Origin of the sequence: Mesorhizobium sp. WSM3866, assembly GCF_002294795.1 — a bacterium.
In the GTDB taxonomy this organism is placed as follows: Bacteria; Pseudomonadota; Alphaproteobacteria; order Rhizobiales; family Rhizobiaceae; genus Mesorhizobium.
In genome coordinates, this window is record NZ_NSGC01000001.1 from 398,188 (window position 1) to 628,873 (window position 230,686).

Here is a 230,686-nt window from a genome sequence, read left to right on the forward strand (position 1 = left end):
CTTTGCCGATCCCGGCCGCAAGGTGACCATGCAGGTCAAGCGCATCGCTTTCACAGCGCTCGGCCAGCCGTGCCAGTTCCCGGAGTCGCTGGCATGCACCATAACCAACAGCAACTAGGCATGTCCCCCAAAGTAGGAACTGGTTTTGGGATGCGGATCATGCCGAATATCTAGGCCTCATACAGGGCCTGGGGGACATCTTAACTGGCCGGGCCGTCTTTGCGGCCCGGCCTTAAATAGGAATAGAACCAAATGAATTTGACAGTGTTTGGAATTGGCTATGTCGGTCTCGTCCAGGCCGCGGTGCTTGCGGAAGTCGGGCACGAGGTGGTGTGCGTCGACATCGACGAAGCGAAGGTGGACCGGCTCAACCAGGGCTTCATCCCGATTTTCGAGCCCGGACTGGAAGCTCTCGTCAAGGAGAACCACGCCGCCGGCCGCATCCGCTTCACCACCGACGCGGCCGCGGCGGTCAAGCATGGCCAGATCCAGATGATCGCGGTCGGCACGCCCCCTGGCGAGGATGGCTCGGCCGACCTGAAATACGTGCTTGCCGTCGCCGAGGCCATCGGCCGCGAGATGGACGCGCCCAAGATTGTCGTCGGCAAGTCCACCGTGCCGGTCGGCACCTGCGAGAAGATCAAGGAAAGGGTCGCCCAGACGCTGAAGGCGCGCGGCCGCGAGGACCTGACCTTCGACGTTGCTTCGAATCCGGAATTCCTCAAGGAAGGCTCGGCGGTCGCCGACTGCATGAAGCCGGACCGCATCATCGTCGGGACGTCGAGCGAGGACACCGAGGCGGTGATGCGCGAGCTTTACGCGCCGTTCAACCGCAACCACGAGAAGATGATTGTGATGGATGTCCGCAGCGCCGAGTTCACAAAGTATGCGGCCAACTGCATGCTGGCGACCAAGATCAGCTTCATGAACGAGATGGCGAACCTCGCCGAGCAATTGGGCGCCGACATAGAGGAGGTGCGCAAGGGCATCGGCAGCGATCCGCGCATCGGCTACCATTTCATCTATCCCGGCCTGGGCTATGGCGGCTCCTGCTTCCCCAAGGATGTACGCGCGCTGATCAAGACCGCCGAGGGCGTCAAGTTCGACGCCAAGCTGCTGCGCGCCGTCGAAGAGCGCAACAACGCGCAGAAATCGGTGCTGTTCGACAAGGTCAACCGCTATTTCCAGGGCGCCCTCAAGGGCAAGACATTTGCGCTGTGGGGCCTGGCCTTCAAGCCGAACACCGACGACATGCGCGAGGCTCCGTCGCGCACGCTGATGGAGGCGCTTTGGGCCGCCGGCGCCAAGGTGCAGGCTTACGATCCGGAGGCCATGCAGGAGTGCCAGGCCATCTACGGCCAGCGCGAGGACCTTCTCTTGTGCGGCACCAAGGAAGCGGCCCTGCGCGGCGCCGACGCGCTTCTCATCTGTACCGAATGGAAGAGCTTCAGGGCTCCCTCCTTCGACGCGCTCAAGGACGCGCTGACGACACCGGTCATCTTCGACGGCCGCAACCTCTACGACCCGAAGGTCATCGCCCGCTACGGCATCGAATACCACTCGATCGGCAGGATGGCGGCATGACAGTGTCCGCCGCCAGCTTCCCGCCGCATGGCTCCGGCGAACGACAGTGGGACCGACAATGATGGAGGGTCGATAATGATCGTGCGCGTTTCGGGAGATTCGATCTGATGGTGATGGACGTTCAGCCCGAACAAATCGCCAACGAGCATTTCGACCTCGTCGTCATCGGTTCCGGGTTCGGTTCAGCCTTTTTCCTGCATGAGTTCCTGAAGCGGCGCAAAGCCCGGGTCTTGGTGCTGGAATGGGGCCGCCACAACACGCATGAATGGCAGCTTGACCAGAACGCCAACACCGACATAGACGACGAGAGCACTTATAAGACCGACAATGCCGACAAGCCGTGGAACTACACGATCGGCCTCGGCGGTGGCACCAACTGCTGGTTCGCGCAGACGCCGCGTTTCCATCCCAACGACTTCAGGCTGAAGAGCACATACGGCGTCGGCAACGACTGGCCGATCAGCTATGACGAGCTGGAGCCGTTCTACTGCGACGCCGAGGAGGTCATGTCGATCTCCGGCGACCCCGACATGGCCCGGATGCTGCCGCGTTCGCGGCCGTTTCCGCAGCCGCCGCACCGCATGTCGACGCCGGACCGGATGATGAAGGCGGCGCAGCCGGAGCAGCATTTCGTCATGCCGACCGCCCGCGCCCGCGTCGCGACGGCGCAGCGCAACTCATGCTGCGCCAACCTCAGATGCTGGCTGTGTCCGGCCGACGCCAAGTTCACCGCCAACAATGGTTTGATGCACGTCTTCCAGCACGCGGACGTGTCGGTTTGCTTGGGCGCCGAAGTGCGGCGGCTCGACCATTCAGCCGGCTCGGTGCGTTCGGTTGCCTTCCTGCGCGACGGCAAGGAATATTCGGTCAGCGGCGAACTCGTCATCCTTGGCGCCAACGCCATCCAGAGCCCTGCAATCATGTTGCGCTCGGGGCTCGGCGGCGAATTCGTCGGGCTCGGCCTGCACGAATCCTATGGCTGGAACTACGAGGTCTATCTCGACGGCGTCGACAATTTCGACGGCAGCACCATCACCACCGGCTTGAATTTCGGCCTCTATGACGGCCCGCATCGCGCCGAGCACGCGGCGGCGCTGGTCTATTTCGAGAACCGCTGGCAGCACGGCATGCGAGCCGAGAAGGGGCGGCTGCGGCAGGCGCTGCCGCTGGTCATTGTCACCGAAAACCTGCTCGACCCGGAAAACCGGGTGATCCTCGACAAGAACGAGAACGCCTTCGTCAGCTTCAAGGGAGCCTCCGACTATGCAACCAAGGGCATGGCCAAGGCGCTCGAGAGGCTGCCGGCGCTGCTCAACCCTCTTCCGGTCGAGCAGATATTCGATCGCGGCATAAGGCCGACCGAATCGCATGTGCAGGGCACCTTGCGGATGGGCACCGGCCCCGCCGACTCGGTGGTCGACCGCGACATGATCCACCACCAGCTCCGGAACCTCGTCGTCGTCGGTACCAGCACCTATCCGAGCTGTTCCTGCGCCAACCCAAGCCTGACCGCCGCGGCGCTTTCGCTGCGGGCGGCGAGCCGGCTGGCATGAAGGAGGGGTCGATGAAGATCACGCGACGCACCGCATTGGCCGTTGTTGCCGGCGGCATTGCTTCGACCGGCATCGCCGCTGCGGCCGTATCGTCCTTCTCGGATGAGGATCTGGTCCGCCTCACGCTCGAGAAATACTTCGGCCCGCTCAACATGCGCATCGAGCACCTGCAGCAATTCGTGCTCGAATTCCGCAACCGCAATCCGTGGATATTCCCGAGCGAAAAGCTGGCGGACGCGGTGACGCTTTTGGAGACCGTGAGGCTCGACAGGGCGCGCGAATTGCTGCCCAGGCGCAAGCAGCAGGATGTCGGGAATTTCGAGCGCTGGGTCATCGCCGAGTTCCACATGCTGACCGATTATGCCTGGCGCAGCTCGCCCCATGATCCGATCCGCTTCACCGGCTGGCATCCATGCACCAATCCGTTCGCCAATCTCGAGCAGCAGACTGCCTGACACTGCCCGCCGGCATATTTGCCGGCAAGCCAGGAAAACTGGCCAAGAAAAATGTGACAAGGAGCCGAACCATGAAAGTTCTCTTCGCAGGCGGAAACGGCTATCCGCCGCAATTCAGCGGCGGCGTCCAGTCGAGCACCCATCATCTGGCGGAACAATTGATCGAACACGGTCATGAGGCATCGGTGCTTGCGGCCTTGTTCGGGCAGGGGATGTTCGGATACAAGGCGCGCGCCAAGATGAAGCTCCTCGGTCAGCGCGCCGTCATCGACAATTTCCCCGGCTATCCGGTGGTGCGCGCCTGGTTCCCCTGGGAAGCGGCCGCCTTTGCCGTCAAGAAGCTGCAGCCGGACGTAGCGGTGGTGCAGTGTCACAAATCGGTTCCGCTCGGCAAGGCGCTGGAGGCCGAGGGCGTCCCGCTGGTGGTCTATCTCAGGAATGTTGAATTCCATGAACTCGGGGGCGATCTGCGCGAGCTGAACTCGGCGTCTTACATCGCCAATTCCGAGTTCACGGCGCGCACTTACAAGCGCGAGTTTGGCATCGATTCCACGGTAATCCCGCCGACGATCAATCCGGCCTCTTACAGCACGCCGACGACGGGCGAGTACGTCACCTTTATCAATCCCTACGAGGAAAAGGGTTTCGAGCTGGCGGTGCGGATCGCGGCCGCCTGCCCGGAGATCCCTTTCCTGTTCGTCGAGAGCTGGAAGCTGGATGACGATCACCGCGCCCGCATCGCGGAAACGATCGCGCCGTTCTCCAATATCAAGCTCGAAAACCGCACCGACGACATGAAGACTCTCTACGGCCGCACCAGGATCCTGCTGGCGCCGAGCAAATGGGAAGAGGCGTGGGGTCGCGTTGCCTCGGAGGCCCATTGCAGCGGTATTCCCGTCGTCGGCTCGCGGCGCGGCGGCCTGCCCGAAGCGATCGGCTCCGGCGGCGTCGTGTTGGACTATGACGCGCCGCTTGAGGACTGGGTCGCGGCGCTCAGGCGGCTGTGGAACGATCGCGAGGAGTATCAGCGGGTCTCGGAAGCCGCGCTCACGTTCTCGCAACGCCCGGAGCTCGATCCCGAGCGCCAATTCGCCACCTTCTTCGCCTTGCTGGACAGGGCTGCCCGGCAGCGCGCCCGGCGCGCTGCTTAATGCATTTCGCCCAGAAGTATGCAGCGGTTCTGGGCGCGACAGGCATCGAAACAGCGACTGAAAAGCGCGTCGACTGAATTCGATTCGGCGCGAGGCACCTTAGTTCCGCGTAAGGCTTTGCTTACGCTGGCCTTTTGACCCGGCTCTTCAGCATTTCATAGGCGCGTTCGCCGAGCAGGGCGCGCGCGGCGGTCTTGATGACCTTCTTGCGCCCTTCGGGCGAATTGATCTGCCTGAGCCGTGCCGGCAGGTTGCGGGCCGCCTGCTCCAGCGCCGGCAGGGAAAACGCGTCGGGAAAGCTCACGATGTTGGTTTCGACGCACAGCACGGGCTTGCCCGATAGCTTGGCGATCTTGATCGCCTGCTCGTGCTCGCTCTCGATGAACAGGATGGCGTCCGACTTGCGATAGAACTCGGCCTTGAAGCTGCCATGCGCGCCAAGCCGCTGCCGCTCGGCCTTGCTCGGCAGGTCGAGCATGACGAGATGGTCATATTTGATCTCGTGCTTGGCCAGCCAGGCTTCAGTCAGCTTGCGATACTTTTCCAGCCGGCTGGTCACCAGCCAGCCGATCTTGCGCGTCGGCCCGAGAAGCGGCCGCGCCTCGGTGAGGAATTTTTCGTAGGCCGGCCCGTCGTCATTCTCGTCCGCCGTCGGATCGAGGCAAAGCACGCCGTCTATGTCGACGCAGCATTGCTCGAGGAAGACGTGATGCATGAAGTTCCACTGGAACATTCTGGGATGCGGCACGACCTCGAAGACGATATCGGTTTCCTTGTGCTGCGAAAGCAGGCCGAACACGGCCGCGTAGACGAAATCGCCCGGGATGCCGGCAGCCGCGATTTTGCTGCGCGCATCGCGCATGGCGTTGCCGCCGCTGACGCTGTCGTCGATCACCAGGATCTTGCGCATTTCGGAATGCTGCCGATCGAGCGCCGCACGCCGCTTGGTGATCCCCGAGGTGTAGATCTTGCCGGCGAGAAAGCTGTCGAGATCGGTCATCGGGATATTCGCCGTCAGGCTGACCAGCGTCGCGGCGAGGATGCCGCTTCGCGGCACGCCGACCACCAGGTCGATGTCGCGCGGCAGCCGGTGCAGGTTCCGCGCGATCGCGTCGTTCATGTCTGAGATCGATCGGTAATTCATGCTGTTGCCTAACCCTCAAGAATCAGCAGTTTTGGGCTGTCCGGCCGCGGCCGGAATGCCTGGCGGTTTGCGCCGGCAAGGTCATTTCGCCTCGCTGGGCGCGGGCGAAAACCCGCGCGCCGGGATCAGCCGCAGGGCCTCCCGAAGCGCCTCGCGGCCGGCGCCGAAGGCGAGCGCGACGATGATGGTGACGACATAGGACAGCACCGCGCCGCCTACGAGAGCGATGATGGGCTGCGCCGGCAGCATCGGCTTGGCGACCCAGACCAGGGCCAGCGCCAGATGCGCGCCGAGCACGAAGGGGGCGGCTGCGTGCAGCACATGGCTCGCCCGCAGCGGCCCGGCCTTGCCGACATAGAGCCAGAGGAAAGGCGTCCGCAAATATTCGCTGACCGCATAGGCGACCGCGACGCCGAGCGCGCCATAAGGAAGGCCGATGGCGAAGGCCAGCACCGAGGTGACGGCGGTGATGATGCCCCAGCGCATGAAATCGCCCGAACGGCCCTGGCTGACGAACAGCCATCCGGCCGGATTGTTGAGCGGCTGCAGCAGGCCGGCGAAGCCCAGCGCGAGGAAAATGTTGGCGCTCTCCCGCCATTGCGGGCCGAGCACGAAAGGAATGAGCGTATCCGACATGGCGGTGGCGAAGGCCACGCCCGGCAACGCCACCAGGAGGATCAGCGGCATCACGCGCAGATAGGCGCTGCGATAACGGTCCGGCTCGTCCTTCAGCCGCGAAAGTGCCGGCACCATCACCTTCGACAGCGGGTTGGTGATCTGGCTGAGCGGGAAAAGCAGCAGCTTGTAGGCGCGGTCGTAGAGGCCGAGCTGCGCCTCGCCCCAATATTTGCCGATCAGCACATTGTCGAGATTGCGGGCGAAGAAATTGGCGAAGTTGAAGCCGGTGATGCCGGCGCCGAAATTGATCAGCTGGCTGATGCCTTCGACCTTGCGCGGCAGCCCCGGACGCCAGCGCGATGACACCCAGTAGCAAAGCGTCGGCAACACGGCGCCGGTCAGCGTACCGGCAAAAAGCGCCCAATAGGAGCGGTCGATGAAGGTCCAGGCGATCGAGACCACAAGGCCCGTAACGGCGCTGGCGACGTCGATGACGGCGAGCCGGCTGAATTCCATGCGGCGTGTCATGAGCGCCAGATGCTGGGCGCCGAGACCATAGGCCATGATCTGCAGGCCGAAGGCGGCAACCAGCCCCGTGACGCGCGGCTCGCCGTAGAAGGCGGCCACCAGGGGAGCCGCCGCAGCAAGCACGCAGGCCAGGATCGCGCTCACCGCCGTGTTGATCCAGAAGAGGTAGTTGACCTCCTCGTGCCGGATGCCGGTTTTCTGGATCGTCGCCTGGGTCAGGCCGAAATCCTGGAACAGCGCGATGAAGGCGAGCACCGGCGCGCACATCGCCACGACGCCGAAATCCTGCGGCGACAAAAGCCGCGACAGCACGATGACCGACACGATTTGGGTGGCGACCCGCACGCCCTGCGCCATCGCGGTGACGACGGCGCCGCGCCCGACCGATCTGCGCAGGGAGCCCTCGGGCGGATCGAATGCACTGGTTTCCAAATTCTGGATTCCTGATTTTGCGCCAGTCATCATCGCGACCGGCGCCCGCCGCCATGCACAAACTACCGCAAGAGGTTTTTGCAGCGCAACAAAAAATGTGCGCCGATTGCTACGCTGCACCAAAAATGTTGCGATGCAGCAAAAGCTATACTAGCATCCCCCTTGGGTAGCGGGCCCAAAAGCGGTCGAGTTTCATGCTGCATGTCTTGTACCTTGTGCATGACATATCCGACCCGGCGGTGCGCCGGAGGATAAAAATGCTCAGGGCAGGCGGCGCCGGGATAACCCTGGCGGGCTTCCGTCGCACCTCCAATCCGATCGCCGAGATCGAAGGCATCAAGCCCGTCGACCTCGGACCGACGCGCGATGGCCGATTCGCCCAGCGCATCGGCGCAGTTGCCAAGGCCGCCATGTCGATCGGCGCCAAATTCGCGGGCCTGGCGCGACCCGACCTGATCATCGCGCGCAATCTCGAGATGCTCGCGCTTGCCAGCCGCGCCAGGCGCGCTTTCGGTGCCAGCGTGCCGATCGTCTACGAGTGCCTCGACATCCATCGGCTGGTGTTGCGCAACGACCTGATCGGCAAGACGTTGCGCGGCGCCGAACGCCATCTGGCCCGCGACGTCAAGCTTCTGGTGACCAGCTCTCCCGCCTTCGTCGCCAATTATTTCAAGCCGTTCGGGCAAATCGCGGCGCCGGTCGAGCTGATCGAGAACAAATATTTCGACACCATGCCCGTGCCGGCGGATCATCGCCGCGAGGACGACAGCCCGGTAGCGCCGCCTTGGCGCATCGGCTGGTTCGGCGCGCTGCGCTGCCGGCGCTCGCTGGAGCTCCTGGCCGAGTTCACTCGCCGGCAAGACGGACGCTTTGAAGTGGTGCTCAGGGGGCGTCCCGCGCTCTCCGAATTCCCGGATTTTCATGCCTTTGTCGAAGCCGAGCCCTGGCTTTCCTTCCGCGGTCCCTACCGCAATCCGGAGGACATGGCGGCGATCTACCGCGAGGTGCATTTCTCCTGGGCGATCGATTTCTTCGAGCAGGGCCAGAATTCCGAATGGCTGCTTCCCAACCGGCTCTACGAAGGCTGCCGCTTCGGCGCCGTGCCGATCTCGATGGCGAGCACCGAAACCGGCCGGTTCCTGAAGCAGCAGGACATCGGTGTGCTTCTGTCCGAGGCCACGTCCGAAGGACTCGACACCGCGCTCGGCCGAATGGGTCAGGAACACTACGGCAAGCTGAAGTCGCGGGTGCTGGCACGCAATCCGCGGACCTGGAGCTACGACCGCAGCGATTGCCTGGCTTTCGTAGACAAGCTGCGCGGCCTGACCGCCGGTCGCGGGAGCTTTGCGACCGAGGCGCTGGCATAGGATGGCTAAGAATGGACAAAACCCGATGACGCGCACGACGAGATCGAGCCTGATCGTCATCCCGTGCCTCAACGAGGCCGCTCATATCGGCGGGCTGCTCCAGCGGCTGCGGCCGGCCGCGGCGCGGCTCGGCGCGCGCATCGTCGTGGCCGACGGCGGCAGCACCGATGGCACACAAGGCATCGTCGAAGAACTCGCTGCCGAGGATCCGCGCGTCATCCTGATCGCCAATCCGAAGCGCATCCAGAGTGCGGCCATCAACCTTGCTGTGGCGACCTTCGGCGACGACGCCGACTATCTTATCCGCATCGATGCGCATGGCGGGTATCCGGCCGATTATTGCGACAGGCTGGTCGAGGAAGCGCATGCCACGGGTGCCGATTCGGTCGTCGTCTCGATGCTGACCAGCGGCACGGGCGCGGTACAGAAGGCCGTGGCGGCGGCGCAGAATTCCAGGCTCGGCACCGGCGGCTCCAAGCACCGCCACATGTCGGCCGGCGAATGGGTCGACCACGGCCACCATGCGCTGATGCGCATTGCCGCGTTCCGCGCGGTCGGCGGCTATGACGAGAGCTTCAGCCACAACGAGGACGCCGAGCTCGATCACCGCCTCCGTCTGGCCGGCTACCGCATCTGGATGAGCGGCAAGACGCAGATGGTTTATTATCCGCGCTCCACCTTGAAGAGCCTGTTTTTCCAATATCTCGGCTATGGCCGCGGCCGCGCCAGGAACGTGCTCAAGCATCGCATGATGCCGAAGCTGCGGCAAATGATCCCGCTGCTGGTGTTTCCGGTGGTCCTGATGGCGCTCTTGTCTCCGATCTTTGTGCTGGCGGCCGTGCCGTTTCTGGTGTGGGCGGGTGTCTGCCTCGGTTACGGCATCCGGACCGCGATCAGCCAGCGCAACCCCGCCATAGCGCTGGCCGGCGTGTCGGTGATGGTCATGCATCTGGGCTGGTCCATGGGCTTTTGGCTGCAGCTCCTTGGCCCGCAGCCGTCGCGCGAGGCGGCGTGATGGCTGCGAAGAAGAGCGGCAGCATCGACATCTGCATCTGCACTTTCCGCAGGCCGGCTCTTGCCGACACGCTGCGCTCCATCGCCGCGCTGGAGAACCCCGCCGGTTTCGAGATCGGCATCGTCGTTGCCGACAATGACGACGAGCCGAGCGCGCAGCCGCTGGTGAAGGCGCTGGCGCAGGAACTGAAGCTGCCGATCCGCTATCGCCACGCGCCGGCGCGCAACATCTCGATCGCTCGCAACGCCTGCCTCGATGCCAGCGTCTCGGGCCTCGTCGCCTTCATCGACGACGACGAGACGGCTTCGCCGGGCTGGCTCGTCGAACTCGTGGCGACCGCGGAGGCGACCGGCGCGACGGCCGTGCTCGGCCCGGTCCGCGCGACATATCGCCAGGACGCGCCGGACTGGATGCGCAAGGGCGATTTCCACTCGACCCTGCCCGTCTGGGTGCGCGGCGAGATCCGCACCGGCTACACCTGCAATGTCCTGCTCAGGATGACCGACGAAAGCCTGCGCAACCGGCGCTTCAGCCTGGCGCGTGGCCAGACCGGCGGCGAGGACACCGAATTCTTCGATTCAGTGGTCAAGTCCGGCGGGCGCATCGCCTTTGCCCCGCAGGCCTTTGTCGACGAGGTGGTGCCGAGCTCGAGGGCCGCCTTCGACTGGCTGCGCCGCCGCCGCTTCCGCTTCGGGCAGACGCACGGCCATCTCATCGGGCGCAACACCGGCGGCCTGCGCCGCGTCTGCCAGGTCGGTCTTGCCTCGGCGAAGGCGGGCTACTGCTTCGGTATGGCGCTTTTGGCCGCAGTCAGCCCGGTGCGACGGAACCGCAGCATGCTGCGCGGCATTATGCATCTCGGCGTCGTCAGCGGTTTGGTCGGAGTCCGCGAAATCCGCCAGTACGGCATCACTCAGCAGGAAGGGGAAAAGCGTGCAGCCTGACGTCAGCTTCGTCATCGCCGCTTACAACGCCGAGGCAACTCTCGACCGGGCGATCGCCAGCGCGATGGCGCAGCGCGATGTCGCGATCGAAGTCATCGTCGTCGACGACCGGTCGAACGACCGCACGCGCGATGTCGCGCGCGCTTATCCTCAGGACATCGTCAAGGTGGTCGCGCTTCCCGCCAACCGCGGCCCTGGCGGCGCCAGGAATGCCGGGCTCGATCTGGCCCGCGGCCGCTGGGTCGCCGTGCTCGATTCCGACGATGCCGTCCTGCCCGGCAGACTGGCGGCCATGATCGCGCGGGCGGAGAAGGCGGGTGCCGAGATCGCGGTCGACAATGTCCAGGTCGTGCGCGAAGACGGCACGCCCGAAGACATGATGTTCCCGACCGGGTACCTCGAAGGGCTCGGCGAAATCTCGCTGACCGACTATATCGCCGGCAACATCGTTTTCGAGTCGCGCTTCAACCTCGGCTATCTGAAGCCGATCTTCCAGCGCCGTTTCCTGGACGAAAATCAGCTCCGCTACGACGAGAAGCTGCGCATCGGCGAAGACTACATTCTGCTGGCGAGCGCCCTGGCCAAAGGCGGCCGCTGCGTGGTCGAGCCGACCGTCGGCTATGTCTACCATATCCGCACCGGCTCGATCTCGCGCGTGCTCGAGTTGCATCATGTCGAGGCGATGGCCGAGGCCGATGCCGCCTTCGCGGCCGAGCATTTCATGGACGACGGCGCCAAGGCGGCTTTCGCCAGACGCGGCCGCAGCCTGCGCAAGGCGGCCTCGTTCCTGTCATTGGTGCACCACATCAAGGCGCGTGCGCCGCTGAAGGCGATACGCACGGCGCTCAGCGATCCGGCCGCGGTCCGGCATATGTCGATGCCGATCGCGGTTCGGCTGAGAAGGGTTGCGGCACAGTTTGCCGTGGGCACGGGGAGGTGAAGTATGCAGGCGCATGGAATGCGGTTTCATAGCCAGCGATAGGTAAAAAAGCGATATCCTCAGAAGGAATAAGCGATGCAGAAAGTCAGGAAGGCAGTCATACCGGTGGCGGGGCTCGGAACGCGGTTCCTGCCGGCGACCAAGTCGATGCCGAAGGAAATGCTGCCCGTCGTCGACAAGCCTGTCGTGCAATATGCCGTGGACGAGGCCTTCGAGGCCGGCATCGAGCACATCGTCTTCGTCACCGGGCGCAACAAGGCGGTCATCGAAGACTATTTCGACCTGCACCCTGAACTGATCGGGACGCTCGAGCAGACTGGCAAGAAGGCGCAGCTCCAATCGCTGGAAAGCTTGCTGCCGGTGGCCGGCGCCACCTCCTTCATCCGCCAGCAGTCGCCGCACGGTCTCGGCCATGCCGTATGGTGCGCACGCGACGTGATCGGCAACGAGCCCTTCGCGCTGCTGCTCCCCGACATGGTGTCCTTCGGCGCACCGGGCTGCCTGGCGGAAACCGTCGACCTCTATCAGCGGACCGGCGGCAACGTCATCGCCGTCGAGCGCTGCGATCCTTCGGAAACCAGCAAATACGGCATCGTCGGCCGCGGCGCCGAGGTGGCCTCGGGCTTCGAAGTGACCGCCATGGTCGAGAAGCCGGCCCCCGCCAACGCACCGTCGAACTTCTACATCAATGGCCGCTATATCCTGCAGCCGGAGATCTTCGCCCTGCTCGGCACCCAGCAACGCGGCGCCGGCAACGAGATCCAACTCACCGACGCCATGGTTCGACTGGCTGAAAGCCAGCCTTTCTATGCCCAGCCTTTCAACGGCCGCATGTTCGACTGCGGCTCCAAGGAGGGCTTCATCGAGGCCACCATCGCCTTTGCTCTGGCGCGCGACGACATGAAAGGACCTGTCTTCGAAATGCTGCAGCAATTCGTCCGGTCGCACGAGCGCCGGGAAGTAGCCGCATAATGCCCAAATTTTGGGTGCATATGCGAAATCGCGATGGCGCGACAGCCGCGCAAGCGCTTGGCCTTCTTGGCCGGGCGCTCCGTGGCACGAATGTTGCGTGGCCTTTTCTGGTAACGACGACACTCTTCGAAGGCCGGTAGCGCCTGCAACCTGGAATTGGACCGACGATGAATTATGCCAACTTTCCTCTCGACAAGAGGATGCCATTGCCCAGCACCGAACCGGAAAAGGGTGAAGACTTCATCGACATCGAGCGTCTGCTTGGCATGGCCGCCCGGCAGGCCAAGGTGGTGGCGGTCTGCGCCGTCATCGGTCTGTTCCTGGGTGTGATTTATCTCCAGACGACGCCCAAGCAATACACCTCCCTTGCGAGCGTGCTGATCGACGACGGCCTGAACAAGGTCGTGGACGACATTTCGGCTGTCAGTGCCACGCAGCAGACGGACGCGACGATCCTCAGCCAGATCGAGATACTCAACTCGGCGCGGCTGGCATCGGAGGTGGTCGACAAGCTGAAGCTGGACCAGAACCAGGAATTCATGAACCCGCCGCAATCGGCTTTGGCCCAGGGAATCGGATTCTTGCGCGGCATCGTCGGCTATTTCCGCAGCGGCGGCGGCAACCAAATCCCCGGGATCGAGAATGTCGATGCCGCAACGCGCGAAGCCATGATGAAGGCGGCGACCCATGACTACGCGGTTCTCGTGCTGCAAACCGGATTGATGGCGGATCGCAACGGCCGCAGCAATGTCATCAGCATCGGCTATCAGTCGACCAATCCGGCTTTGGCCACGGCCATCACCAAGGCCTATGCGGACGCCTACCTTGCCGACCAGCTCAACGCCAGCTTCGACGCCACCGAGCGCGCGGCCGTTTGGCTGCAAGGCCGGCTGACCGAACTGCGCGAAAGCTCGCAGGCAGCTGCGCTGGCGGTCGAGAAGTTCAGGGCCGAGCACGGGCTTTCCGCAAACAGCGACGGCCAGTTGCTCAGCGACAAGCAACTCGCCGACCTGAACGCCCAGCTCATCGTCGCGCAGGCCGATACAGCCCGCGCCAGCGCCCGCTACCAGCAGTACAAGGCGATCGTCGACAGCGGCTCCGAAAGCGCCTTCAACGATTCCGCGATAGCGGCCGATCAGCCGAGCAGCTCGGTCATCATCGCGCTGAAAACCCGCTATCTCGCGATCGCCAAACGGTTGCAGGACGTGGAGAACAACTTCGGCAAGGATCACCCGCAGGCGGTTGCGCTGGCCAAGGAGAAGGCCGACGTCTCGGCGCAGATCTTCGGACAGTTGAAACAGATCACCGAAAGCTATCGAAACGACTATCAGGTGGCGCAGGCGCGCGAGACCGCGCTTAGGGAGAAAATCGCCACCCAGGCAGGCAAGAGCTCGATCGACAACCAGTCGCAGGTCAGGCTGAAGGAGCTCGATCAGCAGGCGCAGGCGCTGACCACGCTCTATCAGACCTTCCTTAGCCGTTACGAGGAAGCGTCGCAGCAGCAGTCATTCCCGGTCGGTAAGGTCCGCATCATCTCCGACGCGTCGATGCCTCTCACCGCCTCGGCTCCGCGCACCTTGCGCGTGCTGGCGCTCTCGCTGGTGCTTGGCCTCATGCTCGGCGCCGGCTGCGGAGGCCTGAACGAATTCAACGAGCGCTTCTTCCGGACAGGCGAGGACATTCGCGACCGTGTCGGCCTGAAGTTCCTCGGCTATCTGCCGACGATCGGTGGCGGCAAGCCCAAGGAGTCGAAGCCGGACGACTTGCCGGCCGACGGCAAGGTCACCAGCCTGTCGGCCGCCGAGAAACGGGCGCGCATGCGGGTGAGCCTCGATGCGCCGGCCTCGATGTTCGCCGAAACGCTCCGCAATGCCAAGATCGCTTTCGACGTGGTGATGGAAGACAAGGGCAGTCGGGTGATCGGCGTCATCTCCGTCCTGCCCGGGGAAGGCAAGTCGACGGTTGCGGCGAACCTCGCCGGTCTGCTCGCCGCCAACGGCGCCAAGACTTTGCTGATCGATGGCGACCTGCGCAATCCGGGCCTCAGCCGCAGCCTCGGCATGGAGTCGGAGCACGGGCTGATGGAAGCGGTGGTCAATGGACAGACCTGGCAGTCGGTCGGCAAGGTCGACCGCCAGACCAAGCTGGCGATCATCCCGGCCGTGGTGCGCGGCCAGTTCTCGCACACCAGCGAGCTTCTCGGCTCCGCCGGCATGCGGCGTTTCATCGAGAACGCCAAGGAGACGTTCGAATACATCATCGTCGACCTGCCGCCGCTCGGCCCGGTGGTCGACGCCAAGGCCTTCGCGCCGTTGGTCGACGGCTTCGTGCTCGTCACCGAGTGGGGACGCACGCCACGCGCCATGGTGCGCTCGATGCTGGAGTCGGAACCCTACATCGCCGAAAAGATCACCGGCGCGGTGCTCAACAAGGTCGAGCTGAAGAAGCTGGCGAAATACGGCTCTCTCGGCGGTTCGGAAAAGTTCTTCGACCGCTATTCGAGTTACTACCTCGAGAAGTCGGAATCGCGCGCCAAGCAGGCCGCCTAAAGCAGTTCATCCGACGAAAAGCCGCGGCGGTTATTCTCCGGTCGACAGCAGCCGCCCATATTTGCCGACGATCCTGAGGGCGGTCAGCCGGCCGCTCTGGAAGGCGCCGGTGTCGATGCCGAGCCGGCGCCCGTCGAGCGTCGGAACGTCCACGATCGTATGTCCGTGCACGACCCAGCGATCGAGGCGGTGAGCCGCCGCCAGGAACTCGGATCGTATGTTGAGCAGGTCGGCCTCGTCCTGCGCTTCGAGCGCGATGCCGGGCCGGATGCCGGCATGGACGAAAAGGAACCGCTCCGAACAGATCATCACCGGCAGCGTGCGCATGAAGGCGACGTGGGTGGCCGGAATGGCCTCCCGGATACGCTCGACTACCTCTTCGCTCGATCCGTACAAATCGGCCAGGCGGTCGGGATCGATACCGTAGGAGAACAGCGTTTCCCGTCCGCCGACGCGGAGCCACGGCTCCAGTGACAGATGGCCGTCGAGATAGGCGAGCATCGCCACTTCGTGGTTCCCGGCAAGGCACACGCGCATGAAACCTTCTGGCGGCGGTGCCATCAAATGCTCGACCACGCGCCGCGAATTGGGCCCGCGGTCGACATAGTCGCCCAGCATGATGATGATCTTGCGGCCGCGGAACTGCAGCGCGTCTAGCTCGATCTTCTGCTCCAGCGTGCGCAGCTCTTCGTAGCAGCCATGCACGTCGCCGATCGCGTAGACCACCGTGTCGCGCATGTCCATCATCAGCCGTTCGCGCGGCAAGGGCCGGGGTCGTCTCGATCGTTGGAACAGGCTCACGGATTGAGGCTCGGTACTCAAACTAGGGTCATGCCACGGAGCGTGGACCAAGCCTCGATATCATGTCGAATGCAAACATTTCCACACCGGGCTGCTCGATGCACATCGCCAAAAAGGCGCAGCGGTCTTGGCAAAACGACGTGCATCAATACCCCGAAAAGCGTCGCCTGAACCGTTTCGGCGCGATGCGCTTTAAGCCGCTTTGAGCCGATAGCGGAAAAGCGTGCGGTCGAGCAGCATGCGGACGCGCGGCTCGGCCTCGGCCGCCACCAGCCAGCTTGCCGCGATCATGGCCATGCCGACGATCGGGATCGAAACCAGATATGGCACGCCGGCGCGGATCAGGACGCCAAGCAGCGCCGCGCCGACGACATCGTGGATGAGGTAGAGCGGATAGGTCATCAGCCCGATCCGGCGCCAGCCGCCCCAGGAAAGGTTGAGGCGCAGCGACCAAGCCATCAGCGCCACCGCGGCCAGGAAGATGATGATCGGCGGCGCATAGGGCATCGCCGCTTCCACCTTGATGCTGTGCACGTCGACCGAGCTTACGATCTGCAGCGCCCCGCCGGCGAGAAACAGCGCCGAGAAGCAGAGCCGTGCCGCTGTCACCGCCTTGAAGCGCATCAGCCAGATGAGCACGCCGACCGCGAAGAACGCGCCGTGATGCACCAGGGTGAGCTGCAGCCAGCGCGCCTCCGCGAGATCGGTCCAGCCTAAGGCGAAATAGAGACACCAGAACAGCGTGCTGAGCAGGCCGATGATGACGGCGACAGCTTCCATCAGGTCGAATCGGCCGAACCGCAGCAGGGTCCAGACGATGGCGTAGAAGGCGATCTCGATGCCGAGCGTCCAGTAGACACTGTCGACCCATGGCTCGAACGGCACGAACAGCGCCGTGCGGGCAAGTCGCACCACGGCATCGGTCGGCCAGGAAACACCGACCATGAGCAGCACGATCGCGGAGATGGGCGCGCAGACCCAGACCGCCGGCGCCAGCCGTCTGACACGGGCCTCGAAGAACTTCAGCGGCGTCGAATTCTCGGCGCTGAATGCGATGACGAAGCCGCTGATGACGAAGAACACCTGAACGCCGACCCAGCCGGAGCCGACAAACGCCATTTCGGGATGGGCAGGGATGCCGCCGGTCGAGCGCGCCGACACGCCGTCGGGAAACGCCCATACCCAGAAGCCGTAGTGATAGAACATCACCATGACGGCGGCGAAGAAACGCAAAATGTCGACGCCGCCGAATGTGGTCTTGTGCTGAGCCATGCCGTGCCTTCGGAACGGCCCCCCGGGCAGACTTCTAGGGGGTGCTGCTGCATTGCACAACAGTCGATTGCAGCGCAGGATGAATTCGCTAGGCCGCCTCGCGTTGCGATCCCGCGAGACGGCTAGATCCCGATGCCGCGCCCCTTGAGCGCCGCCGTGATCTCGTCGAGGATCGCAGGATCGTCGATGGTCGCCGGCATCGTCCATTCCTCCTTGTCGGCGATCTTCTGCATCGTGCCGCGCAGGATCTTGCCGGAGCGCGTCTTCGGCAGCCGCTTGATCGTCACCACCGTCTTGAAGGCTGCGACCGGTCCGATCCGTTCGCGCACCAGGCCTACGACCTCGCTTTCGATGGCGCCGGTGTCGCGCGCCACACCGGCGTTGAGCACGACGAAGCCGAGCGGCACCTGGCCTTTCATCGCGTCGGCGATGCCGATCACGGCGCATTCGGCGACGTCCGGATGCGCGGCCAGCACCTCCTCCATCGCGCCCGTCGAGAGGCGGTGCCCGGCGACGTTGATGATGTCGTCGGTGCGGGCCATGACGTAGAGATAGCCGTCCTCGTCCATCATGCCGGCGTCGGCCGTCTTGTAGAAACCGGGGAACTCCTCGAGATAGGCTTGGCGGAAGCGGGCGTCGGCGTTCCAGAGCGTCGGCAGGCAGCCTGCCGGCAGCGGCAGCTTGACCACGACATTGCTGAGCGTGCCGCGCGGCACCTCGTGGCCGGCATCGTCGAGAATGCGAATGTCGTAGCCCGGCATCGGCACGCCCGGCGAGCCGTATTTCACCGGCAAAAGCCCGAGCCCGGCCGGGTTGATGGTCATTGGCGAGCCGGTCTCGGTCTGCCACCAATGGTCGATCACCGGACGGTTGAGCTTCTGCTCTGCCCATTTGATGGTCTCGGGGTCGGCGCGCTCGCCGGCGAGGAACAGCGTGCGGAATTTCGACAGATCGTATTTCGGCACGAACTCGCCGCGCGGATCCTGCCCCTTGATGGCGCGAAAGGCGGTCGGCGCCGTGAACAGCGCCACCACACCGTGTTCCGAGATCACCCGCCAGTAGGTGCCGGCGTCCGGCGTGCCGATCGGCTTGCCTTCGAAGAGCACGCTGGTGCAGCCATGCAGAAGCGGCCCATAGACTATGTAGGAATGGCCGACCACCCAGCCGACGTCCGAGGCCGCCCAGAACACCTCGCCGGGGTTGACGCCGAACTCGTTTTCCATCGTCCATTTCAGCGCGACCATGTGACCGCCATTGTCGCGCACGATGCCCTTCGGCTGCCCGGTCGTGCCGGAGGTGTAGATGATGTAGAGCGGGTCGGTGGCCAAGACCGGAACGCAGTCGACATTGGCGCCGGCGGCGCGCTCGCGGGCGACCGCATCGGCATAGTCGATGTCGTAATTGTCCTTCATCTCGCAGTGCAATTGCTCGCGCTGCAGGATCAGGCAGGCATCGGGCTTGTGCTTCGACATCTCGATCGCCTTGTCGAGCAGCGGCTTGTAGGCGACGACGCGTCCCGGCTCCAGGCCGCAGGAAGCGGTGATGATCAGCTTCGGCCTGGCGTCGTCGATGCGGGTCGCGAGCTCATGCGAGGCGAAGCCGCCGAACACCACTGAATGCACGGCGCCGATGCGGGCCGAGGCGAGCATGGCGATCGCCGCTTCCGCCACCATCGGCATGTAGATGATCACCCGATCTCCCTTGCCGATGCCACGGTTCTTGAGGACAGAGGCGAGCGCGACCACCTCGCGCTTCAGTTCGGCATAGGTGAATTTCCGGATCGTGCCGGTGATCGCGCTGTCATGGATCAGCGCCAGCTGGTCGGCGCGCCCCCCCGCCACGTGGCGGTCGATGGCATTGAAGCAGGTGTTGCAGGTGGCGCCTGTGAACCAGCGGCCATAGACGCCCGCCGCCGGATCGAAGACCTTTTCGGCTGGCGAATACCAGTCGATCGCTTTGGCCGCTTCGGCCCAGAACGCTATGGGGTCGCGTTTCCAGCCCTCATAGACTTCGTGGTAGCGTGAGGCCATCGACTTTTCCTCCCCAGGAACATTCCGTCGTATGGCAATAGCCTAAGCCGCTTTGGCCGGCCATGTCTCCTCGCATTTTGGTCGGCGTTGCCGGCAAACGGATCCAGCCGCTCCCGGATCGGAGCGCGCTATGACGTCAGCAAGTGAATTCGGCTTAGAGCGGCAGTGCTGCCAGCATCAGCCCGACACCGCCGGCTATTAGAATGGCGGCCGCCAATGCCTTCCGATGGCGTTCGAATGCCGTCGGAGCACGGTCCCAGTTGTAACGCATACTGTCCACTCCCCAAAAAGCCGGCAGACTCTTAGCTTACTTATGGGAAAGATGGCAACCCTGGCGCGAACGGCGGCTTGATAGTGGTTCCAGCCCACCATCATTCTCGCGCGAGTTGGATAGTCTTTCCGGGGAAGTTTTGACGAAAAGAACTTACGAAAAACCGGTTCCGGTCAGGCGCGGGAAGCTGTCGAGCATCGTTGCGGGCCCGAGCGGCCCGATAGCCCGGCCGTCTGACACGCAGCGTTGCCCGCTTGGCAATGGACAGCGACGGCATGCCGCGCTAATTGCAGTTCGGCATAGGGAGCGGGCGTATGGCTGAAATCGCCTTTGAAACGGTTCTGCGGATGGCGGACGACGCCTCCGTGCAGCATGTCGGCGACGGCGCCGTGGTGCTTCTGGCGCGCAGCGGCCAGCTTTACACCTGCAACGGCACCACCGAAGCGTTCCTCGACAAGGTCGACGGCGCCCGCAGCCTCGACCACATCGTCGATCTGCTGTCGGAAGAATTCGAGGTCGACAAGGCGACGCTCGGCGACGACATGATGGCGCTGGCCGCCGAGCTGGTGGCCGAAGGCATCCTTGCCGACCCGGGCGCGTGATGGCCGGCGGACCGTTCCTGCGCGCCCTGTTCCGCACTCATCTGTGGCTCAGCGCCCGGCTGATACCGGTACTGGTCGCCCGGCGCGATTTCGAAAGCGTGCTGAAATTGGCGCCGCTGCAATTGCCCACACCCTATCGTGGCCTGCCATGCAGCTACGTCGTCAGCCGCGTCAACCGCACGGTTCGGCATCCCTGGGTGATGCGTGATCGCAGATGCCTGAGGGAAGGGCTGCTCGGTTTCCGCTTCCTGCGGATGGCGGGTTTCAACCCCGACCTCCATTTCGGTGTCGATGCCAAATCGATGCATGAGCCGCGCCTTTCGGCGCATTGCTGGGTTTGCCTCGACGGCAAGCCGGTGGTCAGCGACAGCCTTCCCGACATGGTTGAAATCTATCGCCACCCCGGCGGCAGCGTGAAGGCGCGCGCCGCTTGACCGGCGCCGCAGCCACCGTTTGCTATGACCTCAACGGCCGGGTCATCGGCATATCGGCAGAGCGCGCCGAGCTCTGGCCGAGCTTCGATCTGATGCTCGGCACATTGCGCGTCAATGACGCGGTCGAACCCGGCTTTCGCATCGATATCCTCGAAACGTCGGCGCTGCCCGAAAACCCGGAGGGGAAGCTCGCCTTCGACGGCGAAGTGCCGCTGGACGGCCATTGCCGCATCATCGACGCCGGCGACGTCGTCCATCTGGTCTTTCCCGGCCTCCAGACGGCCTCGATCCGTGCCGACGAGGGCTCGGCCGAAATCCGCGTTCATCCCAACAGCAAGGTCAAATGGACGCTGCTGATGATGGTGCTGGATGCCGCGCTCGATTCCGGCGGGCAGTACATGCTCCATACCGCCGGTCTGACGCTGCCCGATAGTGGGGCGCTCGTGCTGATCCATGCGCCAAGCGGCACTGGCAAGTCGACGACTTCAATGGCGCTGGCATCGCAGGGCTTCGGCCTATGCTCGGACGATGTGATGATCCTCGGCGCAACATCTGAAGGCACCCTGGCCTGGGGCATGCCGCGCAAGGTGAAAATCCATCGCAACACCGCGGCGATGCTGCCATTCCTCTCGCCCTGCCTTGGCGACAGATGGGACGCCGAGGGCGAGCAGGCCGTCTCGCTGGAGCGTCTCGCCGAGATCATTCGCATCGAGGACGTCCGTCCCAGGCCTGTCTCGGCGCTGCTGCATCTGGCGCGCTCGACCGACGGCCACACCCGGCTCACGCGCTTGGCCAGGACCGATGCGATGGTCGCGCTTGCCACCGACAATGTCAGGACCGGCCTGACCGGCCTGTTGCCGATGCAGCAACGGCGGATGGCGTCGATCGCGGCACTGGTCAGGGCCGTCCCCACTTTCACCCTGGAAGTCGGCTCGAGCCCGGCCGATGCAGCGGGGCTGATCCGCGGCGCGGTGGAGGAGTAGATCTCCAAACGGGCCTTCAGGCCGGATTGGGCCTTGGCCGGGCAAGCCGCTGGACCCAGCGGAAGGCGTCGCGGCTAAGGCGCGAGCGCATCTTGTTCCGCGAATTGACCCTGATCAGCATGTTGCCGGTGATCAGCCATTTGGCGAGCCGTATCGACAGATCGGGCTCGATGCGGTTGGCAAGGGCGATCGCGCGCGGCTCGTCGAACAGCCGCCCGGTCACATTGAGCACGGTCGCCAGCTCGAGTTCGATGCCGGTCATACGCGCGGCATCGAGAAGGCGCGCTTCGGATTCCGGCGATTGCAGAGCGCGCACACCTTGCAGCATTCGATACAGAGCTGCAGCCGGTGGAATTTGTGGCCTCCGGCGGCATGAACGATGGCGATGGTGAGCAGCGACGCCGGCGTGTCGGCCTCGCCGCCGTCAATGATCTGCAACTCGCGGAAGCCGAGCGACAGGCGCCGCCGCATGCCGGTGTCATGCACCAGATTGCCATGCAGCTCGATCAGCAGGCTGGAGTTCTCCTTCTCCAGCCACTTGAACTCCTGCAACTCATGCGATTCGGCCTCGCCGCTGGCAAGCTTGAAGCCGCATTCGGCGATCACGTTGTTGGCCTCGCCGATGCTGGCGGGATCGACAAGGATGTCGATGTCGGTGAACGGCCGATCGGCAGCATGGCGATAAAGCTTGCGCGCGAACACCGGGCCCTTGACGATGCGAGCCGCAACGCCTTTCGCGGCCAAGGCCTTCATGATGCGGTCGCCGTGATACTGCAGCAGCATCGACTGCCCGGTCGCCAGTGTCGCCTGATCGCGAAGCCCGGACAGTTTTTGCCGCAAGGCGGCATCGTTCGGCAGATCGGCGTCGCCGATTTCCCGAAGCTTGCGCAGCATGACTGGCAGCACGCCGTGGAACTCGGCATTGGCGAGCAGCGCCATGAGGCTGCTTGCCGAGAGGGCCCCGCCCCACTCGGACGGCGCCTCCGGATCGGCAAATTCGAGCAGCAGTTTTTCTTCGGCAGGTGAAAGCGGGAGCAGCATCAACCGGGCAATATCGCGAACAACAGGCGACCATGGTCGCAGAAAAGCCCGCGCGACGCTACATCCCCCAGCGCAGCGCCGCCGTGTGCACCGGAGCGTCCCAAAGCGCCGTCGTCTCATCCTCGAGCATCGTCAGCGTGATCGAGCAGCCTGCCATGTCGAGCGAGGTGACATAGGAGCCGACCAGCGAGCGGGTCACCGTCACGCCTCTCTTCTCGAAGATTTTTCGCGCGCTGTTGTACATCAGATAAAGCTCCATCGATGGCGTGCCGCCGAAGCCGTTGACGAAAAGCAGCGCCGGTCCCCAGGCGCGGTCACCAAGATCGCCGAGGATTGCCGTGCAGATCTCCTCGGCGATGGCGTCGGCACTCTTCAGATCATCGCGCCGCCGGCCGGGCTCGCCATGGATGCCGACGCCGAATTCCATCTCGTTGTCGCCAATGTCGAAGGTCGGCCTGCCCGCAGCCGGCACCGTGCAACTGGTCAGCGCCACGCCCATCGAGCGCGTCGAGGCGTTGACGCGGTCGCCCAGCGCCTTGAGCTCGGGCAGTGGCATGCCTTGCTCGGCCGCGGCGCCGACGATCTTCTCCACCACCAGCGTGCCGGCCACGCCGCGCCGACCGGTGGTGTAGGACGAATTCTCGACCGCGACGTCGTCATTGGTCACCACCTGCAGAACGCCGTCCGACATTTCGGCGGCCATGTCGAAATTCATCACGTCGCCTTCATAGTTTTTGACGATAAACAGGCAGCCGGCGCCGGTGTCGACGGCTTGCGCGGCCGCGAGCATCTGGTCGGGCGTCGGCGAGGTGAAGACCTGGCCGGGGCAGGCGGCGTCGAGCATGCCGTGGCCAACCAGCCCGCCATGCAGCGGCTCGTGGCCGGAGCCGCCACCCGAGATCAGCGCTACCTTGCCCGGTTTCAGCGTCTTGCGGCGAACGAATTTGTGCTCGTCGCCGAGCGCGAGGATGTCGGAATGCGCGCCGACGAAGCCATCAAGGCTTTCGGTGAGGACCGTGTCCACCGAATTCAGAAACTTCTTCATGGCAGTCCTCCCGAATAGGTCCTCGCTCAGCCGCTGCCCCTGCCGGCGATGCTGGTGATCTTCTGGATGAATTCGTTGATCGCTCGGTCGAGCGCTGCGTTCTGCTTGTCGTCGCCGAAATCCGGCACGATGAGCGAGACGTGGCGCGTCTTGCGCGGACCCGAAGCCGCCGGCAGCTTGCCCGGATGCGCCTGGTGGTAGGCGGCCAGGAACTGGTCGCGCTCGGCCGGGCTGAAATGGCAGACGGAAAAGATAGCCGGCAAATGCTTCGACGGGATGGGGATCGAATAGGCCGGGCTGGAGATTTGCGTGACGAAACTGCGATGCTTGCCGAGCGCATCGGCAAGTCGCTGGCGCATGCCGGAGGGCCGCTGGTCGATGACTTGCGACAGGATGGTCTTATACGCGCGGATCGCGTCTTCCGCGCCGGCTTCTTGTATCTTGGCTGGCCTGGCCATGCTGTGCTTACACCGGGACGTCCGCTATGGCCGCCTTGGCCATGGCGAGTTGCGCCGGAGACACCGATAGGTCGCGCAGGCCGGCCTCAATCAGCGCCGGAATGGCGGCCGGATCGCCGCCCGCATCGCCACAGAGGCTGACCGGAATTCCTTTCTCGCGCCCGAAGGCCGCGACCGAAGCGATCAGCCGCATCACAGCCGGATGGCGGACAGCGTTGAGATGTGCAACGGCGGCGTTGTCACGCGCGGCTGCCATCACATATTGCGTCAGGTCGTTGGAGCCGATCGAGAAGAAGGCAACGTCGGCAAAAGCCTCTGGCGCGATGGCCACCGAAGGGACCTCGACCATGATGCCCAGCGGCGGCAGCTTGTGCGCAACACCGCGCGACGCGAGAGCGGCCTCCTCCTCCGCAAACAACGCGGCGGCCTGCCTGTGCTCTTCGGCCCTGGCGATCATCGGAAACATCACCTTCAGATTGCCGTGGACGGCGGCGCGCAGCAATGCCCGGATTTGCACCCGGAAGATGTCGCTCCGCGCCAGCGACAGCCTGATACCGCGCAGGCCGAGAAACGGGTTGGTCTCCTCGACGGTGAAGTCGGGGATCGGTTTGTCGCCGCCGGCATCGATGGTGCGGATGGTCACCGGTTTTTCTCCGGCCCATTCCAGCACCTTGCGGTAGGCTTGGTACTGTGTCTCCTCGTCCGGCAGGGCCTTGCCGAACAGGAATTCGGTGCGCATGAGCCCGACGCCATCACAGGTCGCAATGTCGATGCCGTCGACATCGGAAGGGTAGGCAATGTTTACCTGCACCCGCACCGACGTGCCGGCCTTGGTCGCCGCCGGCTGGGCGAGAAAAGTCTGCGCCTGGCCTTGTCGCGCCGCGAAGGAGGAGGATGATTGCCGGAACGCCTCGATCTCCTTCGGCGAGGGCGAGAGCACGATGCCGCCATGCTCGGCGTCGAGGAGCGCGTTTCCGGTGGGCTCGTCCGCAAAGGCACCAATCCCCACCACCATCGGCACGCCGCGCGAGCGTGCCAGCATGGCGACATGGCTGGCGGTGCTGCCGGCCTCGAGCGCAATGCCGCCGCCTCTGCTCCAGTCGGTTTCGAGGAAACGCGTCGGCGCGATGTCCAGGCCATAGAGGATGGCGCCGAGGGGCGCCGCGGTCTCGCTATCCTCGCTCAGCGCTCGCAGCACCTGGTCGCGGATGTCGCGCAAGTCCGAGGCGCGTGCCCGGAAATAGTCCTGGTCGGACGCCTCATAGCCGGCGATCTCGGCATCCAGTGCTTGCCGCCAGGCAGCGTCGGCCGGCTCTCCGGAGCCGAGCGCCGCGAAGGCGGGCGCGCTCAGCGCGACGTCCTCCAGCATGGCGATGTGGAATTCGAGGATGCCGGCGGCATCGCCATCGGCCGTCTCGACAAGCGAGGTCAGCCGGCTCACCGCCCTGCCGATGGCCGCCTTCAGCGCTGCTTTCTCCTCCGCCTCGCTCGCCTTGGCCACATAAGCAGCCGGTGGACGGTCGAGGTTGAACAGCGGCCCTTCGGCGTAGCCGGGAGAGGCAGGGATGCCCTCAATCCGCATGGCCCGCATTCCTTGCGGATTGAGAGGGCGGCAGACCCGGCTCAAGCGGAGCGGGCATGATCCGCATCCTCGTCGAAATCGCGCTGCACCAGGCCGACCAGCGCTTCGACCGCGTTGCTTGCGCCGTCGCCTCGCGCCCTTATGTGCAGCACGGTTCCTTTCGGCGCCTTGGCCGCCATGACCTTGACGATGCTCTTGGCATCGAACCAGGGGCCGTTGGCGGCGACTGCCACCTCCACCTCGGCCGCGAACGACTTGGCGAGCTTGGTGAACTTCACCGAAGGGCGCGCGTGCAGGCCCACCTCGTGGGTGATCAGAACCGTGGCTTCGGCGGATGCGGACATTCAGTCGATTCCCGTTCACTCACGACGGCGACAATTCATGCGCCGTCGCCACCACTTCCTTGAGCGAGGCACCCCCGGAAGATTCCGTCGCCGCCATCACCGCGCCCTCGACGATCGGCGCGTTGCAGACGACTATTCTGCGGGAGCGCGGCTCTCCGATCATTTCCACCGCCATCTCGCTGTTTGTCTCGGCGCCGCCGAGATCGACCAGGATGGCGACGCCCGCTTCCGACCAGGCCTTTTCGATCGCACCCATGATCGCCTCGACGCTGGTGCCCAGCCCGCCATGGCCGTTTCCGCCGCACCATGCAAGCGGCACTTCGTCGCCCACCATCTGGCGCACCATGTCGGCCGTGCCTTCGGCGACCAGCGGCGAATGCGAGACGATGACGATACCGACATTGCTCATCAAGAACCCTCGATTGCTTCAGCGACTGCGCGCACCAAGAGCGCGGTCGACCGCGCCCCGGCGTCCATATGCCCGATCGAGCGCTCCCCCAGGAAAGAGGCGCGCCCACGCAAGGCCTTCATCGGCACGGTGGCTTCGGCCGCCTTGTCGGCAGCGTCTGCGATTGCGGCAGCCGTCTTGCCCTGCGCCAGTGCCTCATACACCGGCTGCAGCACGTCGAGCATCGTTTTTTGCCCCGGCTGCGATTTGCCGCGCGCCGAAACCGCCTCGATCGCCTTACCCAGCGCCGCTGTCAGCGCGGCGCGGTCGGGCGTGCCGGACAGTTCCTTGCCGAGCGCCATGAACAGAGTACCGAACAAGGGCCCGGAGGCTCCACCGACGGTCATCACCAGCTTGGTGCCGATCGCCTTCAGCGCGTCCGGCAGCGGTTTTGCCGCGATTGCGGCCTTTTCGGCGCGCACCGCCTCGAAGCCCCGCTTCATGTTCAGCCCATGGTCGCCGTCGCCGATCGCCTGGTCGAGCGCGGTCAGCTCGTCGGCATGCGCCGCGATCGTATCCGCAGTCGCCGCGATCAATTGTGAGAAATCGGGTGCGGCCATCGCCTGTCCTTCACGCCGGGACGAACACGGCCACCATGGCCGCGAACGCCTCGGCAACTGCAAAGGCGCCCGGATCCGCTATGTCAAGCTGGCGGCCGATATAGGCCGAGCGACCGGCCTTCGCCTTCTGCATCGCCGCCGTCGCCTGCGCGCCGCTCCGCGCGGCCGAAGCAGCCGCCTCCAGCCCGTTCGTGTCGAGCGCCTTCAGAGCCGGCTCCAGGGCGTCGACCATTGTGCGGTCGCCGAGCTTAGCGCCGCCGTAGAAGGTCATGCGGTCAAGGCCGGCGAGCAGCGCCTTGCTGAGCGGGGCGCCGCCGTTGAGCGACTGCGCGGCAGCCGTGAAGAAGATCGACAAAAGCACGCCGCTGGAACCGCCCATAGAAGTTCCCAATGTATCGCCGATTGTGGCGAGAGTTGCGGCCTTGTCCGCAAGCGGCAGCGTGTCGACGCGGTCGAGCACGCTGCGTGCGCCGGTCGCCACCGTCGATCCGGTGTCGCCGTCGCCGGCTTTGGCGTCGAGGTCATTCAGAGCCTCCTCGAGCGAGATCAGCTTCTCGCAGACCGCAGCAATCAGCCGCTCGGCGCCGGCGTCACGGCTGGCCGCCTTGGCGATGTCGCGACCTGCCGGCTGGGCTGTGGCCACCACGACCGGCGGGCGAACCGGCCTGGCCGGCAGCCAGGCATGCGGGCCGACCGGCGCCAGCAGCGCCGCCTCGCGCTCCGCCTCGAGCCTGATCAGCGACAGCGAAAACCCGTTCATGTTGAGCGCGGTCATCAGATGTCCGGGACCGATCGTCAGCGTCACCGCCTTTGCCAGCGGTGAGGTCAGCACGGCATTGGCGATCAACGACATTTCGAGCGGCGGAACGGATCCGAGATTGTTGATCAGGAGCGCATAGCGGCTGCCGGCATCGAGCTGGGCCGCGAGGCGCTCCGCCATAACGGCGACGAGCGCGCTGGCGCTCTGCAGGGTTATGCGCTCCACGCCCGGCTCGCCATGGATGCCGAGACCGAGCTCCCCATCGCCGGCGCCGAAGCGGTCCTCGTGGGTCTGGCCCGGGATCGAGCAGGAGGAGAGCGAGATGCCGAGCGAAACAATATCCTTCGCCGCCGCCCGCGCTGCCGCCGCGACCGAGGCCAGGTCATGGCCGGATTCGGCAAGATGTCCGGCGATCTTGTGCACGAACAGCGTGCCGGCGACGCCGCGCGGCTGCGCGACATCGGGCAGCGCGATGTCGTCGCCGACAATCACCATGTCGACCGCGAAGCCCTCGGCGCGGGCCTTTTCTGCGGCGAGGCCGAAATTGAGGCGGTCGCCGGTGTAGTTCTTGACGATCAGCAGGCAGCCGACCGGCCCGGTCGTCGCGCGGATCGCCGCCAGCACCGCCTCGACACTCGGCGAAGCGAAGATCTCGCCGGAGACTGCCGCCGTCAGCATGCCGGCGCCGACGAAGCCCGCATGCGACGGCTCATGCCCCGCGCCACCGCCGGAAACGACGCTCACCTTCGCCTTGTCCCAGTTGGCGCGCAGCACGACCTTGATCTCGGGATAGCCGTCGAGCCGCGCCAGCGTGCCGGAGCCGGCAGTGGCCAGAAAACCGTCCAGCGCTTCGGTAACGATCGAGTCCTTGCGGTTGAAAAAGTGCTTCATGGATTCGTCGAGTCCGTATTTGCGGGTCGTCAAAAAGTGCGGGTGCGCCGGCTACATCAATCTTTGACCGTCCAAACCAAAATAAAGCGGCGAGCGATAGCGGATCGTCACTCTGTCCCCCTTTGCGAGCGGCGTGTCGGGATCGGTCAGCGTCACCAGCTTCTTGGCGCCCACCGTGACATGCAGGTGGTTCTGGTCGCCGAGATGCTCGACCCAGTCGACGACGCCGTCGGCATGGCCGTTCGCCGCCTTTTCGATCGCGAGATGTTCGGTGCGCGCGCCGATCGTCGTCGTACCGGTGGGCGCGGCGCCGTCGGGCAGCAACCCTGCCGGCAGAAGGTTGATCGCCGGCTGGCCGAGGCGAGCCGCGACATGAAGGTTTGCCGGCTCGGAATAGATCGCGCGCGGCGTGCCGATCTGCACCAGCACGCCCTCGGAAAGGATGCCGATGCGGTCGGCCATGGTCATCGCCTCGATCTGGTCGTGCGTGACATAGAGCATGGTGGCGCCGAGCTCGGACTGGATGCGCTTCAGCTCGAGCCTGAGATCGGCGCGCAGCTTGGCGTCGAGCGAGGACAGCGGCTCGTCCATCAGATAGATCGAGGGCTTTCGCACCAGCGCGCGGCCGATGGCGACGCGTTGCATCTCGCCGCCCGAAAGCCTGGTCGAGCGGTTGTTGAGCTTGTGGTCGATGCGCACCATCCGCGCGACTTCCTCGACGCGGCGGCGGATTGCTTCCTCCGGAAAACGCCGCGCCGGCGAGCGCAGCGGGAAGGCGAGGTTGTCGAAGACCGAAAGATGCGGGTAGAGCGAATATTGCTGGAAGACGAAGGCCGTATCGCGCTCGGCCGGCGACAGCGCCGTCGCATCATGGCCGCCGATGTAAATCGTGCCGCTGTCCGGCCGCTCGAGCCCGGCGATCAGCCTGAGCGTCGTCGTCTTCCCGGCGCCGGTCGGCCCGAGCAGCACGACGAACTCACCGTCCTTGATCTGCAGGTCGAGATCGCTGACCGCGACTGTCTCGCCGAAGCTCTTGGTCACACCCTGAATCTGGACGTCAGCCATGGCGCGCCTCCACTGCCTGATCGTACATGGCGGTTTTCACCGCGCGTCCAGTGCCTTTCTCGAACAGCGACAGCCGCGTGCTGCTCAATGCCAGCCCTACCTGTTCGCCCGTATTTAGATGGATTCCGGCCGGCACCCGGGCCTTGATGATGCCGTCAGCCGTCTCCACCGCGACGATCTGCGTGGTGCCGAGATATTCGGTGCCGTAGATCGCGCCGCGCAGCTTCGAAGCATCATCGAAGCGGATGTGCTCGGGGCGGATGCCAAGCGCCATGTCGGCCGGCGCAATATCCTCGCGCACTTCCGGGACCGTCACCCTGGCGCCCTGCACGACGATCTCCTTCGCACCCTTCGCGAGCCCACCGCCGAAGCGCAAGAAGTTCATCGGCGGCGAGCCGATGAAATCGGCGACGAACATCGTGGCCGGCCGGTCGTAAATCTCGCGCGGGCTGCCGAACTGCTCGATGACGCCGTGGTTCATCACCGCTATCTTGTCGGCCATCGACATCGCTTCCATCTGGTCGTGCGTGACATAGACGGTGGTGGCGTGGATGCGGTTGTGCAGCTCGCGCAGCTCATGCACCATCAAATCGCGGAACTCGGTGTCGAGGGTTCCAAGCGGCTCATCCATCAGGAAACATTTCGGTCGCCTGACGATGGCGCGGCCGAGCGCGACGCGTTGACGGTCGCCGCCGGCAAGACCGGAGACCGACTTGTCGAGCAGGTGGTCGATGCGCAGCAGCTTCGCGGTCTCCTCGACGCGGGCGCGGATCTCGGCCGACGCCATGCCTTGCGCCAGCAGCGGGAAGCCGATGTTCTTGCGCACATTCATATGCGGATAGAGCGCGAAGAGCTGGAAGACGAAGGCGATGTCACGCTCGCGCGCCCGGCGCATGGTGACGTCCTCGCCGCCGAGCAGGATCTTGCCGCCGGTGGGCAGTTCGAGGCCGGCGATCATGCGGAGCGTCGTCGTCTTGCCGCAGCCCGACGGCCCGAGCATCACGAAGAACTCGCCGTCCTCGACAACGAAATTGGAATCCTGCACGGCAACGAACTCGCCGAAGGCTTTCCTCAGGTTCTGAACACGGATCTCGGCCATTTCTATTCCGGGAATTTCGAGACGACGATGAACATGGCGGTGCCGGCGAGCATGGTGACGAAGGAATAGCTGTAGAGCGACAGCGCCAAAGACTGGAACAGCATCAGGAAACCGATGGCGATGATCGCCGTGGCGATGTTTTCCATCAGGCCGCGTCTTGCCCAGACGGGCCAACGCGATTTGCGTTTTGCAGGCTGGATCGTGCTCATTTGCGCACCGCGCCGAAGGTAATGCCGCGCAGCAATTGCTTGCGGAGCAGGATGGTGAAGATCAGGATCGGCACCAGGAATATCGTCGTGCCGGCGGCGACTGCCGGCCAGTCCTGGCCGCCTTCGCCGATGATGGTCGGGATGAAGGGCGGCGCCGTCTGCGCCGTGCCGGAGGTCAGAAGCGCGGCGAACGCATATTCGTTCCAGGCAAAGATCAGGCAGAAGATGGCGGTCGCGGCAATGCCGGTGGTCGCCTGCGGCAGCACCGTGCGCCAGAAGGCCTGCAGCCGCGTATAGCCGTCGATCATCGCCGCTTCTTCGTATTCGCGCGGGATCTCGTCGATGAAGCCCTTGAGCAGCCAGACCGCCAGCGAGACATTGACCGCGGTGTAGAGCAGGATCATGCCGAGCGCGGTGTCGGAGAGGCCGAGCTCGCGGTACATCAGGTAGATCGGGATCGCGACGGCGATCGGCGGCATCATGCGCGTCGACAGGATGAAGAACAGGAGGTCGTCTGCCAAAGGCACCTTGAAGCGCGAGAAGCCATAGGCCGAGAGCGTGCCGAGGAACACCGCGCAGAAGGTCGAGCCGAAGGCGATGATCAGCGAGTTGACGAAGCGCGGCAGGAAGTTCGACGGGCCGGCGATCACCATGTTTCGCTTGCGCACCGTCTCGTCGCAGAAGCCGGTCGCCGGTCCGAGCGCGTTGATATATTCCGGCGTCTGCCTAGTGCGCGTCGTGAACAGGTTGCAGTAGCCTTCGATGCTCGGCTGGAAGACGATCTTCGGCGGATAGGCAATCGAATCCGGCGGCGTCTTGAAGCTGGTGGCGAAGATCCACAAGAGCGGCACGATCGAGATCAGCGCGTAGCCGACGACGAGCACGCCGGCGATCCGCTTCGAGTTCGTCGAAGGTGCGACGACGGAATGGGCGGTGGTCAGGCTCATCTCTGCTTCACCTTGTTGAGTGCCTTGACGTAGATGTTGGCAAGGCCGAACACCGCGACGAACAGGATGATGGCGAAGGCCGAGGAATAGCCGGTGCGCCAGCTTTCGAAGGCCTGCCGCTTCAGCGTGATCGAGGCGACCTCGGTGGTCGAGCCCGGTCCGCCGCCGGTGAGCAGGTTGACCATGTCGAACATCTTGAAGTTCTCGATGCCGCGAAACAGCACCGCCAGCATGATGAAGGGCAGCGCCATCGGCAGGGTGATCGACCAGAACTGCCGCCAGTTGGAGGCGCGGTCGACCTCGGCCGCTTCATAAATGTATTCTGGGATGGAACGCAGACCCGCGAGGCAAATCAGCATCACGTAAGGCGTCCACATCCAGGTGTCGACGATGATGATCGCCCATGGCGCCAGCTCGACATTGGACAGCATCTGGACATTCGTCGGCGGGATGCCGGTGAGGAACGAGACGGCGTAGGCGAACAGTCCGATCTGCGGCTCGTAGAGGAAGCGCCAGAAATTGCCGACCACCGCCGGCGACAGCATCATCGGCACCAGGATGATCGTGGTCCAGAAGGCGTGGCCGCGGAATTTCCGGTCGATCAGCCAGGCGAGCGTGAAGCCGAGCACCGTCTGCAGCAGGATGGTCCAGAAGACGAAATGCGCCGTCGTCTGCATTGCGATCCAGATATCCTGGTCGCCGAGGATGCGCCTGTAGTTGGAAAGCCCGAGATTCTTGACCACTTCGTTCGGGCGGTTGGCGCGGTAATTGGTGAAGGAGAGGTAGATCGCCCAGAACAGCGGGAAGATGTTGATGGCTAAAAGCAGAAGGATCGTCGGCGAAATGAACAGCCAGGCGAGGCCCTTGTCGCTGATGCCTCGGATCTTCTTGGCCAACGGCTCGGGTGTGGCCCGTGCAGCGTTGTCCGCAGTCCGATTGAGCATGGTTAGTCCTGCATCGGTCACTGGTCAGCCTCGGCGCTGGAATTTATCTGAACTGCGTCCCGTGCCAAGGCGGCACGGGACCCACCTGCTCGGGAGGAGCCTTACATCTTGCCGTCGTCCTGGAAGATCTGCGTCCAGTCCTTGACGAGGCCGTCGAGCGCATCCTTGGCCGAGCCCTGGCCGGCGACGACATAGTCGTGGAAGCGCTTCTGCGAGGCCTGCAGCAGCGGCGCGTAGCTCGGCTCTGCCCAGAAGTCCTTCACGATCGCCATGGAGTCGAGGAAGGCCTGCGCATAGGGCTGGCTGGACGGGAACTTCGGATCCTTGACGACGGAATTCAGGCAGGAATAGCCGCCGAGCGACCACCACTTGGCCTGCACGTCCTTGTTGGCGAACCACTTGATGTATTTCAGAGCCGATTCCTGCTTGTCGGAGTAGGAAACCACCGAGATGCCCTGGCCGCCGAGCTGCGCGAACTGGTCGCCGTCGGGACCTTTCGGATTGGCGAAGTAACCGATCTTGTCGCCGCCGACATTCTCGTCCTTCTGCAGGCCGGGCCAGGTGAAGGCGAAGTTCATGTGCATCGCCACCTGGCCGGATTTGAAGGCATCGACGCCTTCGCCCATGTAGCTGTTGGAGGCGCCGGGCGGCGTGCAGCAATCATAGAGCGCCTTGTAGAATTCCAGCCCCTTCACCGATTTCTCGGAATTGACGAAGCCGTCCATCTCATAGGGCTTCTTCGGGTTCTCATACTGGAAGCCGTAGCTGTAAAGCACGTCCATGGCGCCCATGGTGATGCCTTCCGAGCCTCGCTCGGTGTAGATCGAGGCGCCATAGACGGTCTTGCCGTCGATCTGCCGCTTCTGGAAGAACTCGGCGATCTGCTTCAGCTGGTCGAAGGTCGTCGGCGGGGCGAGGTCCCAGCCATATTTCTCCTTGAACTCCTTCTGCAGTTCCGGCCGCGAGAACCAGTCCTTGCGATAGGTCCAGCCGACCACGTCGCCCATGGCCGGCAGCGCCCAGTAGTTCGGCGTGTTCTTCGGCCATTCGGAATAGCCGACGACGGTCGCCGGCACGAAGTCGTCCATGCTGATCTTCTCCTTGTCGAAGAAGTCGTTCAGCTTGACGTAATGACCGTTCTCGGCCGCGCCGCCGATCCACTGGCTGTCGCCGATGATCAGGTCGCAGAGCTTGCCGTGTGAGTTGAGCTCGTTAAGGAAGCGGTCGGCATAGTTGGTCCACGGCACGAATTCGAACTTCATGCCGATGCCGGTTTCCTTGGTGAAGTCCTTGGACAGTTCCACGAGCGCGTTGGCCGGATCCCAGGCCGCCCAGCAAAGCGTCAGGTCTTCCGCATGCGCCGCGTTCGAGACGGCGGTCGACGCGAGTGCCGCCGAGGCCAGTCCCAACGCCAGTTTCAAGGTCGATTTCATGCCTTACCTCCCATTTGCGAAACGCGTCCGGATGACGGTTTCAAAAGCCTCAACCTCGCTCCTCCGAGGGCCTGAACATGGCGCGCGCCGCGTCGCCGATGTTTAGTAATTTGTTTAGTGATGCTCTTTTTACTAAACAACGCAAGCGAATTCGTTGCTGCGCCGCAGCATGACGAAAGCGGTGCTTGAAATCGTTGGGAAATAACTGTTGGTGCTTGGCGGCTCGTGCTTCAGCCGGCTACCTGACGGTCTTCGGGCCCACCGTGACCGGCCGGATCCGCGGCGCCGGAGGCAGCAGCTCGCGGATGTCGGCAAAGGGGAAGAGGGGCTCGAACCGGAACGCCTCGGCCAGCGCGCCGGGCGCGCCGTTGCATTGGCCGGCGCGGAACGCGTTCTGCATGCGTGCACCGTTGAGATAATGCTCGGGCCCCTGTGAGCGATGCGCGAGAATGGCCTGCGCCTTGAGGTCCCAGTGGCTGGAAATGTCGACGTAATGCGACGGCGAGAAACCTGTGCCGCCCAGTGTGTCGGCATGCAGCACCGGTACCTCGAAGGACGCCGCGATGCGCACGCCATCCGACAGCGCGCGGTGGTCGCCGTGATAGTCGTTCGGCGCATGCGTGATCGCGAGGTCGGGTTGCACCTCGCCGATCAGCGCCTTGAGTGTGCCGATCAATGCGGCATCCGCAACCAGCGCCCCGTCGGGGAAATCGAGGAAACGCGGTGTGACGCCGAGCAGGGTGGCCGCCTCGGTCGCTTCCTCGCGCCGCGCTTTGACAAGCGCCTTCGGATCGCCCGTGCCGCCCTTGGCTCCGTCCGTGGCTATCGCAAAAGTCAGCTCTGCGCCTAGCGCGGCATAGGCGGCCAGCGTACCGAACATGAATATCTCGATATCGTCGGGATGAGCCCCCAGCGCCAGTATCTTCACTTCTTTTCTCCCGAATTGGAACGTGCCGAACGGAATCCTGCTCGCCCTCATCGCCTATGCAAGCTATTCGTGGAGCGATGCCGTCATCAAGAGCCTGGGCGGGCAGTTCACCGTCTTCGAGATCGGCTTCTTCGTAACCTTGTTTGCCGGCTGTTTCCTGTTCTTCACAAGGCCTGCCGATGAGCACTGGCGCGACTTCTGGCGCACCAGCCGGCCCTGGGCCGTGCAGGCCCGCGCCTGGGCGGGCATCGCATCGGGCGTGCTCAGCGTCTATGCCTTCACCACCATCCCGCTGGCGGAAGTCTACGCGTTGATTTTCCTGGCGCCCTTGTTCGTCACCATCCTCTCCACTCTCATCCTGAGGGAGAAGGTTGGGCCGTGGCGATGGCTTGCCGTGGTCGCCGGATTTGCCGGCGTCATGCTGGTCGTCAGGCCGGGTTTCCGCGAACTTCATCTCGGCCACCTCGCGGCCTTCGCCATCGCCTTTCTTGCCGCTACCAGCGTCATCCTGATGCGGTCGCTGGCGCAGCAGGAGAAGCGCACGACGATGCTCGGCGTGCTTGTCGGCTATGGCCTGCTGTTCAATGGCCTCGGCGTGGCGGCAACGTCCTTCACCTTGCCGGATGGCAGGCAGCTGATCTGGCTGGCCATGGCCGGCGCCTTCACCGCCGGCGGTCAGCTGTTGCAGCTTCTCGCGGCCAAATACGCGCCTGCCAACCGGATCGCGCCGACGCATTATTCGCAGATCGTCTGGGCGGTGGTGCTGGGCTCGTTGTTCTTCCAGGAAGATCCCGACCTGCTGACGCTGGCCGGCCTTGCAGTGCTCGGCGCCTCGGGCCTGCTGACCATGGTTCGCGAGGAGGTACGGCTGGGCACCGTGCGCTGGAACCCGTTCACGCGCACCAGGCTTTAGGCAATTCCGGGACAGGTTGCGCGCTCACCGTGGCCGCTGATATGCGGACGCCATGAACAGAGGAATTTTGCCGGAACTCCCGGTATCCGCCGTGCTGCCGGTGCTCGGCGAGGCGCTCGCCGGGCGCAACAGCGCCGTGCTGGTGGCGCCGCCCGGTGCCGGCAAGACGACGCTGGTGCCGCTGGCGCTGCTCGACGCGCCCTGGCTCGGCGAAGGCAGGATCGTGCTGCTGGAGCCGCGCAGGCTGGCAGCCCGCGCCGCCGCCCGTCGCATGGCCGAGCTTGTCGGCGAGGAGCCGGGTGGTACAGTCGGCTACGCGATGCGCATGGAGAACCGCACTTCAGCGCGGACAAAGATCCTCGTCGTCACCGCAGGCGTGCTGTCGCGCATGATCCTCGACGATCCCGAACTGCCCGGCGTTGCGGCGGTAATCTTCGATGAATTCCACGAGCGTTCGCTCGACGGCGATTTCGGCCTCGCGCTGGCGCTCGATGTTCAGGGCGCGCTGCGGCCGGATCTGCGCCTGCTGGTGATGTCGGCGACGCTCGACGGCGCGCGCGTCGCAAAACTACTGGCCGGGGCGCCGGTGGTCGAAAGCGAGGGCCGCGCCTTCCCGGTCGACATCCGCTATGACGAGCGGCCGGCCGGCATGGCGGTCGAGGACGCGATGGCCAAGGCGGTTCGCTCGGCTTTAGCCGCCGAGCAGGGCAGCGTGCTCGCTTTCCTGCCCGGACAGCGCGAGATCGAGCGCACCGCAGAGCGGCTAGAAGATCGCCTCGGTGCCGATACCGACATCGTTCCGCTCTATGGCCGGTTGGACAACAGGGCGCAGGATGCCGCGATCAAGCCGGCGTCGCCTGGCCGCCGTAAAGTGGTGCTGGCGACCTCGATCGCCGAGACCTCGATCACCATCGACGGCGTGCGCGTCGTCATCGATTGCGGCCTGTCGCGCCTGCCGCGCTACGAGCCGGCAAGCGGCCTGACCCGGCTGGAAACGGTGCGCGTCAGCAAGGCTTCCGCCGATCAGCGGGCCGGCCGGGCCGGACGAACGCAGCCGGGCGTCGCCATCCGATTGTGGCGTGCCGAGCAGACGGCGGCGCTGCCCGCCTTCACACCGCCGGAAATCCTCGAGGCTGACCTTTCCGGCATGTTGCTCGACTGCGCCGCTTTCGGCGTCGCCGATCCGTCGAGCCTGTCCTTCCTCGACCCGCCGCCGGCGCCGGCGCTCAACGAAGCGAGGGTGTTGCTCAAAGCGCTGCATGCAATCGATGACGCCGGCCGCTTGACGGAGGCGGGCGCGGCGATGCGCAAGCTCGCTGTGCCCGTGCGGCTCGCGCACATGGTGGCCGAAGCGGCTGAGATCGGGCAGGCGCAGGAAGCGGCGATGCTTGCCGTGCTTTTGACGGAGCGCGGGCTTGGCGGCGACAGCGCAGATTTGGAACGGCGGCTGATCCGCTTCCGCGCCGAAAAATCGCCGCGCGCCGGTGCCGCCCGGCAACTTGCCGCACGCCTGGCCAAGCAGGCAGGCGGGGCAAGGGCAGACTCGCCAGCCGCGCCCGGCGCCTTGCTGATCCATGCCTGGCCGGATCGTGTCGCCAGAGCCCGCGGCGAGCGCGGCCGCTTCGTGCTCGCCAACGGTTCCGGCGCGATGGTCGATGCTGCCGATCCGCTTGCCGGCGAGAGCTGGCTGGTCGTCGCCGATCTGCAGGGCAAGGCGCAGAATGCCCGTATCACCGCCGCCGCGCCCGTCGACGAGGCCCTTATCCGCACCGCGCTTGCCGACCGCATCGAGACGAAGCGCGAGACGAGTTTCGACCGCGAGCGCCGCGTCGTGCGCGTGCGCGAGACCGCTCGCCTTGGCGCCATCACCCTTTCCGAGCGCATGCTGCCCGCACCTTCCGGTGCCGAGGCCGATCGGGCCATGCTGGACGCCCTGCGCGAGCACCGCCTGTCGCTGCTCGACTGGGGCAAGGAGGCGGAAACGCTGCGCCAGCGGCTCGGCTGGCTCTATCGCGGCCTCGGTTCTCCCTGGCCCGACGTCTCGGACCAGGCGCTTCTCGACCGTCTCGACGACTGGTTGCTGCCTTTCCTTGCCGGCGAGGCCTCCTTCGCGGCGATCAGGCCGACGGCGCTTGCGGCGGGGCTGATGTCGCTGGTCCCGCACGACCTGCAGCGCGAGGTGGACGCGCTGGCGCCGACCCATTTCGACGCGCCCTCGGGCAGCCATGTGCCGATCCGCTATGACGGCGAATGGCCGGTGCTGGCGATCCGCGTGCAGGAGCTGTTCGGCCTCGATCGCCATCCTTCGGTCGCGGGCGGTACGGTGCCGCTGACTCTGGAGCTGTTGTCGCCGGCGCATCGCCCGATCCAGACGACGCGCGATCTGCCCGGCTTCTGGCGCGGCTCGTGGGCGGATGTGCGCACCGATATGCGCGGTCGCTATCCTAAGCATGTCTGGCCGGAAAACCCGCTGCTGGCGGCCGCCACCAGCCGCGCCAAGCCGCGCGGGACATAGGTTCGTGCCGCTTTCGGCGGGCCATTCGCGTTAGTGGGCAACGTGCGTTGGCGATTGGCGCAAACGCCCATCACTTCGTCATCCACGGGCGGAGCAAGGAGCGAAGCGACGCGCGTAGACCCGAGGATCCATTCCGTTACCTTGACCGTAAAATGCAGCGGAACAGAATTCTGAACCATCGCAAAACTTCGAAGTCACGGAATGGATCTCCTCGGGCCTGCGCTCCGCTTCGCGTCGCTCCGCCCGTGGATGACGAAGTCGCGAGGGGCCTAGGCCAATCATCAAGCCCTCATGATGGTGAACCGAAACAACGGCCGCTGACCGGTCAAGTCGCAGTCACAGCGCTACTAGCGCTCACCCTCCTGCGGCTATAATCGTAAGTCGATGATCAATATTTTGCGCGCGCCCGATTCCCAGCAGAGCCAGCGGCTGCGGCTCAACACGCTGATCCGCCTGCGCTGGCTGGCCATTGTCGGCCAGAGCATCGCGGTGCTCGTCGTCGGCTACGGGCTGAAATTCCCGCTTCCGGTCTCGCTGTGCTTCGCGCTGATCGCCTGCTCGGCCTGGATGAACCTCTGGCTCACCTTCCGCTATCCCGCGGCGCATCGGCTGACCCCGCTCTCGGCCTTCGTCATCCTCACCATCGACAGCCTGCAGCTCGCCGGCCTGCTCTATATGACCGGCGGCCTGACCAACCCGTTTTCGGTCCTGCTCTCGGTGCCCGTCGTCATTTCCGCCGCATCACTGCCGCTGCGCCTCACCGCGGTGCTCGGCGCGCTGGTCATCGCGGCGGCCACGCTGCTTGTGTTCTTCCATCTGCCGCTGCCCTGGTACGAAGGCGCGCCGCTGTCGATGCCCTTCATCTATGTCGCCGGCATGTGGATGGCGGTGTTCGCCTCGATCGCCTTCACCGCGATTTACGCCTTCCGCGTCGCGGCCGAGGCACGCCTGCTCGCCAACGCGCTCGCCGCCACCGAGCTGGTGCTGCAGCGCGAGCAGCATCTTTCGGCGCTCGATGGCCTCGCGGCGGCCGCCGCGCATGAGCTCGGCACGCCTTTGGCCACCATCACCGTCGTCGCCAAGGAAATGGAAAAGGCGCTGGGAGAAGATCCGAAATTCAGCGAGGACGTGAAGCTGCTGCGCTCGCAGAGCGAGCGTTGCCGCGAGATCCTGAAGCGGCTGACCAGCCTGTCCTCGGAAGGCGAGGCGCATCTTTCGCGCCTGCCGCTGACCTCGCTGGTCGAGGAAGTGACGGCGCCGCACCGCGACTTCGGCATCTCGATCCGGCTGCGCCCCGGCGAGCGCATCGGCCCGGAGCCGGTCGGGCAGCGCAGCCCCGGCGTCATCTACGGGCTCGGCAATCTGGTCGAGAACGCCGTCGACTTCGCCAAGAACACGGTCACCGTCAGCTGGAACTGGGACGGTGAGGAGGTCTCCTTCTCGATCATTGACGACGGGCCGGGCTTCCCGCCGGAAATCATCGACCGCATCGGCGAGCCCTATATGTCGACGCGCCAGGGGACGGAGGCCGGCGGCGGCCTCGGGCTCGGGCTTTTCATCGCCAAGACGTTGCTGGAGCGCTCGGGCGCGACGATCGATTTTCGCAATTCGAGCGGGCTCGGCGAGGGGGCGGTGGTGCAGATCACCTGGCCTCGCGGCGTCTTCCTCAATCCCGAGCATGCCCCGGGCACCGCATTCGACAATGCGTGAGCCTATGCATTTGGCGCATGGCAGCTTTGTTGCCGGGTGTAAAAATTGGACATTGCTGTTGCAGAATTGTATCTGCGTAAAAGTAAGGCAGTAGGATGCTGACGCAAATGAGCGCAGAAGAACCCACCGGCGCAATGGTAGAAGGCGAGGACACCTCGCTGCTGATCGTCGACGACGACAAGCCATTTCTCACCCGGCTTGCCCGCGCCATGGAAACCAGGGGCTTCGCGGTCGAGACGGCGGAAAGCGTGGAAGAGGCCGTCGCCAAGGCGCGCGCCCGCCCGCCGGCCTATGCGGTGGTCGACATGCGGCTCGGCGACGGCAACGGCCTCGACGTGGTCGCCGCCATCCGCGAGAAGCGCGACGATTCCCGCACCATCATCCTGACCGGCTACGGCAACATCGCCACCGCGGTGACGGCGGTGAAGCTCGGCGCTGTCGACTACCTGTCGAAGCCCGCCGATGCCGACGACGTCTTCGCCGCGCTGACCCGCACCGCGGGCGAGCGGGCAGCACCCCCGGAAAACCCGATGTCGGCCGACCGCGTGCGCTGGGAACATATCCAGCGCGTCTATGAAATGTGCGACCGCAACGTCTCCGAGACCGCGCGCCGGCTCAACATGCACCGGCGCACCCTGCAGCGGATTCTGGCAAAGCGGGCGCCGCGGTAACCTGCTTAAACGCGCGTACGGTGCTGCCGATGGCGAGTGTCGAAGGCAGCGCTGGCTGCCGCCTAGCAACGCTGGCGATTGGCGAAAACCGCGATGAGAGCGCCCCTCTCCCCGTCATACGGGGAGAGGATGCCGACAGGCAGGTGAGGGGCGGCGCCGACGCTTGCAAGGAGGGCGACGCTGGCCGACCGGTCCAATGCTTGCCCGGTCGTTCAAGTTTGAGCATCATCGCGAAGGACACCGGCCGGCGGGCCATGTGACGGAGGGGGCATGCGCGACGAGCGGCCGAAATCGATGCTTCGCGAATTCCTCGACGGCGAGGCGGCCGGCGGCATCATCCTGATGGCGGCCGCCGCCCTTGCGCTCATCGTCGCAAACTCGCCGCTCGCCGAAACCTATTTCGCCGCCCTCCACGCCTATCTCGGTCCGCTCAGCGTCTCGCACTGGGTGAATGACGGGCTTATGGCGGTGTTCTTCCTGCTGGTCGGGCTGGAGATCAAGCGCGAGATGCTGGACGGCCAGCTCTCAACCTGGCCGCGCCGCGTGCTGCCGGGCATCGCCGCGGCCGGCGGCATGGTGTTTCCGGCGCTGGTCTATGTCTTGGTCAACCGCGACAACCAGGCGGCGCTTTCCGGCTGGGCGATCCCCACCGCCACCGACATCGCCTTCGCGCTCGGCGTGCTGTCGCTGCTCGGCAGCCGCGTGCCGGCCTCGCTTAAAGTGTTTCTTACCGCTTTGGCCATCATCGACGATCTCGGCGCCGTCATCATCATCGCGCTGTTCTACACCAGCGGCCTGTCGCTCGCCTATCTCGGCGCCGCCTTCGCGGTCATCGCCGTATTGATCGTACTCAACCGCATGCGGGTGATGAACCTCTTGCCCTATCTCGTACTCGGCGCGGCGCTTTGGGTGCTGGTGCTGAAGTCGGGCGTGCATGCGACGCTTGCCGGCGTGGCGCTGGCGCTCACCATCCCGCTCGAGCGTTCGCCCGCCATCGGTCACGACGTCGAACACTCGCCGCTGCACCGGCTGGAACATGGCCTGCACAAGCTCGTGCCCTTCATCGTCATCCCGATCTTCGGCTTCGCCAATGCCGGCGTCTCGCTCGGCGGCCTGAGCGTTGCCGCGCTGGTCGAGCCTCTGACGCTCGGCGTCGCCGCCGGCCTCGTCGTCGGCAAGCTGGTCGGCGTCTTCGGCGCCTCGGTTCTCGCCATCCGGCTCGGCCTCGCCGACCTGCCGGCCAATGCTGGCTGGCTGCATATGATCGGCATTTCGCTTCTGTGTGGCATCGGCTTCACCATGAGCCTGTTCATCGGCCTGCTCGCCTTCGCCAATGACGCGGCCCTTCAGGACGCGGTGAAGGTCGGCATCCTCGCCGGCTCGCTGATCGCCGCGCTGGTCGGCGCGGCGGTGCTGCTGATGGCGCCGGCGCGGGGTGGCGCCGAAGAAGAAGTGGAGTAGGGCAGCGGGGAACGCGGTCTTGCCGATCAATGGAAGCGTTGTAAGGCGCACCACTACTTTCCGATGACTTGAATTTGATGAGTTGAAGCTATCGCTGGAGTGCTAGCGTGCTTCAGCGTGCCGTCAGACAGCGATGGGGCAATTCACTCGGTTAAGGGGCCAGCAAAAATGGTATGCCGCACAACAAGTGTCATAGCAACGGTCGCGGTTTTGGGCCTTGGGCTCTCTCCGGCGGCTGCGTTCACACATCTGTCGAGCTATGAAAAAACGGCACTGACGGGCCAAGAGATTCTCGTCTTTAAGGGAGCGAGCCTGAACGTGGACTGCTCTTCTGCCGGCAAGGACGATGTAAAAATTATCTCCGGGCCGAGTCATGGGGAAGTTAGGTTGGTTGAAGGGAAGGTTTACACATCTTTTGCGAAAACCAACCAGAGATTTAAATGCAATTCTCGAAAGGTCGACGGAATAAAAGCCGTCTACAAATCGGCTGCCGGGTTCAAGGGGCAGGATCAGATGACCTTCTCGGTTCATACTTTTGATGGGAACGCGTACAAAATTGTCGTGGACGTCAATGTCGAGTAGGGGCTGCGCTTTGGGTCCCGGCGCAGTGCAGCCCGGTGCTGCGCGGCCCGCGGCCAGCGACGACGAGATAGCGTCCTACTCGCTTTCGCCGTCCAGCACCGGCACCGAAACACCGGCAAGCTCCGCCGCCAGCAGCCGCGCCGCGCCCGCACGCGCGATCCTGAGCATCAGCGCCTTGCGCGTCGCGGCGGCCATGCGGTGCTCCGGCGCCTCGCGCAAGATCTCCGCGCCATAGCCGTCGGAGAGGATGAAGCCGCATTCCTCCGGAAAGATTTCCGCGGGCACGCCGGGATGGGTGGCGAAGAAGAAGCGGTCGGCATGCAGCCGGTAGTCCGGCCATTTGCGATCGACGCGAAAATCCTCGATCGAGGATTTGATCTCGATGATCCAGATGTCGCCCTGCCGGGTCAGCGCGACAAGATCGGCCCGCCGGCCGGTGGCCAGGGATAGCTCTGGCAGCACATGCGCGCCCATTTGGGTCAGCAGACGCTGCACGCCGCGCCGCACCAGCATGGCGCGCTCCGACTGGCGGCCGTCGATCAGCGGGTTGAGGGGAATCGCGGAAACGATAGGCATGGCAGGCACCATGCCAGATTTTGTTCACGGTTTGAACACGATATTAAAGGGCGATTGTATATTTGACAGACCCAGACGCACAATTAATTCGGGAACCGAATTGGGTTCCGGTATGTTGACCACTATCGCCGGTAACGACCCAACGGACATCGGCGGCTGAGAGACAGCGATCTAGCGCTCCCGTCTGCATAAGACCGGAGCCACGCTATGTCTCCCAACAATCCCCATCGCGCGCTTTATTCCAATCAGGACAGCATTCTAATCGCCAGATCGAGAGAGTATATCGAACGCTCACGACGGCGGCTCATAGAAACCGAACCGTTGCTCGATCCTCACCGGATGCGTCACCCCACACAGGATCGGGATATCGCCAGCATCCTGCGCGGCACTTGGTGGAAGTCTTATGATGACGACCAAGGGGCTAGCGAGGCTTCTTTCCCGCTTTCTCGTCGTGCTTAGGCGGCGGCGGGGACTTTGCCACTTTCTTAATCGCCGCGTTCAACGGCTCTTCGGAATCGACGGTTTCAATCTCCCGCGCCAGTTCGCGGAACTTCTCAACTTGACTCTTTTCAGCGGGTTTGCCTGACATTGCAGAATGCACCTTTGCTTTATTGACGAGAGTGGTAGCCCGCCCAAACCCTGCCGCGTGGGCAATAGGCCCTATTTTGTCACAGCCGGTCTTATCATGCATGAGGCCCAATGGCATGGCATTGCAGACGAAGTGCGCAGGATAAAGACCAAATATGGCGTCACAGGCGAAATCAAATGGCGCTATTTCGGCCCAGATAACACGGACCCGGGCAACTCCGTCGCCCACCTAACGAGGGCGAAAGGCGCGGGCGGTTATATATTTCACAGACCACCGCAACACTTGAGAGTGTTGCTACCCTGCTGCATCCGCAGTATGAACCCCAAAAAAATCCTAAGCCGAACGCAATCAGCGTTACAGGCCAATCGGTGATCGCCCAAGTAATGCCGATGATTGACGCTTCATTGTAGAGCGCCTCATCCAGCCTCCCCCAGATCCCCTTCGAAGATGAGCAGCACGCGGTTCGACGCCTGCAGCGCAAACCGCTTCGCTTCCTCGTAAGCCGGGTCGTCATAGCAGGCCTTGGCAGCTTCCAATGACGGGAATTGGACGACGATCACCCGACCGGCATCGCGCGCCTCCACCAGCAGGGGCGGCACTTTCGAAGGATTGCTGCGTGCCTGATACTTCTCGCCGATGGGCTTCCAAAGCCTGGCGTATTCGGCTTGCGCTTCCTGATCCGAAATCTCGGTGCCGACGATGAGCCAGTATCCCTTCACGGGTGGAGCACTCCTGCCGAGGATTTGTTTCTGGCTCAAGAGCTAAGATAGAGATCGGATACTTGTCTAGCTCCGGTCGGCGACTTCACGCCGCCCCCGCCATGTCATCCAAAATCGGGCAGTCCGGCCGGTCGTCGCCGTGGCAGGCGTGGATCAGCTTCTGTAGCGTCGCGCGCATCGACTGCAGTTCGCGCACCTTTTCCTCGATCGCCCTGACATGGGCGCTGGCGATTTCGCGCACGTCATGGCTGGCGCGGTCGCGGTCCTGATAAAGCGCCATCAGCTGCCTGCAATCATCGATTGAAAAGCCGAGGTTGCGGGCGCGGCGCAAGAAGGCCAGCCGGTGCACGTCGTCGCGCGAGTAGTCGCGGTAGCCGTTTTCGGCCCGCGCCGGCAGGATCAGGCCGATCTCCTCATAGTAGCGGATGGTCTTGGCCGGCAGGCCGGAACGCTCGGCGGCATCACCGACATTCATGGCGCTCTCCTGTCTCCGGCAGCCTTTCCGGCTGCCCCGTTGATTTTACTTCACAATCCTGGGACCCCTGTTGCCGAAATGCCGCAGTTCGGCACTTACCAGCAGGGAAGGTCATGCATATAGGCAGTGCACGCTTGGCAAGCAAAAGAAATGCCAGCATGAATGATGGTGAGAAAGCGGCCGACTCGTGCCGCTGATAAAAGGCGGGGCGTCGGACCTATTCATGCGCTTGAAGTCGTTTGCAATCGTCGCCGCCCTTGCGCTGTCGACCGCGATCAGCGGGTGCAGCACCATTGGCGGGCAAATCTTCACCAACAACTATGGCGCGATGACCGATGCCGGCTATCAGCTGCCGCGCATCCCGATCGAGAAGGTTCCGGCCCGCTTCCGCCGGCAGGAAGTGCGCTACGACACTCCCGAGAAGCCCGGCACCATCATCGTCGACACCCAGAACAAGTTCCTCTACTTCGTCGAGGGTGACGGCATGGCCATGCGCTACGGCATCGGGGTCGGCCGCGAGGGCTTCGAGTGGCACGGCACCGCCCATATCGCGCTGAAGCGCGAATGGCCGACCTGGACGCCGCCGGCGCCGATGATCAAGCGCCAGCCCGAACTCGCCAAATTCGCGGGCGGCATGGAGCCGGGCCTGAAGAACCCGCTCGGCGCGCGCGCCATGTATCTGTTCAACAAGGGCGGCGACATGGGCTACCGCCTGCATGGCAGCCCGGAGTGGTTCTCCATCGGCAAGGCGATGTCGTCGGGCTGCATCCGCCTGATGAACCAGGACATTATCGATCTCTACGACCGCACTTCGGTCGGCGCCAAGGTCATCGTGATGTGATCACGATGGCCGCGGACAAAAGCTTGCGTGCGCGGACCGTCTAGGCAACAACAAGACGTCCAAAGACAGAAAACCGGGCTGTTGGGGCCCGGTTTTTTGTTTTTGCGGTTGGAGAAAATTCACTCCGCCGAGAAGCTCAGAAACCGCAACAGGCGGCCGGCGGAGCAGAATTATCAGGCGACCTGCTCGACCTGCTGCACTTCCGGAACAAAATGCCGAAGCAGGTTCTGAATGCCGTGCTTCAGCGTCGCCGTCGATGACGGGCAACCGGCACAGGCACCCTTCATGTGCAGGAACACGGTGCCGTTCTCGAAGCCGCGGAAGGTGATGTCGCCACCATCCTGCGCGACCGCCGGGCGCACCCGGGTGTCGAGCAACTCCTTGATGGTCAGCACCAGCTCCTCATCCGCCTTGTCGTAGAACTCGCCGGCCTGGCCGGCATCGTTGGCCGGGGCCGCCGAAGCCATGACCGGCGCGCCGGACATGAAATGCTCCATGATGGCGCCGAGGATCGCCGGCTTCAGGTGCTGCCAGTCGGGACCGTCCTTGGTCACGGTGATGAAGTCGTAGCCGAAGAAGACGCCGGTGACGCCGGGGATCTCGAACAGCCGGCCGGCCAGCGGCGAAGCCTGCGCGGCGCCTTCGGCGTCGCGGAAGTCGGCGGTGCCGTCGCGCAGCACTTCCTTGCCGGGCAGGAATTTCAGCGTCGCCGGGTTCGGCGTCGATTCGGTCTGGATGAACATGGATATCTCCAGGCCCTTCCGGGCCGATAGTTTGGAATAGTTCTAAATAGGCTCTATCGGCTGGACATTCAAGCGAAACGCGTCGCCCGAACGGCTGGCTGGCGGAATGTTTTTGCCCCGGCGGAGCGCTTCGCCACGGCAAGCCTATCCTCCGACTTCCACGCTGAGTTGTCCACTCGTCTTCTGGATGTTCACCTCGGCGCCGTCCGCCGTGCGCATGAATTCGAGGTCGGCGCTTGCCTCGCCGACCCGCAGCCCGCGAAGCTCGATGCGGCTGACGAAATCGGGCAGTCGCGGCCGCACGATCCGCAGCCTGTTTGCGAAGGCGTCGGGCTCCAGGCCGAGGCAGGTGGTCACCAGGAACGGCACCGCGCCCGCTGCCCATGCCTGCGGGTGGCAGGCCACGGGATAGTGCACCGGCACCTGGAAATCGTTGCGCTGAAAGCCCGCCATCGCCTCCGGCAGCCGGTGATGGCGGAAGTGCATCGCCGCTTCGACAATGGCGGTGAAGGTCCTCAGCGCCGCGCCGTCCTCGCCATACCGCCGGCAGCCGGCCGCCAGCAGCGCATTGTCATGCGGCCAGACGGTGCCGAGATGATATCCGACGGGATTGTAGCGCCGCTCCGCGCTCGAGAGCGTGCGCACGCCCCAGCCGTTGAACATGTCGTCCTGCATCAGCCGCCGCACGGTTCGGCGGCCCTTGCCCCGATCCGCGATACCGGTCCACAGCGCATGGCCCGGGTTGGAGGAAACGACCGCGACCGGGCGGCCGCGCGCCTCGAGCGCCAGCGCGAAAGTGTCCAGGTCCTCGCACCAGAAGTCGCGGTTGAACCGTGTCCGAAGCTTTTCGGCCTCGCCGCGAACCTGCCTGGCGCTGTTGCGCTCGCCAATGCGTTCGTAGAGATCGGCGATGGCGTGCTTGGCCGCAAACACATAGCCCTGCACCTCGACCAGCGCGATCGGCGGCCTGGCGATGCTGCCGTCGGTCCTGACGATCGCGTCGGCCGAATCCTTCCACCCCTGGTTGACGAGACCGCTTTCCGAGATGGTCCGGTATTTGACATAGCCTTCGCCATGCCCGTCTCCGGCCTTGGCGATCCAGCCCAAGGCCTTTTCCACCGGCTCCCGCAGTTCGCGGAAGAGCCCCACGTCGCCTGTCCACGCGGCATAGCGGCCGAGAAGCAGCAGGAAGAGCGGGGTCGCGTCGACCGTGCAGTAGAATCTGGCATGTGGGACATTGCCCGCGCGAGCGAGCTCGCCGACGCGCAGCTCATGCAGTATCTTGCCGGGCTGCTCCTCTCGCCATCGATCCGTTCGACGTCCCTGATAGCCGGCTAGAAGGCGCAGCGTCTGGGCGGCGATCTCCGGCTGGAAGGCGAGCATCTCGAGCGCGACGATCAGGCTGTCGCGTCCAAACAGCGCGACGTACCACGGCACGCCGGCTGCGAAATACTCCCTGTTGCCAAGATCCGACCTGAGCACCGCGAGATCGCGCAGCGAACGGTCCATGATGCTGTTGAGCAGCAGGCTGTCGCTGTCGAACTTCGTGTGTTGCTCCAGCCATTTTTCAGTATCCGCCTGAACCGTCCCGGCAAAGCCCTCGAGAGCAAACGCCGGGTGCTGGCTCATTTGCTCGGCCTCCGGCTCTTCCGACAGTTCCCTCAATTCTATGGTGATGGCGATGGTGCGCCTTTCTCCTGGCGAAACATCGAACTGGAACTCGGCCGCGGTTCTGTGCATGGCATCGGGTGCCGGCAAGAAACCGATTGTTGCCGTTCTGCGAACGTGGTCGGCGCCGTGATAGACAAAGTGGAGGCTGCCGTCGCGCCAGGCAGGCCGCTCGCACCTGCCGAGGTTCTTCGGCACCAGTCCGCGCACATTGAAAATGTCCTCGAAGCCGGCGCCGAAGTGCAGGGCCAGCGGAAAGCCATGCGGCTCGTTGCCGAAATTCTGGATGGTCAGAACCTCTCGCACACATGTTTGCTCCGCATCGAGAATGCGCTCCCAGCGGATGCCGAGCTCGTCCTTGGGGATCAGTCGCCCCCCATCGCAATGCAGGTCGGGATTGGCCAGTTCGAAAAGCGCGGCGTAACCTCTTTGCGCGGTCGAGGCCAACACGATCGGCGGCAAACCGCCCAGCGTCATCTCATAGCCGCCGAGGAAACGGCAGTCGTGGAAATAGAGCCCGAAGCCGTGCTCGCCTTTCACCGGTATCTGGGCGTCGGGAGCGAGGATATAGTAGAGATCGAGATTCTTGACCGTAATCGCGCCGGCGATGCTGTCCACCATGGCCGGGTGCCCCTTGGCGAGCACGCGGTGCCTGCGCTCCTGCTGCGCATCAGGCGTCTGCCGGGCTTTTTGCTGTGATCGCGCTGCCTGCGAGCGCGGCTGCACCGGTGATCCAGTCCCAGCGTTTCGCGGCTTTGACGTGCCGCTACGCCCTGCTTTCCGGGTTGATTCGTCCACCGGCGCTCCTTTGGAATGGCGTTTCCGTGACCATTCCAAATGGCGCGCCGCCGACACGGGCCAAGGGCTATGGGCTGGTTGATAACATCGATGTGTATCTGCGGATCGGCGACGTTCCAATCGGGCAGGAGGGGCCTTCCCAATTCAGGCCAGGCTCTCGATTTCCTCGTCGGAGAGGTTCTGCGGCACCACGGTAACCGGGATGGGGAAGGCGGCGCCCCGGCCGGCCACCGCACTCACCAGTGGCCCCGGACCTTCCTTACCGGCGCCGGCCGCCAGCACCAGGATGGCGATGTCCTGGTCTTCCTCGATGAGCTTGTGGATTTCCTCGGTCGGCTTGCCTTCGCGCACCACCAGTTCCGGCTCGATGCCGACCTTCTGGCGCACCTTGCTGGCATAGGTGTCGAGCGCCGCGCGCGCGGTCGCGTTGGCTTCCTCGCGCATGATCTTCTCAACCCCCAGCCAATGCTGGAAATCGTCCGGCTCGATCACGTAGAGCAGGACCAGCACGCCGCTGGTGCTCTGTGCGCGCGTCGATGCGTAGGCGACCGCGCGCTCGCATTCCGGCGTATCGTCGATGATCGCCAGGAATTTGCGGCGATGTCCGGCTTCACGGCTGAGGCGTTTGGAAACCATGTCTGTCCGCTCGGTATCAATTCGGCCGCAATCTGCCACCGCCACGGACCGCCGGCAAGCCGCCGGCCGGTATGGCGATCCCAGTCAACCAGCGAGGACCGATCAGTCCTGCAACAGGCCGATGATGTCGCGCACCGTCTTCATCGTGCCTTCGGCGATCGCGCGGGCGCGCTCGCCGCCGTCCTTGAGCACGGCGTCGACATAGGCGCGGTCGCCCTCGATGCGGCGCATCTCCGAGGCGATCGGCGCGAGCTTTTCGACCGCAAGGTCGGCCAGCGCCGGCTTGAACACGGAAAACTGCTGGCCGCCATATTCCTTCAGCACGTCGGCTTTGGAAATTTCGGCGAGGCCGGCATAGATGCCGACCAGGTTTTCGGCTTCCGGCCGGCTTTCCAGCCCGCCGACTTCACTCGGCAAGGCCTCCGGATCGGTCTTGGCCTTGCGGATCTTCTTCGAGATTGTGTCGGCATCGTCGGTGAGGTTGATGCGCGACAGGTCCGACGGGTCCGACTTCGACATCTTCTTCGAGCCGTCGCGCAGGCTCATGATGCGCGCCGCAGGACCGCCGATCACCGGTTCGGTGATCGGGAAGTAGCCGTTCACCGTCTCTTCGCCGACCTGCATCTCGACGCCGACGCCGAGCGCCGCGATCTTTTCCGAGAAGTCGTTGTTGAATTTTTGCGCGATGTCGCGGGTCAATTCCAGATGCTGCTTCTGGTCCTCGCCCACGGGCACATGGGTGGCGCGGTAGAGCAGGATGTCGGCGGCCATCAGGCTCGGATAGGCGAGCAGGCCGAGCGAGGCGTTCTCGCGGTCCTTGCCGGCTTTGTCCTTGAACTGCGTCATCCGGTACATCCAGCCGATGCGCGCCACGCAGTTGAAGATCCAGGCCAACTCGGCGTGCTGGATGACTCGCGATTGGTTGAAGACGATGTGCTTCTTGGGGTCGATGCCCGATGCCAGGAAGGCGGCGGTGATCGAGCGCGTCTGGTCGCCAAGGTCCTGGTGCACGAGCTGCGCCGTCAGCGAATGCAGGTCGACGACGCAATAAATGCAGTCGGACTGTTCCTGGAGGGCGACGAATTTTTTGATGGCGCCGAGATAGTTGCCGAGATGCAAATTGCCGGTCGGCTGGACGCCCGAGAAGACGAGGGGCTTGAAGGCGGACATGATTTCCTCATGGCTTGTGGAGGGCCGTATACGCATGATTCCAAAAAGTTGCAGACTTTTTGGAGCCAATCATGCGGCTGGAAACCGCGCGCGGCGAAAGTCTTGCGACGGCGGGCTTATGGACGAAGGCGAATGCGGGATCAAGACCGGTGTTGCTGAAAGCCAGCTCGAGTTATTCATCCAAGCCGGTGTTCGATTTCCGCGGCGCAGATTTCCCCGTGCCGCGCTTCACGTTCCGACGGATCATGCCGAAATCGGCGCCGCCGGTGCCGAAGGCGGTGATGAAGTAGAGCGCCGCACCCCCGCCGACAAGCGCGAGCAGCGTCGTCGCCTTGATCACCAGCGGCGAGCCGGGTCCGAGCCTTGCCGCGAAATAGTGCTCGGCGAAATAGAGCGCGACCGCCATCACAACAGCCGACAGCACCAGCCGGGGAATGCGCTTCAAGAGCGGTATGTCACGACCCCAGTGGCCGCGCTTTATCAACATGCCGAGCAGCAAAGCCGCGTTGACCCAGCCGGCGACGGCCGAGGCGACGGCGATGCCCGGCGCGCCCATCGAAGGAAACAAGCTCAGCGCGGTGGCGACGTTCACGCCGACGGAGATGGCGGCGAAGATCATCGGCGTGCGCGTGTCCTCGCGCGCGAAATAGCCGGGCGTGAAGGCCTTGATCAGCACGAAGGCCGGCAGGCCGAGGCCGAAGATCGCCAGGATCGAGGCGACGATCGGCGTCGAATGGTTGGCGGCGAAGGCGCCGCGCTCATAGACCAGTCGCACGATCGGCTCCGACATCACCCAAAGCGCCGCGGCCGCCGGCAAGGTCATGAACAGCGTGAATTCGACCGAGCGGTTCTGCAAATTGGCCGCCTCGATCAGATTGCCCGATTTCAAAGCCCGCGACAGCTCCGGCAGCAGCACGATCGCCACCGCGACGCCGACGACGCCGAGCGGCAGCTGGTAGATGCGATCGGCATAGGCGAGCGATGACACGGCGCTGTTCTGCCCGGAGGCAATCGCCGTGCCGATCAGCTGGTTGATTTGGGTGATGCCACCGGTAATAGCGGCCGGCAGCGCCAGGATCAGGAGCCGCTTGACGTTCGGCGTCATCTTGGGCCGGCGGAAGCCGATCGAGATGCCGGCATGGCGCACCGCTACCCAGACGATGGCGAGCTGCACGATGCCCGCCGCCAGCACGCCCCAGGACAGGCCGAAGCCGACATCATGCGCGTCGAGCCCATGATACCAGGCATAGGCGAGCACGCTGATCAGGATGATGTTGAGGAAAGCGGGGGCGATCGCTGCGGCGAAATAGCGGCGCAGCGAGTTCAGCATGCCGGCCATCATGGCGCCGAGCGACATGCAGATCAGATAGGGGAACATGATCGTCGCCAGCCGGACGGTCGTCTCGAACTTGCCCGGAATGTCGGCAAAGCCCGGCGCCACCAGGTAGCGGACGATCAGCGGCATCGCCAGTTCCATGGCGATGGTGAGCGCCAGAAGCGCCGAGAACAGCACGCCGAACACTTCCTCCGAGAAGCGCTTTGCGCCGTCGGTGCCGTGCGTTTCGATCTCCTTGGCGAACAGCGGCACGAAGGCGGCGTTGAAGGCGCCTTCGGCGAACAGCCGGCGGAAGGTGTTGGGAAACTGGAAGGCGGCGTTGAAGGCGTCGGCGACCGGTCCGGTGCCGAGGGCCGCCGCCATCAGCATCTCGCGGCCGAAACCCAGCGCGCGGCTCATCAGCGTGCCGGAGGCGACGGTGGCGAATTTTTTGACAAGGCTCATGCGGAGGATGACTGCCTGCGGAATTGCGTCAAATGGATGGTGATGATCACTCGGCGGCCGCCGCCTTGGCCTTGCCGTTGCGTTCGGGCGCGTTGCCTTCGAGTGTGTCGATCAGCCGCTTGTGGATCGTGGCCGTGCGCGTCGGGCTGTCGATCTTCTGGCCGGTAAGGTCGGTGACATAGAAGGTGTCGATGACCTTTTCGCCGAAGGTGGTAATGTGGGCCGAGGCGATATCGAGCGATAGGTCCGACAGCGCGCCGGTGACCTCTGAGAGCAGGCCGGGCCGGTCCAGCCCCTCGATTTCGATCACGGAAAAACGGTTCGACAGCGTGTTGCGGATCTCGGCGCGCGGCGGAATGCGGAAGGCCTTGGCGCCGCGCTTCGGCTTGGCCCGCTTCTCGATCATCTCGGGCAGCCAGCTCTTGCCGGACAGCACGTCTTCGATCAGCTTGCCGACGCGTTCGGCCCGCCGCCGCTCGTCCTCGTCGCGATCGAATTCTCGGGAGATCAAAATGGTGTCCAGCGCCCGCCCGTCAGAGGTGGTGAAGATCTGCGCATCGACGATGTTGCCGCCGGCCGCGGCACAGGCGCCGGCGATCACCGACAGCAGCCGCGGATGGTCCGGCGCCAGCACGGTGATCTCGGTTACCGCTTCGAACTCATGCGTCTTCACAATGGTGGCGAGCTTCCTGCCGGCCACATCCGCCTCGCGGACGAATTCGGCGTGGCGCAACTGGTCGGGCAGGTCGACGGTCAGCAGATAGTTTTCGTAGTGCTGGGCGACATAGCGCTTGCGCTCCTTCGCCGGCCATGCGGAAAGCGCCTCGGCGAGCCGCTCGCGCGCGGCGGAGGTGCGCTCGGCGCGCGACACTTCGGAGAAGCCCCCGGTCAAGAGCAACTCGGTCTCGAAATAGAGCGTGCGCAGCAATTGTCCCTTCCAGCCGTTCCACACGCCGGGTCCGACGCCCCGAATGTCGCAGACGGTCAGGATCAGAAGCAGCTTCAGCCGCTCCACCGATTGCACGATCGAGGCAAAATCCTCGATCGTCTTGCGGTCGTTGAGGTCGCGCGTCTGCGCCGTCATCGACATCACGAGATGGTTTTCGACCAGCCAGGCGACGGTCTCGGTGTCGGCGGCCGACAGCCCCATATGCGGACAGATGCGCCGCGCGATCCTGGCGCCGGCCTCCGAATGGTCCTCCGGCCGGCCCTTGGCGATGTCGTGCAGGAGCACCGCGACATAGAGCGCCTCGCGGCTTTTCTTCAACCCCGGCATCAGCGAGTGCGACAGCGGATGCACCTTGGCGCCGTCGCCGCGCTCGATCTCGGCCAACACGCCAATGCAGCGGATGAGATGCTCGTCCACCGTATAATGGTGGTACATCGAGAACTGCATCATGGCGACGATCTTGCCGAAGTCGGGGATCAGCTTGCCGAGCAGCCCCGCCTCGTTCATGCGCCTGAGGTTGAGCTCGGCATTGCGGTCCGAGGTCAGGATATCGAGGAACAACCGGTTGGCCTCCTCGTCGCGCCTGAGCGACTTGTTGGCCAGGCCGAGCGACCGGGTAAGCAGCTTCAGCGCGTCGGGATGGAACTCCAGCCCGTGCTTGTCGGCGAACCAGAACAGCCGGAGCAGGTTGACCGGATCGCGTTCGAACACGCTGTCGTCGGCAATGTTGATGCGGTGGTTGTCGACAATGAAATCGGACGTGCCGGCAAGCTTGCGCTTGCGCCGCGAGAAGGTGAGGAAGATGCGGTTGAAGCCGGGCACATGCTTGGCCTGCTCTTCCTCGAGCGCGGCGCAGAAGATGCGGGTGAGATCCCCGACATCCTTGGCGACCAGGAAGTAGTGCTTCATGAAGCGCTCGACAGCCGACAGCCCGGGATGTGTCGTATAGCCCAGCCGCTCGGCGATCTCGCGCTGGATGTCGAAATGCAGCCGCTCTTCCGCCTTGCCGGTGAGGAAATGCATATGGCAGCGCACCGCCCACAGGAAGTCCTCGGCCTTCTGGAATTCGCGATACTCGGCTTCGGTGAAGACGCCTTTCTCGACCAGTTCCTGGCCGGTACGCACGCGATAGAAGTATTTGCCGATCCAGAACAGCGTCTGCAGATCGCGCAGACCGCCCTTGCCGTCCTTGACATTGGGCTCGACGAGATAGCGGCTCTCGCCCGCCTTGGCGTGGCGCTCGTCGCGTTCGGCGAGCTTGGCCTGCACATATTCGGGTCCGGTGGTGCGCACCACTTCGTGGTCGAAGCGGTTAAGCAGTTCGTCATAGAGCTTGCGTTCGCCCCACAGGAAGCGCGCTTCCAGGATCGAGGTGCGGATGGTGATGTCGGTGCGCGAGAGCCTCAGACACTCTTCGATGTTGCGGGTGGCGTGGCCGACCTTCAGCCCCATGTCCCACAGCATGTAGAGCATGTATTCGACGATCTGCTCGCCCCACGGCGTCTGCTTGTAAGGGAGCAGGAACAACAGGTCGATGTCGGAGCCCGGCGCCAGCGTGCCGCGGCCGTAGCCGCCGACCGCGACCACCGCCATGCGCTCGGCGGCGGAGCGGTTCTTGACCTGGTAGACGTGGGTGGCCGCGAAGTCGTAAAGCGCCCGGATCAGCTCGTCCATCAGATGCGACAGCCGCTCGGCGCAGGCATGGCCGCCGCCATCCTGCTTCAGCATCGCCTCGGCGATCGTTCGCCCTTCCGCGAGCTTGCCCTTGAGCAGTTGGAGAACCGCTGTGCGGGCAGCCTTGCCGGAGCCGTCGCCTGCGCTCGGCGCCGTCAGCGCAGTCATGTCGCGGCGCAAAGCGTCGCCATCGATGATTTCGTCGAGTTTGAGGGAGATCTTGGCCATTCGGCGGCGTCTATAGCGCGTTTTCTTCGCGCTGTGTATGGGGCGTGCGACAGGCCGAATTCCATCACGCGGAAGGTGCGTTCGACGCTCAGCCGATCAACTTTATAGACTAAAAAATCGAAACTGACCCTTGACCTTCCAGTTACTGGAAGGACTACCTCCGCGTCAATCCGAGAGTTCCGAGGCATTTGCTTAATGACCCCTTCCAACCATAACCATCATCACGCGCACGGCGCATCCTGCTGTTCGGGGAAGAATGCTCGGCCTGCGACCGAAGCGGTGATTCGCGACCCCGTCTGCGGCATGGCGGTCGATCCGGCGGCCGGCAAGCCGGCGGCCGAGCATGGCGGCAGGACCTTTCATTTCTGCAGCGAGCGCTGCCGCACGAAGTTCCAGGCCGAGCCGGACAAATATCTGACGGCCACCGATCCCGTCTGCGGCATGAATGTCGACCGCGCTAGCGCCAGGCATTTTGTCCGACACGAGGGGCAGGGTTTCTATTTCTGTTCGGCCGGATGCAAGGACAAGTTCGAAGCCGAGCCGGCAAAGTATCTTGCCGGCCGGCCTGCGCCGCAGCCGATGCCTAAGGGCACACAATACACCTGTCCGATGCATCCCGAGATCATTCGCGACAGGCCCGGCTCCTGCCCGATCTGCGGTATGGCGCTGGAGCCGGTGGGCGTGCCGTCCGGGGACGAAGGCCCGAATCCGGAGCTTGTCGATTTCACCCGCCGCTTCTGGGTCAGCGCCGTGCTTTCGCTGCCGCTTCTCATCATCGCAATGGCGCCGATGCTCGGCGTCAGCTTCGAAAGCTTCGTCGACGGCCGCACGAAGACATGGGCAGAGCTGGCGCTGGCGAGTCCGGTCGTGCTGTGGGCGGCGTTTCCGTTCTTCCATCGTGGCTGGGCATCGCTGCTCAACCGCAGTCCCAATATGTGGACGCTGATTTCGCTCGGCGTCGGCGCTGCCTATCTCTTCAGCCTTGTCGCGACGCTGTTCCCGGATGTCTTCCCGCACCAATTTCGCGGCCATGACGGCAGCGTGCCGGTTTATTTCGAGGCGGCCGCGGTCATCGTCGCGCTGGTGTTCCTCGGCCAGGTGCTGGAACTCAGAGCCCGCGAGCGCACGGGCTCGGCCATTCGCGCCTTGCTCGACCTCGCGCCGAAGACGGCGCGCCTGATCGGCGCTGACGGGACCGAAAAGGACGTGCCGCTCGACAGCGTCAAGACCGGGGACAGGCTCCGTATCCGCCCTGGTGACGCCGTGCCGGTCGACGGCATCGTGCACGAGGGGCGCTCGGCCATCGACGAATCGATGATCACCGGCGAGCCGCTGCCGATCGAGAAGTCGGAGGGCGATTCGCTCACCGGCGGGACGCTCAACAAGAACGGCTCCGTCATCATGCGTGCCGAAAAGGTCGGCGCCGAGACCACGCTTTCGCGCATCGTCGAAATGGTCGCCAAGGCGCAGCGCTCGCGCGCGCCGATCCAGGGGCTGGCAGATCGAGTTTCCTTTTACTTCGTGCCGGCTGTCGTGCTGGTGGCGATCATCGCCTTCATTGTATGGTCGCTCTTCGGCCCCGAGCCCAGCCTGGCCTACGCCATCGTGTCGGCGGTGTCGGTGCTGATCATCGCCTGTCCCTGCGCGCTCGGCTTGGCCACGCCGATGTCGATCATGACTGCGACCGGCCGCGGCGCGCATGCCGGCGTGCTGATCAAGGAAGCGGCGGCGTTGGAGCGCTTCGCCTCCGTCGACACACTGATCGTCGACAAGACCGGCACCTTGACCGAGGGCCGGCCGCGGCTGACCGATGTCGTCGCCGCCGAAGGCATTGCGGAGAATGAATTGCTGGCGCTCGCCGCGACGCTCGAAAAGGGCTCGGAACACCCGCTCGCCGAGGCGATCGTCGAAGGTGCCGCCGAACGCGGCGCCAAGCTTGCAGGTGCCGAGGACTTCGAGGCGATAACCGGCAAGGGCGTTGCCGGTACCGTGTCCGGCAGGAAGGTTGCGCTCGGCAATGCGGCGATGATGGCCGACCTCGGCGTCGACACCGCGCCCGTTTCCGCCAGCGCGGAGGCGCTGCAGGCCGAAGGCAAGACGGCGATGTTCGTTGCCGTCGGCGGCAAGCTTGCCGGCCTGGTTGCCGTCGCCGATCCGGTCAAGGCAACCACGGCCGAGGCGATCAAGGCGCTGCACGACAAGGGCTTGAGGATCATCATGGCGACCGGCGACAACGAGCGCACGGCAAAAGCGATCGCCGGCAGGCTCGGCATCGACGAGGTCCGCGCCGGGCTGCTGCCGGATCGGAAGGCGGCACTTGTCGACGAACTGCGCGCCAGGGGCGCCGGCATCGCCATGGCCGGCGACGGCGTCAACGATGCGCCGGCGCTTGCCGGAGCCGATGTCGGCATCGCCATGGGCACCGGCGCGGACGTCGCGGTCGAAAGCGCCGGCATCACGCTGGTCAAGGGCGATCTCAACGGCATCGTCAGAGCCCGCACACTGGCCCAGGCGACGATCCGCAACATTCGCCAGAACCTGTTCTTCGCCTTCCTCTACAACGTGCTTGGCGTGCCGGTCGCCGCCGGAGTGCTCTACCCACTCACCGGTATGCTTCTGTCGCCGATGATCGCGGCGGCGGCGATGAGCCTGTCGTCGGTCTCGGTGATCGGCAACGCGCTGCGGCTGAGAACGTTGAAACTCTGAGCGACGCCCCCAAATACGACATTCCATTCAACAGGAGATATTGGATGACCTTGGCCAAGAAGATTGTGCTGCTGCTGATGGCGGCGGGAATGCTGATCGCGGTGTTCCTCGAAAGCGTGCCCGCGCAATCGGACGAAATGAAGCACGACATGTCCGGGATGGCCATGGGCGCGGACAGCCCAGCAACCGCTGGCTACAAGGCGGCCATGGTCAAGATGCACAAGGACATGATGCTCAACTACACCGGCAATGCCGATGTCGACTTCGTCCGCGGCATGATCCCCCATCACCAGGGAGCCATCGACATGGCCAAGGTGGTGATCGCCAACGGCAAGGACCCGGAAATCCGCAAGCTCGCCGAGAACGTCGTCAAGGCGCAGGAAGCCGAGATCAAAAAAATGCAGGATTGGCTTGCCAAGCATCCGGTGAACTAGTTCCCCGCGCCGGAAATCCGGACGAAGGCGAGGACTTCGGCCTGGATTTTCGGCCATGCTTGTGCTGCGATCCAGCCTCACGCGGAGCGGGCCATGTCTTCTAAAATCAGAACCACTTTCCTGCCGTCAGGCGAAGCCGTTCCGGTGCTGGGTCAAGGCACGTGGAAGATGGGTGAGGACGGCCGGCGCCGCGCCGACGAGGCCGCGGCGCTAAGGCTTGGGCTGGATCTCGGCATCACGCTTATCGATACGGCGGAAATGTATGCCGGCGGCGGCGCCGAGGAGGTGGTGGCGGAAGCCATCGCCGGGCGCCGCGACGAGACTTTTCTGGTTTCCAAGGTGCTGCCGTCCAACGCCTCGCGCGCCGGCGTCAAGCGGGCCTGCGAGAACAGTCTGAAACGGCTCGCCACCGACCGCATCGACCTCTATCTGCTGCACTGGCCGGGCAGCGTGCCGCTGTCGGAAACGATCGAAGCCTTCGAGGCCTTGAAGGCGGCCGGCAAGATCCGCCATTGGGGCGTCAGCAATTTCGATACCGACGAGATGGAGGAATTGGTCGGCCTACCCTCCGGCGCCAACGTCCAGACCAACCAAGTCCTCTACAACCTCTCTCGGCGCGGTCCGGAATTCGACCTCGCGCCCTGGAGCCTTGAGCGCGGCATCCCGCTGATGGCCTATTCGCCGGTCGAGCAGGGCGCGCTGGCGCGCAACGCCAGGCTCGATGCCGTTGCCGCCCGCCACAACGCCACGGCGGCGCAGGTCGCGCTCGCCTGGGTAATGGCGCAAAAAGGCGTCGTTGCCATCCCGAAGGCCAGCCGGCAGGAGCATGTCCGCCAAAATGCTGCGGCGCTCGACATCGTCCTAACAGCGGAAGACCTTGCTGAACTTGACCGCGCCTTTCCGCCGCCGACGCGCAAGCGCGGGCTGGAGATGATCTAGGCGCGCTCGCAATGACGCTGGAAAGCCTTATTTCGCCGCCAGCCCTTTCAGCCTGTAGAGCGCCTCCAGCGCCTCGCGCGGCGTCATTTCGTCGGGGTTGATCGCCCCCAGTGCTTCGCCCAGGACATCGTTCTTCGCCGGCTTCGGCGCTTCGCGCTTCACCGCCACCGAAAACAGCGGCAGATCGTCGACCAGCCGGTTGGTCTTGCCGGAAACTTCGCCTTCCTCGAGCTGGTGCAGCACTTCCTTGGCGCGCGCCACCACCGCTTCCGGCAGTCCGGCGAGCCGAGCCACCTGCACGCCGTACGAACGGTCGGCGGCACCCTTGCCGACCTCGTGCAGGAAGACGACATCGCCTTCCCATTCCTTGACCCGCATGGTGACGTTGGAGAGCCGCGAAAGCTTGCCGGCCAGCGCCGTCATCTCGTGGAAATGCGTGGCGAAGATCGCACGACAACGGTTTTTTTCATGCAGATATTCGACCGCCGCCCAGGCGATCGACAGACCGTCGAAGGTCGCGGTGCCGCGGCCGATCTCGTCAAGGATGACCAGTGCCCGCTCCCCCGCCTGGTTTAGGATCGCCGCGGTCTCGACCATCTCGACCATGAAGGTCGAGCGGCCGCGCGCGAGATCGTCCGAGGCGCCGACGCGCGAGAACAGCCGGTCGACGACGCCGATATGGGCGCTTTCGGCCGGCACGAAGGAGCCGGTCTGGGCAAGGATGGCGATCAGCGCGTTCTGCCTCAGGAAGGTCGATTTGCCGCCCATGTTGGGCCCGGTGAGCAGCCAGATGGCGCCGGCCTTTGCTCCGTTTTCAGGCGAAAGATTGCAGTCATTGGCGACGAACGGGCCTTCGCCTGACCGCCTGAGCGCCTGTTCGACCACCGGGTGGCGGCCGCCGGCAATCTCGAAGGCGAGGCTGGAATCCACGACCGGCCGGCACCAGCCCTCGCTTTCGGACAGTAGCGCCAAGGCCGACGACACGTCGAGGACTGCAAGTGCCTCGGCCCCGGCGCGGATGCTGTCGGCCTCGCTCACCACTTCAGCCGTCAGACGGTCGAAGGTGGCAAGCTCGATGCCCAGCGCCTTATCGGCGGCATTGGCGATCTTCGACTCCAGCTCCGCCAGTTCCGTCGTGGTGAAGCGCATGGCGTTGGCCATGGTCTGGCGATGAATGAATCGCGCCTTGGCAGCGTCGCTGCCGGTCATGATCGAATGATGGTTGGCCGTCACCTCGATATAGTAGCCGAGCACATTGTTGTGCCGGATCTTCAGCGAGCGGATGCCGGTCTCCTCGATCAACGAGCGCTCCAGCCCGGCGATCACCTTTCGCGACTCATCGCGCAGCGCCCGCATCTCGTCGAGTTCGGCATTGTAGCCTGACCGCACGAAGCCGCCGTCGCGCCTGATGAGCGGCAATTCGTCATCGAGCGCCTCGCCGAGATGGCGGGCGAGCGCCTTGGGCAAGCCATGGATCGCCGCGAGCGCCGCGGCGAGTTCGGCGGGGAGCGGCGTCGTCGCAAACAGTGCGGCGATCGCGCCCGCGGCCTCGAAGCCGGCGCTGAGCGCGCCAAGGTCGCGCGGGCCGCCGCGGTTGAGCGCCAGCCTGGAGAGCGCCCTCGGCATGTCGGCGACACTTTTCAGGTTCGTTCGCAATCCCTGGCAAAGCCGCGCTTCGGCGCGAAAGAACGACACCGAATCCAGCCTAGCGGAAATCAATGCCGGGTCGGTCAGCGGCGCCATCAGCCGGTCGGCGAGCAGTCTCGCCCCGCCCCCGGTCACGGTTCGGTCGATCGCCTTGAACAGCGAGCCTTCGCGGCTGCCGGATAGCGTGCGCAGAAGTTCCAGATTGGCGCGCGTCGCCGGGTCGATGAAAAGCGTCGAGCCGTTCTCCTCGCGCTCGGGCCGCGACAGCGGCGGCCGTTCGGCCTTCTGCGTCTTCTCGACATAGGCGATGGCGCCCGAGATCGCCGACAGCTCGGCACGCGAAAAAGTGCCGAAACTGTCCGGGGTCGCCACCTCGAAGAAACGGGCTATGCGGCCCGTGGCCGATGCCGAATCGAACAAAGATGGCGGCTGCGGGTTGGCGATCCGGCCGAGCACGTCGAAGACCGGCCGCAGCTCCGCGTCATGGAACACCGGCTCGGCGACGATCAGCTCGCGCGGATCGACGCGGAAAATGTCGGCAAGCAGCCGTTCGGCCGAGGTTTCAGCCACCCGAAACGCGCCCGTCGAGATGTCGATCCAGGCAAGCGCGAAACTGCCTTGGCTGGCTGCATTGCCGCCCTTCACTCGCCCCAGCGCCATCAGGAAGCTCGACTCCGAGGGTGCAAGCAGCTTGTCCTCGGTGATGGTGCCCGGCGTGACCAGCCGCACCACGTCGCGGCGCACCACCGATTTCGAGCCACGCTTCTTGGCTTCCGCCGGGTCCTCGATCTGCTCGCACACGGCAACGCGGAAGCCCTGCGCGATCAGCTTCTGCAGATAATCGTCCGCCGCATGCACCGGCACGCCGCACATCGGGATGTCGTGGCCCTGGTGCTTGCCGCGCCGCGTGAGCACGATGCCGAGCGCCTGGCTCGCCTTTTCGGCGTCGTCGAAGAACAGCTCGTAGAAATCGCCCATGCGGTAGAACAGAAGCGAATCCGGGTTCGCCGCCTTGATCTCGATATACTGCTCCATCATCGGTGTGACGCCGCCCATGGTGGGCGCCGGCGTCGTCGTTTCCTGGGCGTCGGTATCGGTCGGCATGTGCATGTTCATGCCCGAACGCTAGCAGATGTGGCAGGGCGGTTTAATGCCGGAGGCTCGAAAAGCAGGGGAAAGCGCGAGCCATGCTGCCAGCTCGCCGTCAATCGGTCCGCCGCATTGCCGGCCTTCTGCGTTGAAGCAGCTTCGCCCGGCTTGTCGGTTTACAGTCGCCGCGTGTAGCCTTAATCGGTGGGAACCATAAGCAAGCAGCCGTCCCAAGCGGTGCCGCACAGGCGAGGAAATCAAAAGCATCATGGCCAGGAAAACCGAAAGCAGCGGGCCCTCCGTCAGCGCGCAGGAGGCGCTCGAATTCCACGCCATGGGTCGGCCGGGCAAGCTGGAGATCGTCGCCACCAAGCCGATGGCCACGCAACGCGATCTGAGTCTCGCCTATTCGCCGGGCGTCGCCGTTCCTGTGCGCGCAATCGCGGAGGATCCAAGCCGCGCCTTCGACTATACGACGCGCGGCAACATGGTCGCCGTCATCTCCAATGGCACCGCAATCCTCGGTCTTGGCAATCTCGGCGCCCTGGCTTCGAAGCCGGTCATGGAAGGCAAGTCGGTGCTGTTCAAGCGCTTCGCCGATGTCGATTCGATCGACCTCGAGGTGGCCACCGAGGACGCCGATGAATTCATCAACTGCGTGCGCTTCCTCGGACCTTCCTTCGGCGGCATCAATCTCGAGGACATCAAGGCGCCGGAATGCTTCATCATCGAGCAGCGGCTCCGCGAGTTGATGGACATCCCCGTCTTCCACGACGACCAGCACGGCACCGCCATCATCTCGGCCGCCGGGCTGATCAACGCGCTGGAGATCACCGGCCGCGACATGAAGACCACCAAAATGGTCTGCAACGGCGCGGGCGCAGCGGGCATCGCCTGTATCGAATTGATGAAGGCGATGGGCTTTTCGCCGGAGAATATCATCCTTTGCGACACCAAGGGCGTGGTCTTCCAGGGCCGCACCGAAGGCATGAACCAGTGGAAGTCGGCGCATGCGGTCAAGACCGAGGCGCGCTCGCTCGCCGAAGCGCTTGACGGCTGCGACGTTTTCCTAGGGCTCTCCGCCAAGGGCGCGCTGACCCCCGCCATGGTGCAGTCGATGGCCAAGAACCCGATCATCTTCGCCATGGCCAATCCGGATCCGGAGATTACGCCCGAGGAAGTCGGCGAGATCCGCACCGACGCCATCATGGCGACCGGCCGCTCGGATTACCCGAACCAGGTCAACAATGTGCTGGGTTTCCCTTACATCTTCCGCGGCGCGCTGGATGTCAGGGCCACCACCATCAATGACGAGATGAAGATCGCCGCCGCACGCGCCCTGGCCGAGCTGGCGCGCCAGGACGTGCCCGACGACGTCGCCGCCGCCTATCAGGGCAACCGGCCGAAATTCGGCCCCAACTACATCATCCCGGTGCCCTTCGATCCGCGCCTGATCTCGGCGATCCCGCTTGCCGTGGCCAGGGCCGCGATGGAGTCCGGCGTCGCCCGCAAGCCGATCCTCGATCTCGACCGCTACGCGCATGAGCTCTCCGCCCGCCGCGATCCGATCGCCTCGACCTTGCAGCGCATCTACGACCGCGTCCGCCGCCAGCCCAAGCGCATCGTCTTCGCCGAAGGCGAGGAGGAGCAGGTGATGCGCGCCGCCGTCTCCTATGTGAACCAGAGGCTGGGCACGGCGATCCTGCTCGGCCGCGACGACGTCATCAAGGAGAATGCCCGCAACGCCGGCATCGAACTCAACAAGCAAGGCCTCGAGATCATCAATGCCAGGCTGTCGCGCCGCAATGGGATCTACACCGACTATCTCTACGAACGCATGCAGCGCAAGGGCTACCTGTTCCGCGACTGTCAGCGCCTGATCAACAACGACCGCAACCATTTCGCCGCCTGCATGGTGGCGCTGGGCGACGCCGACGGCATCGTCACCGGCGTGACCCGCAACTATTCCACCGCGCTCGACGACGTGCGCCGCGTCATCGACGCCAAGCCAGGCCACCGCGTGATCGGCGTTTCGATCGTGCTGGCAAGAGGTCGCACCGTGCTGGTTGCCGACACCGCCGTGCACGACATGCCGAATGCCGAGCAGATCGCCGACATCGCCGAGGAGGCGGCCGGCTTTGCCCGCCGCATGGGCTACGAGCCGAGGATTGCCATGCTCGCCTACTCCACCTTCGGTCATCCGCAGGGCGAGCGCTCCGAGCGGGTGCAGGAGGCGGTGCGCATCCTCGACAAGCGCCGCGTCGACTTCGAATATGACGGCGAGATGGCCGCCGACGTGGCGCTGAACCCGCGCGCCATGGCGCAGTACCCGTTCATCAGGCTGACCGGTTCGGCCAATGTGCTGGTCATGCCCGCCTTCCACTCGGCCTCGATCTCGACCAAGATGCTGCAGGAACTCGGCGGCTCGACCGTCATCGGCCCGCTGCTGGTCGGTCTGAACAAGCCGGTGCAGATCGTCTCGCTCAACGCCAAGGACTCAGACATCGTCAACATGGCGGCGATCGCGGCCTATACGGCGGGGAATTGACGGGCGGCCGCCGCGCCCCGCCCTTTGCCGAACTCAAAAGCAAAAAGGCCCGTGGCGATGCCGCGGGCCTTTCTGTTTGGGTCGCAGCTTTCGATCAGAAATTGCGCTGGAAGCGGACGATGCCGCCGACGCTGTCCTTCTTGTCGGCCTTGGTCCAGTTGCCGAACGGAGTGCCGTCGTAGAAGTGGCCGAAGTGGTTCCAGTCGACTTCGGTCGTGATCGTGTAGCCCGGCACGATGGTGTAGGCGACGTTCGCCGCCAAAGCGTAGTTCTTGTCGTCGTCGGCCGAAGCCTGGAGATTGAACGCCGTCTTGTCGTTGAACTTGTAGGTGCCGCCGCCCCAGACGGCCCAATTGCCGCCCCACGGCTTGTAGAAGCCGCGGCCATGGGCGTCGATGGCGTTGCCGGCATCGTCGCTCAGGTTGTCGTCGGTGCCGTAGCCGGCCATGACGAACAGCGACAGTTCCTTGCTCACATTGACGTCGAGGCGAACCTTGCCGGCCACTTCCTCATAGTTGCTGTCATAGGCGACGACGCCGGTGATCGCACCCCAGTCGCCCTTGTACTTCAAGCCGCCGACGACGTGAGGAACGTAGCTGTCGATCGTGCCGGTCACGCCGGAGCCCTCTTCGAGCGAGATGACGCCCGAGAAGCCGCCGTCCACATCGAAGTAGTAGCTGACGACGTTGGTGTCCTTGACGCCGTACGGAATGATCGTGTCCTGGATGACATTGCCCGCGTAACCGATGAACTGGTCATAAGGCGTTTCGTCCTTACCGACGCGCAGGCCGCCGAGCTGGATCCAGGCGAAATGCAGGTCGGGCGCCTTGTTGGCAGCGGGGTTGGTGTCAACCTCACCGTTGGAGGTGACCAGGTTCTTGTCACCGAAGTTGAAGCGCGTTTCGGTGTAGGTCTTCAACGTGCCGAGCTCTCGCGCAGCATTTCGATGGGGACGCGGCCATCCAGTTCGGGGCAGGGATGAGCGAGCCAGAACCAGGCCAATCTCGGATTGGTGATGGCCGCCAACACCTCGCTTATGCCGGGGGCCGGCCTGCCGTCGATGAACTGGGCGAGCGGGAAGACATGCTTGCGGCCGCCTTTGCGCAGCGCGACGACCTCAGCGCGCCTTTGCCAGCGATGCAGCGTCGAGCGAGGTATACGGAACTTCTCTTCCAGATAGGTCGACCCGGCGACCTCGCCGGCCCAGTCTTCGATCAGCATCGACTGCAGCTCGGAGACCCGCTCGGCAAAGGGCCGCGGGATGGGCTTGCCGGCCCCGATCTTCGGATTTTCGTCCCTGCTGCCTGCGTCGCGCGGCTCGGCGCGCGCGATCTTCTCCGCCATCGCGCGGAAGAATTCGGAGGCGAGCCCGGTCCAGCTGCCCTTGAAGGAGGTGATGGCAAGCCGCTGCGCCTGCGGCAGGAACGGAAGGGCGGCGGCAACACCGCCGGCCATCGCGGTGGCGCAGATCAGCGCCTCCGCGTCCTTTAGGACGCCATGCTGCATCAAAGCCTGTCGCACAGCCTCGGCCACAAGTCCGGCCAAGGCGTCTTGCGAAGTTCCTTCAGGCGGATTCTGAAATCTGGTCATGCATCTGTCTTGCGGGGCCGCGCTTCTCCCAAACTGGGCCGTCGTTGAACGGCTACAGCGGAAAGCGGCTATCGCAATGGTGACGGACGCAGCGACCGTGAAGGTTGCTGTCTTGCATTTTTGACACCCCAACTGCTGCGGGCGCCCGAAATGTCAGTCGCGGAACGCCCAATGTGCCTCTAGGAGCGATCTATGACAGCGGCGCGACAGCCGGGTTCATTTGGCGCCCGACCGGGATGACGCAGCGGAACTAAAGCAGGCCCGCCTGTTCCGCTTCGCGGCGCAGATTCTGGCGCGGTCGCGGGCCGATCTGCTGGATCACCAGCCCGGCCGCCAGTGAGCCGAGGTCGCCGCAGTCCTGGAGGCTGCGTCCGGTCGTGTATCCATAGAGGAAACCGGCGGCATAAAGGTCGCCCGCGCCGGTCGTGTCGACCAGTTCCTTGATCGTGGTCGCATGAATAGTGACGGTCTCGTCGCCGCGCACGATCACCGAGCCCTTTTCCGAGCGAGTAACGGCGGCGATCTTGCAATCTTTGCGTATCGCCGCCAGCGCGTCCTCGAAGGAAGCGGTCTGGTAGAGCGACTTGATCTCGTGGCTGTTGGCGAAGACGATGTCGACCGTGCCGGAGCGCATCAGATCGAGGAACTCGTCGCGGTAGCGGTCGACGCAGAAAGAATCCGACAGCGTCATCGACACTTCGCGCCCCGCCGCATGCGCCAGCCTCGCGGTCTGCCGGATCGCTTCCTTGGCGCGCGGCGGATCCCACAGATAACCCTCGAAATAGGTGACCTTGGCGCCGGCCGCCTTGTCGGCCTCGACGTCCTCCGGCCCCAGCTCGACGCAGGCGCCGAGATAGGTGTTCATCGAGCGCTCGCCGTCCGGCGTGACGAAGATCATCGAGCGAGCCGTCGGCGGCTCGCCTTGCAGTGGCCTGGTGTCGAAGGCCACGCCCTGGGCGCGGATATCATGGCTGTAGATGTCGCCGAGCGCATCGTTCGACACCTTGCCGAAAAAGGCGGCGCGGCCGCCGAAGCTCGCCACGCCCGCCGCCGTGTTGCCGGCGCTACCGCCTGAAGCTTCGATCGCCGGTCCCATGCGGCTGTAGAGGAGCTCGGCGCGCCTGGTGTCGATGAGGTTCATCGCGCCCTTGATGATGCCGTTGGTTTCCAGAAAGGCCTCGTCGCATTGCGCGATGATGTCGACAATGGCATTGCCGATGCAAAGCACGTCATATTCCGGCATCAATGTCTCCGCCAACGACTGTCCGGCTTTGTGCCACGCCGGCCGCGCGCGGGTCTAGCGGCTCGCAGCCGCTTTGCCTACCCCGAAAATCGGCACCGGTTTCCGCTTCGCCGACTTCCGGCCGGTTGCTGCGGCAGCCGTCGCGCCGAACTGGACCATATCGTTAGAGGCGACGGCGGCTATGGTTGGAGCGTCATCGAAACATCTAAGCCGCGGTGTGAGCTAGAACGGACCGTCGAAACAGGCTGAAGGCGCGAAATCCCATGTCCGATAAGACCGAGATGACGACCGAGCTGGCGCTGCTTGGCCTGCTGGCGGTGTTGTGGGGTGCCTCCTACACCTTCATCAAGATCGGCGTCGAGACGATCCCGCCGGTGACCTTCATCGCCGGGCGCACGCTGATCGCCGGCGGCATTCTGCTTGGCCTCATCCGCTGGCGCGGCCTTGTCATGCCGCGGGAGGTGGTCATGTGGCGCCGCTTCATGTTCCAGGCCTGCCTCAACAGCGTCATCCCGTTCACGCTGATCGCCGCCGCCGAACGTTCGATCGACGCCGGCCTTGTCACGATCCTCAACGCGACGTCGCCGATCTTCACCTTTCTGCTGACGGCGCTGATCACCCGCCACGAGCCGGTGACATTGCGCAAGCTGGTCGGCGTCGGCGCCGGCATCGCCGGCATTTGCCTCATCGTCGGCACCGAGGCGCTGGGCGGCATCGGCCATCAGCTCTGGGCGCAGCTTGCGGTCGTCGCCGCCACCGTCTGCTATGCCGGCGCCGCCATTTTCGGCCGCAATTTCAGAGGGCTCGACCCGATGGTGCCGGCCGCCGGCTCGATGATCTGCGGCGCCGTGATCCTGATTCCCTTGAGCCTCGTCTTCGACCGGCCCTGGACGTTGACGCCGTCGACGGCGTCGATTCTGGCGCTCTTCGGGCTTTCGGTCTTCTCCACCGCGCTCGCCTTTTCGATCTTCTTCCGGCTTATCCACACGCTGGGCTCTGTCGGCACCACCTCGCAGGCCTATCTGCGCGTGCCGATCGGCGTCGGCATCGGCGCCGTCTTTCTGGGCGAAAGCCTCGGGCCGAGCGCCTGGTTCGGCATGGGCTTCGTCGTCGTTGGCGTCGCGGCCATGACCATCCCGGCCAGACTGGCCAGGCTTGCGCAATAATGCATGTCGCCCAAAAGTGCATGGCGGTTTTGGGAGGACGACATGCATCGAGACAAACCTAAGGCGCGTCGACGCGACGCGCTTAGTTGCGCCGCTTAGCAAGCCCGCCTATCTCGGGATCGTCGCTCCTCTGTAAGGGCTTGGACCTGCCGTGATCCTCGATGCCGCCCGCGCCGCCGCCAGCCGGCTGTTCTCACCTGAATTCCGCTCCGTCTTCCTGAAGATGCTGGGCCTGACGCTGCTCGCCTTGGTGGCGCTGTGGTTCGGCATCGAGAGCCTGCTCGAATGGCTGGCATGGCCGTGGCTGCAGGCATTTGTGCCCGGCCTGCCGTCCTGGGCAGGATGGCTGAGCGGCATCATCGCCGGCATCCTGTTGGCAATGGGCATGGCGCTGCTCGTGGCACCCGTGACGGCGATCGTCGCAGGGTTGTTCCTCGACGATATCGCCGAGGTGGTCGAGCGCACCGACTATCCCGGCGATCTGCCCGGCCGCGCCGTGCCGGTGCTGCAGTCGCTGGCGCTGGCGATAAAATTCTTTGGCCTCGTGATCCTCGGCAACATCGTCGCCCTACTGCTGCTCCTCGTGCCGGGCATCAACCTCGCCGCCTTCTTCATCGTCAACGGCTATCTGCTGGGTCGCGAATTCTTCGAGTTCGCCGCCATGCGCTTCCGCCCCGAGGCTGAAGCCAAGGCGCTGCGCCGGAAGTATGCGGGCACGGTATTCCTGGCCGGACTGCTGATCGCGGTCTTCCTTGCCGTGCCGCTGCTCAACCTTTTGACCCCGCTCTTTGCCGCCGCCATGATGGTGCGTCTGCACAAGGCGGTTTCGGCGCGGGACCCGGTCCAGCCCAATTCCAGGAAAAGCGCGTAGCGGTTTTCCGTCCGGAAATGCGCAACAAGGGGATAGAGCGGTTCGGTGTTTCCGTGAAACGCTGAACGCTCTAATCCTGCTCGGTACCGCCCCCGCGGAACAGCGCCTGCAGCTTGCCGAACGGCATCGCCGAACGGGTGAAGCCGAAGGTGCCGTCCTGCTGGATTTCCCGCGCAGCGGTTTCCAGCATGCCAAAGGCGAAATTCGTCAGCCATGGCCCGAGCGAGACGCGTTTTACGCCGGCCGCGGCAAGGTCGGCCACGGTGAAGCCCGGCCGCGCCATGACATTGACCGGCTTGCTGACCGCGGAGCAGACCGTCCGCACGGTGTCGATGTCGCTCAGGCCCGGCGCGTAGAGCACGTCGGCGCCGGCTTTCTCGAAAGCCTGCAGACGCTTGATCGTGTCGTCGAGATCGGTCTTGCCCCAAAGGAAATTCTCGGCCCGCGCGGTGAAGACGAAATCGTGCTTCAGGGCGCGCGCCGCCTCGGCGGCCGCGGCGACGCGTTCGACTGCATGCGAGAACTCGTAAATTGGATACTCTAGATCGCCCGTATGGTCCTCGATCGAGCAGCCGGCAAGGCCCGCGGCTTCCGCCGCGAAGATGGTTTCTGCGGCCTGCTCGGCGCTGTCGCCCTTGCCGCGCTCGAGATCGGCCGAAACCGGCAGGTCGGTTGCCGCCGTCACTTCGCGGCAATGGTGGATCATGGCCTCGAACGTCACGGCGCCGTCGGGCAGGCCGCGCGAGAAGGCGAAGCCGGCGCTGGTCGTGGCCAGCGCCTTGAAGCCGAAGGAAGCCAAAAGCTTGGTCGTGCCGACATCCCAGGGATTGGGCATGACGAAGGTCGAGGCGTGCAGATCGCGAAAAATCTTGCCCTTGTCCATGGCGGGTCCTCAATCATGGGTCGTGGGGGGAATTTATCGCGGTCGCCCCGCTCGGGCAAACGAATGCGCTCGGCTCAGAAGCGTTTCTCGTTCTCTGCTGACAACCGTTTGAGGGCGTCTGAACCCGCCACGTAGCGCGACGCTTTCTTATCCCAATGATAGATGACTGAAATGTCTTTCGAGGACGCCTCGGGCGCCGCATCGTCGCAGCTTTCGCCGCTTGGTACCATGGCATCGGTCACCGTCACCTTGACGGCTGCATGCGGCCGGCCGTCGGCAATAGCCTTAAAAGCGATGTCCTGCTTGCGGCTGTAGGTGCATAGCCTTTCATCGAACGTGTAGATCATGTCGATCAGTTCGAACTTGTCGTTGCGCACCATGATCAGCGGCGTGATCACATAGCCCTGGCTGGAATTGAAATGAGTGCTCATGGTGATGAGGATATCGTCACCGGCGCCGACCGACAGTTTGTTCGGTTCGCGAAAATAGGTGCTGCGATCGACGGCGACATTGACCGCGTCGAGCAGCGCCGGCTTGCCGCCGGTCAGATCGTAGAGCGCCAGCACCGCATAGCCCTCGGCGCTGTCGGGAGAGTCGCCGAGATCGAACAGCATGGTCAGCCGGTCCTTGCCGCCGGCCTTGATGGCAAGCACCGCAGCATTGGGCAGGCTTGACGTTTCAGGCGGCGAGCCACCGCTGTCCGGACCGGCGACGTGGCGCATTTCGATCGGCAAGCCGCCGTGGTAGAAGCCGTCGGCGTTCAACGCCAGATCGGGGATGACCATCCTGGCCAGATCGAGATAGGTGACGTCCTTGTGGCCCGGGATGGCGCTGGCAAAGTCCGGAAAGCTGACATTTTCCGCGCTCGCCGGGCCCCAAAACCATGACAGAAGCACAAGAGCGAGGGCGAGGCGAAGCAGGGTGAATTTCATGGGTGGGAGCCGCCGGCTGTTTGACGGCTGCACGCTAGCACGGAAGATTTCGCCGAACAGCCCGGAGCAATTCCAGGAAGAATGTGAAACAGTTTTCCGTCCGGAATTGCGTAAAAACAAGTAGCTGGAGCGGGTCGGCAATTCGACGAAAGCGGAACCGCTCCAGTGTCCGATCAAAGGATCGGCACCAGTCCTGCGAGGTCCCGCATGTCGTCGAACAGGATCCCGCCGGCTTCCGCCAGCCCGTCGCGGTCCGAGAATGGATCGGCGTGATAGGAAAACACGCGCATGCCGGCGGCAATGCCGGCCTGGGTGCCGGCGACGCTGTCCTCGATGACGATGCAGTCGGCCGGCGCGAAGCCCATCGTCTTTGCCGCATGCAGGAAAAGGTCCGGGAACGGCTTGCCGCGCCCGACCATGGTCGAGGAAAACATGGCGTGCTCGAACAGCGGCAACAAGCCGGTCTGCCCGAGCGTGATATGCATCTTCGAAACTCGCGCCGACGAGGCGACGCAATAGGCAATACCGGCGGCGCGCACCTTTTCGATGAAATCGCGCACGTGAGGGATCGCCTCGACGCCATGCGCGAATAGATCCGGCAGGCCGGCGTTCCAGCGTTCGACGAAGTCGGCGCCGAGCCGGGCCTCGGTCGCCTCTTCGATCTCTTTCTGCACCGAGGCCATGCTGCGGCCCGAGAAGGTCTTGCGGCAATATTCGAATGTGGTTTGAAAGCCCGCTTCACAAAGCCAGTCGGCGAGGCGCCGATTGGCAAGGTTCTCGGTGTCGACCAGAACCCCGTCGCAATCGAAGATGACCAGTTTTGGGACGTGCATTTATGCGGTGCCGGTCGATCCGAAACCGCCGGCGCCGCGCGCCGTGCCGCCGGCGAGCGCCCGTTCTTCGCTGGCCACCTGCGTGACTGCCGCAAACACGATCTGCGCGATCCGCATGCCGCGCGTCACCGCGAAGTCCTCATCGCCAAGATTGACGAGCAGCACTTTCACCTCGCCGCGGTAATCGCTGTCGATGGTGCCGGGCGTGTTGAGCACGGTCAGCCCATGTTTGAAGGCGAGGCCGGAGCGCGGCCGCACCTGGCCTTCCATGCCTTCCGGGATTTCCACGATCAGCCCGGTCGGCACCAGCGCGCGTTTTCCGGGCAGGATAAGCAGCGGCCGGTCTTCCGGCACCGCGGCTCGCAGGTCCATCCCGGCCGCGCCCGCGCTTTCATAGGTCGGCAGCGGCAAGCCATCGCCATGCGGAAGCCTGACGAAACCGACGGTAGGGCCGATGACGGAGGAAGGATAGACAGCCGTGCGCATGAGCCCATTCCTATCGGCGCGGCTGCCGATTCGGTCAACCCGGCCGCGACGCTATCAACGCCTTTCTTTCAATGCGGTTCCGCGTCAGCGCAACTCCACCGGAACGACGGTCGTCTCCTTGATCTCCTCCATGACGAAGGAAGCGGAGACGTCCGACAGCGGCACCTTGGCGATCAGCCGCTGATAGAGCCTGTCATAGGCTTTGACGTCGGCGACGCGGGCTCTCAGCACATAGTCGAGGTCGCCCGACATGCGGTAGACGCCGGTGATCTCGGCAAAGCCCGTCACCGCGGCCCGGAATTTTTGCAGCCAGTCCGGGTCATGGTTCGACGTCCGGATCAGGATGAAAACAGAGAGGCCGAGTCCGAGCTTGTCGGCATCGACCAGCGCCACGCGCCCAGTAATGACGCCCTCCTCCTCCAGCCGCTTCACGCGCCGCCAGCAGGGGTTGCGGGACAAGGCCACGCGCTCCGACAACTGGTCGACGGAAAGCGTGCCGTCGCGCTGCAGTTCGGCCAGCAATCTCCGATCAGTTTCGTCGATATCATATGCCATTCTTGGGATAAATGTCCCAAAATAGGGCTAGACACAAGGACAATTTGGGATCGATGAACCTTCAACTCGTGGCAGGATACACAATATCGGGGCTCATCCCGGCAGGAGGGATCACCATGACGACGCGGTTTTCGGCGCTCTTTACGTCTCACCCGGCCAAGGTTGGCGAAACCTATTTCGGCCACATGGCCTTCGCCGCCTGGTTCTGCTCCCGCCTGTCGATGGCCGCGGGCGCCGCCCTCGTTCACGCTTTCTTGCCGTTTCTGTTCGAGACTACCGCCAGCCGAATCGTCCGTGAGCTGTATGAGCGCACGAATAACAGAAGCTCACACGCGGTGAAGGAGCCTCAGGCTCTGATGGATCGCGCCTGATAAGTGGTGGAATGCGATGTGCCGGTGGGCGGCCTATCTTGGTGAAGCGGTCTTCCTCGAAGACATCATCACGGCGCCCTGCCACTCGCTGATTGCCCAGAGCCACTGCGCCCAGGAGGCCAAATCGCCGACCAATGGCGACGGTTTTGGCCTCGCCTGGTATGGCGATCGTCCCGAGCCCGGCCTTTACCGCGACATCCTGCCGGCCTGGTCGGACCCCAATCTGAAAAGCCTCTGCCGGCAGATCAAATCAGGCCTGTTCCTCGCCCATGTGCGCGCCTCCACCGGCGGCGCGACCAGCCGCATGAACTGCCATCCCTTCGTCTCCAGCCGCTGGTCGTTCATGCATAACGGCCAGATCGGCGGCTTCGAGAAGATCCGCCGCGCGCTTGAGAATTCGCTGTCGGATGCTGTCTTCGACCAGCGCGAAGGGACGACTGATTCCGAACTCTTCTTCCTGCTGATGCTCGACGAAGGGCTGTCCGCCGACCCGCAAGGCGCGGTAGCCCGCGCCACCAGCCGCGTTCTCGAGGCTTCGCGCCACGCCGGTCTCGAACCCTCCCTGAAGCTGACAGCGGCATTTTCCGATGGCGAGGCGCTCTACGCCGTGCGCTACGCCACCGACGGCCAGGCGCCAACGCTCTATACCGGCGCATTCGCGAGCCGCGCCGGCCGCTGCATCGTCTCCGAACCGTTCGACCGCGACGGTGGCGAATGGCAGGCAATCCCGCCGTCGAGCTTCGTCACCATGACAAGGGACGGCACAAACATCCGGCCGTTCGCGCCGACCGTTGCTAAGTTCGCGTTGGCCGTCTAGCTCCAAACGTAGCGAAGGTCGCGGGACAGCGCCGCCCTGACCACAGGTGGGCGCAATTTCGATCAAGCACCGCTGTCCTAACAATGCTGAATTCGGCTTGAAGCCGCGGTCTCATCCGCCATGTTCAAGGCGCAGCGCGGCAAGCAGCCGGAGTGCAGCACCATGGACATCGGATTTTCCTCGACTACCGAACTCGCGGCAGCAATTGCCCGCCGGAGAATCTCGGCCGTGGAGGCGCTCGACGCGCATCTGGCGCAGATCGACCGGCATAACGAAGCTCTGAACGCCGTCGTCCTCCTCGATCGGGAAGGCGCGCTTCAGCGTGCCCGAGAAGCCGATGCGGCACTGGCCCGCAGCGCCGCGCTCGGCCCGCTGCACGGCGTGCCGTTCACGCTGAAGGATGCGCACGAGACCGCTGGCATGAAGACGACGGTCGGCTTCCCGCCATTTGCCGACAACGTTCCCAAGCAGGACAGCCCTGTGGCTGCCAGGCTAAAGAGAGCCGGCGGCGTGCTGGTCGGCAAAACCAATGTCGCCACCATGCTGGGCGACTGGCAGTCTGACAATCCGCTGTTCGGCCGCACCGGCAACCCTTGGGATCCGTCGCGCACAGCGGGCGGCTCCAGCGGCGGCGCTGCCGCTGCGGTTGCTGCGGGCATGACGCCCTTCGAGGTCGGCACCGACATGCAGAGTTCCATCCGCTTGCCCGCCGCCTTTTGCGGCGTCTACGGCCTGAAGCCGACCGAGCATCGCGTCTCGCTGGCCGGCGCTTTTCCCGACCCGGGCGGCATTCCGCGCAGCGTCCGCTTGATGTCCTGTGTCGGGCCGATTGCTCGCAATCTGGAGGACCTGGCGCTGATTTACCGGATCATTGCCGGTCCGGACGGCGGCGATACCGATCTGGCGCCGGTGCCGGTTGATGCGATACCGACGCTCGAGCTGACATCGCTGCGCATCGCCTTCGCCGGCACCTTCCGCAGCTTTCCGGTGGCCGCCGAGATCGGCGCCGCGGTCGAGAGATTGGCTGCTAGGCTGGCTTCCGCCGGCGCGCACGTCGAGGAAGCCAAACTGCCGAAGCTCGACCTGCATGATGATCTCACCGAGGGCGGCAAGTTGATCGGCATGATGCTGGAGGCAGCGCAACCGGAACCGCCGGAACAGCCTGCGCCGGTGTCGCGCTGGTTCGCGGCGCTCGCTCGCCGCGACCGGTCGATTCTTGCTTGGGAGCGGTTCTTCGAAAGCTGTGATGCCTTGCTTTGCCCGGTCGCCATGACAACGGCCTTTCCGCACTGCAAGCCAGGCAGCGCGCTGAAGGTCGACGGCAAGGACGAGAGCTATTGGATGCTGCCGGCCTATGGCGCGGTCTTCAATTATTCCGGCCATCCGGCGCTGGCGATACCAGGCGGGCAGGACAGCAACGGGTTGCCCATCGGCCTGCAACTGGTCGGCAAGCGCTGGTCGGAGGCGAGACTGCTCGGCGTCGCTGCGGCGATCGCGCCGCTGACCGACGGGTTTCGCCGGCCGCCGGGCTACTGAGCGAAGCGCGACAGCGCATAAGGCGCGAGCAATGGATCGCGCTCGCCATCGAGGATTTCGCGGGCCGCAAATAGGCCGATGGCGGGTGCCAGCGTGATGCCGGAATGGGTGACGGCGACATAGAGGCCGCCTACGCCGTCGGCGCGGCTGACAATTGGGAAACCATCGATCGGAGTGGGACGATAGCCGACTGTGTGGAAATCGTACTCCAGCCCGTCGGCGCCGCGCAGCATCGCTTTTACCGCTTCGAAAAGCTCAAGCGCGGTTCCCTCCGGGTTCTCGCCCGGATCGCCGCCGCCAAAATCCGAGCCGGCGATGATCCGGCCTTCGGCCGTCTGCCGCATATGCAGCCTCTCGGCCAGCACCAGGCCGTTGAGGAGCTTCCTGTAGGGTCGCGAATGCACGATCAGACCGGGCGGCGTCTTGATCGGCAGTTGGACGCCTGCCGTCGCGCCGATCGCCGGAGCGCCGGCGCCGGCGGCGATCACCACCTCGTCGGCGGCGATGGTTTCACCCGCAACGACGACGCCGCTCAGGCTGCCGCCCGATAGAGTCAGTCTATCGACAGTCCCCGTAATGAGCCGCGCGCCGCGCCGTTCGGCGTCCGCCAGCAGCGCCGTTGCGGTCGCGACCGGCTCGGCCACGCCTTCCTCGGCGACATGAAGCGCAAAATCGGGAAGCTCGGTCAGATTGGGTTCGATCCGCGCCGCCTGTTCGCGGCCGACCTGCTCGATGCCGTAGCCCCAGGACGAATGCTCGGCCGCATAGGCTTTGAGCTTGTCCGCCGGCAGGTCCCAGCACAGGCCGCCGCACCAGGCAAGCGGCAGGCCCGGCAGATCATTCGCCAAGCGTTTCCACTCGTTCATCGCCCGGATGCGTAGCCGGAAATAGGTCTCCGGATTGCCCCAGCTTGCGTTAATCCAGGCGAAGGAATTGGGCGTCGCGACGCCGCCGGCGCCGCTTGTCGAGACGACCGTCACCCTCGCTCCAGCCTTCGCCAGATGCCAGGCGATCGATGCGCCGATGATGCCGGCGCCGATGACGATGACTTGTTTTGCGCTGCTCATGCCATGACCTTCAGAGGAGATTTCACCGTCATGCCATCGCGCCGGCCAGACCTCAAGCGAGAAGCGGCTACGCGCCGCCCATCGCTATCTTATGCGTCCCGACAACCAGGCCCTTCAGCTCTTCGCAGCGCCGCGTGAGCCGTGAAGAGTCGACCTTCTTCGCTAACGCCAACGCTGTGCCGAGCTCCAGCTCCGCGCCGGAACGATCGCCGAGCTGAATGAGCAGCGCCGCGAGCGCAAGCCTCGCATCGGCGACATTGACCGGCGAGCCGACCTCGCTCCAGCGCGAGCATGCGGTCTGCAGCTCCCGAACAGCCTCGGTGGGGCGGTCTTCCCGTATGAAAAGTTCAGCCTTGGCCTCGGCGGACAGCGCCCGGATGGAGGCCATCGGCCAGCGCTGCGGCTGGCTCTCCAGCTCGGTGATAACTTCTTTTGCGCGCTCGAGACGATTGGTGCGCGCCGCCACCTTGGCGAGAGTGGCAAGGACCATGCCTCGCCGCTGCAGCGTCGGCCAGCCGTTTCCGACCAGGGAGCGCTCGAGAGCGCTGAAGGCGGCCTCGGCCTGGCCTTGCTCCAGCTGCAGCAGCGCCAGGCCGGGCTGCGGATCCCAGCCGGCGGCATGGGACGCCCGATAGGCTGTTTCCGCCTCCGTGAGATCTCCGGCAGCCAGATGAATGTCACCCAAGACACGCAGCGCATCGCCCGTCGCCCAGGGGGCGTCGACGGCGAGCTGGTCGAGCGCGGCGCGTACCAGCGCCTCAGCCTCCTTCAGCGTGCCGTGAACGCCGAGCACTTCGGCGCGATGCAGCCGGCAGGAGCCCGACAGATCCTCAAGCCCATGTCCCCTGCACCAGTCCTCATAGCCGAGGGTCCATTGGTTGGCCCTCGCCCAGTCGCCAAAATTCCGGCAGGCCCAAAGTATGTTGCAGTAGAGAATGCCGCCGACGACCGGGTCCACGTCGCTGGAGAGGCCGAGCGCGGCGGCGAAATCCTGGTCCTCCTGGCCGGATTTGGTTTCACCGAGGCAGAGCTTGAAAAAGCCGCGATAGATCAGCCCGAGCGACTCCACGACCGGATCTTCGAGATCCCTGCCAACCGCGAAAGCCTGTTCGGCAAGCGCAAGCGCCTGCTCCGGCTCGGCTTCCGCGCCCATGATGCGCGCTCCCATCCAGGACCACAGGCCGTGCTCCCTGCTGTCGGTTGCGCCATCGATCAGCTGCGCCGCCCGCTTGTGCCAGCCCTTGGCGACGGCAAGTTCCCCTCTCTCCAGATGAACCCTGGCCAGGCCGATTGCCGGGGACGCCGCTCGCAAGCGCTCGCCGGCCACGCCGTAGGCAGTCACCGCGCGCGCCAGAAGCGGGATGGCTTCAGCCGGGCGCCCCATGCACTCCAGCGCAAGTGCCCATTCCTCGAGATCGGCCGTCAGCAGCTCGCCAGCGGCATCCGCTTCGGTGAAGCAGGCTGCGGCCTCGTGCCATTTTCTGACAGCAACAGCTTCGCGTGCCGACAGAACCGGTGAACCGGGGCTCGAAAGCTTGCCGCCCGCGCCGGCCGGCCCGTTCGCCGAAATGGGCGGCAGGTCGAGGCAAATCCGGTAGCCGAAGCGGGGCAGGTTGCGCAGCGCCGTTTCCATGCCGCCCTGGCGAAGAACGCCGCGGGCAAGGCTAGCCACGCGCTGCAACGAAGCTTCCGTCACCGTCACGCCCGGCCATAGCGTTTCAAGCAATTCGTCTTTGCTCATGGCCCGGTCCCGGTGCCGCAGCAGGATGGCGAGGAAATCGAAGACCAGGGGCTGCACCTCGATCTCGCTTCCGGCGAGACGGAGGGCGCGAGCGTCCTCGTTAAGATCGAAGTCGCCGAAGCAATAAGTTCCCATCGGCAGCAATCCTGTAACGGCAGTAGGCAAAGGATCGGAAGAAGATAAGGACGGCGTAAGGACTGTCGGCCGCCTCTTGCGCAATTCTCCGTCTGCCCGGCGAGCCAAGCTGCAGTTTAGCTCAGCGGCCCCGGGAATGTCACCGGCACCGAATCTTTTCGAGCGTCCGGAGGCATTTGAACCTAAGATCAAGGAGATTGCGAAATGCAGAAATACATCATCGAACGTGAAATTCCCAAGGTCGGCACCTTCGAGCGCGAGCAACTTCGCGACGCCTCCAAGGCCTCGAATGCCGTTCTCGCCGAACTCGGCCCGGACATTCAGTGGGTCGAATCCTTCGTCGCGGATGACAAGACCTTCTGCGTCTACCTCGCCAAGGACGAGGCGATCATTCAGCGCCACGCCAAGATGAGCGGCTTCCCGGCCACCAAGATCACGCAGGTGAAGCGCCTGTTCGATCCGACGACGGCATACGCCGCCGCCTGATGGAGAGATCGATCGTGAAGTGCCTTGCAGGCGAGTTGCGAGCACGATCGATCCTGATCTTCTGTCGGCCAAACCTTCGGGAGGGCCAGTCTGGCCCTCCCGATTTCATCATTCCAACAGAGGAGGATAAACCATGACCATCCTTGGACAGGAGCTTGCGGCCAACCACTCCGCGCTCGGACGGTTCCTCGTTGCGATCTTCGAAATCTGCCGTTCCGGCGGAGGCGTGCTTGCGCGCATCCTGCGAAATCGCAGGGGTTGGCCACGCTGGACGAATTGCCGGACTATCTGCTGCGCGACATCGGCATCGAGGGGGCGGAGATACGTTTAGCTACCCGGTTGGGCCGCCAGGACCGTCATCGCGAGCGAACCTGAACGGCCTAAGGTTCCTGTCAGGCCACATCGACTACGCTGTTCGGCGGTGCCAGTCTGCCCGAAACTGTCGACACGCCCAAAATGCGCTGCTAGAAGCCCGCGCCACAGACAGGATTCCAAAAATTGGCAGAAGACATCGAACAGGCGGTATCGCGCCGCCGCACTTTCGCGATCATCGCCCACCCCGATGCCGGCAAGACCACGCTCACCGAAAAGCTGCTTCTGTTCGGCGGTGCCATCCAGCTTGCCGGCGAGGTCAAGGCCAAGAAAGATCGCATCCAGACCCGGTCCGACTGGATGAAGATCGAGCGCGAGCGCGGCATCTCGGTCGTCACCTCGGTGATGACCTTCGAATATGACGACAACGTCTTCAACCTGCTCGACACGCCCGGCCATGAGGATTTCGCCGACGACACCTACCGCACGCTGTCTGCGGTGGATTCGGCCGTCATGGTCATCGACGCCGCCAAGGGCATCGAGCCGCGCACGCTGAAACTGTTCGAGGTCTGCCGGCTGCGCGACATCCCGATCATCACCTTTGTCAACAAGATGGACCGCGAGAGCCGCGATCCGTTCGAAATCCTCGACGAGATCGAGCAGAAGCTGGCGCTGGACACAGCACCGGTTACCTGGCCGATCGGCCGCGGCAAGACCTTTTCGGGCACCTATCACCTGGCGCAGAACGCGGTGCGCCGGAGCGATGACGAGAAGGAGCGCACGCCCGTAAACGGCCCGGATTCCAACCGCGTCGCCGGGCTTTTGCCGGAAAACGAGCGCAACGACTTCATCGAGGAACTGGAGCTCGCGCGGGAAGCGTGCAGACCTCTCGACATAGACGCCTTCCGCGAAGGCCATCTGACGCCGGTCTATTTCGGCTCGGCGCTGCGCAATTATGGAGTGCGCGACCTGATCGAGGCGCTCGGCGCCTACGGGCCGCCGCCGCGGGCCCAGGCAGCCGATGAACGCACGGTCGAGGCGACGGAGGGGAAGATGACCTCCTTCGTCTTCAAGATCCAGGCCAACATGGACCCCAACCATCGCGACCGCATCGCGTTCGTCCGCGTCTGCTCCGGCAAGCTGGAGCGCGGCATGAAGGCCAAGCTGGTGCGCACCGGCAAACCGATGAGCCTCTCGGCGCCGCAATTCTTCTTCGCCCGCACCCGCGTCACCGCCGACGAGGCCTTCGCCGGCGACGTCGTCGGCATACCCAATCACGGCACGCTGCGCATCGGCGACACGCTGACCGAGGGCGAGGAGATCCTGTTCCGCGGCGTGCCGAACTTCGCGCCGGAAATCCTGCGCCGTGTCCGCCTCGGCGATGCGATGAAAGCCAAGAAGCTGAAGGAAGCGCTGCATCAGATGGCCGAGGAGGGCGTCGTGCAGCTGTTCTCGCCTGAGGACGGCTCGCCGGCCATCGTCGGCGTTGTCGGCGCGCTGCAGCTCGATGTGCTGAAGGAGCGGCTTAACATCGAATACACGCTGCCGGTGGATTTCGAGATGTCGCGCTTCTCCGTCTGCCGCTGGATCTCGGCCGACGACAGGGCGGATGTCCAGCGCTTTATCGAGGCGCATCGCGGCGACATCGCCCGCGACCTCGACAACGATCCGGTCTTCCTCGCCCAGCACGCCTTCTCGCTCAACTACGAGGCCGAGCGCTGGAAAGCGATCCGCTTCGCCGCGGTCAAGGACTATCAGGTCCGCGACAAGGCGGCGTGATTGTGGTGAATAGTGAATAGTGAATAGTAGTCGGGCACCCTCACCATTTACCATTCACTATTCACGCGTAATCACCCCTTCGCCGCTTCCTCGATCGTGGCGATGTCGATCTTGCCCATCTGCATCATCGCCGACATCACGCGCCCGGCCTTCGCTCTGTCGGGGTCCTGAAGCAGGCGCGGCAGCTGCTCCGGCACGACCTGCCAGGAAACGCCGAACTTGTCCTTCAGCCAGCTGCAGCGTCCCGGTTCGCCGCCGCCTTCGGTGAGTCTGGCCCAGAAATAATCGACTTCTTCCTGCGTTTTGCAGTCGATCGACAGCGACATCGCCTCGGTGAACTTGTATTGCGGCCCCCCGTTGAGGGCTTGGAACTGCACCCCGTCGAGCTCGAACGAGGCGACCAGAACCTGGCCTTCCTGGGGATGGCCCTTGGGCCAGCGCGTGACGCTAAGCACCTTCGAATTCTTGAAGATGGCGACATAGTGGTTCATGGCCTCCTCGGCCTGGCCGTCGAACCAAAGGAAGGTGGTGATCTTCTGCATATCTTGCTCCTCCGACTTGTTCAGGTTGGCTCATCATCAACGGCGCGCCGGCGATTTGGCGCGGCTTTCGTACCGTCTGCCTCAAGGACGGCTCGGCGCGGCGCGATCCGACAGCATTTTTCAAATTTCCTGAAGAATCGTGGCGCAGCGCAAAATTGTGGCAAGGCCGAACCTTGGCCGCTATAACCGCTGCCGACTGAAATACAGCGCCGCCGCGCCACGTTTGAGCGCCGCCAGCCAGCAAGGAATACCGATGCCCGCCTACCGTTCCCGCACCACCACCCATGGCCGCAACATGGCAGGCGCCCGTGGCCTGTGGCGTGCCACCGGCATGAAGGACAGTGATTTCGGCAAGCCGATTATTGCGGTGGTCAATTCCTTCACCCAGTTCGTCCCGGGCCATGTGCACCTGAAGGATCTCGGCCAGCTCGTGGCGCGCGAGATCGAGAAGGCCGGCGGCGTCGCCAAGGAGTTCAACACCATCGCCGTCGACGACGGCATCGCCATGGGTCACGACGGCATGCTCTATTCGTTGCCGTCGCGCGAGCTGATCGCCGATTCCGTCGAATACATGGTCAATGCGCACTGCGCCGACGCCATGGTCTGCATCTCCAACTGCGACAAGATAACGCCCGGCATGCTGATGGCCTCGCTGCGCCTCAACATCCCGACCGTTTTCGTCTCCGGCGGCCCGATGGAAGCCGGCAAGGTGGTGCTGGGCGGCAAGGCGCAGGCGCTCGACCTCGTCGACGCCATGGTGGCCGCGGCCGACGACCGAATTTCAGATGAGGACGTCAAGGTGATCGAGCGCTCGGCCTGCCCGACCTGCGGCTCCTGCTCGGGCATGTTCACGGCGAACTCGATGAACTGCCTGACCGAAGCGTTGGGTCTCTCGCTGCCCGGCAACGGCTCGACTTTGGCCACCCATGCCGATCGCAAGCGGCTGTTCGTCGAGGCAGGCCATCTGATCGTCGATCTTGCGCAGCGCTATTACGAACAGGAGGACGACAGCGCGCTGCCGCGCAGCATCGCCTCCAAGGGAGCCTTCGAGAATGCCATGGCCCTCGACATCGCCATGGGCGGCTCGACCAACACGGTGCTGCACATCCTGGCTGCCGCGCATGAGGGCGAGGTCGACTTCACCATGGAGGATATCGACCGGCTGTCGCGCAAAGTGCCGGTGCTTTGCAAGGTGGCGCCGGCCAAGTCCGACGTGCACATGGAGGATGTTCACCGCGCCGGCGGCATCATGGCGATCCTCGGCCAACTCGACCAGGCCGGGCTGATCAACCGCGATCTGCCGACAGTCCACACCGCAACGCTGGGCGAAGCGCTCGACCATTGGGACATCGCCCGCACTTCCGCAGAGAATGTGCGCGAGTTCTTCCGCGCCGCGCCCGGCGGCGTGCCGACGCAGGTCGCCTTCAGCCAGGATCGCCGCTGGGAGGATCTCGACACGAACCGCGAGACGGGCGTCATTCGCTCGGCCAAGACGCCGTTCTCGAAGGATGGCGGCCTCGCCGTGTTGAAGGGCAATCTGGCGCTCGACGGCTGCATTGTGAAGACGGCCGGCGTCGACGAGTCGATCCTGAAATTCACCGGTCCGGCCCGCGTCTTCGAAAGCCAGGACGCTTCCGTCAAGGCGATCCTGGGCAACGAGATCAAGGCGGGCGACATCGTCGTCATCCGCTATGAGGGGCCGCGCGGCGGCCCCGGCATGCAGGAGATGCTCTACCCGACCAGCTATCTGAAGTCGAAGGGCCTCGGCAAGGCCTGCGCGCTGATCACCGATGGCCGCTTCTCCGGCGGCACGTCGGGTCTGTCGATCGGCCACGTCTCGCCGGAAGCCGCCGAGGGCGGGCTGATCGGCATGGTTCAGGAAGGCGACACGATCGAGATCGACATCCCCAACCGCAGGATCCATCTCGCCGTCAGCGAAGCCGAGCTCGACGCGCGCCGCAAGGCTATGGCGGCCAAGGGCGCGGATGCCTGGAAGCCTGAGGAAAAGCGCAAGCGCAAGGTGACGACGGCGCTGCGCGCCTACGCCGCCTTCGCCACCAGCGCCGACAAAGGTGCTGTCAGGAAAGTGCCGGAATAGTAAGTCGGGCAGCGCCCCCCTACCTCCCCCCTGTGGGCCCCTCTGTGGGGAGGTCGGACCGAAGGTCCGGGTCGGTCGGCGCCGCACCTCCACCCCGCTGCTGCGCAGCGACCCTCCCCACAACGGGGAGGGTAAGCGCCGGCGTCATGGCATCAGCTGATATTCATAAAGCTTCTGATAGAGTCCGCCCTGTTTGAGCAGGGACTTGTGCGGGCCGCTTTCCAGCACCTTGCCGTTTTCCAGCACCACGATCGTGTCGGCCTGATGCACCGTTGACAGCCGATGCGCGATGACGATGGTCGTGCGTCCGACCGTGAGTTGCTGCAGCGCGTCGCGGAACAGCGCTTCCGATTCGGCGTCCAGCGCGCTGGTCGCCTCGTCGAGCAGCAGGATCTCGGCATTGCGCAGCATGGCGCGCGCGATCGAGATGCGCTGGCGCTGGCCGCCGGACAGCAACGAGCCGTTCTCGCCCACCTCCGTCTCGTAGCCCTTGGCCATGGCGCTGATGAAGTGATGCGCGTTGGCGGCCTTGGCCGCGGCGATCACCTCCTCGTCGGTCGCGTCCTGACGCCCGAGGCGTATGTTGTGCATGATGGTGCCGGCGAACAGGAATGTGTCCTGGCTGACATAGGCAATCTTCTGCCTGAGTGAATCGAGCGTGGCGAAGGAGATGTCCTGGCCGTCGAACATCACCTTGCCGCCTTGCGGGTCGTACATGCGCATGATCAGGTTGAGGATCGTTGACTTGCCGCCGCCGGAAGGTCCGACCAGCGCCGTCATCTTGCCGGCCGCCAGGGTCAGGTTGAGCTGTTCGAAAACCGGCGGGCTCTCGGGATAGGCGAAGCTGACATTGTCGAAGCGGATTTCGCCCGGGCCCGGCTGCAGCGGCTTGGCGCCGGGCTTTTCGGCCAGCGTCAGCGGCCGGTCGGCAAGCTGGAACATCATGCGCACGCCGACGATGCCGGTCTCCAGCGAGATGCGCACGCGCGCCAGCCGCTTTGCCGGCTCATAAGCGAGCAGCAGCGCCCCGATAAAGGCCATGATGTTGCCCGGCATCTGGCCGCCCTGCAGCACCAGGAAGCCGCTGATGAAGACTGCGCCGGCAATCGCCAGACCGGCAAGCGTTTCCATCACCGGGCTGGTGGCTGCCTCGAGCGTCGCGATGTTGTTGGCGCGGTTCTGGACGTCCGACACGGCCTTGTACATGCGCTTGCGCATCGCGCCTTCGAGATTGAAGGATTTGACGACGCGCACGCCGATTGCCGTTTCCTGCATCACATGCACGATCTGGCCGAGCGAGCGGAATTCCATCTTGGCGATCTGGCGCACGCGCTTGAGAATGCTGTTGACGCCGTAGATCGCCACCGGTCCGACGACGAAGCAGATCAGCGACAGCGCCGGCTGCTCCCAGACCATCACTGCGACCAGCACGATCAACGTCACCAGATCGCGCACATAGGACGTGACGACGAGGTCGAGCACGCTGCGCGCGGCTTGGGCGTTGTTGGTCATGCGGGTGATCAGGTCGGACGACGAGGTCGAATGGTAGAATTCGATGCCTTGCGCCAGGATCCGGTCATAGATCTTGCGCTGCCTATCGGCGATGATGGCATTGCCGACACGGCTCATGAAATAGGCCTGAACGAACGTCGCCAGGCCCTTGAGGACGAAGATAGCGGCGACCGCGGCCGCGATCAGGTTGACGCGATCCGCTCTCTTGTAGACCACGAATTCGTTGGTGATCTCCTTCAGGATCCATGCGCTTGCCCCCGTCATGGCGGCCACCACCAGCATCGACACAATGGCCGCGCCATAGCCGAATTTATGCTCCCGGAAAGATTCTCGTACCAGCCTTGCGACAAGGCGCTGGTTCTCCGTCGAGCGGAAGAAGCGAAACAAACGGCCGATCCTGTGTCTGGCTTAGCAAATTTCGGATTCGCCACGGGGGCGAGAGGCGGCTTATAGAGCGAGTTGGCGCCGGAGGAAACGCCGGCAGGGAAGAAACGGCTGCGGCGGCCCGCCTGTCCGATCACGATAACGCTGATTCTACCAAAGGGATGACGACATGGATTTCGACCTCATCGTGCGCGGCGGCACGCTGCCGGACGGCAGGATCGCCGATATCGGCATCGCTGGCGAAACCATCGCCGCGATCGAGCCTCAGTTGCAAGGCGCAGCTCGGAGCGAGGTCGACGCGCGCGGCAATCTCGTCTCGCCGCCCTTCGTCGATCCGCATTTCCATATGGACGCCACGCTCTCCTATGGCATTCCGCGCATCAACGCTTCGGGCACGCTGCTCGAAGGGATTGCGCTCTGGGGCGAGTTGAAGCCGCTCCTGACGCATGAGGCGGTGCGCGACCGCGCGCTCGCCTATTGCGACTGGGCGGTGTCGATGGGCCTGCTTGCCATCCGCACCCATGTCGATGTCTGCGACGACCGGCTGCTTGCCGTGGAAGCTCTGCTGGATGTGAAGAAAACGGTCGCGCCCTATCTCGACCTGCAGCTGGTCGCTTTTCCGCAGGACGGGTTTTATCGCTCGCCGACGGCCCGCGAAAACACAATCCGGGCGCTGGATATGGGCGTCGACATCGTCGGCGGCATCCCGCATTTCGAGCGCAGCACGGCCGACGGCACCCGCTCGGTGACGGAGCTCTGCGAGATCGCGGCGAAGCGCGGCCTGATGGTCGACATGCATTGCGACGAGACCGACGACCCGCTATCGCGCCACATCGAGCAGCTTGCCTATGAAACGCAGCGACTCGGCTTGCAGGGCAGGGTGGCGGGCTCGCACCTCACCTCGATGCATTCCATGGACAATTACTACGTCTCGAAGCTGTTGCCGCTGATCGCCGAGGCCGGCGTCTCTGCGATCCCCAATCCGCTGATCAACATCATGCTGCAGGGGCGCCACGATACTTTCCCCAAGCGGCGCGGCCTCACCCGGGTGAAGGAGATGCTGGCGCTCGGCATCCGCGTCGGCTGGGGCCAGGACTGCGTGCTCGACCCATGGTATTCGCTGGGCACGGCGGACATGCTCGACGTGGCCTTCATGGGCCTGCATGTCGCGCAGATGTCGAGCCCGGCCGACATGGCGCGCTGCTTCGACATGGTCACCAACGTCAACGCCGCCATCATGGGGCTTGATCATCTGGGTCTGACCGTCGGCAAGCGGGCGAGCCTTGTCGTGCTCGACGCCGGCAATCCGATCGAGGCCGTCCGCCTGCGCCCCGAGCGCCTCTGTGTCATCGCCAGGGGCAAGGTGGTGGCCGAACGGACCAGGCAGGAGACGCGGCTGTCGATCGCCGGTCGGCCGAAGAGCGTCAACCGCAGGCACAAATCCGCGTAGCGCCAGCCGATTTCCGCCGCTGGTCTTACGGATCGTCCGAATTTCCCTCCTCAAAGCGACAGATTGCGAGTAGGGAGCCGGGCATGGCCCAGTTCCTCGCCCGCAACCTTACGATCAAGAATGTCCTGCTCGCCGGCATTCTCTTGATGCTGGCCGGCGACTTCATGTTCGCGCTGAACGACGCGATGGGCAAATGGCTGGTCGCTTCCTTCTCGGTTGGCCAAGTGGTGCTGGTCCGCTCCATCGGCGCCTTCTTGGTGCTCGGGCCGATGATCGCCAACCAGGGCGCGGGCAAGCTGTTTCAGGTGGAAAGGCCGGTGCTGCAGGTCCTGCGCGTCGCGGCGACCACGCTTGACACCGGGCTGTTCTATACCGCGGTCGTCTATCTGCCGCTCGCCGACGTGATGAGCTTTTACATGGCCGGACCGATCTATGTCGCCGCGCTCTCGCATCTCCTGCTCGGCGAGAAGGTCGGCTGGCGGCGCTGGCTGGCGATCCTGGTCGGCTTCTGCGGTGTGCTGATCATCCTGAAGCCATCGTCGGCCGCGTTTTCGTTGTCATCGGCCTATGCGCTGATCGGCAGCATTGCCTTCGGCTTCGCCATCATTCTCGGCCGGCGTTTGCGCGGAACGAGTGACACGACGCTGGTCACCTGGCAGACCATCGGCACGTTGATTGTCGGCGGCGCGCTGGCGATCGGCGCCTGGCGCACGCCGTCGGCGCTCGATTTCGGCGCCATGCTTTTGCTCGGCATCGTCTCCTGCGCCGCCCATCTGATGATCACCCGGGCGCTGAAATTGGCGCCGGCGTCAACGCTTGCGCCGCTGCATTACAGCCTGCTGCTGTGGGCCATTGTCTTCGGCCTGGTCTTCTTCGGCGATGTGCCGAGCCCGCGGATACTCGCCGGCTCGGCCATCGTTGTGCTCGCCGGCATCTTCATCTTCCATCGCCAGAAGGTGGTCGAGACCGTCGTGCCGCCGGAAAACGTGCCGAAAGGCGTCAACTAGGGTCCAGGCCTGCGCTCACCCCTCTCGCACAGCAGCGAGGTGGCGTGAGAACTCGGGCGTCTCCATCAGCGCCTTGCAGCGGGCGAAGCGTCCGTCCGCATAGGCGCGGAAATCGTCGACCGGGTTGTTGTTGGCGAGCTGGATCAGCCCCCACAGCGTCCAGAGCAGGTCGCACATGGCCTTGTAAATGACGACGCGGCCGCGCTCGGCCGGCCTTGCTTCGCCGCCGAAATAGGCGCGCATCAGCTCTTCGTCCTGGCCGGCGTCGAACCTGCCTTCGACCGAGAGGTCGCCGAGATCCCACAACGGATCGTTCATGCCGGAGTACTCCCAGTCGACGATCCACATCCGCTCCCCGGTATCGAGAAAGTTTTCGCAGAGCGGATCGCAGTGGCAGGCAGCAAGCTGGATCGGGTGCGCGACCAATGCTTCGCGCACGCTGCCCGCCTCGCGCACCACGTCGTGATAGCCGGGCGGCAGGGCCACATCCTTGGTCGACAGCACTTTCAGATAGTCGTCGATCATCGCAAACAGCTCGAAGCGGAAGGGGAAGACCGCGCCGGACGCATGCAGCTTTCGGAAGGCTGCGCCCGCGCGCGCCGGACTTCCCTGCCTGGCCTTGAACTTTTCCGGCGACATGGTCTCGGCGTCGGCGACGAAGCGCGTTGCCATCAAGCCGGATGCGGGGTCGGCAAAAAGCACCTCCGGGCTGACGCCGGCCTTGGCCGCCTCGCGCGCCGCCACCGCCTCGTTGGCGCGGTTGATATATTCCTCCGTGCCCTTGCCGGGAATGCGCAGGCAGACCTCGCCGGCCTTGTAGACACGGTTGGTAAGGCCGCCCAGCCGCTCCAGCGGCCCCTTGTATCCGGCAAGCGCCGGAATGGCGGCCAGCGCCGCGCGCGCCTCTTCCATCGTCACCCCCTTAACCATCACGCCATGTTTATGGCGGAACGGTTCCACAGTTTTTGCCGCTTGGCTACCATGGCCGACACGAATCGGCGGTGGGAGCGGCAATGGCGGACGGCAAGCACAACAGCGCGCTAAGCGCGGCCTATGCCGCAACACGGCCGGATGAGGTGGCCGCAATCTACGATAGCTGGGCCGAAACTTACGACGCCGATATGTCGGCGGCCGGCTATCGCCATCCGACCATCTGCCTGGCCCTGCTGGCCCGCCATCTGCCGCGCGGCGCGGAACCTGTGCTCGACGCAGGCGCCGGCACCGGGCTGATCGGCGAATGGCTCGCAATCACCGGCTATCCTCGTGTCGAGGCGCTCGACATCTCGCAAGGCATGCTGGACAAGGCCGGCGCCAAGGGCGTCTACACGACGCTGCATCGTCTGGCGCTGGGCGGCGCCCTGCCTTTCGCGGACGGCGCCTATGCCGGCATCGTTTCGGCCGGCGTCTTCACCTCCGGCCATGTCGGCGTCGAGGGGCTGGACGAACTGATCCGCATCTGCCGTCCAGGCGGCATCATCGTGCTGACGATCAAGAACACGCTCTGGCAGGCCGGCTTTGCCGAGCGGATCGCCGTGCTCGAAGCGGAGGACGTTATAACCCGGCTTGAAGAGACACGGCCTTACGCGTCGATGCCCGGCGAGGGCGATGCGGTGCCAAGCAGAGGCCTCGTGCTGCGCGTCGGCTGACCGCTTTCCTCGCTTAAGCCTTTATCTTCTCTCCGGCCGGATCGTACATCGGCTCGAGATGGATCTTTGCCGGCGTGCGCTCCATCGCCACCACCAGTTCATAGGCGCCGGAGGCGAGGAAGTCGTCGCTGACGCCATCGGCGTTGCGCACATAGCCATAGCCGATGTTCTTCTCCACCGTATAGCCATAGCCGCCGCTGGTGAGATAGCCGACCGGTTGGCCGTTACGCAGGATCGTCTCGCGTCCGGCCAGGACGACGTCCGGATCGTCGACCGTGAAGCCGGCAAAGCGTTTTGTCAGCGGCTGGCCGGCCGCTTTCTCCAGCGCCCGCCGCCCGATGAAGCCGTTGTTCTTCCTGAGCTTCACAGCCCAGCCGAGGCCCGCTTCCTGCGGCGTGTCATTCGGCGTGATGTCCGCCCCCCAGGCGCGATAGCCCTTTTCCAGCCGCAGCGATTCCAGCGCCCTGTAGCCGACCGGGCGGATGCCATGCTGTTTCCCGGCTGCCATCAGGGCATCAAAAATCTCGCCCGTCGCGGCGATCGGCACATGCAACTCCCAGCCGAGCTCGCCGACATAGGTCACCCGCAGCGCCCGCACGGTGTGGCCGGCGATGTCGATCTCGCGCGCGTGGCCGAAGGGGAAGGCGGCGTTAGAGACATCCGCACCCGTTACCGCCGACAGCACGTTGCGGGCGCGCGGCCCCATCAGCGACAGCGTGCCGAAATCCTCGGTCACGTCTTGCAGCGCCGCGTCGAGTCCCTGGCCGAGATGGTCGCCGATCCACGAAAAATCATGCGTGCGGAAACCGGTGCCGGTGACGATGTAGAACCTGTCCTCGCCGAGCCGTGCCACCGTGAGGTCTGCTTCGATGCCGCCGCGCGTGTTTAGAAGCTGCGTATAGGTCAGCCGGCCGACCGGCTTGTTGATGTCGTTGGCGCAGATCCGGTCGAGCGCCCTCAGCGCATCGGCCCCGGTCATCTCATATTTGGCAAAGGAGGATTGGTCGAAGATGCCGACTTTCTCGCGCACATGCCGATGTTCCTCGCCGACCGCCTCGAACCAGTTCTGCCGGCCCATTGAATAGACGTCTTCCGGCTCTACGCCGTCGGGCGCGAACCAGTTCGGCCGCTCCCAGCCGAGCTTCGAGCCGAACACGGCGCGGTGCTCTCTCAGCCGCTCATAGAGCGGCGAGACGATGCGCGGCCGGCCCGAGAGATATTCCTCATGCGGGAAGCCGATGGTGTAGTGCTTGCCATAGGCCTCGAGCGTGCGGTCGCAGACCCATTGCCGGTCGCGGTGCAGGTTGGAAAAACGCCTGATGTCGACCACCCAGAGGTCGAGCGGCGCCTCGCCGTCGACCACCCATTGCGCCAGCACCCAGCCGGCGCCGCCGCCGGACGCGATGCCGAAGGCGTTGAAGCCGGCGCCGACGAACATGTTGGCGCATTCGGGCGCGACACCAAGGATGAAATTGCCGTCCGGGGTAAAGCTCTCCGGCCCGTTGATCATTTGCTTCACGCCGACATTGGCCAGCGCCGGCATCCGCTCGATCGCCTGCGCCATATGCTGCTCGAAGTGGTCGTAATCATCATCGAACAGGCGGAACTCCCAGTCGTTGGGCACGTCGCCCCCGGGGAGCTCAGTCGTCCAGGCCTGCGGGTTCGGCTCATAGCCGCCCATCACCAGCCCGCCGACCTCTTCCTTGAAATAGGTGCGGCGGTCGGGGTCGCGGATTGTCGGCGCGTCGTTGGCCAGCCCTTCGATCTTCTCGGTGATGATGTACTGGTGCTTGACCGGCTGCAGCGGCACGTTGATGCCGGCCATCGCGCCGACCTGCCTTGCCCATTGCCCAGCGCAGTTCACCACTCTGTCGCAGGCAATGTCGCCCTTTTCGGTCTTCACCGCGGTGATGCGTCCGCCCGTCATCTCGAATCCGGTGACGCGCGCGTCCTCGAACAGTTTTGCGCCATGCATGCGCGCGCCCTTGGCGAGCGATTGCGTGATATCGGAGGGGCTGGCCTGACCGTCGGTCGGCAGCCAGGAGGCGCCGACGAGGTCGCCGGTTTCCATCAGCGGCCACATGCGCTTCACCTCGGCGGGCGACAGCAGGTGCATGTCCATGCCGAAGCTTTTTGCCGTCGTCGCCAATCGCTTGAACTCGGTCCAGCGATCGGCGTTGGTGGCGAGCCTGAGGCACCCGGTCATTTTCCAGCCGGTCGCCAGTCCCGTTTCGGCCTCGAGCCCCTTATAGAGCTCGACGGAATATTTGAGCACGCGGGTTATCGAGGCCGACGAGCGCAGCTGCCCGACCAGTCCGGCCGCGTGCCAGGTCGAGCCCGAGGTCAGCTTGCCTTGCTCCAGCAGCACCACGTCGGCCTTGTGGTCGCGCGCCAAATGATAGGCGGTCGAGCAGCCGATGATGCCGCCGCCGATGACCACGATCCCGGCATGGCTGGGCAAAGTCATGATCTTGTCCCGTATCTCGTCCGGTAGTTTTCCAGTGCAGCGTCGAGCCGCACCAGGTTTTCTTCGGTATAGGCGACGTAGTCGATGCCGGGCGCGTCGAGATAAAGCTCGGAGACCATGCTCCACATTGCCTCGCGCAGCAGCGAGGCGCATTGCATGGCCGCGTGCGAGCGGCGGATCTCGCTGTCCGGCTCCTTCATGAAATAGGCGGTCAGGAAGGCGAAGGATTCCTCGTCGCTCATGCCCGCATTCGAGGCGGCGCCGGCCAGATCGAACATGGCCGTGTTGAAGCCGGCATATTCGAAATCGATCAGCCACAGCCGCTTGCCGTCGTCGAGGATGTTGGCCGGCAAAAGATCATTGTGGCCGAAGACGATCGGCAAAAGCTTCTGCGCCCGTTCGAGCTCGTCGGCTAAAGCGAGATAGCGCGGCAGCTCGTCCTTCTTGCGGCTGCCACCTTCCTCGAGCGTGCGCGCATAGTCGCGGATGACATGAAAGACCCAGAACATGAAACCGGCGCCGGAGACGTGGTTCGGCATCTCGCGGTGAAAGCGCCGCAGCAGCGCCGCCACGCGGCCGAGATCGGCGCGCACATCCTCGGCAAGGAAGGTCCTGGCGCCGAGAAACTGGGTCACCAGAATTCCGGGCTCGGCGTAGTGCACGGCCGGCGCGAAGCCGGCCGCATGCGCCGCGCGCGCCGTCATCACCTCGCGCTCGCGAAAGACATGGTGGAACGGGAAGTCCTGGCCGAAGCGCACCACGTGCCGGCCGGCGGCGTCGGTAACGACATAGTTGGCGTTGCTGAGGCCGCCCGGCAGCGGCTCGATCTCGATGCCGCCGCTCCAGCAGGGCAGAGCGCGGATGCGGTCTTCGGTGGTTACGGCGGCGCTCACGGGTTCGGTCCTGCTTCGGCCGGCTTACGACAAAGCGCCGGTCTCTCACAAAGCGATGAGAGAAAAAAGAAAGGCCTCGTCGGTGCGGGATGCCGGGACTGATATCCCTCACCACACCGACGAGCCCCTTGGCCAGGCTTAGGATCCCGGCATCCGCCCCCGCGGATTCGAAAAAAGCTCGCGTCAGGCACGTTCCAGAAAATCTGGTCAGTCGATTGCGGCTCTGCCATCACCCTCCTGTGGCAGTTCCGAGCCTGTCACGACAACAATCTCACGCCAGCGTGATGTTGCTGTCAATAAAAAGCTGTGACCTTTTTTGGGTGTTTTGCCCGAAAATATGAGCAATTCCTTTAAAAGCGTTAGGAATGCCGTAGAATCGGTCAAAATCCCGGACATCCACATGATCCACTCGAAACGGCACGGCGAGATCCTGCGGCTCCTCGGTGAGGAGGGCACGATCACCATCGCCAGCCTGGCCGAGCGCCTGGGCGTGTCGCTGGAGACGGTCAGGCGCGACGTGAAACCGCTGACGGATGACGGAGCATTGCTCAAGATGCATGGCGCCGTCAGCCTGCGCTCTATGACAGGCGAGGCGCCGTTCGAGCGCCGCATGCGCGAGAATGCCGAAGCAAAGCGTCTGATTGCCCGCATGGTCGCGGCCACCATCCGCGACGGCGAGTCGATCATGCTCGACACCGGCACCACCACGTCCTTCCTGGCGCGCGAACTGCTCGGCCATCGCCGCCTGACGGTGGTCACCAATTCGTCCGACATCGCCCGTACGCTGGCGACGGTGAACGGCAACAAGGTCTATATGGCCGGCGGCGAGCTGCGCAGCGATTCAGGCGCGGCCCTCGGAGTCGCGGCGATCGAATTCGTAAGCCGCTTCTCGGTCAGCCACGCGGTGATCTCCATCGGCGCGGTCGACGCCGTCGCCGGCCTGACCGACTACGAGCTGGAGGAGGCGGAATTCGCCCGCATGGTGTTGTCGCGCGGGCAACGCACGCTGGTCGTCACCGACCATACCAAGTTCGGCCGGCAGGGCCTGGTTCAGGTCTGCGGCTTCGACGGTTTCTCCGAGCTTGCCACCGACCAGCCGCCGCCGCGCGACATCGCCGCCGCGCTCAGCCAGGCCGGCGCGCGTCTCAGCATTGCGACGGCCTAGCGCCGGATGCGCCAACGGCTTTCCTTCCCGGCCGCGCCGGTGTTTAGTCGGGTCATGGCCTTCACCATCCGCCAGCTCCAGTTCTTCGTCGCCGTCGCCGAGCAAGGCACGGTCTCGGGCGCCGCGCAGAACCTCTCCATCTCGCAATCCTCGGTCACCGAGGCGATCAAGGAGCTGGAGAGCGATCTCGGCGTCGAGCTGTTCGACCGCCACCCGCGCGGCCTCAACATCACCCATAAGGGGCACCAGTTCCTGCGCCACGCGACGAAAATCCTGGCCGACGTTTCCGATGCGCGCCGCGCTTTCCTCGGCGATCAACTCACCGCGGGCGGGCGGCTGCAGCTCGGCGTCACCTCGCTTGTTGCCGGCTACGTGCTCTCCGATCTGCTGGCTCGCTATCGCCGCGCCTATCCGAGCGTCGAAGTCTCGGCGATCGAGGACAATGGCGACTATCTCGAGCACCTGCTGGTCGGCGGCAAGCTCGACATCGCCGTCATGGTCACGTCGAATTTGCGCGATCGCACCGCGCTGCAGTCGGAAATCCTCGAAGTCTCGGCCTATCGGCTCTGGCTGCCGCTCAGCCACAAGCTCGCCAGCGCCGACATTATCTCGATCGGCGACATCGCTTCCGAACCGCTGATCATGCTGACCGTCGACGAGATCGAGGAGAACACCGGCAAGCTGCTGTCGGCGCTCGGTGCGAGACCGCATGTCGCCTTCCGCACCCGCTCCGTCGAGGCCGTGCGCAGCCTCGTCGCCACCGGCGCCGGCGTGGCGCTGCTGCCAGATCTCGTCTATCGTCCCTGGTCGCTGGAAGGCGACCGCATCGAATCCCGCGATATCTCCGGCTCGCTTCCGGTCGTCCAGGTCGGCATGGTTTGGCGCCGCGGTTCCAGCCTGCCGCAGGCCGCCCGTGACTTCATCGGACTTGCCCAGTCGCAGCGCATGGTCCGGCAGCGGCTCTGATCAGAGCAATTCCAGCAACGTGTGGACGGTTGGGCTCGGCGACTTCGCCGCAACCTTCCGTCCGGAATGGCGTCGGAAAGAGTATCGGAAAATCCGATATCGGCTTTCTGATAAATGAATTTGCGAAACCGGAATTTTCACAGCACTTTTCGCTCAGGGAACAAAGCCGCTCGGGAGCGCGGCTGCCGGGGTGATGGGAACTCTGGCGTTCAGGTTTGCGTGTGATCCTTGTTGAAAACCGGATCGGTTTCGGGGTCATGCGCCAAAATGGGAGATCGATGATGAATGCATTCCTGAAGTCATGCACGGCGTTGACGGTTGCGCTGACCTTCTCGGGTCAGGCGATCGCTCAGGTCAAGGAAGTCGGCAAGGGCGAGGGCGAGCTGAATATCGTCGCCTGGCCGGGCTATATCGAGCGTGGCGAGACCGACAAGAACTACGACTGGGTGACCGCCTTCGAGAAGGAGACCGGCTGCAAGGTCAACGTCAAGACCGCCAATACGTCGGACGAGATGGTCTCGCTGATGAACGAGGGCGGCTTCGACCTGGTGACGGCTTCTGGTGATGCTTCGCTGCGCCTCGTCGCCGGCAAGCGCGTGCAGCCGATCAACACCGACCTCATCAAGAGCTGGAAGACGGTCGACGACCGTCTCAAGGACGCGCCCTGGTTCACCGTCGACAAGGTGCATTACGGTGTCCCCTACCAGTGGGGCCCGAACATCCTGATGTACAACACCACCGTCTTCAAGGAAGCGCCCAAGAGCTGGAACGTCGTTTTCGAGGAGATGAAGCTGCCCGACGGCAAGTCGAACAAGGGTCGTGTCCAGGCCTATGACGGCCCGATCCATATTGCCGATGCCGCCAACTACCTGATGTTCCACAAGCTGGAACTGGGCATCAAGGATCCGTACGAGCTCAGCGAAGACCAGTACAAGGCGGCGCTCGATCTGCTGCGCACCCAGCGCACCCTGGTCGGCCGCTACTGGCATGACGCCGCGATTCAGGTCGACGATTTCCAGAACGAAGGCGTCGTCGCCTCCGGCTCGTGGCCGTATCAGGTGAACACGCTGGTCGCCGCCAAGAAGCCGGTCGCCTCGACCGTGCCGGAGGAGGGCGTCACCGGCTGGGCCGACACCACCATGATGGAAGCCGACGCCGCCCATCCGAACTGCGCCTATATGTGGCTCGAGCACTCGCTCTCGCCCAAGGTCCAGGGCGATGTGTCGTCCTGGTTCGGCTCGCTGCCGGTCGTGCCCGCCGCCTGCAAGGGCAATGAACTGCTCGGCGACGAGGGCTGCAAGACCAACGGTTACGACAATTTCGAAAAGATCAAGTTCTGGAAGACGCCGATATCGAAATGCGCCAGCCAGAATGACAAATGCGTGCCCTATTACCGCTGGGTGTCGGACTATATCGGCGTCATCGGCGGGCGGTGAGTTCGCCTAGCTTTTAGAAGTTGGCGCTGCCTCTCACCCTTACCCTCTCCCCGTGAAGAACGGGGAGAGGGGGTCGCCAGCGCTGGAGTTTGTCCCTTCTCCCCGTCTTTCACGCGGAGAAGGTGCCGGCAGGCGGACGAGGGGCAGCACAGACGCCCGAATTTGAGAGCCTGAACCTTCAGGACAGATCATGACCTCCGCCGTTTCCTTTAAACAAGTCTCGCGCCATTTCGGCAGCGTGCGCGCCGTCGATGCGGTCGATCTCGACATCGCGCCGGGCGAGTTCTTCGCCATGCTCGGGCCGTCCGGCTCCGGCAAGACGACCTGCCTCAGGCTGATCGCCGGCTTCGAGCAGCCGACGGCCGGCTCGATCTCCATCTTCGGCGAGCGGGCCGAAGGCGTTCCGCCCTATCGCCGCAACGTCAACACCGTTTTCCAGGACTACGCGCTGTTCCCGCATCTGAACGTGCTCGACAACGTCGCTTACGGGCTGATGGTCAAGGGCGTCGGCAGGGTCGAACGGCTGAAGGCGGCGGAAGAGGCGCTCTCGCTGGTGCGCCTGCCGGGCTATGGGGCCCGGCGCCCCGGCCAACTCTCCGGCGGCCAACGCCAGCGCGTCGCGCTTGCCCGGGCGCTCGTCAACCAGCCCAAAGTGCTGCTGCTCGACGAGCCGCTCGGCGCGCTTGACCTCAAGCTGCGCGAGAACATGCAGGAGGAACTGAAGTCGCTGCAGAAGGTGCTCGGCATCACCTTCGTCTTCGTCACTCACGACCAGGGCGAAGCGCTTTCCATGGCCGACCGTGTTGCCGTCTTCAACGACGGCAGAATCATGCAGGTCGGCACGCCGGAGGACATTTACCAGCGGCCGAGGACGCGCTTCGTCGCCGATTTCGTCGGCTCGTCCAACGTGCTGCCGCCGGATTTCGTGCAGCGCTATTCCGGCCAGCATCGCTGGGGCAGCCTCAGGCCTGAATCCATCCGCGTATCGGGCGCCACGAGCGGCGATGGCGTTGCCGCGCGTCTGGTCGGGACCAACTATCTCGGCGCCACCACAAGGCTGGCGCTCGATGCCGATGGGCTGAGGCTGCATGCCATGGTGCCGGCGGGGACCGCGCTCCCTGCCGAAGGCGAGGCGGTGATGCTCACCTTCAACCGCGAGCACCTGCATCTGATGGACGAGTCGGCATGATTGCGGTTTGTGCAAAGCACCCTCCTCTGTCCTGCCGGACATCTCCCGCGCAAGGGGGGAGATTGGCTGTCGCCACTCGCTTCGCCAATCTTCGGCGTTGCAGAACTGGCGGGGCAGACGAGCTGCTGACCTCCCTCCTCGCGGGGGAGATGGCCGGGTCAGAGCTGGGTGTGAAGGATCTCGGCCTTGCCGCCGTTGATCTGATCGTCGGTGCGGCTCGATGACAATCGCCGCTCTTCAATCCAAGCCTGTGCCCGCCATCCTGCCCGGCAACGGCGGCATGCGCGGGGCGCTCTCCGACCTCTTATGGCGCCGGCCGATACTTCTCTTGCTGCTCATGCTGCTGCCGCCGCTTCTGTGGCTGGGCATCGTCTATATAGGCTCGCTTTTCGCGCTGCTTTTGCAGAGCTTTTTCTCGATCGACGAGTTCTCCGGCCTGATCAACCGCGAGTTCACGCTGAAGACCTATGGCGACCTGTTCCAGGCCGCCAATCTCGACATCATCCTGCGCACGGTGACGATGGCGGCGCTCGTGACGCTCGCCTCCGCGGTCATCGCGTTCCCCATCGCCTATTACGCGGCGCGCTATGCGCGCGGCCGCTGGAAGGCGCTGTTCTATCTCGGCGTCATGCTGCCGCTCTGGTCGAGCTATCTGGTCAAGATCTACGCCTGGAAGCTGATCCTCGCCAAGGAAGGCATTCTCACCTGGCTGTTAGGCAAGCTCGGCCTGCTGTGGCTGCTCGATGCCTGGCTGTCGTTGCCGATCGTCGGCGGCAACTCGCTGTCGGTCTCCTTCACCGGGACCTTCATCGTCTTCGTCTATGTCTGGCTGCCGTTCATGATCCTGCCTGTGCAGGCGGCGCTGGAACGCGTTCCCGGCAACCTCGTCGAGGCCTCGTCCGATCTCGGCGCCTCGCCCGGCCAAACCTTCCGCAACGTGCTCTTCCCGCTGGCGCTGCCGGGCATCGTCGCTGGCTCGATCTTCACCTTCTCGCTGACATTGGGCGACTACATCATCCCGCAGATCATCGGCACCTCGCGCCTGTTCATCGGCCAGGCCGTCTATTCGCAGCAAGGCACCGCCGGCAACATTCCTTTAGCCGCCGCCTTCACCGTGGTGCCCATCGTCATCATGGGCTTCTATCTGTGGGGCGCCAAGCGCATGGGAGCTTTCGATGCGCTCTGATCGCGGCCAATCCGCTCCGCTCGGGCTGAAGATCGCCGCCGCCTGCGGCCTGCTCTTCCTGCACCTGCCGATCCTTTTGATCTTCGTCTATGCCTTCACCACCGAAGAGAAGAGTTTTGTGTGGCCGCCGCCCGGCTTGACCACGCAATGGTTCGCCGTCACCTGGAACAGGCCGGATGTCTGGGAGGCGCTGTCGCTGTCGATCCGCGTCGCCGCCATTTCGACCGCAATCGCACTGGTTCTTGGCACGCTCTGCGCCGCTGCGGTTTCGCGGACGCGCTTCTTCGGCCGCGAGGCGATTTCATTGCTCGTCATCCTGCCGATCGCGCTGCCCGGCATCATCACCGGCATCGCGCTGCGCTCGGCTTTTGCGCTCGCCGACATCCCGTTCTCGTTCTGGACGATCGTGCTCGGCCACGCCACTTTCTGCGTGGTCGTCGTCTACAACAATGCCGTCGCCCGTTTTCGCCGCACCTCAGGCTCGATGATCGAGGCCTCGATGGATCTCGGCGCCGACGGTTTTCAGACGTTTAGGCATATCGTGCTGCCCAACATCGCAACCGCGCTGCTTGCCGGCGGCATGTTGGCCTTCGCGCTGTCCTTCGACGAGGTCATCGTCACCACCTTCACCGCCGGCCAGCAGCAGACCGTGCCGATCTGGATGCTGGAGGAGCTGATCCGACCGCGGCAGCGTCCGGTCACCAATGTCGTAGCCATGGTTGTCGTGCTGGTGACGCTGCTGCCGATCCTCTTTGCCTATTACCTGACCCGCGACGGCGACCAGATCGCCGGCTCGGGCAAATGAAAACAGCGAATAGGGATTAGCCAATAGCGAATAGGGAAAATCGATCGCGAACCCTGCCCGCCATTCGCAACTCGCTGCACGCATACTCGCTACTGCGAAGGGAGAAACCCCCATGGACACCCAGATGCTGATCGGCTCGAAATTCGACAAGGGCACCGAAATCGAGGAGCCGATCCTCAATCCGAAGACCGGCGCGACCATCCTCAACCTGCCGGAAGCAAGTCCGGCGCAGATCGAGGCGGCTGTCAGTGCCGCCGAACAAGCGTTCGTCAATTGGTCGCGCACCACGCCGGCGCAGCGCTCCGGCTATCTGCTGAAGATCGCCGATCGCATCGAGGCCGAAGCGAATGAGTTCGCCGCGCTCGAGGCGCTGAATTGCGGCAAGCCGATCAACGCCGTGCTCAATGACGAGATCCCGGCGATCGTCGATTGCTACCGCTTCTTCGCCGGCGCGGTGCGCTCGATGCCAGGCCAGGTCGCGGGCGAGTATCTGCCCGGCCACACCTCGATGGTGCGGCGCGATCCGATCGGCATTGTCGCCTCCATCGCGCCCTGGAACTATCCGCTGATGATGATGGCCTGGAAGCTGGCGCCGGCGATCGGCGGCGGCAACACCGTCGTCTTCAAGCCATCGGAGCAGACGCCGCTGACGGCGCTGAAGCTGGCGAGGATCCTGTCGGAGATCCTGCCCGAGGGCGTCGTCAATGTCGTCCTCGGCCGCGGCGACAGCGTCGGCAACACGCTGATCAATCATCCCAAGGTCAACATGATCTCGATCACCGGCGACGTCGCCACCGGGAAGAAAGTGCTGCAGGCGGCCGCCAAGTCGGTTAAGCGCACGCATCTCGAGCTCGGCGGCAAGGCGCCGGTCGTCGTATTCGACGATGCCGATCTCGGCGCAGTCGTCAACGGCCTGCGCGCCTTCGGCTACTACAATGCCGGCCAGGACTGCACCGCCGCCTGCCGCATCTATGCCGGCAAGAAGATCTACGACAAGCTCGTCGCCGACCTCTCCTCGGCGGCGTCGACCATCAAATACAATCTGCCCGACGACACCGAGAACGAGATCGGGCCGCTGATCTCGCGCCGCCAGCGCGACCGCGTGTCGAGCTTCGTCGAGCGCGCTTCGGAATTGAAGCACATCGAGATCACCACCGGCGGCAAGCCGGGCGAGGGCTCCGGCTTCTACTACCAGCCGACGGTCGTCGCCGGAGCGTTGCAGGAAGACGAGATCGTGCGCCGCGAGGTGTTCGGCCCGGTCGTCTCGGTCACCCGCTTCTCGGAGGTCGACGAGGCGGTGAACTGGGCGAATAACAGTGACTACGGCCTGGCATCGTCGGTGTGGACCAGGGACGTCTCGCGCGCCATGACGACCGCGGCCCGGCTGCAATATGGCTGCACCTGGATCAACACCCACTTCATGCTCACCAACGAGATGCCGCATGGCGGCCTGAAGCAGTCCGGTTACGGCAAGGACATGTCGCTCTACGCGCTGGAGGACTACACCGCCGTCCGCCATGTGATGGTGGCGCACGGGTAAGTCCTCTACCTCTCCCACTTGTGGCAGAGGTCGGCCACGCAGGCCGCTACTCGACGATGCGGTAGATGTTCCACAGGCTGGTGCCCGACACGACATAGGGCTCCAGCTCCTTGCCCCATTTGGCGTGCGCGTCGATCTTAGCGATCTTGGCGAAGAACTCCTCCAACTGGGCCAGGCTCTCGACCTGGTGGTGGGTCTCGATCGTCGCTTCGCGTGCGCCGACTGAACCGGTCATGAGCTGGAATTTCAGGTCGGCGAGCCCGACCTGCGAGCCGATCTCGCGCTCCCATTTCCGCATCAGCTCGAGCGCGGTCTGCTTGTGACCGAACTTGGCGTCGATCTGCCATCTGGCGCTGAACATCTTGGTTCTCCTCCCTGTTTTGCAGATGAATCCGTTCTTGAGCTACTCGTCCCAGGCCTGCACGACCGTCTGCCGCGCGATGCGGCCGTTCTTCAATTCGAGCATCGCGGCGCAGAACACCTTGGTGCCGTCGGGATAGGCGCAGGCCTGGGTGAAGGCGAGATTGTCGCCCTCGGCGATCGTGGCGTCGACCTTGTGGGTCATCGCCCGGCTGCAGATGTCGTCCCAGAAGGTGCTGATCGCCGCGCGGCCGCGGATTTCGCGCGGCTTGCTCGGCGGGTTGTTGCGGTCGATCACCCGCACCAGCGCATCGTCATTGTAGAAGCTCGCCAGCATCTTGCCGTCACGGGCCTCGATCGCTTTCTTGATCGCCGCGCCGTCCACTGTCTTGGTCAGCATTTTATCCTCCATGTGCCCATCGTCTTGGGCGGTAGATGTGCGAAGCGCTCCCCGACGATTACTGCCGGGGCGGGAATTTCTCGTTGCGAATTGGCCGTGGCGGCCGCGAACAGGTCGTCGGTCTGCTTCTTGAAGGTGACGAGTCCACCCGGCGCTTGGCCTGCATGGGAAGAATTCATAGTCCTAGAGACCCCCCTTTCGCTTCGCCCGAAAGCGCCATGGCACTCATGGCCCGTCCGGGCCAGTGTGCCTTGCCGAGAAGGCCGCCGCAGCAGCGCGCGACGGCAGGTCCAGCTTGAGCAATATGTTGGCGACGTGCCGCTTGACCGTATGCTCGCTGAGCCTCAGCTCGGCGGCGATCGCCGCATTGCTCATGCCGTCGGCAATCAGGTTCACCACCTCGCTTTCCCGCGCCGTCAGTGTTGCTGGCTGCAGGGCCCTGGGCCTGGAGCGGCAGGCCGGTTCCAGATGTTGTTCAGACGTGGCCTGGACCACCGGCAGCGGCTCGCTCAGCTCGGCGAGACTGACACGTCCGGCGTCGATGAAACGCAGGCCGGAGCCTATCGCCAGTTCGGCGACCAGCTGCGAAGCGAGGATGTCGCCGCGCCCGGCGTGGGTGGCGAGCTGCATGGTCACCCGCGCCGTGAGGCCGACCGGCTGGCCCCGCATTTCGATCTCGCCGACATGCACGCCTTGCCCGCTTGCCACGCCGATCTGCTGCGCCGCATCGCGCAGCGCCGCCGCGCAGCGTATGGCGCGCGCCGGCCCGTCGAAACGAGAGATCAGCAATTCGCCGTGCGTGCCGGCAATCCGCCCGCCGTGGCGGCCCACCAGCAGCCGCCATGCTTCCTGGAAGCGCTGGCTGCGCGCGCTCCACATGCGGTCGCCGAGCTTGGCGGTGTCGAAGATGCGCGTCACCAGCAGCGCGGCAAGCACCCGCTCGGTGTCGGCCACCGCCGGCTGGCCGGTCAGGCACTCCTCGATCAGGTCGGCCACCCGGTCGACGTCCCCGGTCCAGATCGGATGGTCGCGGCCGGGTATCTCAGCAAGCCGGGCGCCGCGAATCTTCCTGGCAAGGAAGCGGCTGGCCTCCGGATCGACGCGCGCGTCATTGCGGCGATGGATCAGCAGCGTCGGCGCGTTGATCGCGGACAGAATGCCGCGCACGTCGATGTCTGCATTCATGCGGGCAAGGGCTGCCGCGGCCGTCGGGCCGGCCGACAGCCGTTCGAACCGTGCCCACCACCGGGCGAAATGCGTGTCATCCACCCGGCCTGGCGCGAAATTGGGCAAGGTCGCGCCGGTGCCCCAGCAAGTCTCGGCAATCTCGATGAAGGCTTCCAGGCGCTCCGGCGGCATTACCCATTTGTGGAAATGCGCATAACCGCCATAGAGCACGAGTGCCCGCGTCCGCTCCGGATAGGTGGCGGCAAACAGCATCGCCATCGGTGCGCCTTCCGAAGCGCCGAGGATCGCCGCGCGGCCGCTGCCGGCGGCGTCCATCACCGCGCGCACGTCATCCATGCGGGTCTCCAGGCCGGGCAAATGATGGTTGTCCACGCGGTCCGACAGCCCGGTGCCGCGTTTGTCGAACAGAATCAGCCGTGAAAAAGCCGAAAGCCGCTTCAGCAGGCGGCTGTAGCCCTCGTCTTCCCATTGGAGGTCGAGATTGGAGATGAAGCCGGGGACGAAGACGAGATCGAACGAGCCTTGGCCGACCACCTGATAGGCGATCCGCACATCCCCGCTACGGGCATATCTGGTCTCGATCGGCCTCACGCAACTACCCCGCCCGGCCAGACGATCTCCTGTCCTCAACCATAGCAGAGGCAGCCGGCTTACGGCAGCGAAACTTTAGAGAGCGGAAATACTAAGACCTTTGGCGCCGATGCGGCCCCGAGGCCCTACTTATGCGGAATGGCGCCCTCAGCCTCCGCAGGCTTGCTGTAACCGAGGCTCTTGTCGGCCTGCTCCGCCGTCAGCGGACGCTTGATCTTGGCGGAGGCGGCGATCACCAGCTCGTCGAAATCTTCCGGGTCGCCGTCCAGCAGCTCGAAGAACTGCCGCCGCATCCTGGGCTCCCAGAATTTGTTGATGTGCTCGGCAACGCCGGCAATGCCTTCCTCGCGCGGCTTCGAATGGAAGAAGGTGGCGATCTGATTGGCCATGCGCACCAGCTTTTCCTTGGTGCTGGCGATGTGGTCCTCGTCATGCGACATGCTTGGCAACTCCGAAAGCCACCCGTTCGGGGTGGGTGAAAATATCGAAATCGTCGCCGCGCACCAGCGCCACCAGCGTCATCCCGGCGGACTCGGCGGTGCGGATGGCAAGCGCGGTCGGCGCCGAAACCGCCATGATGACCGGGGCACCGATGGCGGCGGTTTTCTGCACCATCTCCACCGACACGCGCGAGGTGACCACGACGGCGCCGCTCGCGCCGTCGATGCCGGCTTTGGCCAGCGCGCCGGCGAGCTTGTCCAACGCATTGTGGCGGCCGACATCCTCGCGCGCCATCACGATACCTTTGCCGGGAACGTAGAAGCCGGCAGCATGCACCGCCCCGGTCTCGGTGTGCAGCGGCTGCTGCTTCGACAGCAGCTTGACCGAACGCGTGACGTCTTCGGCGTCGAGCGTAAGCTTCGACGAACCGACCGCGTCGACCGACCGCATCGCTTCCTCGATGGATTCGATGCCGCACAGGCCGCAGCCGACCGGCCCGGCAAGCCGGCGCCGTCGCGCCTGGAAGCGCGTGTTGGCCCGGTCCTTCAGCTTGATCTGGATGTCGATGCCGGCGCCGAGATCCTCGACTTCGATCGCCTCGATCTCTGCCGGGTCGGCAACGATGCCTTCGGTGAGCGAGAAGCCGAGCGCGAAATCCTCGAAATCGGCCGGGCTCGCCATCATCACCGCATGGGTGGTGCCGGCATAGGAGAACGCGACCGGCGTCTCCTCCGGCACCATGCGGTTCGCAGCCGCCGTGCCGCCGGCACGACGCGCCAGCCGCGAGATTTGCGTCGTGGCTTTGCGGCGCGCGGACAAGACTACTCCGCCGCTTCCAGCGGGGCGATGCGGCGGCTCTGCTTGGCCTGCTCGTTATAGTCCCTCTGCCACTCGGTCGGGCCGTTGGATGGCGCCACCTGCACGGCGGTGACCTTGTATTCCGGACAATTGGTCGCCCAGTCCGAGAAGTCGGTCGTGATCACATTGGCTTGCGTGTCCGGGTGGTGGAAGGTCGTGTAGACGACCCCGGGCGACACGCGGTCGGTGATCAGCGCGCGCAGGGTGGTCTCGCCCGAACGGCTCGCCAGCCGCACCCAGTCGCCCTCGCGGATGCCGCGGTTCTCGGCGTCGTGCGGATGGATCTCCAGCCGATCTTCGGCATGCCAGGCGACGTTTTCGGTACGCCTGGTCTGCGCGCCGACATTGTACTGCGACAGGATACGCCCGGTGGTGAGCAGCAGCGGGTAGCGCGGGCCGGTCCGCTCGTCCGTCGCGACATATTCGGTGCGGATGAACTTGCCCTTGCCGCGCACGAAGCCGTCGACATGCATGATCGGCGTGCCGAGCGGTGCCTTCTCGTTGCAGGGCCACTGCACCGATCCGACACGGTCGAGCAGCTCGAAGGAGACGCCGGCGAAGCTCGGCGTCGTCTTGGCGATCTCGTCCATGATCTCAGACGGGTGCGTGTAGTTCCAGTCCAGCCCAATGGCGCGGGCGAGCTCCTGCGTCGCCTCCCAGTCGGCGTAGCGGGCCTTCGGCTCCAGCACCTTGCGCACCATGTTGATGCGGCGCTCGGCATTGGTGAAGGTGCCGTCCTTCTCCAGGAAGGTCGAGCCCGGCAGGAAGACATGCGCGTAGTTTGCCGTCTCATTGAGGAAGAGGTCGTGCACGACGACGCACTCCATCGCGGCCAGCCCTGCGGCGACATGCTTGGTATCGGGGTCGGACTGCAGGATGTCCTCGCCCTGGATGTAGATGCCCTTGAATGAGCCGTCGACGGCGGCATCCAGCATGTTGGGGATGCGCAGGCCGGGCTCCTCGTCCAGCTTCACGCCCCACAGGCTCTCATAGATGTCGCGCACGGCTTCGCCGGAGATATGGCGATAGCCCGGCAGCTCATGCGGGAAGGAACCCATGTCGCAGGAGCCCTGGACATTGTTCTGGCCGCGCAGCGGGTTCACGCCGACGCCCGGACGGCCGATATTGCCGGTGGCCATGGCGAGGTTGGCGATCGCCATCACCGTAGTCGAGCCTTGGCTGTGCTCGGTGACGCCGAGGCCGTAATAGATCGCGCCGTTGCCGCCCTTGGCGTAAAGGCGCGCGGCACCCCGGATCGCTTCAGGATCGACGCCGGACAGCTTGCCGACCGTCTCGGGGCTGTTTTCCGGCAGGGCGACGAAGGACGCCCAGTCCTGGAACTCGGCCCAGTCGCAGCGCTCGCGGATAAAGGCTTCGTCGAACAGGCCCTCGGTGACGATGACGTGGGCCAGTGCCGTCAGCACCGCGACGTTGGTGCCGGGCTTCAGCGGCAGGTGGTAGTCGGCCTCGACATGCGCCGACTTCACCATCTCGGTGCGGCGCGGGTCGAGCACGATCAGCTTGGCGCCCTCACGCAGCCGCTTCTTCAGCCGCGAGGCGAACACCGGATGCGCCGTAGCGGGATTGGCACCGATGATGACGGCAACGTCGGTGTATTCGACCGAGTCGAAGTCCTGCGTGCCGGCCGAGGTGCCGTAGGTCTGGCCGAGGCCGTAGCCGGTCGGCGAATGGCAGACGCGCGCGCAGGTGTCGACATTGTTGTTGCGGAAGCCCTGCCGCACCAGCTTCTGGACGAGATAGGTCTCCTCGTTCGTGCAGCGCGAGGAGGTGATGCCGCCGATCGAGCCGCGTCCGTACTGGTACTGGATGCGGCGGAATTCCTTTGCCGTATGGGCGATCGCCTCTTCCCAGCTCACCTCGCGCCACGGATCGGTGATCCTCTCCCGGATCATCGGCGACAGGATCCGATCCTTGTGGGTGGCATAGCCATAGGCAAAACGGCCTTTGACGCAGGAATGGCCGTGGTTCGCCTTGCCGTCCTTGTAGGGCATCATGCGGATGACTTCGTCACCCTTCACTTCCGCCTTGAACGAGCAGCCGACGCCGCAATAGGCGCAGGTCGTGACGGCCGAGCGCTCCGGCATGCCCTTCTCGAGCACGGTCTTCTCGCGCAATGCGTCGGTCGGGCAGGCCTGCACGCAGGCGCCGCAGGACACGCATTCGGAAGCGATGAAATCCTCATGCATGCCGGCGACCATGCGGGACTCGAAGCCGCGGCCCTCGATGGTCAGCGCGAAGGTGCCCTGCACCTCTTCGCAGGCGCGCACGCAGCGTGAGCAGACGATGCACTGCGCCGGATCATAGGTGAAGTAGGGGTTGGACTCATCGCGGGCGATGTAGTCGACCGCCAGCGAGCCATGGCCGGGCGCCACGCCGCCTTCTTCCTTGACGTGGTTGCGGCCTTCGACGCCGTAGCGGTTCTCGGTCAGACCGACCGACTCCGCAACCGCGTCGAACTCGCTGGCGCCGGTTCCGGCCTTCTCGTTCCAGCCGGTCGGATGGTCGGAGACGTAGAGTTCCATGACGCCACGGCGGATGGCATCGAGCCGCTCGGACTGCGTGCGCACCACCATGCCCTCGCCGACCGGCGTCGTGCAGGATGCGGGCGTGCCGCCGCGGCCGTCGATCTCGACCAGGCAGACGCGGCACGAGCCGAAAGAGTCCAGCATGTCGGTGGCGCAGAGCTTCGGGATCTCGACCCCGCCTTCCATCGCCGCGCGCATGATCGAGGTGCCTTCCGGCACGGTGATGCTTTGCCCGTCGACGGTCAGCGTCACCTGCTTCGCCGCTCTCGACTCCGGCGTTCCGTAGTCGATCTCTTCGATGAGTGTCGGGAAGTCGGCTTTGATGTTCATCTGCCAGCTCCTATTCGGCAGCCACGCGCGTCGGCGCCGGCTTGAAATCCTCGGGGAAATGCGTGATCGAGCTCATCACCGGGTAGGGCGTGAAGCCGCCCAGGGCGCAGAGCGATCCGAACTTCATCGTGTTGCAGAGGTCGGTGACCAGAGCGAGGTTCTTCTCCGCCTCGATGCCCGCGGCGACCTTGTCCAGAACCTCCATGCCGCGCGTCGAGCCGATGCGGCAGGGCGTGCACTTGCCGCAGCTTTCGATGGCGCAGAACTCCATGGCAAAGCGCGCCTGCTTCATCATGTCGGCGCTGTCGTCGAACACGGTTATGCCGGCATGCCCGATCAGCCCGTCCTTGGCAGCAAAAGCCTCGTAATCGAACGGCGTGTCGAAAAGCGCGCGTGGGAAATAGGCGCCGAGCGGGCCGCCGACCTGCACCGCCTTCACCGGCCGCCCCGAAGCCGTGCCGCCGCCGATCTCGTCGACGATTTCGCCCAGCGTCAGGCCGAAGGCCGTCTCGAACAGGCCGCCATGCTTGACGTTGCCGGCGATCTGGATCGGGATCGTGCCGCGCGAGCGGCCCATGCCGAAATCCTTGTAGTAGGCGGCGCCCTTGTCCATGATGATCGGCACGGAGGCCAGGCTGATCACGTTGTTGATCACCGTCGGCTTGCCGAACAACCCTTGGATCGCCGGCAGCGGCGGCTTGGCGCGCACCACGCCGCGCTTGCCTTCCAAGCTGTTGAGCAACGAGGTTTCCTCGCCGCAGACATAGGCGCCGGCGCCGACGCGGATTTCCATGTCGAAGGCGTTGGGCGAGCCCAGCACATTGACGCCGAGCACGCCCGCCTTGCGGGCGATCGCGACCGCCTTGTTCATCGTCGCCACCGCATGCGGATATTCCGAGCGGATATAGACGAAGCCCTTGGTCGCGCCGGTGGCGATGCCGGCGATCGCCATCCCTTCGATCAGCACGAAGGGATCGCCCTCCATGATCATGCGGTCGGCAAAGGTGGCGCTGTCGCCCTCGTCGGCGTTGCAGACGATATACTTGCGTTCGGAATTCGTATCGAGAACCGTCTTCCACTTGATGCCGGTCGGGAAGCCGGCGCCGCCGCGGCCGCGCAGGCCGGACTCGGTCACCTGTTTCACGATGTCGGCCGGCGCCATGGCGACCGCGTTCTGCAGGCCTCTCAGACCGCCATGCGACTTATAGCTGTCGAGCGACAGCGGGTCGATCACGCCACAGCGCGCGAAGGTCAGCCGCGTCTGCTTGGCGAGGAAGGGGATCTTGTCTGGCGCACCCAGCCAGCGCTTGTGATGGCCACCCTTGAGGAAACCGCTGTCGAACAGGCTTTTCACGTCAGACGGCTTGACCGGCCCGTAGGCGACGCGGCCCTCGGCGGTCGCAACCTCGACCATCGGCTCCAGGAAATAGGCGCCGCGCGAGCCGTTGCGCACGATCTTGGCCTCGACGCCGCGCTCCTTGAGCTCCTTCTCGATCGCCCTGGCGACCTTTTCGGCGCCGAGCGCCAGAGCACCGGAATCGGCAGGGATGTAGATGCGCGGGATCATGAACGCACCTCCGCGACGATCTCTTCGATCTTCTCGTCGTCGAGCCGGCCGATCACTTCGCCGTCGAGCATCGCCGACGGCGAGCAGGCGCAAAGCCCGAGGCAATAGACCGGCTCCAGTGTAACCGATCCGTCGCGCGCGGTCTCGTGAAAATCGATCCCGAGCAGTTGCTTGACCTTGGTCGCGACGGCTTCCGAACCCATCGACTGGCAGGCTTCCGCCTGGCAGAGCTTCAGCACATGCCGGCCGGCCGGCTTGGCGCGGAAATCGTGATAGAAGGTGACGACGCCATGCACCTCCGCTCGCGAGAGGTTCAGCCCGTCGGCGATGACCGGAAGCGCCGCCTGCGGCACATGGCCGAATTCTTCCTGGATGCCGTGGAGAATCGGCAGCAACGGACCTTCGAGGTCCTTCAACTCCTCGATGATCGCCGCTATGCGCGACGCGATCTCGGTACTTGCAGGCTGCATCGGCATGCAGCGCCCTCCCTGGCCGTAGCGCCAACACATATGTCACCCCAAAATATAGAGCGGTTTTGGGGCAACGACATGCACAGGGCGCGATATCGCTAAGTCCTTATGAAATCAGAGGAAACCTCCGAGATCAATAAAGCAGTCTCGTCGCTTGATAGAAATTTTCTATCAGAAACGCTGAGCCCGCATTGTCTAGCCTAGCGGTGGGAACGGAAATCGTCTGCCAGCGCCATTGCCTCGTCCAGCAGCGCCTGCACCAGCGGCGTGTGCGGCTCGCGCGGCGCCGCCACCAGCCCGACCGTGTGGCTGGCATCCGGATCGACTATCGGAATGGCCCGGATCGGTTCGGAAAAGCCGAATGTTTCCGCAAGGTTGAGCGGCATGATCGACGACCACTTGCCGGTCCGGATATGCGAGAACAGCACGATCATCGAGTTGGATTCCAGTGTCGGCCGCACCTGCACGCCGGCTTCCGCCAGATGCTGGTCGATGATGCGGCGGTTCTGCATGTCCGGCGTCAGCAGGCAGAGCGGCAACTGGCTGATCTCTGCCCACGTCACTTTGTCGCGGTCGGAATAGGGGTTGCCGACTGCCGTGATCAGCTGGTAGCGCTCGTCATAGAGCGGCACGCTGGTTACCCGCCCCAGCGGCTCGTTGTCGAGATAGGTGATGCCGGCATCGACATCGAGATTGCCGAGCAGCGTCAGCACCTCGATCGAGGTCCGTGACAGCACCGAAAAGGTGACGCCGGGATGCTTGTCGCGGAATGGCGTCGTCAGCCGCGCCACCATGGCGAGCGCCGTCGGAACGGCGGCGATGCGGATGCGGCCGGACAGGCCGTGGCGCGCCGCCCGCATCTCCTCGCGCATGGTCCTTGAATCGCCGACGATGCGGCGCGCCCAAACCAGCACCTGCTTGCCTTCCGGCGTCAGACCCTGGAAACGCGAGCCGCGCAGCACCAGCATGACGCCGAGCTGCTCCTCGAGCTGCTTGATGCCGGCCGACAGCGTCGGCTGGGTGACGCCGCACACCTCGGCGGCGCGGCCGAAATGCTCTTCCCTGGCTAAAGCGATGAAGAATTCCAGCTTGTCGATCATGTCATCCGATCCACGGTCTGCCCAAGGTCGGGGAAATCGCTTTGCTTCGCAAGGCGGATGAACGATAGGATCTCATCCACATTTTTGAGCCGGCTTATCTGTTTTCCCGCGCCGCGCATGGCGCTATGTGGGGTAGGCGGAAGCAGGGAGGAGCAGATGCTGGGTTGGTTTCGCAGACTGTTGCCGCGCGAGGATCGCTTCTTCGAACTGTTCGAACGGCATTCGCGCACGGTGGTCGGCGGCGCCGAGGCGCTTGAGCAGCTTCTCCAGGGCCGGGACATCGACCGCTGGTGCCAGACGATCGTCGATCTGGAGGACGAAGCGGACGGGATCACCGCGGAGGTGCTGCTTGCCGTCAGGCGCTCCTTCATCACGCCCTTCGACCGCGGCGACATCAAGGATCTGATCCAGTCGATGGATGATGCCATCGATACGATGCACAAGGCCGTCAAGACGGTGAAATTGTTCGAGATGAGGGAATTCGATCCGCTGATGCGGGAAATGGGCAGCGTCATCGTCGAGGCCGCCCGCCTGGTAGCAGAGGCCATCCCACTGCTCGGCAAGGTTGGCGCCAACGCCGCGCGGCTGAACGCCATCGCCGAAGAAGTCATGCGCGTTGAGGGCCGCGCCGACGACCTGCACGAGCAGGGCCTGAAGGACCTGTTCAAGCGGCACGGCCGCAGCGACCCTATGGCCTACCTGATCGGCTCGGAGATTTACGGCCAGCTGGAAAAGGTGGTCGACCGTTTCGAGGACGTCGCTAACGAGATCAGCGGCATCGCGATCGAGAACGTCTAACAGATGGACGCCGCGATCGCCTTTCCCCTGCTGGTCGGCCTCGTCGCCGTGGCGCTGTTCTTCGATTTCCTCAACGGCCTGCACGATGCCGCCAACTCGATCGCGACTATCGTCTCCACCCGCGTGCTGAGGCCGCACTATGCCGTGTTCTGGGCGGCTTTCTTCAATTTCATCGCCTTCCTGTTCTTCGGTCTGCATGTCGCCGAGACGGTGGGAAAGGGCATCGTCGACGCCGAGATCGTGACTCCGGCAGTTATCTTCGCCGCGCTCATCGGAGCCATCGTCTGGAACATCGTCACTTGGATCGCCGGCATTCCGTCGAGCAGCTCGCATGCGCTGATCGGCGGGTTGGTCGGCGCCGGCGTCGCCAAGGCCGGCCCGGGGGCCATCGTCTGGTCCGGGCTCGGCAAGACGGCCGCGGCGATCGTGCTCTCGCCGGCGACCGGATTCGTGCTGGCGCTTGTCCTTATCCTCATCGTCTCATGGCTGTTCGTTCGGCAGACGCCGTTCGCGGTCGATAACAGCTTTCGCGTCCTGCAGTTCTTCTCTGCCTCGCTCTATTCGCTGGGGCACGGCGGCAATGACGCGCAGAAGACCATGGGCATCATCGCCGTGCTGCTCTATTCGCAAGGCATGCTCGGCCAGAGCTTCCACGTGCCGTTCTGGGTGGTCATCACCTGCCAGTCGGCATTGGCGCTGGGCACGCTCTTCGGCGGCTGGCGCATCGTGCACACGATGGGATCGAAGATCACTCGGCTGAACCCGATGCAGGGTTTTTGCGCCGAGACCGGCGGGGCGATAACGTTGTTCGCCGCCACCTGGCTCGGTGTCCCGGTCTCGACCACGCATACAATCACCGGCGCCATCATCGGCGTGGGTGCTGCCCGCCGCGTCTCGGCGGTGCGCTGGGGCATTGCCGGCAACATTGTCGTGGCGTGGGTGATCACCCTGCCGGCGACGGCGGCGATTTCGGCGTTGACCTATTTTGTCACGCGCCTGGCGGTCTGAGGCAAAGCTGGTGCTGAAATCTACTCGCCCGCAAGACACAGTATGTTGCCGTCCGGGTCCTTGAACCAGGCGACCTTCATGCCGTAGCCGACATGGACATCGCCCTCGACCGTCAGCCCGGGCATCTCATAGCGCTCGAAGGTGACGCCCTTCGACTTCAGGGCCTGGACAATGGCGCCGATCTGGTCGCCGACCGTCCAGGTCAACGCCGTCGCCTTGTTGGTACCGGCGAATTCTGAACGATAGACGTTGATGACCGTGTCTCCGCTTTTGTAGACGATCAGTTCTCCGGCCATGTCGTCGACAGGCTTGAGGCCCAGCGTTCCTTCGTAAAAGCCCTGCGCTCTCGAAAGGTCTTTCACCGCCACATTGGCCGCTGCGTTGCTGTTTGCGAGCATGACAGTCTCCTTTTCCGGTTGCCGTCGCTCATGGCAACCGAGATAGGGCCCCTGGATCGATTGGCCATGGCAATCGGCGGATCGGGACGCGCTCGGCCAAATCCGACACCACCGGTCGTTTTCCGGAGCACGCCGGACGAGCCATTGCGCCACGGCTTGGTTCTGCCGGGAAACTGCACTATCTGGAACGCCAAACTCCGAGGAAAGACCATGGCTGTAACCAAGGAAACCGTCATCGAGCGCCTGAGGACGGTCAATGGACCGGACTTCACCGGCAACATCGTCGACCTCGGCCTGGTATCTGAGATTTTCATCGCCGATTCCAAGGTGTTTTTCTCGATTACCGTTCCCGCCGCCCGCGCCCAGGAGATGGAGCCGCTGCGCGCCGCCGCCGAGCGTGTCGTCAAGGCGATCCCCGGCGTCGCCAACGCCGTCGTCGCGCTGACGGCGGAGAAGAAGGGCGGTGGCATGGAGGCGCCGGTTCGGCCGGCTTCGCAAGCAGCGTCGCCACGACCTGCTCCCCAGGCAGCGCCGCAGCGTCCTGGCCCGCAGGCGCCGGCTTCTCACAGTCACGGCAAACGCGGCGTGCCCGGCATCGATGCGATCATCGCGGTCGCGTCCGGCAAGGGCGGCGTCGGCAAATCGACCACCGCCGTCAACCTGGCGCTCGGCCTTGCCGCCAATGGGCTAAGCGTCGGCGTGCTCGATGCCGATATCTACGGGCCGTCAATGCCGAGGCTGCTCAACATTCACGGCCGGCCGCAGACGGTCGACGGCAAGATCCTGAAGCCGATGCAGAATTACGGCCTCAAGGTGATGTCGATGGGCTTCCTGGTCGACGAGGAGACGCCGATGATCTGGCGCGGCCCGATGGTCATGTCGGCGCTCACCCAGATGCTGCGCGAGGTCGAATGGGGACCGCTCGACGTGCTGGTCGTCGATATGCCGCCCGGCACCGGCGATGCCCAGCTCACCATGGCCCAGCAGGTGCCGCTGGCCGGTGCCGTCATCGTCTCGACGCCGCAGGACCTGGCGCTCATCGATGCGCGCAAGGGCCTCAACATGTTCAAGAAAGTCGACGTGCCGCTGCTCGGCATCGTCGAGAACATGAGCTATTTCCTCGCGCCCGACACCGGCAGGCGCTACGACATCTTCGGCCATGGCGGCGCGCGCCGCGAGGCCGAACGGCTCGGCGTCACCTTCCTTGGCGAGGTGCCGCTGGAGATGGGCATCCGCGAAAGCTCGGACGCCGGCGCCCCGGTGGTCGCATCCAAGCCGGACGGCGCCGAGGCGAAGATCTATCGCGATATCGCCGCGAGGGTATGGGACAGGGTCCAAGAGGAACGCGGCGCCGCCGAGGCGGCAGTGCCCAGCATCGTGTTCGAGTAATTCGCCGGGCCGCAGCTAGGTGTCCGATTTCCTTTCCAGCCGGGAATCGCCTCCTTCAGGATTTCCGGGTCGTGGAGGGCGTCCCACACTTTCTCGACGGGTGCGGCGATCCGCTCCTCGCCTTCGATCACCAAGGCCATCAAGACCTCCCGGATTGCTGGCTCGATTGGTCCTAGTGCGCGGCCCTTTCTACGTCTATCGCACCAAAGTGCGGGTCTGCGGCGTGTCTGCCTCTTGCCTGCATGGGCGCGTTGTCATATCGATTTGTCATACAAATACGGAGACCACGATGGCAGGCGCCCCCACCAAGAAGAAGAAATTTCGCTCGCAGGAGTGGTTCGACAATCCCGACAACCCGGGCATGACGGCGCTCTATCTCGAACGCTACCTCAATTACGGACTGACCCGCGCCGAGCTGATGTCGGGCAAGCCGCTGATCGGCATCGCGCAGACGGGTTCCGATCTCTCGCCCTGCAACAGGCACCATCTCGAGCTCGCCAAGCGCGTGCGCGAAGGCATTGTCTCGATGGGCGGCATCCCCTTCGAGTTCCCGTGCCACCCGATCCAGGAGACCGGCAAGCGGCCGACGGCGGCGCTCGACCGCAACCTCGCCTATCTCAGCCTCGTCGAGGTGCTCTACGGCTATCCGCTCGACGGCGTCGTGCTGACCATCGGCTGCGACAAGACTACGCCCGCGCTCTTGATGGCGGCGGCGACCGTCAACATTCCGGCGATCGCGCTTTCGGTCGGCCCGATGCTCAATGGCTGGCATAAGGGCAAGCGCACCGGCTCCGGCACCATTGTCTGGGAATCGCGCCAGCGGCTGTCGGCCGGCGAGATCAATTATGACGAGTTCATGGACATCGTCGCCTCCTCGGCGCCGTCGACCGGCTATTGCAACACCATGGGTACCGCCACCACCATGAACTCGCTTGCCGAAGCGCTCGGCATGCAGCTGCCGGGCTCGGCCGCGATCCCCGCGCCCTATCGCGAGCGCGGCCAGATTGCCTACGAGACCGGCAAGCGCATCGTCGATATGGTGCATGAGGACCTGAAGCCGTCGGACATCATGACCCGCCAGGCGTTCGAGAATGCCATCGTCGTCAATTCGGCCATCGGCGGCTCGACCAACGCGCCGATCCACCTCAATGCCATCGCCCGCCATCTCGGCGTGCCGCTCGACAATGACGACTGGCAGAACATCGGCCTTAACGTGCCGCTGATCGTCAACCTGCAGCCGACGGGCGAGTATCTCGGCGAGGACTATCACCATGCCGGCGGCGTGCCGGCCGTCGTGGCCGAACTGCTGAAGGGCGGACTATTGCCGCACCCCGACGCGATCACCGCCAACGGCAAGTCGATCGGCGACAATTGCCGCGGCGCGGTCAACGAAAATCACGATGTCATCCGCGGCGTCGACAAGCCGCTCAAGAGCAATGCCGGCTTCATCAACCTCAAGGGCAATCTGTTCGATTCCGCCATCATGAAGACCAGCGGCATCTCGCCCGAATTCCGCGAGCGCTATCTCTCGAACCCGAACGATCCGGAGGCTTTCGAAGGCAACGCCATGGTCTTCGACGGCCCGGAGGATTACCACGCCCGCATCGACGATCCGGCGCAGGGCATCGACGAGCACACGATCCTGTTCATGCGCGGCGCCGGTCCGGTCGGCTATCCGGGCGGCGCCGAGGTGGTCAACATGCAGCCGCCGGCCCATCTCATCAAGAAGGGCATCCATTCGCTGGCCTGCATCGGCGATGGCCGCCAGTCCGGCACGTCGGGTTCGCCATCGATCCTCAACGCATCGCCGGAGGCAGCGGTCGGTGGCGGGCTGGCGCTGCTCAAGACTGGCGACCGCGTCCGCATCGACCTGAGGAAGGGCACCGCCAATATCCTTGTCGGCGACGAGGAGATCGCCAGGCGGCGGGCAGCGCTGCAGGGCAATGGCGGCTATGACTATCCCGAGCACCAGACGCCCTGGCAGGAGATCCAGCGCGGCATGGTCGACCAGTTCTCCGCCGGCATGGTGCTGAAGCCGGCGGTGAAATATCAGGATGTCGCGCACACCAGGGGCGTCCCGCGCGACAACCACTGAATTCAGAGCACGGCGACAATCGAAGGGCGGTCCGCTTTCCGGCGGACCGCCCTTTCTCATGGCCCTTGTTTCGGCCGCGGGGCATCTACAGATTAGCCCGATCCCGGCGGCCCTACGGAGGGAGGCTATATTTGGCGAAACGGCGCTCTTCCCTCGGCTTCCTCGGCATGTTCGGCCGTTCGGGCGACTTGCGCCAGCTCGACGACGCCTTGCGCAAGGCCGACTTGCATCCGGCACTGGTGCCTGAGGGCGTCAAGCTCACCATCGTCAACCTGATGAAGGATCATTGGCCCGAGGAGCCGCCGCCTCAGGCTTATCAATCGGTGGCGCAACTCTGCGGCTATTGCGTCGCCGGACCGGAAACCTTCGAGCGGGCCAATGGCAGGGAGCGCACTTTGGAAGCCGAGCGCCGCATCGAGGCCGCGCTCGAAGCCGGCGACAGCCTCGATGCGCAGATCGTGCTGTTGACGCTGCACGCGAAGCTGATCAACGCCGAAGTCATCGAGCGCTATGGGCTGCGTGCGGAGTGATCTGCGAGAGCGGAAAGATCAGCCGCCCATCTTGTTGCGCGGCAGCTTGATCATCTCGCCGAAGCGCGCGCGCAGCTTGTCGTCGACGAGCCGCGACACATGGCGCGGAAAGCGCTCGGCCAGCACGCGCTTTTTCTCGGCGATCGCCCGCTGCAAAATGTCGGGCCGGCCCTTCTCGTTCCATTCCTTGGGCGAGAAGCGATCGCCGACTGCGGGATAAAAATATTCGGTCTGCATCAGCTTCAAAGTCTGCTCGTTGCCGAGATAGTGGCCCGGGCCCTTAAGGCAGACATCGGCGATCGTGTCGATCGACAGCGCCTCGTCCGTCACCTCGATGCCGCGCACGCATCGCAGGCAGTGGCCGAGCATGTCGTTGTCGATGATCAGGCTTTCGAGACAGAAGCCGAGCAGCGAGGCATGCATGCCGGCCGATTCATAGACGAGGTTGAGGCCGGCAAGACCGGCCATCACATCGGTGATGCCTTTTTCATAGCCGGACTGGATGTCGGGCAGCTTCGAATCCGTCATGCCCGCGGCCGAGCCGCCCGGCAGGTCGTAATATTGAGCCATCTGCGCGCAGGCCGCGGTCAACACGGCCTGCTCGGCCGAACCGCCGGACATGGCGCCGGTCCGGAGATCGGAGACGAACGGCCAGGTGCCGAAAATCGCCGGATGGCCGGGCTTGATGGCGTTGACATAGACCAGGCCCATCAGCACTTCGGCCACCGCCTGCACGACGGCGCCGGCAATCGCGGCGGGAGCCGTGGCGCCGGCCTGGCCGGCCGACAAGAGCAGGATCGGAATGCCGCCCTCGACGCAGGCTTCGAGCACGCCGCAGGCGTCCTCGGCGAATTTCATCGGCGGCACCACGAAGCAGTTCGAGTTCGACACGAAAGGCCGCGCCCGGAAATTCTCCTCGCCGCCGGCGATCGCATAGAGCATTTCCAGCGCCGGCTTGACGTTCTCTCGCACGGTGAACGAGGTGCCGACATGCTTGGATGTCCCCAGTACGCAGGCATAGAGCGTGTTGAAGTCCATCTCGAGCGGATCGGGAATATCGCGCGGCACCATGGTGCGCTGGAAGAAATGGATGTTGTCGAGCCCGTCGACGAGACGGGCGGCGTCATAGATGTCCTGCAGCTGCGATTCGCGATATTCGCGCTTCTCGACATCGACCAGATGCACCGCCGCGCCCGCCGTGCCGTAGTGCACGCGTTTGCCCTGGATCACCATGTCGTGCTTGGGATCCTGGCCGTGGAGCGTGAAATGGCGCGCCGCCTTCTTGATCGTGTCGAGCACCAGCGCGCGCGGCAGGCGGATGCGGCCGTCGTCGCCGTAGCTCGCCCCGACCCTGGTCAGCGCCTTGATGCAGGAGGGGATGGCGTTGGCGAAGCCCACCGTCTCCAGAAGCGTCAGCACCGCTTCATGGATGCGTTCCTTGTCATTCTGGCTCAATGGCCCGTAGCTGCCGCCTTCAAGGCCGGCTCGCACCGGACGGATGTCGTCTGCGAGCGGTGCTGCCCGCATCGCGCGGCGCGCTTCGCGCCCGCCGGACCGCCGCGAACGCTGGTCCGACGTCGTTTCCTGCTTCTCAAGAGCCACTGACATGGAAAGCACTCCACCTTTGCTTTTTCAGGGGCAGGATGCGCGGCGGTTGGTCCACCATCGGCCTGCCTCGTCCCCTTTGTGCCTCGACTATGCCGTCGGCATTGGCACAGCCTATGAGCCAGTCAATCCCGTCGAATATGCCAGGATGCTAAAGCCTCGAGGCGCGCCAAAATAAAAGAGCCGGCAAAACGCCGGCTCTTCATGTGGCAGTCCGTGGTGATCAGGCGGCAGCGGGCCTGCGGCCGGCGGCCGTGGCGAGCTCCCGGATCCCGGGCTCGATGTGCTGCAGCGAGATCGAGGAGATGCCCAAACGCATGAAACGCGAGGGCTTTTCGCTGCGGTCGAAGAACCGGTCGCCGGGTTCGATGATGACGCTGCGCGAAGCGGCCGCTTCGGCGAGCCCTCGTGAATCGGTACCGCGCGGGCCCTCCAGCCACAACGACGTGCCTCCCGCCGAGTCGGTCGAGCGCCATTCTGGCAGGAAAGCGGAAATCGCATGGACCAGACGCTTGCGCCGCTCGTCGAAGGCGGCGGAGAGCCTGCGCACCAGCGCCTCGTGATGGCCGAGCGACAAAAACAGCGCAACGGCGCGCTGGTTGTTTGCCGGCGGGTGCCTGAGCATGAAGCGGCGCAACGCGCGAAGCTCGGCAATCAGTCCTGCCGAAGCGACGATGTAGCCGAGCCTCAGACCCGGAGCCAGCGTCTTCGACATCGAGCCGACATAGATGACGCGGCCCGAGCGATCGAGGCTCTTCAGCGCCTGCTGCGGCGCCTCGTCGAGAAGCTGGCTGTCATAGCCGTCCTCGATGATGATCTGGTTGTTGCGGTTGGCCCGCGCCAGCAAATCCTGCCGCCGCTCGGCGGACAACGGCACCATCGTCGGGCAATGATGGCTGGGCGTGACGAAGACAAAGCCGGAATCGCTGGGAATCGCCGAGGTCACGATGCCCGACTGGTCGACCGGGACCGGCTGGATATCTGCGCCGGCGAGCCGGAAGATCGAGCGGGCATCCGGATAGCCGGGGTCTTCCATTGCCACCTTCGAGCCCTTGGTCATCAACAGCGAGGCGAGCATATAGAGCGCGTTCTGCGCGCCCAGGGTCACGATGATCTCGTCCGGATTGGCGAAGATGCCGCGGCGCGGCAAAAGCCGGGCCTGGATCTGCTCGATGAGCAGCGGATCGTCCCGGTCGACCATGTCGGATGCCCAGTTGCGGATCTCCAGCACCGCGAGCGCCATGCGGTTGCACTCGCGCCATTCCGCGGTCGGAAACAGCGCCGGATCGAACTGGCCGTAGACGAACGGGTAGGAGGACTTGATCCAGTTGTCGTGCTTGGCCGGCGGCGGCATATCGCTGGCGGCGATCTGCCGACGCGCCTTCCAGTCGATCTCATTCTGCTGGTCGGGCGCCTTCTGGTGCGGTTTGGCGGGTGTGGCGAGCACCTCAGGGTTGACGAAGTGGCCGCGCCTCTCGCGCGCCACAAGAAAACCTTGGTCGACCAGCTGCTGGAAGGCAAGCACCACCGTGCCGCGGGCAACGCCAAGTTTTTCCGCCAGAATCCGGCAGGATGGCAGCGGCATCGAAGCGGCGATCTGCCGGTCGAGGATGGCTGCGACGATCGCCTGGCGGATCTGTGCCTGGAGAGTTTGTCCGGATTCGGCCGAAATCCGGAACAGGCCGGACCATATGGCCGTGTCATTGCGCTGTGGCATGGGAGATCATCCTCGGATGGCCAGCTGTTTTCACTTGGCTGGACCAGTCGAGTGTAGGGGTGGCACAAGGGGTTGCGCCAATCAATTTTTCTGATCGCTGGGATTTATGCCAGTGATCCATTGGTCACGAAAGGGGCGCGTCCGCCAGGGAAGCGGATGTTGCGGGGCATCATAAAAGCGTGATGCAGTGCGTCACTGCCGCGCTTGAACGAAACGGAAATCCGGCTCAATACATTGTCGCGACGACACGCGCCGGAAACATCGGGCCTGTTAAAATGGTCTAAAAACCCGCCAGGAGCCACCATTGGATCAGTCAGCCTTCGACAAGCAGGTCACCGCCCTGCGTGAGCAGCGCGCGGCAGCCAAGGTCACGATGCGCGAAGCCTTCGCCGCCGATCCCAAGCGCTTCGAGAAATTCTCCGCCACCGATGGCGATCTTCTGCTCGACTGGTCGAAATGCGCGGTCGACGCCGACACGATGGCAATGCTGGAGAAGCTCGCCGGCGCCGCCGACATCGAAGGCCGACGCGCCGCGATGTTCGAAGGCAAGAAGATCAACATCACCGAAAACCGCGCCGTGCTGCACACGGCGCTGCGCAATCTGACCGGCAAGAGCGTCGTGGTCGATGGCCAGGACACCAAGGCCGATGTGATCGCCGTGCTCGACGCAATGGGCGCCTTCGCTGATGCGATCCGCTCCGGCGAGGCGGCCGGCGCCACCGGCAAGAAGATCACCCACATCGTCAATATCGGCATTGGCGGCTCGGATCTTGGCCCGGCGATGGCGACGTTGGCGCTCGCTCCCTACCATGACGGCCCGCGTGCGCATTATGTCTCCAATGTCGACGGCGCCCATATCCACGACACGCTGAAGGGCCTGTCTCCCGAGACGACTTTGTTCATCATCGCCTCCAAGACTTTCACCACTGTCGAGACGATGACCAATGCCGAGACGGCGCGCAGATGGGTGGAAAAGGCGCTGGGCAAGGAGGCGATCGGCAAGCATTTCGCCGCCGTCTCGACCGCGCTCGACCTGGTGGCCAAGTTCGGCATCGCCTCCGAGCGCGTCTTCGGTTTCTGGGACTGGGTCGGCGGCCGCTACTCGGTCTGGAGCGCCATCGGCCTGCCGGTGATGATCGCCATCGGCCCGCGCAATTTCCGCGCCTTCCTCGACGGCGCGCATGAGATGGACGAGCATTTCCGCTCGGCCCCCCTGCAAAAGAACCTGCCTGTTTTGCTGGGGCTGATCGGCTGGTGGCACCGCGTCGTCTGCAAATACCCGGCCCGCGCCGTCATTCCATACGATCAGCGCCTGTCGCGCCTGCCGGCCTATCTGCAGCAGCTCGATATGGAATCGAACGGCAAGAGCGTGACACTGGACGGCCGCGCGGTGACTACGCCGACCGGCCCGCTGGTCTGGGGCGAGCCCGGTACCAACGGCCAGCACGCCTTCTTCCAGCTTTTGCACCAGGGCAGCGATTTCATCCCGGTCGAGTTTCTTGCCGCAGCCGTCAGCCACGAGCCGGAACTGAAGACCCACCACGATCTCTTGCTTGCCAATTGCCTAGCGCAGTCGGAAGCCTTCATGAAGGGCCGCACGCTGGAAGAGGCGCGCGCGCAGATGCTGGCCAAGGGCATGAAGCCCGCCGATGTCGACCGCATCGCGCCGCATCGCGTCTTTTCGGGCAACCGTCCGTCGCTCACCATCCTCTACCGGAAGCTTGATCCGCGCACGTTCGGTCGCCTGATCGCGCTCTATGAGCATCGCGTCTTCGTCGAAGGCACGCTGTTCAACATCAACTCGTTCGACCAGTGGGGTGTCGAACTCGGCAAGGAACTGGCGACAGGCCTGCTGCCTGTCGTGGAAGGCAAGGAGACTGCCGCAAAACGCGACGCCTCGACTGCCGGATTGGTGGCTCATATCCACCAATTGCGCGGCGCGGAGTAAAAGGATTGGCGGATATCAAGGGAATTCTGTTCGACAAGGACGGCACGCTTGTCGACTTCAACGCTACCTGGCTCGGCATTGCCGATTTCATGGCCATGGACGCCGCCGAAGGCGATCGCTGGAAAGCCGACAGGTTGCTCGCCGCCGCCGGCTTCGATTTCGTCAACAAGCGTTTCAAGCCCGATTCGATCTTTGCCTCGGGCTCGAACATGGACGTCGTCGAGCTCTGGTTCCCGCGCCTGTCGGAGGAGGACCAGATGCTGGCCGTCGCCCGCTTCAACGAGATCACTTCGGTTCAGGGCTCGTCGATGGCTGTCGCGCTGCCCGGTATCGTCGAATCGCTGCGGGCGCTGCACAAGCGATCCTTCCGGCTGGGCGTCGCCACCAACGATTCCACCAGCGGCGCCGAGAAGACGCTCGCCACGCTCGGTGTCGCGCAGCTCTTTGACGCCGCCTTCGGCTATGATGCGGTCGCGAATCCGAAGCCCGCGCCCGACACGGTCATCGCGTTCTGCGATCTGACGGGACTGAAGCCCGGCGAGATCGCCATGGTCGGCGACAATCGCCACGATCTCGAAATGGCGCGTGCCGGCGGCTGCGGCCTGGCGATCGGCGTGCTTTCCGGCACGGGCACGCGTGACTCGCTGTCGCCGATGGCCGACGTCATCCTGGATTCGGTCGCCGACTTGCCGGATTTTCTCGCCGCGCGGATGAGTGTGCCGGCGGGCTGATCAGGGCTCGCTGGGAAGGAAGGCAAATACCCCGCTCGGTTTCGGCGCGCTACCGCCGTTTCCGCCGACATCAGGCACCTGATACTCGCCAAGCAGGCGAAGCCGCCGCCTGGGCAGCCAGGCGCGGCCCGGGTCGCCGACCAGCACCTCGATGCCCGCGGCAAGGCAGCGGTCGAGGAAGGGGACGATCCGCCGCGCGACCGCTTGCCCGTAGAAACGTCGCCGGCGAGCACAATGTCGACCGACGGCGGCGGACAGGCGCTGATGTCCTCGCCGATTATGATGATGGCGACGCCGTTGGCCTCCGCGTTGAGGCGGAGCGCGACGATGCCGTTGCGGTCGATCTCCGCCGCGGTCACTTCCCTAGCCCCGGCTCGCGCCGCGGCGATACCGACAAGGCCGGAACCGGCGCCGAGGTCGAGCACGCGCCGGCCCGCAACGGTTGACGGCCGGTCGAGAACATAGCGCGCCAGCACTGCGCCGCCCGCCCAGGCATAGGCCCAGTAGGGCGGCTGCGGCTCGGCCGCGTGCTCATGCGACCCGTCCTCCGGTTCCAGCAGCCGCCTCAGCCCGCTGCCGGGATGGGCCGTATAGAGCCGGATTTCAGGCAGCGACGGCACCGGCTGAAGCCGCATGTTCGCCTTGATGAATTCGGCGGGGTCGAGGTCGGCGCGATGTATTGGCGTCAGGCCGGCAACATTTTCGTTCAAATCTGCTCCCGCAACGCGCGCCGCAGGATCTTGCCGACCGGCGTCTTCGGCAGTTCGGCGCGGAATTCGATGTATCTCGGCCGCTTGTAGCCGGTCAGGTTCTCGCGGCAATAGACAGTCAGCGTCTCGATGGTGAGCGCTGGATCCTTCCTGACCACAAACAGCTTCGGCACCTCGCCGGAGTGCTCGTCCGGCACGCCGATCGCCGCCACTTCGAGCACGCCCGGGTGCTGCGCCACGACTTCTTCCAGCTCGTTCGGATAGACGTTGAAACCGGAGACCAGGATCATGTCCTTCTTGCGGTCGACGATCTTGGTGTAGCCGCGCTCATCCATGAAGCCCATGTCGCCCGACTTGAAGAACCCGTCCTTGGTCATCACCTTGGCGGTCTCGTCCGGCCGGTTCCAGTAGCCGGCCATAACCTGCGGACCCCGGATGCAGATCTCTCCGACTTCGCCGAGCGGCACGTTGTTGCCGTCGTCGTCGCGGATGGCGATCTCGGTCGATGGCAGCGGCAGGCCGATCGTGCCGGTAAAGTCGCTGGAGCTGAACTTGTTGGCGGTCGCCACCGGCGAGGTTTCGGAAAGTCCGTAGCCTTCGCTCACCGGACAGCCCGTCAGCGCCTTCCAGCGCTCGGCCACGCCTTTCTGCACCGCCATGCCGCCGCCGAGAGTGAGGATCAGCGGCTTGAAGTCGAGCTTGCGGAAATCCTCATTGTTGAGCAGCGCGTTGAACAGCGTATTGAGGCCGGGAAAGATGTGGACCGGGTATTTCTGCAGCTCTTTCACGAAGCCCGGAATGTCGCGCGGGTTCGGAATGAGCACGTTCTGCGCGCCTTGCTGCATGCCCATCAGCGCGTTCACCGTCAGCGCGAAGATGTGGTAGAGCGGCAGCGCGCAGACGAAGTTGAGATGCGCCGGCTTCGGCTTGACCGTATAGGCGTCCTCCACCCAGAGCGAATTCTGCGCCACGTTGGACAAGACGTTGCGGTGCAGCAGCGTCGCGCCTTTCGACACGCCGGTCGTGCCGCCGGTATATTGCAGGAAGGCGATATCGTCGCCCGATACCGCCGCCGGCTTGAAGGCGCTTGCCGAGCCCGCCTTGAGCGCGGCGTTGAATTTGACGTGGCCGGGCAGCGACCAGGCGGGAACCATCTTCTTCACCCGCCGCACGACGAGATTGACGATCGCGCCTTTCAGCCCGCCCAACATGTCGCCCATCGCCGCGACCACGACATGCTTGACCGGCGTCCTGGCGATCACCGCCTGCAGCGTGTTGGCGAAGTTCTCCAGAATGACGATGGCCTGCGCGCCGGAATCCTTGAGCTGATGCTCCAGCTCGCGCGGCGTGTAGAGCGGGTTGACGTTCACCACCGTGAAGCCGGCGCGAAGCACGGCCATCATCGCTACCGGGTATTGCAAAACGTTCGGCATCATCAGCGCCACGCGCGCGCCCTTCTCCAGTCCCTTCGACTGCAGATAGGCGCCGAAGGCCGCCGAAAGCCGCTCGAGCTCGGCATAGGAGATCGACTTGCCCATGCACACGAACGCCGGCCGGCTGGCGAACTGCTTGCAGGCGCCGACGAGGAAGTCGCCAATGGAATCGTAAGGCAGCGGACCGATCTCCGCCGGCATGTTCTTCGGGTAGTTTTTCAGCCAAGGCTTTTCCGGCAACCCTGCCGCGAGTTCCGTGATCGCCTTGGGCAGCCGCCTGGCCGACGCCGAGGCTGCCTTTGCCGCAGGCCTAGCGGTCTTTGCGGTTGCAGCCTTGGCGGCGGATGTGGGGTTCGTCTTCTTTGCAGCGGCAGCCGGTTTCGCAGTGGTCTTCGGCTTGGAGCCGGCCTTCGCAGGTGACGGCGTTTTGGCTGGCGAAGCGGTCTTGGAAGATGAAGCCTTGGCCGCGCCCGCATCGACGGGCGCGGCCTTGGCTGTTGCCTTCGCCGGGGGCGTTGTCTTTGCTGCTTTTGCCACCAAATCCCTCCCTGGTGTCCTGGTCTTGTCGCTGCGCCGCATCTCTTTCCGATTTCGGAAGCGTTCCTCCCGCTGCGGCCGATTGCGGATTCCAAGAAATCCGGCCTGGCATCTATGTATTGCCTCTATCGGCGGCCGTGCAAGTCTTGCCCCAGCGGCAGCGGCGGAAAGATTTGCCGCCGAAATCCTGTCCCTCGACGCCTCCCGCAGGCGTGTCCCCACGAGGACCTGGGATCGCAGGCAGGAGCTCCTCATTCCATTTCGGCAGAGCCTCAATCAATAAAAAAATGCGGTTGTTAACATTAGCGTGAGCGAAAAATTCTGCTCATTTTTTCTGCTATTTGAGGAAAATGCGGATTCTTTTCCTGCTTACCGTGGGGTACGCAAACGGGGTGTTCCAAAGCCCCAAAAACGGTGCTTATATGCGCGCTTCGCGAGCCTGATAGAGGGGCTTGGAAGAACATCAGGGAGTGCTCAATGAAAAAGACAATGACTTTTGCAGCCGCGTTGCTGGCTGCAAGCGTCCTCGGCGGGATGGCCAATGCAAAGACGCTTGTTTATTGCTCGGAAGCGTCGCCGGCCAATTTCGATCCGGGTACGACGACGGGCGGCAACGACTTCGACGCTTCGTCGCGCACGGTCTATTCGCGCCTGGTCGAGTTCAAGCATGGCGGCACCGAGATCGAGCCCGGCCTCGCCGACAAATGGGAAATCTCCGACGACGGCTTGGTCTATACTTTCCACCTGCACCCTGGCGTGAAGTTCCAGACCACCGACTATTTCAAGCCGACCCGCGACCTCAACGCCGATGACGTCGTCTTCTCGTTCGACCGTCAGTTCAACAAGCAGAATCCGTGGAACGGCGAGAAGTATCTGCCGAACCTGACCTGGGATTACTACACTGGCATGGACATGCCGAAATACGTCGCCAAGTGGGAAAAGGTCGACGACCTCACCGTCAAGCTGACGCTGACCGAGCCGAACGCGCCGATGCTGGCCAATCTCGGCATGGACTTCGCCTCGATCGTGTCGAAGGAATATGCCGACCAGCTCGAGAAGGAAGGCAAGATGGCCGACTTCTCGACCAAGCCGATCGGCACCGGGCCGTTCCAGTTCGTCGACTATCAGCTCGATTCGGTCATCCGCTATGCGGCGAACCCCGACTACTTCAAGGGCAAGGAAAAGATCGACGATCTGGTCTTCGCCATCACGCCTGACGCGACCGCCCGCATCCAGAAGGTGCTGGCCGGCGAATGCGATGTCGCTCCCTATCCGAACCCGGCCGACATCGCCACCATCAAGGCCAACAAGGACGTGACCCTGATGGACCAGGCCGGCCTCAACATCGGCTACATGAGCTACAACACCACGATCCCGCCGCTCGACAAGCCGGAGGTTCGTCACGCGCTCAACCAGGCGATCGACCGGGAAGCGCTGATCAAGTCGCTGTTCCAGGACGCTGGCGCGACGCCGGCGCAGAACCTGATCCCGCCGACCATGTGGTCGTGGAACAAGGATGTGAAGTTCGATTCCTATGACCCGGAAGCGGCCAAGAAGGTGCTGGCCGACGCCGGGCTGAAGGAAATCCAGCTCTGGGCTTCCGACCGCGTTCGCCCTTACAACCCGAACTTCCAGCGCGCGGCTGAGCTGATCCAGGCCGACTGGGCCAAGGTCGGCGTCAAGGCCGAGATCGTCAACTACGAGTGGACCAAGTATCGCGAGGAAGGCAAGAAGAAGGAGCGTCCCGGCGCCTTCCAGATCGGCTGGACCGGCGACAATGGCGATCCGGACAATTTCTTCGCCACCCTCTTCGCGTGCTCGGCCATCGGCGTCTCGAACTATTCCAGCTGGTGCGACAAGGACTTCGAGGACCTGATCCAGAAGGCCAAGAAGACCAGCGACCAGGCCGAGCGCACCAAGCTCTATGAGCAGGCGCAGGAAATCTTCGCCAAGCAGGCGCCGGCCTTCCTGCTGGCTCACAGCCAGGTCTATGCCGTTGTCCGCAACAACGTCAGCGGCTTCAAGATGGACCCGCTCGGCATTCATCGCTTCGACGGCGTTGACAAGGCCGAGTAATATTTGCGAACGGGGCGGCGCGAATTGTCGCCGCCCCATTCCATTTCACGATGCTCAGATATCTCCTCAACAAAATCGCACTTCTGATCCCGACGCTCGTCGGCATCACCATCTGCGCCTTCGCCTTTGTCCGGCTGCTGCCCGGCGATCCGATCCTGGCCATGGCCGGCGAGCATGGCGTCACCCCCGCCCGCTACGAAGAGCTCAAGGAACAGTTCGGCTACAATCTTCCGGTCTGGGAGCAGTATGCGCGCTATGTCGGCGAGGTCGCGACCGGCGATTTCGGCGTCTCGATTTCCTCCAAGCGCCCGGTGCTCCAGGAGTTCAAGACGCTCTTCCCGGCGACGCTGGAATTGTCCTTCTTCGCCATGATCTTCGCCATGGCGATCGGCATCCCGGCCGGCATATTCGCGGCCGTCAAACGCGGCTCATGGTTCGATCAGTCGTTGATGGGCACCGCGCTGGTCGGCTATTCCATGCCGATCTTCTGGTGGGGCCTGCTGCTCATCATCTTCTTTTCCGGCTATCTCGGCTGGACGCCGGTGTCGGGCCGCATGGGTCTGCAGTTCTTCCTGAAGCCGATCACCGGTTTCATGACCATCGACAGCATTCTCTACGGCAAATGGGACGCGCTGCGCTCGGCGCTCAGCCATCTCATCCTGCCGGCGATCGTGCTCGGCACGATTCCGCTGGCGGTGATCGCGCGCCAGACCCGTTCGGCCATGCTTGAGGTGCTCGGTGAAGACTATGTCCGCACCGCCCGCGCCAAAGGCCTTTCCGCCGCCCGCGTCATCGGTGCGCACGCACTTCGCAACGCCCTGATCCCGGTCGTCACCACGATCGGCCTGCAGGTCGGCACGCTGCTTGCCGGCGCTATCCTCACCGAAACCATCTTCGCCTGGCCGGGCATCGGCAAGTGGATGGTCGATTCCATCTTCAAGCGCGACTATGTCGTCGTGCAGTCAGGTCTGCTTTTGATCGCACTCATCGTCATGGCCGTTAACCTCATCGTCGACGTGCTTTATGCCGTCATCAACCCGCGCATCAGGGCGGCGTGATGAGCCAATCGACCGAAATCGCCCCGATGGCCGCCGGCAGCCCGGACCGGCTGACCGGCTTCAAGACCTTCTGGCACTATTTCTCAGTGAACCGCGGCGCCGTCATCGGCCTGGTCGTCTTCATCCTGCTGGTGCTGGCGGCGCTCTTTGCGCCGTTGCTCGCGCCCTATGCGCCCGACGTGCAGGACAAGACCGCCTTCCTCAGGCCGCCGGCCTGGCAGGCGGGCGGCAGTTCGCAATATATCCTCGGCACCGATCCGGTCGGTCGCGACATCCTCTCGCGCCTGCTCTATGGCGCGCGTTTCTCGCTGCTCATCGGCGCCGTCGTCGTTACGCTGGCCCTCGTCGGCGGCATCACGCTCGGCTTGCTGGCAGGCTATTTCCGCGGCTGGGTCGACGTCGCGATCATGCGCGTCATGGACCTCATCCTGGCCTTCCCGTCGCTGCTTTTGGCGCTGGTGCTGGTCACCATTCTCGGGCCCGGCCTGTTCAATGCGATGCTGGCGATCTCGCTCGTCCTGCAGCCGCATTTCGCCCGCCTGGTGCGCGCTGCCGTGATGGCCGAGAAGAGCCGCGAATATGTCGTGGCTGCCAAGGTCGCCGGCGCCGGGCACCTGAGGCTGATGCTCAAGACCATCCTGCCGAACTGCCTGGCGCCGCTGATCGTCCAGGGCACGCTGTCCTTCTCGAACGCCATCCTGGAAGCCGCAGCGCTTGGCTTCCTTGGCCTCGGCGCTCAGCCGCCGACACCGGAATGGGGCACCATGCTGGCCTCGGCGCGCGAATTCATCCTGCGCGCCTGGTGGGTGGTGACTTTCCCCGGCCTTGCCATACTTATCACGGTGCTCGCCATCAACCTGATCGGCGACGGCCTGCGCGACGCGCTCGATCCGAAGCTCAGGAGGTCGTGATGGCATTGCTCGACATCCAGAACCTCGTCGTCGAGTTCCAGACCGCCTCCGGCCCGTTCCGCGCCGTTGACGGCGTCTCGCTCCGTGTCGACGAGCGCGAGGTGCTCGCCATCGTCGGCGAATCCGGCTCCGGCAAGTCGGTGTCGATGCTGGCGGTTATGGGATTGCTGCCCTGGACCGCCACTGTCACCGCCGACCGCATGACGTTCGGCGGCCGCGATCTCCTCAAGATGGGTCCGGCCGAGCGCCGCAAGATCATCGGCAAGGACATTGCCATGATCTTCCAGGAGCCGATCGCCAGTCTCAACCCTTGCTTCACCGTCGGCTTTCAGATCGAGGAAGTGCTGCGCTTCCATCTCGGCATGGATCGCGCACAGCGCCGGGCGCGCGCCATCGAGTTGTTGAAGCAGGTCGGCATTCCGGAGCCGGCCGAGCGGCTCAACTCCTTCCCGCACCAGATGTCGGGCGGCCAATGCCAGCGCGTCATGATCGCCATGGCCATTGCCTGCAATCCGAAGCTGCTGATCGCCGACGAGCCGACCACCGCGCTCGACGTCACCATCCAGAAGCAGATTCTCGATCTGCTTGTGTCGCTGCAGGCCAAATACGGCATGGGGCTGATCATGATCACCCACAATATGGGCGTGGTCGCCGAGACCGCCGATCGCGTCATCGTCCAATACAAGGGCCGCAAGATGGAAGAGGCCGACGTGCTGTCGCTGTTCGAGAACCCCAAGAGCAACTATACGCGCGCGCTGCTGTCTGCGCTGCCGGAGAACGCCGTCGGCGACCGGCTGCCGACCGTCTCCGACATGCTGTTCGAGCCGGCGCCCCCAGAAGCCAGTGCATGACCGGAGCCGGCGCATGACCAAGGTTGTCGAAGGCAAGAACATCAAACGCGACTACCATGTCGGCGGCGGCCTGTTCCGCCCCGCGCGCACGGTGCATGCGGTGAAGGGCGTCTCCTTCAGCGTCGATAAGGGCAAGACGCTCGCCATCGTTGGCGAAAGCGGCTGCGGCAAGTCCACGCTCGCTCGCATCATCACGCTGATCGATCCTGCGACTGCCGGCGATTTGTTCATCGACGGCAACAAGGTCGACATCGCCAAGGACGGATTGACCAAGGAAATGCGCCGCAAGGTGCAGATCGTCTTCCAGAATCCCTACGGGTCGCTCAACCCGCGTCAAAAGATCGGCGACGTGCTCGGCGAGCCGCTGCTGATCAATACCGACAAGCCGGCCGAGGAACGTCGCGACCTGGCGATGAACATGCTGAAGAAGGTCGGCCTCGGCCCCGAGCACTACAACCGCTATCCGCATATGTTCTCCGGCGGTCAGCGCCAGCGCATCGCCATTGCCCGCGCACTGATGCTGAACCCGAGCCTGCTGGTGCTGGACGAGCCGGTCTCGGCGCTCGATCTTTCGGTGCAGGCGCAGGTGCTCAACCTGCTCGCCGACCTGCAGGACGAGTTCAAGCTGACCTATGTGTTCATCAGCCACGATCTGTCGGTGGTGCGCTACATCGCCGACGACGTCATGGTGATGTATTTCGGCGAGGCGGTCGAATACGGCTCGCGCGACGAGGTCTTCTCGGACCCCAAGCACAGCTACACCAAGACGCTCTTCGCCGCGACGCCGCGCGCCGACGTGGCAAGCATCAAGGCAAGGCTGGCGAAGAAGGCGGCGTAAGGCTCGAACCAGACGTCCGGGCGTCACGCCAGCTTCGCAATGATCGCCCGCAGCGCTTCACCGAAGCGGTGCACTTCCTCGACCGTGTTGTAGTGCACCAGCGAGGCGCGGATCGCGCCGCTGTCCATCGACAGGTTCAGCCGCTTCATCAGCCGTGGCGCGTACATATGGCCGTCGCGGATGCCGATCTGCAAGGCCGCCATCTCCTCGACGATCCTTTGCGGCGACAGTGTGCCGATGTTGAAGCAGAAGGTCGGCACGCGCTCATGGATACACGCCTCGTCGGCGACGCCGTAAATTGTCGCGCCGCAGGCCTTCAGCACCTTCATCATCTCGCGCGCCAGCGTCAGCTCGTACTCGCGGATGGCGTTCATGCCGGCGGCGATGTTGTCGCGGCGCGAGCGGTTGTTCTCGGCCAAGAAATTGCGGCCGATCGACTCCAGGTAGCGCACCGCTGCGTCGATGCCGGAGACATTCTCGTAGATGAAGGTGCCGGCCTCGACCTTGTAGGGCGGCTCATCCGGGATGAAGTCCTCGCGGAAGGTCGGCAGCCGCTTCAGCGTTTCGAAGCGGCCCCAGAGAAAACCCATATGCGGCGAGAAATTCTTGTAGCCTGAGCAGACGAGATAGTCGCAGTCCCAGGCCTGCACGTCGATCAGCCCGTGCGGCCCGTAGTGCACGCAGTCGAGGAACACTTCCGCGCCTGCCGCATGCGCGATCTTGGCGACCGAAGCGACATCGACAATCGAGCCGATCGAGTGCGCGGTCACCGTGCAGGCGACGAGCCGGGTGCGGTCCGACATCAGCGGCTTGAGGTCGTCGACATGCAGATTGCCGTCCTCGCGCATGCGCCACCATTTGAACCTGGCGCCGGCCTGCTCCAGCGCCAACCACGTGGCGATGTTGGCGTCATGGTCCATGTCGGTGACGACGATCTCGTCGCGTTCCGAAAGCATCTGGCCGATGCCGAGGCTGACAAGGCGGATGAACGAGGTGGCGTTCATGCCGAAGCAGATTTCGGACGGGCTGTAGGCGTTGATCAGGAGCGCCACACTCTCACGCGCTTCGGCGACGGACTGGTCGACGGTGACGCTGCGGCCGTAGCGGCCGCCGCGCTGCACGTTGTGCGCCACCAGATGGCTGGTCACCGCGTCGAGCACGCTTTGCGGGATCTGCGCACCGGCGGCGTTGTCCATGAAGATGAAGTCGCCGGCCTGCCGGAGCGCCGGGAACATGGCGCGGATCTTCTCGACCGGGAACGAAGCGGCGCTCTCCTGCGCCTTCGAAACATGGTGCTGGTTCACGGGAGTCTCCTTCAGCTAATCGAGGTCATTCTAAGGGGATCAGTGCGCGGACCGAGCTTTGCCGCGCTCTTCGAGGTAGCCGACCAGCCGCACCAGCGGCCACAGGAAGGCGAGATAGATGATCGCCGCGCCGATCAGCGGCGTCGGATTGGCCATCAGCGCCTGCGCGTCGGTCGCCTGCTTCAAGAGGTCCGGCATCGCCACCACCGAGGCGAGCGCGGTGTCCTTGAACACCGAGACGCAGTTGCTGGTGAGCGGCGGAATGACGACACGGATCGCTTGCGGCAGGATCACCTTGCGCATGGCGACCCAAAAGGGCAGGCCGAGCGCCGACGCCGCCTCGAACTGGCCCTTCGGAATGTTCTCGATGCCGGCGCGGCAGACTTCCGCCGTGAAGGCCGCCAACACCAGTGACAGCGCAAGTGCTGCCGAGACGAAGGACGACAGGCGGATGCCGATGAAGGGCAGGGCGTAGTAGATCAGGATCAGCACCACCAGGATCGGAAGCGCGCGGAACATGTCGATATAGAGCGTCGCCAGCCGCCCTGAGCGGCTTCGGCGCGTAGAGCCGCACCAGGCAGATCGCCAGCCCGCCGATCGTGCCGAAGATGATCGCCGCGCAGCCGAGCAGAATGGTGTTGCCAAGACCGCGGATCAGGATCGGAAACGATCGGACCAGGATGCCCCAGTTGAAGAAGGTGTCGATCAGTTCCATCGGCGCTCACCGTGAGACAAGGTTCGCCGTGTTGGGCGAGACCCAAATGATCGAAGCGAGAGCGCCAACTCTTGCTGCCGCTCTCGTCGGAATTTCTGATTAGCCGGCTTATTGCGGGATCGGGCCAGGCGTCACCGTGCTGGTGCCGGCTTCCGGATCGACGCCGAACCACTTCTTGTGGATCGCGGCCATGGTGCCATCCTTCTTCATTTCGCTGATGGCGTCGTTGACTTTTTCAAGCAGCGGATGGCCCTTCTTGGTCATCATGGCGAAGCGCTCGCCGGTCGGGATGCGCACCAGGATCTTTAGCGCTGGCATCTGCTTGATGGCGAACAGGAAGCCGGCGAGCTCGCCCGCGCCGCCGTCGATGCGGCCGTTCTGCACGTCGAGCAGAAGGTCCTGCTGGGCGTTGTAGCTCTTGGTCTCTGCAACGCCGAGCTTGGCGGCGTTCTCCTTCATGTAGGCTTCGCCTGTCGAGCCGGCGATGACCCCGATGGTCTTGCCCTTCAGATCGTCGAGCGATTTGATGGCGGAATCCGCCTTGCCGACGATGGTACCGTCGCTGTCGTAATAGGCTTGCGTGAAGCCCTGGTTCTGCAGCCGCTCCTTGGTGACCGAGATCGAGGACACGGCAAAGTCGATGCGGCCCGAAGCGGTCGCTGCGAACAGCGCCTGGAAGCCGAGGTCCTGGAACTCGACCTCTGCGCCGATGCGCTTGGCGACATCATTGGCGACGTCGATCTCAAACCCCTCGAAGGCACCCGAATCGGTCTTGTATTCCCATGGCGGGTTGGCTGGATAGGCGCCCACCATGATCTTGTCGGCGAAGGCGGGCGCCGCAAAGGCGAGGCCGGCAGCGACGGCCATCCCAATCAGTCCTAGACGTTTCAACATCTTGCTTCCCTCTGGTTCGGTTCCTGATCCGCCCCTTTCCGGCGCCAAACTCCCGGGCGCCGCAGGCGAGGCGTACCTGAATTTCACGACGCGCGGCGTCGCCGCGAACCGATATGCTTCGTGAGTTGCGCGATCAGCGCGTCGACCGCCGTCTCTGTGGTGACGATGCCGGGAGACAGCCGCAGCGTTCTGCCGCGCGCATCGCAGTAAAGCCGCTCGTCGCGAAGCGCAGCTATGATCTTCGCCGGCTCGGTGCCTTGCGGCAGGCCGAGCATCACGCTGCCGCCGCGTTCACTGGCATCGAGCGGCGAGCGGATCTCCCAGCCATTCTCCAGCGCGGCGCCGATGATACGCTCGACGAGCCCGGCATTCTGCGCGCGGATGATGTCGATGCCGGTCTGTTCCACCCACTCCAGCCCGGGCAGCGAGGCGACGCTTGCCAGGATCGCCGGCGTGCCATGATCGAAGCGGCGCGCATCGTCGGTGTAAGTGAAAGCGTCGAGGTCCCAGGAGAACGGGTTCGGCTGACTGAACCAGCCCCGCAACTCCGGCCGGCAGGACGCCAGAAGGTCAGGCGCGACCTGCAAAATGCCGGCGCCGGAGGATCCACACAGCCATTTGAGCGAAGTCGAGACGACGAAATCGACCGGCGTCGCGGCAACCGAAAACGGCGCCACGCCGATGCCTTGTGTGACATCAACGCCGACTACGCTGCCCACGGCGCGGCCATGCGCGGCGAGGCGGCCGACATCGCAGCGGTGCGAGGCCGTCGAGGTGACGAAGGTAATGAGCGCGAGCCCGACATCCGCCTGCCAGCGCTCGATGAAATCCTGGTCGCGAACCCAGGTCTCGCCAGGCCGCAATGGGACGGTGTCGAGGGTGAAGCCGAAACGCTCTCCCAAGCCCGCCAGCAGGAAATGCAGGCTCGGAAAACAGTCGGCGGCGACCAGCAGCCGCTTTCCCGCCAGCCGCTCCGTCGGCAAGCCACCGATCAGGCTATAGAGCGCAGCGGTGACATTCTCGGCCGTGGTCAGCGTGCCTTGCGGCGCCTCGATCAGCCGCCTCCAGGCATCGATGAAGCGTTGCCGCGCCGCAAGCGCGGCAGGCCACTGACCGTCGTCTTCCGCCGACCAGATGTTCGAGAAATCCGTCAGCGAGGCGGCCATTCGCTCGGCCTTGCCGGGGAAGGTGCCGATCGAATGATAGAGAAAATAGCCGGACATTCGCTGTCTCGCTCCCTGTGATCATGTGATCACAAATACGGACAGGGATCAATGCGCCGCGGCTGAAGAAATGCGGGGTCAGCGCCTCAAAATCCGGCTGTTCTCTTGGTCCAGGAGCTTGGCCCAGGCGGCTTCGAAGCCACTCTGCGGCGGCCGCATATCAAGGCGCCCTTCCGAAAGCGCCAAAATCGACCGGTCTAGGCCCCGGCACGTCAGGACAGATCGCCCGCAAAGTCGCTTGTGTCGCCGTGATATCGGCCACCACCTCGTCGCGTGCGCGGGTGAAATCCTTGTCCTTGATGGCCGCTATGATCGCGGCGTGCCGGCCCGAAGGCTCCATGGTGCCGGCGCGCATCAGCGGCGCGACATAGTTGGACAACAGCCGCATGTACGGACCGAAGCGCAGCCACAGCGTCTCGATCAGCTGAAACAGCACATCGGAGCCGGAGGCGCGGTATATGGTGAAGTGGAACTGCTGGTTCTTGGCGATCAGCTCGTAGATGCTGCCGTCGCGGCCGATCGCCCGCTGGTCGTCAGTAACCCTTTGCAGCAAGCCGATCTCGGCTGCGGTCAGGCGCGGCGCGCCAAGCTCGGCGGCCAGCCCCTCGACGGCGAGCCGGGCCCGGCAGAGGTCGTCGAGCCGCGCCCGCGTCACCACCGGCACGCAGGCTGAGCCGTTCTGCGAGATTTCCAGCGCGTTCTCCGCCGCCAGCCGCCGCAACGCCTCGCGCACCGGCATGTTTGAGGTGCCGAAAGCCTCCGCCAGCGAGGCGATGGTCAGCACCTGCCCGGGATCGAAGCTGCCGACCATCAGGGCATGGCGAAGTTGCTGGTAGACGCCGTCCTGGACAGTAATGCGTCCCGATACTGGTTCGAAGCCCAGAGCCACGCTTTTGCTTTCCTTGGGTGCCGGCAAAGTTTATGTGCGAATATCTGCCCGACGCGGGTATGATCATCTGATCACAGATTGTGGCGGCAGCCAAGCGGCCCTTGCCGTACTGTCACGGCAAGGCTGACGCACGGAAGGCAGACACGATCCCTCGAGCGTCAGCGCCGAGTCGGAGTAGCCGCCTTCGCCGCTTCAGGCCATTGCGAAATAGAAGCCAGTAGCGCCTCCGACTCACTCCGGAATAATTGCGATTGCCTGTATCTCCACCTTCGCCCGGTCCTCGACCAGCGCCACCACCTGCATGGCGGCCATCGCCGGAAAATGCCGGCCGATGACGGCGCGGTAGACTTCGCCGATCCCTTTGAGGTTGGCGAGGTACTCGGCCTTGTCGGTAAAATACCAGGTCATCGAGGTGATGTGCTGCGGCTCCCCGCCGGCCTCGGCGAGAACGGCGACGACATTGGTGAGGGTCTGGCGCACCTGATCGACGAAATCGTCGGTCTCGAACCGGCACTCGGCATTCCAGCCGACCTGGCCGCCGATGAAGACCAGCCGGCCACGCGCGGCAACGCCGTTGGCATAGCCGATCGGTTTGGCCCAGCCTTCCGGCTGCAGGATCGTGTGCATGTCTAGCCTCCCTTAAGTGAAATGCGGTCCGCAAGCATGATCTCACGCCGCTCCCATCACTTGCCTGGCGATCACCACTTTCTGCACGTCGGAAGCGCCCTCATAGATGCGCAGCGCGCGTATCTCGCGATAGAGGCTCTCGACGATGTGGCCCTTGCGCACGCCGTCGCCGCCATGCAGTTGCACCGCCTTGTCGATCACTTCCTGCGCCTTGTCCGTGGAGAACAGCTTGGCCATTGCCGCCTCGCGAGTGACGCGGGCGGCGCCCATATCCTTGGTCCAGGCGGCGCGATAGACGAGCAGGGCGGCGGCGTCGACATCCAGCGCCATGTCGGCGATGTGGCCCTGCACCATCTGCAGTTCGGCCATCGGCGCGCCGAACAGTTTTCGCTCGGACACCCTTTTGATGCTTTCGTCCAACGCTCTTCGAGCAAAGCCGAGCGCCGCGGCACCCACCGTCGAGCGGAAGACGTCGAGCACCGACATGGCGATCCGAAAACCGTCGCCGGGTTTGCCGATCAGGGCGGAAGCCGGAACGCGCACATTGTCGAAGGAAAGCCGCGCGAGTGGATGCGGGGCGATAACTTCCAATCGTTCGGCGATGCCAACGCTTTTGGTGTCCGCAGGCACGATCAAAGCGGAAATTCCCTTGGCGCCGGGCGCCTCGCCGGTGCGGGCGAAAACAATGTATACTTCGGCAATGCCGCCATTGGAGATCCAGGTCTTCTCGCCCGAAAGCACATAGAAGTCGCCGTCGCGGACAGCCGCCATCTCCATGTTGGCGACATCCGATCCCGAGCGCGGCTCCGACAGCGCAAAGGCTGCGATCGCCTGGCCCGCCCGCGTCTTTTCCAGCCAGCGCTGCTGCTCCGGTGTGCCGAACAGCGAGATCGCGCCGGTGCCAAGGCCCTGCATGGCGAAGGCGAAGTCGGCGAGCCCGTCATGGCGCGCCAGCGTCTCGCGGGTGATGCAGAGCGTGCGCACGTCGAGCGGCTCCGGCTTGTCGGGATCGAGCGCCGTCGGCTTCAGCCAGCCGTCGCGGCCGAGCATGGAGACGAGATTGCGGCAGGCCGCGTCGACATCGTGGTGATCGACGGGCAGGTTCTTGGCGCACCAGGCGTCGAGATTTTCGGCAAGTTCGCGATGGCGGCTTTCAAAGAAGGGCCAGTTAAGGAAGGAACGGTCAGGCATCGGTGCCTCCGCTACTCTTCAAGGCCTCTGCTCTATGGCGCCCCCCTCCGTCCTGCCGGACATCTCCCCCACAAAGGGGGAGATTGGCAGTTTTGGCGCCCCGCTCATTCTTGCGACCTTGGCGATTGGCGAAGGCAGAGACGACAGCTGATCTCCCCCCTTGTGGGGGAGATGTCCGGCAGGACAGAGGGGGGCGCTGTCCCGCAAACGTCTCCGTTAAAAGAGCCATCCTCATTTCCCCTCGAACACCGGCTTTTCCTTGGCCACGAACGCCTTGTAGGCGCGCTCGAAATCGCCGGTCTGCATGCAGATCGCCTGTGCCTGCGCTTCCGCCTCGATCGCCTGGTCGAGACCCATCGACCATTCCTGGTTCAACTGCGTCTTGGTGATGCAATGCGCGAAGGTCGGGCCGGAGACGATCCGCGCTGCCATCTCGAGCGCGTCGGCCTCGAGCGCCGCTGCATCGACCAGCCGATTGTAGAAGCCCCAACGCTCGCCTTCGGCCGCGCTCATGGTGCGGCCGGTGTAAAGCAGCTCGGCGGCGCGGCCCTGGCCGATGATGCGGGGCAAGATCGCGCAGGCGCCCATGTCGCACCCGGCGAGGCCGACGCGGGTAAACAGGAAGGCGGTCTTTGCTTCCGGCGTCGCGATGCGGATGTCGGAGGCCATGGCGATGATCGCGCCGGCGCCGACGGCGACGCCATCCACCGCCGCGATGATCGGCTTGCCGCAATTCAGCATGGCCTTGACGAAGTCGCCGGTCATGCGCGTGAAGGAGAGCAGCGCCTTCATGTCCATCTTGACCAGGGGTCCGATGATGTCGTGGACATCGCCGCCCGAGCAGAAATTGCCGCCGTTGGGCAGGAACGCCACGGCATCGACATCATCGGCGTAAGCGAGATCGCGAAAAGTGTCGCGCAGCTCCGCATAACTGTCGAAGGTCAGCGGGTTCTTGCGCTCCGGCCGGTCGAGCCGGACCTTCGCGACCCTGCCTTCCACCTCCCAGAGGAAGTGCTTCGGCTTGAGCTTTGCCATGGCGCTCATTCGCGTCCCTCCCAATTGCTGCGGAACGATTTCAGCATGCCGGTCAGCCGGCGCGCTTCGTCCTCGCTGACAGTGCCGAGGAGCTCGCCGACCCAGTTCTCATGCGCCGCGGCGATTGCCGCGAAAGACTTCGAACCTTCTTCGGTCAGCCGCACCATCGAGGTGCGGCGGTCGCCGTTGCGGCGCGCGCGCGTCACCAGCCCTTCGGAGACCAGCCGGTCGACGATGCCGGTGATATTGCCGTTCGACACCAACAGGAATCGCGACAGGTCGCTCATCAGCATGCCCTCCGGCGAGCGGTAGAGCGCCGCCATGACGTCGAAGCGCGGCAGCGTGGTGTCGAACTCCTTCTTCAGCCGCTCGCGCAGCTCGGCCTCGATCGTGCGCGAAGCACGCAGCAGGCGGATCCACAGCCGCAGCCTGTCCTTGCCCGGCCCGATAGACGTCGGTCCCGCTACCATGTCTCGCCTCCCGAGACCGAGATCGCCTGTCCTGTGATCGACCGCGCCGCATCGCCGCAGAGCCAGAGCACCGCCGCGGCGACCTCTTCCGGCTGGATGAAACGCGCCTGCGGGTTCGCAGCCGAAAGGCTCGCGCGTGCCTCATCGGCGGAACGGCCGGTCTTCTCGACGATGCGCTGGATGGATTCCTCCAGCATGTCGGTTTCGACGAAGCCCGGGCAGATGGCGTTGACGGTGATGCCGGACTTGGCGGTCTCGGCTGCGAGCGCCCGCATCAGCCCGACGACGCCATGCTTGGCCGCTACGTAGGGCGCGACATACGCGTAGCCCTTCAGTCCGGCGGTCGAGGCAATGAAAACGATACGGCCTGACTTTCGCGCCAGTATGCCGGCAAGCGCCGGCTTCACGGTCAGGAAAGCGCCGGTGAGGTTGACGTCGAGCGTGCGCTGCCAATCGGCGAGCGAGGTCTTGTGCGCCGGCGCGCTGGCAGCCATCCCGGCATTGGCGACGACGATCTCGAAGGGACCGCGCGCCGCCTCGGCCTTCTCGTACAGCGCCGTCAGGTCGGCTTCGTCGGTGACATCGGCGGCGATGCCGAAGATGCGGGCGTTTTCCTTCGCGACTTCATTCAGCACGGCCTTACGGCGGCCGCAGATGGTGACCTCGACGCCGGCTTCCGCCAGCGCCAGTGCGATCGCACGGCCGACGCCGGAGCCGCCGCCGGTGACCAGGGCATGCTTGCCGGTGATCATGCGCCAATCCTCCAGGCAAGGCGCTGCCACTCACCCTTACCCTCTCCCCGTGAAGGACGGGGAGAGGGGGCCGCCAGCGTTTGAGCTTGTGCCTTCTCCCCGTCCTTCACGGGGAGAAGGTGCCGGCAGGCGGATGAGGGGCGGCGCCGACGTGAAAACATAAATGCGCTCATACCTTCAGCCCTGCCGCCGCTTCGCGTTCGGCCAGCCGGTAGATCTGGTCGCGTCCGCGCAGATAAGGATCCGGCCATTTGACGCCGCGATCGCCGAGGGTGACCGCCGCATGCAGCGTCCAATAGGGATCGCTGAGATGCGGCCTGGCCAGCGCCACCAGATCGGCGCGTCCTGCCATCAGGATCGAGTTGGCGTGGTCCGGCTCGTAGATGTTGCCGACCGCCATCGTCGCCATGCCGACCTCGTTCCGGATGCGGTCGGAGAACGGCGTCTGGAACATGCGGCCATAGACCGGCTTGGCGGCGATTGTGGTCTGGCCGGCCGAGACGTCGCAGAGATCGACGCCGGTTTGATGCAGAAGCTTGGCGATCTCGACCGCATCGGCCGGCGTGACGCCTTCGATCCCTACCCAGTCATTGGCCGAGATGCGCACCGAGATAGGCTTTTCGGCCGGCCACACGGCGCGCACCGCGTGGAAGATCTCCAGCGGATAGCGCATGCGGTTCTCCAGCGAGCCGCCATAGTCGTCGGTGCGCCTGTTGGTCAGCGGCGTGATGAAGGCGGAGAGCAGATAGCCATGCGCGGCATGGATCTCCAGCATGTCGAAGCCGCAGCGCACGGCCATCTCCGCCGAGGCGACGAACTGGTCGCGCACAAGGTCCATGTCGGCGCGGTTCATCGCCTTCGGCACCTGATTCTGTGGCGACCACGGCACGGCTGAAGGCGCTATCACCGGCCAGTTGCCGGAGGGCAGCGGCTCGTCCGTTCCTTCCCAGCCGAGGCGGGTCGAGCCCTTCGGGCCTGAATGGCCGATCTGGGCGCAGATCTTGGCTTCGGTCTCGGCGTGGACGAAATCGACCAGCCGCTTCCAGGCGACCTCATGCTCGGGCTTGTAGAAGCCGGTGCAGCCAGGGGTGATGCGTCCCTCCGGGCTGACGCAAGTCATCTCGATATAAACGAGCCCGGCCCCGCCCTTGGCGCGCTCGGCATAGTGGGCGAAATGCCAGTCGGTCGGGCAGCCGTCGACCGCCTTGTACTGGGCCATCGGCGAGACGACGATGCGGTTCGTGAGCGCCATCTCGCGCAGTCTGAATGGCGCGAACATCGGCGCGCGGCGCAGCATGTTGCCGCCGGCGCCGGCCTTGCGCTGGAACCATTCCTCCGCGCCCGCCAGCCAGTCGGCATCGCGCAGACGAAGGTTCTCGTGGCTGATGCGCTGCGAGCGGGTGAGCAGCGAATAGTTGAATTGAACTGGATCCAACCCGAGATAACGTTCGACTTCCTCGAACCATTCGAGCGAGTTGCGCGCCGCCGATTGCAGTTTCAGCACCTCGGTGCGGCGAGCATCTTCGTATTTGCGGAAGGCCGCTTCGAGGTCGGACTCGGACTCGACATAGTCGGCGAGCGCGACGGCGCTCTCCAGGGCCAGCTTCGTGCCGGATCCGATCGAGAAATGCGCCGATGCCGCCGCGTCGCCCATCAGCGCCAGATTTTTGTAAGACCAGCGCTCGCAAAGCACGCGCGGGAAGTTGATCCAGGCCGAACCTCTGATGTGGTTGGCATTGGTCATCAGCGGATGGCCGCCCAGATGCTTTTCGAAAATGCGCTCGCAGACCGCGATCGATTCCTGCTGCGTCATCGCGCCGAAACCGAAGGCAGCCCAGGTCTGTTCGCTGCATTCGACGATGAAGGTCGCGGTCTCGCTGTCGAACTGGTAGGCATGCGCCCACACCCAGCCGTGCTCAGTTTTTTCGAAGATGAAGGTGAACGCGTCGTCGAATTTCTGCGTGGTGCCGAGCCACACGAACTTGCATTTGCGCGTGTCGATGTCGGGCTTGAAGACGTTGGCGAAGGTGGCGCGCGACTTCGAGTTCAATCCGTCGGCCGCAACGACAAGGTCGTGCGTTTCCATGTACGGCTTAGGATCGGAAATCTCGGTCTCGAACATCATCTTGATGCCGAGCTCGCGGGCTCTGCGCTGGAGCAGGATTAAAAGCCGCTTGCGGCCGATGCCGCAGAAGCCGTGGCCTGTCGACACCGTGCGCACGCCGTCATGGATGACGGCGATGTCGTCCCAGTAGGCAAAATGCTTCCTGATCCAGACCGCGCTGACAGGGTCGTTCCTGGTCAGGTTCTCCAGCGTTTCGGCCGACAGCACCACACCCCAGCCGAACGTATCGTCGGGGCGGTTGCGCTCGTAGACCGTCACGTCATGCGCGGCGTCGCGCAGCTTCAGCGAGATGGCAAAATAGAGGCCGGCCGGTCCGCCGCCGAGAACCGCAACCTTCATGTCTTGCGATCTCCTCTAGAGCAATTCCAGGAAAAGTGCGCAGTGGTTTCCCGTCCGGATTGCGTCAAACGCTCAAAGGGCATCAGGGACCGCCGGGGGGGGGGCGGCGGTTCCAACATCAATATCGCGCCTGCCGGCAATTATTTCAAGCTTAAAGTTTCATAATTGAACAATTGCGGCGCGATCAGCTCACTTGGCTGGATCTTTGGGACTCCACAGCACCGTCTCGGCGCCTTTCTCGTAAGCCATGCCGTCGGGATAGCTGATCGCTTCCAGCTGCAGTCCCCAGGGCGCCTGGAAGTAGAGGATGGTTTGACCGGCGGCCGGTCCTTCTTTGACCGGCAGAGGACCCATCCTGGTCTTCACGCCCTTGGCGTCGAGATAGGCCTTCGCAGCGGCGACATCGTCGACATAGAAGGCGATATGGAAGCCGCCGATGTCGCTGTTCTTCGGCGTCAGGTCCTTCTGGTCGGGCGCGGTGTATTTGAACAATTCGATGTTCGATCCATAGCCGCAGCGCACCAGGGTGATCTCCTCGATTACCGCTTTTGGATCGACGCCGAGCAGGTCCTGCATGAAGGTGCCCTTGTCGTCGGCGAACGGGCCGAAGGACATCGCCTTCTTGCAACCGACCACATTGGTGAAGAAGTCGACGGCCTGCTTCATGTCGGGCACGGTGACGCCGGTATGGTCGTGGCCGCGCATGCCGGGGATCGAGTCGGCCGAAGCCATTCCCATTGAACCGAACAGGATTGCGCCGACCATTGCGCCGCTTGTGGCGTATTTCATGTCACCCTCCTTTGGCGGGCTGACTTTGCTCCCATGCACATCCGAGGCCCGCTGTTCGGTGTGCGGACAAGGTTTGCCTTTCTCATGCCGGTGCCTTTGCAGGCGGCTGCAGCCAGTCCGCATCGATCTCAGGCAGCGGGATGGCAGCGAGCAGGTCGCGCGTGTAAGTCTCCTTCGGATTGTCGAAGAGCGCGTCGGTTGCGCTGGCTTCGACGATCCTTCCCTCGCGCATGACGATGACTTGCCGGCAGAGCCGCCGGATCACCGACAGATCATGGCTGATGAAGGCGACCGTCAGCCCCATCTCGGCCGCGAGCTTTTCCAGCAGCGTCAGGATCTGTGCCTGCGTCGAGACGTCGAGGCCGGAGACGATCTCGTCGGCCAAAACGAATTTCGGCGACAGCGCCAGCGCCCGTGCGATGCCGACGCGCTGGCGTTGCCCGCCGGACAGCTCGTGGCGGTAGCGGCCGGCAAAACTCTGCCGCAGGCCCACACGCTGCAGGGCTTCCGCCACGCGCTCCTTCAGCCGGTCGCCAAGCCCGTTCTGCCTCAAGGGTGCCGCGATGATGCTGAAGATGGTGTGCCGCGGGTTGAGCGACGACATCGGGTCCTGGAAGATCATCTGTAGGTCGCGACGCAGCGGTCTGAGCTCCGCTTCCGAAAGATGGCCGATGTCTCGCCCTTCGAAGCTGATCGAGCCGGCGCTCGGCTCGATCAGCCGCACCAGCGCGCGGCCGAGCGTCGACTTGCCGGAACCGGATTCGCCGACGATGCCGGTCACCGATCCCTTGGGCAGGTCGAAGTCCAGTCCTTTGAGGATCTCGGCCAGTGGCGCCCGGCCGATCAGCGGCTTGCGCGTCATGTCGGGCAGCGCCACCTTCAGTCCGCGGACGGAAAACAGCGGCTCAGCCATGGCTTGGCCTCCACGCCCTGTCGGCGCCCGCGACCTCGTCCGCGAGCCCAGCCAGCACGGTTTCGTTCACCGGCATCAGCGATGCGTAGGGATCGGTATAGCGCGGCGTCGCCGCGATCAGCGCCCGCGTGTAGGGGTGTTGCGGCGATGCGAACAGGTCGGGGGTCGCGGCTTCTTCGACCACCTTGCCGGCATAGAGCACCGACACTTTCTGGCTGATCTTGGCGACGACACCGAGATCGTGCGTGACGAACAGAAGCGCCGTGCCGTGGTTGCGCTGCAATTGCGCGATGAGGCGCAGGATCTGCTTCTGCACGGTCACGTCCAGCGCCGTCGTCGGCTCGTCGGCGACGATCAGCCTGGGCTCGGCGGCGAAGGCGGCCGCGATCAGCACGCGCTGGCGCATACCGCCGGAGAGTTCGTGCGGATAGCATTTCAGAACACGCTCGGGCTCGCGGATCTGCACCTCGTGGAGCAACTGCCGGATACGCTTGTCTGCCTTCTCGCCGCTCCAGCCGAGGATGCGCACCAGCCGGTCGGTCATCTGCGGGCCGATGCGGCGCGACGGGTTGAGCGCGGTGAGCGGGTCCTGTGGGATCAGCGCGGTATGCGCGCCGATCAGCGTCCGCCGCGCCTTCGCATCGAGGCGGCCGAGATCCTCGCCCTCGATCAGCAGCTCGCCCTCGACGATGCGCACGCTTTTCGGCAGCACGCCGAGCACCGCCTTGCCGATCATCGTCTTGCCGGCGCCGCTCTCGCCGACCAGCGCGCGGACTTCGCCCGGCTGCACGGTGAGCGACACCGAGCGCAGCACGCGCTGGCCGTTGGACAGCACGGCGCTCAAGGAGCGGATTTCGAGGCATGGTTCCATATTGGCGCTCATCGCAGCACCGGATCGAATCGCGCCTTCAATCCTTCGCCGAACTGGCTGAAGGACAGCACGGTGAGGATCAATGTGATCAGCGGGAACACCAGCACCCACCAGGCCTGGTGGATCGACAGCCGGCCCTCGGCGATGATGCCGCCCCAGGTCGGATCGTCGCTCGAGATCGACAGATTGACGAAGGAGAGGATTGCCTCGACGATGACGGCGATGCCCATCTCAAGCGACAAGAGCGCCACCACCGACGGCAGCACATTGGGCAGCACTTCGCGCAGCATGATGCCGATGCGGCCATAGCCGGCGATGCGCGCGCTCTCGACATAGTCCATGCGCGCCTGACCCATCGCCTCGGCGCGGATCACGCGGCAGAAGCGCGTCCAGTCGATGACGGCGATGGCGATGATGACGGAGCTCAAGCCGGTGCCCAGCACCGCGACCAGGAGGATCGCGAACAGCACCGGCGGGAACGCCATCCAGACATCGACGATGCGCGAGATGACGCGGTCGGCCCAGCCGCCGAAATAGCCGGCGATCAGCCCGAGCGCCGAGCCGATGAGGCAGGCGGACGCCGCCGCGGCGAAGGCGACGATGAAGGCGATGCGGCCGCCGAAGATCAGCCGTGACAGGAGATCCCGGCCCAAGCTGTCGGTGCCCAGCCAATAGCCGGGCTCGGCGCCGTCGAGCCAGAAGGGCGGCAGACGCTCGAGCATCAGGTCCTGCGCCAGCGGATCTTGCGGTGCGATCAGCGGCGCGAAGATGGCCGCAAGCAGCGCCAGCAGAAGCCAGCCGCCGGCCAGCCATAGCCGCGGGCTGAGGCCCCGTCGCAAAATGCGCGCCTCATCCATGACGCAGCCTCGGATTGAGCAGCGCATACATCATGTCGACGCCAAGGTTGATCAGCACGAAGAGCAGCGCGAAGACCAGCACGATGCCCTGGATCAACGGCAGGTCGCGGTTGATGACGGCATCGATCGCCATATTGCCGAGACCCTCATAGGAGAACAGCCGCTCGACGATGACCGTGCCGCCGATCAGGAAGGTGAACTGCACGCCCACCAGCGTCAGCGTTGGCAGCGCCGCGTTCTTCAACGCCTCGCGCAGGATAACCTGCGTTTCGGAAAAGCCTTTGACCCGCGCGAGCACGACATAGTCGAGGTCGAGCACTTCCTTCAGCGACTGTTTCAGGAGTTGCGCGATGATCGCCGCCAGCGGCAGCGCCAGCGCGATCGCCGGCATCAGCATGTGCTTGAGCAGATCCCAGGTGAGATCGAAGCGGAGCCGAAGCAGGCTCTCGGCCAGATAGAACTGGGTGACGAAGGGCAAATCGAGCTGCGGCGACACTCGCCCCGAAATGTCGAACACCGGGATGAGCACGCCGAACAGCAGGATCAGCACCAGGCCCCACAGGAAATCGGGGATGGAGAGCGTCGCGCCGCTGGCGATGTCGATGCCGGCCTCGACCGCCGTGCCGCGCGAACGCGCACCGAGGATCGCAGCGGAGACGCCGATCGCCACCGCCATCAGCAGCGCGACGGTTGCCAATTCCAACGTCGCCGGCAGCCGGTTGAAGACGAGGCCGAGCACATCCTGGCGCAGCGAGATCGAAGTGCCGAAATCGCCATGCAGCACGCCCGCGAGCCAGATGAAGAACTGCTGCACAATGCTCTTGTCCAGCCCATAGAGCGAGCGCAGACGCGCTATGTCGTCATTGCTGGCGCCGGGCGGCAGCATCATCGCAATCGGGTCGCCGGGCGCCACGCGGATGACGACGAAGACGACGACGGCGACGCCGAACAGCGTGACCAGCATCGTCATCAGACGAACAAGAAATCTCTGCAGCAGCATGCTCGCTGAGCCTAATGCATTCGGCCCCTCACCCGGCCGGATGAGGGGGCCTGCGTCGTTGGAGAAGGTGCGCTGCGCCAGCGCAGCTTCCCAGATGTCGTCAGGCCGGGGTCATCAGCGCCGGCAGCAGCGCGCCCGATACATGCTGCACGACATTGACCTTCTTCGAGTGCACGATCGGCTGAGCATACTGCATCAGCGGCAGCACATAGGCCTGCTCGGCGATGTATTTGTCGACGGCCTTCCAGCCGGAGATGCGCTTGGCCTCGTCCTTCTCGCCCCACAGCGGATTGATCATGTCGATCAGGTCCTGGCTGTCCCACACCGAATGCGGGCTCGGACCATACATGGCAAAGCCGGTCGAGGTGGTCGGATCGCCGATCGCATTGCCCCAGTTGTAGAAGGCGGCCGGCGCCAGCTTGTCGGCGGCCCGCAGCTCGTAATGCTTGGCGATCTCGTAGACCTCGATATTGGCCTCGATGCCGACCTTGCGCCACATGCCGACGATCGCCTGGATGATCTCATAATCCTTGGGCTTGAAGCCCTTGGTCGTTTGGATGGTGAACTTGACCGGCTTCTTGGGCGAATAGCCTGAAGCGGCGAGCAGTTCCTTGGCCTTTTCCGGATTGTGCTCGACTTTGATCGACGCGTCGAAGGCCGTGTATTCCGGCGTCTCCAGCGTGGCGATCGGCTGGCCGTAGCCGCGCAGCAGCCGCTTGACCAAGAGCTCCTTGTCCACTGCCATCACAGCCGCCTGGCGGACGTTCTTGTCGAGCATCGCCTCGATGTCGTTGAAGAAGATCATGCCGATGTCGGAGACATTCTTGATCGAGCCGGCGAGTCCGTCCTTGGCGATCAGCCGGTCATATTCTTCATAGGGGATTTCGAGCGTCACCTGCGAAGAGCCGGATTCGACCTCGGCGACGCGGCTTGCCGCGTCGGTGACGAACTTGATCGTCACATTCTCGAAGGCTGGCTTGGCACCCCAGTAATTCAGATTGGCCTTCAGCCGCAGGAAGGCGTTGCGCTCGAATTTGTCGACCATATAGGGCCCGGTGCCGATCGGCGCCTTCTCGAAGCCTTCCGCGCCCACCTTCTCGTAATAGGCCTTCGGCATGATGTAGCCGGTCAGGAACGACATCCATTTGAAATAGACCGGATCGAACTGCACGACGTCGCCGGTGATCTTGTTTCCGTCGATCTTGAAGTTGTTGACGTTCTTCCAGACGAACTGGATCGGGTTGCCGGTCTTCTCGTCGCCCGCCCGCTGCAGCGACCAGACAACGTCCTCGGCGGTGAAGGGCGAGCCGTCATGCCATTTCACGCCGTCGCGGACCGTCATCGTCACCTTGCTGCGATCGTCGTTCCAACCCCATTCGGTGAGCAGGCCGGGTGTGAAGGAGAGGTCCGGCTTCTGCGGGATGAACTGGTCGAACACCGACTGGTAGAGGCCTTGGATGGTCGGGTTCACCGCCGAAGGCCCGGTCGTCGGGTCCCAGGATGGCAGGTTGACGTTGTAGGCAATGGTGAGCTCGTCCGCCGCCTTGGCTGCCTTCGGCAGTCCGAGTGTCGCCGCGCCAAGCGCTGCCGCGCCAAATCCAAGCAAATCGCGTCTGTTGATGGTCATGGTCGTTCCCCTTGTTGGTTGTCGGTTTTTGACTCATTGTCCGCGCGGCGTTGTTCATTCGGAAGGTCTGGTGGGCAACCGCGCCTTGTCCATCCTGGAATTCTGCTGCTAGTGTCCTCCCAGTTGTTGCGCCAACATGAAGCCGGATCCGGCACCGGTGCCGGCGCCGGGCCATGTCGCGGCGCCGGTGAGGTAGAGGTTTGACACCGGCGTGTTCCAGCGCGCGAAGCCGCGCGCCGGACGGAAGAGAAAATTCTGCGCCAAATGGTGGCTGCCGCAAATCTGGTCGCCGCCGACGAGGTTCGGATTCTCGCGTTCGAGGTCGAGCGGCGAGAAGATCGCGCGCCCGAGGATCTTCTGGCGCAAACCAGGCGCGTAGCTCTCGATGATGTCGAGCACGCGCTCGGCATAGGCGTCCTTGACCGCGTCCCAGGAACCGGGCGCGATCTTGCCGGCGGCATCGCCAAGGATTTCCGCCGGCAGCATGCGCACCTGGACCCAGAGCACGTGCTTGCCTTCTGGCGCCCGCGAGGGATCGACGGCGGTCGGCTGTCCGACGACGAGCACCGGCTGATCGGGCAGCACGCCGGCAATCGCCTGCTGATAGGTGCGCGACATGGCATCGAGCGACGGCGCCAGATGCACATAGGCGAAGTGGCGAAGCTCGGCGCCGGCGCTCCAGTCCGGCAGATCGTCCAGTGCCAGATGGATCATCATCGTGCCCGGCGCATGGCGGAACTTTTTCATCGCCGCGTCAAAGCCGGCATCGCCGGATCCGTTCGGCAACAGCTTGCCAGTCAGCGCCTTGGGCGCGACGCCGGCAATGACGGCCTTGCTGGCGACATGGAAATCGCCGGAGGCGAGCCGCACGCCGGTCGCGCGGCCGCCGGCGACGGTGATCTCCGCCACCTCCGCGCCGGCCATGATCTTGCCGCCGGCCGCTTTGACCATGCCGACAAGCGCGCGGATGATGGTGTCGGCGCCGCCCTTGCCGAGCACCATGCCAAAACTCTGGTTGGCCATTGATTCCAGATAAGGGAACACGGCGCCGCCGGCGATGTCGGGCGCGAAGTCGAGATGCATGCCCCAGGCGGCGAGCGTGGTTTGCACGTGCGGCGTCTCGAAATTGTCCTCGAGCCACGCGCGGGGGGAAGACAGCAACAAGCGGCCGGTATCGAGCGCACCGCCAATGCCTTTCTTGCGCCAAAGATTCCAGGCCGTGCCGGCAAGCGCCCGCGGGTTCATCGGCGATCCGAGCAGCGGGAACAGATGCTCCGCCTCGCCTGGAAAGGCCTCGACCAGCCGGCGCCATGTAGCGGCATCGGCCGCGGAGAAGGTGGCGAGCCGCGATGTCGTCTTCTCGAGATCGTTGCTGACGCCAAACCATCTTCCATCCGGGAAAGCGCTGGCGAAACAATCGGCGACGGGCGCGAATTCCAGCCCATGGCTTTTCAATTCATTTGCATATTTCCGATGGAAGGGAGAGCCAGCGAACAGGCTCAGGTTCATCGCGCCGAAGTCGTGCCTGAAACCGGGAAGCGTGTATTCCGCGGTCCGGACCGCGCCGCCGATAGTTGCGTTGCGCTCGAAAACCGCGGTTTTCCAGCCTTTGAGCGACAGATGCGCGGCGCAGGCCAGACTGTTGTGGCCCGCACCGACAAAGATGGCGTCGAACTCGCTCACGCCCTGCCCCAAAATGCTTTATGCTTAAAGATAATTGCAGATGCATATGTTTTCGTCTAGTAGGATATTAAGGGCCGCAACGAGCCTCGATGAGCACGAACAAGAGGGAACGAAGACAATGGACACGCAGAAACTCCTCGGCGAGGTCGCCGGCCAGCTGCTTTCGGGCGCCATCAGGGTGGTCGACCTGTCGGCGCCGCTCGGACCCAACACGCCGCTGATCAAGCTGCCGCCGGAACTCGCCGTCGACACGCCGAAGGTCGAGATCCACCCCATTTCAAAGTATGACAAGAACGGTCCGTGGTGGGCCTGGAACTGGCTGAAGCTCGGCGAGCATTCGGGCACGCATTTCGACGCGCCGCAGCACTGGATCACCGGCAAGGACTATCCAGACGGCGCCACCGACACCATTCCGGCGCAGAATTTCGTCGGTCCGGTCAATGTCATCGACTGTTCAGTGGAAGCCGCCGCCGATCACGATTTCCTTCTCACCGTCGACCACATCAAGGCGTGGGAGGCCGAGCACGGCGCCATCAATGCCGGCGAATGGGTGGTGATGCGCACCGACTGGTACAAGCGCAACGGTTCGGAAGCCGAGTTCCTCAATGCCAACGAGACCGGCCCGCACACGCCCGGCCCGACGGCGGAAGCCATCCAGTTCCTGATCAGCAAGGACATCAAGGGCTGGGGCTCGGAGACGATCGGCACCGATGCCGGCAAGGCCGGCGGCATGGAGCCGCCTTTCCCGGCGCACACGCTGATGCACAAAGCCAACCGCTATGGGCTGGCCAGCCTCTGCAACCTCGACCAACTGCCGCCGAAAGGCGCGATCCTGATCGCCGCCCCGCTCAAGATCGAGCACGGCACCGGCAGCCCGATCCGCGCCCTGGCGCTGGTGCCGGGCCAATAGGCGAGGTGGCGGTCTTCGGGAGAAGATCATGCTCGCGCGCAATGGAGTAGTGGAGAGGTGGGATCGGAGCGACGCTGGCGCTCTACGGCGCCCCCCTCTGTCCTGCCGGACATCTCCCCCACAAGGGGGGAGATTGCACGTCACCTCCGCTTTCGCCAATCTCCGACGTCGTAGGATTGAGCAGGGCGCCGAAACTGCCAATCTCCCCCCAAGTGGGGGAGATGTCCGGCAGGACAGAGGGGGGCGCGAAGGAACGCGCCTTAGTGCGATTGACGTTCACTTCTCGATTGCGAGTGCGCAATGACCGCTGCCGATCACATCATCGTCGGCAGCGGCATCAACGCCCTGGTCTGCGCGGCGATGCTTGGCGCCAAGGGCGCCAAGGTGCTCGTGCTCGAACGCAACGACCGCATCGGCGGCTGCATGCGCACCGATGAGATCACGGCGCCCGGCTTCGTCCATGACGTGATGGCGACGACCTTCGTCCTCTTCATCACCTCGCCGGCCTATGCCGCGCTCGGCAAGGATCTTGCGCGGCACGGGCTGGAATTCTGTCACACGACCACACCCACCGGCGTGCTTCGGCCCGATGGCAGCCATGCCGTGCTCACCACCGACCGGGCCGCCAATATCGCGGCGCTGAACGCATTTGCCTCCGGCGATGGCGACCGTCATGGCGGCGATGTCGGCGACATCGAACGCAATGCCGGACTGCTCTTCGGCCTGCTCGGTGGCGCGCTCTGGTCCTATCCGACGACGAAGCTCATGGCCCGCGAGGCGTGGCGGCGCGGTCCGCGCGAGCTTGCCGCCGTCCTGGGCGAGGCGCTGGTGCCGGCGCGGGGCTGGCTGGAGACCGCGTACAAGTCCGATGCCGTCCGCGCGCTCTGGGCGCCCTGGGTGCTGCATGCCGGGCTTGGGCCGGAAGACGCCTTCTCCGGCCAGATCGCCAAGGTCATCGCCTTCGCGCTGGAGGCGGCCGGCGCACCGATCGTCAAGGGAGGGGCGAAGAACCTGCTCGCCGCCTTCGAGGCGTTGATCAAGGAGCGCGGCGGCGAAATCCGCGTCAACGCCGACGTCGCCTCGATCGTCCAGACCGGCGGCCGTGCCACCGGGGTGCGGCTCGCCTCCGGCGAGACGCTGACGGCGACAAAGGGCATCATCTGCTCGGTCACGCCGACGCAGCTCTATGGCCGTCTGCTCGGCAACGATGCGCCCGACGCAGCAACCAAGGCCACGCAGTCCTACCGCTACGGCAAGGGCAACTTCCAGCTCCACTACGCGCTGAACAAGCCGCCGGCCTGGCGCGGCGAGGGCCTCGGCAAGGTGGCGCTGCTGCATCTGACGCCGGGACTCGATGGTGTGTCGAAAGCCTGCAACGAAGCGGTGCGCGGCCTGTTGCCGGAAGTGCCGACGATCTGCGTCGGCCAGCCCCACGCGCTCGATCCGTCGCGGTGTCCGCAGGGCAAGGCAATCCTGTGGCTGCAGCTTCCGGAAACGCCGCGCCACATCAAGGGCGATGCCGCCGGCAAGCTCGAGACTCCAGCCGATGGCCGCTGGACCGAGGCGCTGCGCGAGGCCTACGCCGACCGCGTCGAGGCGATCCTCGCTCATCACATCGATGGTTTTCGCGACGCCATCATCGCGCGCCGCGCCTATTCGCCGGCCGATCTCGAAGCGATAAACATCAATCTGGTCGGCGGCGATCCCTATGGCGGCTCGTCCACCATCGACCAGTCCTTCCTGTGGCGGCCGTTCAAGGCCAGCCGCAATCACGAGACCGGCATTAACGGCCTCTACCATATCGGCGCCTCGACGCATCCGGGCGCGGGGCTCGGCGGCGGCTCCGGCTTCCTGCTGGCGGAGAGGCTCTGATGGAACAGAAGCTTCCGGAAAAGCGCCAGCGCATCTCGACCCTCGGCCAGATCGGCCTGCAGCAATTCGCGCCCTATTTGATGAACCGCATCATGGGCCGCTACAACGCCACCCTGCGAGAAGACTTTCGCAAGCAGGGCCTGACCATTCCGCAGGTGCGCACGTTGGCCGTGCTCTCGGTCACCGACGGCATCACCGTCAACGACCTCTCGGTCTATACGGTGATCGAGCAATCGACCTTGAGTCGCACGCTCGACGCGCTGGAAGGCCAGGGCCTCGTGCGGCGCGAGCAGGGGGTCGCCGACAGCCGCTTCCGCCATGTGTTCCTGACCGATGACGGCCGGGCGCTTTTCACCCGCGCCTGGCCGGCCATGCATGATGCCTTCGAAGCGATGTTCGACGGCGTTGACGATGCCGAATATGCCGCGCTGATCGCGATTCTGCAGAAGATGCTGAAGAACATCCGCAAGCACGACATTTGAGTTTGACGTACGCGCCGCCGTCCAACGGCGGTAACGGAAGGAGGCAGAGATGGCCGAACGGTCTTTTGCCAAGGAAGTCGAAAAGCTGAGGCTCGGCGCCGGCCAGGAATTCGCGGGCGAGGGCATCCTCGCCATCACCAAGGCGCTGCTGCAATGCGGCGTCGGCTATGTCGGCGGCTACCAGGGCGCGCCGATCAGCCATCTGATGGATGTGCTCGCCGACGCGCAGGACATTCTGGGCGAGCTCGGCGTGCACTTCGAGGCGAGCGCCTCAGAAGCAACCGCCACCGCCATGCTGGCCGCATCAGTGCACTACCCGATCCGCGGTGCCGCCACCTTCAAGTCGACAGTGGGCACCAATGTCGCCTCGGACGCTTTGGCGAACCTCGCCTCGGGCGGCGTCACCGGCGGCGCGCTGATCATCGTCGGCGAGGACTATGGCGAGGGCTCCTCCATCATGCAGGAGCGCAGCCATGCCTTCGCCATGAAGAGCCAGGTCTGGCTGCTCGATCCGCGCCCGAACCTGCCCTCGATCGTCAAGGCGGTCGAGGATGGCTTCGAGCTGTCGGAAGCCTCCAACACGCCAGTCATGCTGCAGGTGCGCATCCGCTGCTGCCACGTCCACGGCCATTTTGTCGCCAAGGACAACAAGCGGCCGCCAATGTCGGTGGCCGATGCGCTGTCGGCCCCGCGCCGCGACACCGGCCGCATCGTGCTGCCGCCTGCCTCCTTCCTGCACGAGAAGGAGAAGGTCGCAAAGCGCTGGCCGGCGGCGGTCGATTTCATCAAGAGCCGCAAGATCAACGAGGTCTTTGGGCCGGACAATGGCTCGATCGGCATCGTCATGCAGGGCGGCATGTACAATTCGGTCGTCCGCGCGCTGCAGCGGCTCGGCCTTGCCGACACCTATGGCGACACCGACGTGCCGCTTTATGTGCTGAACGCCGTCTATCCGCTCGTCGATGACGAGTTCCTTTCCTTCTGCGAGGGCAAACAGGCGGTGCTGGTCGTCGAAGAAGGCCAGCCCAACTATATCGAGCAGGCCTTTGCCGCGATGCTGCACAAGGCAGGGCGCGGCACCAAGCTGGTCGGCAAGGAGCATCTGCCGATGGCCGGCGAATATACCGGGCAGGTGATGCTGGACGGCATTGGCTCCTTCCTGCGCGCCTATGCGCCGCATCTGCTGCCCGGCGAGGTTCGTGCGCCGAACAAGCTGGGCGAGGGCGTCGACACCGCCGATCTCATCAATGTCGTTCCCGGCCGCCCGCCGGGCTTCTGCATCGGCTGTCCGGAGCGGCCGATCTTCGCTGCGACCAAGCTGGTCGAGCAGGAGCTTGGCAAGCACCACATCGCTTCCGACATCGGCTGCCACCTGTTCTCGATCATGCCGCCCTTCGAGCTCGGCGCCACCACCATGGGCTACGGCCTCGGGCCGGCCTCGGCTTCAGCCTTCAATTCGCCGGAAGCGAAACGCCGGTCGATCTCCTTCGTCGGCGACGGCGGCTTCTGGCATAACGGTCTCACCTCCTCGATCGGCAACGCCGTCTTCAACAAGAATGACGGCGTCATCGTCATCGTCGACAATTTTTACTCGGCCGCCACCGGCGGCCAGGACATCCTGTCCTCGCGCGCCTCGAACCGCACCAAGTCCACAAAACATCCGATCACCGAAGCGGTGAAAGGCATGGGCGTCAAATGGCTGCGCCACATCGACCGCACCTATGACGTCGGCAAGATGCGCGACACGCTGCGCGAGGCGCTAACCACCGAGGAGAAGGGGCCGAAGGTCATCGTCGCCTCGTCCGAATGCATGCTGAACCGCCAGCGCCGCGAGAGGCCGCTGGTCGACAAGGCGGTCAAGGGCGGCGAGCGGGTCGTCAAGCCGAAATTCGGCGTCGACGAGGACGTCTGCACCGGCGACCACGCCTGCATGCGGCTCTCCGGCTGTCCGTCGCTCTCGGTGAAGTCGCTCGACGATCCGCTGCGCGACGATCCGGTCGCCTCGATCGACCAGAACTGTGTCGGCTGCGGCAATTGCGGCGAGGTGGCGGATGCGGCCGTGCTCTGCCCCTCCTTCTACCGCGCCGATGTCGTGCACAATCCGAGCCGCTGGGACCGTTTCCTGGAAAGCGCGCGCCGCGCCGTGATCGGCCGTTTGCAGCGCCGCCGCGAGAGTCGCCGTTTGATGTTCGCCGATGCTTGAGCAGGCTTCACCGCTGCGCCCGAAGCTGGGCGCCTCTGATGACGAGCGGGTGATAAAACTCGCCGTGCTTGCCGTCGGCGGCCAGGGCGGCGGCGTGCTCGCCGATTGGATCACCGACGTAGCCGAGCGCAGCGGCTACATTGCGCAATCGACGTCGGTGGCGGGCGTCGCCCAGCGCACGGGGGCGACGATCTATTGCATCGAGATGGCGCGCGACACCGGCCGGCTGCCGGTCTTTGCGCTCTCGCCCTCGCAGGGCGACGTCGACATCTTGATAGCCGCCGAGCTGATGGAGGCCGGCCGCGCCATCATCCGCGGTTTCGTCACGCCCGAGCGCACGACGCTGATCGCCTCCTCGCACCGCATCGCCGCCGTCTCGGAAAAGATCCAGCCGGGCGACGGCCGCGCCTCGTCGGAAAAGGTGCATGCGACGGCCGAGGCGGCCGCCAAGCGCTTCATCGCCTTCGACATGGAAAAGATCGCCGCCGAGCATGGCACGATGATTTCGGCCAGCCTGCTCGGCGCGCTGGCCGGTTCCGACGCGCTGCCCTTCCCGCGCGAAAACTACGAGCAGGCGATCGGCGCCGGTGGCCGTGGCGTCAAGGCCAGCCTTGCCGCCTTCGGCGCCGCCTATGACCGGGCGCGCGGCATCGCGGTCGCGACAGCCGGGAATAAGGCAAGCGGGAAGCCTGCCGCTCCCGACACCACATCAACGGCCAAGGTCAGTGGTCCCGAAACCCTGCTGAAGGGCTGGCAGGAACTCGCCGCCCGTGTCGCCGCGCTACCGGAACCGCTGCGCGACATGGCTGAACGCGGCCTGAAGAAGGTCGTCGATTACCAGGACATCGCCTATGGCGGCGAATATCTCGGCCGGCTGGACAAGGCCATCGCGCTGGACAATGCGGCGCGTGGCCATGCGCTGTCGGTCGCGGCGGCGAAACATCTGGCCAACGCCATGTGCTATGACGACATGATCCGCGTCGCCGACCTCAAGACGCGTTCGACCCGCGACAGGCGCGTGCGCAAGGAAGTCGGTGTCAGGGAAGGCTTGGTCCTGCAGGTCACCGAATATTTCCATCCGCGCATCGAGGAATTTTGCGGCACGTTGCCGGTAGCAATCGGCAGTTACATCGAGAACCGCCCGAAGCTCGCCGCCTTCCTTGACCGCCGCATCAATCGCGGCCGCCATATCCGCACCGACAGTTTCACCGGCTTCGCCATGCTGTGGTTCATCGGCGGCCTGCGCCGCTGGCGCCGCCGCCTGCTGCGCCACAAGGTCGAAGTCGAGCATCTGGAGCGCTGGTACGGCTTGGCGCTTGCCCGTGCGCGCGAAAACTATGCGCTTGGGCTGGAGATCCTGAATTGCCGCCGCTTGATCAAGGGCTACAGCGACACCCACGCCCGTGCCCAGTCGAAATTCGACCGCGTGCTCTCAGCGCTTGCCATGCTCGAGGGCCGCGAAGACGCCGCCGACTGGATCCGCCGCCTGCGCGAAGCGGCGCTGAAGGACGAAAAGGGCGACATGCTCGATGGCGCGCTGAAGACCGTGGCGACGCTCAACGACGCCGCCCGATAACGAGGATGTGATCAATCCTCCTCCGACGGATTTCGACCCTGTCGTCCGTTTCACGGCGGTAGGGATGAATCACGGAGACGAACTTTATGCTCACCAAATATTTGCTGCCGTTCGCATTGGCCGCCGGCACTTTGATGCTCTCCGCCGGCGCGCAGGCCATGCCGATGGCAAAGCCCAGCGCTGCGCCGCTGCCGGTCGAGACGGTCGGCTGGCGCTGCGGTCCGGGCTGGCACGTGAACCACTGGGGCAGATGCGTGCCGAACGGTCGCCGGTTCATCCGGCCCGTGCGCCACTGGCATCCGGGCTTCCGGTATCACCACCGCTGGCATCCCGGCTATTGGAGCTGGTGATCGGTTTGAGGGGCGCCCGTGCCGGAAACGGCGCGGGCGGCTTGCTAAGTTCCTCGAGCGAGGATTCAGACAGCCCTCAGAGACGGCGTCTGGACAGCGCCCCCTCTGTCTTGCCGGACATCTTCGCCGCAAGGGGGAGATCAGACATCGCGCCGGCCTTCGCCAATCGTCAGTGTCGTACTCTGTTCGACAGCGCAGAGTGGTCGCGGCGCCGAAGCTGCCAATCTCCCCCCAAGTGGGGGAGATGTCCGGCAGGACAGAGGGGGGCGCGAAGGATCTCGACCGATCTCACCTTGTGCCGCCGCGTTCCTGCCTCGCGGTTGATGGACAAAGTCGAAGCTCTCACACAATCAAATCCCGCATCGGCTTCACCCCTCCCGACTCCGGAAACACCTTGTCGCCGAGCACCGCGGCGGAGAGCCCGAACTGCTCGGCAAGCAACCCCTTCAGCACCGCGCGCACATCGCTGGTCGGCGCGAGGTCGCGGCCTTGGTAGAGCTGAGCCGGCTTCAGCCCCGGCCAGTCGGCGATGACGCGGCCACCTTTGATCGCGCCGCCGGCGAGCAGCACTACCGTGCCGGTGCCGTGGTCCGTGCCGACGGTGCCGTTGACGCGGGCGGTGCGGCCGAATTCGGTGATGGCGACGATCGCGGTGTCCTTCCAGCGCTCGCCGAGCCCTTTCTCGAATTCCTCGAAGGCGCCATCGAGGCCGCCGAGCAGCTTGGCGAGCCGCCCGGTGGCGCCGCCCTCGTTGACATGCGTGTCCCAGCCGTCGAAGGCCAGCGCCGCAATGCGCGGCCCGTCGTCGGCCGCCATCAGTTTCGCCGCGCCTTGCGCGGACTGGCGCATGCAGGCGGCGTTGGCGAGGCCGCCGCGGGGTTTCTTCGAGCTGCCATCGAGCTGGTCGCTCATCGCCATGCGGTCGGCGTCGAGGCCCTTCTGCAGCACCGCTGCCAGCACCGGGTCGCGATGGTTGTAGAGGTCGAGTACACGCTCCGCCAGCGCATCGCTGGGCGTCGGCAGCGCCTGCGGCGCCCAGCCGAGCACGGGTGCTGCGCCACGGATCACCAGCGGCGTCGATGGGCCTACCGCCAGCCCGCCGAGCTTGGCCACTCTTTCACCTGCCGGGAGGCTGGCTATCGCGCGGTTCAGCCAACCGGTTGTGGCGTTGCCAGGGCCCGGCAGGCCGCTCTCCAGCACATCCTGGCCGTCGAAATGCGAGCGCTCGCGGTAGCCGGTCGCGGCCGCGTGCACCGCGGCCGCCTGACCTGCCTTGAACAGCCGCGCGAACACCGGCATCGCGGGATTGATCGCGAAGAAGCTGTCGAGCGGCAGCGCCGCATTGGCGCCGGAGAGCGACAGCGCGATGTCGCCATGCAGGCCGGCATAGTCGGGGTCACCGAGGGGGCCGATCGTCGACAGCCCATCCAGCGCGCCGCGCAATATGATGACGATCAGGCGCGGATCGCGATGGTCGGCGGCGCGGGCGAAGCGTGGCAGATAGGCCCAGGCAAACAGCGCGCCGCCTGTCATCAGCACGGCGCGCCGAGATGGGTTCGGCGTTTCACAAAGAAGACTCATGCCGCTTCTCCATTGTTCACCGGCGTTGAAATTCCGGCGCCATCAGCAGCAGCGCCAGGCCTTGCTGTTTGGACTCGGCGCGCGCGATCGCTTGGCGCGTCTCGGCCGAGGCGGAGGCGCCGATCACGGTGGAAAGCATGTCATCGGGATTGCCGATGTCGCTCGCCTGACGAGCCGCTTGCCAGGCGATGTCGAGGCGCGTCTTGAGGCCTTCGGCGGACGCCCAGCTATCCGTCCGGTCGGAAAAGCCGTTCGGCCCGGGCGGTTGCCAGAGCGGCTCGCCCAGCGCCCTTAGCCAGCGCAGCGTTCGTTGCGGCTCTTTCCCGGCGGTGGAGCCGATCGCCCGCCGGACCGCTACGGCATAGTCCAACGGCGAGCGCAATTTTGTCAGCGGCAGCGACCAGGCTTCAGGCAGATCGACCAGGGCAAGCGCCAGCGCGCGCAGGTCGCCGTCCGTCTTGGTGAAGATCTCGGCAAGGCGGTCGACTACAGCCGCCGGCGGATCGTCGGCAAAGAAATGGCGGGCGAGCTTGGTAGCGATGTGGCGCGCGGTCGCCGGCTGGCGGGCGATGTCGTTGAGCGCGGCCTCGGCCTGGCCCATGCCGCCGGCCGGGTAGGTCTTGCCGAGCAGCACCGCCTCGCCAGGCTGATGCGCATCGGGGTCGAACACAAATGTGCCGGGCTCTCCGAGGCGGCCCTTCCGCCCGGCCATCGTCCAGCCGGTGAGCGCTCCCGCGAAACTCGTGACGTCCGCCTGGCTATAGCCGCCGTCGACGCCGAGTGTGTGCAATTCCAGGATCTCGCGGGCGAGGTTCTCGTTGAGGCCGCGGCCGCGCCTTTTTCCGGCGCGCGAATCCGGTCCGGTCGATTGTCGGTTGTCGAGGTAGAACAGCATCGCCGGGTGATGCTCGACGGCCAGCAGCATGTCGGCGAAGCGGCCGAGCACGAAGGGGCGGACAGCCTCGCGCTCGAAAGCGCCGGCGCAGGCCCGCACGAGCTGGCCCTTGGCGGTCGAGACGCAGAAATGGTTCGACCAGAAACCGACCAGTCTTTCGACAAAGCCGGGTGCGGCACCGAGCGCCTTGTCGAAACGGGCTTGCGCTTCATCCCGATAGATGTCGGCCTCGACCGGCGGCACGCCTGACTTGCGTTTTGCCTCGGCTGAGCCGTCCGAAGTGTCTGCCGCAGGCTGCATGGCGGGCGCTGGTTTCTCCCGCGCTGCCTTGCGCTCCGCGGCGGCGGCCATGCTGGCCTGGATCGCGGCGGTGCTGTCCAACAAGCCGGCATTTTTTGAATCGTCGGCCGAGACAAGCGCGACATCCAACAGCTCGAGCTCGGCCTTTAGATAACCGCGCGCATCGGCCGCAATCTTGCCGAGATCGTCACCAGGTTTCGCGCCAAGCCCGAAGCGGTTGAGCGCGACCAAGGCTGGATCGGGCAGAACGGCATTTGGAACGGATGGAGCCAACAGAGCCTCCGTCGCGGACCGACGCAGGTCGCGTCGGCGGTATCTCCACGGTCGAAAAGCCTTATGATGCCGGAGTCGACATGATGAGGCCGGCAGGGGCTTACCAGCGGCGCCAGTAACGATCGCCGTGCCACGGACGCCAGGCCGGGCCGATATAGACGCTTGGGCCACCCCAGTAGTAATAGCCCGGATAGATCACGCGGCGGTTGGGCACGCAGCGACCCCACCGGTTGGGGTGCCAGCCGGGGCCGCAGCCCCAGGCCACATGCTCGACAATCGCAGGCGCCGCAGGCGCCGCAAGCGGCATTGCCGAGGCTGCACTTGCCGCGGCAGTCCCGCCGATGGCAAGCGCAGCCGCAACAGAATATTTCGTCAGACCATTCATGGGATACTCCGAAGTTTCTCGAGGTTGAACCGGCCACGTCGCGTTCGCGTGGCGGCAGGCGTGTCCCTCTTTTTCTTTGAACGGAGACGGCCGGCGCTTTCCGTCGCTCTTATGGCGTATTTTTTGCCGGGATGGGCCGCTGCCTGCCGACATGACGCAATAGGGCGTCGGCCAGCAGCTTACGGTCATCCAGCGGGCTCGACGCGGCGAATTCGACGATGCGCTGTTCCAGCCGGCTGCGGATGGTGGCGTCGGCATTGCGCGCCCGCTCCAGGGCTGCGGCCAGAGCGTTGGCGTCGAGCGTCGGCTGCTGCAAGAGGTTGGCCGCCTCACGCCGCGCCTGCTGTCCGTCGAGGATGACTGCGCGCGACTCGCGCCGAACCTCGCGCAACGCCTGGCGGAATACCTTGCGGTCGCTGGCGGGAAGCTGACCGCCGGCCGATTCCAGCGAATAGCCGCCTCCGGAACGGCCGATCAGCCAGCCTGCACCGCCGGCGACGGCACCGATCAGGAAGACGTTCAGCACCAGCGATGCCGCGAAAAGACGAGCGCTCATAGGTCCTCCGTGTCGGCGTCGGGACCGGCATCGCCGAACGACGTTGCGTTGGCATCCATCACATAATGGTCGGACGTGGCATCTGGCGTGACAACGGTGACCAGCGCCAGCCCGACCACGGCGCCGGCAAGGCCGACGCCGGCAAGTCCAAAGCCCAGCCACCAAAACCGGCGGCGCCGCCCCTGGCTGAGCTGCGTGGTGGCCCGTGCGACAATCTCGCCATGCAGCGTCCGGCTTGGGGCTTCGACGTGATGACGGTCGAGAATGGCATCGAGCCTGCCGGCGGTCGCCAGAATGGCGCGACCCTCTTCGCTCTCCGCAAACAGCGTGGCGGCAGCCTGGTCGGCCCGCGGCCAGCGATGCAGGGCGCTGCCATAGGCGTCCGCAAGTGCAGCGAAGCGTTGGGCACTCATCGCCCCGTCAGCGGCCTTTCTTTCGTCAGCCATCTCGTTTCCCCTTCCACGGGTTTGACGTGGCCACCCAAGTCCCAACCGCCGCCAGCTGCTCAGTCATCGCCATCTCCGATGAGCATGGCTTGCAGCGAGCGTCGACCCCGCGCGAGCAGGCTTTCCAGCGCATCGACGCTGACCTGCATGGCGCCGGCGGCCTCGATGTTGGACATCTCCTGATAATAGACGAGCACGATCGCCTCGCGCTGGCGCGGCGCGATGCGCAGCAGCGCCTGCTGGACGCGCCGGCCTTCGTCTCCGGCGTCGGGAAGCGGTGCCTCATCCGCCGCCTCCGGCAGTTCGTCCGTCACCCATTCGCGGCGCCGCCGCAGCCGGTCGTAGCAGAGGTTGAGCGCCACCCGGTGGACCCAGGTGTCGAAACGCGCATGACCCTGGCGCCAGCCCGAGGCATGACGCCAGATGCGCACGAAGGTCTCCTGGGCGACGTCCTCGGCCTCGGCGGCATCGCCGAGCATGCGGGTGGCGAGCGAAAGCAGGCGCGGCAGCTTGCGCGCCACCATCGCCTGCACGGCGGCTTGATCGCCGGCACCGATGCGCCGTACCAGTTCCTCGTCCGGATCGGCGCCCATCAATCGGGGCGCTCCCAATGGCCATCGTGCTGCATAACCTCTCGGTCATTGCTCCTGATTGGGAGCGGTTTTGTGGCCCGGCCGTTCCTCGGCGCTCATAACGCCGTCGCCGTTCTTGTCGAGCCTGGCGAAGCGCTTGGCCAAGAAGGCGTCGAGCTCGGATTTGTCGACGAAGCCGTCCTTGTTGGCGTCCATGCGCGCGAAGGATTTGGCAGGATCGGCCTTGGCCTTGCGCTGGGTCTGGAACGCCGTCCACTCGGCGAGGCTGACCTTGCCGTCGCCGTCGGTGTCGGCCCGCATGAAAGCCTTTTCCCGGCGCGCCTCGAACTTTTCCAGCGTGATGCCCGGCCTGGCGGAGGCGGATGCGATTGGCGCCGGCTGCGCCGGCGCGGTGGCATGCGTCGCTGTCTGGGCGGCCGCGGCGGCGGCCTGCAGGCCAAGGGCAACGACAAATATCGAACGGCGGATCATGCTCTCGTCTCCGGTTGCGCATGGCCATTGGCGGCCACGCTTCAGCCGTTAAACGCGGCAACAGGGAAAATCCGTCGGTCGTTTCTGACGAGACAATTAGCAAGAGTCCGGCAAGAAGCCGGGCCGGAGCCGATCGGGAACGAGGGTGAGCGAAACTATTTCCGTTCGTCGACCACCATCAGCTGATCCGGCTTGAAGCCGGCATGTTGCGGGGTCCAGACGTCGCCGTCACGGTTGAACCAGTGGCACAGATACGTGCCCGAGGCAGCGCCATCACTCACCGTCATCTCCGGGCCTCCGGATTTTAGCCTGACGATGTCACCGGTCTTGAAAGTGTTGGGCATTTTGGCCTCCTTGCTAGAGACCGGGAGTTTCCCACCAACAGCGATTCTCGACAATGCCCGAGATTCGCTGCAAAGCCCGGAAGAGCGTGCGTTCCGCTTTCAGCCTCTGGGTAAAGGAGGTCGCCTGGCCGCACGCGGCGCGCAGGAGAGGGCATCGTCGCAGCCGCGGCGATCACTCCGGCACGCCGGCGATGCCCAGCGCCTCGACGTAGCGCTCGGCGAACACCTTGTCCAGCCACGGGTTGATCTGTCTCTGCAGGGTGAGCGTGAAGGTCGGGAACGCCTCCATCAGGCGGCGCGCCGCGGCCTGCGCCTCGTCCAGCCGGTTGAGCTTGACCAGCGCCATGATCACCGGTGCGAGGAGCCGTAGTTCGGCATCTCGTGCAGCGCGCGTTCTCCCCATGCCAGCGCTTCCTCGTAGCGCTCGAGCATCAGATAGCTCATCCCGATGCCGGAGAGCGCGATGCCTTTCTCGGGGTCGACCGGACTCAGCCGCATCGCCCTGTGAAAGTGCTCGATCGCCACGAGCGGGCGGCTGGAATGCGCGTTCACCCAGCCGCTGCCGGTATGGCCCTGCGCCGAATTGGGGTTGAGCAGCAGGGACCGTTCGATCGTGCCCAGCGCCATCTCGTATTCCTTCGCGCTGTAGGCGATCACCTGCGCCGCGAAGCGCAGGCTCGTGGGGTCGTCGCGCGCTTCCGCCAGCACCTCGCGCGCCATACGCGCGGCGACTCGCACATCGTCGGGTTCGTGCCAGCACTGGCTCACAGATAAGCTGCGGATATAGGCGCCGAGTGCCTTCGCCAAGGTGAAGCCCGGGTCGATGCTGAGCGCCTCGTTGGTGAGTCGGCGTACATCGGCAAAGCCTTCGCGCGTCATGCTGTAGAAGCGCGGCAGTGCGCGAAGATAGAGGTCGTAGGCGCTGATGTAGTCGGTCGGCTTCATGCGCGCCTGCTTGATCTCCTCCAGCCGGATGCTCGGCTCGACAGCACCGACGACGCTCTCGGTCACCTTGTCCTGCAAGTCGAAGATGTCGCTCACGTCGCCTTCGAAGCGGCCGGTCCAGACATGGTGACCGCTGATCGCGTCTACCAACTGCCCGCTGATGCGCACGCGCGATCCGGCTCTGCGGATGCTGCCTTCGAGCACGTAGCGGACGCCCAGCTCGCGCCCGACCTGGCGCAGGTCGACCGCCCGGCCCTTGTAGGTGAAGGACGAGTTGCGGGCGATCACGAAGAAGGAGTTCACCCGGCTCAATCCCGTGATGATGTCCTCCACCAGCCCGTCGGCGAAGTATTCCTGGTCAGGGTCGCCGCTCATGTTGGTGAAAGGCAGAACCGCGATCGAGGGCTTCTCGGGCAGGGGAGGCGGTGCAGCCACCGAGGCGCTGGCGTCGGTCTCGACGCGGTAGGCGCGCACGGGACGCTCGATGTTCTTGAGGCGCAGGTTGCCGAGCGGCGTGAAGCCGCAGTCGAGCTTGCCCTGGAGGTGGTCGTAGGCGGTGCCCGAGACGACCACGGTCCCGGGATCGGCGGCGCTTTCGAGGCGGGCGGCGATGTTGACCCCGTCGCCGTAGAGGTCGCCGTCCTCCTCGCAGACCACGTCGCCGAGATTGACGCCGATGCGCAAGCGAATCCGCTCTTCCTCCGGCGTTTCCGCCTCGTGTTCCGCCACAGCCTGCTGGATCGCCACCGCCGATGTCACCGCATTGACGACGCTCGCGAATTCGCAGAGCATGCCGTCGCCGGTGAGCTTGACGATGCGTCCCTGGTTCTCGGATACCAGCGGCTCGAGGAGGTCCTTGCGGTAGGCCTTCAGCCGCTCGAGCGTGCCGCGTTCGTCGCGCTCCGTCAGGCGCGAATAGCCAACCACGTCGCAAGCCAGGATCGCTGCGAGGTGGCGCTGCGTGCTCATTACACGGCTCAGCCAGGCGCCTGCACGCGGGCCGTCCCGCGTCCATGTCCTGCCGGCTTCCATGCGCCTCACCTGCACGCTATCCATCTTTCCCAATCTCCGCCCGTCGCTGGAACGGAGAGCAACTTGACCTTGCCCTCACGAGATTCCGCTATCCAGCTTGCGAAGCGTGGAGCGTTCAGTCGCGCTACAGTCAACCAACGACCCGCCCACGCAGCCTCTGGGGACGCTGACGCCACTTCCAGAAGGCCGGGGATGTTGGCTGGCTTGTGTAACCGGTTGACGCCACCGTGGCGGCGCTTTTGTATCGGCATCACACCGAACACTCACGCTTGGAGGTGCTGAGGTCGGCAAGCGGCGAAATGCTGCCGTACGACGCCGCAGCGTTTCGGCTTAGGGCGATCTTGGGTGGGTTTATGGGCGAACCCAAATCCACCCGACACGTATGGTATTGGAATTACACGCTTTTAGGAAACTGGTGCCGCTTGCGTGACTCGAACACGCGACCCCATCATTACGAATGATGTGCTCTACCAACTGAGCTAAAGCGGCCCGGGAAGCCGCTGGGCTTCCAAGATGCGCCGGTTGATAGACTCAACCGCCAGCTAATTCAAGATGGCTGGCGGCGAAATCCTGCGCTCATGCGCGGCAATTCCGTCGCTTGCCGCTGCGCGACAGCCTTAAGCCCCGCGCCAGCACGGCTTGCGGGCTCGCCGGCGGGAGGCTCCGATTTCGTTGCAGGCCGATCCGGCGGCGGCGACAAAAATGTTGATTCTTCAACAAAAAACGCCGAAATGGGCATTGGATGCGTCGGCAAGGCAGCCGCCCGCCCGTTGATTGACTGGTCGCCTGCGGCTAACGATCGATAACTGTGAGCGAACGCGCAGAGGGAGCTCGCTTGGACGCCATCGAGAAAGCGATCCGCAACGCCTTCGAGAAAGGCAATCCCGAGGACCGGGCGTTTCGCGAGAAGGTCTATCGCTCGGCCTTTGCCGCGCTCGATCGCGTGCTGCAGGCCAACCCCAACGTGACGGTGGAAGCCGCCATCAACCGCCGCAAGGCGGTGCAGGCCAAGATCACCGAGATCGAATCCGAATTCCTGCCGGCTGTCCAGGCCGTTCCTGACGTGACGCTTCCGCTGGACAGCGGTCCATTCGTCGGCAACGCCGCGCCGGGGCCGGCGGTCGACACGCCGAGCCAGTCTCCCGCGCCGCCGGTGGATGCCCCGCGGGGCCCCGACCAGGCGGCACCGTCGCCGTCGATCACCGTCGACGGTCCGGTGCAGCCCGACACATCGGATGCGCCGCGCTCGCGCGTGCTGCCCCGCGTGCCCGACATCATGCCGGACGAGGCGCTTCCGAACGCGCCGACGCTAGATGACTCCCCCGGAGCGTCCATCGGCAACGGCGCCGAAGTGGCGCCGGATCGCGATGAACGGCGTATCCGTGGCCGGCGCCTGCCGCTCACCGCCATCTTTGTCGCGGCGACCCTGCTGGCGGCTGCCGGCATCGGCCTCTATTTCGCCAAGCAGACGGGCGTCTTCAAGACGGCGGCTGAACTCAACACCGGTCCGCCAGAGCCGACCCCGACGCTGGAAGACGAAGACTCCTCGCAGCCAGCCGACACCGGTTCGCCGCAGAAGCCCGGCGAGGCGGATCAGTCGAAGAACTGGATCAACGTCTTCTCGCCCAGCGATCCGACCCATGTCAGCACACCGTCCGACGCCGCCGCAGATGTGATGAAGGACGACACCGGCCAGTTCCTGCGCGTCCGCTCGGGCGCATCCGGCTCGGCCATCGCCTTCGATGTCGGCCAGGGCGTGCTGGAAAAGCTCGCCGGCAAGCATGCCATGTTCGATATCATCGCCCGCTCGGAAGAAGGCAAGGAGACGCAGATCTCGGTCGACTGCGATTTCGGCGAGCTCGGCGATTGCGGCCGCAAGCGCTATGCCGTCGGCCACGAGCGCAACGAATACCTGTTCGACGTGCAGTTCCCGAACAAGCACCCGGGTGCGGCCGGCACCATCGCCGTCAATTCCGATTTCGACAAGCAGGGCAAGTCCGTCGACATCTACGAGATCCGCGTATCGATCGCGGAGTGACCTCGGCATCGGCAGCGAGGGGCTATCTCCAGGGATGCGACCGACCTCCCCTTGATGGGAAGGTCGGCGCGAAGCGCCGGGTGGGGTGAAGCGTCGGCAGATTTCTAGCTGTCGAGCAACGCCTGCAGCGTCTCGATCCGGTCGGCCTCGGCGGAGGGCTTGTCCCAGCGCAGCCGTGAGATGCGCGGAAAGCGCATCGCGACGCCAGATTTATGGCGCGTCGAGCGGTTGAGCCCTTCGAAGGCCACTTCCAGCACCAGCCCATTCTTGCGATCGGCGCGCACCGAGCGCACCGGCCCGAACCGCTCGATCGTATGGTCGCGCACATATTTGTCGATTTGCCGCAGCTCCTCGTCGGTGAAGCCGAAATAGGCCTTGCCGACCGGCACCAGCTCTTCCGATCCCTCCGGGCCTGACCAGACCCCGAAAGTGTAGTCGGAATAGAAGCTCGAGCGCTTGCCGTGGCCGCGCTGCGCATACATCAGCACCGCGTCGATCGTGTGCGGATCGCGCTTCCACTTGAACCAGGGGCCTTTCGGCCGGCCGGCAAGATAGGGCGAATCCCAGCGCTTCAGCATCACCCCTTCGATGATCGGATGCGGCGGCGCCTGGCGCAGCCGCTCCAGCGTCTCCCAATCCGAAAATTCGACCAGCGGCGAAAGGTCGAAGCGGCTGGGATCGAGCGTCTGGACGAAGGCTCCGAGCCGGGTGCGGCGCTCGGCGAAGGGGAGGCTGCGCAAATCCTCGCCGTTGATTTGCAGCGCGTCGTAGCAGCGCATGAAGGCCGGATATTGCTGCTGGATTTTTGGCGAGACGCTCTTGCGGTTCAGCCGCTGCTGCAGGTCGGAGAAGGTTCCGGTCGCCTCGCGCGGGTCGCCGACCAGCAATTCGCCGTCGAGCGCCGCCTCGAAATCCATCGTCGCGGCGAGGTCCGGGAAGGCGCCGGAAACATCGTCGCCGGTGCGCGAATACAGCCGGCGGATGCCGCCCTCGCACACCGCCTGGACGCGGATGCCGTCCCATTTCCACTCCGCCGCATAATCGGCCGGTTCGAGCTTTTCCAAATCGCCGTCGTCGACCGCGTTGGACAGCATCACCGGCCGGAACAATGCGAGCGCGGCGCTTCTCGGTTTTTCCGCCCGGCCTTCCAGCCACGCAAAGAGCGCCGTGTAGGGAGGCGTCAGCCCGTGCCAGAGCTCCTCGATCTCGACGACATCGACTTGGCCGAGATCGGCCAACGCCTGCTTGGCAAGCCGCGCCGACACGCCGATGCGCAACCCGCCGGTAACCAGCTTGATGATGGCGAAGCGCGCAGAGATGCTGGCGCTGTCGAGAAGCCTGGCGAGCACCTGCGGCCCGTCGGAGCGGCTCGCCGCCTGGAGCTTGCCGACCACTTCGGCGAGCGTCGGCGCGTGGTTCGGCATGTGGCCGGCCGGCTGCGGCCAGACCAGCGACACCGTCTCGGCGAGGTCGCCGACATAATCGTAGGAATAGCCGAACAGCACGGGGTCCATGCGCTCGACCACCAGCGCGCGCAGCATCGCCGGCTTCACCGCCGCGATCGACAGATCGCCGGTGATCGCCGCCAGCGCCAGCCCGCGGTCGGGATCCTCGACGCTGCGGAAATAGTCGGTGAGCAGCGTCAGCTTGCCGTTGCGCGAAGGCGTCAGCACCAGCCGGTCGAGGAGCTCGGCGAAGCGGTTCATCGTTGGTTGCGCCATGCCAATCGCGAGAGCAGGCGCAAGGCGCCCCCCTCTGTCCTGCCGGCCATCTCCCCCTCAAGGGGGGAAATCAGATGCCGCGCCGGCTTTCGCCAATCTCTCGCGTCGCGGGAGATGCGTCGGCCCTGAAACTGCCAATCTCCCCCTTTGAGGGGGAGATGTCCGGCAGGACAGAGGGGGGCGCCGTAGAACTCGGCGGCGGCGATTGGCGAACACTGTTCCATCAATCGCCCTCGTCCTCATACCCAACAAGATGCAGCGGCCGCGCCGCGATGCCCTCCAGCTCGCACCAGCGCACCAGCGCTTCCTCGCGGCCATGCGTCACCCAGATCTCCTCGGCGCCCGTTTCCTTGATCGTGGCGATGAGCTCGTCCCAGTCGGCATGGTCGGAAATGATCAGCGGCAGCTCGACGCCGCCCTGCTTGGCGCGCTGACGGATGCGCATCCAACCTGAAGCGAAGCAGGCGATCGGGTCGGGGAAGCGCCGCGCCCAGCGGTCGGCGAAGGCGGCCGGCGGCCCGACGACTATGGCGCCTTCGAAATCGGCCTTGCCACCGCTTTCCACCGTCGCTGGTTCGAGTTGCCCCAGATCGATGCCCTGGCTCTGGTAATATTCGCTGAGCTTGGCGAGCGCGCCGTGGATATAGATCGGCCTGTCATAGCCGGCCTCGCGCAGCAGCCGCATGACGCGCTGCGCCTTGCCGAGCGCATAGGCGCCGATCAGGTGCGAACGCTCGGGAAATTGCATCGCCGATTTGAGCAGGCGCGCGATCTCCTCATGGTCCGGCGGGTGCCGGAACACCGGCAGTCCGAAGGTCGCCTCGGTGATGAAGACATCGCAAGGCACCGGCTCGAACGGCAGGCAGGTAGCGTCTTTCTGGCGCTTGTAGTCGCCGGAGGCGACGATGCGCAGGCCCTGATGCTCGACGACGATCTGCGCCGAACCCAGCACATGTCCGGCCGGATGGAAAGTGACGGAGACGCCGTTGATATCGATCGTCTCGCCGACAGTTGCTGCCTGCGTGGTTTCGGCGAAATCCTCGCCATAGCGCAGGCCCATGATGTCGAGCGTTTGCTGTGTGGCAAGCACCGAGCGGTGGCCTGAGCGCGCATGATCGGAATGGCCGTGCGTGATCAGTGCGCGGCTGACCGGCCGCACCGGATCGATGAAGAAATCGCCTGGCGGACAGTAGAGCCCTTCGGGTCGTGGCTTGAGCAGGTCGCTGGCGCGCATGGCCTTGAACATAGTGGCTAAATTCGACGCGGGAAGCCTGTTGCAACAGACTGCTGACTCGTCCTACAGCCGGCCGCCGGTTCGCACACCGGCGGGATCAATGGAACCATGAAACCACTTCAGGCCTCGTCCGGCGATTTGAACGCCGACCGTCGCGCCGACTTTGCCGAGATGCTGCTGGCCTCCGGCGAGCCTGCGCAGGCGGCGGAGCTTTTGCTTGGCGCGCTGGAGCTGGCGCCGCAATGGACGGCGGGCTGGTTCCGGCTCGGCGAGATGCAGGAAGCCGCACGTTTTCCCGACCAGGCAGCCCAGGCATGGGCGATGGCCTTGAAGCTCGATCCCGCGGACCGGCTGGGTTCCGCGCTCAAGCTGCAGCTGATCGGCCATGCGCCGGTGGCAGCGGCTCCGCCCAGTGCTTTCGTCGAGACCCTGTTCGATCACTATGCCGACAATTTCGAGCAATCGCTGGTCGGGAAACTCGGTTAGCGAATGCCAGAGTTTCTCGATCGCGCCATTCGCGCGGCGAGGCCGGGCCGGTTCCGGCTGGCGCTCGACCTCGGCTGCGGCACCGGCCTGATGGGCGAAAGGCTGCGCCCGATCGTTGACCGGCTGGAAAGGCTATGACATTTCGAGCAGCATGTTGCGGAAGGCGCGCGCCAAAGGCATCTACGACAAGCTCTCCAAGTCCGATCTCCAGCATTTCTCTCGACCTGGCTCGAAAGCCGACCTCGTGGTCGCCGCCGACGTGTTCATCTATGTCGGGGCGCTCGAACGCATTGTTGGAGCAGTTGCCAACAGTCTGGTCGATGAAGGCCTCTTTGCGTTCTCGGTCGAGACACTTGCCTGTGGCGATGACTTTGCATTGCTGCCCTCGCGGCGCTACGCGCATTCCGTGGCCTATGTGCGGCGCGTTCTCGCCGACAGCGGGTTTGCGATCCTGTCGCTGGAAAGCACGACCATCCGGCATGACCGCGGCGAGCCAGTAGGAGGCCTTGCGGTTATAGCTCGTCGCAGGCCGGCGGAATGAGGGCGACGGCTGCTCGCGAAAAAGCCCGAATCGCGTGTCGGCTTAGGGCGTGGCGATACGGCACGGAGAATTACCATGCGCTGGACCATGGCTGTGTTGGCATCTTGCCTGATGACGGCCGGCTGCGTTGGCGGCACTTCGATGGCGGAGCGCCAGGACGAAAACGTCCAATCCTCGCTGCAATATGACAGCGTGCCCTGCGACCAGCTGCTAGCCAATCGCAACGCGCTGGCGCAGCAATACAATCTGCCGGTCACCGCAAAACCGGCTTTCTCCAATCCGGCGATGGGTTTTGGCCCGTTTACGCCGGACATGCGCTCCAGGGCGCAGCGCGACAGCGACAAGGCGAGCGGCGAGATCGACGCAATGAACCGTTCGATCGAACGGCGCGATTGCGGCAAGCCGAAGAAGAAGGACAAGTTCGCGCTGCCGGGCTCGAAGCCGGCGTCTGCTCAGTAACCCGCTTCGCGATCGACGACGTTTTCGAGCTTTTCGCCGCGCTCGAAGGCGGCCATTTGCCGAAGCATGATCGGCACCAGATGGGCCGGGTCCGAGGTCGCCGCCGCATGCGGCGTCACGAACACTTTCGGATGGCTCCACAACGGGCTCGTCTTGGGCAGCGGCTCGACCTCGAACACGTCGAGGCTCGCTTCCTTCAGCGTGCCGTCTTCCAGCGCGCGCAGGATGTCGGCATCCTTCTGCAGCCGCCCGCGCCCGGCGTTGATCAGCACCGAGCCGCCGAGGCCGTTGCGTTTGCGCAATTCCTTCAGAACGGCGTAATTGACGATGCCTTGGGTGCGCGGCGTCAGCGGCAACAGCACCACCAGGATGTCGGTGGCGCTGAGGAAGGGGATCAGCCCGCCTTCGCCGGAATAGGTCGAGACCCCCTGCATCGGGTGCTCGGTGCGCGACCAGCCGTTCACGGCGAAGCCTAGCGCCAAAAGCACCGATGCCGCGGCGCGGCCAAGGTTGCCGAGACCCATGATGCCGACGGAGATGTCGCCGGCCGGGCGTTGCGGCGGCTCGTGCCAGGTCTTCTTCTGCTGTTGCGCTCGGTAGAGCATGCCCTGGCGATGGTGGTCGAGCACGCGCCAGACGACATATTCGGTCATGTATTGCGTGAGATTGTCGGCAACGACCCGGACGATCGGCACCTCGGGCAGGCCGGGGTCGGCGAAGATATGATCGACGCCTGCGCCGATCGAGAAGATGGCGCGCAAATTGGGCAGCGACGACAACAGATTCGGTTTCTGCTTCCACACCACTGCATAAGCGATCGAGGGATCGCTCGGACCATCAGGCTCCAGCACCACCTCGCGCTCGGCCGCGAGCAGTTCGCGCCAGCGCTGCGGGTGAAAGCCGGTGAGGGCAAGCAGAACTTTGCCTTTTTCCATTCGTGGAGTGTCTTTCCTATATTTCCAGCCTATTCGCTGACGACCCCGGTCGGTGCCGTTTCGATCCGGAACGCGGCCGAGATCAGCGCCCTCGTATAGTCGGTTTGCGGGCGGTCGAAAATCTGTTCGGACGGCCCGGCTTCGACGATCTGACCATTGCGCATGACGATCACGTCGTTGGCAAGGGCGCGGATGACCTTTAGGTCGTGGCTGATGAAGAGATAAGCGAGGTTGTGCCTGGCCTGCAGGTTGCGCAACAGATCGACCACCTGCGCCTGCACGCTCATGTCGAGCGCCGAGGTCGGCTCGTCGAGCATGACGAAGCGCGGGTTGAGCACCATGGCGCGGGCGATCGCGACACGCTGGCGCTGGCCGCCCGAGAATTCATGCGGATAGCGGTGACGCGTCTCCGGGTCGAGACCGACTTCCTTCAACACCTCGACGACCTTGTCGTCGCGCTCATCGGGCGAGAGTTTCGGCGCATGGATCTTCAGCCCTTCCTCAATGATCTCCGCGACCGACATGCGCGGGCTCAAGGATCCGAACGGGTCCTGGAAGACGATCTGCAACTCGCGCCGCAGCGGCCGCATGGCGCTGAAGGAAAGCTCGTTGATGTTGCGCCCGTTGAAGTTGATCGCGCCCGTGGACGAGATCATCCGCGCGAGCGCCAGGCCGAGCGTCGTCTTGCCGGAGCCGGATTCACCGACCACGCCGAGCGTCTGGCCGGCGCGCACGGTAACGTCGATGCCGTCCACCGCCTTCACATGGTCGACGGTGCGGCGGAAGAAGCCCCGCTTGATCGGGAACCAGACCTTGATGTCCTTGCCGGTCATGACGGCCGTGGCATCGGCATTCGCCGCCGGCGGTTTGCCCTTCGGCTCGGCGGCCAAGAGGTGCTTGGTATAGGCGTGTTGCGGGTTGGCGAAGATCTCCTTGGTCGGCCCGGTCTCGACTATTTTGCCCTTCGTCATGACGCAGACGCGGTCGGCGATCTTTCTGACGATGCCGAGGTCATGGGTGATGAATAGCATCGACATGCGCTTGCGGCTTTTCAGGCCGGCGAGCAGTTCGAGGATCTGCGCCTGCACGGTCACGTCGAGCGCCGTCGTCGGCTCGTCGGCGATCAAGAGTTCCGGCTCGTTGGCCAAGGCCATGGCGATCATGACGCGCTGGCGCTGGCCGCCGGAGAGCTGGTGCGGATAGGCATCAAGCCGCTTCTGCGGGTCGCGTATGCCGACCTCGGTGAGCAGCTCCAACGTGCGAGCGTGGGCCTGGCGATCGCCCAGCCCCTGATGCAGCTTCAACACCTCGACGATCTGCTGCTCGATCGTGTGCAGCGGATTGAGCGAGGTCATCGGCTCCTGGAAGATCATGGTGATCTTGTTGCCGCGCACGCCGCGCAGCGTCCTTTCGTTGGCGTGGAGCAGGTCGGCGCCGTGGAACAGGATCTTTCCCGAGGGGTGGCTGGCCGACGGGTAGGGCAACAGCTTCAGCACCGAGAGCGCCGAGACCGATTTGCCGGATCCGGATTCGCCGACCAGCGCCACCGTCTCGCCCTTGCCGATGTCGAAGGAGACGTGGTCGACGGCGATCGATTGCGTGCCGCCTTGCGCGAAGGCGACACTCAAATCGCGGACGGAAAGCAGAGGGTCGCTCATTTGAACGTCTTGCGCGGATCGAAGGCATCGCGCGTCGCCTCGCCGATGAAGACCAGCAGCGACAGCATCAGCGAAATCACGATGAAGCCGGAGATGCCGAGCCAGGGCGCGTTGAGATTGCGTTGCGCCTGCTTCAGCAATTCGCCGAGCGAGGCCGAACCCGGCGGCAGGCCGAAGCCGAGATAGTCGAGCGAGGTCAGCGTCGAGATCGAGCCCGAGAGCAGGAAGGGCAGGAAGGTCAGCGTCGCCACCATGGCGTTGGGCAGGAGATGGCGGAACATGATGGTGAGGTTGGGCACGCCAAGCGCGCGCGCCGCGTTGACATATTCGAAGTTGCGCGCGCGCAGGAACTCGGCCCGCACCACGCCGACCAGCGCCACCCAGGAGAACAGCAGCATCAGGCCGAGCAGGATGAAGAAGCCGGGCGGCAGGATCGCGGAGACGATGAGCAGCAGATAAAGCACCGGGATCGCCGACCAGATCTCGATGAAGCGCTGAAAGAGAAGGTCCGTCCAGCCGCCGAAATAGCCTTGCACCGCGCCCGCCGCGACGCCGATCAGCGAGGAGCCGAGCGTCAGGATCAGCCCGAAGAGCACCGAGATGCGGAAGCCGTAAAGCACGCGTGCCAGCACGTCCCGCGCCTGGTCGTCGGTGCCCAGCCAATTCCAGTTGCCGACGACGCAGTTGGGATCGGCTTCGCCCTGCGGATACTGGCTGCAGCGCGTCTTCTTGTCGTAGAGCCAGGACGGCTTGGCGGGTGCGGCTTCTGGGATGGCGTTGTTGACCGTTTGATAGGAGTAGCGGACCGGCGGCCAGATCATCCAGCCATTGGCATTGATCTCGTCCTGGATCACCGGATCGCGATAGTCCGTGACGGCATAAAAGCCGCCGAATTTCTCTTCCGGATAGGCGATCAGAACCGGAAACAGGATCTCGCCCTTGTAGGAGGCGATGATGGGCTTGTCGTTGGCGATCAATTCGGAAAACAGCGACAGCACGAACAGCAACAGGAAGATCCACAGCGACCAGTAGCCGCGCCGGTTCGCCTTGAAGTTTTGCAGCCGCCGCTGATTGAGCGGCGACAACCACGGCCGGGCGGCGCGGGCCGGCTTGGTTTCTGCCGAAGCTGCCGTCATCAGACGTCTCTCCGCTCGAAATCGATGCGCGGATCGACCCAGGTGTAGATCAGGTCCGAGAGCAGGGCGACGAACAGCCCGAGCAGCGAGAAGATGTAGAGATTGGCGAAGACCACCGGGTAGTCGCGGTCGATCACCGACTTGAAGCCGAGCAGGCCGAGCCCGTCGAGCGAGAAGATGTTTTCGATCAGCAGCGAGCCGGTGAAGAAGGCCGAGATGAAGGCGCCCGGGAACCCTGCGATGACGATCAGCATGGCGTTGCGGAAGACATGGCCATAAAGCACTTTGCGCTCCGACAGACCCTTGGCGCGCGCCGTCACCACATATTGCTTGCGGATCTCCTCGAGGAACGAGTTCTTGGTCAAAAGCGTCGTCGTGGCGAAGGCCGACAACACAAGCGCGGTCAGCGGCAGCGTCATGTGCCAGAAATAGTCGATGATCTTGTCCGGCCAGGACAGCTGGTCCCAATTGTCGGAAACGATGCCGCGCAGCGGGAACCAATCCCAGAACGAGCCGCCGGCAAACAGCACCATCAAAAGGATGCCGAATAGGAAGCCGGGGATGGCATAGCCGACGATCACCACGCCGCTCGTCCAGACATCGAAGGTCGAGCCGTCCTGCACCGCCTTGCGGATGCCGAGCGGGATCGAGATCAGGTAGGACAATAACGTGATCCACAGCCCGATCGAGATCGACACCGGCATCTTTTCCAGGATCAGGTCGAGCACCGAGATGTCGCGGAAATAGCTGTCGCCGAAGTCGAAGCGGGCATAGTTCCACAGCATCATGCCGAAGCGCTCGAGCGGCGGCTTGTCGAAGCCGAACTGCTTTTCGAGCTTCTTGATGAATTCGGGATCCAACCCTTGCGCGCCGCGGTACTTCGAGCCGACATCGCCGGCGACGTCGAAATTGGTGGTGCCCGCGTCGCCACTGCCGCCGCCCAGGCGATCGGTGCCGCCCTGGTTGGTGAGCTTGGCGATGACCTGCTCGACCGGGCCGCCCGGCGCGAACTGGATGACGGCGAAGGAGATCGCCATGATGCCGAACAGCGTCGGGATCATCAGAAGGATGCGGCGCAGGATATAGGCGCCCATCAGATGTTGCCCTCCTTGGGGAAGACCACTGTATCTGGAGGCGTCCCCGAGGCAATCGCTTCAGACCAATTGTCGGCGTCGGCGCCGCCGCTCATCGTCCTGCCGGACATTTCTCGTCCTATAGTGACGGGGAGAAAGGGGCTGGCCGCGATCTCGGCACGTTCGCCACGCTTGTGATTGGCGAAACCAAAGATGAAGGTTTCCCTCTCCCCGCCACTATACGGGGAGAGGATGCCGGCAGGCAGGTGAGGGGCGGCGCCTTCGGCCGCAAGAAATTCACCCTTTGCCAATTTTCGCCGCCTTGCCCTTGTCGACCCACCACAGCGCTTCGACCGGAAAGCCGAAATCGGGCTTCTGCTCGGGAAAGCCGAACATGTCCCAATAGGCGCTTCGGTGATTCGCCAGATACCAACTTGGAATCCAATCGCGCCGAGCGCGCAAGGCCCGATCGAGCGCCCGCATGGCGACGGTGAGGCCCTCACGGTCCTTGGCCGCGCCGACGGCGTCGATCAGCGCGTCTATAGCCGGACTCGCTATGCCCGGCAGGTTCCGAGAGCCTGAGACCGACGCGCTTCGCGAATGGAAGAAGATCTCGAGGTCGTCGCGTGTCGGCGTGGCGCTGAAGGAGAAGGCGGCCGAGATCAGATCGAAATCGAAGGTCGATTGCCTAAGCTGGTATTGGGCGGAATCGACCAGCCGGATCGAAGCGTCGATGCCGATCGCCTTCATATTGGCGACCCAGGGTGAATAGACCTGCACGAAGGTCTCGTCTTCCACGAGGAACTCGGCGGGCAACCGCGCGCCCTTGTCGTTGACGACGAAATCGCTGGAGCGTTTCCAGCCGGCTTCGGCAAGCAGCTTCGCCGCCTTGCCAAGCAGTTTGCGGTCGCGTCCCGAGCCGTCCGAGGCTGGCTGCGTCACCGCTTCGCCGAAGGCCTCCGGCGGCAGCTTCTCGCGCAGGGGCTCCATCAGCGCGAGTTCTGGCGGCGGCGGCATGCCTTCGGCGCGAAAGTCGGATTTCTCGAAGCAGGATTGCGAGCGCTCATAGGAGCCATAGAAGAAATTGCGCCGCGTCCATTCGAAGTCGAAGCAGAGCGCGATGGCTTGCCGCACGCGCGGGTCCTGGAACTGCGCGCGCCGTTGGTTGACGGCTGTCGCCTGCATCGACGGCACCGTCTCGGCCGGGAATTCGTGCTTCACCACCTTGCCGGCGGTAAAGGCCGGAAAGTTGTAAGCCGTCGCCCAGACGCGCGAGGTGAATTCCTCGCGATAGAGGATCTCGCCCTTCTTGAAGGCTTCGAAGCCGGCCGTGCGGTCCTGGTAGAACTCGATGCGGATACGCTCGAAATTGTTCTGGCCGCGGTTGACCGGGAGGTCGTTGCCCCAATAATCGGCCACCCGCTCGTACTCGATCCAGGCGCCCGCCGACCAGCGCTCGACCTTGTACGCGCTCGAGCCGAGCGGCGGGTTGAGCTGCGACGAATCGAAGGGGTTGGCCGTGAAGAAGGCCTTCGACAGGATCGGAAACGCGACGACGTTCAGGATGGTACGGGCCGATTGCTTGCCGGAGAACTTGAGCTCGACCGTATGGGCGTCCTTCACCACCGCGTTGTCGAGATGCGTCAACGACAGCGAATAATCCGGATGCCCCTTGTCCTTCAGCAGTTTGAAGGTGAAGGCGACATCGTCGGCGGTGAGCGGCGTGCCGTCATGGAAGCGCGCCTGCGGGCGCAGCGAGAAGGTGAAGCCGTTGCGGTCGTCGGAAATTGTGACCCCGTCGGCGATCAGCCCATAGACGGCGTCAGGCTCGTCGAGCGCCCGCACCATCAGCGAATCGAAGCACATTTCCATGCGCTGCGGCGCATCGCCCTTGGGCACGAAGGAGTTCAGCGTGTTGAACGTCAAAGGGCTCTGGTTTTGGCCCCAGTTGGGCGGCGAGAAATTGAAGGTGCCGCCTTGCGGCGCATCGACGTTGACATAGTCGAAATGCGCGAAGTCAGGCTTGTATTTCAAATCGCCGAACGCCGACAGCCCATGCAATTTGACACCGGTCGGGGTCTGGGCGAAAGCCCGACCCGGCAGCAGCGCTGCGGCAGTCGCCGCCGCGCCGAGCGCCAGGAAGTCGCGACGAGGAAGCAATGTCTGCCGCCTCATCAGTTGCCCCTGTATTTGGCGGTCAATGCCTTTTCCTTCGCCGTATCGATCCACCAGGAGTCGATATCGGCGCCACGGTAGGAGGGCTGCTTTTCGGGCATGCCGAACTTGTTCCAATAGGCAAGCCAGACCACCGCGCGGTAGTATTGCGGCACGGTATAGTAGTTCCACAACAGCACGCGATCGAGCGCATGAGTGGCGGCGACGAGATCGTCGCGGTCGGTGGCGAAGATGACGCGTTCCACCAGCGCGTCGACGACCGGGTCCTTGATGCCGGAGTAATTGCGCGAGCCGGGTGAATCGGCGGACTTCGAACTCCAGAAATCGCGCTGTTCGTTGCCGGGCGAATCCGACTGCTGCAGCACGTTGGTGATGACGTCGTAGTCGAAATTGTTGACGCGGTTGACGTACTGGCTGGGGTCGATGATGCGCAGCGTCGCATCGACGCCGATCTTGCGCAGATTGGCGATATAGTTGCCGGAGAGGATCTGATCCGTGTCGGACGTGCCGAGGATCTCGAATTTGAATGGCGCGCCGCTCTTGGCGTTCATCATCTTGCCGCCCTTGATCACCCAGCCGGCCTGGGCGAAGAGGTCGACAGCCTGCTTCAGATATTTCCGCTCCGCTTGCGGTGAGTCGTAGACCGGCAGCTTGAATTCCTGGGTGAACAGTTCAGGCGGCAGCTTGTCGCGATACTTCTCGAGGATTTCGAGTTCCTTGCCTTGCGGTAATCCGCTCGACGCGAGTTCCGTACCTTGGAAATAGCTTTGGGTGCGCGTGTTGGAATTGAAGAACAGCGTTCGGTTCATCGTCTCGAAGTCATAGGGATAGGTTAGCGCCTCGCGGACCCGGCGATCCTGGAACAGCGGCCGGCGCTGGTTCAGCATGAAGGCTTGCATCGGCTCCGGCGAAGTGGTCTTGAATTCCTTTTTGATCACGTCGCCGGCGTTCACCGCCGGAAAGTTGTAAGCCGTCGCCCACCGCCGCGAGCTGTTTTCGGCCTTGATGTCGTCTAGCCCGCCCTTGGTAAAGGCCTGCCACGCAGCATTCTCGTCCAGTATGTAGGTGAAGCGCTGAGTGTCGAAGTTCTCCCGGCCGATCTTCACCGGCAGCTTGGCGCCCCAGTAATCAGCCACGCGCTGCCAGACGATCTCGGAACCCGGCTTGAAGCTGGCGATCTTGTAGGCGGCTGATCCCAGCGGCGGCTCGAGAGTCGGCCTGGTGATGTCGCGCTTCTTGCCGCTGGCATCGGTGCCCTCCCACCAGTGCTTCGGCAGGACGACCAGATCGCCGATAATCTTGGGCAGCTCGCGGTTGCCCTTCTGGTTGAAATGAAACTCGACCTCGCGGTCGGAAATCGCCACCGCGTCGGTAACGTTCTCGAAATAGCGGTTGTATTGGGGGGCGTTGGCCTTCAGCACCTGGAACGACCAGACCACATCGTCGACGGTGATCGGCTGGCCGTCATGCCATTTCGCTCGCCGGTCGAGCCGGTAGGTCGCAGAGGAATAGTCGGGCGGGTATTTATAGGCCTCGGCAACCAGCGGGTGGCTGACGCTGCCCTCGTCGGTCGCCTGGTCCATCAGCGTGTCGTAGAGCAGGCCGCCGCCGAACCCGGCGAGCCCCGCGGCCGGCGACCCCGGCACGATATAGGGATTGAAGCTGTCGAAAGTGCCGACAACGACGGAGTCGTGGGCGCCACCCTTGGGAGCGTCCGGATTGACATAGTCGTAGCGTTGGAAATTTTCGCCGTATTTGGACGGGCCGGTCAGCGAGGACGTGGTGTGCCACTCATCAGCGAGGCTGGCCTGCAGGCTGGCGGCGAAGGCGATCGCCAGCATCGATGCGAAAAACGTGCGGGAGCGGCCGACCGTCATGCGTTCTCCTCGTCGCAACAGTATCCACCGGCAATCTAGATCATTTGACGCCGGTGAAAACCGCAAGCGCCGGCTTTTGTCTCAGCATATGCGGCTTTCCTAACAAAAAAGCCGGGACGAACCCGGCTTTTCCAAGGTGTCTTTATGACGAAATGTTTATTGCGCGGGCGCGACCGGCTTGGCCGGGGCGGCACCTTCGGCCGGCTTTGCCGGAGCCGCACCTTCGGCCGGCTTGGCGGGTGCCGTACCTGCGGCCGGCTTCGCCGCGGCGGCGCCTTCGGCGGGCTTGGCTTCCGCCGAAGCGCCCGGCTGCGGCAGCGGCTTCGGATTGTCCGACAGCGTGCGCAGATAGGCGATCACGTTGGCGCGGTCCTCATCCTTCGGCAGGCCGGCAAAGCCCATCGCCGTGCCCTTCACGAACTTCTTCGGCGCGTTGATGAAGTGGTTGAGGTTGTCGTAGGTCCACTTCTCGGCGCCGCCCTTGGAGAAATCCTTCATGCCGGCCGAATAGGCGAAGCCCTCATGCTCGGCGACGGGGCGATCGATGATGTCCCAGAGGTCCGGACCGACCTTGTTGGGGCCGCCCTTTTCGCCGGAATGGCAGGCCTGGCACTTCTTGAAAATGGCGGCGCCCGTCTCGGCATTGGCGGTCGCGAGCAGGTCGGCGATCGGCTTGGCTTCGGCCGCGGGCGCGGCAGCGCCGCCGCCTTCGGCCGGCTCGGCCGCCTCGATGGCGAAGCCCGGCTTCTCGGGAGCGGGGGAGGCAAACAGCCCGTCGGAAACGATACCCACGGAAAAGACGACGAAACAGGTTCCGAGGAATCCGGCGAGCAGCTTGTTGACTTCGTTGGAATCCATACGCCCCTTGCTCCCTGTTCCGGCGGACCGTCCCGTCCACTCCGTCCGTCGGTATAGCGAAGGCCCCAACGGGCCCGTTAAATCGCGCGGAAACTAGGTCTTTTGCTTCGTCGTTGCAACACCTATAAGGGCGCTTCCAGTGAGACGTTTTGCCACTTTTCCATCCGCTTCCCCGGCTGTCCCAGAAGTCCCATGTCGACATTGATCCTGATCCCCGCCCGCATGGCCTCGACGCGCCTGCCGGGCAAGCCGCTGGCCGACATCGCCGGCGCGCCGATGATCGTCCATGTCGCCCGCCGCGGCGCCGAGGCTGGGCTCGGCCGTGTGGTGGTGGCGACCGACACCGAAGCGGTCGCCTCGGCGGTAAGGGATCACGGTTTCGAGGCGGTGATGACGCGCGCGGACCACGAATCGGGATCCGACCGCATCTTCGAGGCCCTCACCCTGCTGGACCCGGAGAAAAAGGTCGAAACCATCGTCAACGTCCAGGGCGATCTGCCGACCATCGATCCTGAGATCATCGGCGCATCGCTGCGGCCCTTCGCCGACCCGTCGGTCGACATAGCCACGCTCGGCGTCGAGATTGTGCGCGACGAGGAAAGGACCAATCCGAATGTGGTCAAGATCGTCGGCTCGCCGCTCTCGGCGACAAGGCTGAAGGCGCTCTATTTCACGCGCGCCACGGCGCCGTGGGGGGAGGGCCCGCTCTATCACCACATCGGCCTCTATGCCTACCGCCGGACAGCGCTGGAACGCTTCGTGGCGCTGAAGCCGTCGCTGCTCGAACGCCGTGAGCGGCTGGAGCAGCTGCGGGCGCTGGAAGCCGGCATGCGCATCGATGCCGAGATCGTCCGGTCGCTGCCGCTCGGCGTCGACACGCCCGACGATCTCGAGCGCGCCAGGCAAATTCTTTCAAACTGAGACATCCGTAAGCGAGACCTTGGCGCATGCCTGAAAAGACCAACAGAATATCCTTCCAGGGCGAGCCGGGCGCCAATTCCGATACCGCTTGCCGCAACATGTTCCCCTCGATGGAGCCGTTGCCCTGTCCCACCTTCGAAGACGCCTTCAACGCGGTCGAGACCGGCAAGGCCGAGCTCGCCATGATCCCGATCGAGAACACGATTGCCGGGCGCGTCGCCGACATCCATCATCTTTTGCCGGAATCGCGCCTGCACATCGTCGGCGAGTATTTCCTGCCCATCCATTTCCAGCTGATGGTGCTGCCGGGCGTGAAACGCGAAGAGATCAGAAGCGTGCACAGCCATATCCATGCCCTTGGCCAATGCCGCAAATACATCCGCAAGAATGGCTGGAAGCCGGTTGTCGCCGGCGACACGGCGGGATCGGCCAAGATGGTCTCCGAGGTCAAGGACCGCACGATGGCGGCACTTGCGCCTGCGCTTGCCGCCGAGCTCTACGGCCTCGACATCATCGAGAAGAATGTCGAGGACACCGACTCGAACGTCACCCGCTTCGTCGTGCTGACCAAGAACAAGCAATGGGCCGAGCGCCCCTCGCTGGAAGCCAAGATGATGACCACCTTCATCTTCCGCGTCCGCAACGTGCCGGCCGCGCTCTACAAGGCCATGGGCGGCTTCGCCACCAACGGCATCAACATGACCAAGCTCGAGAGCTACCAGCTCGGCGCTTTCACAGCGACGCTGTTTTATGCCGACATCGAGGGCCACCCCGATGATCCGCTGGTCAAGCTGGCGCTCGACGAATTGCGCTTCTTCTCGCGCGAGATGCGCATTCTCGGCGTCTATCCGGCAAGCGCGTCGCGCGAGCAGTGGAAGGTCGCCGATTAGGTGGTTCCTAGGACCTTCGAGATTGGCAAAGGCCTTGATGCTTCGTCATCCACGGGCGAAGCAAGGAGCGAAGCGACGCGGCGCAGACCCGAGGATCCATGCCCGGACTTCAACGCGTTAGGACGGTCCAGATTCTGCTCCGCTGCGCCCCTCGACTGAGGTAACGGCATGGATCCCCAGGGTCTGCGCTCCGCTTCGCGTCGCTCCGCCCTGGGATGACGACCTCATGGAGGTCCGCGTCAATCTTAGACGCCGGCGCTCGATCCAATCTCAGCCAAAGCCGAGCGGGACATAGTCGATTTCGAGAAATTTCTCGACCTCAGGCACCCAGCGGTCGCGCACGAACGCGACGTGGTCGGGATGCTCGTTGTATCTGGTGTAGGCAGCCTGGTCGGCGAACTCCATCGAGAAGCCGAACTGATAGTCGTTCTTCGGGCTCACTTGGCGCAGCTGCTCGAAATGCGTCACACCCTTGATCGCCGTCAGGATCTTCTTGGCATCGTGGAGGAACCGCTTCGCCTCCAGCGAATGCAGCGGATGCTTCAGCGTGAACACGACGGTATGACGGATCATTTCTCGGCTCCTATTCGCTGTTGACCCAGGCGCGGATGAGGTGGTGGGCGATCGCTCCTTTCGGCGGCGTGATCAGGCCGCCGGGGTGCGTTCTCTCCAGCATCGAGCGCACCTCATCGCGCGAAAACCAGCGGCAGTCTTCGAGCTCGTTCAGGTCGGCCTGGATGTCCTCGTTGAGCGGCTCGCCGAAGCAGCCGATCATCAGCGAATAGGGGAACGGCCAGGGCTGGCTGGCGTGGTAGACGACGCGGCCGAGCCGGATTCCGGCCTCCTCCAGCGTCTCGCGGCGCACCGCCGCCTCGATCGTCTCGCCGGGCTCGATGAAGCCGGCAAGGGCCGAATACATGCCCGGCCCGAAATGCCGGCCGCGCCCGAGCAGGCATTTCTCGCGCGTCGCCGTCAGCATGATCGCCACCGGATCGGTGCGCGGGAAATGGTCGGTGCCGCAGGCCGGGCAATGCCGCCTGTAGCCGCCGGCGCGCATCTCCGAGCGATTGCCGCATTTGCTGCAGAAAGCGTGGCTGGCATGCCAGGCGAGCAGCGCAGCGCCCTGCGCCAGCGCGCCGGCCGCCGCTTCGTCTATCAGCCCCTGCATATAGACGGAGCGGTAGTCGATCGCCTTCACCGTTTCCGGGAGATTTTCCGGTTCGATGCCGGCGGGCACGGCCAGCACCGGGCCGCTCTCCGAAAGGCCGAGCAGCACGCCGCCGTCGAGCGAAACCTCGAAGGCCTGGCTTTCCGCCGCTTCGAACCATGGGTCGAATTTGCCGTCGTCGAGCTTCAGATAAAGCCTGCCGCCATGCATCAGCATCAGCCGCGCCGATCGCTCGCCAAGCGCCTTCTCGACCGCGTCGTCGGCGCGGTTTTCCGATTGCCGGTCGATCCGGTTGCCGGCGAAACCGACGAATTGGCTCGGCTCGCGCAAAGGCGCGTCAAACAGACGAAAGTTCATAGGAGACTCGAGGAGGGGCAGGAATGGACACTGATGGCTTTATAGCGCTGCCTTGATCTTTTCGGCAAACCGGCGGATGTCGGAGCGCTCATACGGCTCGCGCATGCCATGCCCCCAGACCGGCCCTGGCCAGCCGGGGTCGCTCTCGCTGCGGGCGATGACATGGACGTGCAGCTGGCGCACGATGTTGCCGAGCGCCCCGGTGTTGATCTTGGTGCAGCCGGTCACCCGCTTCAGCGCCTGGGCGACCATATTGGTCTCGAAGGTCAGCATCGTCTGGTCGAGCGGCGTCAGGTCGTGGATTTCCTCCACGCCCGGCCGCTGCGGCACCAGGACCAGCCACGGCCAGCGGCGATCGTTCATCAGCCGGAGCTCGCACAGGCCGAGCCACATGAGCTGCTCACTGTCCGCCTCCAATCGGGCGTCCAGTGTGAAACCGGCCTTTAGGCCAGGCAGCATGGGCGTTTCCCTCACTTTTCGAGAATGCTTCAAACCCTGAACGCTAGAGCGACGGCAAGGTGGCTGCAAGCGAATCATTGACCGCTCCTGCGGATTTGAAGGTCTTCTGCACCGCATGGCCTGGCCGTTGATCCACTACGACCCTTGCATTTCGCCGCTGAATTGCCGATATGGAGCTTGGGAGGTTGGTGGTGGACGATCCACTCGCCAACCGGGTCAGGTCCGGAAGGAAGCAGCCCTAACGAGCCCGGAACGGGTCATTGTTCCAGCCTCCCGCCTCTTCGCCTTTCTCCCGCGACATTGACGGCGCCGAGCCGTGCGGGCGAGACTATGCGCAGGAATCGGCCGCCTTCCGTCGCGGTCCTTGGAGCTTTTGACGGCGAATGAGCGAAGCCGGAAATTCGGGGCCAGAAAGCCTGGAGACAGGTAAGGCCGGCGCCTATCGCGTGCTGGCGCGCAAATACCGCCCCTCCAATTTCTCCGAACTGATCGGCCAGGAGCCGATGGTCCGCACGCTCACCAATGCCTTCGCCACTGGCCGCATCGCCCAGGCCTGGATGCTGACCGGCGTGCGCGGTGTCGGCAAGACGACGACGGCGCGCATTCTCGCACGCGCCCTGAACTATAAAACCGCCATCGTCGACCAGCCCTCCGTCGACCTTTCGACCCCCGGCGAGCATTGCCAGGCGATCATGGAAGGCCGCCATGTCGACGTCATCGAGATGGACGCGGCCTCCCACACCGGCATCGACGACATCAGGGACATCATCGACCGCGTCCGCTACGCGCCGGTCTCGGCCCGCTACAAGGTCTACATCATCGACGAAGTGCACATGCTCTCCACCCAGGCCTTCAACGGCCTGTTGAAGACGCTGGAAGAGCCGCCGCCGCATGTCAAATTCATCTTCGCCACCACCGAGATCCGCAAGGTGCCGATCACGGTTCTATCGCGCTGTCAGCGCTTCGACCTGAGGCGCATCGATGCCGGCGCGCTCGTCGCGCATCTTTCCTCGATTGCCGCGAAGGAAGGTATTTCCGTCGATGATGAGGCTTTGGCGATGATTGCGCGGGCCGCCGAGGGCTCGGCACGCGATTCGCTCTCCATCCTCGATCAGGCGATCGCCCATGGCAGCGGCACCGTCAGCGCCGACGCTGTTCGCGCCATGCTGGGCTTGGCCGACCGCGCCCGTATCATCGACCTGTTCGAGCACGTCATGAAGGGCGATGTTGCAGCGGCTTTGTCCGAATTCCGCGCGCAATACGATACCGGCGCCGATCCGGCCGCGGTGCTCACCGACCTGGCGGAATTCAACCACCTCGTTACGCGTCTGCGGTTCGTGCCGGCCGCGGCCAATGATGCCTCGCTCTCCGAGGACGAGCGGCGGCGCGGCGCCGAATTTGCGAGCACGCTGTCGGTGCGCGTGCTCTCGCGAACCTGGCAGATGCTCTTGAAAGGCATTCCCGAGGTGCAGTCCTCCAACCGTCCAGTCAGCGCCGGCGAGATGGTGCTGATCCGGCTGGCGCATGCCGCCGACCTGCCGACGCTGGACGAAGCGCTGAAATCGCTCGAGGGGGCGGCCCCTGTGCCGAATGGCGCTCCGCGCGCCAATGGAGCGCCGGCAAGCAGTGGCGGCGGCACAAATGCCGTGGCGCCGGCGCGGATGCCGGCCTCTAACGGCGGAGGGCAGACCATGCGGCTGGTCGAGATGCAGCCCGCGCCCGCCGCCTTCGTCCCGGCGCCCGAACCGGTCATCGAAACACCGGCCGTTCCGGTGAAGTCGCTGGCCGACATCGCGGCCCTGGCCGATGCCAACCGCGACATCGCCTTCAAGGTGTTGGTCAAGCGCTGCGTGCGGCTGGTGCGCATCGAGCCTGGCCGCATCGACGTCAGCCTGACCGACGATGCGCCCAAGATGCTGCTTAACGACCTGACGTCCAAGCTGCGTGCCTGGACCGGCCGCAACTGGCTGGTCTCGCTGTCGAAGGAAGAGGGTAGCAAGACGCTGGCCGAGATGGAGACGACAAAGCGCGAGAACGCCTTCTCCGATGCCAGGAGCGATCCGACCGTCGCCGCCATCCTCGCCCGCTTTCCCGGCGCCAAGATCATCGACGTGCGCATTCCCGATGTGCCGGAAGCGGAAGGCGCTGACGCCGACCTGCCGGTTGAGCCGGCTGCCGACGACGAAGAGATTTAGAGCTGACGAACGCGTCAGGGAAAGAGTACGGACCGGTTTCGGTCAAGATCATACTCGCGTTAACGTAGATTCCAACAAGAGGAAGTTTCACGATGAAGGATCTTCTCGGCCTGATGGGCAAGGCAAAGGAAATGCAGGCCAAGTTCCAGGCCATGCAGGATGAGATCGCCACCCTGGAAGCCACTGGGCAGGCGGGTGGCGGCCTGGTCAGCGTGACCCTGACCGGCAAGTTCGAAATGAAGGCGCTGAAGATCGATCCGTCCTTGCTGAAGGACGACGAGGTGGAGACCCTCGAAGACTTGCTGTTGGCCGCTCACAATGATGCCAAAAATAAGGTCGAGCTGGTCATGCAGGAAAAGACCAAGGCATTGACTGCGGGCTTGCCTATACCGCCCGGAATGAAATTGCCGTTCTAAGGCATCTGCCACCAGTTAATTGATTGTGAACGAAAATTGAGCCCGGGCCGCAATATTAACCATTTTGCCGGCATGCTCACGGGCTCATTTCGCGACATTCATAAAGTTTTACCCAAGTCCAGAGGTTGCTAACCATCTAGCCATCTTTTTGCCTGAAAGAGTCTCATTCTTGCCACATCTCGGGGCGGGCTGGCATCTGGAAATGAGGCTTTTTTGTTGATCGCGACGCGATGGAAGACGCCGCTGCTGCTTATCGGCATCGCCGCTTCCCCCTTGCTCCTGGCCGGCTGCAGCCAGACCGCTTCACATGGCATGTCGGTGGCGAGCCTGACCGACGCCGTCACCCCGAGCTTCCTCAGCTCGCGTTCCTATAAATACTCGATGAAGGACAAGGAGTGCCTGCAAAGGGCGATGTTCTTCGAGTCCAACCGGTCGAGCCGTGACGGCATGATCGCCGTCGGCACGGTCGTGATGAACCGGCTACGCTCGGGACAGCATGGCAGCACGATCTGCGAGGTCGTCGGCGAAAAGGGCCAGTTCGCCCCGGGCGTGCTGACGCGCCCGATGAATTCGCGGGCATTGCCAGATGTCGAGGAAGCCGCCGAGGCAGTGCTGAAAGGCGAGCGCAAGGCCAAGCTCAAGAACACGATGTTCTTCCACACCGCCGGCCTGCGTTTCCCCTACAAGAACATGCACTACACGATGGTGGCCGGCGGCAATGCCTTCTATGAGAAGCGCGGCCGCAACTGGCAGCCGTTGCCGGATGAGCCGATGGTCGCCATGGCCTCCGGCAAGTCGCAGAAGACCGACCCCACCGCTCCGGTCCTCGTCGCTTCCGCCGAGCCGGTGGTCAAGACGATCGTTCATGCTGATCCGGCCAAGCAGGCCGCTACGACCGCGGCTGCCGCGCCGGCGCTTCCGGCCAAGACCACAACCGTTGCTGCCCAGCAGACCTATGTGACGGCCTCCGCCGCGCCAGGGCAGAAGGCCGGCCGCGTCACGGCGAAGCCGATCATGGTGGCGATGCAGGAGCCGATGGAGGAGCCCGACGCCTCCCGCTTCGGCGGCACGTTGAAAGGTCGCTACATCACCTCCGTTCCGAGCGCTCCGCAGGAAGCGGCGATGGGATTCCAGTCGACGCCTGAGAACACCGACGCCATCGGCGCGCTGATTGTCAGCCAGTCCCGGCCGCTCGAAGCCTACTGAGCCAACCCGCCATCAAATGATCCGCCTTGACGGCATGGCGGATCATTTCCTGTTGCGGATGTCACCAAAGCGCTCTGAAAACCGTTTCGCACTTTTCCCGGAATTGCTCTAGATCAGAGCGATGTCGAAAAGAATCGCCGGTCCAGAGATAGAACGCCTGATCCAGCTCCTGGCCAAGGTGCCGGGGCTCGGGCCGCGTTCGGCAAGGCGCGCGGCTCTCCATCTCATCAAGAAGAAGGAGCAGCTGCTCGAGCCTTTAGCCGCAGCCATGGGCGAGGCGGCCGATAAAGTGCGCATCTGCTCGACCTGCGGCAATGTCGACACCTCCGACCCGTGCATGATCTGCACCGATCCACGCCGCGATGCCGGCACGCTTATCGTCGTCGAGGACGTCTCCGATCTCTGGGCGCTGGAACGCGCCGCCGCCATGAATGTGCGCTATCACGTGCTCGGCGGCACGCTGTCGCCGCTCGATGGCATCGGCCCGGACCAGCTCAACATCCGCTCGCTGGTAGACCGTGTCGCCGGCGGCGAGGTGAAGGAGGTGATCCTTGCCGTCAACGCCACCGTCGAGGGCCAGACCACGGCGCACTACCTGACCGATCAGCTCTCGGGTTTCGAGGTCAAGGTGACTAGGCTCGCGCATGGCGTTCCGGTCGGCGGCGAACTCGACTATCTCGACGAAGGCACGCTTGCCGCGGCGCTGCGCTCGAGGACGGCGTTTTGAGGGGAGGGGATTGGTGACTGGCGTTTTTCCCGGAAAGGCCGCACTCCGTCCCACCCCCCTCTGTCTTGCCGGACATCTCCCCCGCAAGGGGGGAGATCAGACGTCACGCCGGCTTTCGCCAATATCCAAGGTCGCAGGAAGAGGCGGGGCACCGAAACAGCCAATCTCCCCCCAAGTGGGGGAGATGTCCGGCAAGACAGAGGGGGGCGCGACAGAACGCGGCTTTTCCAAATTCGGCTTCGCATTTTTCCTTGCGGCGCTTGCCGTCCTCCTCACCCTCCCCGCTCGCGCCACGCCCATCGACAACCAATTCCAGGCCTGGCTGCAAAACGACCTCTGGCCCGAGGCCAAGGCCAAAGGCATTTCCAAAAAGACCTTCGACGCCGCCTTCATCGGCGTGAAGCCGAACCTGAAACTGCCGGATCTCGTCATGCCCGGCGAGAAGCCGGCGACGCCGCAAAAACAGCACCAGGCGGAGTTCGGTCCGCCCGCCAATTATTTCGCCGAGAAGACCATTCGGGCCGTCACCGGCGGAGGACGGTCGCGCGAGAGCGCCAACGCCCGCGTGCTTGGGCTCATCGAGAAGCGCTACGGCGTGCCTGGCGAGATCGTGCTGGCGATCTGGGGTCGCGAGACCGGCTTCGGCGCCGCCAAGATGCCCTACGACGCCTTCGAGGTGCTGGGCACCAAGGCGTTCATGTCGACGAAGAAGGATTTCTTCCGCACCGAGGTGCTGGCCGCACTAGAGATCGTCGAGCGCGGGCTCGCTCCGGTCAATGCGATGAAGTCCTCCTGGGCCGGCGCGCTCGGCCAGCCGCAATTCATGCCGACGTCCTTCCTCAAGCATGCCGTCGATTTCGACGGCGACGGCCGGCCCGACATCTGGAATTCGACGCCGGACGTGCTCGCCTCCATCGCCAACTATCTTGTCCACTATGGCTGGGTGAGGGGGCGCGGCTGGGGGACCGAGGTGATTGCGCCGGCAAACGTCTCCTGCGCGCTCGAAGGACCCGACCAGGGCAAGAAGATTTCTGACTGGGTGGCGATGGGCATCAGGCGCGTCGACGGAAAGGCGTTTCCGGCCAGTGAACTCAAGGCCGAGGGTTTCCTGCTGATGCCGGCCGGACGCAGCGGCCCCGCTTTCATCGTCACGCCGAATTTCTATGTGCTGAAGCAATACAACACCAGCGACCTCTATGCGCTGTTCATCGGCCACGCCGCCGATCGCATCGCCAAAGGCGACACCACCTTTGCCGGCACCTGGGGGCGGGTGGGCGATCTCCACCGATCCGATATCGCTGCCCTCCAGCAGGCGCTGGAGGCCAAGGGCTACGATGTCGGCAGTGCCGACGGCCTGCCCGGCTTCAAGACACGCCGCTCGATCGGCGTCTGGCAAGCGAAGAACGGCAAGGCCGCCACCTGCTTTCCGGACGCGAACCTGGTCGCGCAGCTGAAATGACGGGCGACTTCCAAGCGGCCAAGATTTGGCAGATTTTTCCCAATCGACGGCTTCGGCTAGCCGGCGCCTGGGTCGACTCGCGGTGGCCCATTCTGGCCCAATAAGCTGTCTCGAAAAATGCGCGTTGCGGGTTCGAACGCCGCCGAATAGGGTGTTGACCAACTGGACAAAAACCACGACGGTAAGGTCGGTGGGCCGTCGATCGGTCCCAAGGAATTCTGCAACCCTGAGCCGGGAACTCAGGTCAACAATCAACAAAACAGGGAACGACTACCATGATGCTGGAAAGGTTTGCTCTTCGCTCTCGTGGCTTGCTCGCGGGTGTGGCGATGTCGGCGCTGCTCGCGGTGCCGGCCTTTGCGGTCACGCCTGCCGACACGCTGGTCGAAGGTTTCGCAATCGACGACATCATCTCGATGGATCCGGGCGAAGCGTTCGAGCTGTCGACCGCCGAGGTTACCGGCAATACTTATGATCTTCTGGTCCGCCTCGACCTCAACGATACTTCCAAGGTCAAGGGCGATCTCGCCGAAAGCTGGAGCGTTTCGGATGACGGCCTGACCTATACCTTCAAGCTCAAGCCCGGCATGAAGTTCGCCTCCGGCAATCCGATCACCGCGGCCGATGTCGCCTATTCCTTCGAGCGCGCCATCAAGCTCGATAAGAGCCCGGCCTTCATCATCAATCAGTTCGGCATCAGTGGCGACAATGTCACCGAGAAGGCGAAAGCGGTCGACGACACCACCTTCCAGTTCGTTGTCGACAAGGCCTATGCGCCGAGCTTCGTGCTGAACTGCCTGTCGGCCACCGTCGCCTCGGTCGTCGACAGCAAGCTGGTCAAGGAGCATGTCGCCGCCGTCACGCCGAGCGCCGACTACAAATGGGACAACGACTTCGGCAACGCCTGGCTGAAGACCGGCTATGCCGGCTCTGGCCCCTACAAGCTGCGCGAATGGCGCGCCAACGAGGCTGTCGTGCTGGAGCGTAATGACAATTACAATGGCGAGAAGGCCAAGCTCGCCCGCGTCATCTACCGCAACATGAAGGAGAGCTCGGCGCAGCGCCTGGCGCTGGAGGCCGGCGACATCGATGTCGCCCGCAATCTGGAACCGAACGATCTCGATGCCATCTCCAAAAACGCCGATCTCACCACGACAAGCGCGCCGAAGGGCACGGTCTATTACATCAGCCTCAACCAGAAGAACCCGAACCTCGCCAAGCCTGAGGTGCGTCAGGCGTTCAAATATCTCATCGACTATGATGCGATGGCCTCGACCATCCTGAAGGGCATCGGCGAGATCCACCAGTCCTTCCTGCCCAAGGGCGACCTCGGCGCGATCGACGACAATCCGTTCAAGCTCGACGTCGCCAAGGCCAAGGAGCTGCTGGCAAAGGCCGGGTTGGCTGATGGCTTCAAAGTGACCATGGACGTGCGCACCGGCCAGCCGACCACTGGCATGGCGGAATCGATCCAGCAGACGCTCGGCCAGGCCGGTATCAAGCTTGAGATCATCCCCGGCGACGGCAAGCAGACGCTGACCAAATACCGCGCCCGCAACCACGACATCTATATCGGCAATTGGGGCCAGGACTATTTCGATCCCAACTCCAACGCGCAGACTTTCGCCTCGAACCCGGACAATTCCGACAGTGCCAAGATCAAGACACTGGCCTGGCGCAATGCCTGGGATATTCCGGACCTGACCAAGGAAACCGAGGCGGCGCTGCTCGAGAAGGACTCCGCCAAGCGCGCCGACATGTACAAGGACCTGCAGAAGAAGATCCTCGACACCAGCCCCTTCGTCATCATCCATCAGCAGCTGGAGGTGGCGGGGCTGCGCAAGAACCTGAAGGACTTCAAGCTCGGCCCGAGCTTCGACACCAACTTCGTCTGGCCGGTCTCGAAGGAATAGCGCTTTCGGACGCGCCGCGTGAGCGTAGCTGAGAACCAGGCGGCGGCGGGGCGCGGCGGCGCCCGTGCCGTCGCGCTTCTGTCGTCGATCGGCCGCTTCCTGGTCATCGCGGTGACGACCTATCTCGGTCTTCTCGCGGTGACCTTCTTCATCGGCCGCGTCATCCCGATCGATCCGGTGCTGGCCGTGCTCGGCGACCGGGCCCCGACAGCCGTCGTCGAGCGCACGCGCCGCGAGATGGGGCTCGACCTGCCGCTGATCCAGCAGTTCTACATCTACGTCAAAAACGCGCTCAGCGGCGATTTCGGCACTTCGGTGCTGACCACCAATCCGGTGATGTCCGACATCCGCCGCGTCTTTCCGGCGACCATCGAGCTGGCGACGCTCGGCACGATCATCGGCGCCGTCATCGGCGTGCCGCTCGGCGTGCTGGCCGCGGTGCGGCGCGGCAGCCTCATCGACCAGATCGTGCGCATCATCGGCCTTATCGGCTATTCCGTGCCGATCTTCTGGCTGGGGCTGCTCGGCCTCGTCCTGTTCTACGCCAAGCTGCAATGGGTCGCCTTTCCGGCGCGGCTCGACGTCGTCTACGAATACACTTTCACGCCGATCACCGGCTTCTACCTGCTCGATGCGGCCATGCAGGGACAGTGGGATGTCTTCTACGACGCCTACCGCCACATCATCCTGCCGGCCTCCCTGCTTGGCTATTTCGCGCTCGCCTATATCAGCCGCATGACGCGCTCCTTCATGCTGAACGAGATGGCGCAGGAATATATCGTCGCCGCGCGCGCCAAGGGCCTGTCGGAGACGCGCATCATCTGGGGCCACGCGCTGCGCAACGCCGCTGTGCCGATGGTGACGGTGATCGCGCTTTCCTATGCCAGCCTGCTCGAAGGCTCGGTGTTGACCGAGACCGTCTTCTCCTGGCCGGGCATCGGCCTCTACATCACCAATTCATTGCAGAACGCCGACATGAACGCGGTGCTCGGCGGCACCATCATCATCGGCTCGGTCTTCATCGCCATCAACCTTCTGTCGGACCTGCTCTATCGGCTCCTCGATCCACGGACGAAAGTCGAATGAGCGCCGAGACGATGCAAACCCGTCGCGAATGGCTGCTCAGCGAGCGGCCGTCCTCGCGCATGCAGGCAAGGCTCGGCCGCGCCTATGTCGCCTGGCGGCGCTTCACAGCCAACCGGCTCGCGCTCGTCGGTTTGCTCATCATTCTCGCGTTGGTGGTGGTAGCCGCGCTTGCCGGCGTGCTGGCACCCTACTCGCCAACCGTGGGTGACCTGAAGAATGCCCGTCTGCTGGCGCCGAGCGCCGCGCATTGGTTCGGCACCGACGACCTCGGCCGCGATATCTACTCGCGCATCCTCTACGGCTCGCGCTGGACGCTCTATGTCGTCATCCTCGTCGCCATCATCGCCGCGCCCATCGGCCTGCTGGTCGGCACCGTCGCAGGGTATGCCGGCGGCTGGACCGATGCCATTTTGATGCGCATCACCGACATCTTCCTGGCTTTCCCGAAGCTGGTGCTGGCGCTGGCCTTCGTTGCGGCGCTCGGTCCCGGCATCGAGAACGCGGTGCTGGCGATCGCCATCACCTCCTGGCCGCCTTACGCGCGCATCGCGCGCGCCGAGACGCTGACGGTGCGCAATTCCGACTACATCAAGGCGGTGCAATTGATGGGTGCCTCGCCCTTCCGCATCGTGCTGCGCCACATCATGCCGCTCTGCATCTCCTCGCTGATCATCCGGGTGACGCTCGACATGGCGGGCATCATCCTCACCGCCGCAGGCCTCGGCTTCCTCGGCCTCGGCGCGCAGCCGCCGCTGCCCGAATGGGGCGCGATGATCGCGTCCGGCCGCCGCTTCATCCTCGACCAGTGGTGGGTGGCTGCCGCACCAGGCGTTGCCATCCTCATCGTCAGCCTCGGCTTCAACCTGCTCGGTGACGGCCTGCGCGACGCGCTCGATCCCCGGAGCGGCGACCAATGAGTGGCGACCGATGAGCGGCTACCAATGAGCGGCAATTCCGATAGGCAAACGAGAGGCACGCTGCTCGAAGTCGACGATCTGCGCGTCACTTTCCCGACACGCACCGGAATCGTGCAGGCGGTTCGCGGCGTGTCCTTCTCGCTCGGCCGCGAGCGGCTGGGCATCGTCGGCGAGAGCGGCTCCGGCAAGTCGCAGACCGGCCGCGCCATCATGGGCCTGACACCGCCGCAGGCCGAGGTGTCGGCGAAAAAGCTGCGCTTCGACGGCATCGACCTGCTCTCGGTGTCATCCAGCCGGCGCCGTGCGCTGCGGGGAAACCGCATCGCCATGATCCTGCAGGACCCGAAATACTCGCTCGATCCGGTGATGACCATCGGCCGCCAGATCGTCGAGACGCTGCGCACGCATGAGAAAGTTGGAAAGGCCGAAGCGCGCGAGCGCGCGCTGGAGATGCTGCGGGCGGTCCAGATTCGCGATCCGGCCCGTGTCTTCGACCTTCACCCGCATGAGGTCTCGGGCGGCATGGGCCAGCGCGCGATGATCGCCATGATGCTGATCGCCGGGCCGGAACTGATGATCGCCGACGAGCCGACCTCGGCGCTCGACGTCACCGTGCAGCTCGATGTGCTGAACATTCTCGACAGGCTGGTCGCCGAGCGCGGCATGGGGCTGATCTTCATCTCGCATGATCTGCGCCTGGTGTCCTCCTTCTGCGACCGCGTGGTCGTCATGTATGCCGGCAAGGTGGTCGAGCAGCTCAAGGCGTCCGAGCTGCGCGAGGCCCAGCATCCCTATACGCGCGCCCTGCTCAACTGCATGCCGAGGATCGGCTTCGAGCGACACCCGCTGCCGGTGCTCGACCGCAAGCCGGAGTGGGCGGCATGACGGCCGCCATCACCATCGAAGGGCTGGAGGTGATTTTCGACCGCTTCCGCGCGCTGAAGGGCGTTAAACTCGAAGTCAGGGAAGGCGAGTCCTACGGCCTGGTTGGCGAAAGCGGCTCCGGCAAGTCGACCCTGCTCAAGGCAATCACCGGCCTTGCGCCTGTCGCTGCCGGCACCATCGCTGTCAACGGCAAGACGCTTGGCAAGACCCGCGACAAGGCCTTTTACCGCGACGTGCAGATGGTCTTCCAAGATCCGTATGGGTCGCTGCATCCGCGCCAGACCGTCGACCGGCTGCTGCAGGAACCGCTCGCCATTCACGCAATCCAGGATGGCGAGAAGCGCATCGAGCGCGCGCTGGACGAAGTCGGCCTCGGCAAGGGTTTCCGCTTCCGCTATGCGCACCAGCTCTCCGGCGGCCAGCGCCAGCGCGTCGCGATCGCCCGCGCGTTGATCCTCGAACCTTCGATCCTTTTGCTCGACGAGCCGACCTCGGCGCTCGATGCTTCTGTCCAGGCCGAGGTGCTGAACCTGCTCGAAGAGGTGCGGCGGCGGCGCAAGCTCACCTTCCTGATGGTCAGTCACGACCTCGCCATCATCACCCATATGTGCGAACGGCTGATGGTGATGCAGAACGGCGAAGCGGTGGAGACGCTGACCGCAAGCCAGCTGATCGGCCACCGCGTGAGCGAGGATTATACGCGCAACCTGCTTCGAGCGAGCGAGGGGTTTGTGAGGGTGTAGTTTTCTCTCGCAGGTTCGCGACGGGGTGCGACCTGGCTTTTAACTCTCCGCAGCAACGATCACGTCTGCTTTGGCGCCATCCCGCACCCGACATGCAGGGCGGAGCGGCAAGGACGGCAAGGCGGACGATGTCGCGTTCCTGCTCATGGTTCCCTCGGCCCGCGGGAGCCGCTCCCGGCAGCGGCACGTCGCGGCTGCAGCGAGGATAATCGATCGGCCGGAAAAGGAAACTGTTTCTGCCTGATGATCGGCCGGCTGGTCGAGACCGATTTCGGCCTTGCGGCAGGCCCAATCGACTGGGCCAATGTGCCGACTTGAGGAAAACCTGAAATAAGGTCAGAAGAGGCTTTGACGGCATCAAAACGGAGCGGGCGCCTGCCCGATGAGGTGTGAGATGAAGAATTCAGCCATTTCCGAACGCAAGAACCAGTCGATCTCGCGCGGCGTCGGCATGACCACGCAGATCTACGCCGATCGTGCCGAGAATTCGGAAATCTGGGACGTCGAGGGCCGCCGATACATCGACTTCTCGTCGGGCATTGCGGTGGTCAACACGGGTCACCGCCATCCGAAAGTGATCGAGGCGGTCAAGGCGCAGCTCGACCGCTTCACCCACACTTGCCATCAGGTCGTTCCTTACGAGAGCTATGTGCGCCTCGCCGAGCGCCTGAACGGCATGCTGCCCGGCAAGTTCGACAAGAGGACCGTCTTCGTCACCACCGGCGCCGAGGCGGTCGAGAACGCCATCAAGATCGCGCGCAACGCCACCGGTCGCCAGGCGGTCATCGCCTTTTCCGGCGGCTTCCACGGCCGCACCTTCATGGGCATGGCGCTGACCGGCAAGGTCGTGCCTTACAAGGTTGGCTTCGGCGCCATGCCGGCCGATGTCTTCCATGCGCCGTTCCCGGTCGCGCTGCACGGCGTGTCGGTCGCGGATTCGCTTGCAGCGCTCGACAAGCTGTTCAAGGCCGATGTCGATCCGGCCAGGGTCGCGGCCATCATCGTCGAGCCGGTGCAGGGCGAGGGCGGCTTCTACGAGGCGCCGCGCGATTTCATGACGGCACTGCGCAAGACCTGCGACCAGCACGGCATCCTTCTTGTCGCCGACGAGGTGCAGACCGGCTTTGCCCGCACCGGCAAGATGTTCGCGATGGAGCACCATGACGTGGCGCCGGATCTCACCACCATGGCCAAGAGCCTCGCCGGCGGGTTCCCGCTGTCGGCCGTCACCGGCCGCGCCGAGATCATGGACGCGCCTGGACCGGGCGGGCTCGGCGGCACCTATGGCGGCAGCCCGATCGGCGTCGCCGCGGCGCATGCCGTGCTCGACGTCATCGAGGAAGAAAAACTGTGCGAGCGCGCCAACGCGCTCGGCGCCAGGCTGAAGCAGCGGCTGGCGTCGATCCGCGAGGACGTGCCGGAGATCGTCGACATCCGCGGCCCGGGCTTCATGAACGCCGTCGAGTTCAATGATGTGAAGAACGGCCTGCCCTCGGCGGAATTAGCCAATGCGGTGCGGCTGAAGGCGCTCGACAAAGGCCTCATCCTGCTCACCTGCGGCGTTTACGGCAACGTCATCCGCTTCCTGTCGCCAATCACCATCCAGGACGGCGTCATGACGGAGGCGCTGGATATATTGGAGACCTCGATCCGCGAGGCGCGGGCGGCCTAAGGGGCGGACAGTGCGAATGATTCTCCTGGCGGCCCAGGCCGGTGCGGCAACTCGCCGTCAGGAGTTCGGATTCTGTAACCAGGCTGGAATGTCCATTTTGGCGTGCAGGACCCGCCACACATCGATATGATCGGCCTGTTCGACATAGAAAATCAGGGACGGATAGCGCTTCAATTGCACACTGCGCAGACCGGGTAGTCCAATCGCATAGCTATATCTCAGCGAGCCCGACGCAGGATGGTTGGCTATCACTTTGTAGGCAGTTTGAAGATCCTCGACATAGGCTAGCGCCACGTGCGAACCAGCTTCGCGGCATAATAATCGACAGTGTCCTCGATATCCCGCAAGGCAAGGGCACGAGGAATAAACGCCTTTACGGCAACCAATTATTGGCCCAGCGCTCGCTTGCGCAGCGCCGCGAAATAGTCGTCACCGACAGGAGCGCCTGGCGCGGACGAAGCGCCTTCAAGAAGCAGACCGCGCAAACGCTGACGATCCTGATCGTGGCGAATCAATTCACGCACATATTCGCTGCTCGTGCCGTAGCCGCGTTCCGTCACCTGCTGATCGACAAAATGCTTCAAGCTGTCGGGCAGTGAGATATTCATCGTGCTCATTCAACCAATGTAAGGCTGATGGCAAAAATTGGCAATCTCTACGCGCTGGCCCTTGCCGGCTCGTCCTGGTGGAAGGCCGCAAGCGCCGCCTTCAGCGCATCCGGCCCGGCTGCCACGGTGTGAGGCGCGGGCGAGAAGCCGGCGCCGAGCATCTTGCGGCCGAGCATGTGGTCGGCCGGGCGGTTGACGGATTCGATGCCCAGCAGCCGGTTGCCGGCATAGTGGTAGATCGAGAACCTGTTCTCGGCCGGCTCGCCCAGCACGACATGGCTGTCGCCGCCTTGCGTCAGGCCGACCATCTGCAGCTTCATGTCGCCGATATCCGACCAGAACCAAGGCACGGCCGCGAAGGGTTCGGCATGGCCGACGATGGTGCGCGCGGCAAGCCGCGCCTGGTCGGTGGCGTTCTGCACCGATTCCAGCCGCACGTCGCCGCCGGTGAACCAATGCCGGTAGGAGGCGGCATCGCCGACGGCGAGGATTTCCGGGATCGAGCTCTGCATATGCTGGTCGACGCGGATGCCGTTGGCGATCGCGATGCCGGCGGCTTCGGCCAGCTCGACATTGGGCACGACGCCGATGCCGATGATCACCAGTTGCGCCGGCAGGCGCTCGCCGCTTGACGTGATCGCGGCCGAAACGCGGCCGCCTTCGCCTTCCAGACGGGCAACCGTGGTGCCGGTGAGCAGGCGCACGCCCATAGCCTCCAGGCGCTGGCGCACATGCGCCGCGATTGCCGGCGCCACGGCGCGGCCGAGAAGCCTGTCGAGCGCCTCGACGACGGTGACCCCGCGGCCGGCGGCCCTCAGCGTCGCTGCGATTTCGAGGCCGATGAAGCCGCCGCCGAGGATGACGACCTCCTCGCTCTGCGCGCTCAACTCGCGGATCAGCCGCGCATCGGCCAGCGAGCGCAGCGACATCACGCCGGCGAGCTCCGCGCCATCGAGCTTGAGGAGGCGTGGCCGCGAGCCGGTGGCCAGCACCAGCCGGTCGAAGGCAATTGTGCCGCCGCCGGAAACGTCCAGCCTGCGCTCGCCACCATCGATCCTGTCGATCCAAACGCCCGGCCGGTAGTCGATGGCATTGCCGGAATAGAAGGCCTCGCCGCGCAAGGGCTGCGACTTGGCTTCGGCATCCTTGATGAAGGTCTTGGACAGCGGCGGCTTGTGATAGGGCAGCTCGTTCTCGTCGCCGATCAGGATGACAGGCCCGTCATAGCCTTCCTCACGCAGGCTAGCGGCCGCCTGCACGCCGGCATGACCCGCACCGACAATGACCACCCCGTTCTTCATCGCAGCCCTTTTTGCCTTCAAATCTAGGATCTTCCGCCAAGTGGCGATTGTCTGCCGCCGCCGCAAGAGCCGTGGTCCGGGTCGCACCCAGGATGGCCGCCTGTCAATCCGATGTCCGCCGCATTCGCCGGCTTAAAGTTGATAATTCCAGTTTAGAATAATTCTAAACCGTTGTTTCAATTGAATTTTCTCTGTACCGCCAGTTGACTTCCAGCCGCTCCGCCGCTTTATGGAGGGCTGCGCTCCTGGCGCATTCCTTTGATGTCTGGGCCTTGAACCCTTTCGATTGGAGGCATTTCGGTGTCTTTTGCTGATTGGCCGCGCCATTGCGCGGCAACTTTGCCTTTCCGGTCATTCGTGCTTGCGCTGGCGCCGCGCGCCGGCGGCCGCATACCTATGCCATTGAATTTCTGAGGAGATGGGATTGATGAAAGCGATAATCACGCCGCGAACTATTGCGCTACGTTGGGGCAGCAGGCTTGCCGCGATCGGCGCCACCGCGGCGCTGACGGCGGCCGTGTTCGTGCTGCCGGCGAAGGCCGAAACCGATGCGAAGGCGGTGATCAAGACCTATGCCGACATCGCGCTCGCCAAATACGAGGATTCGCTGATCACGGCTGAGGCGCTCGACAAGGCCGTCGACGCGCTTCTCGCCAAGCCCTCGGCAGAGACGCTCAACGCTGCCCGCGATGCCTGGAAGGCGGCGCGCGTGCCTTACCAGCAGACCGAGGTCTACCGCTTCGGCAACAAGATCGTCGACGACTGGGAAGGCAAGGTGAATTCCTGGCCGCTGGACGAAGGCCTGATCGACTATGTCGCCAAGAGCTACGGCACCGAGTCGGACGAGAACTCGCTCTATACGGCGAACGTCATTGCGAGCAAGGAGATCGAGATCAACGGCAAGAAGGTCGACGCCTCGAAGCTGACGCCGGAATTCCTCTCGGGCACGCTGCAGGAAGCCGGCGGCGTCGAGGCCAATGTCGCGACCGGCTATCACGCCATCGAATTCCTGCTTTGGGGCCAGGATTTGCACGGCACCGGTCCAGGCGCCGGCGAGCGCCCGTACACCGACTACGATCTCAAGAACTGCACTGGCGGCAATTGCGACCGCCGCGCGGAATATCTGAAGTCGGCAAGCGACCTTCTGGTCTCCGACCTGCAGGAGATGGTCAACAACTGGAAGGAAGACGGCGCCGCGCGCAAGACCCTCGTCGATGGCGAGCCGAATTCCGGCATCTCCACCATCCTCACCGGCATGGGATCGCTCTCCTATGGTGAACTGGCCGGCGAGCGCATGAAGCTCGGCCTTTTGCTGCACGATCCGGAGGAGGAGCAGGACTGCTTCTCGGACAACACCTACAACTCGCATCTCTATGATGCGATCGGCATCCGCGCCGCCTATCACGCCAACTATACGCGTCTCGACGGCACCGTGGTTTCCGGCCCGTCGGTGTCGGACATGATGAAGGTGGCCGATCCGGCGATCGACAAGGAACTGTCGGACAAGCTCGATACTTCGGTCGCCAAGATGGAAGCGATCAAGGCGCGGGCGCTGGCCGGCGAGGCCTATGACCAGCAGATCGCCGAGGGCAATGCGGAAGGCAACGCCACGGTGCAGGCGGCGATCGACGCGCTGATCGACCAGACCAAGTCGATCGAACGCGCGGTCGGCTCACTCAAGCTCAATGCCATCGCGTTCGAGGGCTCCGACAGCCTTGATGCTCCGGACAAGGTGTTCAAGTAGCACCCGAGCATGATCCCAAAAAGTGGAAGCCGGTTTTTGGACAAGATCATGCTCAATTGAGAAACAAGCCAAACGGCGCCAGAACAGTGCCGCCAGCCAGAGCAAGTGAATGCTGATCTGCCATTGCAACATCATCACCGAGAAGGAGATCGAGCAGACGATCATCGGTCTGCTGGATGAAGATCCCTGGCAGCTTATCGTGCCGGCCAAGGTCTATCATGCCATGCGCAAGCGCGGCCGCTGTTGCGGCTGCTTTCCAAATGTGGTGGAAACGATCATTCGGGTCACCGAGAATTACCACGCCCGTTCAGAGGGGAGCGGCGCGGATATCGTTTCACACCTGGACCGCGTCAGAGGACTGCGCGGCCAATTCGGGAGCAGAACCCATGAAAGGCGAACCGCAGGTCATCGAGCGGCTTAACGAAGCCCTGTTTCTGGAGCTTGGTGCCGTCAATCAGTACTGGGTCCATTATCGTCTGCTCGAAGACTGGGGCTACACCAAGCTGGCGAAGAAGGAGCGGGCGGAATCGATCGAAGAAATGCATCACGCCGACCGGCTGGTTGCCCGCATCATCTTCCTCGAAGGCCATCCGAACCTGCAGTCGGTCGCGCCGTTGCGTATCGGCCAGAATGTAAAGGAAGTGCTCGAATCCGATCTCGCCGGCGAATATGACGCGCGCACCTCCTACAAGCGCTCGCGCGAGATTTGCCAGGATGCGGGCGACTATGTGTCGATGAAACTGTTCGAGGATCTGCTGACGGACGAGGAAGGCCACATCGACTTCCTGGAGAGTCAGCTCGACCTGCTCGCCTCGATCGGCGAGGAAAAGTACGGCCAGCTCAACGCCGACTCGGCCAACGAAGCGGAGTAAGGACATGCGGGAATGCGGCGCCCGATAGATTTTTCGCGCCGCTCATGGCGGGCCGAGATAGCCGGCCTGCTGCTCCCGAGGAACCCGCGATACCGGATCTGGCGCGGTGCCACGCTCCTGCTGGCAATCACGCTTTCTGCTCCCGCCATGGCGGGCGAGCCGGCGGGTCTGCCGACGAGCCGCACAGATCTGACGCCGGAGGATCAGGCGCGGGTGTTGGCGGTCACCAAGCCTACGACCGACTTTACAAAGCCCGAACCGTTCGAGCTGATGCAGGGCGGCGCCGGCACGTCGAGGAAGGGCGTCAACCGCGACGCCTTCTCGCAGCCTTCCGCCAACATCACCTTCGAGGAGGAAGGGACCTTCAAGCTCGGCAATGCGCTTTTCCGCAAGAACTGGGTGTCGTCGCCGTCATCGACCCAGGCGTCCGACGGGCTCGGTCCGCTGTTCAACGAACGCGCCTGCCAGAACTGCCATCTGAAGGATGGTCGCGGCCGACCGCCGGGAAGCGGCGCAGGCTCGACCTCGATGTTCTTGCGGCTGGCGCGCGACGCAAGCAATGCCGAGGAGAGAGCCGAACTTGCCAACCATAAGCTGCTGAATTTCCCCGAACCTGTCTATGGCTCGCAATTGCAGGATCTGGCCGTTCCCGGCCTCAAGGGTGAAGGCCGCATGCGCATCGACTATTCGGAAGAGAAGGTAACGCTGGGCGACGGTGCCGTCGTTTTGCTGCGCAAGCCCCGCTACTCGGTCGAGAATCCGGGCTATGGCCCGCTCGACCCGCGCACGACGTTGTCGCCGCGCCTGACGCCGCCGATGATCGGGCTCGGCCTGATTGAGCAGATCGCCCCGGCCGACATCCTTGCCCTTGCCGATCCGCATGACCGCGACAGCGACGGCATCTCCGGCCGGCCGAACATAGTTCGCGAGGAGTTGAGCGGCGCGATAACTTTGGGCCGCTTCGGCTGGAAAGCTCAGGCCGCATCGATCCGGCAGCAGGCCGCCGATGCCTTTGCCGGCGATATCGGCATCTCGACGCCTGAAGTGCCGAAGCATTGGGGCGATTGCACCGAGGCTGAGAAGGCGTGCCTTACCCTGCCGAATGGCGTCCAAGAGCGCCTGGGCGCGGCGGAAGCGCCGCCCCCGGTCATGGACCTCGTCACCTTCTATTCGCAGAACCTCGCTGTGCCGGCGCGGCGCGACCTCGACAAGCCGGAGGTTCTTTCCGGCAAGAAGCAGTTCTACGAGATGGGCTGCATTTCCTGCCACACGCCGAAATTCGTCACCATGCGCGGCACGCCCAACAAGGCGCAAGCCTTCCAACTGATCTGGCCATATTCCGATTTCCTGCTGCACGACATGGGCGAGGGTCTCGCCGACGGGCAGCGCGTGGGGGAAGCGAGCGGCAGCGAATGGCGCACGCCCCCGCTCTGGGGCATCGGCCTGACCGCCACGGTCAATGGCAACAGCTTCTATCTGCATGACGGCCGCGCGCGGACGCTCGAAGAGGCGATCCTGTGGCATGGCGGCGAGGGCCAGAAGGCGCGCGACCGCTTTGCCGGCGCAGCTGCGGCCGACCGCGATGCGCTGATCAAATTCCTGGAGTCGCTCTGATGTTTAACCGACGTGCCGCCGCGCTTGCCCTTCCTTTCTTGCTGGCCGCAGCCTTGCCGACCCAGGCCGCGGTCAAAGCTTCCGATCTTATCGGACGCGCGATCGACGGCTTCGTCCGCCCGGCCTACGCCAGCCTCGACGATCATGCCGGGACCCTGACCCAGGCGATGCGCCAGCTCTGCAATGCGCCGTCCCAGCAAAATCTCGACGCGGCGCGTACCGAGTTTTCCGCCACAGTCGAAGCCTGGTCGGTGGCCGAGATCATCGCCTTCGGGCCCATCAAGGAAAACAACCGGCTGGAGCGCATGCTGTACTGGCCGGACCGCAAGAGCATCGGATTGAGGCAGGTGCAGTCGACCCTCGTTGCCAAGGATCCATCCGCCGACGATCCGGCGCAACTCGCGCGAAAGAGCGTTGCCATGCAGGGCCTCGGTGCGTTGGAATATGTGCTGTTCGGCGATGGTGCCGAAACGCTTGCCAGTAAGGACGATCCCTATCGCTGCGCCTACGGGGCGGCGGTGGCCAGCAACATCCAGGCGATTGCCGGCGAGGTCCGCGAAGCATGGAGCAAGCCCGATGGTTTTGCCTCGCTCTGGGCCAATCCGGGGCCGAAGAACCCGCTCTATCGTGATGGCACCGAAGCGGTCACGGAACTGGTCGGCGTTTTCATCAATGAGCTGGAAATGATCCGCGACGTGCGGCTCAAGGGTTTTCTTGGCGCGAAGCCCGATGCTGACAAGCCGAAGCAGGCGATCTACTGGCGCTCGCAGAACACGCTGAATTCGCTGGCCGGAAATCTGTCCGGCATCGACAAGCTGTTCCAGGCCTCTAAGCTCGGCGATGCGCTGCCCGCCGATGCGCGGTGGATGGCCGAATCCATCCACATCCAGCTGACCAACGGCGTGGCGACGGCGAAGTCCGTTAGCGGCCCGATCGACAAGGCGCTCGCCGATCCGGCGCTGCGCGACAAGCTCGAGCATCTCGCGCTGATCACCTCCAGCCTCTCGACCCTGATCGGCACCAGGATGACCGCCGAGTTTGGCCTGACCGCCGGCTTTTCGTCGCTGGATGGTGATTGACGCCGTGACGACGCCGCTCATCGATCGCCGCGACTTTCTGCGTGCCGCCGGCGCCGGCTTCGCCGCCGCGATGGCGCCGCGCGCCTGGGCGGAGACGCTTGCAACGGACGCCGTCTTCGCCACGGCCTTCGTCAGGCGCGACGGCAGCTTCGGCGCCGCCGTGCTCTCCGAGGCCGGCAAGATCCTGCACACGCTCGATCTGCCCGACCGTGGCCACGACGTCGCGTTCGATCCGGTGTCGAAACGCTCGGTCGTCTTCGCCCGCCAGCCCGGCACCTTCGCGATGGTCTTCGACCACACCGGCCGCGAGAAGCCTTTGATCATCGCCAGCATTGCCGGCCGGCACTTCTTCGGTCACGGCGTGTTCTCGCCCGACGGCGCGCTGCTCTATGCAACGGAAAATGATTTCGACAACGCCGCCGGCGTCGTCGGCGTCTATGACGCGCGGGCGAAGTTCAGCCGCGTCGGCGAGTTCCCGACCTACGGCATGGGTCCGCACGAACTGCTGCTGCTCGGCGACGGCAGGGCGCTCGCCATCGCCAATGGCGGCATCGAAACGCATCCGGATTTCGGCCGCGCCGAGCTCAACATCGCAACGATGAAGCCGTCCTACGCGCTGGTCGACCGCATCACTGGCGACCTGATCGAAAAGCACGAATTGCCGCCGGCGCTGCATCAGCTGTCGATCCGTCACATGGACCGCGACCGGACCGGCACCGTCTGGTTCGGCTGTCAGTATCGCGGGCCGGCGATCGACCGGCCGGCGCTGGTCGGCCGCGCCGCGCGCGGCAAGGAGCTCGAGCTTTTGGAAATGCCGCAGGACGTGCTGTCGGGCTTCCGCAACTATATCGGCTCGGTTGCCGCCAATCCCGATGCCGGCACCGTCGCCGTGACCTCGCCGGAGGGTAATTCGCTGGCCGTCATCGATGCCGCCAGCGGACGCGTTGTCGCGACGAAGTCGCTGGTCGAAGTTTGCGGTCTCGCGCCGGACGGCGCCGACTTCATGGCAACGACCGGCGCTGGCGAGATCGTCGGCGGTCCGGGCGGGACGCGCGCCGAACCCGATTATGTCTGGGACAACCACGTGCTGCGCATCGCGGCTGCGGGCTGATCGCTGTCAAGGCCAGCTTCCTGATGTCGTGCTAAAGCCAAGCCGCATAACATTTATGCGGCGTGGCCCTTGCGGCGGCGGGCCATGCCGGGCACAGGGAATGTGTTTCGATACAGTTGGTTAACCGGCCCTATGAAGCTGCTCGCCATCGACTGCGCCGCCAATCTCTGCGCCGCCTGCGTACACGACGCTGACGCTGGCATCGAGCTTGGCCGCCAGGTGCTCGACCTCGGCAAAGGGCATGCCGAGCATCTGATGGCCGTCATCGAGGCGGCATTGAAGGCCAGCGGGATCGGCTATCAAGGCTTGGACGCTGTAGCCGTCTCGATCGGCCCCGGTTCCTTCACCGGCCTGCGCGTCGGCGTCTCGACCGCGCGTGGCTTGGCCCTGGCGCTGAAGATCCCGGCTATCGGCGTGACGACGCTGGAAGCGTTGGCGGCGGAAGCCGCGAATGCCTTTCCCGGCCGTGCCGTGCTGGCGGCGCTCGACGCCGGCCGCGAGGAACTCCATGCGGCACTTTTCGATGAAGCGTTAGTTCTGACTTACGGACCAACGGTGGCCACGCTTTCCCAAGCGACCGGAATGGCAGTCGATGCGAAAGCGGTCCTCACCGGCACCGCCGCGCCGCTGATTGCGGCAGCGGCCGGGCCGGACTTCGACACCGGGCCGGCCGTAGCCACAGCCGACATCGCGACCTATGCCCGACTGGCCGCCGCGAAAGGGCCAGGCGCAAAGCCGAAGCCGCTCTATCTGCGCGGCGCCGACGCCAAGCCGCAGGCCGGTTTCATTCTGCCAAGGCGGAACCATGAATCCGGGAAGCCGGGTTCTGGAGAAGATCATGCACCAAAGGGAAAAAAATCCTGATGCGCATCCCTTTCTTTAAGCCGCGCCGCAGGGATTATGCGCTGGAGCCGCTGACGGTGGCCGACAGCGCCGCCGTTGCGGTGCTGCATCGCGAGGATTTCGTTCGCCCCTGGACCGATGGCGAGTTCGCGGCACTGCTCGAACAGGACACCGTGTTCGGTTACGCCGCGCGCGAGACCGGGCAGGGTGCGAAGCCGCCGGTCGGTTTCGTGCTGGCGCGGCTCGCGGCAGGCGAGGGCGAGATCCTTACGGTCGCGGTGGCTCGCGCCCATCGGCGCCAGGGGCTTGGCTGGCAATTGATCGATGCGGTGCTGCGCGAATTGCATGCGCAGCGCGCCGAGGCGCTGTTCCTCGAGGTCGACGAGACCAATACGCCGGCCGTCGCACTCTATCGCCGGCTCGGCTTCCGTCAGGTCGGCCAGCGTCCGAACTACTACCGGTCGACCGAGCACGGCCCGACCGGCGCGCTTGTCATGCGCCGCGATCTTCGCTAGCCAGACTGTGGGATAGGGCCGGAGCGAATGGTCAAGAAATTGCGGATTTTCCTGGCGTTCGGCCTCGTCGCCGCCGGCACGCTGGTGCTGGCGCCGCTGCAGCTCCTGTCGATGAAGACGAGGCTTTGGCCGGAGACAGTCCTCCTCAAGATCTGGCACAGCATGATCCTCAAGGCGCTCGGCATGCGCGTGCACGTCAAAGGCGCGCTCTCGAAAGAGCGCCCCTTGCTCATCGCTGCCAACCACATCTCCTGGACCGACATCATGGTGCTCGGCTCCTTTGTCGATGTGAAGTTCATCGCCAGGGCCGACATGGAAGGTTGGCCGATGATCGGCATGCTGTCCAAGCTGCAGCGCACCGTCTTTATCGAGCGCGACCGCAAACGCACCTCCGGCGACCAGGCGAGCGAGATCGCCAGACGCATGGCCAAGGGCGATGCGATGGTTCTGTTCGCCGAGGGTTCGACCGGGGACGGCAATCTGGTGCTGCCGTTCAAGAGCACCTTGTTCGGTGCCGCCTCGATGGCGATTTCGGAAGGGGCGGCGGACCAAGTGTTTATCCAGCCGGTGGCGATCGCCTATACGCGCCTGCACGGCGTGCCGATGGGCCGCCGCCACCGGCCGATCGCCGCCTGGATCGGCGACCAGGATCTGATACCGCATTTGAAGGGTTTGCTTGCCGAGGGCTCGCTCGATGCCGAAGTGCATTTCGGTGATCCGGTGCCCTTCTCCAAGGGTTCTAACCGCAAGGAAACGGCAAGATTGATGGAAGCGAGAGTGCGCGAGATGATGCAGGCTGCGCTCGCCGAGCCGCGTCCCAGTCGTCAGCGCATAGCTTGAAAAATCGACGCGCGGCGCCGTAGCCTGCCGGAATCGGCTGTTTTTTGTCGCGGAAAGGCGTTAGAAGCCGCCCGATGGAATTGAACACGATTGAAAGCCACGACATCGGCACCGCGCCTGAGCGCGAGCCGGTGCATGCCGGGGCGGCGAAAAAGGTCTTCGTCAAGACTTATGGCTGCCAGATGAATGTCTACGATTCCCAGCGTATGACCGATGCGCTGGCGGCCGACGGCTATGTCGCCACCGACGCCGTCGAAGACGCCGATCTGGTGCTGCTCAACACCTGCCACATCCGCGAGAAGGCAGCCGAAAAAGTCTATTCGGAGCTTGGCCGCATCCGCGACATGAAGGCCGAGCGCGCCGAGGCCGGCCGTGAGCTGCTGATCGGCGTCGCCGGCTGCGTGGCACAGGCCGAAGGGGCGGAAATCATACGCCGTGCGCCGGCCGTCGATCTCGTCATCGGCCCGCAGACCTATCACCGGCTGCCCGACGTGCTGGCGAGGGTACGCGGCGGCGAGAAGATCGTCGAGACCGACTACGCCATTGAGAACAAATTCGAGCATCTGCCGCAGCCGAAGCGCGCCGAACTGGCAAAGCGCGGCGTGACCGCTTTCCTTACCGTGCAGGAGGGCTGCGACAAGTTCTGCACCTTCTGCGTCGTGCCCTATACGCGCGGCTCCGAAGTCTCGCGGCCGGTGGCCCAGATCGTCGCCGAGGCCGAGCGCCTCGCCGAGGCTGGCGTGCGCGAGGTGACGCTGCTCGGTCAGAACGTCAACGCCTGGCACGGCGAGGGCGAAAACGGCGAGGAATGGGGCCTCGGCCGCCTGCTCTTCCGCCTGGCGAAAATTCCCGGCCTGGCGCGACTGCGCTACACCACCAGCCATCCGCGCGACATGGATGATGAATTGATCGCCGCGCACCGTGACCTGCCGGCCTTGATGCCCTATCTGCATTTACCAGTGCAGTCTGGCTCCGACCGGATACTGAAGGCGATGAACCGCAGGCATACGGCACGCGATTATCTGGCGCTCATCGATCGCATCCGCGCCGCCCGCGGCGATATCGCCATGTCCGGCGACTTCATCGTCGGCTTCCCCGGCGAGACGGAAGCGGATTTCGAGGCAACGCTCGAACTGGTGCGCGAGGTGAATTACGCTTCGGCCTTCACGTTCAAATATTCGCCGCGTCCCGGCACGCCGGGCGCCGAGATGGACGGCCATGTGTCGGAAGCCGTGAAGGACGAGCGGCTGCAGCGCCTGCAGGCGCTGGTCAACGAGCAGCAGAAGGCATTCATCGCCAGCCTGGTCGGCCGCACGGTCAGCACGCTGATCGAGAAGCCCGGCCGCCACGCCGGTCAGATCGTCGGCCGCTCGCCCTGGCTGCAGCCTGTTATTGTTGACGACAAGGCCGGCGGAATCGGTGACATTATCGACGTACGAATCACGAAGACAGGTCCCAACAGCCTGTTCGCCGAGTTGGCCTGATGCATGTCGCCCAAAAAGTGCTCGGGTCAACGACATGCATAGCCACAAGCCTCGGCAGATGAGGAGAGACGGTTGAGCGCTGCTGAACTGAAGAATCCGCCCCAGAACCAGGCATCCGGGGCCTCCGACATGGCGCACATCGTACTGACCTTCGACAACAACAAGCTTGCCAGCGCCCTATACGGCCAGTTCGACGAGAATCTGGCCCGTCTCGAGCAGAAGCTCGGCGTTGACATCCGTTCGCGGGGTAACCAGCTTGCGATCAAGGGCACGGCTTCGGCCGCCGAGCAGGCGCGCCGCGCGCTCGACACGCTCTACGGCATTCTGCAGAAGGGTGTCGATATCGGCCAGTCCGACGTCGACGGCGCCGTGCGCATGGCGATCGCCGCCGACGACCAGCTGACGCTGCCCACCATGGAGCGCAAGGGCAAGGTTTCGGCCGCCCAGATCGCCACGCGCAAGCGCACGATCTATGCCCGTTCGCTCAACCAGGACGCCTATATGCGCGCGCTGGAGCGCTCCGAAATGGTCTTCGGCATCGGCCCGGCCGGCACCGGCAAGACCTATCTGGCGGTGGCCCATGCGGCGATGCTGCTCGAGCGCGGCATGGTCGAGCGCATCGTGCTGTCGCGCCCGGCGGTCGAGGCCGGCGAGCGGCTCGGCTTCCTGCCCGGCGACATGAAGGAGAAGGTCGACCCCTATCTGCGGCCGCTCTACGACGCGCTCTACGACATGATGCCGGCCGACAAGGTCGAGCGGGCGATCGCCGCCGAGGTCATCGAGATCGCACCGTTAGCCTTCATGCGCGGCCGCACACTGGCGCATGCCGCGGTGATCCTCGACGAGGCGCAGAACACCACGCCGATGCAGATGAAGATGTTCCTCACCCGTCTCGGCGAGAACTCGCGCATGATCGTCACCGGCGATCCGACCCAGATCGACCTGCCGCCCAACACCAAGTCGGGCCTGGTCGAGGCGCTGCGCATCCTCGACGGCGTGCCGGGCATAGTCACGGTCCGCTTCAACGAGGGCGATGTCGTGCGCCATCCGCTGGTTGCCGAGATCGTCAAGGCCTATGACCGGGACGGCAAGTTCGCCAGGGGCCTCGGCGCCGAGAGCTGATCCAAGCCCCATGGCTGAAAATCCGGGATCCAGCGGCAAGACGCCGGTCGACATCGATATTTTCGTCGAGGCCGGCGACTGGCCCCCTGAGGCCGAGCTGGCGCACCTGGTCGATCAGGCCGTCGCTGCCGCCTTTGCCGAAACCGGCGCGAGCGGCGCTTCGGAGCTCAGCGTCGTTTTTTCCGACGACGCCCATATCCGCACTCTCAACGCCGAATGGCGCGGCAAGGACAAGCCGACCAACGTACTGTCTTTCCCGGCTTTTTCCGTTCCGAAAGGCGCCGAGCTGCCGCCGATGTTGGGCGACATCGTGCTTGCTTCCGAGACCGTTGCGCGTGAGGCCGCACTGGAAGACAAGCCGCTGGCGAACCATATCACCCATCTCGTCATCCATGGCCTGCTGCATCTTCTGGGCCATGATCACGAGACCGACGCCGAGGCCGAGGAGATGGAAGCGATCGAGCGCGCGGCGCTTGCGAGGCTTGCCATTCCCGATCCCTACGCGTAACAAAAAAGACCAATTGACCTGATGGCGATGAACGATAAACCAGAAACTGCCGCCCGTCCGGACGCCGGCAGTGCGGCCAAGCCTTCCGAAAAATCGGAAGAGGGCTCCAGTCCGAGTATTCCGACCGGCAGCGTGGCCGCCGAGCCTCCGCATGCCGGTCCTTCTCTCTTCGATCGCGTGCTAGGCCTGTTCAGGCACCGCAACGGCACCAACCTGCGCGAGGAGATCGCCGACGCGCTGGCCGAGACGGCCACCGATGCCGAATCCTTCTCGCCCGGCGAACGTGCGATGCTCAACAACATCCTGCGGCTGCGCGAAGTGCGCGTCGAGGACGTCATGGTGCCGCGTGCCGATATCGAGGCGGTCGAGATCACCACCTCACTTGGCGATCTGCTTGGCCTCTTCGAACAGTCCGGTCATTCCCGCATGCCGGTCTATTCCGAAACGCTCGACGATCCGCGCGGCATGGTCCACATACGCGACGTTCTCGCCCACATCACCAAGGTCGCCCGCGTCAAGAAGGGCCGGGCGAACAGGAAGGCCCAGGCGCCGACCATCCTCGATCTGGCCCAGGTCGATCTCGCCCGCACCATCGGCGATCTCGACCTGATCCGTCCGGTGCTGTTCGTGCCGCCATCGATGCTTGCTTCCGACCTGATGGGGCGCATGCAGACGACGCGGACCCAGATGGCGCTGGTCATCGACGAATATGGCGGCACCGACGGCCTCGCCTCGCTGGAAGACATCGTCGAGATGGTGGTCGGCGACATCGAGGACGAGCACGACGACGACGAGCCGATGATCACCCGGATCGGAGAGGGCGTGTTCGTGGTCGACGGCAAGGCCGAGATCGACGAGGTCGCCAAGATGATCGGCGAGGATTTCGCCGCCGGCGAGCACGGCGAATATGTCGACACCATCGGCGGCATGATCTTCAACACGCTCGGCCGGGTTCCGGCCCGTGGCGAAGTGGTGCAGGCCATACCGGGCTTCGAATTCCACGTGCTCGACGCCGATCCGCGCCGCGTCAAGCGGGTGCGCATCGTGCAGAGCCCGAAGGGCGAACGGCAGCGCCGCCGCGCGGCGCGCGCCGAGCAGGCCTGATATTCGCTAATGCCGATCGATGACCACACAGACCGTGCGCATTGTGCCCAAAGAGGAGGCCGAGCGACTGAGCGGCCTCAGCATTGAAGGGTGGCACCGTTAGCGCGACCGTGAATTTGTTGCGCTTACTCGTGTTTGGAGCATCCGGCTCGGCCTGTTAAATCTCTGGCTGCCTGATTCGCGCGACTTGGAAAGTTGAATGCAGCGCTTTGCCGGCCGGATAATTCTGCTGTGGGGGTGGCGGCGGTCGCTGGTAGCGTTTGTCGCGGGAGCGCTCGCGGTTCTCGCCCAGGCGCCTTACGATTTCTTCGCCGTCTGTTTCGTCTCGTTTCCGGTGCTTGTCTGGCTGCTCGACGGCGCCACCGGTGAAGCCTCCGACGGCTGGCTGCGTCGCCTTCGCCCGGCTTTCGCCATCGGGTGGTGGTTCGGCTTCGGCTATTTCCTCGCCGGCCTCTGGTGGATCGGCCAGGCCCTTCTTGTCGAGGCCGACAGCTTCGCCTGGGCGCTGCCCTTCGCCGTCGTCGGCATCCCCTTTGGGCTCGCCTTCTTCTATGGTTTTGCGACGCTCGTGGCGCGGCTTTGCTGGAGCAGTGATATCGGCCGCATCGCCGCACTTGCCTTCGGCTTCGGCCTTGCGGAATGGCTGCGCGATTTCCTGTTCACCGGCTTTCCCTGGAATGCCGTCGGCTATGCCGCAATGCCGGTGCCCCTCCTGATGCAAAGCGTGTCGGTGACGGGCATGATCGGCATGAACGCGCTCGCCGTTTTTGTCTTTTCCCTGCCGGCGCTTGTCGCGGCGCGCCGGCATCTCAGGCTGGGCTTGGCCTTGTTCGTCGCTCTCGTTGCCGCTCACGTCGGCTTCGGCTATTTCAGGCTTGCCGTCCCAGCCCCGCCGGCCACCCGCTCGATCGACGTGCGCATCGTTCAGCCCGCCGTCGACCTCACCGAGAAATGGGATGCCTCGGTGCGCGACCGCATCTTCGCCACGCTGATGGGGATTTCGGCGAAGGCACCGGAGCAAGGCCATGCCAAGCCGCAACTGATCCTGTGGCCGGAAACGTCCGTGCCGTTCCTGTTCACGGAGCGTCCGGACGCGCTGACGGCCTTGGGCGATATGCTGGGCGACGGCCAGATGCTGATCGCCGGCGTGGTGCGCGAGGAGGGTGGCGCAGGCAATGCCGGCAGCCGTTATTACAACTCCGTGGTGGCGATCAACGACAAGGGCGAGATCGTCGATGCTGTCGACAAGGTGCATCTGGTGCCGTTCGGCGAATATCTGCCTTTTGCCGGCCTGTTCGAGCGTTTCGGCATAGGCCAGCTCGTTGCCGGACCGATGAATTTCGCCGCCGGCAACGAACGCCATCCGATCGCGGTGCCGAACGGCCTGCGCGCGGTTCCGTTCATCTGTTACGAGGTCATCTTTCCTGACCTCGTTGCAATCGATGCAGCGTCATCCGAGCTTATTGTGAACGTCACCAACGACGCCTGGTTTGGCGACACGCCAGGCCCTTACCAGCACTTCAGGCAGGCGCAGATTCGTGCGGTGGAGAATGGAGTGCCTTTGTTGCGTGCGGCCAACAACGGCATCTCCGCCGTTGTCGATTCGCGTGGGCGCATCGTCGATGCCCTGGCAGTCGATGCGCGCGGCGCCATCGACGCCCATGTGCCGGTTTCCGGGCGCGCCCTGCTAACCGCCGATCAGCGGCGAATTAACGGATTGCTGATCATGTTGCTGTTTGCCCTCGCGGCCCTCACATTGAATGTAAGGCAGCGGCTACGGGTGAATTGACAGTCGGCACATTAGAAACTCATACTGTAACGCCTAAAATTTTCTCGAAGTCGGTTGGAGGGGTCTGTTGGGGCAGGTGGCTCCGGTTTCGTTTGGGCGGCAAAAATAGAAAAAGCCGGAAAAATTCGGCGAGGAAAAAATGACAGAAGAGAACAAGAAGAAGCCGAATCCGATCGACATTCATGTCGGCAGTCGTATTCGGCTGCGTCGCAATATGCTTGGAATGAGCCAGGAAAAGCTGGGTGAAAATCTCGGCATCACGTTTCAGCAGATACAGAAGTACGAAAAGGGGACCAACAGGGTCGGCGCCAGCCGCCTGCAGGCAATCGCCTCCATCCTGAGCGTCCCTGTCGCCTTCTTCTTCGAGGACGCCCCCGGTCAGGAAGCGGTCACCGGCAATCGGGGATTTGCCGAGGATGCCTCGATGACTTTCGCGATCGAATTCTGCGGCAGCCCGGAAGGGCTTCAGCTCAATCGTGCCTTCGTCAAGATTCCCGACGTCAAGGTGCGGCGCCGGATTATCGATCTTGTGAAGTCCCTTTCGCCGGACGACGCCGAGTGAATCCAGGCTCATGTCGCCGGCGGTGCCCTGCCGCCGGTGGCACAAGTTGATTGTGCCGATAGTCATGCCAGATCTGTCGCGCCGCTTGACGAGCGGCGCCCGGCACCGCTAACACGTGGCGCGCCAAAATCGGCAGCCTTGCCGATCCTTTTCAAGAGGGGACACCCGTGACGCGGCAGAACTATCTCTTCACCTCGGAATCCGTCTCCGAAGGCCATCCCGACAAAGTCTGTGACCGTATCTCCGACGAGATCGTCGATCTCGTCTATCGCGAGGCCAGGAAGACGGGCATGGACCCGTGGAAGGTGCGCGTTGCCTGCGAGACGCTGGCCACCACCAACCGCGTCGTCATCGCCGGCGAGGTCAGGGTTCCCGAGACGCTGCTGAAGAAGGACAAGGCAGGCAACATCCTCAAGGATGCGGCGGGCCACCCGGTCGTCAATCCGACCAAGTTCAAATCGGTCGCCCGCAGGGCCATCCGTGAGATCGGCTACGAGCAAGCCGGCTTCCATTGGAGGACGGCCAAGATCGAGGTGCTGCTGCACGGCCAGTCGCCGGACATTGGCCAGGGCGTCGACAATGCCGCCGACCGCCAGGGCGAGGAAGGCGCGGGCGACCAGGGCATCATGTTCGGCTATGCCTGCCGCGAGACGCCGGACCTGATGCCGGCACCAATCTACTACAGCCACAAGATCCTCGAATTGCTTGCCGCCGCGCGCCACGAAGGCAACGGCGAGGCCGCCAAGCTCGGCCCGGACGCCAAGAGCCAGGTCACCGTGCGCTATGCCAACGGCAAGGCGGCGGAAGTGACGCAGATCGTGCTTTCCACCCAGCACCTCGACTCGAGCTGGGATTCCAAGAAGGTCCGCAATGTCGTCGAGCCATACGTCCGCGAGGCGCTTGGCGAACTCAAGGTTGCCGACGACTGCAACTGGTACATCAACCCGACCGGCAAGTTCGTGATCGGCGGGCCAGACGGCGATGCCGGCCTGACCGGCCGCAAGATCATCGTCGATACCTATGGCGGTGCTGCGCCCCATGGCGGCGGCGCCTTCTCCGGCAAGGACACCACCAAGGTCGACCGTTCGGCTGCTTATGCGGCGCGCTATCTCGCCAAGAACGTGGTAGCGGCCAAGCTCGCCGACCGCTGCACCATCCAGCTTTCCTACGCCATCGGCGTCGCCCAGCCGCTGTCGGTGTATGTTGACCTGCACGGCACCGGCAGGGTCGACGAGGCCAGGCTCGAGGAGGCGCTGCGCAAGGTGATGGACCTCTCGCCTTCCGGCATCCGCCGTCATCTCGACCTCAACAAGCCGATCTACGCGAAAACCTCGTCCTATGGCCATTTCGGCCGCAAGGCCGGCCGGGACGGTTCCTTCTCCTGGGAGAAGACGGACCTTGCCAAGGCGCTCAAGGACGCGGTTGCCGATGCGATTGCCGCCTGACGGCTTCGCCAGACCTGTTCATGGAGCCAACCGACAGGCCAAGCCGCGCGACCGAAGCATTTTTCGGCCGCCGGCACGGCAAGACCATTCGTCCGCAGCAGGCCAAGGCGCTTGAACGTGGCTTGCGCGCCTATCGCCTCGACCTGACGGCGGAGGCACCCGCGGACCTTGGAACGCTGTTCAAGGCGGACGTTTCAGCCTGTCGGCTCGAGATCGGCTTCGGCGGCGGCGAACATCTTCTGCATCGCGCGACGGAGGCTCCGGCGACCGGTTTCATCGGCGTCGAGCCCTTCGTCAACGGCATGGCCAAGATGATGACGGCGCTCGACAAGCGCCCGCTCGCCAATCTGAAAGTCTATGACGACGACGCCACGCGTCTGCTCGACTGGCTGCCGCCAGCCTCGCTCGACGGCATCGACCTGCTCTATCCCGATCCGTGGCCGAAGAAGAAGCACTGGAAGCGGCGCTTTGTCAGCCCCGCCAATCTCGACCGGTTCGCCCGGGTTCTGAAGCCGGGCGGGAGATTCCGCTTCGCCTCCGATATCGACAGCTATGTGAACTGGACGCTGCTCGCCTGCAGCGCCAATGGCGGTTTCGCCTGGCAGGCAAACGAGGCTGCCGACTGGCACACGCCCTATGAGGGCTGGCCCGGCACCCGCTACGAGGCGAAGGCCCTTCGCGCGGGAAGGCGGCCCGCCTATCTGACCTTTATCCGGAAGTAGGCCGACCGAGCACTAACTTCCCAGGAACCGGTAACCAGCCGCTCAGCAGCGGGCGATCGCTTGCAAAGTGGTCTTCCCGGTCGCAGAGAACCCGGCTTGCGGCCGGCCTGGGATTATTCATGTATTGCAGTTCGCGCTACATGCTGCCATATTATTCGCGCTACATGCTGCCATATTAACGGCAGGGAGATAATTATGGCCGCCACCGTGGAACGTAAGGAATACCCGATCTCGATGCGCCTGCCGGAGGCGGACGTGGCGATCATTGATCGTGCCGCCGCTCTCCGCGGCCGGTCCCGCACGGATTTCGTGCGCGATGCTGCCGTGCGCGCGGCCGAAGATGTGTTGATGGACAGCCGCCTTATCCGCATGAGCCCGGAAGGCTTCGCGGAGTTTATCGAGGTTCTGTCAGCCCCGGTCGCTCCGGTTCCCGACATGGTGGAATTGGCAAAGCGGCCCGCGCCCTGGGAAGCCGGTTACGCAGCAAAGCGCTAGGCCGTGGCCTTATCGGCTCCCGAACCGCTTGGCGCAGCTCACGACGTTTCCGGGTTTTCCTGCGGGAAACCTACACTTGATCACTGGCTGAAAACGCGCGCGCTCTCCAATCAGGAGAAAGGCTTCACGGCCGTTCTCGTTGTCCGCGAGGCCGGCCGAGTGGTCGGATATTATGGCTTGGCGCCGACGGCTGTGGTGCCGTCGATCTTGCCCCGGTCGATTCGCACAAGGCAACCGCCCGATCCGGTGCCCTGTCTTCTCCTTGGCCAGCTTGCGACCGATACAGAATGGGCTGGGCGCGGTGTCGGCACTGGCTTGCTGAAGCACGCGCTCCAGCGCTGCGTTCAGGCTGCAGATCTGATTGGAGGACGTGCGCTCATGGTCAATGCAATCGACGGGGAGGCGGCGCAATTCTGGCAAAGACGGGGATTTCTGCCGACGAAGGACGATCCGCTTGTCTTGTTCCGTTCGATTGCTGCAATCGCTGCGTCGCTCGTAGAAGCCCAGAAGTAGGGGCGAGGGCTGCCTCTCGAAGAAGCCGCGACCGCCAACGAATTCTGCGCCTCGAGGCTTAAGCTCGAACTCAGCTATTGTCCGTTTCTTCCGTGGGCGGCCTAAAAGCGGCCGAGCTTGTCGAAAGCGGCCGGGTCAATGCCGAGTTTCTTCAGGTCGCTGCGGCGCGGCTTGCGGTTCGCCTCGACGGCCCGCGATGCGGCAGCCGCGCTGCCGAACGTGCCAAGAAAATCGCCAATCACAAAAAACAATCCACGGTCCATGACAAATACCTTCGCGCGCCAGTGCGCCCGACCTTTCTTTCTGCACCGCAACATAGATGGTTGTCGGCAGGCGAAGGTTACAGAGGCGCCGGCGCATGGCTGCCATGCTCGGCACGCAACGCTGCTACCCTCGGGGCTTCCGATGCATCGTCAGGCTTGAAACGCCGGGCGGGATCGTTTATATCAGCCTCAAATTCTTGGTCGGTATGACGAAGAGTGGGTCCACCCGGTCCCGCTCTTTTTTGTTACCTGCCGGCCGGAGCGACAAGGCGACAGGAAACTTATGACCGCAGCGGCAAGCGAGGCCGACGACCGTATCATCCGCGAAAGCGGTATCGATGCGCGCATTGCGCTGATCATACAGCCGGTGCTGAAGGCCATCGGCTTCCGCCTCGTGCGGGTGCAACTGACCGGCCAGAACGGGCTGACGCTGCAAATCATGGCCGAGCGCGACGACGGCACCATGACCGTCGAGGATTGCGAAGAGGTCAGCCGCGCGGTTTCGCCCGCGCTCGATGTCGAAGATCCGATCGAAAAGGCGTATCATCTCGAAGTCTCGTCGCCGGGCATCGACCGGCCGCTGGTGCGCAAATCGGATTTCACCACCTGGACCGGCCATCTGGTCAAGATGGAGACGTCGGTCCTCATCGGCGACCGCAAGCGCTTCAAAGGCAAGATCGCCGAGGCGGACTCCGACGGCATCTTGCTGGAGCGCGACAAGGCGGCCTATGGCGAAGAGCCGACGGTACGCGTGCCCTATGACGCGATTGCCGAGGCGCGCCTGGTGCTGACCGACGATCTTATCCGCGAGGCCCTGTCGAAGGACAACAGGGCCCGCAAGGAAGCAAAAAAACGCCGGGGCGAAGCGGAAGAAGATGCAATCGCCGGCGAAGAAAACGAAACCGAACAGGAAAGTTGATCGAGCTTCAGGGCCGATGCCCGGAGCGAAGTCGGGAGAAAGACAATGGTTGTAAGCGCCAACAGGCTCGAACTGCTGCAGATCGCCGATGCGGTCGCGCGTGAAAAGTCGATCGATAAGCAGATCGTCATCGCCGCGATGGCCGATGCGATCCAGAAGGCGGCGCGTTCGCGTTATGGGCAGGAAACCAATATCCGTGCCGACATCAATCCCAATACGGGCGAGATGAAGCTGCAGCGGCTGATGGAAGTGGTCGAGAAGGTCGAGGATTACGCGACGCAGATCGCCCTTTCCACGGCGCGCGAGCGCAATCCCGACGCCCAGCTCGGCGACTTCATCGCCGAACAGCTGCCGCCGATGGATTTCGGCCGCATCGCCGCGCAGTCGGCCAAGCAGGTCATCGTCCAGAAGGTGCGCGAGGCCGAGCGCGATCGTCAGTATGACGAGTACAAGGACCGCATCGGCGAGATCGTCAACGGCACCGTCAAACGCGTCGAATATGGCAACGTCATCGTCGACCTCGGCCGCGGCGAGGCGATCATCCGGCGCGACGAGTTGATCCCGCGCGAGAACTACAAATATGGCGACCGCGTCCGCGCCTATGTCTACGACGTGCGCCGCGAGCAGCGCGGCCCGCAAATCTTCCTGTCGCGCACGCATCCGCAGTTCATGGCCAAGCTCTTCACCATGGAAGTGCCGGAGATCTACGACGGCATCATCGAGATCAAGTCGGTCGCCCGCGATCCGGGCTCGCGCGCCAAGATCGCCGTCATCTCGCGGGATTCCTCCATCGATCCGGTCGGCGCCTGCGTCGGCATGCGCGGCAGCCGCGTCCAGGCGGTGGTCGGCGAATTGCAGGGCGAGAAGATCGATATCATTCCGTGGTCGCCTTCGGCCGCTTCCTTCATCGTCAATGCGCTGCAGCCGGCCGAAGTCGCCAAGGTGGTGCTCGACGAGGATGCGGAGCGCATCGAGGTGGTCGTGCCGGACGACCAGCTGTCGCTGGCCATCGGCCGCCGCGGCCAGAACGTGCGTCTTGCCTCGCAGCTCACCGGCTGGGACATCGACATCCTGACCGAGCAGGAAGAGAGCGAGCGCCGCCAGAAGGAATTCGTCGAGCGTTCGGCCCTCTTCATGGAAGCCCTCGATGTCGACGAGATGGTCGGCCAGGTGCTTGCCTCGGAAGGCTTCACCAGCGTCGAGGAAGTCGCCTATGTCGATTCTGGCGAAATCTCCTCGATCGACGGCTTCGACGAGGACACCGCTTCGGAAATCCAGTCGCGCGCCCGCGAATATCTGGAGAAGATCGAGGCCGAGCACGACGAGAAGCGCAAGGCGCTCGGCGTCGAGGACGAGCTGCGCGAGATCCCCGGCATCACCACGGCCATGATGGTGACCCTCGGCGAGGACGGCGTGAAGACGATCGAGGACTTCGCCGGCTATGCCGCCGACGACCTGATCGGCTGGAAGGAACGCAAGGACGGCGAGACCAAGGTCTATCCCGGTGTGCTCGCCGATCACGGCGTCTCGCGCGCCGATGCGGAGCAGATGGTGCTGACCGCTCGCAAGAAGGCCGGCTGGATTTCCGAGGAAGAACTGGCCGCTGAGGAAGCGCCCGGTGAAACCGTCGGTGCGTGAGGTGACCACCAATCGCAAAACCCGTGGACGACATGAACGATCGCACTTGCATCGTCACGCGCAGGCAGGCCGAAGCGGATGAACTGATCCGCTTCGTCGTCGGCCCGGATTCGGCCGTCGTTCCGGACATCAAGCGAAATCTGCCCGGCCGCGGTTGCTGGGTCACCGCCGATCGCCTACATATCGACAAGGCAGCGGCGAAGAACCTGTTTGCCCGCGCTTTCAAGGCGCAGGTCACCGTTCCAGCCGAACTCGGCGACATTGTCGACGGGCTGCTTTCCAGATCCGCCCTGGGCATGTTGGGTCTTGCTCGCAAGGCCGGAGCGGTCGTACTGGGCGCCGCCAAGGTAGAGGCTGCCGTGCGCGACGGGCAGGCGCTCTTCGTGCTGCACGCGAGGGAAGCCTCGGACGACGGCGTGCGCAAGATCAGTCAGGCGCGGCGGGCAACCGTTCATCTCGGCGGCCCCGCTACACCGGCCTACAAACTTTTCCCCGAAGCCGAGTTGAGCTTGGCATTGGGGGGTACAAATGTGATACATGCTGCCGTCCTCGCGCAGGATGCGGGTAAGGCGGTTGAGAAGCGCATGGTTGCGCTCGACCGTTATCGGGGCGGAACCCCGGACGATTTGGCAATGCTTGCGGCCGTTGCTGACGATGATGATGCCGCAGAGGATATGGAATGAGCGATACGAAATCGGGCGACGACAAGACGTTGAGCGTTACGCCGAAGAAGACCTTGACGCTGAAGCGCCCTGGCCTCGAGCAGGGCACCGTGCGCCAGAATTTCTCGCACGGACGCACCAAGTCGGTCGTGGTCGAGACCAAGAAGCGCAAGTTCTCGCTGCCCGGCGACAAGCCGGAGCCGGTGGCGCCGTCCGTCTTCACCCCGAAGCCCGCAGCCGCGGCACCCGCGCCTGCCGTGCCGGAAGCGCCGAAGGCGCCGCCGCAGCCGGAACGCTCCGGCATGGTGCTGAACGAATTGTCGCGCGGCGAGATGGAAGCGCGCCGCAGGGCGCTCGAAGGCTCCAAGGCGCGTGAGATCGAGGATCGTCAGCGCGCCCAGGAAGAGGCCAAGCGCCGCGCCGAGGAGGAAGAGCGCCGCAAGCGCGAGCGTGAGGAGTCCGCCCGCCGTCAGGCCGAGGAAGAGGCACGTCTGCAAACCGAGGCCGAGTCCCGCCGCCGCGCCGAGGAAGAAGCGCGCCGCCGCGCCCCGCAAGCCGCCGAACTGGCCACGGCCGACGAGGAAGAGGAGGTCAAGCCGCGGCGCCCTGGTGGTGCCGGCGCCGGAGCGCCTGTGCGCCGTCTGGTCACGCCGGAAGTCGCGCGGCCGGCCAAGCCGACCAAGGGCGAGGAAGACCGTCGCCGCGGCAAGCTGACGCTGAACACCGCGCTGTCGGATGAAGATGCGCGCGGCCGCTCGCTGTCGTCGATGCGCCGCCGCCAGGAAAAATTCAAGCGCGCGATGCACAACGAGCCGCGCGAGAAAGTCATGCGCGAAGTGATCCTGCCCGAAACCATCACCATCCAGGAACTGGCGCAGCGCATGTCCGAGCGCGCCGTGGACGTGGTCAAGTTCTTCATGAAGCAGGGCCAGATCTTGAAGCCGGGCGACGTCATCGACGCCGATACGGCCGAGCTGGTCGCTTCCGAATTCGGCCATACGGTCCGCCGCGTCGCCGAGTCCGACATCGAGGAAGGCCTGTTCAACATCGCCGACCGTCCGGAAGACCTGGTGTCGCGTCCGCCCGTGGTGACCATCATGGGCCATGTCGACCACGGCAAGACCTCGCTGCTCGACGCCATCCGCAACGCCAATGTCGTCTCCGGCGAGGCCGGCGGCATCACCCAGCACATCGGCGCCTACCAGATCGAAAAGAACGGTCAGAAGATCACCTTCATCGACACGCCCGGCCACGCCGCCTTCACGGCGATGCGCGCTCGCGGCGCCCAGGTGACCGACATCGCCGTGCTGGTGGTGGCGGCCGACGACAGCGTCATGCCGCAGACGATCGAATCGATCAATCACGCCAAGGCGGCCGGCGTGCCGATCATCGTGGCGATCAACAAGATCGACAAGCGCGACGCCGACCCGCAGAAGGTGCGCACTGAACTGCTGCGCCACGAAGTGTTCGTGGAATCGATGGGCGGTGAGGTGCTGGACGTCGAGGTTTCGGCGACCAAGGGCACCAATCTCGACAAGCTGCTGGAAGCGATTCTGCTGCAAGCCGAAGTCCTCGACCTCAAGGCCAATCCCGACCGCACCGCCGAAGGCGCGGTCATCGAGGCGCAGCTGGACAAGGGCCGCGGTCCGGTCGCCACCGTGCTGGTGCAGACCGGCACGCTGATGCCCGGCGACATCATCGTCGCCGGCAACGAATGGGGCCGTGTCCGCGCGCTGGTCAACGATCGCGGCGAGCATGTGCCGGAAGCGCCGCCGGCAATGCCGGTCGAGGTGCTCGGCCTCCAGGGCACGCCGCAGGCAGGCGACCGCTTCGCGGTCGTCAACAACGAGGCGCGTGCGCGTGAGATCACCGAGTATCGCCAGCGCCTGGCGCGCGAGAAGGCGGTGGCCAAGCATGCCGGCCAGCGCGGCTCGCTCGAGCAGATGATGTCGCAGTTGCAAGCGAGCGGGCTGAAGGAGTTTCCGCTGGTCATCAAGGGCGACGTGCAGGGCTCGATCGAAGCGATCAACGCTGCGCTCGAAAAGCTCGGCAACGACGAGGTCAGGGTACGGATCGTTCATTCGGGCGCCGGCGGCATCACCGAGACCGACGTCTCGCTTGCCGAGACCTCGGGCGCTGCGATCATCGGCTTCAACGTCCGCGCCAATGCGCAGGCGCGCACGGCTGCTGCCGCTGCCGGCATCGAGATCCGCTACTATTCGATCATCTACAACCTCGTCGATGACGTGAAGGCAGCTCTTTCCGGCATGCTCTCGCCCGAGCGGCGCGAGACCTTCATCGGCAATGCCGAGATCCTCGAGATCTTCGACATCTCGAAGGTCGGCAAGATCGCCGGCTGCCGCGTCACCGAAGGCAAGGTCGAGCGTGGCGCGGGCGTGCGCCTGATCCGCGACAACGTCGTCGTCCACGAAGGCACGCTGAAGACGCTGAAGCGCTTCAAGGACGAGGTTTCGGAAGTGCCGGGCGGTCAGGAATGCGGCATGGCCTTCCAGAACTACGAGGACATGCGCGTCGGCGACGTCATCGAGTGCTTCCGCGTCGAGATGGTGAGCCGGACGCTCTAATTTCGGATATACTGCCGGAATTCACCGGGCGGCGGCCGCAAGGCTGCCGCCCGAGATCCTTGTTTCGTAGTTGAGACATGTGGCGCGGTCCCATCCCGCGCTTCACGATTTCAGGACTGAAGAAAAATGTCCCGTTCGACAACATCAGGCCCCTCCCAGCGCATGCTGCGCGTCGGCGAGCAGGTGCGCCATGCGCTCTCCGAGACCCTGCAGCGCGGTGAAATCATCGACCCGATGATCGAGAACAGTGTCGTCTCGGTCTCGGAAGTACGCATGTCGCCAGACCTCAAGATCGCCACTGCTTTCATCTCGCCGCTTGGGGCCGGCGACGCCGACGTCGTGGTCGGGGCGCTCAACAGACATGCGAAATTCATTCGCGGCCGCGTCTCGGGCGCGCTCAGGCAGATGAAGTACATGCCCGAGTTTCGCTTCCGGCTCGATACGTCTTTCGACAATTTCGCCAGGATCAACGAATTGCTGAAATCGCCCGAGGTCGCGCGCGATCTTGGCGACCAGAATAAAAACAACGACAAGGACGAGGAATAGGTGGCGCGCCGCGGCAAGAAGAAGGGCCGGCCGGTCTCCGGCTGGGTGGTGCTGGACAAACCGGTCGGCATGGGCTCGACCGAAGCCGTCTCCAAGATCAAATGGCTGTTCCAAGCGGAGAAGGCCGGCCATGCCGGCACGCTCGACCCGTTGGCTTCCGGCATGCTGCCGATCGCGCTCGGCGAGGCGACCAAGACCGTGCCTTACGTGCAGGATGGCGCCAAGGTCTACCGCTTCACCGTCGCCTGGGGCGAGGAGCGGTCGACGGACGACCTCGAAGGGCCGGTGACGAACAGCTCGGACCGCCGCCCGGCCGAGGCCGAGGTGCGGGCGCTGCTGCCGAAATACACCGGCGTCATCATGCAGACGCCGCCGCAATTTTCTGCCGTCAAGATTGCCGGCGAGCGCGCCTACGATCTTGCCCGCGACGGCGGGACGGTCGACATTCCCGCCCGCGAGATCGAAATCGGCCGTTTGGACATCGTCGAGCATGGTGTCGATAGAACCGTCTTCGAGGTCGAGTGCGGCAAGGGCACCTATGTGCGCTCGCTGGCGCGCGACATGGGTCGCGATCTGGGCTGCTTCGGCCACATCTCCGAGTTGCGCCGCGTCGAGGTCGAGCCGTTCACGGCGGACGATTTCGTCACCGTCGCCGAGCTCGAAGCGGCGCGCTTCGGCGGCAAGACGGATGAGAATTCGGACGAAGAAGCCGAGGTGCCGGTCGATTTCGGCGCCCTTGATGCGCTGCTGGTCGAGACCGCCGCAGCGCTTGACTGCCTGCCGCAGGTCGCCGTCAGCGATGACGCCGCGACCAAGATCCGCCTCGGCAATCCCGTCATCATTCGAGGGCGCGACGCGCCGGTCGAGGCCGAGGAGGCCTGTGCCACGGCGCGCGGCAAGCTCGTCGCCATCGGCCCCATCGAACAGGGCATGTTCAAGCCCAAGCGGGTCTTTGCCGGTTGACGGCACTCGGCTAGTTTCGGCTCGCAGTTCCAGGAAAACGTGTAACGGTTCTCGTCGGAATTGCATGAAAACCGACGGTTAGAGCAGCGATCTGCTATGACGTCGCGCCCCAGGGGAGCTCATGGCCCAGAGGAATCATGGCCCAGAGGAATCATGGCCCAGAGGATTATGGCCCAGAGGATTGTGGCAATGGCTGAGACCGTCGGAAAGCGGGCGCCGCTGAAAATCCGCCGGCCGCCGGTCGGCGCTTCGCCCGGCACCTTGATCGCCGATCCGGCGGCGCGGCGCAGCGAGCTTCGGCTGACGTTGATCTCGCCGGAGAAATACAAAACCATCGACAATGCCAGCATCGACGAGCTCAACACCCATTGCGACCGCTGGCCGCTCGTCTGGCTTGATTGCACGGGGCTCGCGAACATCCCGCTGATCGAAGAGATCGGCCGGATTTTCGACCTTCATCCGCTGGCGCTCGAGGATGTCGTCAACACCGGCCAGCGGCCGAAGGTGGATTTCTTCGAGGACCACGCCTTCGTCGTCATGCGCATGATCGACGATGTCGCCGCGCATCGCTACGAGCAGATCGCGGTGTTCTTCGGCGAGAATTTCGTCGTCACCTTTCAGGAGCGCGAGGGCGACCCGTTCGATCCAGTGCGCAAGCGCATCGCGGCTCCCATGCCCAACCGGCTGCGCTCGCGCGGCGCCGACTATCTCGCCTATGCGCTGATCGACGCCATCGTCGACAGCTATTTCCCGCCGATCGAGACGGTGAGCGAATTGGTCGACGGCATCGAAGACCAGATGCTCAACACGCCCCACAAGCACCAGATGCGGCAGTTGCACGAATTGCGGCGCGACGCCAATGTGCTGAAGGGCGTTCTGTGGCCGATGCGCGACGCGCTGGCGACGCTGATCCGCAACGACGTGCCCTTCGTGCAGGCCGAGACCAAGATATTCTTCAACGATACGCTCGACCATGCGCTGCGGCTGATCGAACTGGTCGAGACCCAGCGCGACATGCTGACCGGCTTGATCGAAATGCATCTGTCGCTGACCCAGGCACGCACCAACGACGTCATATCCTATCTGACCATCGTCTCGGTGATCTTCATGCCGCTCACCTTCCTCGTCGGTGTCTGGGGCATGAACTTCGACCCGGATAGCTCGCCCTGGAACATGCCGGAGCTCAAGGCCTACTACGGCTACCCGGCGGCACTTTTGTTCATGCTGGTCGTTGCTGTCGGGCTCGTCGCCTTCTTCAAATGGAAGAAGTGGCTGTAGCAGCAGAACCCTCTGTTTTTGCGGCAGGACATGCGACAAGCCGGCTTGACAATTAGGCTGGTGTTTTGCGGGAAATTGCACTATATGCGCGGCAGCTTCGCGCCCTGACGCGCTGCTTGCACCGGCCCCTGCTGGACGACATCCCGGCTGAGGGCGTCCCGTTTCCTCGAACAGATAAGGAAAAACACGATGTCGATTACTGCCGATCGCAAAAAAGAACTGATGGCCGAATTCGCGACCGCGAAGGGCGATACCGGGTCCCCGGAAGTCCAGGTTGCCATCCTTTCCGAGCGCATCAAGAACCTGACGGAGCACTTCAAGGACCACAAGAAGGATAACCATTCCCGCCGTGGTTTGCTTGCTCTCGTTTCCCAGCGCCGCAGCCTGCTTGATTACCTCAAGCGCAAGGATGACACGCGCTATCAGACGCTGATCGACAAGCTCGGTCTCCGTCGCTGACGAATTGACCGGCGGGCTCTCTGCGGAGAGCCCGCCGGTCGCGCATTGGCGGACCGGTCGCTCCGGTGCCCGATGCTGGAGTGGAGCGCGCCGCGCTCTCGAAATTCGCATTCGCGCATGGCGCGTCTCGGAAACAGGGGTTTCCGGCGTCGTGCGCAAAGGACCGGCCGACCGGTCGGCCAGACCCGGTTCCGGAAGCGCAAAGGGCCGTTCGGAACCGCCCATGGACGGTCATGGGGCAGGATTGCAGGATGCTCGCTCGGCAATCGCCACCTGTCGAGCTTCCCGTTGTCTTGCCCGTGGCTGCCCGAAGGAAGCCAGGGAAGGGATGCTCCGCGACCGTTGA

At 64.3% G+C, this 230,686-nt stretch carries 207 protein-coding genes, 1 tRNA gene, 1 other RNA gene and 6 pseudogenes (1 of these 215 cut by a window edge); 106 read left to right on the forward strand and 109 right to left on the reverse strand.

Annotated features, from left to right (window positions below; genetic code table 11):
• The 5 genes from CK222_RS01920 to CK222_RS01940 all read left to right on the forward strand — a co-directional run.
• On the forward strand, positions 1–118 hold the end of the coding sequence (locus CK222_RS01920) for a glycoside hydrolase family 16 protein (protein WP_095799209.1). 755 nt of this gene lie to the left of the window's left edge; 118 of the gene's 873 nt are visible here — the last part of the coding sequence; its start codon lies beyond the left edge, outside the window; the stop codon is at positions 116–118.
• Positions 119–252: 134 nt separating this feature from the next.
• Entirely contained in the window at positions 253–1,584 is a 1,332-nt protein-coding gene (locus tag CK222_RS01925) for a UDP-glucose/GDP-mannose dehydrogenase family protein (RefSeq protein ID WP_095799210.1), read from the forward strand.
• A gap of 107 nt (positions 1,585–1,691) precedes the next feature.
• Complete coding sequence (locus tag CK222_RS01930) at positions 1,692–3,137, forward strand: GMC family oxidoreductase (protein ID WP_095799211.1); 1,446 nt, start codon at positions 1,692–1,694, stop codon at positions 3,135–3,137.
• Between the two features lie 11 nt (positions 3,138–3,148).
• Positions 3,149–3,592, forward strand: coding sequence for a hypothetical protein (locus tag CK222_RS01935; RefSeq protein WP_067324726.1), 444 nt, complete (start codon positions 3,149–3,151; stop codon positions 3,590–3,592).
• A gap of 71 nt (positions 3,593–3,663) precedes the next feature.
• Positions 3,664–4,743, forward strand: a complete 1,080-nt coding sequence (locus CK222_RS01940) for a glycosyltransferase (protein ID WP_095799212.1) — start codon at positions 3,664–3,666, stop codon at positions 4,741–4,743.
• A gap of 121 nt (positions 4,744–4,864) precedes the next feature.
• Here CK222_RS01940 and CK222_RS01945 read toward each other — a convergent pair whose 3' ends face one another.
• Positions 4,865–5,887: a phosphoribosyltransferase gene (locus tag CK222_RS01945; protein ID WP_095799213.1), complete on the reverse strand. Its 1,023-nt coding sequence runs from the start codon at positions 5,885–5,887 to the stop codon at positions 4,865–4,867.
• An 81-nt stretch (positions 5,888–5,968) separates the two neighbouring features.
• The gene (locus tag CK222_RS01950) at positions 5,969–7,465 is read right to left on the reverse strand and encodes a lipopolysaccharide biosynthesis protein (RefSeq protein ID WP_095799466.1); all 1,497 of its coding nucleotides are present in this window, start codon (positions 7,463–7,465) and stop codon (positions 5,969–5,971) included.
• Positions 7,466–7,659: 194 nt separating this feature from the next.
• Between CK222_RS01950 and CK222_RS01955 the strand changes: the two genes are divergently transcribed.
• The 6 genes from CK222_RS01955 (at position 7,660) to CK222_RS01980 (ending at position 15,252) form a co-directional block, all read left to right on the forward strand.
• Positions 7,660–8,832 carry a glycosyl transferase family 1 gene (locus tag CK222_RS01955; protein ID WP_095799214.1) on the forward strand — a complete coding sequence of 391 codons (1,173 nt, stop codon included), beginning with the start codon at positions 7,660–7,662 and terminating at the stop codon, positions 8,830–8,832.
• A 25-nt stretch (positions 8,833–8,857) separates the two neighbouring features.
• On the forward strand, positions 8,858–9,847 hold the full coding sequence (locus tag CK222_RS01960; RefSeq protein ID WP_095799467.1) for a glycosyltransferase family 2 protein: 990 nt from the start codon (positions 8,858–8,860) through the stop codon (positions 9,845–9,847).
• A complete protein-coding gene (locus CK222_RS01965; RefSeq protein WP_095799215.1) occupies positions 9,844–10,791 on the forward strand; it encodes a glycosyltransferase in 948 nt (315 codons plus the stop codon). Before CK222_RS01960 ends, CK222_RS01965 begins: the two co-directional genes overlap by 4 nt.
• Positions 10,781–11,731: a glycosyltransferase family 2 protein gene (locus CK222_RS01970; protein WP_095799216.1), complete on the forward strand. Its 951-nt coding sequence runs from the start codon at positions 10,781–10,783 to the stop codon at positions 11,729–11,731. Before CK222_RS01965 ends, CK222_RS01970 begins: the two co-directional genes overlap by 11 nt.
• A gap of 75 nt (positions 11,732–11,806) precedes the next feature.
• A complete protein-coding gene (gene galU, locus CK222_RS01975; protein WP_095799217.1) occupies positions 11,807–12,703 on the forward strand; it encodes a UTP--glucose-1-phosphate uridylyltransferase GalU in 897 nt (298 codons plus the stop codon).
• Between the two features lie 167 nt (positions 12,704–12,870).
• Positions 12,871–15,252: a polysaccharide biosynthesis tyrosine autokinase gene (locus CK222_RS01980; protein WP_095799218.1), complete on the forward strand. Its 2,382-nt coding sequence runs from the start codon at positions 12,871–12,873 to the stop codon at positions 15,250–15,252.
• Positions 15,253–15,282: 30 nt separating this feature from the next.
• Here CK222_RS01980 and CK222_RS01985 read toward each other — a convergent pair whose 3' ends face one another.
• From CK222_RS01985 to CK222_RS01995, 3 genes are all read right to left on the reverse strand, one after another.
• On the reverse strand, positions 15,283–16,017 hold the full coding sequence (locus tag CK222_RS01985) for a metallophosphoesterase family protein (protein ID WP_348628793.1): 735 nt from the start codon (positions 16,015–16,017) through the stop codon (positions 15,283–15,285).
• A 228-nt stretch (positions 16,018–16,245) separates the two neighbouring features.
• The gene (locus tag CK222_RS01990; protein WP_095799220.1) at positions 16,246–17,325 is read right to left on the reverse strand and encodes an acyltransferase; all 1,080 of its coding nucleotides are present in this window, start codon (positions 17,323–17,325) and stop codon (positions 16,246–16,248) included.
• Positions 17,326–17,447: 122 nt separating this feature from the next.
• A complete protein-coding gene (locus tag CK222_RS01995) occupies positions 17,448–19,355 on the reverse strand; it encodes a propionyl-CoA synthetase (RefSeq protein WP_095799221.1) in 1,908 nt (635 codons plus the stop codon).
• Between the two features lie 585 nt (positions 19,356–19,940).
• Between CK222_RS01995 and CK222_RS02000 the strand changes: the two genes are divergently transcribed.
• From CK222_RS02000 to CK222_RS02010, 3 genes are read left to right on the forward strand one after another with little or no spacing between them, the layout of a single operon-like run.
• Positions 19,941–20,228, forward strand: coding sequence for a PqqD family protein (locus CK222_RS02000; protein WP_095799222.1), 288 nt, complete (start codon positions 19,941–19,943; stop codon positions 20,226–20,228).
• Positions 20,228–20,662: a lasso peptide biosynthesis B2 protein gene (locus CK222_RS02005; RefSeq protein ID WP_095799223.1), complete on the forward strand. Its 435-nt coding sequence runs from the start codon at positions 20,228–20,230 to the stop codon at positions 20,660–20,662. The genes CK222_RS02000 and CK222_RS02005 overlap by 1 nt, the downstream gene beginning before the upstream one ends.
• Positions 20,659–21,645, forward strand: a complete 987-nt coding sequence (locus CK222_RS02010) for a serine kinase (RefSeq protein WP_095799224.1) — start codon at positions 20,659–20,661, stop codon at positions 21,643–21,645. The genes CK222_RS02005 and CK222_RS02010 overlap by 4 nt, the downstream gene beginning before the upstream one ends.
• Before the next feature lie 16 nt (positions 21,646–21,661).
• Here the strand turns inward: CK222_RS02010 and CK222_RS32795 are convergent, their stop codons facing one another.
• The 16 genes from CK222_RS32795 to CK222_RS02085 all read right to left on the reverse strand — a co-directional run bounded on the left by CK222_RS32795 (position 21,662) and on the right by CK222_RS02085 (position 35,399).
• Positions 21,662–21,907, reverse strand: coding sequence for a hypothetical protein (locus CK222_RS32795; protein ID WP_245432944.1), 246 nt, complete (start codon positions 21,905–21,907; stop codon positions 21,662–21,664).
• A complete protein-coding gene (locus CK222_RS02015; RefSeq protein WP_245432945.1) occupies positions 21,904–22,686 on the reverse strand; it encodes a nucleotidyltransferase family protein in 783 nt (260 codons plus the stop codon). The genes CK222_RS32795 and CK222_RS02015 overlap by 4 nt, the downstream gene beginning before the upstream one ends.
• Positions 22,687–22,744: 58 nt before the next feature.
• Positions 22,745–23,731, reverse strand: a complete 987-nt coding sequence (gene dhaK, locus CK222_RS02020; protein WP_095799225.1) for a dihydroxyacetone kinase subunit DhaK — start codon at positions 23,729–23,731, stop codon at positions 22,745–22,747.
• 26 nt (positions 23,732–23,757) lie between these two features.
• Positions 23,758–24,189, reverse strand: a complete 432-nt coding sequence (locus tag CK222_RS02025; RefSeq protein ID WP_067324262.1) for a hypothetical protein — start codon at positions 24,187–24,189, stop codon at positions 23,758–23,760.
• A gap of 7 nt (positions 24,190–24,196) precedes the next feature.
• Positions 24,197–25,771, reverse strand: coding sequence for a phosphoenolpyruvate--protein phosphotransferase (ptsP, locus tag CK222_RS02030; protein WP_067324264.1), 1,575 nt, complete (start codon positions 25,769–25,771; stop codon positions 24,197–24,199).
• 41 nt (positions 25,772–25,812) lie between these two features.
• Complete coding sequence (locus tag CK222_RS02035) at positions 25,813–26,115, reverse strand: HPr family phosphocarrier protein (protein WP_067003487.1); 303 nt, start codon at positions 26,113–26,115, stop codon at positions 25,813–25,815.
• Positions 26,116–26,134: 19 nt separating this feature from the next.
• Entirely contained in the window at positions 26,135–26,524 is a 390-nt protein-coding gene (gene dhaM, locus CK222_RS02040; protein WP_067003489.1) for a dihydroxyacetone kinase phosphoryl donor subunit DhaM, read from the reverse strand.
• Complete coding sequence (gene dhaL, locus CK222_RS02045) at positions 26,524–27,123, reverse strand: dihydroxyacetone kinase subunit DhaL (protein WP_095799226.1); 600 nt, start codon at positions 27,121–27,123, stop codon at positions 26,524–26,526. Before dhaL ends, dhaM begins: the two co-directional genes overlap by 1 nt.
• Positions 27,124–27,133: 10 nt before the next feature.
• A complete protein-coding gene (locus CK222_RS02050; RefSeq protein WP_095799468.1) occupies positions 27,134–28,774 on the reverse strand; it encodes a dihydroxyacetone kinase subunit DhaK in 1,641 nt (546 codons plus the stop codon).
• Between the two features lie 51 nt (positions 28,775–28,825).
• Positions 28,826–29,839 (reverse strand): ABC transporter ATP-binding protein, encoded by a 1,014-nt coding sequence (locus tag CK222_RS02055; protein ID WP_095799227.1) that lies wholly within the window; start codon positions 29,837–29,839, stop codon positions 28,826–28,828.
• A complete protein-coding gene (locus CK222_RS02060) occupies positions 29,832–30,938 on the reverse strand; it encodes an ABC transporter ATP-binding protein (protein WP_095799228.1) in 1,107 nt (368 codons plus the stop codon). Before CK222_RS02060 ends, CK222_RS02055 begins: the two co-directional genes overlap by 8 nt.
• A 2-nt stretch (positions 30,939–30,940) precedes the next feature.
• Positions 30,941–31,147 (reverse strand): hypothetical protein, encoded by a 207-nt coding sequence (locus tag CK222_RS02065; protein ID WP_095799229.1) that lies wholly within the window; start codon positions 31,145–31,147, stop codon positions 30,941–30,943.
• On the reverse strand, positions 31,144–32,094 hold the full coding sequence (locus CK222_RS02070; RefSeq protein ID WP_095799230.1) for a carbohydrate ABC transporter permease: 951 nt from the start codon (positions 32,092–32,094) through the stop codon (positions 31,144–31,146). Before CK222_RS02070 ends, CK222_RS02065 begins: the two co-directional genes overlap by 4 nt.
• A complete protein-coding gene (locus tag CK222_RS02075) occupies positions 32,091–33,038 on the reverse strand; it encodes a sugar ABC transporter permease (protein WP_095799469.1) in 948 nt (315 codons plus the stop codon). The genes CK222_RS02070 and CK222_RS02075 overlap by 4 nt, the downstream gene beginning before the upstream one ends.
• A 101-nt stretch (positions 33,039–33,139) precedes the next feature.
• Positions 33,140–34,471, reverse strand: a complete 1,332-nt coding sequence (locus tag CK222_RS02080; RefSeq protein WP_067003505.1) for an extracellular solute-binding protein — start codon at positions 34,469–34,471, stop codon at positions 33,140–33,142.
• Positions 34,472–34,709: 238 nt separating this feature from the next.
• Complete coding sequence (locus CK222_RS02085; protein ID WP_067324285.1) at positions 34,710–35,399, reverse strand: PIG-L deacetylase family protein; 690 nt, start codon at positions 35,397–35,399, stop codon at positions 34,710–34,712.
• Between the two features lie 22 nt (positions 35,400–35,421).
• Here CK222_RS02085 and CK222_RS02090 point away from each other — a divergent pair, with 22 nt between their 5' ends.
• The 6 genes from CK222_RS02090 (at position 35,422) to CK222_RS02115 (ending at position 43,251) form a co-directional block, all read left to right on the forward strand.
• Positions 35,422–36,312 carry a DMT family transporter gene (locus CK222_RS02090; protein WP_095799231.1) on the forward strand — a complete coding sequence of 297 codons (891 nt, stop codon included), beginning with the start codon at positions 35,422–35,424 and terminating at the stop codon, positions 36,310–36,312.
• 52 nt (positions 36,313–36,364) lie between these two features.
• The gene (hrpB, locus tag CK222_RS02095) at positions 36,365–38,827 is read left to right on the forward strand and encodes an ATP-dependent helicase HrpB (RefSeq protein WP_095799232.1); all 2,463 of its coding nucleotides are present in this window, start codon (positions 36,365–36,367) and stop codon (positions 38,825–38,827) included.
• A gap of 384 nt (positions 38,828–39,211) precedes the next feature.
• Entirely contained in the window at positions 39,212–40,537 is a 1,326-nt protein-coding gene (locus CK222_RS02100; protein ID WP_095799233.1) for an ActS/PrrB/RegB family redox-sensitive histidine kinase, read from the forward strand.
• Positions 40,538–40,644: 107 nt separating this feature from the next.
• Positions 40,645–41,208 carry an ActR/PrrA/RegA family redox response regulator transcription factor gene (locus CK222_RS02105; protein ID WP_040974834.1) on the forward strand — a complete coding sequence of 188 codons (564 nt, stop codon included), beginning with the start codon at positions 40,645–40,647 and terminating at the stop codon, positions 41,206–41,208.
• A gap of 270 nt (positions 41,209–41,478) precedes the next feature.
• Complete coding sequence (gene nhaA / locus CK222_RS02110) at positions 41,479–42,669, forward strand: Na+/H+ antiporter NhaA (RefSeq protein WP_095799234.1); 1,191 nt, start codon at positions 41,479–41,481, stop codon at positions 42,667–42,669.
• A gap of 117 nt (positions 42,670–42,786) precedes the next feature.
• Entirely contained in the window at positions 42,787–43,251 is a 465-nt protein-coding gene (locus CK222_RS02115; protein ID WP_245432946.1) for a hypothetical protein, read from the forward strand.
• Positions 43,252–43,326: 75 nt separating this feature from the next.
• Here CK222_RS02115 and CK222_RS02120 read toward each other — a convergent pair whose 3' ends face one another.
• From CK222_RS02120 to cueR, 4 genes are all read right to left on the reverse strand, one after another.
• Entirely contained in the window at positions 43,327–43,827 is a 501-nt protein-coding gene (locus CK222_RS02120; RefSeq protein ID WP_164747477.1) for an MmcB family DNA repair protein, read from the reverse strand.
• A 421-nt stretch (positions 43,828–44,248) separates the two neighbouring features.
• Positions 44,249–44,644, reverse strand: coding sequence for a hypothetical protein (locus CK222_RS32800; RefSeq protein ID WP_245432947.1), 396 nt, complete (start codon positions 44,642–44,644; stop codon positions 44,249–44,251).
• A gap of 188 nt (positions 44,645–44,832) precedes the next feature.
• Positions 44,833–45,135 (reverse strand): DUF1330 domain-containing protein, encoded by a 303-nt coding sequence (locus tag CK222_RS02135; RefSeq protein ID WP_067324300.1) that lies wholly within the window; start codon positions 45,133–45,135, stop codon positions 44,833–44,835.
• A gap of 85 nt (positions 45,136–45,220) precedes the next feature.
• Positions 45,221–45,610 carry a Cu(I)-responsive transcriptional regulator gene (gene cueR / locus CK222_RS02140; protein ID WP_067003523.1) on the reverse strand — a complete coding sequence of 130 codons (390 nt, stop codon included), beginning with the start codon at positions 45,608–45,610 and terminating at the stop codon, positions 45,221–45,223.
• Between the two features lie 223 nt (positions 45,611–45,833).
• Between cueR and CK222_RS02145 the strand changes: the two genes are divergently transcribed.
• Positions 45,834–46,451, forward strand: a complete 618-nt coding sequence (locus tag CK222_RS02145; protein ID WP_067003525.1) for a L,D-transpeptidase — start codon at positions 45,834–45,836, stop codon at positions 46,449–46,451.
• Between the two features lie 173 nt (positions 46,452–46,624).
• On the opposite strand, the gene CK222_RS02150 is transcribed toward CK222_RS02145, so the two are convergent.
• The 6 genes from CK222_RS02150 to CK222_RS02175 form a co-directional block, all read right to left on the reverse strand.
• Positions 46,625–47,194 (reverse strand): NifU family protein, encoded by a 570-nt coding sequence (locus tag CK222_RS02150; protein ID WP_067003527.1) that lies wholly within the window; start codon positions 47,192–47,194, stop codon positions 46,625–46,627.
• A gap of 144 nt (positions 47,195–47,338) precedes the next feature.
• Positions 47,339–49,588, reverse strand: a complete 2,250-nt coding sequence (locus CK222_RS02155; RefSeq protein WP_141247030.1) for a glycogen debranching N-terminal domain-containing protein — start codon at positions 49,586–49,588, stop codon at positions 47,339–47,341.
• Between the two features lie 216 nt (positions 49,589–49,804).
• Entirely contained in the window at positions 49,805–50,296 is a 492-nt protein-coding gene (locus CK222_RS02160; protein WP_067003529.1) for a universal stress protein, read from the reverse strand.
• 102 nt (positions 50,297–50,398) lie between these two features.
• Positions 50,399–51,466 (reverse strand): tryptophan--tRNA ligase, encoded by a 1,068-nt coding sequence (gene trpS, locus CK222_RS02165; protein ID WP_095799470.1) that lies wholly within the window; start codon positions 51,464–51,466, stop codon positions 50,399–50,401.
• A gap of 172 nt (positions 51,467–51,638) precedes the next feature.
• Positions 51,639–53,246, reverse strand: a complete 1,608-nt coding sequence (murJ, locus tag CK222_RS02170) for a murein biosynthesis integral membrane protein MurJ (protein ID WP_095799240.1) — start codon at positions 53,244–53,246, stop codon at positions 51,639–51,641.
• Positions 53,247–53,292: 46 nt separating this feature from the next.
• Positions 53,293–56,097, reverse strand: a complete 2,805-nt coding sequence (locus CK222_RS02175) for a [protein-PII] uridylyltransferase (RefSeq protein WP_095799241.1) — start codon at positions 56,095–56,097, stop codon at positions 53,293–53,295.
• A gap of 195 nt (positions 56,098–56,292) precedes the next feature.
• On the opposite strand from CK222_RS02175, the gene CK222_RS02180 reads away from it, so the two are divergent.
• From CK222_RS02180 to CK222_RS02190, 3 genes are all read left to right on the forward strand, one after another.
• Complete coding sequence (locus CK222_RS02180; RefSeq protein WP_095799242.1) at positions 56,293–58,803, forward strand: heavy metal translocating P-type ATPase; 2,511 nt, start codon at positions 56,293–56,295, stop codon at positions 58,801–58,803.
• Between the two features lie 44 nt (positions 58,804–58,847).
• The gene (locus CK222_RS02185; RefSeq protein WP_095799243.1) at positions 58,848–59,237 is read left to right on the forward strand and encodes a DUF305 domain-containing protein; all 390 of its coding nucleotides are present in this window, start codon (positions 58,848–58,850) and stop codon (positions 59,235–59,237) included.
• Between the two features lie 93 nt (positions 59,238–59,330).
• A complete protein-coding gene (locus tag CK222_RS02190) occupies positions 59,331–60,176 on the forward strand; it encodes an aldo/keto reductase (protein ID WP_095799244.1) in 846 nt (281 codons plus the stop codon).
• Between the two features lie 27 nt (positions 60,177–60,203).
• Here CK222_RS02190 and mutS read toward each other — a convergent pair whose 3' ends face one another.
• The gene (gene mutS, locus CK222_RS02195) at positions 60,204–62,927 is read right to left on the reverse strand and encodes a DNA mismatch repair protein MutS (protein WP_245432948.1); all 2,724 of its coding nucleotides are present in this window, start codon (positions 62,925–62,927) and stop codon (positions 60,204–60,206) included.
• A gap of 253 nt (positions 62,928–63,180) precedes the next feature.
• Here mutS and CK222_RS02200 point away from each other — a divergent pair, with 253 nt between their 5' ends.
• On the forward strand, positions 63,181–65,460 hold the full coding sequence (locus CK222_RS02200) for an NADP-dependent malic enzyme (RefSeq protein ID WP_067324316.1): 2,280 nt from the start codon (positions 63,181–63,183) through the stop codon (positions 65,458–65,460).
• Between the two features lie 94 nt (positions 65,461–65,554).
• Here CK222_RS02200 and CK222_RS02205 read toward each other — a convergent pair.
• From CK222_RS02205 to CK222_RS02215, 3 genes and pseudogenes are all read right to left on the reverse strand, one after another.
• Positions 65,555–66,391, reverse strand: a pseudogene (locus CK222_RS02205) (porin); the annotation flags it as partial.
• On the reverse strand, positions 66,376–67,050 hold the full coding sequence (locus CK222_RS02210) for a hypothetical protein (protein ID WP_095799246.1): 675 nt from the start codon (positions 67,048–67,050) through the stop codon (positions 66,376–66,378). The gene CK222_RS02210 and the pseudogene CK222_RS02205, both read right to left, overlap by 16 nt.
• Positions 67,051–67,300: 250 nt before the next feature.
• A complete protein-coding gene (locus CK222_RS02215; RefSeq protein WP_095799247.1) occupies positions 67,301–68,293 on the reverse strand; it encodes an adenosine kinase in 993 nt (330 codons plus the stop codon).
• Positions 68,294–68,556: 263 nt separating this feature from the next.
• On the opposite strand from CK222_RS02215, the gene CK222_RS02220 reads away from it, so the two are divergent.
• Both CK222_RS02220 and CK222_RS02225 read left to right on the forward strand, forming a co-directional pair.
• Complete coding sequence (locus tag CK222_RS02220; protein ID WP_095799248.1) at positions 68,557–69,459, forward strand: EamA family transporter; 903 nt, start codon at positions 68,557–68,559, stop codon at positions 69,457–69,459.
• A gap of 151 nt (positions 69,460–69,610) precedes the next feature.
• The gene (locus CK222_RS02225; protein WP_095799249.1) at positions 69,611–70,330 is read left to right on the forward strand and encodes a sulfate transporter family protein; all 720 of its coding nucleotides are present in this window, start codon (positions 69,611–69,613) and stop codon (positions 70,328–70,330) included.
• A gap of 70 nt (positions 70,331–70,400) precedes the next feature.
• Here the strand turns inward: CK222_RS02225 and CK222_RS02230 are convergent, their stop codons facing one another.
• The 5 genes from CK222_RS02230 to CK222_RS02250 form a co-directional block, all read right to left on the reverse strand.
• A complete protein-coding gene (locus CK222_RS02230; RefSeq protein ID WP_067324326.1) occupies positions 70,401–71,213 on the reverse strand; it encodes an oxaloacetate decarboxylase in 813 nt (270 codons plus the stop codon).
• A 74-nt stretch (positions 71,214–71,287) separates the two neighbouring features.
• On the reverse strand, positions 71,288–72,145 hold the full coding sequence (locus tag CK222_RS02235) for a hypothetical protein (RefSeq protein ID WP_095799250.1): 858 nt from the start codon (positions 72,143–72,145) through the stop codon (positions 71,288–71,290).
• Between the two features lie 173 nt (positions 72,146–72,318).
• A complete protein-coding gene (locus CK222_RS02240) occupies positions 72,319–72,978 on the reverse strand; it encodes an HAD family phosphatase (protein WP_095799251.1) in 660 nt (219 codons plus the stop codon).
• Positions 72,979–73,464: a dUTP diphosphatase gene (dut, locus tag CK222_RS02245; RefSeq protein WP_095799252.1), complete on the reverse strand. Its 486-nt coding sequence runs from the start codon at positions 73,462–73,464 to the stop codon at positions 72,979–72,981.
• A gap of 84 nt (positions 73,465–73,548) precedes the next feature.
• Positions 73,549–74,019 (reverse strand): Lrp/AsnC family transcriptional regulator, encoded by a 471-nt coding sequence (locus tag CK222_RS02250; RefSeq protein ID WP_095799253.1) that lies wholly within the window; start codon positions 74,017–74,019, stop codon positions 73,549–73,551.
• Positions 74,020–74,135: 116 nt separating this feature from the next.
• Between CK222_RS02250 and CK222_RS02255 the strand changes: the two genes are divergently transcribed.
• The 3 genes from CK222_RS02255 (at position 74,136) to CK222_RS02265 (ending at position 76,743) form a co-directional block, all read left to right on the forward strand.
• Positions 74,136–74,390 carry a DUF6356 family protein gene (locus tag CK222_RS02255; RefSeq protein WP_095799471.1) on the forward strand — a complete coding sequence of 85 codons (255 nt, stop codon included), beginning with the start codon at positions 74,136–74,138 and terminating at the stop codon, positions 74,388–74,390.
• Between the two features lie 16 nt (positions 74,391–74,406).
• Entirely contained in the window at positions 74,407–75,207 is an 801-nt protein-coding gene (locus CK222_RS02260) for a class II glutamine amidotransferase (protein ID WP_095799254.1), read from the forward strand.
• 162 nt (positions 75,208–75,369) lie between these two features.
• A complete protein-coding gene (locus CK222_RS02265) occupies positions 75,370–76,743 on the forward strand; it encodes an amidase (RefSeq protein WP_095799472.1) in 1,374 nt (457 codons plus the stop codon).
• On the opposite strand, the gene CK222_RS02270 is transcribed toward CK222_RS02265, so the two are convergent.
• A complete protein-coding gene (locus CK222_RS02270; RefSeq protein WP_095799255.1) occupies positions 76,737–77,810 on the reverse strand; it encodes an FAD-binding oxidoreductase in 1,074 nt (357 codons plus the stop codon). The two genes, CK222_RS02265 and CK222_RS02270, sit on opposite strands and share 7 nt — an antisense overlap.
• A 67-nt stretch (positions 77,811–77,877) precedes the next feature.
• The gene (locus CK222_RS02275) at positions 77,878–79,686 is read right to left on the reverse strand and encodes a winged helix-turn-helix domain-containing protein (RefSeq protein WP_095799256.1); all 1,809 of its coding nucleotides are present in this window, start codon (positions 79,684–79,686) and stop codon (positions 77,878–77,880) included.
• A 204-nt stretch (positions 79,687–79,890) separates the two neighbouring features.
• On the opposite strand from CK222_RS02275, the gene CK222_RS02280 reads away from it, so the two are divergent.
• The 3 genes from CK222_RS02280 to CK222_RS02285 all read left to right on the forward strand — a co-directional run bounded on the left by CK222_RS02280 (position 79,891) and on the right by CK222_RS02285 (position 82,263).
• Positions 79,891–80,172, forward strand: coding sequence for a DUF4242 domain-containing protein (locus tag CK222_RS02280; protein WP_067003570.1), 282 nt, complete (start codon positions 79,891–79,893; stop codon positions 80,170–80,172).
• Between the two features lie 258 nt (positions 80,173–80,430).
• Positions 80,431–80,547: a DUF1127 domain-containing protein gene (locus tag CK222_RS32140; protein ID WP_176477550.1), complete on the forward strand. Its 117-nt coding sequence runs from the start codon at positions 80,431–80,433 to the stop codon at positions 80,545–80,547.
• Positions 80,548–80,670: 123 nt separating this feature from the next.
• Positions 80,671–82,263 carry a peptide chain release factor 3 gene (locus tag CK222_RS02285; protein WP_095780207.1) on the forward strand — a complete coding sequence of 531 codons (1,593 nt, stop codon included), beginning with the start codon at positions 80,671–80,673 and terminating at the stop codon, positions 82,261–82,263.
• A gap of 71 nt (positions 82,264–82,334) precedes the next feature.
• On the opposite strand, the gene CK222_RS02290 is transcribed toward CK222_RS02285, so the two are convergent.
• Positions 82,335–82,805 (reverse strand): VOC family protein, encoded by a 471-nt coding sequence (locus tag CK222_RS02290; protein WP_067324344.1) that lies wholly within the window; start codon positions 82,803–82,805, stop codon positions 82,335–82,337.
• Positions 82,806–83,058: 253 nt separating this feature from the next.
• Here CK222_RS02290 and ilvD point away from each other — a divergent pair, with 253 nt between their 5' ends.
• Complete coding sequence (gene ilvD, locus CK222_RS02295) at positions 83,059–84,903, forward strand: dihydroxy-acid dehydratase (RefSeq protein ID WP_095799257.1); 1,845 nt, start codon at positions 83,059–83,061, stop codon at positions 84,901–84,903.
• Between the two features lie 144 nt (positions 84,904–85,047).
• Here the strand turns inward: ilvD and CK222_RS02300 are convergent, their stop codons facing one another.
• Entirely contained in the window at positions 85,048–86,802 is a 1,755-nt protein-coding gene (locus tag CK222_RS02300; RefSeq protein ID WP_095799258.1) for an ABC transporter ATP-binding protein, read from the reverse strand.
• Between the two features lie 166 nt (positions 86,803–86,968).
• Between CK222_RS02300 and CK222_RS02305 the strand changes: the two genes are divergently transcribed.
• Together CK222_RS02305 and CK222_RS02310 are read left to right on the forward strand one after the other, a co-directional pair.
• Positions 86,969–88,249: an amidohydrolase family protein gene (locus CK222_RS02305; protein ID WP_095799259.1), complete on the forward strand. Its 1,281-nt coding sequence runs from the start codon at positions 86,969–86,971 to the stop codon at positions 88,247–88,249.
• A gap of 83 nt (positions 88,250–88,332) precedes the next feature.
• On the forward strand, positions 88,333–89,256 hold the full coding sequence (locus tag CK222_RS02310; RefSeq protein WP_095799260.1) for a DMT family transporter: 924 nt from the start codon (positions 88,333–88,335) through the stop codon (positions 89,254–89,256).
• A 15-nt stretch (positions 89,257–89,271) separates the two neighbouring features.
• Here the strand turns inward: CK222_RS02310 and CK222_RS02315 are convergent, their stop codons facing one another.
• A complete protein-coding gene (locus tag CK222_RS02315; protein ID WP_095799473.1) occupies positions 89,272–90,174 on the reverse strand; it encodes a phosphotransferase family protein in 903 nt (300 codons plus the stop codon).
• Between the two features lie 95 nt (positions 90,175–90,269).
• Between CK222_RS02315 and CK222_RS02320 the strand changes: the two genes are divergently transcribed.
• Entirely contained in the window at positions 90,270–90,902 is a 633-nt protein-coding gene (locus CK222_RS02320; RefSeq protein ID WP_095799261.1) for a class I SAM-dependent methyltransferase, read from the forward strand.
• Positions 90,903–90,915: 13 nt separating this feature from the next.
• Here CK222_RS02320 and CK222_RS02325 read toward each other — a convergent pair whose 3' ends face one another.
• The 3 genes from CK222_RS02325 to CK222_RS31470 all read right to left on the reverse strand — a co-directional run bounded on the left by CK222_RS02325 (position 90,916) and on the right by CK222_RS31470 (position 94,658).
• The gene (locus tag CK222_RS02325) at positions 90,916–93,369 is read right to left on the reverse strand and encodes an FAD-dependent oxidoreductase (protein WP_095799262.1); all 2,454 of its coding nucleotides are present in this window, start codon (positions 93,367–93,369) and stop codon (positions 90,916–90,918) included.
• Complete coding sequence (locus CK222_RS02330; RefSeq protein ID WP_095799263.1) at positions 93,366–94,262, reverse strand: phosphotransferase family protein; 897 nt, start codon at positions 94,260–94,262, stop codon at positions 93,366–93,368. Before CK222_RS02330 ends, CK222_RS02325 begins: the two co-directional genes overlap by 4 nt.
• Positions 94,263–94,469: 207 nt before the next feature.
• Positions 94,470–94,658: a hypothetical protein gene (locus CK222_RS31470; protein WP_127214944.1), complete on the reverse strand. Its 189-nt coding sequence runs from the start codon at positions 94,656–94,658 to the stop codon at positions 94,470–94,472.
• Between the two features lie 4 nt (positions 94,659–94,662).
• Here CK222_RS31470 and CK222_RS02335 point away from each other — a divergent pair, with 4 nt between their 5' ends.
• From CK222_RS02335 to CK222_RS02370, 7 genes are all read left to right on the forward strand, one after another.
• Positions 94,663–95,427 carry a DeoR/GlpR family DNA-binding transcription regulator gene (locus tag CK222_RS02335; RefSeq protein WP_095799264.1) on the forward strand — a complete coding sequence of 255 codons (765 nt, stop codon included), beginning with the start codon at positions 94,663–94,665 and terminating at the stop codon, positions 95,425–95,427.
• Positions 95,428–95,481: 54 nt separating this feature from the next.
• On the forward strand, positions 95,482–96,393 hold the full coding sequence (locus CK222_RS02340) for a LysR substrate-binding domain-containing protein (protein ID WP_067003593.1): 912 nt from the start codon (positions 95,482–95,484) through the stop codon (positions 96,391–96,393).
• A 281-nt stretch (positions 96,394–96,674) separates the two neighbouring features.
• Positions 96,675–97,829 carry an ABC transporter substrate-binding protein gene (locus CK222_RS02345; protein ID WP_095799474.1) on the forward strand — a complete coding sequence of 385 codons (1,155 nt, stop codon included), beginning with the start codon at positions 96,675–96,677 and terminating at the stop codon, positions 97,827–97,829.
• A 190-nt stretch (positions 97,830–98,019) separates the two neighbouring features.
• Positions 98,020–99,018 (forward strand): ABC transporter ATP-binding protein, encoded by a 999-nt coding sequence (locus CK222_RS02350; RefSeq protein WP_067003595.1) that lies wholly within the window; start codon positions 98,020–98,022, stop codon positions 99,016–99,018.
• 280 nt (positions 99,019–99,298) lie between these two features.
• On the forward strand, positions 99,299–100,204 hold the full coding sequence (locus CK222_RS02360) for an ABC transporter permease (protein WP_176477564.1): 906 nt from the start codon (positions 99,299–99,301) through the stop codon (positions 100,202–100,204).
• Positions 100,194–101,009, forward strand: a complete 816-nt coding sequence (locus CK222_RS02365) for an ABC transporter permease (RefSeq protein WP_067324365.1) — start codon at positions 100,194–100,196, stop codon at positions 101,007–101,009. Before CK222_RS02360 ends, CK222_RS02365 begins: the two co-directional genes overlap by 11 nt.
• A 112-nt stretch (positions 101,010–101,121) precedes the next feature.
• A complete protein-coding gene (locus tag CK222_RS02370) occupies positions 101,122–102,549 on the forward strand; it encodes a gamma-aminobutyraldehyde dehydrogenase (RefSeq protein ID WP_095799266.1) in 1,428 nt (475 codons plus the stop codon).
• A gap of 46 nt (positions 102,550–102,595) precedes the next feature.
• On the opposite strand, the gene CK222_RS02375 is transcribed toward CK222_RS02370, so the two are convergent.
• The 9 genes from CK222_RS02375 to CK222_RS02415 form a co-directional block, all read right to left on the reverse strand.
• Positions 102,596–102,910 carry a hypothetical protein gene (locus CK222_RS02375; protein ID WP_095777575.1) on the reverse strand — a complete coding sequence of 105 codons (315 nt, stop codon included), beginning with the start codon at positions 102,908–102,910 and terminating at the stop codon, positions 102,596–102,598.
• A gap of 42 nt (positions 102,911–102,952) precedes the next feature.
• On the reverse strand, positions 102,953–103,309 hold the full coding sequence (locus CK222_RS02380; protein WP_095777614.1) for a nuclear transport factor 2 family protein: 357 nt from the start codon (positions 103,307–103,309) through the stop codon (positions 102,953–102,955).
• A 225-nt stretch (positions 103,310–103,534) separates the two neighbouring features.
• Positions 103,535–105,088, reverse strand: coding sequence for an alpha/beta fold hydrolase (locus CK222_RS02385; RefSeq protein ID WP_095799267.1), 1,554 nt, complete (start codon positions 105,086–105,088; stop codon positions 103,535–103,537).
• A 125-nt stretch (positions 105,089–105,213) separates the two neighbouring features.
• Positions 105,214–105,528: a formate dehydrogenase subunit delta gene (locus CK222_RS02390; protein ID WP_067003609.1), complete on the reverse strand. Its 315-nt coding sequence runs from the start codon at positions 105,526–105,528 to the stop codon at positions 105,214–105,216.
• Complete coding sequence (fdhD, locus tag CK222_RS02395) at positions 105,518–106,348, reverse strand: formate dehydrogenase accessory sulfurtransferase FdhD (RefSeq protein WP_095799268.1); 831 nt, start codon at positions 106,346–106,348, stop codon at positions 105,518–105,520. The genes CK222_RS02390 and fdhD overlap by 11 nt, the downstream gene beginning before the upstream one ends.
• A 2-nt stretch (positions 106,349–106,350) precedes the next feature.
• Positions 106,351–109,263 carry a formate dehydrogenase subunit alpha gene (gene fdhF, locus CK222_RS02400; protein WP_095799269.1) on the reverse strand — a complete coding sequence of 971 codons (2,913 nt, stop codon included), beginning with the start codon at positions 109,261–109,263 and terminating at the stop codon, positions 106,351–106,353.
• Positions 109,264–109,273: 10 nt separating this feature from the next.
• Positions 109,274–110,830: an NADH-quinone oxidoreductase subunit NuoF gene (locus CK222_RS02405; RefSeq protein ID WP_095799270.1), complete on the reverse strand. Its 1,557-nt coding sequence runs from the start codon at positions 110,828–110,830 to the stop codon at positions 109,274–109,276.
• Positions 110,827–111,306 (reverse strand): formate dehydrogenase subunit gamma, encoded by a 480-nt coding sequence (locus CK222_RS02410; protein WP_067003616.1) that lies wholly within the window; start codon positions 111,304–111,306, stop codon positions 110,827–110,829. The genes CK222_RS02405 and CK222_RS02410 overlap by 4 nt, the downstream gene beginning before the upstream one ends.
• A gap of 194 nt (positions 111,307–111,500) precedes the next feature.
• Positions 111,501–112,400 (reverse strand): LysR family transcriptional regulator, encoded by a 900-nt coding sequence (locus tag CK222_RS02415; RefSeq protein WP_067003618.1) that lies wholly within the window; start codon positions 112,398–112,400, stop codon positions 111,501–111,503.
• Between the two features lie 156 nt (positions 112,401–112,556).
• On the opposite strand from CK222_RS02415, the gene CK222_RS02420 reads away from it, so the two are divergent.
• Together CK222_RS02420 and CK222_RS02425 are read left to right on the forward strand one after the other, a co-directional pair.
• A complete protein-coding gene (locus tag CK222_RS02420; protein WP_067003620.1) occupies positions 112,557–113,198 on the forward strand; it encodes a DUF47 domain-containing protein in 642 nt (213 codons plus the stop codon).
• A gap of 3 nt (positions 113,199–113,201) precedes the next feature.
• Positions 113,202–114,206, forward strand: coding sequence for an inorganic phosphate transporter (locus CK222_RS02425; RefSeq protein ID WP_067324384.1), 1,005 nt, complete (start codon positions 113,202–113,204; stop codon positions 114,204–114,206).
• A 20-nt stretch (positions 114,207–114,226) separates the two neighbouring features.
• Here CK222_RS02425 and CK222_RS02430 read toward each other — a convergent pair whose 3' ends face one another.
• Positions 114,227–114,604: a VOC family protein gene (locus CK222_RS02430; RefSeq protein WP_095799271.1), complete on the reverse strand. Its 378-nt coding sequence runs from the start codon at positions 114,602–114,604 to the stop codon at positions 114,227–114,229.
• Between the two features lie 210 nt (positions 114,605–114,814).
• Here CK222_RS02430 and CK222_RS02435 point away from each other — a divergent pair, with 210 nt between their 5' ends.
• Complete coding sequence (locus tag CK222_RS02435; RefSeq protein ID WP_095799272.1) at positions 114,815–115,993, forward strand: Mrp/NBP35 family ATP-binding protein; 1,179 nt, start codon at positions 114,815–114,817, stop codon at positions 115,991–115,993.
• Between the two features lie 38 nt (positions 115,994–116,031).
• Here CK222_RS02435 and CK222_RS32805 read toward each other — a convergent pair.
• A pseudogene (locus CK222_RS32805) lies at positions 116,032–116,133 on the reverse strand (SRPBCC domain-containing protein); the annotation flags it as partial.
• Between the two features lie 149 nt (positions 116,134–116,282).
• Between CK222_RS32805 and CK222_RS02445 the strand changes: the two are divergent.
• Positions 116,283–118,088 carry an IlvD/Edd family dehydratase gene (locus tag CK222_RS02445; RefSeq protein WP_095782337.1) on the forward strand — a complete coding sequence of 602 codons (1,806 nt, stop codon included), beginning with the start codon at positions 116,283–116,285 and terminating at the stop codon, positions 118,086–118,088.
• Between the two features lie 131 nt (positions 118,089–118,219).
• Entirely contained in the window at positions 118,220–118,618 is a 399-nt protein-coding gene (locus tag CK222_RS02450; protein ID WP_095799274.1) for a hypothetical protein, read from the forward strand.
• A gap of 18 nt (positions 118,619–118,636) precedes the next feature.
• Here CK222_RS02450 and CK222_RS02455 read toward each other — a convergent pair whose 3' ends face one another.
• Entirely contained in the window at positions 118,637–120,226 is a 1,590-nt protein-coding gene (locus CK222_RS02455; protein ID WP_095799275.1) for a trimethylamine methyltransferase family protein, read from the reverse strand.
• A gap of 220 nt (positions 120,227–120,446) precedes the next feature.
• Entirely contained in the window at positions 120,447–121,940 is a 1,494-nt protein-coding gene (locus tag CK222_RS02460) for a PLP-dependent aminotransferase family protein (protein ID WP_040974759.1), read from the reverse strand.
• A gap of 304 nt (positions 121,941–122,244) precedes the next feature.
• Here CK222_RS02460 and pgi point away from each other — a divergent pair, with 304 nt between their 5' ends.
• Positions 122,245–123,888: a glucose-6-phosphate isomerase gene (gene pgi, locus CK222_RS02465; RefSeq protein WP_095799276.1), complete on the forward strand. Its 1,644-nt coding sequence runs from the start codon at positions 122,245–122,247 to the stop codon at positions 123,886–123,888.
• A gap of 5 nt (positions 123,889–123,893) precedes the next feature.
• Positions 123,894–124,619: an HAD family hydrolase gene (locus tag CK222_RS02470; RefSeq protein ID WP_095799277.1), complete on the forward strand. Its 726-nt coding sequence runs from the start codon at positions 123,894–123,896 to the stop codon at positions 124,617–124,619.
• Here the strand turns inward: CK222_RS02470 and CK222_RS02475 are convergent.
• A pseudogene (locus tag CK222_RS02475) lies at positions 124,620–125,254 on the reverse strand (50S ribosomal protein L11 methyltransferase). It abuts the gene before it with no gap.
• Between the two features lie 71 nt (positions 125,255–125,325).
• On the reverse strand, positions 125,326–127,299 hold the full coding sequence (locus CK222_RS02480; RefSeq protein WP_095799475.1) for a long-chain fatty acid--CoA ligase: 1,974 nt from the start codon (positions 127,297–127,299) through the stop codon (positions 125,326–125,328).
• 477 nt (positions 127,300–127,776) lie between these two features.
• On the opposite strand from CK222_RS02480, the gene CK222_RS02485 reads away from it, so the two are divergent.
• The 5 genes from CK222_RS02485 to CK222_RS02505 are packed head-to-tail and all read left to right on the forward strand — an operon-like array spanning position 127,777 to position 133,033.
• Positions 127,777–129,375, forward strand: coding sequence for an ABC transporter substrate-binding protein (locus CK222_RS02485; protein ID WP_095799278.1), 1,599 nt, complete (start codon positions 127,777–127,779; stop codon positions 129,373–129,375).
• 50 nt (positions 129,376–129,425) lie between these two features.
• Complete coding sequence (locus CK222_RS02490) at positions 129,426–130,433, forward strand: ABC transporter permease subunit (RefSeq protein ID WP_067003640.1); 1,008 nt, start codon at positions 129,426–129,428, stop codon at positions 130,431–130,433.
• A 26-nt stretch (positions 130,434–130,459) separates the two neighbouring features.
• Positions 130,460–131,344 (forward strand): ABC transporter permease subunit, encoded by an 885-nt coding sequence (locus CK222_RS02495; RefSeq protein ID WP_245322339.1) that lies wholly within the window; start codon positions 130,460–130,462, stop codon positions 131,342–131,344.
• Complete coding sequence (locus CK222_RS02500) at positions 131,344–132,195, forward strand: ABC transporter ATP-binding protein (RefSeq protein WP_082953860.1); 852 nt, start codon at positions 131,344–131,346, stop codon at positions 132,193–132,195. The genes CK222_RS02495 and CK222_RS02500 overlap by 1 nt, the downstream gene beginning before the upstream one ends.
• A 13-nt stretch (positions 132,196–132,208) precedes the next feature.
• Positions 132,209–133,033, forward strand: a complete 825-nt coding sequence (locus tag CK222_RS02505) for a dipeptide ABC transporter ATP-binding protein (RefSeq protein ID WP_095799476.1) — start codon at positions 132,209–132,211, stop codon at positions 133,031–133,033.
• Between the two features lie 23 nt (positions 133,034–133,056).
• On the opposite strand, the gene CK222_RS02510 is transcribed toward CK222_RS02505, so the two are convergent.
• The 18 genes and pseudogenes from CK222_RS02510 to CK222_RS02600 all read right to left on the reverse strand — a co-directional run bounded on the left by CK222_RS02510 (position 133,057) and on the right by CK222_RS02600 (position 152,337).
• Positions 133,057–134,337, reverse strand: a complete 1,281-nt coding sequence (locus CK222_RS02510; RefSeq protein WP_095799280.1) for a cysteine desulfurase-like protein — start codon at positions 134,335–134,337, stop codon at positions 133,057–133,059.
• Positions 134,338–134,376: 39 nt separating this feature from the next.
• Positions 134,377–135,052: pseudogene (locus tag CK222_RS02515) on the reverse strand (amino acid ABC transporter permease).
• Between the two features lie 108 nt (positions 135,053–135,160).
• Positions 135,161–135,946, reverse strand: a complete 786-nt coding sequence (locus CK222_RS02520; protein WP_067003647.1) for an ABC transporter substrate-binding protein — start codon at positions 135,944–135,946, stop codon at positions 135,161–135,163.
• Positions 135,947–136,029: 83 nt separating this feature from the next.
• Positions 136,030–137,169, reverse strand: a complete 1,140-nt coding sequence (locus tag CK222_RS02525) for an aminotransferase class V-fold PLP-dependent enzyme (RefSeq protein ID WP_095799281.1) — start codon at positions 137,167–137,169, stop codon at positions 136,030–136,032.
• 160 nt (positions 137,170–137,329) lie between these two features.
• Positions 137,330–138,058, reverse strand: coding sequence for a GntR family transcriptional regulator (locus CK222_RS02530; RefSeq protein WP_095799477.1), 729 nt, complete (start codon positions 138,056–138,058; stop codon positions 137,330–137,332).
• Between the two features lie 231 nt (positions 138,059–138,289).
• Positions 138,290–138,685: a RidA family protein gene (locus CK222_RS02535; protein WP_067324413.1), complete on the reverse strand. Its 396-nt coding sequence runs from the start codon at positions 138,683–138,685 to the stop codon at positions 138,290–138,292.
• A gap of 42 nt (positions 138,686–138,727) precedes the next feature.
• On the reverse strand, positions 138,728–139,876 hold the full coding sequence (locus tag CK222_RS02540; RefSeq protein WP_095799282.1) for an acyl-CoA dehydrogenase family protein: 1,149 nt from the start codon (positions 139,874–139,876) through the stop codon (positions 138,728–138,730).
• A gap of 231 nt (positions 139,877–140,107) precedes the next feature.
• A complete protein-coding gene (locus CK222_RS02550) occupies positions 140,108–140,920 on the reverse strand; it encodes an enoyl-CoA hydratase family protein (protein WP_067324417.1) in 813 nt (270 codons plus the stop codon).
• Complete coding sequence (locus CK222_RS02555) at positions 140,917–141,381, reverse strand: MarR family transcriptional regulator (protein ID WP_067324419.1); 465 nt, start codon at positions 141,379–141,381, stop codon at positions 140,917–140,919. Before CK222_RS02555 ends, CK222_RS02550 begins: the two co-directional genes overlap by 4 nt.
• Positions 141,375–142,133: an SDR family NAD(P)-dependent oxidoreductase gene (locus CK222_RS02560; RefSeq protein ID WP_095799283.1), complete on the reverse strand. Its 759-nt coding sequence runs from the start codon at positions 142,131–142,133 to the stop codon at positions 141,375–141,377. Before CK222_RS02560 ends, CK222_RS02555 begins: the two co-directional genes overlap by 7 nt.
• Positions 142,134–142,302: 169 nt before the next feature.
• On the reverse strand, positions 142,303–144,597 hold the full coding sequence (locus CK222_RS02565; protein WP_095799284.1) for a bifunctional salicylyl-CoA 5-hydroxylase/oxidoreductase: 2,295 nt from the start codon (positions 144,595–144,597) through the stop codon (positions 142,303–142,305).
• A 189-nt stretch (positions 144,598–144,786) separates the two neighbouring features.
• Positions 144,787–145,386, reverse strand: a complete 600-nt coding sequence (locus CK222_RS02570; RefSeq protein WP_095799285.1) for a VOC family protein — start codon at positions 145,384–145,386, stop codon at positions 144,787–144,789.
• 82 nt (positions 145,387–145,468) lie between these two features.
• Positions 145,469–146,299 (reverse strand): ATP-binding cassette domain-containing protein, encoded by an 831-nt coding sequence (locus tag CK222_RS02575; protein ID WP_095799286.1) that lies wholly within the window; start codon positions 146,297–146,299, stop codon positions 145,469–145,471.
• Positions 146,292–147,182, reverse strand: a complete 891-nt coding sequence (locus tag CK222_RS02580) for an ABC transporter ATP-binding protein (protein WP_095799287.1) — start codon at positions 147,180–147,182, stop codon at positions 146,292–146,294. Before CK222_RS02580 ends, CK222_RS02575 begins: the two co-directional genes overlap by 8 nt.
• Positions 147,179–148,027 carry an ABC transporter permease gene (locus CK222_RS02585; protein ID WP_095799288.1) on the reverse strand — a complete coding sequence of 283 codons (849 nt, stop codon included), beginning with the start codon at positions 148,025–148,027 and terminating at the stop codon, positions 147,179–147,181. The genes CK222_RS02580 and CK222_RS02585 overlap by 4 nt, the downstream gene beginning before the upstream one ends.
• Positions 148,020–149,027, reverse strand: a complete 1,008-nt coding sequence (locus CK222_RS02590; RefSeq protein ID WP_095799289.1) for an ABC transporter permease — start codon at positions 149,025–149,027, stop codon at positions 148,020–148,022. Before CK222_RS02590 ends, CK222_RS02585 begins: the two co-directional genes overlap by 8 nt.
• 100 nt (positions 149,028–149,127) lie before the next feature.
• The gene (locus tag CK222_RS02595; protein ID WP_095799290.1) at positions 149,128–150,654 is read right to left on the reverse strand and encodes an ABC transporter substrate-binding protein; all 1,527 of its coding nucleotides are present in this window, start codon (positions 150,652–150,654) and stop codon (positions 149,128–149,130) included.
• Positions 150,655–150,762: 108 nt separating this feature from the next.
• Complete coding sequence (locus CK222_RS02600; RefSeq protein ID WP_095799291.1) at positions 150,763–152,337, reverse strand: NAD(P)/FAD-dependent oxidoreductase; 1,575 nt, start codon at positions 152,335–152,337, stop codon at positions 150,763–150,765.
• Positions 152,338–152,455: 118 nt separating this feature from the next.
• On the opposite strand from CK222_RS02600, the gene CK222_RS02605 reads away from it, so the two are divergent.
• The 6 genes from CK222_RS02605 to CK222_RS02635 all read left to right on the forward strand — a co-directional run bounded on the left by CK222_RS02605 (position 152,456) and on the right by CK222_RS02635 (position 159,730).
• Positions 152,456–153,247, forward strand: a complete 792-nt coding sequence (locus tag CK222_RS02605; RefSeq protein WP_095799292.1) for a cyclase family protein — start codon at positions 152,456–152,458, stop codon at positions 153,245–153,247.
• Between the two features lie 300 nt (positions 153,248–153,547).
• Entirely contained in the window at positions 153,548–155,119 is a 1,572-nt protein-coding gene (locus CK222_RS02615) for an NAD(P)/FAD-dependent oxidoreductase (RefSeq protein ID WP_095799293.1), read from the forward strand.
• Positions 155,119–155,601 carry a MarR family transcriptional regulator gene (locus CK222_RS02620; protein ID WP_067324441.1) on the forward strand — a complete coding sequence of 161 codons (483 nt, stop codon included), beginning with the start codon at positions 155,119–155,121 and terminating at the stop codon, positions 155,599–155,601. Before CK222_RS02615 ends, CK222_RS02620 begins: the two co-directional genes overlap by 1 nt.
• A 49-nt stretch (positions 155,602–155,650) precedes the next feature.
• On the forward strand, positions 155,651–157,804 hold the full coding sequence (locus CK222_RS02625; RefSeq protein ID WP_095799294.1) for an indolepyruvate ferredoxin oxidoreductase subunit alpha: 2,154 nt from the start codon (positions 155,651–155,653) through the stop codon (positions 157,802–157,804).
• A complete protein-coding gene (locus CK222_RS02630; RefSeq protein ID WP_095799295.1) occupies positions 157,797–159,380 on the forward strand; it encodes an indolepyruvate oxidoreductase subunit beta family protein in 1,584 nt (527 codons plus the stop codon). Before CK222_RS02625 ends, CK222_RS02630 begins: the two co-directional genes overlap by 8 nt.
• A gap of 86 nt (positions 159,381–159,466) precedes the next feature.
• On the forward strand, positions 159,467–159,730 hold the full coding sequence (locus CK222_RS02635) for a hypothetical protein (protein WP_067003684.1): 264 nt from the start codon (positions 159,467–159,469) through the stop codon (positions 159,728–159,730).
• A gap of 342 nt (positions 159,731–160,072) precedes the next feature.
• Here CK222_RS02635 and CK222_RS02640 read toward each other — a convergent pair whose 3' ends face one another.
• The 11 genes from CK222_RS02640 to CK222_RS02685 all read right to left on the reverse strand — a co-directional run bounded on the left by CK222_RS02640 (position 160,073) and on the right by CK222_RS02685 (position 168,040).
• Positions 160,073–161,311, reverse strand: coding sequence for a DUF1501 domain-containing protein (locus tag CK222_RS02640; RefSeq protein WP_095799296.1), 1,239 nt, complete (start codon positions 161,309–161,311; stop codon positions 160,073–160,075).
• Between the two features lie 16 nt (positions 161,312–161,327).
• Positions 161,328–162,779 (reverse strand): DUF1800 family protein, encoded by a 1,452-nt coding sequence (locus CK222_RS02645; protein ID WP_176477551.1) that lies wholly within the window; start codon positions 162,777–162,779, stop codon positions 161,328–161,330.
• Between the two features lie 100 nt (positions 162,780–162,879).
• Positions 162,880–163,164: a hypothetical protein gene (locus CK222_RS02650; RefSeq protein WP_067003691.1), complete on the reverse strand. Its 285-nt coding sequence runs from the start codon at positions 163,162–163,164 to the stop codon at positions 162,880–162,882.
• Between the two features lie 109 nt (positions 163,165–163,273).
• Positions 163,274–163,720: a periplasmic heavy metal sensor gene (locus CK222_RS02655; RefSeq protein ID WP_067003693.1), complete on the reverse strand. Its 447-nt coding sequence runs from the start codon at positions 163,718–163,720 to the stop codon at positions 163,274–163,276.
• A complete protein-coding gene (locus tag CK222_RS02660; RefSeq protein ID WP_067324451.1) occupies positions 163,717–164,166 on the reverse strand; it encodes a hypothetical protein in 450 nt (149 codons plus the stop codon). Before CK222_RS02660 ends, CK222_RS02655 begins: the two co-directional genes overlap by 4 nt.
• Before the next feature lie 59 nt (positions 164,167–164,225).
• Positions 164,226–164,759: an RNA polymerase sigma factor gene (locus CK222_RS02665; protein WP_067324453.1), complete on the reverse strand. Its 534-nt coding sequence runs from the start codon at positions 164,757–164,759 to the stop codon at positions 164,226–164,228.
• Between the two features lie 45 nt (positions 164,760–164,804).
• The gene (locus tag CK222_RS02670; protein WP_067324454.1) at positions 164,805–165,230 is read right to left on the reverse strand and encodes an acid-shock protein; all 426 of its coding nucleotides are present in this window, start codon (positions 165,228–165,230) and stop codon (positions 164,805–164,807) included.
• 155 nt (positions 165,231–165,385) lie between these two features.
• The gene (locus CK222_RS02675; RefSeq protein ID WP_067324751.1) at positions 165,386–165,574 is read right to left on the reverse strand and encodes a DUF2158 domain-containing protein; all 189 of its coding nucleotides are present in this window, start codon (positions 165,572–165,574) and stop codon (positions 165,386–165,388) included.
• Positions 165,575–165,746: 172 nt separating this feature from the next.
• Positions 165,747–165,920 carry a hypothetical protein gene (locus tag CK222_RS32810; protein ID WP_245432949.1) on the reverse strand — a complete coding sequence of 58 codons (174 nt, stop codon included), beginning with the start codon at positions 165,918–165,920 and terminating at the stop codon, positions 165,747–165,749.
• Positions 165,921–165,922: 2 nt separating this feature from the next.
• Complete coding sequence (locus tag CK222_RS02680) at positions 165,923–167,488, reverse strand: adenylate/guanylate cyclase domain-containing protein (protein WP_245432950.1); 1,566 nt, start codon at positions 167,486–167,488, stop codon at positions 165,923–165,925.
• Positions 167,489–167,964: 476 nt separating this feature from the next.
• Positions 167,965–168,040, reverse strand: a tRNA-Thr gene (locus tag CK222_RS02685).
• Positions 168,041–168,386: 346 nt separating this feature from the next.
• Here CK222_RS02685 and CK222_RS02690 point away from each other — a divergent pair.
• Positions 168,387–169,589: a hypothetical protein gene (locus CK222_RS02690; protein ID WP_095799297.1), complete on the forward strand. Its 1,203-nt coding sequence runs from the start codon at positions 168,387–168,389 to the stop codon at positions 169,587–169,589.
• A 104-nt stretch (positions 169,590–169,693) separates the two neighbouring features.
• Here the strand turns inward: CK222_RS02690 and CK222_RS02695 are convergent, their stop codons facing one another.
• The gene (locus CK222_RS02695; protein ID WP_095799298.1) at positions 169,694–171,295 is read right to left on the reverse strand and encodes a cisplatin damage response ATP-dependent DNA ligase; all 1,602 of its coding nucleotides are present in this window, start codon (positions 171,293–171,295) and stop codon (positions 169,694–169,696) included.
• 238 nt (positions 171,296–171,533) lie between these two features.
• Complete coding sequence (locus tag CK222_RS02705) at positions 171,534–172,544, reverse strand: ligase-associated DNA damage response exonuclease (protein ID WP_095799479.1); 1,011 nt, start codon at positions 172,542–172,544, stop codon at positions 171,534–171,536.
• Between the two features lie 108 nt (positions 172,545–172,652).
• Here CK222_RS02705 and CK222_RS02710 point away from each other — a divergent pair.
• Positions 172,653–173,571 (forward strand): annotated as a pseudogene (locus CK222_RS02710) (methyltransferase domain-containing protein).
• A 75-nt stretch (positions 173,572–173,646) separates the two neighbouring features.
• Positions 173,647–174,030, forward strand: a complete 384-nt coding sequence (locus CK222_RS02715) for a hypothetical protein (RefSeq protein WP_066996215.1) — start codon at positions 173,647–173,649, stop codon at positions 174,028–174,030.
• Here the strand turns inward: CK222_RS02715 and CK222_RS02720 are convergent.
• The 8 genes from CK222_RS02720 to CK222_RS02755 form a co-directional block, all read right to left on the reverse strand.
• Complete coding sequence (locus CK222_RS02720) at positions 174,024–174,965, reverse strand: glyoxylate/hydroxypyruvate reductase A (RefSeq protein ID WP_095799299.1); 942 nt, start codon at positions 174,963–174,965, stop codon at positions 174,024–174,026. The genes CK222_RS02715 and CK222_RS02720 overlap by 7 nt on opposite strands.
• Positions 174,966–174,994: 29 nt before the next feature.
• Positions 174,995–176,623, reverse strand: a complete 1,629-nt coding sequence (locus CK222_RS02725) for an ABC transporter ATP-binding protein (RefSeq protein WP_095799300.1) — start codon at positions 176,621–176,623, stop codon at positions 174,995–174,997.
• The gene (locus CK222_RS02730) at positions 176,620–177,759 is read right to left on the reverse strand and encodes an ABC transporter permease (RefSeq protein ID WP_095799301.1); all 1,140 of its coding nucleotides are present in this window, start codon (positions 177,757–177,759) and stop codon (positions 176,620–176,622) included. Before CK222_RS02730 ends, CK222_RS02725 begins: the two co-directional genes overlap by 4 nt.
• Complete coding sequence (locus CK222_RS02735; protein WP_095799302.1) at positions 177,759–178,853, reverse strand: microcin C ABC transporter permease YejB; 1,095 nt, start codon at positions 178,851–178,853, stop codon at positions 177,759–177,761. The genes CK222_RS02730 and CK222_RS02735 overlap by 1 nt, the downstream gene beginning before the upstream one ends.
• Positions 178,853–179,143 (reverse strand): hypothetical protein, encoded by a 291-nt coding sequence (locus CK222_RS02740; RefSeq protein WP_176477552.1) that lies wholly within the window; start codon positions 179,141–179,143, stop codon positions 178,853–178,855. The genes CK222_RS02735 and CK222_RS02740 overlap by 1 nt, the downstream gene beginning before the upstream one ends.
• On the reverse strand, positions 179,130–181,007 hold the full coding sequence (locus tag CK222_RS02745) for an extracellular solute-binding protein (protein ID WP_095799303.1): 1,878 nt from the start codon (positions 181,005–181,007) through the stop codon (positions 179,130–179,132). Before CK222_RS02745 ends, CK222_RS02740 begins: the two co-directional genes overlap by 14 nt.
• Positions 181,007–182,884, reverse strand: a complete 1,878-nt coding sequence (locus CK222_RS02750; RefSeq protein WP_095799304.1) for an extracellular solute-binding protein — start codon at positions 182,882–182,884, stop codon at positions 181,007–181,009. The genes CK222_RS02745 and CK222_RS02750 overlap by 1 nt, the downstream gene beginning before the upstream one ends.
• A gap of 156 nt (positions 182,885–183,040) precedes the next feature.
• Positions 183,041–183,742, reverse strand: a complete 702-nt coding sequence (locus tag CK222_RS02755) for a cytochrome c family protein (protein ID WP_095799305.1) — start codon at positions 183,740–183,742, stop codon at positions 183,041–183,043.
• Between the two features lie 192 nt (positions 183,743–183,934).
• Here CK222_RS02755 and CK222_RS02760 point away from each other — a divergent pair, with 192 nt between their 5' ends.
• The gene (locus CK222_RS02760; RefSeq protein ID WP_095799306.1) at positions 183,935–184,663 is read left to right on the forward strand and encodes a 3-deoxy-manno-octulosonate cytidylyltransferase; all 729 of its coding nucleotides are present in this window, start codon (positions 183,935–183,937) and stop codon (positions 184,661–184,663) included.
• Positions 184,664–184,689: 26 nt separating this feature from the next.
• Positions 184,690–185,553, forward strand: coding sequence for a prephenate dehydratase (locus CK222_RS02765; RefSeq protein ID WP_066996244.1), 864 nt, complete (start codon positions 184,690–184,692; stop codon positions 185,551–185,553).
• 270 nt (positions 185,554–185,823) lie between these two features.
• Here the strand turns inward: CK222_RS02765 and CK222_RS02770 are convergent, their stop codons facing one another.
• The 3 genes from CK222_RS02770 to CK222_RS02780 are packed head-to-tail and all read right to left on the reverse strand — an operon-like array spanning position 185,824 to position 187,537.
• Positions 185,824–186,126, reverse strand: coding sequence for a Dabb family protein (locus CK222_RS02770; RefSeq protein ID WP_095799307.1), 303 nt, complete (start codon positions 186,124–186,126; stop codon positions 185,824–185,826).
• A gap of 10 nt (positions 186,127–186,136) precedes the next feature.
• Entirely contained in the window at positions 186,137–187,078 is a 942-nt protein-coding gene (gene nudC / locus CK222_RS02775; RefSeq protein WP_095799308.1) for an NAD(+) diphosphatase, read from the reverse strand.
• A gap of 39 nt (positions 187,079–187,117) precedes the next feature.
• Positions 187,118–187,537 carry an HIT family protein gene (locus tag CK222_RS02780; protein ID WP_095799309.1) on the reverse strand — a complete coding sequence of 140 codons (420 nt, stop codon included), beginning with the start codon at positions 187,535–187,537 and terminating at the stop codon, positions 187,118–187,120.
• Positions 187,538–187,717: 180 nt separating this feature from the next.
• Between CK222_RS02780 and ffs the strand changes: the two genes are divergently transcribed.
• The 12 genes from ffs to CK222_RS02840 all read left to right on the forward strand — a co-directional run bounded on the left by ffs (position 187,718) and on the right by CK222_RS02840 (position 200,756).
• Positions 187,718–187,814: signal recognition particle sRNA small type (ffs, locus tag CK222_RS02785), an RNA gene on the forward strand.
• 106 nt (positions 187,815–187,920) lie between these two features.
• Positions 187,921–189,732 (forward strand): DNA polymerase III subunit gamma/tau, encoded by a 1,812-nt coding sequence (locus tag CK222_RS02790; protein ID WP_095799310.1) that lies wholly within the window; start codon positions 187,921–187,923, stop codon positions 189,730–189,732.
• A 92-nt stretch (positions 189,733–189,824) separates the two neighbouring features.
• A complete protein-coding gene (locus CK222_RS02795) occupies positions 189,825–190,148 on the forward strand; it encodes a YbaB/EbfC family nucleoid-associated protein (protein ID WP_095799311.1) in 324 nt (107 codons plus the stop codon).
• 216 nt (positions 190,149–190,364) lie between these two features.
• Entirely contained in the window at positions 190,365–191,354 is a 990-nt protein-coding gene (locus tag CK222_RS02800) for a cell wall hydrolase (protein WP_067324486.1), read from the forward strand.
• Positions 191,355–191,475: 121 nt separating this feature from the next.
• Entirely contained in the window at positions 191,476–192,081 is a 606-nt protein-coding gene (gene recR / locus CK222_RS02805) for a recombination mediator RecR (RefSeq protein ID WP_066996262.1), read from the forward strand.
• A 184-nt stretch (positions 192,082–192,265) separates the two neighbouring features.
• Positions 192,266–193,540, forward strand: a complete 1,275-nt coding sequence (locus CK222_RS02810) for a lytic murein transglycosylase (RefSeq protein ID WP_095799480.1) — start codon at positions 192,266–192,268, stop codon at positions 193,538–193,540.
• A gap of 275 nt (positions 193,541–193,815) precedes the next feature.
• Complete coding sequence (locus CK222_RS02815; protein ID WP_095799312.1) at positions 193,816–195,453, forward strand: ABC transporter substrate-binding protein; 1,638 nt, start codon at positions 193,816–193,818, stop codon at positions 195,451–195,453.
• Positions 195,454–195,471: 18 nt separating this feature from the next.
• The gene (locus tag CK222_RS02820) at positions 195,472–196,539 is read left to right on the forward strand and encodes an ABC transporter permease (RefSeq protein ID WP_067324491.1); all 1,068 of its coding nucleotides are present in this window, start codon (positions 195,472–195,474) and stop codon (positions 196,537–196,539) included.
• Positions 196,536–197,456, forward strand: coding sequence for a nickel transporter permease (gene nikC / locus CK222_RS02825; protein WP_095799313.1), 921 nt, complete (start codon positions 196,536–196,538; stop codon positions 197,454–197,456). Before CK222_RS02820 ends, nikC begins: the two co-directional genes overlap by 4 nt.
• A gap of 24 nt (positions 197,457–197,480) precedes the next feature.
• A complete protein-coding gene (locus CK222_RS02830) occupies positions 197,481–198,341 on the forward strand; it encodes an ABC transporter ATP-binding protein (RefSeq protein WP_095799314.1) in 861 nt (286 codons plus the stop codon).
• Entirely contained in the window at positions 198,338–199,084 is a 747-nt protein-coding gene (locus CK222_RS02835) for an ABC transporter ATP-binding protein (RefSeq protein WP_095783114.1), read from the forward strand. The genes CK222_RS02830 and CK222_RS02835 overlap by 4 nt, the downstream gene beginning before the upstream one ends.
• Positions 199,085–199,478: 394 nt before the next feature.
• Positions 199,479–200,756 carry a 4-aminobutyrate--2-oxoglutarate transaminase gene (locus tag CK222_RS02840; protein WP_095799315.1) on the forward strand — a complete coding sequence of 426 codons (1,278 nt, stop codon included), beginning with the start codon at positions 199,479–199,481 and terminating at the stop codon, positions 200,754–200,756.
• 57 nt (positions 200,757–200,813) lie between these two features.
• On the opposite strand, the pseudogene CK222_RS02845 reads toward CK222_RS02840, so the two are convergent.
• The 3 genes and pseudogenes from CK222_RS02845 to CK222_RS02855 form a co-directional block, all read right to left on the reverse strand.
• Positions 200,814–201,142 (reverse strand): annotated as a pseudogene (locus CK222_RS02845) (type II toxin-antitoxin system RelE/ParE family toxin).
• Complete coding sequence (locus CK222_RS02850; RefSeq protein ID WP_067324498.1) at positions 201,143–201,373, reverse strand: type II toxin-antitoxin system ParD family antitoxin; 231 nt, start codon at positions 201,371–201,373, stop codon at positions 201,143–201,145.
• A 38-nt stretch (positions 201,374–201,411) separates the two neighbouring features.
• Entirely contained in the window at positions 201,412–202,665 is a 1,254-nt protein-coding gene (locus CK222_RS02855) for an FAD-dependent oxidoreductase (protein ID WP_095799316.1), read from the reverse strand.
• Between the two features lie 427 nt (positions 202,666–203,092).
• Between CK222_RS02855 and CK222_RS02860 the strand changes: the two genes are divergently transcribed.
• From CK222_RS02860 to CK222_RS02950, 19 genes are all read left to right on the forward strand, one after another.
• Positions 203,093–204,409: an imelysin family protein gene (locus tag CK222_RS02860; RefSeq protein WP_176477553.1), complete on the forward strand. Its 1,317-nt coding sequence runs from the start codon at positions 203,093–203,095 to the stop codon at positions 204,407–204,409.
• 109 nt (positions 204,410–204,518) lie between these two features.
• Positions 204,519–204,830: a (2Fe-2S)-binding protein gene (locus CK222_RS02865; protein ID WP_066996295.1), complete on the forward strand. Its 312-nt coding sequence runs from the start codon at positions 204,519–204,521 to the stop codon at positions 204,828–204,830.
• Entirely contained in the window at positions 204,796–205,281 is a 486-nt protein-coding gene (gene bfr / locus CK222_RS02870) for a bacterioferritin (protein ID WP_067324504.1), read from the forward strand. The genes CK222_RS02865 and bfr overlap by 35 nt, the downstream gene beginning before the upstream one ends.
• Positions 205,282–205,293: 12 nt before the next feature.
• On the forward strand, positions 205,294–206,895 hold the full coding sequence (locus CK222_RS02875) for a di-heme oxidoredictase family protein (RefSeq protein ID WP_095799317.1): 1,602 nt from the start codon (positions 205,294–205,296) through the stop codon (positions 206,893–206,895).
• The gene (locus CK222_RS02880; protein WP_095799318.1) at positions 206,895–207,974 is read left to right on the forward strand and encodes an imelysin family protein; all 1,080 of its coding nucleotides are present in this window, start codon (positions 206,895–206,897) and stop codon (positions 207,972–207,974) included. Before CK222_RS02875 ends, CK222_RS02880 begins: the two co-directional genes overlap by 1 nt.
• Before the next feature lie 4 nt (positions 207,975–207,978).
• Complete coding sequence (locus CK222_RS02885; RefSeq protein ID WP_095799482.1) at positions 207,979–209,085, forward strand: DUF1513 domain-containing protein; 1,107 nt, start codon at positions 207,979–207,981, stop codon at positions 209,083–209,085.
• Positions 209,086–209,217: 132 nt separating this feature from the next.
• Complete coding sequence (gene tsaB, locus CK222_RS02890; protein WP_095799319.1) at positions 209,218–209,949, forward strand: tRNA (adenosine(37)-N6)-threonylcarbamoyltransferase complex dimerization subunit type 1 TsaB; 732 nt, start codon at positions 209,218–209,220, stop codon at positions 209,947–209,949.
• Positions 209,949–210,443, forward strand: coding sequence for a ribosomal protein S18-alanine N-acetyltransferase (gene rimI / locus CK222_RS02895; protein ID WP_095799320.1), 495 nt, complete (start codon positions 209,949–209,951; stop codon positions 210,441–210,443). Before tsaB ends, rimI begins: the two co-directional genes overlap by 1 nt.
• 27 nt (positions 210,444–210,470) lie before the next feature.
• Entirely contained in the window at positions 210,471–211,283 is an 813-nt protein-coding gene (locus CK222_RS02900; RefSeq protein ID WP_095799321.1) for a lysophospholipid acyltransferase family protein, read from the forward strand.
• A 74-nt stretch (positions 211,284–211,357) separates the two neighbouring features.
• On the forward strand, positions 211,358–212,767 hold the full coding sequence (gene miaB / locus CK222_RS02905) for a tRNA (N6-isopentenyl adenosine(37)-C2)-methylthiotransferase MiaB (RefSeq protein WP_067324515.1): 1,410 nt from the start codon (positions 211,358–211,360) through the stop codon (positions 212,765–212,767).
• Between the two features lie 129 nt (positions 212,768–212,896).
• The gene (locus CK222_RS02910; RefSeq protein ID WP_245299624.1) at positions 212,897–213,889 is read left to right on the forward strand and encodes a PhoH family protein; all 993 of its coding nucleotides are present in this window, start codon (positions 212,897–212,899) and stop codon (positions 213,887–213,889) included.
• Between the two features lie 10 nt (positions 213,890–213,899).
• Positions 213,900–214,397: an rRNA maturation RNase YbeY gene (gene ybeY, locus CK222_RS02915; protein ID WP_066996319.1), complete on the forward strand. Its 498-nt coding sequence runs from the start codon at positions 213,900–213,902 to the stop codon at positions 214,395–214,397.
• Between the two features lie 27 nt (positions 214,398–214,424).
• Positions 214,425–215,501 carry a hemolysin family protein gene (locus tag CK222_RS02920; protein ID WP_095799483.1) on the forward strand — a complete coding sequence of 359 codons (1,077 nt, stop codon included), beginning with the start codon at positions 214,425–214,427 and terminating at the stop codon, positions 215,499–215,501.
• 199 nt (positions 215,502–215,700) lie between these two features.
• Complete coding sequence (gene lnt, locus CK222_RS02925) at positions 215,701–217,290, forward strand: apolipoprotein N-acyltransferase (protein WP_066996322.1); 1,590 nt, start codon at positions 215,701–215,703, stop codon at positions 217,288–217,290.
• Positions 217,291–217,429: 139 nt separating this feature from the next.
• Entirely contained in the window at positions 217,430–217,852 is a 423-nt protein-coding gene (locus CK222_RS02930; protein ID WP_095777507.1) for a helix-turn-helix transcriptional regulator, read from the forward strand.
• A 167-nt stretch (positions 217,853–218,019) separates the two neighbouring features.
• Positions 218,020–219,297 (forward strand): methionine adenosyltransferase, encoded by a 1,278-nt coding sequence (gene metK / locus CK222_RS02935; protein WP_095799322.1) that lies wholly within the window; start codon positions 218,020–218,022, stop codon positions 219,295–219,297.
• A 20-nt stretch (positions 219,298–219,317) separates the two neighbouring features.
• Positions 219,318–220,019 carry a tRNA (guanosine(46)-N(7))-methyltransferase TrmB gene (locus CK222_RS02940; protein ID WP_095799323.1) on the forward strand — a complete coding sequence of 234 codons (702 nt, stop codon included), beginning with the start codon at positions 219,318–219,320 and terminating at the stop codon, positions 220,017–220,019.
• Between the two features lie 195 nt (positions 220,020–220,214).
• Positions 220,215–220,514 carry a DUF1778 domain-containing protein gene (locus CK222_RS02945; protein ID WP_067324525.1) on the forward strand — a complete coding sequence of 100 codons (300 nt, stop codon included), beginning with the start codon at positions 220,215–220,217 and terminating at the stop codon, positions 220,512–220,514.
• Between the two features lie 3 nt (positions 220,515–220,517).
• A complete protein-coding gene (locus tag CK222_RS02950; RefSeq protein WP_095799324.1) occupies positions 220,518–221,027 on the forward strand; it encodes a GNAT family N-acetyltransferase in 510 nt (169 codons plus the stop codon).
• Positions 221,028–221,128: 101 nt separating this feature from the next.
• Here CK222_RS02950 and CK222_RS32145 read toward each other — a convergent pair whose 3' ends face one another.
• Entirely contained in the window at positions 221,129–221,290 is a 162-nt protein-coding gene (locus CK222_RS32145; RefSeq protein WP_095777504.1) for a hypothetical protein, read from the reverse strand.
• 283 nt (positions 221,291–221,573) lie between these two features.
• On the opposite strand from CK222_RS32145, the gene rimP reads away from it, so the two are divergent.
• The 8 genes from rimP (at position 221,574) to rpsO (ending at position 230,340) form a co-directional block, all read left to right on the forward strand.
• Positions 221,574–222,209, forward strand: coding sequence for a ribosome maturation factor RimP (gene rimP / locus CK222_RS02960; protein WP_095777503.1), 636 nt, complete (start codon positions 221,574–221,576; stop codon positions 222,207–222,209).
• Positions 222,210–222,254: 45 nt separating this feature from the next.
• Positions 222,255–223,847 (forward strand): transcription termination factor NusA, encoded by a 1,593-nt coding sequence (gene nusA / locus CK222_RS02965; RefSeq protein WP_095799325.1) that lies wholly within the window; start codon positions 222,255–222,257, stop codon positions 223,845–223,847.
• A 32-nt stretch (positions 223,848–223,879) separates the two neighbouring features.
• A complete protein-coding gene (locus CK222_RS02970) occupies positions 223,880–224,530 on the forward strand; it encodes an RNA-binding protein (protein WP_095799326.1) in 651 nt (216 codons plus the stop codon).
• Positions 224,527–227,094: a translation initiation factor IF-2 gene (gene infB / locus CK222_RS02975; RefSeq protein ID WP_066996352.1), complete on the forward strand. Its 2,568-nt coding sequence runs from the start codon at positions 224,527–224,529 to the stop codon at positions 227,092–227,094. The genes CK222_RS02970 and infB overlap by 4 nt, the downstream gene beginning before the upstream one ends.
• A 126-nt stretch (positions 227,095–227,220) precedes the next feature.
• Complete coding sequence (rbfA, locus tag CK222_RS02980; RefSeq protein ID WP_095799327.1) at positions 227,221–227,640, forward strand: 30S ribosome-binding factor RbfA; 420 nt, start codon at positions 227,221–227,223, stop codon at positions 227,638–227,640.
• On the forward strand, positions 227,641–228,603 hold the full coding sequence (gene truB / locus CK222_RS02985) for a tRNA pseudouridine(55) synthase TruB (RefSeq protein ID WP_095799328.1): 963 nt from the start codon (positions 227,641–227,643) through the stop codon (positions 228,601–228,603).
• A 183-nt stretch (positions 228,604–228,786) separates the two neighbouring features.
• Positions 228,787–229,881 (forward strand): magnesium/cobalt transporter CorA, encoded by a 1,095-nt coding sequence (gene corA, locus CK222_RS02990; protein WP_095799484.1) that lies wholly within the window; start codon positions 228,787–228,789, stop codon positions 229,879–229,881.
• 147 nt (positions 229,882–230,028) lie between these two features.
• Positions 230,029–230,340: a 30S ribosomal protein S15 gene (gene rpsO / locus CK222_RS02995; RefSeq protein WP_275955123.1), complete on the forward strand. Its 312-nt coding sequence runs from the start codon at positions 230,029–230,031 to the stop codon at positions 230,338–230,340.
• Positions 230,341–230,686 lie beyond the last annotated feature (346 nt).

Coding starts and splice junctions, on each gene's coding strand:
- CK222_RS01925 (WP_095799210.1), top strand. CDS start 253: ATGAATTTGACAGTGTTTGGAATTGGCTATGTCGGTCTCGTCCAGGCC.
- CK222_RS01930 (WP_095799211.1), top strand. CDS start 1,692: ATGGTGATGGACGTTCAGCCCGAACAAATCGCCAACGAGCATTTCGAC.
- CK222_RS01935 (WP_067324726.1), top strand. CDS start 3,149: ATGAAGATCACGCGACGCACCGCATTGGCCGTTGTTGCCGGCGGCATT.
- CK222_RS01940 (WP_095799212.1), top strand. CDS start 3,664: ATGAAAGTTCTCTTCGCAGGCGGAAACGGCTATCCGCCGCAATTCAGC.
- CK222_RS01945 (WP_095799213.1), bottom strand. CDS start 5,887: ATGAATTACCGATCGATCTCAGACATGAACGACGCGATCGCGCGGAAC.
- CK222_RS01955 (WP_095799214.1), top strand. CDS start 7,660: ATGCTGCATGTCTTGTACCTTGTGCATGACATATCCGACCCGGCGGTG.
- CK222_RS01960 (WP_095799467.1), top strand. CDS start 8,858: ATGACGCGCACGACGAGATCGAGCCTGATCGTCATCCCGTGCCTCAAC.
- galU (WP_095799217.1), top strand. CDS start 11,807: ATGCAGAAAGTCAGGAAGGCAGTCATACCGGTGGCGGGGCTCGGAACG.
- CK222_RS01980 (WP_095799218.1), top strand. CDS start 12,871: ATGAATTATGCCAACTTTCCTCTCGACAAGAGGATGCCATTGCCCAGC.
- CK222_RS01990 (WP_095799220.1), bottom strand. CDS start 17,325: ATGGCTCAGCACAAGACCACATTCGGCGGCGTCGACATTTTGCGTTTC.
- CK222_RS01995 (WP_095799221.1), bottom strand. CDS start 19,355: ATGGCCTCACGCTACCACGAAGTCTATGAGGGCTGGAAACGCGACCCC.
- CK222_RS02000 (WP_095799222.1), top strand. CDS start 19,941: ATGGCTGAAATCGCCTTTGAAACGGTTCTGCGGATGGCGGACGACGCC.
- CK222_RS02005 (WP_095799223.1), top strand. CDS start 20,228: ATGGCCGGCGGACCGTTCCTGCGCGCCCTGTTCCGCACTCATCTGTGG.
- CK222_RS32795 (WP_245432944.1), bottom strand. CDS start 21,907: ATGACCGGCATCGAACTCGAGCTGGCGACCGTGCTCAATGTGACCGGG.
- CK222_RS02015 (WP_245432945.1), bottom strand. CDS start 22,686: ATGCTGCTCCCGCTTTCACCTGCCGAAGAAAAACTGCTGCTCGAATTT.
- dhaK (WP_095799225.1), bottom strand. CDS start 23,731: ATGAAGAAGTTTCTGAATTCGGTGGACACGGTCCTCACCGAAAGCCTT.
- CK222_RS02025 (WP_067324262.1), bottom strand. CDS start 24,189: ATGGCCAGGCCAGCCAAGATACAAGAAGCCGGCGCGGAAGACGCGATC.
- ptsP (WP_067324264.1), bottom strand. CDS start 25,771: ATGCGGATTGAGGGCATCCCTGCCTCTCCCGGCTACGCCGAAGGGCCG.
- CK222_RS02035 (WP_067003487.1), bottom strand. CDS start 26,115: ATGTCCGCATCCGCCGAAGCCACGGTTCTGATCACCCACGAGGTGGGC.
- dhaM (WP_067003489.1), bottom strand. CDS start 26,524: ATGAGCAATGTCGGTATCGTCATCGTCTCGCATTCGCCGCTGGTCGCC.
- dhaL (WP_095799226.1), bottom strand. CDS start 27,123: ATGGCCGCACCCGATTTCTCACAATTGATCGCGGCGACTGCGGATACG.
- CK222_RS02050 (WP_095799468.1), bottom strand. CDS start 28,774: ATGAAGCACTTTTTCAACCGCAAGGACTCGATCGTTACCGAAGCGCTG.
- CK222_RS02055 (WP_095799227.1), bottom strand. CDS start 29,839: ATGGCTGACGTCCAGATTCAGGGTGTGACCAAGAGCTTCGGCGAGACA.
- CK222_RS02060 (WP_095799228.1), bottom strand. CDS start 30,938: ATGGCCGAGATCCGTGTTCAGAACCTGAGGAAAGCCTTCGGCGAGTTC.
- CK222_RS02065 (WP_095799229.1), bottom strand. CDS start 31,147: ATGAGCACGATCCAGCCTGCAAAACGCAAATCGCGTTGGCCCGTCTGG.
- CK222_RS02070 (WP_095799230.1), bottom strand. CDS start 32,094: ATGAGCCTGACCACCGCCCATTCCGTCGTCGCACCTTCGACGAACTCG.
- CK222_RS02075 (WP_095799469.1), bottom strand. CDS start 33,038: ATGCTCAATCGGACTGCGGACAACGCTGCACGGGCCACACCCGAGCCG.
- CK222_RS02080 (WP_067003505.1), bottom strand. CDS start 34,471: ATGAAATCGACCTTGAAACTGGCGTTGGGACTGGCCTCGGCGGCACTC.
- hrpB (WP_095799232.1), top strand. CDS start 36,365: ATGAACAGAGGAATTTTGCCGGAACTCCCGGTATCCGCCGTGCTGCCG.
- CK222_RS02100 (WP_095799233.1), top strand. CDS start 39,212: ATGATCAATATTTTGCGCGCGCCCGATTCCCAGCAGAGCCAGCGGCTG.
- CK222_RS02105 (WP_040974834.1), top strand. CDS start 40,645: ATGAGCGCAGAAGAACCCACCGGCGCAATGGTAGAAGGCGAGGACACC.
- nhaA (WP_095799234.1), top strand. CDS start 41,479: ATGCGCGACGAGCGGCCGAAATCGATGCTTCGCGAATTCCTCGACGGC.
- CK222_RS02120 (WP_164747477.1), bottom strand. CDS start 43,827: ATGCCTATCGTTTCCGCGATTCCCCTCAACCCGCTGATCGACGGCCGC.
- cueR (WP_067003523.1), bottom strand. CDS start 45,610: ATGAATGTCGGTGATGCCGCCGAGCGTTCCGGCCTGCCGGCCAAGACC.
- CK222_RS02145 (WP_067003525.1), top strand. CDS start 45,834: ATGCGCTTGAAGTCGTTTGCAATCGTCGCCGCCCTTGCGCTGTCGACC.
- CK222_RS02150 (WP_067003527.1), bottom strand. CDS start 47,194: ATGTTCATCCAGACCGAATCGACGCCGAACCCGGCGACGCTGAAATTC.
- CK222_RS02160 (WP_067003529.1), bottom strand. CDS start 50,296: ATGGTTTCCAAACGCCTCAGCCGTGAAGCCGGACATCGCCGCAAATTC.
- trpS (WP_095799470.1), bottom strand. CDS start 51,466: ATGTCCGCCTTCAAGCCCCTCGTCTTCTCGGGCGTCCAGCCGACCGGC.
- murJ (WP_095799240.1), bottom strand. CDS start 53,246: ATGAGCCTTGTCAAAAAATTCGCCACCGTCGCCTCCGGCACGCTGATG.
- CK222_RS02175 (WP_095799241.1), bottom strand. CDS start 56,097: ATGGCCAAGATCTCCCTCAAACTCGACGAAATCATCGATGGCGACGCT.
- CK222_RS02180 (WP_095799242.1), top strand. CDS start 56,293: ATGACCCCTTCCAACCATAACCATCATCACGCGCACGGCGCATCCTGC.
- CK222_RS02185 (WP_095799243.1), top strand. CDS start 58,848: ATGACCTTGGCCAAGAAGATTGTGCTGCTGCTGATGGCGGCGGGAATG.
- CK222_RS02190 (WP_095799244.1), top strand. CDS start 59,331: ATGTCTTCTAAAATCAGAACCACTTTCCTGCCGTCAGGCGAAGCCGTT.
- mutS (WP_245432948.1), bottom strand. CDS start 62,927: ATGCCGACCGATACCGACGCCCAGGAAACGACGACGCCGGCGCCCACC.
- CK222_RS02200 (WP_067324316.1), top strand. CDS start 63,181: ATGGCCAGGAAAACCGAAAGCAGCGGGCCCTCCGTCAGCGCGCAGGAG.
- CK222_RS02210 (WP_095799246.1), bottom strand. CDS start 67,050: ATGACCAGATTTCAGAATCCGCCTGAAGGAACTTCGCAAGACGCCTTG.
- CK222_RS02215 (WP_095799247.1), bottom strand. CDS start 68,293: ATGCCGGAATATGACGTGCTTTGCATCGGCAATGCCATTGTCGACATC.
- CK222_RS02220 (WP_095799248.1), top strand. CDS start 68,557: ATGTCCGATAAGACCGAGATGACGACCGAGCTGGCGCTGCTTGGCCTG.
- CK222_RS02230 (WP_067324326.1), bottom strand. CDS start 71,213: ATGGACAAGGGCAAGATTTTTCGCGATCTGCACGCCTCGACCTTCGTC.
- CK222_RS02235 (WP_095799250.1), bottom strand. CDS start 72,145: ATGAAATTCACCCTGCTTCGCCTCGCCCTCGCTCTTGTGCTTCTGTCA.
- CK222_RS02240 (WP_095799251.1), bottom strand. CDS start 72,978: ATGCACGTCCCAAAACTGGTCATCTTCGATTGCGACGGGGTTCTGGTC.
- dut (WP_095799252.1), bottom strand. CDS start 73,464: ATGCGCACGGCTGTCTATCCTTCCTCCGTCATCGGCCCTACCGTCGGT.
- CK222_RS02250 (WP_095799253.1), bottom strand. CDS start 74,019: ATGGCATATGATATCGACGAAACTGATCGGAGATTGCTGGCCGAACTG.
- CK222_RS02255 (WP_095799471.1), top strand. CDS start 74,136: ATGACGACGCGGTTTTCGGCGCTCTTTACGTCTCACCCGGCCAAGGTT.
- CK222_RS02260 (WP_095799254.1), top strand. CDS start 74,407: ATGTGCCGGTGGGCGGCCTATCTTGGTGAAGCGGTCTTCCTCGAAGAC.
- CK222_RS02265 (WP_095799472.1), top strand. CDS start 75,370: ATGGACATCGGATTTTCCTCGACTACCGAACTCGCGGCAGCAATTGCC.
- CK222_RS02270 (WP_095799255.1), bottom strand. CDS start 77,810: ATGAGCAGCGCAAAACAAGTCATCGTCATCGGCGCCGGCATCATCGGC.
- CK222_RS02275 (WP_095799256.1), bottom strand. CDS start 79,686: ATGGGAACTTATTGCTTCGGCGACTTCGATCTTAACGAGGACGCTCGC.
- CK222_RS02280 (WP_067003570.1), top strand. CDS start 79,891: ATGCAGAAATACATCATCGAACGTGAAATTCCCAAGGTCGGCACCTTC.
- CK222_RS02290 (WP_067324344.1), bottom strand. CDS start 82,805: ATGCAGAAGATCACCACCTTCCTTTGGTTCGACGGCCAGGCCGAGGAG.
- ilvD (WP_095799257.1), top strand. CDS start 83,059: ATGCCCGCCTACCGTTCCCGCACCACCACCCATGGCCGCAACATGGCA.
- CK222_RS02305 (WP_095799259.1), top strand. CDS start 86,969: ATGGATTTCGACCTCATCGTGCGCGGCGGCACGCTGCCGGACGGCAGG.
- CK222_RS02310 (WP_095799260.1), top strand. CDS start 88,333: ATGGCCCAGTTCCTCGCCCGCAACCTTACGATCAAGAATGTCCTGCTC.
- CK222_RS02320 (WP_095799261.1), top strand. CDS start 90,270: ATGGCGGACGGCAAGCACAACAGCGCGCTAAGCGCGGCCTATGCCGCA.
- CK222_RS02325 (WP_095799262.1), bottom strand. CDS start 93,369: ATGACTTTGCCCAGCCATGCCGGGATCGTGGTCATCGGCGGCGGCATC.
- CK222_RS31470 (WP_127214944.1), bottom strand. CDS start 94,658: ATGTCCGGGATTTTGACCGATTCTACGGCATTCCTAACGCTTTTAAAG.
- CK222_RS02335 (WP_095799264.1), top strand. CDS start 94,663: ATGATCCACTCGAAACGGCACGGCGAGATCCTGCGGCTCCTCGGTGAG.
- CK222_RS02340 (WP_067003593.1), top strand. CDS start 95,482: ATGGCCTTCACCATCCGCCAGCTCCAGTTCTTCGTCGCCGTCGCCGAG.
- CK222_RS02345 (WP_095799474.1), top strand. CDS start 96,675: ATGAATGCATTCCTGAAGTCATGCACGGCGTTGACGGTTGCGCTGACC.
- CK222_RS02350 (WP_067003595.1), top strand. CDS start 98,020: ATGACCTCCGCCGTTTCCTTTAAACAAGTCTCGCGCCATTTCGGCAGC.
- CK222_RS02360 (WP_176477564.1), top strand. CDS start 99,299: ATGCGCGGGGCGCTCTCCGACCTCTTATGGCGCCGGCCGATACTTCTC.
- CK222_RS02365 (WP_067324365.1), top strand. CDS start 100,194: ATGCGCTCTGATCGCGGCCAATCCGCTCCGCTCGGGCTGAAGATCGCC.
- CK222_RS02370 (WP_095799266.1), top strand. CDS start 101,122: ATGGACACCCAGATGCTGATCGGCTCGAAATTCGACAAGGGCACCGAA.
- CK222_RS02375 (WP_095777575.1), bottom strand. CDS start 102,910: ATGTTCAGCGCCAGATGGCAGATCGACGCCAAGTTCGGTCACAAGCAG.
- CK222_RS02380 (WP_095777614.1), bottom strand. CDS start 103,309: ATGCTGACCAAGACAGTGGACGGCGCGGCGATCAAGAAAGCGATCGAG.
- CK222_RS02390 (WP_067003609.1), bottom strand. CDS start 105,528: ATGTCGCATGACGAGGACCACATCGCCAGCACCAAGGAAAAGCTGGTG.
- fdhF (WP_095799269.1), bottom strand. CDS start 109,263: ATGAACATCAAAGCCGACTTCCCGACACTCATCGAAGAGATCGACTAC.
- CK222_RS02405 (WP_095799270.1), bottom strand. CDS start 110,830: ATGATCCCGCGCATCTACATCCCTGCCGATTCCGGTGCTCTGGCGCTC.
- CK222_RS02410 (WP_067003616.1), bottom strand. CDS start 111,306: ATGCCGATGCAGCCTGCAAGTACCGAGATCGCGTCGCGCATAGCGGCG.
- CK222_RS02415 (WP_067003618.1), bottom strand. CDS start 112,400: ATGATCGACAAGCTGGAATTCTTCATCGCTTTAGCCAGGGAAGAGCAT.
- CK222_RS02420 (WP_067003620.1), top strand. CDS start 112,557: ATGCTGGGTTGGTTTCGCAGACTGTTGCCGCGCGAGGATCGCTTCTTC.
- CK222_RS02425 (WP_067324384.1), top strand. CDS start 113,202: ATGGACGCCGCGATCGCCTTTCCCCTGCTGGTCGGCCTCGTCGCCGTG.
- CK222_RS02430 (WP_095799271.1), bottom strand. CDS start 114,604: ATGCTCGCAAACAGCAACGCAGCGGCCAATGTGGCGGTGAAAGACCTT.
- CK222_RS02435 (WP_095799272.1), top strand. CDS start 114,815: ATGGCTGTAACCAAGGAAACCGTCATCGAGCGCCTGAGGACGGTCAAT.
- CK222_RS02445 (WP_095782337.1), top strand. CDS start 116,283: ATGGCAGGCGCCCCCACCAAGAAGAAGAAATTTCGCTCGCAGGAGTGG.
- CK222_RS02455 (WP_095799275.1), bottom strand. CDS start 120,226: ATGTCAGTGGCTCTTGAGAAGCAGGAAACGACGTCGGACCAGCGTTCG.
- CK222_RS02460 (WP_040974759.1), bottom strand. CDS start 121,940: ATGCCACAGCGCAATGACACGGCCATATGGTCCGGCCTGTTCCGGATT.
- CK222_RS02485 (WP_095799278.1), top strand. CDS start 127,777: ATGAAAAAGACAATGACTTTTGCAGCCGCGTTGCTGGCTGCAAGCGTC.
- CK222_RS02490 (WP_067003640.1), top strand. CDS start 129,426: ATGCTCAGATATCTCCTCAACAAAATCGCACTTCTGATCCCGACGCTC.
- CK222_RS02495 (WP_245322339.1), top strand. CDS start 130,460: ATGGCCGCCGGCAGCCCGGACCGGCTGACCGGCTTCAAGACCTTCTGG.
- CK222_RS02500 (WP_082953860.1), top strand. CDS start 131,344: ATGGCATTGCTCGACATCCAGAACCTCGTCGTCGAGTTCCAGACCGCC.
- CK222_RS02505 (WP_095799476.1), top strand. CDS start 132,209: ATGACCAAGGTTGTCGAAGGCAAGAACATCAAACGCGACTACCATGTC.
- CK222_RS02520 (WP_067003647.1), bottom strand. CDS start 135,946: ATGTTGAAACGTCTAGGACTGATTGGGATGGCCGTCGCTGCCGGCCTC.
- CK222_RS02525 (WP_095799281.1), bottom strand. CDS start 137,169: ATGTCCGGCTATTTTCTCTATCATTCGATCGGCACCTTCCCCGGCAAG.
- CK222_RS02535 (WP_067324413.1), bottom strand. CDS start 138,685: ATGCACACGATCCTGCAGCCGGAAGGCTGGGCCAAACCGATCGGCTAT.
- CK222_RS02540 (WP_095799282.1), bottom strand. CDS start 139,876: ATGCCTGACCGTTCCTTCCTTAACTGGCCCTTCTTTGAAAGCCGCCAT.
- CK222_RS02550 (WP_067324417.1), bottom strand. CDS start 140,920: ATGAGCGCCATGGCAAAGCTCAAGCCGAAGCACTTCCTCTGGGAGGTG.
- CK222_RS02555 (WP_067324419.1), bottom strand. CDS start 141,381: ATGGTAGCGGGACCGACGTCTATCGGGCCGGGCAAGGACAGGCTGCGG.
- CK222_RS02560 (WP_095799283.1), bottom strand. CDS start 142,133: ATGATCACCGGCAAGCATGCCCTGGTCACCGGCGGCGGCTCCGGCGTC.
- CK222_RS02565 (WP_095799284.1), bottom strand. CDS start 144,597: ATGAAGGTTGCGGTTCTCGGCGGCGGACCGGCCGGCCTCTATTTTGCC.
- CK222_RS02570 (WP_095799285.1), bottom strand. CDS start 145,386: ATGAAATACGCCACAAGCGGCGCAATGGTCGGCGCAATCCTGTTCGGT.
- CK222_RS02575 (WP_095799286.1), bottom strand. CDS start 146,299: ATGGCTGAGCCGCTGTTTTCCGTCCGCGGACTGAAGGTGGCGCTGCCC.
- CK222_RS02580 (WP_095799287.1), bottom strand. CDS start 147,182: ATGAGCGCCAATATGGAACCATGCCTCGAAATCCGCTCCTTGAGCGCC.
- CK222_RS02585 (WP_095799288.1), bottom strand. CDS start 148,027: ATGGATGAGGCGCGCATTTTGCGACGGGGCCTCAGCCCGCGGCTATGG.
- CK222_RS02590 (WP_095799289.1), bottom strand. CDS start 149,027: ATGCTGCTGCAGAGATTTCTTGTTCGTCTGATGACGATGCTGGTCACG.
- CK222_RS02595 (WP_095799290.1), bottom strand. CDS start 150,654: ATGACCATCAACAGACGCGATTTGCTTGGATTTGGCGCGGCAGCGCTT.
- CK222_RS02605 (WP_095799292.1), top strand. CDS start 152,456: ATGGACACGCAGAAACTCCTCGGCGAGGTCGCCGGCCAGCTGCTTTCG.
- CK222_RS02615 (WP_095799293.1), top strand. CDS start 153,548: ATGACCGCTGCCGATCACATCATCGTCGGCAGCGGCATCAACGCCCTG.
- CK222_RS02620 (WP_067324441.1), top strand. CDS start 155,119: ATGGAACAGAAGCTTCCGGAAAAGCGCCAGCGCATCTCGACCCTCGGC.
- CK222_RS02625 (WP_095799294.1), top strand. CDS start 155,651: ATGGCCGAACGGTCTTTTGCCAAGGAAGTCGAAAAGCTGAGGCTCGGC.
- CK222_RS02630 (WP_095799295.1), top strand. CDS start 157,797: ATGCTTGAGCAGGCTTCACCGCTGCGCCCGAAGCTGGGCGCCTCTGAT.
- CK222_RS02635 (WP_067003684.1), top strand. CDS start 159,467: ATGCTCACCAAATATTTGCTGCCGTTCGCATTGGCCGCCGGCACTTTG.
- CK222_RS02640 (WP_095799296.1), bottom strand. CDS start 161,311: ATGAGTCTTCTTTGTGAAACGCCGAACCCATCTCGGCGCGCCGTGCTG.
- CK222_RS02650 (WP_067003691.1), bottom strand. CDS start 163,164: ATGAATGGTCTGACGAAATATTCTGTTGCGGCTGCGCTTGCCATCGGC.
- CK222_RS02655 (WP_067003693.1), bottom strand. CDS start 163,720: ATGAGCGCTCGTCTTTTCGCGGCATCGCTGGTGCTGAACGTCTTCCTG.
- CK222_RS02660 (WP_067324451.1), bottom strand. CDS start 164,166: ATGGCTGACGAAAGAAAGGCCGCTGACGGGGCGATGAGTGCCCAACGC.
- CK222_RS02665 (WP_067324453.1), bottom strand. CDS start 164,759: ATGGGCGCCGATCCGGACGAGGAACTGGTACGGCGCATCGGTGCCGGC.
- CK222_RS02670 (WP_067324454.1), bottom strand. CDS start 165,230: ATGATCCGCCGTTCGATATTTGTCGTTGCCCTTGGCCTGCAGGCCGCC.
- CK222_RS02675 (WP_067324751.1), bottom strand. CDS start 165,574: ATGCCCAACACTTTCAAGACCGGTGACATCGTCAGGCTAAAATCCGGA.
- CK222_RS32810 (WP_245432949.1), bottom strand. CDS start 165,920: ATGGCGCTGGTCAAGCTCAACCGGCTGGACGAGGCGCAGGCCGCGGCG.
- CK222_RS02680 (WP_245432950.1), bottom strand. CDS start 167,488: ATGAGCACGCAGCGCCACCTCGCAGCGATCCTGGCTTGCGACGTGGTT.
- CK222_RS02695 (WP_095799298.1), bottom strand. CDS start 171,295: ATGAACCGCTTCGCCGAGCTCCTCGACCGGCTGGTGCTGACGCCTTCG.
- CK222_RS02705 (WP_095799479.1), bottom strand. CDS start 172,544: ATGCGCGCCAGCGACCTGCTCAAGCCACGACCCGAAGGGCTCTACTGT.
- CK222_RS02715 (WP_066996215.1), top strand. CDS start 173,647: ATGCGCTGGACCATGGCTGTGTTGGCATCTTGCCTGATGACGGCCGGC.
- CK222_RS02720 (WP_095799299.1), bottom strand. CDS start 174,965: ATGGAAAAAGGCAAAGTTCTGCTTGCCCTCACCGGCTTTCACCCGCAG.
- CK222_RS02725 (WP_095799300.1), bottom strand. CDS start 176,623: ATGAGCGACCCTCTGCTTTCCGTCCGCGATTTGAGTGTCGCCTTCGCG.
- CK222_RS02730 (WP_095799301.1), bottom strand. CDS start 177,759: ATGACGGCAGCTTCGGCAGAAACCAAGCCGGCCCGCGCCGCCCGGCCG.
- CK222_RS02735 (WP_095799302.1), bottom strand. CDS start 178,853: ATGGGCGCCTATATCCTGCGCCGCATCCTTCTGATGATCCCGACGCTG.
- CK222_RS02745 (WP_095799303.1), bottom strand. CDS start 181,007: ATGAGGCGGCAGACATTGCTTCCTCGTCGCGACTTCCTGGCGCTCGGC.
- CK222_RS02750 (WP_095799304.1), bottom strand. CDS start 182,884: ATGACGGTCGGCCGCTCCCGCACGTTTTTCGCATCGATGCTGGCGATC.
- CK222_RS02755 (WP_095799305.1), bottom strand. CDS start 183,742: ATGGATTCCAACGAAGTCAACAAGCTGCTCGCCGGATTCCTCGGAACC.
- CK222_RS02760 (WP_095799306.1), top strand. CDS start 183,935: ATGTCGACATTGATCCTGATCCCCGCCCGCATGGCCTCGACGCGCCTG.
- CK222_RS02765 (WP_066996244.1), top strand. CDS start 184,690: ATGCCTGAAAAGACCAACAGAATATCCTTCCAGGGCGAGCCGGGCGCC.
- CK222_RS02770 (WP_095799307.1), bottom strand. CDS start 186,126: ATGATCCGTCATACCGTCGTGTTCACGCTGAAGCATCCGCTGCATTCG.
- nudC (WP_095799308.1), bottom strand. CDS start 187,078: ATGAACTTTCGTCTGTTTGACGCGCCTTTGCGCGAGCCGAGCCAATTC.
- CK222_RS02780 (WP_095799309.1), bottom strand. CDS start 187,537: ATGCTGCCTGGCCTAAAGGCCGGTTTCACACTGGACGCCCGATTGGAG.
- CK222_RS02790 (WP_095799310.1), top strand. CDS start 187,921: ATGAGCGAAGCCGGAAATTCGGGGCCAGAAAGCCTGGAGACAGGTAAG.
- CK222_RS02795 (WP_095799311.1), top strand. CDS start 189,825: ATGAAGGATCTTCTCGGCCTGATGGGCAAGGCAAAGGAAATGCAGGCC.
- recR (WP_066996262.1), top strand. CDS start 191,476: ATGTCGAAAAGAATCGCCGGTCCAGAGATAGAACGCCTGATCCAGCTC.
- CK222_RS02810 (WP_095799480.1), top strand. CDS start 192,266: ATGTCCGGCAAGACAGAGGGGGGCGCGACAGAACGCGGCTTTTCCAAA.
- CK222_RS02815 (WP_095799312.1), top strand. CDS start 193,816: ATGATGCTGGAAAGGTTTGCTCTTCGCTCTCGTGGCTTGCTCGCGGGT.
- nikC (WP_095799313.1), top strand. CDS start 196,536: ATGAGCGCCGAGACGATGCAAACCCGTCGCGAATGGCTGCTCAGCGAG.
- CK222_RS02830 (WP_095799314.1), top strand. CDS start 197,481: ATGAGCGGCAATTCCGATAGGCAAACGAGAGGCACGCTGCTCGAAGTC.
- CK222_RS02835 (WP_095783114.1), top strand. CDS start 198,338: ATGACGGCCGCCATCACCATCGAAGGGCTGGAGGTGATTTTCGACCGC.
- CK222_RS02840 (WP_095799315.1), top strand. CDS start 199,479: ATGAAGAATTCAGCCATTTCCGAACGCAAGAACCAGTCGATCTCGCGC.
- CK222_RS02850 (WP_067324498.1), bottom strand. CDS start 201,373: ATGAGCACGATGAATATCTCACTGCCCGACAGCTTGAAGCATTTTGTC.
- CK222_RS02855 (WP_095799316.1), bottom strand. CDS start 202,665: ATGAAGAACGGGGTGGTCATTGTCGGTGCGGGTCATGCCGGCGTGCAG.
- CK222_RS02860 (WP_176477553.1), top strand. CDS start 203,093: ATGAAAGCGATAATCACGCCGCGAACTATTGCGCTACGTTGGGGCAGC.
- CK222_RS02865 (WP_066996295.1), top strand. CDS start 204,519: ATGCTGATCTGCCATTGCAACATCATCACCGAGAAGGAGATCGAGCAG.
- bfr (WP_067324504.1), top strand. CDS start 204,796: ATGAAAGGCGAACCGCAGGTCATCGAGCGGCTTAACGAAGCCCTGTTT.
- CK222_RS02875 (WP_095799317.1), top strand. CDS start 205,294: ATGCGGCGCCCGATAGATTTTTCGCGCCGCTCATGGCGGGCCGAGATA.
- CK222_RS02880 (WP_095799318.1), top strand. CDS start 206,895: ATGTTTAACCGACGTGCCGCCGCGCTTGCCCTTCCTTTCTTGCTGGCC.
- tsaB (WP_095799319.1), top strand. CDS start 209,218: ATGAAGCTGCTCGCCATCGACTGCGCCGCCAATCTCTGCGCCGCCTGC.
- rimI (WP_095799320.1), top strand. CDS start 209,949: ATGCGCATCCCTTTCTTTAAGCCGCGCCGCAGGGATTATGCGCTGGAG.
- CK222_RS02900 (WP_095799321.1), top strand. CDS start 210,471: ATGGTCAAGAAATTGCGGATTTTCCTGGCGTTCGGCCTCGTCGCCGCC.
- miaB (WP_067324515.1), top strand. CDS start 211,358: ATGGAATTGAACACGATTGAAAGCCACGACATCGGCACCGCGCCTGAG.
- CK222_RS02910 (WP_245299624.1), top strand. CDS start 212,897: ATGGCGCACATCGTACTGACCTTCGACAACAACAAGCTTGCCAGCGCC.
- ybeY (WP_066996319.1), top strand. CDS start 213,900: ATGGCTGAAAATCCGGGATCCAGCGGCAAGACGCCGGTCGACATCGAT.
- CK222_RS02920 (WP_095799483.1), top strand. CDS start 214,425: ATGAACGATAAACCAGAAACTGCCGCCCGTCCGGACGCCGGCAGTGCG.
- lnt (WP_066996322.1), top strand. CDS start 215,701: ATGCAGCGCTTTGCCGGCCGGATAATTCTGCTGTGGGGGTGGCGGCGG.
- CK222_RS02930 (WP_095777507.1), top strand. CDS start 217,430: ATGACAGAAGAGAACAAGAAGAAGCCGAATCCGATCGACATTCATGTC.
- CK222_RS02940 (WP_095799323.1), top strand. CDS start 219,318: ATGGAGCCAACCGACAGGCCAAGCCGCGCGACCGAAGCATTTTTCGGC.
- CK222_RS02945 (WP_067324525.1), top strand. CDS start 220,215: ATGGCCGCCACCGTGGAACGTAAGGAATACCCGATCTCGATGCGCCTG.
- CK222_RS32145 (WP_095777504.1), bottom strand. CDS start 221,290: ATGGACCGTGGATTGTTTTTTGTGATTGGCGATTTTCTTGGCACGTTC.
- rimP (WP_095777503.1), top strand. CDS start 221,574: ATGACCGCAGCGGCAAGCGAGGCCGACGACCGTATCATCCGCGAAAGC.
- nusA (WP_095799325.1), top strand. CDS start 222,255: ATGGTTGTAAGCGCCAACAGGCTCGAACTGCTGCAGATCGCCGATGCG.
- CK222_RS02970 (WP_095799326.1), top strand. CDS start 223,880: ATGAACGATCGCACTTGCATCGTCACGCGCAGGCAGGCCGAAGCGGAT.
- infB (WP_066996352.1), top strand. CDS start 224,527: ATGAGCGATACGAAATCGGGCGACGACAAGACGTTGAGCGTTACGCCG.
- rbfA (WP_095799327.1), top strand. CDS start 227,221: ATGTCCCGTTCGACAACATCAGGCCCCTCCCAGCGCATGCTGCGCGTC.